General features: G+C 50.6%; 181 protein-coding genes, 4 tRNA genes and 5 pseudogenes (2 of these 190 running past the window's edge). 107 read left to right on the top strand and 83 right to left on the bottom strand.

What is annotated here, in order from left to right; all coding sequences use genetic code 11:
• On the bottom strand, positions 1-1383 hold the 5' portion of the coding sequence (tamL, locus tag GK091_RS22565; protein WP_164042998.1) for a translocation and assembly module lipoprotein TamL. Its footprint begins 945 nt before the window's first position; the window shows 1383 of its 2328 coding nt (coding positions 1-1383); the start codon lies at positions 1381-1383; its stop codon lies off the left edge, out of view.
• Positions 1384-1479: 96 nt separating this feature from the next.
• A complete protein-coding gene (locus GK091_RS22560) occupies positions 1480-6579 on the bottom strand; it encodes a translocation/assembly module TamB domain-containing protein (RefSeq protein WP_170312765.1) in 5100 nt (1699 codons plus the stop codon).
• Positions 6580-7133: 554 nt separating this feature from the next.
• On the opposite strand from GK091_RS22560, the gene GK091_RS22555 reads away from it, so the two are divergent.
• The 29 genes from GK091_RS22555 to GK091_RS22420 all read left to right on the top strand — a co-directional run bounded on the left by GK091_RS22555 (position 7134) and on the right by GK091_RS22420 (position 38361).
• On the top strand, positions 7134-8294 hold the full coding sequence (locus GK091_RS22555) for an outer membrane protein assembly factor BamB family protein (protein ID WP_164042248.1): 1161 nt from the start codon (positions 7134-7136) through the stop codon (positions 8292-8294).
• Positions 8295-8307: 13 nt separating this feature from the next.
• Positions 8308-9090 (top strand): hypothetical protein, encoded by a 783-nt coding sequence (locus tag GK091_RS22550; RefSeq protein ID WP_164042246.1) that lies wholly within the window; start codon positions 8308-8310, stop codon positions 9088-9090.
• 65 nt (positions 9091-9155) lie between these two features.
• Positions 9156-10310 carry a caspase family protein gene (locus tag GK091_RS22545; RefSeq protein WP_164042244.1) on the top strand — a complete coding sequence of 385 codons (1155 nt, stop codon included), beginning with the start codon at positions 9156-9158 and terminating at the stop codon, positions 10308-10310.
• 49 nt (positions 10311-10359) lie between these two features.
• The gene (locus GK091_RS22540; protein ID WP_164042241.1) at positions 10360-12756 is read left to right on the top strand and encodes an outer membrane protein assembly factor BamB family protein; all 2397 of its coding nucleotides are present in this window, start codon (positions 10360-10362) and stop codon (positions 12754-12756) included.
• Between the two features lie 11 nt (positions 12757-12767).
• A complete protein-coding gene (locus GK091_RS29655; RefSeq protein WP_246202358.1) occupies positions 12768-13535 on the top strand; it encodes a hypothetical protein in 768 nt (255 codons plus the stop codon).
• Positions 13536-13548: 13 nt separating this feature from the next.
• Positions 13549-14067 carry an OmpA family protein gene (locus GK091_RS22535; protein WP_246202357.1) on the top strand — a complete coding sequence of 173 codons (519 nt, stop codon included), beginning with the start codon at positions 13549-13551 and terminating at the stop codon, positions 14065-14067.
• An 83-nt stretch (positions 14068-14150) separates the two neighbouring features.
• Positions 14151-15296, top strand: coding sequence for a caspase family protein (locus tag GK091_RS22530; RefSeq protein ID WP_164042238.1), 1146 nt, complete (start codon positions 14151-14153; stop codon positions 15294-15296).
• A gap of 30 nt (positions 15297-15326) precedes the next feature.
• The gene (locus tag GK091_RS22525; RefSeq protein WP_164042235.1) at positions 15327-16079 is read left to right on the top strand and encodes a caspase family protein; all 753 of its coding nucleotides are present in this window, start codon (positions 15327-15329) and stop codon (positions 16077-16079) included.
• 223 nt (positions 16080-16302) lie between these two features.
• Entirely contained in the window at positions 16303-18825 is a 2523-nt protein-coding gene (locus GK091_RS22520) for an ATP-dependent Clp protease ATP-binding subunit (RefSeq protein ID WP_164042234.1), read from the top strand.
• A 193-nt stretch (positions 18826-19018) separates the two neighbouring features.
• Positions 19019-19474, top strand: coding sequence for a hypothetical protein (locus GK091_RS22515; protein WP_164042231.1), 456 nt, complete (start codon positions 19019-19021; stop codon positions 19472-19474).
• Between the two features lie 116 nt (positions 19475-19590).
• Entirely contained in the window at positions 19591-20610 is a 1020-nt protein-coding gene (locus GK091_RS22510; RefSeq protein WP_164042229.1) for a hypothetical protein, read from the top strand.
• Between the two features lie 34 nt (positions 20611-20644).
• Positions 20645-21094: a hypothetical protein gene (locus GK091_RS22505; RefSeq protein WP_164042228.1), complete on the top strand. Its 450-nt coding sequence runs from the start codon at positions 20645-20647 to the stop codon at positions 21092-21094.
• A gap of 46 nt (positions 21095-21140) precedes the next feature.
• The gene (locus GK091_RS22500) at positions 21141-22514 is read left to right on the top strand and encodes a type VI secretion system contractile sheath protein TssC (RefSeq protein ID WP_164042226.1); all 1374 of its coding nucleotides are present in this window, start codon (positions 21141-21143) and stop codon (positions 22512-22514) included.
• Between the two features lie 52 nt (positions 22515-22566).
• Entirely contained in the window at positions 22567-22959 is a 393-nt protein-coding gene (gene tssD, locus GK091_RS22495) for a type VI secretion system tube protein TssD (RefSeq protein ID WP_164042224.1), read from the top strand.
• A gap of 77 nt (positions 22960-23036) precedes the next feature.
• Positions 23037-23582: a hypothetical protein gene (locus GK091_RS22490; protein ID WP_164042222.1), complete on the top strand. Its 546-nt coding sequence runs from the start codon at positions 23037-23039 to the stop codon at positions 23580-23582.
• A gap of 16 nt (positions 23583-23598) precedes the next feature.
• Positions 23599-24081 (top strand): hypothetical protein, encoded by a 483-nt coding sequence (locus GK091_RS22485; protein WP_164042220.1) that lies wholly within the window; start codon positions 23599-23601, stop codon positions 24079-24081.
• 41 nt (positions 24082-24122) lie between these two features.
• Positions 24123-24803: a lysozyme gene (locus GK091_RS22480; RefSeq protein ID WP_164042218.1), complete on the top strand. Its 681-nt coding sequence runs from the start codon at positions 24123-24125 to the stop codon at positions 24801-24803.
• Positions 24804-24854: 51 nt separating this feature from the next.
• Entirely contained in the window at positions 24855-26723 is a 1869-nt protein-coding gene (locus tag GK091_RS22475; RefSeq protein WP_164042215.1) for a type VI secretion system Vgr family protein, read from the top strand.
• Positions 26724-26820: 97 nt separating this feature from the next.
• The gene (locus tag GK091_RS22470; RefSeq protein WP_164042213.1) at positions 26821-27243 is read left to right on the top strand and encodes a GPW/gp25 family protein; all 423 of its coding nucleotides are present in this window, start codon (positions 26821-26823) and stop codon (positions 27241-27243) included.
• 10 nt (positions 27244-27253) lie between these two features.
• Entirely contained in the window at positions 27254-29056 is a 1803-nt protein-coding gene (locus GK091_RS22465) for a type VI secretion system baseplate subunit TssF (protein ID WP_164042211.1), read from the top strand.
• Between the two features lie 76 nt (positions 29057-29132).
• The gene (locus GK091_RS22460) at positions 29133-30098 is read left to right on the top strand and encodes a type VI secretion system baseplate subunit TssG (protein WP_164042209.1); all 966 of its coding nucleotides are present in this window, start codon (positions 29133-29135) and stop codon (positions 30096-30098) included.
• A gap of 81 nt (positions 30099-30179) precedes the next feature.
• Complete coding sequence (locus GK091_RS22455) at positions 30180-31028, top strand: TssN family type VI secretion system protein (protein WP_164042206.1); 849 nt, start codon at positions 30180-30182, stop codon at positions 31026-31028.
• Between the two features lie 34 nt (positions 31029-31062).
• Entirely contained in the window at positions 31063-32202 is a 1140-nt protein-coding gene (locus GK091_RS22450) for a hypothetical protein (protein ID WP_164042204.1), read from the top strand.
• A gap of 58 nt (positions 32203-32260) precedes the next feature.
• A complete protein-coding gene (locus GK091_RS22445; protein WP_164042202.1) occupies positions 32261-32563 on the top strand; it encodes a PAAR domain-containing protein in 303 nt (100 codons plus the stop codon).
• Between the two features lie 63 nt (positions 32564-32626).
• Complete coding sequence (locus GK091_RS22440; protein ID WP_164042200.1) at positions 32627-33127, top strand: hypothetical protein; 501 nt, start codon at positions 32627-32629, stop codon at positions 33125-33127.
• Between the two features lie 55 nt (positions 33128-33182).
• Positions 33183-34145 carry a hypothetical protein gene (locus GK091_RS22435; RefSeq protein WP_164042198.1) on the top strand — a complete coding sequence of 321 codons (963 nt, stop codon included), beginning with the start codon at positions 33183-33185 and terminating at the stop codon, positions 34143-34145.
• Positions 34146-34231: 86 nt separating this feature from the next.
• Positions 34232-35785: a C1 family peptidase gene (locus GK091_RS22430; RefSeq protein ID WP_164042196.1), complete on the top strand. Its 1554-nt coding sequence runs from the start codon at positions 34232-34234 to the stop codon at positions 35783-35785.
• Positions 35786-35999: 214 nt separating this feature from the next.
• Positions 36000-36812, top strand: a complete 813-nt coding sequence (locus tag GK091_RS22425) for a TerC family protein (RefSeq protein ID WP_164042194.1) — start codon at positions 36000-36002, stop codon at positions 36810-36812.
• A 13-nt stretch (positions 36813-36825) separates the two neighbouring features.
• Complete coding sequence (locus tag GK091_RS22420; RefSeq protein ID WP_164042191.1) at positions 36826-38361, top strand: NADH-quinone oxidoreductase subunit N; 1536 nt, start codon at positions 36826-36828, stop codon at positions 38359-38361.
• 78 nt (positions 38362-38439) lie between these two features.
• Here the strand turns inward: GK091_RS22420 and GK091_RS22415 are convergent, their stop codons facing one another.
• The 5 genes from GK091_RS22415 to GK091_RS22395 form a co-directional block, all read right to left on the bottom strand.
• Positions 38440-39084 carry an ABC transporter ATP-binding protein gene (locus tag GK091_RS22415; protein ID WP_164042189.1) on the bottom strand — a complete coding sequence of 215 codons (645 nt, stop codon included), beginning with the start codon at positions 39082-39084 and terminating at the stop codon, positions 38440-38442.
• Between the two features lie 64 nt (positions 39085-39148).
• Entirely contained in the window at positions 39149-39943 is a 795-nt protein-coding gene (lpxA, locus tag GK091_RS22410; RefSeq protein ID WP_164042187.1) for an acyl-ACP--UDP-N-acetylglucosamine O-acyltransferase, read from the bottom strand.
• 81 nt (positions 39944-40024) lie between these two features.
• On the bottom strand, positions 40025-41419 hold the full coding sequence (locus GK091_RS22405) for a bifunctional UDP-3-O-[3-hydroxymyristoyl] N-acetylglucosamine deacetylase/3-hydroxyacyl-ACP dehydratase (protein WP_164042185.1): 1395 nt from the start codon (positions 41417-41419) through the stop codon (positions 40025-40027).
• 115 nt (positions 41420-41534) lie between these two features.
• Complete coding sequence (gene lpxD, locus GK091_RS22400) at positions 41535-42563, bottom strand: UDP-3-O-(3-hydroxymyristoyl)glucosamine N-acyltransferase (RefSeq protein WP_164042182.1); 1029 nt, start codon at positions 42561-42563, stop codon at positions 41535-41537.
• Between the two features lie 183 nt (positions 42564-42746).
• A complete protein-coding gene (locus tag GK091_RS22395; protein ID WP_164042180.1) occupies positions 42747-44006 on the bottom strand; it encodes an HD domain-containing protein in 1260 nt (419 codons plus the stop codon).
• Between the two features lie 127 nt (positions 44007-44133).
• On the opposite strand from GK091_RS22395, the gene GK091_RS22390 reads away from it, so the two are divergent.
• The 3 genes from GK091_RS22390 to GK091_RS22380 all read left to right on the top strand — a co-directional run bounded on the left by GK091_RS22390 (position 44134) and on the right by GK091_RS22380 (position 47229).
• Positions 44134-44207, top strand: a tRNA-Ile gene (locus GK091_RS22390).
• 1128 nt (positions 44208-45335) lie between these two features.
• Positions 45336-46217, top strand: coding sequence for an SDR family NAD(P)-dependent oxidoreductase (locus tag GK091_RS22385; protein WP_164042178.1), 882 nt, complete (start codon positions 45336-45338; stop codon positions 46215-46217).
• 91 nt (positions 46218-46308) lie between these two features.
• The gene (locus GK091_RS22380; RefSeq protein ID WP_164042177.1) at positions 46309-47229 is read left to right on the top strand and encodes a helix-turn-helix domain-containing protein; all 921 of its coding nucleotides are present in this window, start codon (positions 46309-46311) and stop codon (positions 47227-47229) included.
• A gap of 36 nt (positions 47230-47265) precedes the next feature.
• Here GK091_RS22380 and GK091_RS22375 read toward each other — a convergent pair whose 3' ends face one another.
• Positions 47266-48666, bottom strand: coding sequence for a sensor histidine kinase (locus GK091_RS22375; protein ID WP_164042174.1), 1401 nt, complete (start codon positions 48664-48666; stop codon positions 47266-47268).
• Between the two features lie 7 nt (positions 48667-48673).
• Positions 48674-49360 (bottom strand): response regulator transcription factor, encoded by a 687-nt coding sequence (locus GK091_RS22370; RefSeq protein WP_170312764.1) that lies wholly within the window; start codon positions 49358-49360, stop codon positions 48674-48676.
• 214 nt (positions 49361-49574) lie between these two features.
• Between GK091_RS22370 and GK091_RS22365 the strand changes: the two genes are divergently transcribed.
• The 4 genes from GK091_RS22365 to GK091_RS22350 all read left to right on the top strand — a co-directional run bounded on the left by GK091_RS22365 (position 49575) and on the right by GK091_RS22350 (position 55555).
• Complete coding sequence (locus GK091_RS22365; RefSeq protein ID WP_164042172.1) at positions 49575-49733, top strand: hypothetical protein; 159 nt, start codon at positions 49575-49577, stop codon at positions 49731-49733.
• Between the two features lie 84 nt (positions 49734-49817).
• On the top strand, positions 49818-50900 hold the full coding sequence (locus GK091_RS22360) for an efflux RND transporter periplasmic adaptor subunit (protein ID WP_164042168.1): 1083 nt from the start codon (positions 49818-49820) through the stop codon (positions 50898-50900).
• Between the two features lie 25 nt (positions 50901-50925).
• Positions 50926-54132 (top strand): efflux RND transporter permease subunit, encoded by a 3207-nt coding sequence (locus GK091_RS22355; RefSeq protein WP_164042166.1) that lies wholly within the window; start codon positions 50926-50928, stop codon positions 54130-54132.
• Complete coding sequence (locus GK091_RS22350; protein ID WP_164042164.1) at positions 54122-55555, top strand: TolC family protein; 1434 nt, start codon at positions 54122-54124, stop codon at positions 55553-55555. The genes GK091_RS22355 and GK091_RS22350 overlap by 11 nt, the downstream gene beginning before the upstream one ends.
• 140 nt (positions 55556-55695) lie before the next feature.
• Here the strand turns inward: GK091_RS22350 and GK091_RS22345 are convergent, their stop codons facing one another.
• The 4 genes from GK091_RS22345 to GK091_RS22330 all read right to left on the bottom strand — a co-directional run bounded on the left by GK091_RS22345 (position 55696) and on the right by GK091_RS22330 (position 59817).
• Entirely contained in the window at positions 55696-56544 is an 849-nt protein-coding gene (locus tag GK091_RS22345; RefSeq protein ID WP_164042162.1) for an NHL repeat-containing protein, read from the bottom strand.
• 152 nt (positions 56545-56696) lie between these two features.
• Positions 56697-57404, bottom strand: a complete 708-nt coding sequence (locus GK091_RS22340) for an SRPBCC family protein (protein WP_164042160.1) — start codon at positions 57402-57404, stop codon at positions 56697-56699.
• A gap of 191 nt (positions 57405-57595) precedes the next feature.
• On the bottom strand, positions 57596-58747 hold the full coding sequence (locus tag GK091_RS22335; protein WP_164042158.1) for a glycoside hydrolase family 43 protein: 1152 nt from the start codon (positions 58745-58747) through the stop codon (positions 57596-57598).
• A gap of 92 nt (positions 58748-58839) precedes the next feature.
• A complete protein-coding gene (locus GK091_RS22330) occupies positions 58840-59817 on the bottom strand; it encodes a helix-turn-helix transcriptional regulator (protein ID WP_164042156.1) in 978 nt (325 codons plus the stop codon).
• Between the two features lie 104 nt (positions 59818-59921).
• Here GK091_RS22330 and GK091_RS22325 point away from each other — a divergent pair, with 104 nt between their 5' ends.
• The 7 genes from GK091_RS22325 to GK091_RS22295 all read left to right on the top strand — a co-directional run bounded on the left by GK091_RS22325 (position 59922) and on the right by GK091_RS22295 (position 69816).
• Complete coding sequence (locus tag GK091_RS22325) at positions 59922-62351, top strand: TonB-dependent receptor (protein ID WP_164042154.1); 2430 nt, start codon at positions 59922-59924, stop codon at positions 62349-62351.
• A gap of 213 nt (positions 62352-62564) precedes the next feature.
• Entirely contained in the window at positions 62565-64115 is a 1551-nt protein-coding gene (locus GK091_RS22320) for an ankyrin repeat domain-containing protein (protein WP_164042151.1), read from the top strand.
• Between the two features lie 5 nt (positions 64116-64120).
• Positions 64121-64624 carry a DUF2271 domain-containing protein gene (locus tag GK091_RS22315; RefSeq protein WP_164042148.1) on the top strand — a complete coding sequence of 168 codons (504 nt, stop codon included), beginning with the start codon at positions 64121-64123 and terminating at the stop codon, positions 64622-64624.
• A gap of 194 nt (positions 64625-64818) precedes the next feature.
• Positions 64819-67026 (top strand): PepSY domain-containing protein, encoded by a 2208-nt coding sequence (locus tag GK091_RS22310; RefSeq protein WP_164042146.1) that lies wholly within the window; start codon positions 64819-64821, stop codon positions 67024-67026.
• Positions 67027-67273: 247 nt separating this feature from the next.
• A complete protein-coding gene (locus tag GK091_RS22305) occupies positions 67274-67864 on the top strand; it encodes a TetR/AcrR family transcriptional regulator (protein WP_164042143.1) in 591 nt (196 codons plus the stop codon).
• A gap of 147 nt (positions 67865-68011) precedes the next feature.
• A complete protein-coding gene (locus GK091_RS22300; RefSeq protein ID WP_164042141.1) occupies positions 68012-68779 on the top strand; it encodes an SDR family oxidoreductase in 768 nt (255 codons plus the stop codon).
• Positions 68780-68814: 35 nt separating this feature from the next.
• Positions 68815-69816: an NADP-dependent oxidoreductase gene (locus GK091_RS22295; protein WP_164042137.1), complete on the top strand. Its 1002-nt coding sequence runs from the start codon at positions 68815-68817 to the stop codon at positions 69814-69816.
• A 141-nt stretch (positions 69817-69957) separates the two neighbouring features.
• Here GK091_RS22295 and GK091_RS22290 read toward each other — a convergent pair whose 3' ends face one another.
• On the bottom strand, positions 69958-70947 hold the full coding sequence (locus GK091_RS22290) for an FAD:protein FMN transferase (protein WP_164042135.1): 990 nt from the start codon (positions 70945-70947) through the stop codon (positions 69958-69960).
• 49 nt (positions 70948-70996) lie between these two features.
• Positions 70997-71269, bottom strand: coding sequence for a helix-turn-helix transcriptional regulator (locus GK091_RS22285; RefSeq protein WP_164042132.1), 273 nt, complete (start codon positions 71267-71269; stop codon positions 70997-70999).
• A 1034-nt stretch (positions 71270-72303) separates the two neighbouring features.
• Here GK091_RS22285 and GK091_RS22280 point away from each other — a divergent pair.
• Positions 72304-72690: a hypothetical protein gene (locus GK091_RS22280; protein ID WP_164042130.1), complete on the top strand. Its 387-nt coding sequence runs from the start codon at positions 72304-72306 to the stop codon at positions 72688-72690.
• A 540-nt stretch (positions 72691-73230) separates the two neighbouring features.
• Here the strand turns inward: GK091_RS22280 and GK091_RS22275 are convergent.
• Positions 73231-74148, bottom strand: coding sequence for a YihY/virulence factor BrkB family protein (locus GK091_RS22275; RefSeq protein WP_317166339.1), 918 nt, complete (start codon positions 74146-74148; stop codon positions 73231-73233).
• Positions 74149-74417: 269 nt separating this feature from the next.
• On the opposite strand from GK091_RS22275, the gene GK091_RS22270 reads away from it, so the two are divergent.
• A complete protein-coding gene (locus tag GK091_RS22270; protein WP_164042126.1) occupies positions 74418-75335 on the top strand; it encodes an alpha/beta fold hydrolase in 918 nt (305 codons plus the stop codon).
• Between the two features lie 7 nt (positions 75336-75342).
• Here GK091_RS22270 and GK091_RS22265 read toward each other — a convergent pair whose 3' ends face one another.
• The 11 genes from GK091_RS22265 to GK091_RS22215 all read right to left on the bottom strand — a co-directional run bounded on the left by GK091_RS22265 (position 75343) and on the right by GK091_RS22215 (position 92314).
• Positions 75343-76290, bottom strand: a complete 948-nt coding sequence (locus tag GK091_RS22265; protein WP_164042123.1) for a sugar ABC transporter substrate-binding protein — start codon at positions 76288-76290, stop codon at positions 75343-75345.
• Positions 76291-76362: 72 nt separating this feature from the next.
• On the bottom strand, positions 76363-77346 hold the full coding sequence (locus GK091_RS22260; protein WP_164042121.1) for an ABC transporter permease: 984 nt from the start codon (positions 77344-77346) through the stop codon (positions 76363-76365).
• 49 nt (positions 77347-77395) lie between these two features.
• The gene (locus GK091_RS22255; RefSeq protein WP_164042119.1) at positions 77396-78895 is read right to left on the bottom strand and encodes a sugar ABC transporter ATP-binding protein; all 1500 of its coding nucleotides are present in this window, start codon (positions 78893-78895) and stop codon (positions 77396-77398) included.
• 115 nt (positions 78896-79010) lie between these two features.
• On the bottom strand, positions 79011-80168 hold the full coding sequence (locus GK091_RS22250) for a Gfo/Idh/MocA family protein (RefSeq protein ID WP_164042116.1): 1158 nt from the start codon (positions 80166-80168) through the stop codon (positions 79011-79013).
• Positions 80169-80305: 137 nt separating this feature from the next.
• Entirely contained in the window at positions 80306-81340 is a 1035-nt protein-coding gene (locus tag GK091_RS22245; protein ID WP_164042114.1) for a sugar phosphate isomerase/epimerase family protein, read from the bottom strand.
• A gap of 71 nt (positions 81341-81411) precedes the next feature.
• Positions 81412-82635 carry a class I mannose-6-phosphate isomerase gene (locus GK091_RS22240; RefSeq protein WP_164042111.1) on the bottom strand — a complete coding sequence of 408 codons (1224 nt, stop codon included), beginning with the start codon at positions 82633-82635 and terminating at the stop codon, positions 81412-81414.
• A gap of 20 nt (positions 82636-82655) precedes the next feature.
• Entirely contained in the window at positions 82656-83717 is a 1062-nt protein-coding gene (locus tag GK091_RS22235; protein ID WP_164042109.1) for an aldose 1-epimerase family protein, read from the bottom strand.
• A 53-nt stretch (positions 83718-83770) separates the two neighbouring features.
• Positions 83771-84547, bottom strand: coding sequence for a 3-keto-disaccharide hydrolase (locus GK091_RS22230; RefSeq protein WP_164042107.1), 777 nt, complete (start codon positions 84545-84547; stop codon positions 83771-83773).
• A 102-nt stretch (positions 84548-84649) separates the two neighbouring features.
• Positions 84650-87355 (bottom strand): c-type cytochrome, encoded by a 2706-nt coding sequence (locus GK091_RS22225; protein WP_164042105.1) that lies wholly within the window; start codon positions 87353-87355, stop codon positions 84650-84652.
• A gap of 269 nt (positions 87356-87624) precedes the next feature.
• Positions 87625-89136, bottom strand: a complete 1512-nt coding sequence (locus GK091_RS22220; protein WP_164042102.1) for a RagB/SusD family nutrient uptake outer membrane protein — start codon at positions 89134-89136, stop codon at positions 87625-87627.
• 79 nt (positions 89137-89215) lie between these two features.
• Complete coding sequence (locus GK091_RS22215; protein ID WP_394351888.1) at positions 89216-92314, bottom strand: SusC/RagA family TonB-linked outer membrane protein; 3099 nt, start codon at positions 92312-92314, stop codon at positions 89216-89218.
• A gap of 612 nt (positions 92315-92926) precedes the next feature.
• Here GK091_RS22215 and GK091_RS22210 point away from each other — a divergent pair.
• From GK091_RS22210 to GK091_RS22200, 3 genes are all read left to right on the top strand, one after another.
• Entirely contained in the window at positions 92927-93943 is a 1017-nt protein-coding gene (locus GK091_RS22210; protein ID WP_164042098.1) for a GntR family transcriptional regulator, read from the top strand.
• Between the two features lie 280 nt (positions 93944-94223).
• Positions 94224-94613, top strand: coding sequence for a LytTR family DNA-binding domain-containing protein (locus GK091_RS22205; RefSeq protein ID WP_164042096.1), 390 nt, complete (start codon positions 94224-94226; stop codon positions 94611-94613).
• A 538-nt stretch (positions 94614-95151) separates the two neighbouring features.
• Positions 95152-95592 carry an RrF2 family transcriptional regulator gene (locus GK091_RS22200; RefSeq protein ID WP_164042094.1) on the top strand — a complete coding sequence of 147 codons (441 nt, stop codon included), beginning with the start codon at positions 95152-95154 and terminating at the stop codon, positions 95590-95592.
• Positions 95593-95703: 111 nt separating this feature from the next.
• Here GK091_RS22200 and tkt read toward each other — a convergent pair whose 3' ends face one another.
• Positions 95704-97752, bottom strand: coding sequence for a transketolase (gene tkt, locus GK091_RS22195; protein WP_164042091.1), 2049 nt, complete (start codon positions 97750-97752; stop codon positions 95704-95706).
• Between the two features lie 279 nt (positions 97753-98031).
• On the opposite strand from tkt, the gene pyk reads away from it, so the two are divergent.
• The gene (gene pyk / locus GK091_RS22190; RefSeq protein WP_164042089.1) at positions 98032-99468 is read left to right on the top strand and encodes a pyruvate kinase; all 1437 of its coding nucleotides are present in this window, start codon (positions 98032-98034) and stop codon (positions 99466-99468) included.
• 159 nt (positions 99469-99627) lie between these two features.
• Here pyk and GK091_RS22185 read toward each other — a convergent pair whose 3' ends face one another.
• Both GK091_RS22185 and yihA read right to left on the bottom strand, forming a co-directional pair.
• Positions 99628-100110, bottom strand: coding sequence for a DUF5606 family protein (locus tag GK091_RS22185; protein WP_164042087.1), 483 nt, complete (start codon positions 100108-100110; stop codon positions 99628-99630).
• A gap of 133 nt (positions 100111-100243) precedes the next feature.
• On the bottom strand, positions 100244-100855 hold the full coding sequence (yihA, locus tag GK091_RS22180; RefSeq protein ID WP_164042086.1) for a ribosome biogenesis GTP-binding protein YihA/YsxC: 612 nt from the start codon (positions 100853-100855) through the stop codon (positions 100244-100246).
• Between the two features lie 176 nt (positions 100856-101031).
• On the opposite strand from yihA, the gene GK091_RS22175 reads away from it, so the two are divergent.
• A complete protein-coding gene (locus tag GK091_RS22175; RefSeq protein ID WP_164042083.1) occupies positions 101032-101484 on the top strand; it encodes a thioredoxin family protein in 453 nt (150 codons plus the stop codon).
• Positions 101485-101561: 77 nt separating this feature from the next.
• Here GK091_RS22175 and GK091_RS22170 read toward each other — a convergent pair whose 3' ends face one another.
• The 15 genes from GK091_RS22170 to tgt all read right to left on the bottom strand — a co-directional run bounded on the left by GK091_RS22170 (position 101562) and on the right by tgt (position 121169).
• A complete protein-coding gene (locus GK091_RS22170) occupies positions 101562-102527 on the bottom strand; it encodes an MraY family glycosyltransferase (RefSeq protein WP_164042081.1) in 966 nt (321 codons plus the stop codon).
• Entirely contained in the window at positions 102524-103438 is a 915-nt protein-coding gene (locus GK091_RS22165) for an NAD-dependent epimerase/dehydratase family protein (RefSeq protein WP_164042080.1), read from the bottom strand. Before GK091_RS22165 ends, GK091_RS22170 begins: the two co-directional genes overlap by 4 nt.
• Positions 103435-104673 carry a glycosyltransferase family 4 protein gene (locus GK091_RS22160; protein WP_164042078.1) on the bottom strand — a complete coding sequence of 413 codons (1239 nt, stop codon included), beginning with the start codon at positions 104671-104673 and terminating at the stop codon, positions 103435-103437. Before GK091_RS22160 ends, GK091_RS22165 begins: the two co-directional genes overlap by 4 nt.
• Positions 104670-106292 (bottom strand): alginate lyase family protein, encoded by a 1623-nt coding sequence (locus tag GK091_RS22155; protein ID WP_164042076.1) that lies wholly within the window; start codon positions 106290-106292, stop codon positions 104670-104672. The genes GK091_RS22160 and GK091_RS22155 overlap by 4 nt, the downstream gene beginning before the upstream one ends.
• A 2-nt stretch (positions 106293-106294) precedes the next feature.
• Positions 106295-108481 carry a bi-domain-containing oxidoreductase gene (locus GK091_RS22150; protein ID WP_164042074.1) on the bottom strand — a complete coding sequence of 729 codons (2187 nt, stop codon included), beginning with the start codon at positions 108479-108481 and terminating at the stop codon, positions 106295-106297.
• Positions 108482-108539: 58 nt separating this feature from the next.
• Positions 108540-109637 carry a non-hydrolyzing UDP-N-acetylglucosamine 2-epimerase gene (gene wecB / locus GK091_RS22145; RefSeq protein WP_164042072.1) on the bottom strand — a complete coding sequence of 366 codons (1098 nt, stop codon included), beginning with the start codon at positions 109635-109637 and terminating at the stop codon, positions 108540-108542.
• A complete protein-coding gene (locus GK091_RS22140; RefSeq protein WP_164042070.1) occupies positions 109634-110809 on the bottom strand; it encodes a Gfo/Idh/MocA family protein in 1176 nt (391 codons plus the stop codon). The genes wecB and GK091_RS22140 overlap by 4 nt, the downstream gene beginning before the upstream one ends.
• 60 nt (positions 110810-110869) lie before the next feature.
• On the bottom strand, positions 110870-112006 hold the full coding sequence (locus GK091_RS22135; RefSeq protein WP_164042068.1) for a glycosyltransferase: 1137 nt from the start codon (positions 112004-112006) through the stop codon (positions 110870-110872).
• Positions 112003-112812: a glycosyltransferase gene (locus tag GK091_RS22130; RefSeq protein ID WP_164042066.1), complete on the bottom strand. Its 810-nt coding sequence runs from the start codon at positions 112810-112812 to the stop codon at positions 112003-112005. The genes GK091_RS22135 and GK091_RS22130 overlap by 4 nt, the downstream gene beginning before the upstream one ends.
• A gap of 19 nt (positions 112813-112831) precedes the next feature.
• Positions 112832-113731, bottom strand: coding sequence for an alpha-1,2-fucosyltransferase (locus tag GK091_RS22125; protein ID WP_164042064.1), 900 nt, complete (start codon positions 113729-113731; stop codon positions 112832-112834).
• A gap of 3 nt (positions 113732-113734) precedes the next feature.
• A complete protein-coding gene (locus GK091_RS22120) occupies positions 113735-115018 on the bottom strand; it encodes a hypothetical protein (protein ID WP_164042062.1) in 1284 nt (427 codons plus the stop codon).
• A 39-nt stretch (positions 115019-115057) separates the two neighbouring features.
• Positions 115058-116350, bottom strand: a complete 1293-nt coding sequence (locus GK091_RS22115; protein ID WP_164042059.1) for a nucleotide sugar dehydrogenase — start codon at positions 116348-116350, stop codon at positions 115058-115060.
• A gap of 86 nt (positions 116351-116436) precedes the next feature.
• Positions 116437-117504 (bottom strand): GNVR domain-containing protein, encoded by a 1068-nt coding sequence (locus GK091_RS22110; RefSeq protein WP_317166338.1) that lies wholly within the window; start codon positions 117502-117504, stop codon positions 116437-116439.
• A 25-nt stretch (positions 117505-117529) separates the two neighbouring features.
• Positions 117530-119809: an SLBB domain-containing protein gene (locus GK091_RS22105; protein ID WP_164042057.1), complete on the bottom strand. Its 2280-nt coding sequence runs from the start codon at positions 119807-119809 to the stop codon at positions 117530-117532.
• 229 nt (positions 119810-120038) lie between these two features.
• A complete protein-coding gene (tgt, locus tag GK091_RS22100) occupies positions 120039-121169 on the bottom strand; it encodes a tRNA guanosine(34) transglycosylase Tgt (protein ID WP_164042054.1) in 1131 nt (376 codons plus the stop codon).
• Between the two features lie 104 nt (positions 121170-121273).
• Here tgt and GK091_RS22095 point away from each other — a divergent pair, with 104 nt between their 5' ends.
• From GK091_RS22095 to GK091_RS21960, 28 genes are all read left to right on the top strand, one after another.
• Entirely contained in the window at positions 121274-122509 is a 1236-nt protein-coding gene (locus tag GK091_RS22095; protein ID WP_394351884.1) for a glycosyltransferase, read from the top strand.
• 89 nt (positions 122510-122598) lie between these two features.
• Positions 122599-123228: a 16S rRNA (guanine(527)-N(7))-methyltransferase RsmG gene (rsmG, locus tag GK091_RS22090; protein ID WP_164042052.1), complete on the top strand. Its 630-nt coding sequence runs from the start codon at positions 122599-122601 to the stop codon at positions 123226-123228.
• A gap of 16 nt (positions 123229-123244) precedes the next feature.
• Complete coding sequence (locus GK091_RS22085) at positions 123245-123577, top strand: hypothetical protein (RefSeq protein WP_164042051.1); 333 nt, start codon at positions 123245-123247, stop codon at positions 123575-123577.
• 138 nt (positions 123578-123715) lie between these two features.
• A tRNA-Asn gene (locus GK091_RS22080) sits at positions 123716-123789 on the top strand.
• Between the two features lie 803 nt (positions 123790-124592).
• Positions 124593-124940: a LytTR family DNA-binding domain-containing protein gene (locus GK091_RS22075; protein WP_164042048.1), complete on the top strand. Its 348-nt coding sequence runs from the start codon at positions 124593-124595 to the stop codon at positions 124938-124940.
• A gap of 288 nt (positions 124941-125228) precedes the next feature.
• Entirely contained in the window at positions 125229-126125 is an 897-nt protein-coding gene (locus GK091_RS22070) for a glycosyltransferase (RefSeq protein ID WP_164042046.1), read from the top strand.
• Positions 126126-126216: 91 nt separating this feature from the next.
• Positions 126217-127674, top strand: a complete 1458-nt coding sequence (locus tag GK091_RS22065) for a right-handed parallel beta-helix repeat-containing protein (RefSeq protein WP_164042044.1) — start codon at positions 126217-126219, stop codon at positions 127672-127674.
• An 812-nt stretch (positions 127675-128486) separates the two neighbouring features.
• On the top strand, positions 128487-129290 hold the full coding sequence (locus GK091_RS22060; protein ID WP_317166337.1) for a polysaccharide biosynthesis/export family protein: 804 nt from the start codon (positions 128487-128489) through the stop codon (positions 129288-129290).
• A 39-nt stretch (positions 129291-129329) separates the two neighbouring features.
• A complete protein-coding gene (locus GK091_RS22055) occupies positions 129330-131627 on the top strand; it encodes a GumC family protein (RefSeq protein WP_164042042.1) in 2298 nt (765 codons plus the stop codon).
• A gap of 126 nt (positions 131628-131753) precedes the next feature.
• The gene (locus tag GK091_RS22050) at positions 131754-132431 is read left to right on the top strand and encodes a sugar transferase (protein WP_164042041.1); all 678 of its coding nucleotides are present in this window, start codon (positions 131754-131756) and stop codon (positions 132429-132431) included.
• Positions 132432-132462: 31 nt separating this feature from the next.
• Entirely contained in the window at positions 132463-133215 is a 753-nt protein-coding gene (locus GK091_RS22045) for a WecB/TagA/CpsF family glycosyltransferase (protein ID WP_164042037.1), read from the top strand.
• A 9-nt stretch (positions 133216-133224) separates the two neighbouring features.
• Positions 133225-134208: an NAD-dependent epimerase/dehydratase family protein gene (locus GK091_RS22040; RefSeq protein ID WP_164042035.1), complete on the top strand. Its 984-nt coding sequence runs from the start codon at positions 133225-133227 to the stop codon at positions 134206-134208.
• Positions 134208-134552, top strand: a complete 345-nt coding sequence (locus GK091_RS22035) for a cupin domain-containing protein (RefSeq protein WP_164042033.1) — start codon at positions 134208-134210, stop codon at positions 134550-134552. Before GK091_RS22040 ends, GK091_RS22035 begins: the two co-directional genes overlap by 1 nt.
• 163 nt (positions 134553-134715) lie before the next feature.
• Positions 134716-136122, top strand: a complete 1407-nt coding sequence (locus tag GK091_RS22030; RefSeq protein ID WP_246202356.1) for a flippase — start codon at positions 134716-134718, stop codon at positions 136120-136122.
• Between the two features lie 9 nt (positions 136123-136131).
• Positions 136132-137043, top strand: coding sequence for a glycosyltransferase family 2 protein (locus GK091_RS22025; protein WP_164042031.1), 912 nt, complete (start codon positions 136132-136134; stop codon positions 137041-137043).
• Between the two features lie 33 nt (positions 137044-137076).
• Positions 137077-138249, top strand: a complete 1173-nt coding sequence (locus GK091_RS22020) for a glycosyltransferase family 4 protein (protein WP_164042029.1) — start codon at positions 137077-137079, stop codon at positions 138247-138249.
• Positions 138250-138303: 54 nt separating this feature from the next.
• Complete coding sequence (locus GK091_RS22015) at positions 138304-139455, top strand: glycosyltransferase family 4 protein (protein WP_164042028.1); 1152 nt, start codon at positions 138304-138306, stop codon at positions 139453-139455.
• Positions 139456-139491: 36 nt separating this feature from the next.
• Positions 139492-140745, top strand: a complete 1254-nt coding sequence (locus GK091_RS22010; protein ID WP_164042027.1) for an O-antigen ligase family protein — start codon at positions 139492-139494, stop codon at positions 140743-140745.
• Complete coding sequence (locus tag GK091_RS22005; RefSeq protein ID WP_164042025.1) at positions 140742-141626, top strand: glycosyltransferase family 2 protein; 885 nt, start codon at positions 140742-140744, stop codon at positions 141624-141626. Before GK091_RS22010 ends, GK091_RS22005 begins: the two co-directional genes overlap by 4 nt.
• A 4-nt stretch (positions 141627-141630) precedes the next feature.
• A complete protein-coding gene (locus tag GK091_RS22000) occupies positions 141631-142923 on the top strand; it encodes a glycosyltransferase family 4 protein (RefSeq protein WP_164042022.1) in 1293 nt (430 codons plus the stop codon).
• A gap of 48 nt (positions 142924-142971) precedes the next feature.
• Positions 142972-143859 (top strand): aldo/keto reductase, encoded by an 888-nt coding sequence (locus GK091_RS21995; protein ID WP_164042020.1) that lies wholly within the window; start codon positions 142972-142974, stop codon positions 143857-143859.
• Entirely contained in the window at positions 143856-145562 is a 1707-nt protein-coding gene (locus GK091_RS21990) for a GMC oxidoreductase (RefSeq protein WP_164042018.1), read from the top strand. The genes GK091_RS21995 and GK091_RS21990 overlap by 4 nt, the downstream gene beginning before the upstream one ends.
• A 58-nt stretch (positions 145563-145620) precedes the next feature.
• A complete protein-coding gene (locus GK091_RS21985) occupies positions 145621-146892 on the top strand; it encodes a glycosyltransferase (RefSeq protein WP_164042015.1) in 1272 nt (423 codons plus the stop codon).
• A 110-nt stretch (positions 146893-147002) separates the two neighbouring features.
• Complete coding sequence (locus GK091_RS21980; protein WP_246202355.1) at positions 147003-148532, top strand: hypothetical protein; 1530 nt, start codon at positions 147003-147005, stop codon at positions 148530-148532.
• Positions 148533-148579: 47 nt separating this feature from the next.
• Positions 148580-150286, top strand: a complete 1707-nt coding sequence (locus GK091_RS21975) for an IPT/TIG domain-containing protein (RefSeq protein WP_164042011.1) — start codon at positions 148580-148582, stop codon at positions 150284-150286.
• Positions 150287-150368: 82 nt separating this feature from the next.
• Positions 150369-151349: a hypothetical protein gene (locus tag GK091_RS21970; RefSeq protein WP_164042009.1), complete on the top strand. Its 981-nt coding sequence runs from the start codon at positions 150369-150371 to the stop codon at positions 151347-151349.
• Positions 151350-151611: 262 nt separating this feature from the next.
• Positions 151612-152091, top strand: a complete 480-nt coding sequence (locus tag GK091_RS21965; RefSeq protein WP_164042006.1) for a response regulator — start codon at positions 151612-151614, stop codon at positions 152089-152091.
• 789 nt (positions 152092-152880) lie between these two features.
• Positions 152881-156237, top strand: a complete 3357-nt coding sequence (locus GK091_RS21960; RefSeq protein WP_164042005.1) for a right-handed parallel beta-helix repeat-containing protein — start codon at positions 152881-152883, stop codon at positions 156235-156237.
• 124 nt (positions 156238-156361) lie between these two features.
• Here the strand turns inward: GK091_RS21960 and GK091_RS21955 are convergent, their stop codons facing one another.
• Positions 156362-160537, bottom strand: a complete 4176-nt coding sequence (locus GK091_RS21955) for a PA14 domain-containing protein (RefSeq protein ID WP_164042004.1) — start codon at positions 160535-160537, stop codon at positions 156362-156364.
• A 968-nt stretch (positions 160538-161505) separates the two neighbouring features.
• Between GK091_RS21955 and GK091_RS21950 the strand changes: the two genes are divergently transcribed.
• The 3 genes from GK091_RS21950 to GK091_RS21940 all read left to right on the top strand — a co-directional run bounded on the left by GK091_RS21950 (position 161506) and on the right by GK091_RS21940 (position 163030).
• Positions 161506-161958 carry a DUF2306 domain-containing protein gene (locus tag GK091_RS21950; RefSeq protein WP_164042003.1) on the top strand — a complete coding sequence of 151 codons (453 nt, stop codon included), beginning with the start codon at positions 161506-161508 and terminating at the stop codon, positions 161956-161958.
• 117 nt (positions 161959-162075) lie between these two features.
• Positions 162076-162513: a response regulator gene (locus GK091_RS21945; protein WP_164042002.1), complete on the top strand. Its 438-nt coding sequence runs from the start codon at positions 162076-162078 to the stop codon at positions 162511-162513.
• 64 nt (positions 162514-162577) lie between these two features.
• Positions 162578-163030: a response regulator gene (locus tag GK091_RS21940; RefSeq protein WP_164042001.1), complete on the top strand. Its 453-nt coding sequence runs from the start codon at positions 162578-162580 to the stop codon at positions 163028-163030.
• A gap of 52 nt (positions 163031-163082) precedes the next feature.
• Here the strand turns inward: GK091_RS21940 and GK091_RS21935 are convergent, their stop codons facing one another.
• The 7 genes from GK091_RS21935 to GK091_RS21905 form a co-directional block, all read right to left on the bottom strand.
• Positions 163083-164195 carry a carboxylate-amine ligase gene (locus GK091_RS21935; RefSeq protein WP_164042000.1) on the bottom strand — a complete coding sequence of 371 codons (1113 nt, stop codon included), beginning with the start codon at positions 164193-164195 and terminating at the stop codon, positions 163083-163085.
• Positions 164196-164294: 99 nt separating this feature from the next.
• Positions 164295-164900 carry a hypothetical protein gene (locus GK091_RS21930; protein ID WP_164041999.1) on the bottom strand — a complete coding sequence of 202 codons (606 nt, stop codon included), beginning with the start codon at positions 164898-164900 and terminating at the stop codon, positions 164295-164297.
• A 303-nt stretch (positions 164901-165203) separates the two neighbouring features.
• Positions 165204-165941 carry an SDR family oxidoreductase gene (locus tag GK091_RS21925; RefSeq protein ID WP_164041998.1) on the bottom strand — a complete coding sequence of 246 codons (738 nt, stop codon included), beginning with the start codon at positions 165939-165941 and terminating at the stop codon, positions 165204-165206.
• A gap of 66 nt (positions 165942-166007) precedes the next feature.
• A complete protein-coding gene (locus GK091_RS21920; protein WP_164041997.1) occupies positions 166008-166898 on the bottom strand; it encodes a helix-turn-helix transcriptional regulator in 891 nt (296 codons plus the stop codon).
• Between the two features lie 138 nt (positions 166899-167036).
• Positions 167037-167552: a hypothetical protein gene (locus tag GK091_RS21915; RefSeq protein ID WP_164041996.1), complete on the bottom strand. Its 516-nt coding sequence runs from the start codon at positions 167550-167552 to the stop codon at positions 167037-167039.
• A gap of 40 nt (positions 167553-167592) precedes the next feature.
• Positions 167593-167832: a hypothetical protein gene (locus tag GK091_RS21910; protein ID WP_164041995.1), complete on the bottom strand. Its 240-nt coding sequence runs from the start codon at positions 167830-167832 to the stop codon at positions 167593-167595.
• 41 nt (positions 167833-167873) lie between these two features.
• Positions 167874-168107, bottom strand: coding sequence for a hypothetical protein (locus GK091_RS21905; protein WP_164041994.1), 234 nt, complete (start codon positions 168105-168107; stop codon positions 167874-167876).
• Positions 168108-168791: 684 nt separating this feature from the next.
• Here GK091_RS21905 and GK091_RS21900 point away from each other — a divergent pair.
• Positions 168792-169127 (top strand): hypothetical protein, encoded by a 336-nt coding sequence (locus GK091_RS21900; RefSeq protein ID WP_164041993.1) that lies wholly within the window; start codon positions 168792-168794, stop codon positions 169125-169127.
• Between the two features lie 588 nt (positions 169128-169715).
• Here the strand turns inward: GK091_RS21900 and GK091_RS29865 are convergent.
• From GK091_RS29865 to GK091_RS21885, 4 genes are all read right to left on the bottom strand, one after another.
• Entirely contained in the window at positions 169716-169850 is a 135-nt protein-coding gene (locus tag GK091_RS29865; RefSeq protein WP_262889206.1) for a hypothetical protein, read from the bottom strand.
• 62 nt (positions 169851-169912) lie between these two features.
• Positions 169913-170380 (bottom strand): hypothetical protein, encoded by a 468-nt coding sequence (locus GK091_RS21895; RefSeq protein ID WP_164041992.1) that lies wholly within the window; start codon positions 170378-170380, stop codon positions 169913-169915.
• A 285-nt stretch (positions 170381-170665) separates the two neighbouring features.
• A complete protein-coding gene (locus GK091_RS21890) occupies positions 170666-171058 on the bottom strand; it encodes a VOC family protein (protein WP_164041991.1) in 393 nt (130 codons plus the stop codon).
• Positions 171059-171084: 26 nt separating this feature from the next.
• Positions 171085-171591, bottom strand: coding sequence for a hypothetical protein (locus GK091_RS21885; protein WP_164041990.1), 507 nt, complete (start codon positions 171589-171591; stop codon positions 171085-171087).
• A 262-nt stretch (positions 171592-171853) separates the two neighbouring features.
• Here GK091_RS21885 and GK091_RS29650 point away from each other — a divergent pair.
• Both GK091_RS29650 and GK091_RS21875 read left to right on the top strand, forming a co-directional pair.
• A pseudogene (locus GK091_RS29650) lies at positions 171854-171979 on the top strand (transposase); the annotation flags it as partial.
• 443 nt (positions 171980-172422) lie between these two features.
• A pseudogene (locus GK091_RS21875) lies at positions 172423-172944 on the top strand (outer membrane beta-barrel protein); the annotation flags it as partial.
• A gap of 158 nt (positions 172945-173102) precedes the next feature.
• Here the strand turns inward: GK091_RS21875 and GK091_RS21870 are convergent.
• From GK091_RS21870 to GK091_RS21860, 3 genes are all read right to left on the bottom strand, one after another.
• On the bottom strand, positions 173103-174407 hold the full coding sequence (locus GK091_RS21870; protein ID WP_246202354.1) for a TMF family protein: 1305 nt from the start codon (positions 174405-174407) through the stop codon (positions 173103-173105).
• Positions 174408-175013: 606 nt separating this feature from the next.
• Positions 175014-176417, bottom strand: a complete 1404-nt coding sequence (locus GK091_RS21865; protein WP_246202353.1) for an autotransporter outer membrane beta-barrel domain-containing protein — start codon at positions 176415-176417, stop codon at positions 175014-175016.
• A gap of 1164 nt (positions 176418-177581) precedes the next feature.
• Positions 177582-177655, bottom strand: a tRNA-Arg gene (locus tag GK091_RS21860).
• A gap of 1184 nt (positions 177656-178839) precedes the next feature.
• Here GK091_RS21860 and GK091_RS21855 point away from each other — a divergent pair.
• Positions 178840-182163: a SusC/RagA family TonB-linked outer membrane protein gene (locus GK091_RS21855; protein ID WP_164041985.1), complete on the top strand. Its 3324-nt coding sequence runs from the start codon at positions 178840-178842 to the stop codon at positions 182161-182163.
• A 13-nt stretch (positions 182164-182176) separates the two neighbouring features.
• Positions 182177-183781, top strand: a complete 1605-nt coding sequence (locus tag GK091_RS21850) for a SusD/RagB family nutrient-binding outer membrane lipoprotein (RefSeq protein WP_164041984.1) — start codon at positions 182177-182179, stop codon at positions 183779-183781.
• A gap of 215 nt (positions 183782-183996) precedes the next feature.
• On the opposite strand, the gene GK091_RS21845 is transcribed toward GK091_RS21850, so the two are convergent.
• Positions 183997-185559 (bottom strand): FG-GAP repeat domain-containing protein, encoded by a 1563-nt coding sequence (locus GK091_RS21845; RefSeq protein WP_164041983.1) that lies wholly within the window; start codon positions 185557-185559, stop codon positions 183997-183999.
• Between the two features lie 308 nt (positions 185560-185867).
• Between GK091_RS21845 and GK091_RS21840 the strand changes: the two genes are divergently transcribed.
• The 3 genes from GK091_RS21840 to GK091_RS21830 all read left to right on the top strand — a co-directional run bounded on the left by GK091_RS21840 (position 185868) and on the right by GK091_RS21830 (position 189057).
• The gene (locus GK091_RS21840) at positions 185868-187214 is read left to right on the top strand and encodes a sensor histidine kinase (protein WP_164041982.1); all 1347 of its coding nucleotides are present in this window, start codon (positions 185868-185870) and stop codon (positions 187212-187214) included.
• 140 nt (positions 187215-187354) lie between these two features.
• Positions 187355-188041: a DUF421 domain-containing protein gene (locus GK091_RS21835; RefSeq protein ID WP_164041981.1), complete on the top strand. Its 687-nt coding sequence runs from the start codon at positions 187355-187357 to the stop codon at positions 188039-188041.
• Between the two features lie 149 nt (positions 188042-188190).
• A complete protein-coding gene (locus GK091_RS21830) occupies positions 188191-189057 on the top strand; it encodes an alpha/beta fold hydrolase (protein WP_170312763.1) in 867 nt (288 codons plus the stop codon).
• 181 nt (positions 189058-189238) lie between these two features.
• On the opposite strand, the gene GK091_RS21825 is transcribed toward GK091_RS21830, so the two are convergent.
• The 3 genes from GK091_RS21825 to GK091_RS21815 form a co-directional block, all read right to left on the bottom strand.
• On the bottom strand, positions 189239-190540 hold the full coding sequence (locus GK091_RS21825) for an aminotransferase class V-fold PLP-dependent enzyme (protein ID WP_164041980.1): 1302 nt from the start codon (positions 190538-190540) through the stop codon (positions 189239-189241).
• 73 nt (positions 190541-190613) lie between these two features.
• On the bottom strand, positions 190614-192053 hold the full coding sequence (locus GK091_RS21820) for an NAD(P)/FAD-dependent oxidoreductase (protein WP_317166336.1): 1440 nt from the start codon (positions 192051-192053) through the stop codon (positions 190614-190616).
• A 35-nt stretch (positions 192054-192088) separates the two neighbouring features.
• Positions 192089-193780 (bottom strand): AMP-binding protein, encoded by a 1692-nt coding sequence (locus tag GK091_RS21815; protein ID WP_164041979.1) that lies wholly within the window; start codon positions 193778-193780, stop codon positions 192089-192091.
• Between the two features lie 207 nt (positions 193781-193987).
• Here GK091_RS21815 and GK091_RS21810 point away from each other — a divergent pair, with 207 nt between their 5' ends.
• Positions 193988-195265 carry a thioredoxin family protein gene (locus tag GK091_RS21810; protein WP_164041978.1) on the top strand — a complete coding sequence of 426 codons (1278 nt, stop codon included), beginning with the start codon at positions 193988-193990 and terminating at the stop codon, positions 195263-195265.
• Between the two features lie 32 nt (positions 195266-195297).
• Here GK091_RS21810 and GK091_RS21805 read toward each other — a convergent pair whose 3' ends face one another.
• Together GK091_RS21805 and GK091_RS21800 are read right to left on the bottom strand one after the other, a co-directional pair.
• Positions 195298-196356 (bottom strand): PA0069 family radical SAM protein, encoded by a 1059-nt coding sequence (locus tag GK091_RS21805; protein WP_164041977.1) that lies wholly within the window; start codon positions 196354-196356, stop codon positions 195298-195300.
• A 237-nt stretch (positions 196357-196593) separates the two neighbouring features.
• A complete protein-coding gene (locus GK091_RS21800; protein ID WP_164041976.1) occupies positions 196594-198585 on the bottom strand; it encodes an ABC-F family ATP-binding cassette domain-containing protein in 1992 nt (663 codons plus the stop codon).
• A 95-nt stretch (positions 198586-198680) separates the two neighbouring features.
• On the opposite strand from GK091_RS21800, the gene GK091_RS21795 reads away from it, so the two are divergent.
• From GK091_RS21795 to GK091_RS29455, 4 genes are all read left to right on the top strand, one after another.
• Positions 198681-198753 (top strand) — tRNA-Thr (locus GK091_RS21795).
• A gap of 191 nt (positions 198754-198944) precedes the next feature.
• Positions 198945-199193, top strand: a complete 249-nt coding sequence (locus GK091_RS29645) for a hypothetical protein (RefSeq protein WP_246202352.1) — start codon at positions 198945-198947, stop codon at positions 199191-199193.
• On the top strand, positions 199194-199679 hold the full coding sequence (locus GK091_RS21790; RefSeq protein WP_246202351.1) for a hypothetical protein: 486 nt from the start codon (positions 199194-199196) through the stop codon (positions 199677-199679).
• Positions 199680-199783: 104 nt separating this feature from the next.
• Complete coding sequence (locus GK091_RS29455) at positions 199784-201280, top strand: hypothetical protein (RefSeq protein ID WP_212592992.1); 1497 nt, start codon at positions 199784-199786, stop codon at positions 201278-201280.
• Between the two features lie 169 nt (positions 201281-201449).
• Here the strand turns inward: GK091_RS29455 and GK091_RS21775 are convergent, their stop codons facing one another.
• Positions 201450-202508, bottom strand: a complete 1059-nt coding sequence (locus tag GK091_RS21775) for an outer membrane protein assembly factor BamB family protein (RefSeq protein ID WP_164041975.1) — start codon at positions 202506-202508, stop codon at positions 201450-201452.
• Between the two features lie 273 nt (positions 202509-202781).
• Here GK091_RS21775 and GK091_RS21770 point away from each other — a divergent pair.
• The 3 genes and pseudogenes from GK091_RS21770 (at position 202782) to GK091_RS21760 (ending at position 206249) form a co-directional block, all read left to right on the top strand.
• Positions 202782-203943: pseudogene (locus GK091_RS21770) on the top strand (IS3 family transposase).
• Between the two features lie 327 nt (positions 203944-204270).
• Entirely contained in the window at positions 204271-204492 is a 222-nt protein-coding gene (locus GK091_RS21765) for a hypothetical protein (RefSeq protein ID WP_170312762.1), read from the top strand.
• Positions 204493-204887: 395 nt separating this feature from the next.
• A complete protein-coding gene (locus tag GK091_RS21760; RefSeq protein ID WP_164041974.1) occupies positions 204888-206249 on the top strand; it encodes an ABC transporter ATP-binding protein in 1362 nt (453 codons plus the stop codon).
• Positions 206250-206533: 284 nt separating this feature from the next.
• On the opposite strand, the gene GK091_RS29640 is transcribed toward GK091_RS21760, so the two are convergent.
• The 7 genes and pseudogenes from GK091_RS29640 to GK091_RS21740 form a co-directional block, all read right to left on the bottom strand.
• The gene (locus GK091_RS29640; protein ID WP_246202387.1) at positions 206534-206599 is read right to left on the bottom strand and encodes a DUF4113 domain-containing protein; all 66 of its coding nucleotides are present in this window, start codon (positions 206597-206599) and stop codon (positions 206534-206536) included.
• The gene (locus GK091_RS21755; protein ID WP_246202350.1) at positions 206577-206864 is read right to left on the bottom strand and encodes a hypothetical protein; all 288 of its coding nucleotides are present in this window, start codon (positions 206862-206864) and stop codon (positions 206577-206579) included. Before GK091_RS21755 ends, GK091_RS29640 begins: the two co-directional genes overlap by 23 nt.
• Before the next feature lie 104 nt (positions 206865-206968).
• Positions 206969-208312: a putative Ig domain-containing protein gene (locus tag GK091_RS21750; RefSeq protein ID WP_246202349.1), complete on the bottom strand. Its 1344-nt coding sequence runs from the start codon at positions 208310-208312 to the stop codon at positions 206969-206971.
• A gap of 42 nt (positions 208313-208354) precedes the next feature.
• Positions 208355-208561 (bottom strand): annotated as a pseudogene (locus GK091_RS30090) (hypothetical protein); the annotation flags it as partial.
• A 239-nt stretch (positions 208562-208800) separates the two neighbouring features.
• A complete protein-coding gene (locus GK091_RS30085) occupies positions 208801-209103 on the bottom strand; it encodes a hypothetical protein (protein WP_394351883.1) in 303 nt (100 codons plus the stop codon).
• 181 nt (positions 209104-209284) lie between these two features.
• Positions 209285-210856, bottom strand: coding sequence for a TMF family protein (locus GK091_RS21745; RefSeq protein WP_246202348.1), 1572 nt, complete (start codon positions 210854-210856; stop codon positions 209285-209287).
• Positions 210857-211132: 276 nt separating this feature from the next.
• The gene (locus tag GK091_RS21740; RefSeq protein WP_246202347.1) at positions 211133-212854 is read right to left on the bottom strand and encodes a TMF family protein; all 1722 of its coding nucleotides are present in this window, start codon (positions 212852-212854) and stop codon (positions 211133-211135) included.
• A gap of 399 nt (positions 212855-213253) precedes the next feature.
• Between GK091_RS21740 and GK091_RS29635 the strand changes: the two are divergent.
• A pseudogene (locus GK091_RS29635) lies at positions 213254-213485 on the top strand (transposase); the annotation flags it as partial.
• 502 nt (positions 213486-213987) lie between these two features.
• On the opposite strand, the gene GK091_RS21735 reads toward GK091_RS29635, so the two are convergent.
• Complete coding sequence (locus GK091_RS21735; RefSeq protein ID WP_164041972.1) at positions 213988-214470, bottom strand: response regulator; 483 nt, start codon at positions 214468-214470, stop codon at positions 213988-213990.
• A gap of 446 nt (positions 214471-214916) precedes the next feature.
• Between GK091_RS21735 and GK091_RS21730 the strand changes: the two genes are divergently transcribed.
• Both GK091_RS21730 and GK091_RS21725 read left to right on the top strand, forming a co-directional pair.
• The gene (locus GK091_RS21730) at positions 214917-215312 is read left to right on the top strand and encodes a LytTR family DNA-binding domain-containing protein (protein WP_164041971.1); all 396 of its coding nucleotides are present in this window, start codon (positions 214917-214919) and stop codon (positions 215310-215312) included.
• A gap of 69 nt (positions 215313-215381) precedes the next feature.
• Positions 215382-215942 carry a DoxX family membrane protein gene (locus tag GK091_RS21725; RefSeq protein ID WP_212592991.1) on the top strand — a complete coding sequence of 187 codons (561 nt, stop codon included), beginning with the start codon at positions 215382-215384 and terminating at the stop codon, positions 215940-215942.
• Positions 215943-215951: 9 nt separating this feature from the next.
• On the opposite strand, the gene GK091_RS21720 is transcribed toward GK091_RS21725, so the two are convergent.
• The 4 genes from GK091_RS21720 to GK091_RS21705 form a co-directional block, all read right to left on the bottom strand.
• On the bottom strand, positions 215952-216386 hold the full coding sequence (locus tag GK091_RS21720) for a response regulator (RefSeq protein ID WP_164041970.1): 435 nt from the start codon (positions 216384-216386) through the stop codon (positions 215952-215954).
• 109 nt (positions 216387-216495) lie between these two features.
• The gene (locus tag GK091_RS21715) at positions 216496-216897 is read right to left on the bottom strand and encodes a response regulator (RefSeq protein ID WP_164041969.1); all 402 of its coding nucleotides are present in this window, start codon (positions 216895-216897) and stop codon (positions 216496-216498) included.
• 237 nt (positions 216898-217134) lie between these two features.
• On the bottom strand, positions 217135-218004 hold the full coding sequence (locus GK091_RS21710) for a sugar phosphate isomerase/epimerase family protein (protein WP_164041968.1): 870 nt from the start codon (positions 218002-218004) through the stop codon (positions 217135-217137).
• Between the two features lie 115 nt (positions 218005-218119).
• Entirely contained in the window at positions 218120-219808 is a 1689-nt protein-coding gene (locus GK091_RS21705; RefSeq protein ID WP_164042973.1) for a VRR-NUC domain-containing protein, read from the bottom strand.
• Between the two features lie 84 nt (positions 219809-219892).
• Here GK091_RS21705 and GK091_RS21700 point away from each other — a divergent pair, with 84 nt between their 5' ends.
• The 4 genes from GK091_RS21700 to GK091_RS21685 all read left to right on the top strand — a co-directional run bounded on the left by GK091_RS21700 (position 219893) and on the right by GK091_RS21685 (position 224143).
• Entirely contained in the window at positions 219893-220864 is a 972-nt protein-coding gene (locus tag GK091_RS21700; RefSeq protein WP_164041967.1) for a DUF2157 domain-containing protein, read from the top strand.
• Positions 220861-222048: a hypothetical protein gene (locus GK091_RS21695; RefSeq protein ID WP_164041966.1), complete on the top strand. Its 1188-nt coding sequence runs from the start codon at positions 220861-220863 to the stop codon at positions 222046-222048. Before GK091_RS21700 ends, GK091_RS21695 begins: the two co-directional genes overlap by 4 nt.
• A gap of 151 nt (positions 222049-222199) precedes the next feature.
• The gene (locus GK091_RS21690) at positions 222200-223387 is read left to right on the top strand and encodes a phosphoglycerate kinase (RefSeq protein ID WP_164041965.1); all 1188 of its coding nucleotides are present in this window, start codon (positions 222200-222202) and stop codon (positions 223385-223387) included.
• A 117-nt stretch (positions 223388-223504) separates the two neighbouring features.
• Positions 223505-224143: a hypothetical protein gene (locus GK091_RS21685; RefSeq protein ID WP_164041964.1), complete on the top strand. Its 639-nt coding sequence runs from the start codon at positions 223505-223507 to the stop codon at positions 224141-224143.
• Between the two features lie 68 nt (positions 224144-224211).
• Here GK091_RS21685 and GK091_RS21680 read toward each other — a convergent pair whose 3' ends face one another.
• The 3 genes from GK091_RS21680 to GK091_RS21670 form a co-directional block, all read right to left on the bottom strand.
• Positions 224212-225735, bottom strand: a complete 1524-nt coding sequence (locus GK091_RS21680) for a tetratricopeptide repeat protein (protein ID WP_164041963.1) — start codon at positions 225733-225735, stop codon at positions 224212-224214.
• A gap of 72 nt (positions 225736-225807) precedes the next feature.
• Entirely contained in the window at positions 225808-226563 is a 756-nt protein-coding gene (locus GK091_RS21675; RefSeq protein WP_164041962.1) for a zinc ribbon domain-containing protein, read from the bottom strand.
• A 17-nt stretch (positions 226564-226580) separates the two neighbouring features.
• The gene (locus GK091_RS21670) at positions 226581-227681 is read right to left on the bottom strand and encodes a Nif3-like dinuclear metal center hexameric protein (RefSeq protein ID WP_164041961.1); all 1101 of its coding nucleotides are present in this window, start codon (positions 227679-227681) and stop codon (positions 226581-226583) included.
• A 212-nt stretch (positions 227682-227893) separates the two neighbouring features.
• Between GK091_RS21670 and lptB the strand changes: the two genes are divergently transcribed.
• On the top strand, positions 227894-228625 hold the full coding sequence (gene lptB, locus GK091_RS21665) for an LPS export ABC transporter ATP-binding protein (RefSeq protein WP_164041960.1): 732 nt from the start codon (positions 227894-227896) through the stop codon (positions 228623-228625).
• A 131-nt stretch (positions 228626-228756) separates the two neighbouring features.
• On the opposite strand, the gene recO is transcribed toward lptB, so the two are convergent.
• Positions 228757-229449: a DNA repair protein RecO gene (gene recO, locus GK091_RS21660; protein ID WP_164041959.1), complete on the bottom strand. Its 693-nt coding sequence runs from the start codon at positions 229447-229449 to the stop codon at positions 228757-228759.
• Positions 229450-229691: 242 nt separating this feature from the next.
• Between recO and GK091_RS21655 the strand changes: the two genes are divergently transcribed.
• Together GK091_RS21655 and GK091_RS21650 are read left to right on the top strand one after the other, a co-directional pair.
• Entirely contained in the window at positions 229692-230528 is an 837-nt protein-coding gene (locus tag GK091_RS21655; RefSeq protein ID WP_164041958.1) for a fumarylacetoacetate hydrolase family protein, read from the top strand.
• 138 nt (positions 230529-230666) lie between these two features.
• Positions 230667-230686, top strand: the beginning of a protein-coding gene (locus GK091_RS21650; RefSeq protein WP_164041957.1) for a cytochrome-c peroxidase. The gene runs 1783 nt beyond the window's last position; the window shows 20 of its 1803 coding nt (coding positions 1-20); it begins with the start codon at positions 230667-230669; the stop codon falls past the right edge of the window.

The following is a 230686-nucleotide window of genomic DNA, read 5'->3' as shown; positions in this document are numbered from 1 at the left end:
TTGAAATGAGTTCAGATCGTATAATCCTCCCCGCCTGATCACTTGATAGCTTAGAGTAATATTCGTTTTGGGCAATGCCTGTCGCTGGTCGTAGCCCAACCGTATGATGCTTAACAAACGGGGAAGGCTCAAGAGGGCGTCGGCCCCAAAGCGGTAGTTCGTTATGTTCTGCGCTCCACTACCGATCTGAAATTCAATCCCCGCGTTGGCGTTGATCGTCAGCAGTTCAGCGCGCTTGAAATAGTTTCGATTGCGCCAGCTTACAATGGCCTGTGTTCCGTTAAAATTGTTCGAGCGCGATGTCCCATCTATTTCAAGACGCACCGATTTTGTTGGATACGGCGTCAGGTAGTAATGCACATCCAGCACGGCCGAATCGCCCTGCTGATCAGGCTCGAACCGATTGCGAACAAACTTGAACGCGCCCAGATTGATGAACCGCGACAGCGTTAAATCCTGCGCCCGGCTGTTGTACCGCAAGCCCGGCTTTACCGCTACAATGTCCCGAAAGAGCCGGGGGTCAAAATGCTTGGTCGAATCGACGATATGAAACGCTTCATCCGTGCGATAGGCCCGACGTATATTTGTGTCCTGCCGGGCGGTAGACAGGTTATAGTTCGGATAGATAAAGACATCGCGGATGGAATAGGGAACGCCCGCTGCTTCGGGCATATCGGGTTTAATGGCAAAGTAAAGCTTCGTACGGTGAATAGAGGAATCGTTATCCGCCAAAATAGCGATGTAATCGGGCAGAAAATAGTAGAATCCCCGTTGCTTAAGCGCCTGACTGATGCGCTCTCGCTCCAGTTTGATATTGTCGAAGTTATACGGATCATCTTTTTTCAGAATCGTTCGTCGGTAAGCCGCCAGCAACGCCTTTCGTACGGGGGTTGAATCGACCATGAACGCGACGGAATCAATGTAAAAACGCGGCTTAACCTCTACGTCATAAACGCCACGGGCCTTATACCCACTTTCTTTCAGCTGACCCGTTACCTGCGACCCGAAATACCCTTGATTCACCAGTGTGGCCTCCCAGTTAGGTATGTTGGATGTAATGGCTTTTGCGCTGGCGAGTACCGGTTCCTGACCGAACTTCCGCCGGAACCAGGCCCGGAACCCTTTCGGCTTTTTGGGTTCGCCAAACAGATAATACAACGCGACTTTGTACGGAAACCCAAACAACTGGCTGTTCGGCTTAGGACGGGCCAACGCTGCTAGCTGCTCGTTTATCGCTTTCTGTTCATCCTTGGAAACCGTCGAATCAGCCGTGATATTGATATCGGTCCCCGCGTAAAGCCGCTCTTTGGCGGGCAAATGCTTCCCGACATTACAGGCGTTGAGCAGTACAACGAGACTGATGCCACTACAGATCGTTGGCATCGACAGTCTGGAAAACGGTCTGATCGCACCTTTTGCGGCAAGGATAAAATTCGGCAATAGATCAAGCAGTATTTTAAACAAATACGTCATAGTACATTAATTCAGCGAGGGACCGGGCGACCGACGAAGGATGTCGGATATGGTGTTGTAATCCACGGTAATGACGAAACCAACGCCCGTTTCAACGATATAACCATCCAACACGGCCTGATAATCATTACGCCGGTAGCCGCGCAATACGTATCGGCCATCGCGGGTCAGGCTGTAATTCAGCGACACGTTATCGAATACCTCGTTGGGGTTCCGGGTGGCCGCGTTTGCTGTATTTTCGAGCACGAAATTCCGCCCTACCGACACGGTGAGTCGCCCGTTCAGAAAGCTCCGCGACAGGCCAACGTTCAGATCGGTTCGGGCTCCGTTGGTCGTTCCACCCGTATTGGCGCTCCCCGTTTGTGACAACAGATTGAAGTCGACGTCGAAGCCTTTCAGTACGCCCGATGCCAATCGGCCCAGCTGATCCGATATCAACTTGCTCACACTACTACGGGCAATACCCTCAGCTTGTGTGTCCAACCCTCCATTGCCCGATCCCGAGAAGAAATCCGACGTATTTTCCGGCAGGAACCGATTCAGGATCAGTAGGGCGAATACCTGTTTATTCATCTGCGACTGATCCTGCCGCAACGTTTTGAGCTTATTCTCGATGGTGGTACCGAATTCACTCGATGCGGCCGCGCTATTTGCATCGTCCACTTCGGGCAGTCGTATGTCAAAATCCAGTTTCGGAGCAGCCAGATTATTGGTCATAGTCAGCGCCACGTTGAACGGTAGTTTCCGGTTGACCGCCGTTGCATTGATCGTAGTTGATTCATTGCCGATCAGGTCAGCGGGTGAGGTTGAAACCTGATAAATGGCGGTGATGTTGATGTCGGCTTTCAGCGGATCACCGGTAAACTGAATGTAGCCACCCTTCTGAATCTGGAACTGCCGTTTCAGCACCTCATACGTCATCGAGTAGGCACCTTCCGTTACGTCATAACGACCCAGCACCGTGAGTTGTCCCGAGGCATTCATGCCCACGTTGAGCCGGGCATTGCCCCGCGCCCGCAGGTAATCGCCATTGAGCTCATCGACCACAATCGTTAACTCGGATTTCTCGTCAGCTTCCAGATCAAGCGAAATGGTAGCGTTGCTGAGCTGTTCGAACTCCAGACGCGGTGTCGCCACCGTATCACGCTTCGGCTTGTAGAGATATTTGGCAATAGCCAGTGAATCGTTGTGGTCGATAAACGTGACGATCTTGTTGGACCCGTCCACATCCAGCGACTCATCTGGCAACACGATCGATATTTTACTATCATCTTCCAGCCGAACGGTCCCATTGATCGATGGGCTGGAGCCCGTTCCTTTGATGCGCAGATCAGCACTGACAGCCGCCTGTCCGTAGGCATAATCGTTGTCTTTCCGGGCCGCATTCAGCACCTGAAACTGATTGGCTCGGATGCGCAGATTATAGGCAACGTCGGGCAAATTTTTCAGCACTACGGTTCCATCCGTAGTGAGGGTACGACCAAGCGTATCGCGGACGTTGAAATCCGATAGCGTGATCGTCTGGTTAGCGAATGCCATCTTTTCCTGATCGATGCGGTAGGTCGCGTTGAGTTGTTTGATGTTGAACGCCACCGAATCGAACGCGACACCGCCATTTATCTTTGGATTATCTGCGGCTCCGGCAATGGTGAAGTCACCGGTCAGTTTGCCCTTCGCCTGTCGCAGTTCACCGAAACTAAAGGCTTCGATTGTCCGGGCATCCAGCCGGTTTAATTTAACAGCCAGATCGAGGGCTTCTTTTGCGTCAGCCGGATTGTAAAAGCCAGTGATTGTGGCGTCGTTATACGGACCGGCCAGCGTCGTATTTACGCTGATCCGACCGTCGGAATTATTGTTGAACCGGGCGGTCAGGTTACCAATCGGTTTCTGCATGGCTTGCAGACTATCAACATAGACGGACCCCAGAAATGACAAATTGCTATCCTCGCCCATGTAGTCCCGCACGATAACCGTGCCATTGAGCTGACCGCTGGCCAGCGTTGTATCCTGGTTGGCGAGTCGGGCCAGGTTGGCAATTTCTATGGCTCTGGCCGTAACCCGAATGGGCGCATTGGCATATTGCTCGGTACTGTTTATTTCGAGCGTTTGCGGCCCACTTTCGATGCGTAGGTTTTTGACCAGAACCCCGTCGTTCCCGTACTGCGCAAACCCAGTTGTGTCGGTTTGCCACCGCTGATAGTTGGTGAGCAGGCCGTTGCGGGAGAACTGGAAACGGTAGCTGGAATCGACGATACTCAGTGTACCTGCCACACCATGCAGGTCCTGATTGATGGAGTCCTTGTTAACGACCGAAAAGCGAAACTGATTATTTTCGGCAGTTCCAACCAGATCAGTCTCCCGAATCGTCATATCATCGTATAGAATGCCATTGATGCGGCCATTGACTTTGAGCTGATTGCCTACCCCCCGAAGTGCCATTGTGCTGCCCTGCACGGTCGTTGTGTCATACACAATGACTCCCGTTCGGAGAGTAGCCGAAAGCGTTGTGTCGCGCGTATTGTCCAGGTAAGCATCCAGTCGAATCGTATCTAGTCGGGTCAATGCCGGAACAAATGCCTGAAACAGTGGATTCTGGTACGCCTTCAGATTCATGGTGAAAGCGTGTGGCGGTGGTATTTTCTTGTAGGTCAGCGCCGGTAAGGCAATGTATTTGCTGACTTCACCCACAATAATATCGTATAACTGAGCATACTCGAATTGCCCGTCCAGCTTCAGTCGTGCACCGGGTAGCTGGGCTACCACACCTTTGTCGGCCCCGCTGGCCGTGAGTCGGGCATAGAGCGAATCGACCGGATAACTTTTGCCCGACAGTGTGATCACCGCATCTTTCGCCGAGATCGTTCCGACGGGCTTGGCCGGATCGGTAGAGGCCATATCGAGATCAATGGCTCCCTTCAGCGATAACGGGTCTTTGTACAGTTTCAGTTTCTGTAGATTCAATTCGTTAATGACCGCTTCGCCCACCACGCTCGGAAAATCGCCTTTAAGTCCAACTTTCGCATTCAGGTTCAGGCTTGCATTCGGGTCTTTGAGGGCACCGTCAATGTCGAGATTACCGTTGGCCAGATTCCCTTTGGCGTCAAGGTTTTGGTACACATAGCCGTTCAGATCCGCCGATTGTATGGCCAGATCGAAGCGGGTTGCCAGCGTGTTCACGTCAATCCCTTTCCCATCGACCGTCGCCCGACCCGTTACCTTGCCGACCGTACCTTCCTGCTTGAGCCATTTGCCCGCATCGAAGTCGTTCAGATTAAGCGTGCCCTTGTACGTCTGGTTTTTCCCCGTCACAAAACCAGCCAGCCGCCCATCAAACGCAGCTGTTCCCCAATCTGTGTTGACGTTGGCATCCAGAATAAGGTCGTTCAACTGTCCTTTGATGAGGCCCGTTAGTTTGATACTGGGCGGTAAAGCAATCGACGAAGGAATCGATCCTTTGGGAGCAAGTTTGTTGATGTCCGCTAACTGCGTTACGGCTTCTTTTACGGTCATATCGACGCCCAGTCGTTCTGGGTCAGTCACGTTCGTCAACCGGCCGCTGGCGACAAGCCGCGTACCCGATAACATGTCGAACTCAAGCCGGGGTATATTTAACGCGGCCAGCGTACCAACGGCCTGTGCATTCGCCCGGAACACACCCCCGCTGTTGCCCGCGAACGGTGGTGTATCGGCCAGAAACGGGGCCAGTTGCAAAACGTCATTTACCGATAGTCGGCTCTGGCGCAGATTGACCCGAACGCCGACCCTTTTGGCAAAACGCGGATCACTCAATTGGCCCAGCGAGTCATACCGCAGCACCATCTGATCGCGAATGATCGACGTTGGTGTCTGAATAAAGAGCCGGTTTAACGTTGTCGTGGTGTCCGTGTACAAGACATCCCCGTTCAAACTTTGTAAGACGAGTCCGCTGGTAGCCCGGAAACGTCCGTTCCGCAGTTGACCGCTGATACGTTGCCCACGTTTACCAAGATCGGCATAACTCAGAAATTTTCCGTCGATACCCAGATTCTGCAAATCGAGGTGACCATAATCGAGCCCTTTCTTTTGCCGGGGTGCCGTTTCGTCGTCAAACCGAACGCGGTTGTTTGCGAAACGTACGTTCGTTAGTTTGGCCTGCCAGCCGGGTGCTCCGGAAACCGCGCTACTCGTTGAAGCGGGTGTTGAACTGGAAGCCGTTTTGCTGGTCGGTTTCGTCAGGATTGCTGCAATGTCACCGTTGGACAGATCGAGCGATTTGATGCCGATCTTCTGGCCCTCCAGGTAAAAATAATTCGACTCCATAGCCAGCTTACCAACACTACCCTGCGTCCGGAAATCTGACGTCTCGATCCGAACATCCCACTTGGCCCGGTTCACCTGCCATTTTCCCAGCCCAATATCGAGCGTATCGCCCGGCTTACTGGGCGGGCTCGGGGGCGTTGGCAGTCCTTCGTACAGGCGGGTGTAGACGTTCAGTCCGTTGACGGCCACATTTGACAAATGATAGAGAGATTTCGACACATCAGTCTTATCAAAATTGGCGCGCAAACTATCGACATACGCGTTGACATCGGCCCCTACGACATCGTCGTGGTACTTTATACGAACATCTTTGAGTAAAATTCCCGTCAGGTTGATCGCCATCGGGGTCGATACCGTATCGGCAGGTTCCGGCTCTGCGGACCCTGTATCGAAGGCGTTTAGGATATACTGAAAATTGAAGGCGGGCGGTGCGCCGTTGCGGTCGGGCAGTGTCCGGCTTATGTTCACCTGTAAACCCTCCAGTTCGACCTGATTCAGCATCACCCGGTTATTGAGCAGCCCCCACATGTCGAGGTCCAGGCGCATACGGCCACCGTTCAGGAGGGTATCGCCCTGGGGGGTTTTGAAGTACACATCGTTCAGCTCAATCCAGTCAGGAATAGAATAACTGATTTTTCCGATCCGAAACGGAGATTGCAGTTTTTGGGCCAGATACGAGTTTACCTGTTTCGTCACGAATTGCTGACCCCAGGGCGTGGTAGCGACAAGCACCACAAATCCCGCCAACAGTAAGATGAGGGCAAGCAAACCAATCAGAACACGGACCAGCGTTTTTGACACAGACATTCGGCGCGAATATTGGGGTTTCCGGCAGCCCGAAAGCCGACCATACTTAACATGTTTTGGAGACAGCGTATGCCTTCATAACGCGCGTTAGGGGCAATATGTTACTAGTGAGCGGCAAAGCTACCGAATGTAGACAAGACATTGCCAATCTGATGAGTCGAAATAGAAAGGGACGGTACACTACAACCGATTACTTGTTATTTACTCCGTACAGCTTCCTCATCGGATAATTCAATCAAACTGCTCTTTTTCTGTTTCCCAGACCCGTCCGTACGACGACTAAGCTCAACAAGCGTACTACTACAGTCAGGTCAACATTTAATCAAATTCGTTCAACGAGTCAGACTAGGTTCTGGTAAGCAGGGCAATCACACCGCCTACTCAACGACACCGGCCGCATACGCAAACGCAGCTACCATTCACCCTCGATGTCTGGAGAAACAGCTTATCTTAGATGCCCATAAACGACTAACTATGAATTGATTAAATGATACACTACTGTTGATTCCGCTACTCATCGTCAGCTATGACATTGCTTAACTCCAACTTTACCCATGCGTTATATATCCTGTACGTTTTTTTTGACCATACTGTTGCTGGCCGGCTGTTCGAAATGGAACCTGGAGCCGAAGACGATCAAATCAGCAACGGACCCCGGTACAGGTACTACAGCGACCTCACTGGTCATTTTTGGCAGTAAAGACAAGAAAGTCTACGCCCTCGATGCCACCACGGGTGCTAAACAATGGGATTTTATCACCAACGGCGGAGGAGTCGGGGGCGTCGATGCCGTCAACAGTAGTGCAGCCTTCGCCAACGGAACCGTCTTTGTCGGCGACTTTGCGGGCTATCTCTACGCCATCGATGCCCAATCCGGAGCCCGTAAATGGGCCAGACTTTCCTCCGGGAGTCGCTTTGAGAGCAGCCCCGTCATCGGTAATGGCCTGCTCTACATTGGCAGTAATGAAAAATGGATTTCTGCCTTCGATATTGCGACGGGTGACGCAAAATGGCGCTTTTCAGTCGGTGACAAGGTCATTTCCAGCCCCGCCTTCGTCGACAATATAGTCTATGTAGGCTGCAACGATACCAAGGTCTACGCCATCAATAGCGCCAATGGCACGCTCAAATGGTCCTATGCGACGGGCGGCTACATCCTATCCAGTCCGACGATAGTAAACGGGTTAGTCTACATTGGCAGCAGTGACAAGAAACTCTACGCTATCACCAGTGCCGATGGTAAGCTCAAATGGTCGGCTACGCTACCCAGCCTAGTCAACTCCTGCCCCATCGTAGCGGGGAACACCGTTTACGTGGGTTGCGACGACAAAAGCCTTTATGCCCTCAACGCAACGACGGGCGCTATTCTCTGGAAAAGTGTGGCAACGGGCAATTTCGTGGGCGGCTCACCCACAGTCAGCAATGGACTGGTATATGTGGGCAGTGGCGATAACAAGATTTACGCCTTCGATGCCGCCACGGGGGCCACGAAATGGACCTTCGCCACCAACAACGAAACCTACGCCAGTCCGGTGATTGCCAATGGGCTGCTCTACATGGGCAGTCAGGATGGCAAAATGTACTGTTTAGACGCGGCTAGTGGGGCAAAAAAATGGGAGTTCGCCACGGGCGACCAGATCTACGCCACTCCGCTAGTGCTGACCAACGGTGCCGTTACCGGAGACTATCCGTCCATCAGTTCGGTCGTCAACTAATTACGTCTGCTTTATGAAAGCTTTCTTTTTGTCGGTCATCATCACCTTGTTCATAGGCCAGTCGGCACAGGCACAAACAGTAGCGTCGAATGTTCGCTTACGGACTGATGCCACGGTGCGAAAAGTAATCATTGACTATGAACTATCCCAGGTGTTACCCAACGACTCCATCTATATCGAACTGGAAACGGCGTCCGGTCGAATCATTCGCCCAATCAGTGTCAATGGCGACGTTGGTAAAGCAATCAAACCGGGAAAGAATAAACTCGTTGCCTGGGATGTGGTACGCGACAATGTCCGACTCAACGAAGACGTGAAAGTGCTGTTGCGGGTAGCGCGAATGGTTACCGTCGCCAGCCCGGCCACCATTGCAGCCGCTCCTGCCGTTGCTAGAACGACTCCCATAACTGAGTCTCCCCGTCCTACGACCGACCGGGTAGCGGAACCGGGTAGTGTCGTTCGTAGAACATCGCCCCTGCCGCTCATTGGCTGGATCGCAACGGGCGGCCTTACTGGTTATGCCACCGTGCTGGCGCTTGGCCTCAACAAAGATTCCGACGAGTACAACAGTAAAGAATTTGCATCGGACGCTACTGACTTGCAACGCTTCACTGATCTGAAAGCCAAAGTAGACAAGAACAAAAGTACGTTCACGATCGTGGCCGGAGCCGCTGCGGCCGTGGCTATCGCCAACGTCATCTACACGATTGTCGCAAAACCGAAACCCGCCCGTACAGCCCTGCTGGTTCAGTCGGCGAACCGAATAACAAGTATTGGTTTGAGCCGAACCTTTTAGCCGATCTGCCCTGATAGCCCAACGAAGAACCAGGTCTCAACCGCTTAACGTCGCTTATCAATTCCATGAAAACGTTCATACTATTTGGTTGTGGTTTATTGGTAGCTGGTTTGTCGGTAGCGCAGACTACCCTGCCGGGTACTACGCCTGTGACCACCTTCCAAAGCCCGATGACACGGCTGAATACGATACCTTTTTTTGCTGCTCCATCTCCGCCCGCCGTCGTCTCCCGCATCGACTGGACGAGCAACATGGAAGCCGACCAGACCGTATCGTCGCCGACATTTATTGCCAAAGCCTGCATCACATCGGCCAAACCCATTAGCCGCTACAGTCTGTTACTCAATGAAAAAGTGCAGACGCTATCTCGTGATCTCAACGTCGAACGCGATAAAGAGTGCCCGCAGGCATTCAGTCAGACCGTTCAGTTGAGTGAAGGCGAAAACAAGCTGCGACTGGTGGCCTACATGACCAATGGCGGGGAAGTAAGCTCCAACCTGACCGTCATCTACAAGAAACCGCCGGTACTGGTTCTCGAAAAACGGCTGGCGCTCATTATCGGCAATGCCTCCTATACGGGTGCGAACAAACTCAGCAACCCGGTCAATGACGCCAACGACATGGCCATCGCGCTGAAAAAACTAGGCTTCGACGTGCTTCAGTTTACCAATCTCGATAACAAAGCCATGAAGAAGGCAATCAACAGCTTTGGCGATCAACTGCGGGAATATCAGGTGGGCCTCTTCTACTACGCCGGACATGGCGTGCAGAACAACGGCATCAACTACCTGGTGCCGATCGATGCCCAGCCCGAAAGCAGAAACGAGATCGAATATGAATGCATCGACGCCAACCGCATTCTCACCAAGATGGAAGACGCCCGTACCCGCACCAATATTGTCGTACTGGACGCCTGTCGCAATAATCCCCTGGATCGCAGCTGGAGCCGGGGCGGTGGCGACAACGGACTGGCGACTATGGATGCCCCCATTGGTTCAGTAATCGCCTATGCCACCGCTCCGGGCAAAACAGCCGCCGACGGGAACGGACGAAACGGATTGTATACCGCGGCCCTGCTCAAAGCCTTGCAAACGCCTAATCAAACCATCATTCAGTTGTTTCAGCAGGTTCGGGCCGAAGTACTTAAACAATCCAGCAACAAGCAACTGCCCTGGGAATCCACCTCCCTCACCGGTGATTTCTACTTCCAGCGAAAGTGAGCACAATCAACTGACTAGTAACAGACTCCTATTAAACCCGCTTCTATCCATGCCCTCTTTTTTACGAAACCTGCTCATTTTACTAACGCTTAGCCTGCTGCTGGCTAACTGCGCTAAATGGAAACTAAACCCGTATGACCTGGTGCCGCAGGTTAAAACGGGATCGGCCAGTGCGTCGGCAACTACGTCGGTGCAGGTCGAGGCTCGCATCGAGACCCTCGGGCCTAATAGTCTCCAGGAGTTCGGAATTGTTTACTCGGCATCCAATCAGCAACCCACCGTTACCGATACGAAAATAGTCGCAACGGGAACCAGCGGCAGCGCGCAGGTCATGCTGAACGGGTTACAGCCGAATATGACGTATTACTACCGTACCTATGCCATCAACGATAAGGGACTGATTGGTTATGGGGAGGTTCAATCGTTCAAAACAGCGACCGTCATCGCAGATGTTCGTACGCTGGATCTGGTTGGCTCACCCGGCGCAACGTCCATACAGGTGCAGGTGCAAGTCGCGAACAGCAGCGCCGTGACGGTGAAGGAATTCGGTATCGTTTATTCCCCCACCAGCCAGACACCAACCACATCAGACTCAAAGGCAACGGCAACCGGCACGGGTGCCACCACGCCCGTATCGCTAACCAATTTACAAGCCAACACAACCTACTACTACCGCGCCTATGCCATCACAGATGCGGGCACGGTGAGTTACGGCGAAACAAAATCGGTGAAAACGGGCGAATTGCTACCAATAGCCGAAACGCGGGATGTGGTAGGTACACCGGCGTCAACCTCGGCGCTGGTGTCGGTTGGTGTTACCAACGCAAGTCAGGTCACGCTGAAAGAATACGGCGTAGTTTATTCACCGACGAGTCAAACGCCTACCTTATCGGATAGTAAAGTCACGGCCACAGGCGTTACGGGTGCGTCGACTACACTCACCATAGCCAGCCTTCAGCCAGGAACGACCTATTACTACCGAGCGTATGCCACCTCTGGCGCAGGCACGACGACCTACGGCGCAGTAAAATCATTGCAGACCGCAGCACTGGCCGTAGCACAAAAACCCGATGTGGAAACAACCGATGCGGTCGATGTGACGAGTGTTAAGGCAAATCTGGTCATGAAGATCAAAGCCGCACCGACGCAGGTAGAGAAATTTGGCATCTGCTTTTCGAAGACCAACAACGACCCGAAACCCGACAATGGAGTTTCCGTAATGACCAACAAAGACCCGACCTACAACCTCAACGCACTGTATGCCTTTGGCACCGACGTTTATTCACTGCCGCTGGAAGCGAACACAACGTATTACTATCGGGGTTATGCCACCACTGTAGCGGTAAACGGAAAAACGGAAACTGGCTTGGGCGAGGTTAAAACATTCAAAACAGCGGCCCTGTCAAATTCATTGGTCATTTTTGGCAGTAAAGACAAGAAAGTCTACGCCCTCAATGCCACCACAGGCGCTAAACAGTGGGACTTCATCACCAACGGCGGAGGAGTCGGTGGACTCGATGCCGTCAATAGCAGCGCCACCTTTGCCAACGGAACTGTCTTTGTCGGCGACTTTGCGGGTTATCTCTACGCCATCGATGCCCAGACGGGAGCCCGCAAATGGGGCCGACTCTCTTCTGGAAACCGTTTCGAGAGCAGCCCCGTCATCGGCAATGGCCTGCTCTATATTGGCAGTAATGAGAAGTGGGTGTCGGCCTTCGATATTGCCAATGGCGATGCCAAATGGCGCTACTCTACGGGGGACAAGGTCATTTCCAGCCCCGCCTTCGTCGACAACGTGGTCTATGTAGGCTGTAACGATGCCAAGGTCTACGCCATCAATAGCACCAACGGTACACTTAAATGGTCCTATGCAACGGGCGGTTACATTCTGTCCAGCCCAACGGTGGTCAATAGCGTGGTCTACATCGGCAGTAGCGACAAAAAACTCTACGCGCTTAATACGGCCACTGGAACCCTTAAATGGGCGGCCACCCTCCCCAGCCTGGTCAACTCCTGCCCTATCGTAGCGGGCAACTCCGTCTACGTCGGCTGCGACGACAAAAGCCTTTATGCGCTCAACGCAACGACGGGCGCTATTCTCTGGAAAAGTGCAGCAACGGGCAGTTTCGTGGGCGGCTCACCCACGGTCAGCAATGGACTGGTGTATGTGGGTAGTGGCGACAATAAGATTTACGCCTTCGATGCCGCCACGGGGGCCACGAAATGGACCTTCGCCACCAACAACGAAACCTACGCCAGTCCGGTCATTGCCAACGGGCTGCTCTACATGGGCAGTCAGGATGGCAAAATGTACTGTCTGGACGCCCTGACGGGGGCTAAAAAATGGGAATTTGTCACCGGTGATCAGATTTACGCCACCCCACTTGTCCTTCAGGATGGAGCCGTCGTAGGCGCGTATCCGGCAATCAGCGGAATTACCAACTAACCCACCAACTCATGAGAAATCGTATTTTCCCGATCCTCTTAGCCTGTCTGTTCACTAGCCTGTCGATGTACGCTCAGCAGGCACCATCCCAGGCAACCAATATCCGCATTGCAACCGACGAAAAAACCAAACGGCTGGTTATTCAGTACGACTTGCAGCGTGTACAGCCCAACGACTCACTGTACGTCGAAATCGAAACCTCATCGGGCCGCCGGTTTCGACCGACGGCGGTGAGTGGTAACGTGGGTAAAACGCTTTCGTCAGGGCGGGACAAAATAATTTACTGGGATATTGTCCGCGATAACATCCAGCTCAACGACGAAGAGGTCGAGGTGATCATTCGGCTGGTACGACCGGTTTCTGGCACCCGGCCCGCCGTTGCGGCAAAACCACCCACGGCTGCCCCCGCCCCAATCGTACGGGTTGAGAAAAAATCACCGTTACCCATCATCGGCTGGATTGCAACGGGTGGTCTGGCTGCGTATTCGTTTGTGCTGGCTTCGGGGATTAGCAAGGATGTGGATGCTTACAACCAGAAAACCGTCGCTACTACATTAACGGAATGGAATGCTGCGGAAGACACCCGGAAAGCCATTGATAGCCGACGGGCAACCTTCACGATTGTGGCGGGTGCAACAGCCGCTTTGCTCGTGGCCAATATCATCTACACCATCGCTCGTAAATCAAACCAGAACAGTCGGCCCAACCAGGTACGTACCGCGTGGCGTATTGAACCCGCCAGTCAGACGATGGGTATTGGTCTGGTTCGTACATTTTAACCGGCTCGATACCATGAGAGGCATTGTGCTCCTATTAACTGGCTTTCTTCTCGCGCTGGCTGCGCAGGCACAGGAAGCGGGTCCCGAAGTTTCGGTGTCCCGTAGTGTACGTCAGAAGATCAATACTAAAAGCCTCTACACGAACAATTCGGCAACGACCCCGAAAGCAACGGCTGCGTTGGACGATAAAGCCGCGAATCGACTTCAGGCTATTCAGTTTGTGCAGAGCCAGGCCGAATTTTTACCGGGTGCACAGGACGCATTAGACCAGCTGGTTACGTTTATGCGCGACCGACCGACCGTTGAGATCGAACTGGCTGGTCACACCGACAATCAGGGCGATTTCGACCAGAATGTACAGCTATCTAAAAAGCGCGTCGATCTGGTGAAGGAGTATTTAGTGAAAAATGGTATTGCCACCAATCGCATCGCCACACGGGGCTACGGGCCTACCCGCCCGATTGCCAGCAACAAGTCGGAAGCAACGCGAAAACTCAACCGACGCGTAGAGATGGTTATCCTGAAGCAATGATGGTTAAATCGATTACTTACCGATGCGCTGTTTTTCTGCCAAACCGGCCCATTGCGATTCGACTCTTTAACTCACTCAAACCGATGAAATCAGTCCTGTTCATTTTTGTCTATTTGCTGTTCGCCCTACGAATTCAGGCGCAGGAAGCGGAACCTGGTGTTTCGACGTCCCGCAGTGGCCGCCAGAAAATCAGCACGAAGAACCTGTACGCTCCCGAAGCGGTTGAGGTTCCTCAGATTACGTTTCAGGTCGGCGATGGTCATAGTGCGCTGGTCCAGACCGATCAGGTGACCGTGAAAGCCTGTATCAAAACCAGCAAACCGTTAACCCGGCTCAGCTTGTACGTAAACGGCGACCTGCAACAAGCCAATCGTGATCTGAAGGTACAGGCCGATGTCGACAAAGCCGTCTGCGATCAGAGCCTGTCGCAAACGATTCAGCTCCGGGAGGGCGACAACCGCATTAGGCTAATCGCGCAAAATGAAGGCGGTTCAGCTTCCGAATCCTTTCTGATCCGGTTCGACAAACCAGCGCCGATGGTAACGGAAAAACGGCTGGCCCTAGTTATTGGCAATGCCAACTACGAGGGTTCCAATAAACTGACGAATCCGGTCAATGATGCCAACGATATGGCGGAGTCGCTGAAAAAGCTAGGCTTCGACGTACTCCAGTTCACGGATCTTGACAGCAAAAAAATGAAACAGGCGATCAACTCATTTGGCGAAAAGCTCCGTGATGATTATCAGGTAGGCTTGTTCTATTATGCCGGGCACGGTGTGCAAAATGGCGGAATCAATTACTTAGTGCCAACCGATGCCCAGCCAGCCAGTCGAAACGAGATCGAATTCGAGTGCATCGATGCCAATCGAATCCTGGCTAAAATGGAAGATGCGCAGACCCGCACCAATATTGTCGTACTGGACGCCTGTCGCAACAATCCCCTGGATCGCAGCTGGAGCCGGGGGGGCGACAATGGGCTAGCCTCCATGAATGCTCCCAGTGGCTCGGTAATCGCCTATGCCACCGCTCCGGGCAAAACAGCCGCCGACGGGAACGGACGAAACGGATTGTATACCGCAGCCCTGCTCAAAGCCTTGCAAACGCCTAATCAAACCATCATTCAGTTGTTTCAGCAGGTACGGGCCGAAGTACTTAAACAATCCAGCAACAAGCAACTGCCCTGGGAATCCACCTCCCTCACCGGCGATTTCTACTTCCAGCGCAAGTGATACGTTGACCATACTTTCTATCCACACCCTATGAAAATTTTAGTTCTGATAGCCTTAGCCAACCTGATAATGGGTTGGGCTGGTGCGCAACCGAATCCGGTGTCTCCGCCTGAAAAGCGACTGGCGCTGGTGATTGGCAACGGCTCATACACGCAGCGTTCAGCAGTACCCCAGGCGCTCAACAACGCGGATGATCTGGCGGCTCTGTTACCCAAACTGGGTTTCGACGTCATGCTGGTCAAGAATGTCGACAAAGCGCATATGCAGTTGGCTATCCACCAATTCAGCACAAAATTGAAAGGCTACCAGGTTGGCTTGGTGTATTACACGGGGCACGGTGTGCAGGACGGCGAAAACCTGTTTCTCCTTCCTGTTGATGCCAACCCAACGACGGCCGCCGATGTTGGCGAAATAGGCTTGAAAACACACCAGCTTATTACTGATATGGCCTCGGCAAAAGCCGTCACTAATCTTATTCTGATAGATAGTGACCGGGATAATCTATCCACCCATTCGTATACCAGACCCTTGGGCCTTGATCTAGATACTCCTGTGGGTTTCGTCGTGGCTTATGCCACCAGACCGGGCAAATCGATGGTGGCCGTAGAAGAACGCAATAGCCTTTACACAGCGGCACTACTTCGAGAGATAGTCATTCCGAATCAAAGTGTAATTGACGTATGTCAACATGTAAGAGAAGAGGTAATCAAGCGGTCGAATTACAAACAGACTCCCTGGGAATTAACGTCACTAACCAGCAATTTTTATTTCCAGCGAAAGTGATCGATTAATGAACGGGTGTTTGCCTATACTTCTCAGATTCCGACTAAGGTAAAAGCTACCGGCTAGCTGAACACTGTCGCTCGCCGACATTATAAATTGATGACCTGCGCGCAAATAAGACCGTTTACTCAACCAAACCGTCACTCACTCAAACGCTATCAGTCAACGGGCAACAAATCAGTAAGTTGACTCCACGTTTGGTGCCCAATAATCCGTCCAGACCATGCTAACCCTTGCTTATACAGACGAACTACGACGAGCCGTCAGCATTGCTCAGGCCATTGCGCGGGAACATCAGCACCTGACCTTTTCGCCGGGGCACTTGCTGAATGGACTCCTTCACAATGACGTCGGTCTGGCTTCACAGTTGACCATTTGGGAAATCGATGTACCGTACCTGCGCGACTGGGCCGACATTCGGGTCGAAACCTACCCCAAATCAGCGCGCTCAACGGGCGAACCAACCGGCGATGCGCAGGTCCGCGCCCTGCTGGAAGTGTCGGATGTCGTTCGGATGAAGCTCGGCGAGGGTGAACTTTCTCCGCTCGCGGTGTTAGTCGCCATGTGTAAACCCGATGTCGCGTTTAGCCGCGATCAGCTGAAATCCTTTCCACTTACGGAAAATCAGTTACTGGAAAAAGGGCTGGTTGAAGTTGGCTTTCAGCAGGCGGTCAGTGGCAAAAAGGGCGGTAGCAGTAGTCCAGCCATGAACGGTCAATCCGCGCAGCCTGATAGCCCGACGGCTACCGGCAAAACACTTTTCAAATTTTGCATTGACCGCACGGCTTCCGCCCGTGACGGCAAACTTGACCCAATCGTTGGGCGCGACCGAGAAACCCGCCAGATGATTGAGATTCTGGGCCGTCGACTCAAGCCAAACGTAATCATTACGGGCGAACCGGGAGTTGGAAAAACGGCCCTGGTCGAAGGATTAGCTCAGCAGATTGTGGCGGGCAATGTTCCTCCCCACCTCAAAAATGCGCATTTGTTTCAACTGGATATGGGATCGCTCATTGCCGGAGCGTCTTACAAAGGTGAAATCGAAGACCGGCTGAAGGGCATTCTGGCCGATCTGAAAGAATTTGACCGCGCCCTGTTGTTCATTGACGAAATCCACGTCCTGCTCGACCCGAACGGTGGGGCCGTTGGGACGGTCAACCTCCTGAAGCCCGAACTGGCACGGGGTGAACTGACGCTTATTGGCGCAACGACCAACGACGAGTACCGCAAATACCTCGAAAAAGACGAAGCCTTTGCCCGTCGTTTTGAGGTGCTGGCCGTCGACGAACCCGACGAACAAACAGCCACCCGGATGGTGCAGACCATCTTGCCCCTGTTCGAAAAACATCACCAGATTGGCGTGGCCGACACAACCGTAGCTGAGACCGTTCGACTGGCCAAACGCTATTTGAAAGATCGTCGACTTCCCGATGCTGCTATTGATCTCATCGACCGAACGATGGCGGCTATGAAAATGGCGGCTGAAACGACCCAACCCGAAATCGATCGCTTACGAACGGAATTAACCGACATCCGTCAGCAAACCGACACGCACGACCCCTTAACGTATATGCCCAACGTTAGGTGGTTTGAACGCCAGATGCGGAACCGATTGAGCCCGGTCTTGCTGGGACAGGTTGAGGAAGAATTAATGACCGAATCGTTTGAACTGCCGGATGCGCTCTGCGATCATCTGGATGGGTTATTGACCAAACTCGAAACGCTTGGCCAGCACGTCCGCGATAAGGTCGAGCCCGCCGAAGTGGCCGCGGTCGTCGCCAACCGAACCGGTATTCCCCTCGGCAAAATTCAGTCGAAAGAACGGGATAAACTGCTGGCACTGGATGAACATCTAAAACAACTCGTTGTGGGTCAGGATCATGCGGTAAAAATCATTGCCGATGCTATTCTGGAAAATCGCTCCGGACTGAGTCGTCCCGGTCAGCCGATTGGTTCGTTCTTCTTCTCCGGACCGACCGGAACCGGCAAAACCGAGCTGGCGAAATCGATGGCTGATTTCCTGTTTAACGATGAGCGGGCGCTGATCCGATTCGACATGTCGGAGTTCAAGGAGGAACATTCGGCCGCTCTGCTCTACGGCGCACCGCCGGGTTATGTCGGCTACGAAAACGGCGGGTTACTGGTCACCAAGATTCGGCAGCAGCCCTTTGCAGTAGTACTCTTCGACGAGATCGAGAAAGCGCATCCGTCAGTATTCGACCTTTTTCTGCAAATTCTGGACGAGGGTATGCTGCACGACCGGCTTGGCCGAGAGGGTGATTTCTCGAACGCTATCGTCCTGTTCACCTCAAATATCGGCTCCGACTTCGTGGTCGAAAAAGCGGCAAAGGGTGAGATTGCAACGTCTAACGAGTTACTCGATATTATGGGTCGTTTCTTCCGACCGGAGTTTCTCGGTCGACTGACGGAAATCATTCCGTTCCAGCCAATTTCGGAAGCGGCCATTGTCAGCATTTTTACCATTCAGCTACAATCGCTCCTGAAAACGCTTGAGAAGCAAGGCATTACCGTAACCCTAAGCGACGACGTACGGAAGCAGCTCGCCCTGGAAGGATACACCCCCAAATACGGTGCCCGTCCCCTGCGGGGTGTCATCCGCAACCGACTCCGACGACCGCTATCCCGTATGATCGTATCGGGCGAGATTGGCAAGGGAAGTCATCTGCACCTGACTACCAACGACGCGGGCGAACTGACGTTTGAAACAACGCAAATCGCTAGCTAACAACCCATTACCTACACCTAAAGCGAAGTTAAACCTGATCGCGGGAGACGTTAACATAATTAATCATCATCGCTAGCACACGATACAAACAAAACGAGGCATGACAAGCAGCTAGCCTACTGAGAAGTGTCATTTTCTCTCGCGTGTTTACGATTTTCTATCCATAAAAAAGACCAGTTAAGTAATCAAAGCAATGGGAGTCAATAAAGTAATTGTCGCTTACGCGGCTAACAAAGTCGGCCATCGGGTTGGCGATGGCGAGTGCTGGACATTGGCGGAAACGGCACTAAAAAATGCGAAGGCCAAAACATCGAACGATATTATGGGGGCTGATGGGGTAAATTCCGATGCCGATTATGTATGGGGAACGTCGGTATCACTGGCGAATTTACAGGCGGGTGATATTGTTCAGTTTAACTATTATACCGTGCATGTCGACGCAGCCGATGGAAGCTGGTGGGAAGAAACCCGTGGAGAACCGCGGCATACGGCTATCGTAGCCTCGGTCGGCGCGAATGGCAAAGTAGTTGTGTACGAACAGAACGTTCCGGATGGCGGTCCGGTCAAGAAGACAACACTCTACTTTAAAAATACGGATAGCATCTCCGTGGGTGGAAGCTGGTGGTTTTATCGCCCCATACCCAAATAAGCCCGTTTGAACCGCTTACTCAAGCGAGCGTTTCCGGAGCAGAAAAAAATCCGACTAACCAATTACAGTTTTCAGTACAGGTAACTCGTCGCCAGGTACCCTTAACACGCAGCTTTATGGCACATTTTTTTGATGCGGCAACCGCACTTCCGCTCGTTGACTGTCCCCTTCAGGTAGGTCAGAAAAGAGCAATTGGCTTATTTGGTGGTGATTTCTATGGCAACGATTTAGGGGTGATTGTTGATCAGAGTCTGGTCCGGATGCAGGAAAAGACCAGGAAGTATGGCATGCGTTATTTCGACCTGACTGCCTTAAAACCGGGGCAGACCATTCTGCATGCCTACGCAGGTATCTACGAATATGCCCTCCCGATCCCCGTCAACGTGACCAAAAAAATGTCGACGCCCCAGGGCAAACTCGCTCAGCGACAAGGCATTGTCGACGAGGCCCGAAGCCATGTGGGGAAAGCGCATTACCTATGGGGATCTGCCGGAAATACACCGGGCCTCTCGGATGGAGCCCAATACAAACCCGCTACCGCGAAAATGCTGACCGATTCGTTTGCCCCAAACGAACCCTACGTGCAGACGGCTTTTACCGACATAAATGGCCGCAATACCTGCGCGGGTTCGTGTAACAACTTCCCTCAGCTCACGGTACAGGAGGTCAACGATTTTCTAAGGGCCGGAACAGCGGTGCTTCAGAACAAAGTGACACCCCGCACCTACTCACTCAAAGGCAAAATCAAACCCATCGGGAAGGCAAACAACGGCATTGTCTGGGGGGAACCCTGCGCGGGCCGTAAACATTTCGACTGTATTGGCTTCGTCAATTACTGCATCGCCAAGTTCTGGGCACCCAAAACTGCGTTCGGCCTCGACATCAAAGTGCTCATGACGAACCCGAATATGGCCGGTTTTGTGGAAGTTACGGACCCGACCGATGTGCTCAACGGTGATGTTATTGGCCAGTATAATACCGAAAATGGCTGGCATCACATTGGCCTGGTGTACATGAGCGGCAAAACGGCCAAAGTCGTGCAGGCGGCCGACTCCCCCATCGGCGTTACGGACAGCGATGACTACAAACCCTCCAGCTGGTCGAAGCGAATACGTCTGATGGACAATCTACTCTAATCAATAGTCTACTTCCTTAAACTAAATCAGTAGCATGGCAGTCAATAAACCCCAGATCGGCGGAGTTATTATCCCCGAAGAAACCAGCGAGGCCATCAAATTCCTCCAGGAAAACAAAACGGCGATGGTCGGCAAATTTACCGCCGATTCGATGAGCCAGGCCCCGGTTGAAGGGGTTCAGAAATTGCAGGATGCTTTCGATACGTTTCAGCCGGAAGTCGATGTTACGCACGAGACGGAAGACGGCGAAGACGTGAACGAGACGCTGTTTTTCCAGAATCTGACCGCATTCAGCAAACAGGGCATCATTGATCAGAGTGCGTTTTTGCAGTCCCTCCAGGCCCAGGAAGACAACTACCAAAGCCTGATCAAGCGGCTGATGTCGAACAAAGCCTTCCAGAAACTACTGGCCGATCCGCAGGCCAAACAGGCATTCATCGACGCGCTGAACACGCTGGCCCAGGAACTCGACGAGGCCAATTAACTGACCATCCGGCCCCACTCATCCCCTAAAATGCAGTATACGACTCATGGCACAAGACGAACAGATTAAGGAGAATGCACCCCTGTTGAAAGAACGCGTGGTCGAGCAGGCCAAGCCCACCCGCTCGCTGACCGAAAGCGTGCAGCAGCTGACCAAATACGGCGGGTTCGAATTCATCAAAACGATCGTGGACGGCACCGAAAATATGGACCCGTCCAAGAAAGCGCGTAAAAGCATCTTCCTGACCGAAGAAGAGAATAAGGCCGATCGCAAAAAGCTCAAGAAACGACTACAGGATTTCGCGTCTCTGCTGGCCGCTCACGACAATGTAGCCGATATGATTGCGGAGGCCGAGCAGAAGGCCACCGCTGCCAGCGATACGCTCAAGAAGAACCTCGCGAACGTGTTGACGCAAACGGAGGAACTGGAAGCCTCGTATCGGTCTTTGTCGTTATTTTTCGAAAATGCCGAATCCGAAAAAGTAAAGAACCTCGTCCTGTTCGATGCCGGTAATGACCAGACCACCGATGCCGATGGGTTCAGCAATCCGATGGGCATTTTCGAGCAGGTCGCCAAAGAACTGCGCGATGGCTACGACAAACTGGACCTCTCCGAAAACTATTCACTGCTGGTTCTACCCGGCTGGCTCAAGAAAAATACCATTATTGACAAGTGGGCTACGCTGGCGCATCAGAACAAGGTTATGCTCCTGACTGATTACCGGCACCTGGACGACCCCGATAGTGTGGAAGCGACGTTCGAACGCGACAAACTGACCGGAGCCGATCCGCACAAAGCCAACGTGATGATGCCCTGCAACTGGATTGTAGGCCGTGAAGCGTACACCGAACTGGGGCAGGAGGAGCACCTCTACGTATCGCCCGCTATGGCGCTGGCCGGTATGCTCTGGGGTGGTCACATCGCACAGCCATCGGCAGGGGTGCAGCATGGCAAACTCAAAATGGCCAGTGGTGTTCGGTTCAGTATGCGCAAAGGCGAGATCGCCCAGCTCGAAGATAAGGGCCTGATTCCGATGGTCTACGAGTACGGCCGGGTAATTCCGTTCTCGGCCAAAACGCTGTTCAACGGCGATAACGTGGGCCTGCAAACCTACAGCGTCGTGCGCGTATTCGACTGGATCGGGAAAGTGTTTCAGGACTTCCTGAACCGCCGGACGTTCGAGAATATCGACAACTCGATGCTACAGGAAATAAAAACGCAGGTAGCGAATTTCCTAGCGACGATCCGGGGGCCGGGCAAAATCATCGAGGACTACAGCGGGCTCGATATTCGTCGGCATCCCACCAATCCAACGCACGTCATCGTAAACGTGAAACTTAAGCCTTACTTCCCGGCTAAAGTGTTCGAAATCAACCTGACCGGCACCAAAGGCCAGTGGGATGCGGACCTAAAACAATAAACCCAGTACCGTTTCATTTCATTTTTCTTACACGCAAAAACTAATTACGACAATGGCTCACAAGTCAACCCTCAAAATCGACGGCAAAGAGTTCGAAGTACTCTCTCTTTCTTACAGCTTTCACCAACACGTAAATCCAAACACCAACGAAACCACGTCCGAAGTATTCGGTGGCAACATCGACGTTTCGATCGAAACCCGCAACGCCGATGCCAAGATCATTGAGCTGATGGTGCTGCCGCATAAAGACGACGTGAGTGGTAGTATTGAACTAAAAAACCAGAAGGGCGAAGAATTACGCACGATCAAATTCGATCATTCGGCCATCATCAATTTCAGCGAATCGTTCAGCCTGTCGGGCAGCGGTTCGGGTACACAGAGTTTCACGATCTGCTCCCGCGACCTGGACGTGAACGGCCAGAAACTGAAGCTGTTACGCGAGTAGAAACGATAGTTTGGCAGACGCCAGTTTCCGGCAAGCCGAAGACTTGCCGGAAACTGGCGTCCATACGCACTGACTTTATGGCACTTAATGAATCGCTGACGTTCGATCAGCTAGCCACCAGCGTTCGTCAGTCATTCAACGGGCTGATAGCCCGCCATGAACAAATTAGAGCCGGGACACTACTGTATAAATTCACGGATTGGGATGTATTCAACCCTACTGGCCGGGCGTCGCCTTATTGGGGTACTATGGAGGACCTGTTTGATATCCTGTATTACAGCAAAAGAACGGGTAGAACACTACTGGAGTGCGTTCGGCAGCGCAACGCGGTACTGCACAACTGGAATGGACTGAACTCGTTGCTGATCGTCCGCATCAGTCAGGATGTGTACGGGTTTACGGGAACTATTGGCCCGCAGACCGAAAAAGGGTACGGTAAGGACGGTGTTACGTACTCACGCCATTTTACCAGTCAAATCGCTTTGTGGGGCGGTGCTAGTCAAGTCTATTTACCGGGTCTACAGCGGAGCCATATTACGGAAGTCGTGTCGGCAGAAACTGTACTGATCCGGGACGATACAGATGCTATTCTTGATTTTCTGACCAGTATGGTACTGGCTTAGCGATAGAACGAAACGGATGAAGACCCCAAACCGATGTGATCGACAATGGAGTGAACAGCCACGAACCAAATGGCTGCGTTTACTTCGGTCCCTGAGTTTCTGTGCAAGCCTGTTTGCGCTCTCCTGGTTGCCGGTACAGGCCGCGAAACCACCAGCAACTATTTTCGGCAATTATGTTGGCCTTCCGGGAAAAGGTAAACCAATCACTACTCGAGCCAATAAAATTCGCATTTCCCGAAGTCAGACAGCCGATGCGAACGTGACTGTTCTGATGAGTTATGACAAAGGACAGATTTGTGAACTGGAAGGTGAGGCAACCTGGACCGACGGGCAGTTAGTTCTGGCAACCGATGGGCTCGACGCAACGAAGCCCTGCCAGCTTATGCTGCGCATCAAAGGGTCGGTCCTGACCCTAACCGACTCGGAAGGTCGGTGCAAAGAGGTGTACTGCGGCACGCGGGGCACTTTCAACGGAGCACGATTCCGAAAAAAAACATAGCCGATTTAGTGCGGTCAGATTCCGTTTAACCACTTACTCGTATGCACACCAGCGTCAATCAATCATTTCGGGCGTTCAATGAACCGTTCGAAGGGGTAGTCCCCTACATGTACCTCGATATTCTGGGATTAGTTACCGTAGGCGTAGGTAATCTTATTGACCCGATCAGTGCCGCTCTGAGCCTGCCCTTTCAATATAAAAACAAACCAGGGATCACCACGCCTGGAGCACCGGCCGCCACAAACGTTATTGAAGCAGAATGGAAGTTACTGAAAGGCAAACAGGAACTGGCTAAATTACACCATCGGGCCTGTGCCAAACTAACGAATCTCGAACTCAGCGAAGACGCCATCAACAAATTGATCCAGAAGCGACTTCAACAGAATGAAAGCTTTCTGAAGCGACAGATTCCTTTTCAGAATTTCGACAACTGGCCTGCCGACGCGCAGTTAGCTATTCTGAGTATGGCGTGGGCAATGGGTCCGGGCAACCTGCACAAATGGACTTTATTTGCCGGAGGCTGCAAACGGATGGATTTCGATACAGCCGCCGAAAACTGCCGCATGCGGGAAGCGGGTAACCCTGGTGTGATCCCACGCAATAAAGCCAATAAGCATCTATTTCAGAATGCAGCTGCCGTATTGGCTGGAGAAGCCGACGGCTTTTATCAGATCAGTACCTTGTATTACCCAGTCTGGGCGATGAAACCTATCGTTTTTTAAGCGGCCATACTCCGCTTTCCACTGCCTTACCACCCCTATGCCGTATCGATTATGCCCTCAACGAACCAATACATAGCCACTGCCGAAGTAACGATCAATGGCACTACATTGAAGCGATTCAACAGTGTTCGCATTTGTCAGCGTTTCGATTCGCACCACGAGTTTACCCTCACGCTTTCACCCGATATGCTCGACAGCGGGTCGACGGTCAAATTAAAGGACTTGGGGCAGAACTTTGTCGGTGAGGCTGTGTCCATTAAGTTTAAACAGGGGGAAAAAGGACAGACTGGTGCCGTATCCGAAACGCAAACGCTACTGTTCAAAGGCATTGTTACGGGCGTACAACTATTGAAGAGTCATCTGGAAACAAATAGCATTACCATTACTGGGAGTAGTCCGACTTTACTATTCAGCGCAAGCCGAACAACCCGCTCATTTGATGAGATGACACCAAGTGCTATTATTGAAAAGATCGCGTCATCGCTCGGACTTTCGGTTTCTGTCTCGGCCACCAGTAACCCCAAATTACCCTATATCACCCAATATCAGGAAGACGACTTTACGTTCGCACAACGATTGGCCAGAGACTACGGACAATGGTTCTTCTACGACGGTGAAAAAGTATACTATGGTAAGCGTTCATCCGATACGGGCGTAGCCCTTATCCACGGCAGTAATTTCTTCGATATGGATTACCGCCTGCGGGTATCACCCATGAAGATGACCGCCAACTATTACGACTTTTCTACAGGCGAATTCCTATCATCAGCCGTAACGGGCAATGATGTGGATGGTCTTCAGGAATTCGCCAAACTGGTTCGCGACAAATCCAGCGCATTGTTTAAAGATGACCCCGTAGACATTAGCTATCAGAACCACCAGAAAGAAGATACCCTGAAAAATGCCGCCAAGCTTAGGCTGAGCGAAATGTCTACCAAATTGGCCGTACTACAGGGGCGAACCGCTGAAATGCAGCTAAAGATCGGCGGTCTAGTTAAGATCAAGGACGCCATCTATGCGGTCAGCGATGCTCGCCAGGGGGCCCAGCTCCAGGAAACCATTGATTATGGCACATTTCTGGTCACGCAACTCAACCATTACTTCGACTCGCGGGGGGTATATCAGGCAACATTCGAAGCCGTTCCGCAGGATACTGAATTTCCCCCCGTCGCGTACAACGTTGTCACCCCAAACGCCGAGTGCCAGCCAGCCATCGTTAAGCGGGTCGATGATCCTGATGGTTTAGGTCGGATTCAGGTTCAGTTTGCCTGGCAGAAAGATAGTAACCAAACTACACCCTGGGTGCGCGTCGCCCAGCCTATGGCCTACAAAGACCGGGGTGTCTACTTTATTCCAGAAGTCAATGAAATCGTATTTGTTGACTTCGAGTTTGGCAACCCTGATCTACCGTTCGTACGGGGCACTATGTTTCACGGCAACAACACGCCTGGCCCCCTGTTTAACCAAGACAACAACATCAAGGGCATCATCACAAGGGGTGGCAACCACATTCTGATCAGCGACGAAGCGGGGAAAGAAAGCATCAAAATTTATAATAAGGACAACAAAAATGAGATCGTCTTATCGCTCGACGGGGAAACGACCATCAACATAAAAAGCGAGGGTAAGATCAACATTGAGGCCAAGGACACCATTACGATGAAGGCCAAAACGATTGAAATGACGGCCGATCAGGAATGGAAAGTCAAAGCCGGCAAGACGGAGATCAGTAATGATCAGGGCATGAAAATAAGCGCCAATACCAAGGTTGAACTAGCCGGTCAGGCAGGGGTGAAAGTAGAGGGTGCTAATATTGACATCGAAGCGCAGGCACAGGCATCAATCAAAGCGAATGCGCAACTGGCTCTGGAAAGCAGCGGTCAGGCATCACTCAAGGGCGCAGTCGTCATGATTAATTAAATGCGTCAATAAAACCACCCAAACCGCGACGTACGAGCTGATCGGATGAGAGTCGTTCCTATTCGAAAACCAACGTAGCCACCAAGATTCAATTCTGATGCCAGCCGACTACTACGCCATACCGCCCTCTTTTGGTGCGCTCACCAAGCGTCAGCCAATCGACAAACTACCACTCAGCGAATCCGTGGCGCAGAACATCGCGCTCTATCTGTCCACCCGGCCCAACGAGTACCATTTCGACCCAGACTACGGTTGCATCATTCACAATTATGAGTTTCACGAGCTGAACGAAACGCCCAGCAAAGATCAGATCAAACGCTCCATCGAAGAGTACTTGCGTAAGTTCGACAAGCGGATCGAACCCGAACGGGTAGCGGTTGACGTAGCCGATATCGAAGAAAAAATAGATGGCCGCAATCCGCGCATCTGCCGCTATGTACAGATCGTGATCCGCTGCCGGATGACCCAAACCCGCGAAATACTACCTGAAATGAAGTTCAGGGTCGTTCGCTATTCGTAATCACTTGACCATGACGCCACAACGACAACGGTCCCGCGAAGCCATTCGCAGCGAGATGATTCGGGAAATAGCCCGAATCTGGAACTACGACGAATCCGATATGGCGGTCGAGAGTTTCGATCCGCTGGTTGGCATGCTTCTGGGCGCTTTCGCTACCGGTATCGAAGGACTGCACCACGAATTGCAAAACTCGCGCAGCCGTATCGTGCAGCGTCTCGCCAAACTCCTCACGCCCGATGTGATGACGGGCCCGCAACCGGCTCATGCCGTGATGCGCGCGCACGTCATCGATCCATCGTTCGACGTACTGCCCACGCATCCGTTCTCGTGCAGCGTGGGCGGGCGGGAGATTCATTTTTCGGCGGCAGGGTCGTTCACGCTCGTCAATGCCAAAATCAAGACCGTTGTTATCCAGAACAAAATCAGGGAATACGGTCCGTCGTCCAAGGAGTCGTTCATGAATCAGATTCTGCCCGGCAACCAGTGCTGGCTGGGTCTGTCGGTTGACGCAGATCTTGATTCGTTCGAGAAGCTGCTGCTGTTCTTCGACTGGCGCAACGATCCGCTCCGGGCTATACACCTTGATCAGGTAGCCGACATTCGGCTCTTTCTGGACCAGACCGAAATCAGCGCCGAACCGGGGTTACCCGAGCATTACGAGCCTGGGCCGACGACGGTTTCGAGTCAGCTTCACGAATACGTTCGGCGCTACTACGGTCGGCATTTCCTGACCGTTAGTAGTGTCTCCAAGAAAACGAACCAGCCCATTGCGCTGAACGAGCACCGGCAGAAATGTCCAGCTGCATTAAGTCAGGGATTATCGCCCGAAGAGTCCGCCAAGTTTTTCTCGCAGGAACTGGTCTGGCTACATCTGCAATTTCCCGAAAGCCTATCCGATGAAGTCACCTACCGCACCCAAATCGAAGTCAACGCCTTTCCGGTCGTGAACCGAAAACTGTGTACCGATACGCACGACATTCGACCGCTGTTCAACGTCTTTCCCGTCCGGGTTGAAGCCCAGGAGTCATTTCTGGAAATGATCGACGTTGAAACCACGAACGGAATTCGGGTCAGCGAAGCGCAACAAATTACCCGCGATGGGCAGAACCAGTACGTGCTCCGACAGGGCGGCATCACCCGCTTCGACGAGCGGGACAGCTACGATCTTGTGTCATACCTGATTACGCTGCTACGCGACGAAAGTGCCATGTTTATGGCGCTGGGCCGAAGTGAATTGGAAAGCGAAGTGGATGAAATACGCAAACGGCTCGAAAAAATCAATACAGCCATCGGCGAAGGCAGCGATCAGAACACCTTTCTAACCGTAAAAACGACCGAAAAAAACGGAAAACTAACGGTTAGATTCTGGAGCACGAAAGGAGATGTAGCCAACCGGATTCCGTTCGGCACCAAGCTTAGCAAAGACCGGAGTCAGATCGTTTTTTCGGATGAAGAATCCATCCTGCTAACCACCTCAACGGGCGGCAAACAACGACTCAAGCCCGACGAAAATCTACCCGCTTTCCGGCAGGCGCTGCTCACGAGAGGTCGGGTGGTAACGATTGAAGATATCAAGGCCGTTTGTTTTGCCGATCTGGGTGATAAGCTGCTTTCAGTTAAGGTCACGAAAGGACTTTCGACGGGAGCAATGAAAACACAGGGACTGATCCGGACGATGGATGTCCTGCTGACGCCCAATCCGGCCCGGCCCACGCCCCTCGACCAATGGGATGATCATTGTCACCGACTGAAACACCTCATTGAACAACAGGCATTTGCTGCGATGCCCTACCGGGTCATGCTGGAAAATTAAGGACGGAGCCGTCCACCGATGAAGAAATAGCTGGGGCATACAAGACAATCGATCCGAGGCAAACGAATAACTACGAATGGTAGAAATTTCTGACATCGAAGCGCTACTCAATCAAACCGCCACCCGACGGCTGCGGTTCGAGAACGTGGTCAACGAACTGCTGGATGCGAGCTTGCTGACCAACGATGAACTGGTTATCAACCCCGAACGCACGTCGGTCTATAATTTTGAACGGGACATTAGCGAGATAAGCGAACGGCCCAACGACCAACAGGCAACACTCTGGCAGTTCAATATCCCGCGCGATGGGTTCTATGACACCTTACCCGAACGGCTGTTCCAGCGAACGAAGAAGCGAACCAAAGACGAAGATGAGTGGGCCGAAATACGGCAGGAGGAGGAAAAACAGGAACAGGAATCGCGGCATTTTTTCCTGCCGTTCGATAACGAGTTCAACCACCAGCGGGCGGCCATTGCCCGTTTTGAAACCCAGACTTTAGCGGGCGACGATGCCCTGCTGGTGTCGGAACTCCTGAATCTGGTAGCCCCCGATGCCGATGCGTATTCACTCTCGAATCAGCAGAAACTAACACTGTTCCTACTGATCAGTCAGGCTTACCGACTGGTGGGAAATTGGGACGAAACGGCACAGTACATGAGTCGTTTTCTACAGGCTCCGGTTGCCATCCAGTATGGTCGGCAGACGATAGCGATCAACCGGTCTATTGGTCAGACCGACAACTGGAAACCGAATCGCTTGGGCGATGGCAGGCTTGGGCTCGACTGGGTACTCCCCCAACCGGAACTGCTGGATGATGGCGGACTTATTCGGCTGACAATCGGTCCTCTGACCGACACTCAGTTACCCGAGTTTCTGCCGGGTGGCACTGGCATTCAACAGGTTCGATTACTGGCGGGCTACTTGTTTCCGGTCGATGCAGACTGGCGGCTGGATGTTCTGACCGATGCCGTCAATGATGTGTTTAGGCTGTCGGCGAGTGGCATAACGGGACGGTTGGGTCTAACAACCACGCTAAGCTAATTGACCGTTTGGTAGAACCCTGTTTGGCAAACCCTATTGAACAACGACTAAATCTTAACCCGAAAATTAGCATTCGATTTTATGAAAACCAGCGTTATACTCACCGTTACCTTCTACCTCGTCATGGCGATTTTGTGCCTGATCGGGCTGATGATGCGGCATTCGGCGAAAGAGGTCTTTACAAAAAAGATGCTCATGTACGCTGTTGGTGCCATAGCCATCGCAGCGGCCCTCGGAGCCGCGTTTGCCCGGTCCGAATCGCTCGTGACCGTTTTTTACTGGATTGAGGGAATTGCTCTGGTACTTGGCATCGCGCACGTATTGGTTACCAGAAAACTATTTCCCTTTCAGGCCAGCGGTGGGTTCTGGTCGGAACTGTTGCTCATGGTGGCCGTACTCTTCCTGATTGCCGCTGCGTTTACGGGGCTATTTCAGGGCTTACAACGGTCGGATCGCTTTCTGCCCGCGCTGGCCTCGGGCCTGTTGCCGTTTCTATTACCTATTCTGTTTCTATTCGCCTATAACGCCTGGCTAGCCATCCCGCCCCGAATTTATCGGAAGTGGTTTTATCCCATAGACCGGGCCGTACCCCTCATCGAACTCAATGATACGGTTCGACTTAATTTCCGCGTGGCGAAAGCTCCTGATGTAAGTGAACTGGCGACATATACCGTGAAAGCCCCCATCGACCGGACATTGCACGACTTGTTTCACTACATGATCTATTCCCATAATGCGGAGGAAAATCCGGAGCAGCCAATCCTGTATTATGAACAGAACCACGAAGGCAGTTTGCTGGGGTGGGTTTTTTACAAGGAATCGCTGGGTGGCCTGTCGAAGCAATTTCTGGACCCAACGCTGACGCTGATCCGAAACGGGGTCAAAGCCAATGATGTCATCATCGCCCGAAGTTTTGTGAGCACCGAATAAGGGCCAATTACCCAATTCGCTTAACACCCAATCTATGTTACCTGAACGTTCACACTGGCCAGTAAACTGGGCAGATGGCATGAAAATAACCCGGCAACATTTGCAGGGTAATGACAATGCATTCCACGATGCCCTTCGCGACACGGGTGGACTGATGCTTAATCCACTCGCTTACGGATTGCTGCCGCCCGCACCGGGAAAAGACAGCCCCCTGGCCATCACCTGCGACGGGCATGAGCTGGTCCTGAGCGTATGCCGGGCCATTACGCCCGGTGGAGCGCGTATCGAACTGGATGCGGCTCACCCTCCCCTGCGCCTGGCTCTGAGTGCCGCCCGCGACGAATGGGTGCGATTGGGACAATCGGTAGGGTACGCCATTGTGGAAGTAAACCCGTTCGATCCGCAACCCTGGGGCCAGCCTGACCCGGAAGAAGTACCGTTGCGTTACCCATTCTCCACGCCCGGTTACCGGTTGGGGGCTGTACCGCAGTCCGTGCTGGCCAGCCCGTTGGCGGCAGCGTTTCATATGCCGGTTGGTCAACTAACACTGGCCAACGGACTCTTCAGCCTCACAACGGACTACCTGCCCCCGTGCCGTGCGGTTGGTGTACTGCCCGCCATGCAGCAAAAATACCTGACCATTGGTAGTCGAATGGGTGAGATTGCCGGATTTGCCACCGCTATCATCGTGCGGGTACGGACAAATGCCCGCTCCGGACAGCAGAATTTACTCGCCACAACGATTGGGTATCTGGCCGAAGCTACCGTCCGAACGATAGCCGATAACCTCGACGCGTTTCAACTGAGAGGGACCTATGAATCGCCCGTGTTTGTGGCGGAGTTCGGGATGCGCTTCGCCAGAGCCATGACCCTGATGATCAGCAGCACACCTGACCGGGAGAAAGAAGCCATGTTCAATTATTTCAAGAACTGGTGTGGCGTCAGTCCTGTGCAGTTCGAATCGGCCATGCAGGAAGTGCTGGACATGGAATACGCCCACGCCAACAGTCAGCCCGTTCTAGCTGCAATTATCCGCCTGTGCGATGTAGTAATCGCCCTTTATAGTAAGCTGAGTCAACTGAATTACGTCGAGAAAGACAAGGACGAATTCTTTGTGGACCGGCAGGATGCGCCAGCCAAAGACGCCCCCAAGAGCAGTTTCTGGGGACGATGAGCTACGATTTCATAAAATTAACGCAACAAGTTGATGAACAGCCTAAACCAATAAAACTATGGGAATGCCAGCGGCCCGCATAGGCGACATGCACGTTTGCCCGATGATCACACCGGGCCTTCCACCCGTTCCGCACGTCGGCGGACCAATCTTACCACCCGGCACACCGACGGTACTTATCGGTGGTATGCCAGCAGCTTGTATGGGGGATATGTGCACCTGCGTCGGCCCACCCGACAGCATTATTCTGGGTTCTATGACGGTCCTGATTGGTGGCAAGCCAGCCGCCCGACTGGGTGATACGACCGCTCATGGCGGTACGATTACGCTGGGATTTCCAACCGTTTTGATCGGCGGATAGATCTGCACCAAGTGAAAATGACCCACAGTCCGAATCTAATGTCTCGTATCTAGCGCCAAACTCATGAACGCATCGTTTATCAAATTTCTTCTCGTAACGCTCCTGTTCGGTGGCAGTATCGGTGCGCTTGTGTACGCGCTTAGCGGCCAGAAACCGTCCGACGGTCAGGGAACGTCTGCCGATCAGGAAGATCAGTTTCTGACGGATATAAACCGAGCCGACAGTTTGCACATAAAATTAAAGAAAACCGACCCTATTGAACAGGCGAGTGAGTTCTCGGCCATACGGTTCAAACAGGAAGAAGCAATTAGCCGTATGGAAACCGGCTACCAAGCCGACACGCTCTTTCGGTCACTGGCTCAGGCAACGGGCCGAAATTACAGCAAGCTGCTGGGCACCGTTGCCTTGCAGGCATCTGACCGCCAGACGAAAGCCGACACCAAAGACCAGTTGACTGACCAGGTGGTAACACTCAAAACCGACATTCAGAGCCTGGAAACCCAGCTGATGCTTAAACAGTCGAGTCTGGAAAGTATGCGGGCCCTTAAAGCCGCTCAACCGTAAAATGGGTGGCGAGTAATCGGTTATGATTCCTCCCTCCCCCACCCTCTACAGCTCTATGAAGCCAATAAATCAAGTTGAACGATCAAAGCGTTGGGGTCAGTTTCTGGGCCTGTATGCCGCGCTACTGCTGCTGACGACGCTATGCTGGTGGTTGTCGATAGCCCTCATTCCCCGCTTAACCAGCGTTCAGCAAAATCAGTCGGTGCAGGAAATCCTGGCCTACAAAAAACAACTGAGTGGAACGGACAAGATGCTGACCGCCCTGGAACAGGGTGCCCCCCTGACCGACACCTGGCTCCGTTCTTTCTATGCCAACGCAAGTGCACTGGACCAGCAATTTCCAAAGCCGTTGTTCATGGCCACCACGAATAGTTATCGACAACTGGCTGGTGAATACGAAAATGCCCGCAAAGAGGGTGATGAAGGCGTTCAGTTGCTGAATTCACAAAAGATTCAGCTGGAGGCCAAGAAAGCGGCATTGCTGGCGGCTCTCGCAGCAACGGGTAACGAAATAAAGGCGGTTGCTGCGGCCCCTAAACCAAGTGCCAAACCCGCCCCTGCCCCAGCAGCACCGACCGGACCCGCCATTAATCCCGGTGTGTACGGTCCGTTTAAGCCGCTACTTATTTCCGGAACCGGTGAGTTTGGTAAAAACAACCCAGAAATCAACGCGTCAGTGCAGTTCATGATCGTTCGCGAGCGTCAGGTCGTGCTAGGCGTCTATTTCGAAACCGGTGGAGCCGAAACCGGCACACAGGCGAAAATTACGGAACGGAAAGAACTCTATACGGCTCCCCCCGGCTTCAAAATCGTAGGCTTGTCAGTACCCGAGCGCACCCCCTGGCGCATCAGCTATGTGGACAAAACCACCAAGGAAGAACAGTTTCCCATTGCCGACGGACTCATGGCACTGACCATCCATGGGAATACGGCCGGACTCGACGTTGGCGCGACCGGTGCAAGCTCGCTGTCTATTCAGCTGAAAAAACAGATTAAAGTCGAACTGGAAAAAGAATAGCACTTCTAGCCCGAATGGCCACATTCGGCGAGCGAACAGCGAGTATCACCCTCCGAATGTGGCCGTTCGGATTACTTCTTATTCCCATGAAACCAACCATAGCAACCACGCGCTTCGGAACCGCCATTTTACTGATGACGGCGAGTTTTGCGACGTTAACTACACAGGCTCAGTCGGATCGCCAGCCCCCAATGCGCAAGTATGCAGGCGGCATGAAACTAAGTCGCACCCGTTCGCTGACGGTCATGAACAAGGCTCCGCTGGCAACGCGCAGCTTCGCCAACTTACCCGCTCAGGTATCGTACGAGCAATTTTGCCCCAGTGTTGGCGATCAGGGCAAGCAGGAAACCTCGGTGGCGTTTGCCACGGCGTACTACCTGCGAACCATTATGGAGGGGAAAGAAAAAAACATTAGCCAGAAACCGAAGCTGGACGAAGCCCGTTTTTCGCCAACGTTCGTGTACGACAAAATCCGCGATCCGAAAGACGTGAACTGTCAGGGCGGGGGTACCATCGAGGAGGCATTAGACGTGCTAAAAGTTGATGGGGTACCGCGTTTGAGTACGTTAACTTACCCACTTTGTAATCAGGCCATTCCGCCTGCCGCAGCCAAAGAAGCCTCCCAATTTAGAATTGGCGACTATCAGCAGTTATTCGCGGAACAAGCCGATGGTGCTCAGAAGGTGCTTGCCGTAAAAAAAGCTTTGTCGGAAGGTAATCCGGTGGTGGTGGGCATTGGCGCACCGTTGTCATTCGAAGAAGCGCGCACCGTCTGGGAACCCGCACCAAACGAAAAAGCCGCTGATATTCTTTACAATCAGGCACTGTGTGTAATTGGGTACAGCGATAAGCAATACGGGGGGGCCTTTCGCATCGTCAACAGCTGGAATACGGGCTGGGGCGAAAAAGGGTTCTGCTGGATTCCGTACAGTTACTTTGGCAAATTTGCACTGAATGCGTTTCAGGTCTATGAGGCCTCGCAGGAAGCGGGCAATCGGCCCGGAACAGTTATTCTCACCAGTTCCAGCACGAATCGTCCCACATCCAACACCCCTCCCGCCGATGACAGCCGACATGGCTCGGCGGAGTTGAAGCTCAACGACGGGACCACGATGGAGGTTACTCGTCAGGTAACGCGCGACCTGAAAGTTGTCTCGGACGAGTCGGCTCCTACCGACATCCGTCCCTACCGTGTGGTCAACGCGTATGCGTCCGGAACACGGTTCAAATTTTATCTGAACAATTCGGAAAACACCTACGTCTACGCGCTCACCACCCAGAAAGATGGCGAGGTCGAAAAGCTGTTTCCGGCCGATGAACTGACCAGTCCGCTGCTAGGGCCAAACACGACCATTGCCTATCCGTCCGAAAAAAGTTCGATTGTCATGGAAAAGCACAAGGGTAACAAATCCGATTACCTGCTAATCCTGTTTGCCAAACGACCCTTAAATATGGATGGGTTCATCAAAACGCTCGATCGCAAAAAGGGTCCACTCGACAAACGCCTGACCGATGTGCTGGGCGATCAACTGGTGAAACAAGATCAGATTCACTATCGCAACAATCAGATCGGCTTTGAGGTCAAGCCGGGCGTGACAGGCAATGTCGTTCCACTGCTCATCGAATTGCAGTATAAGTAAGGGTTGGGCTGCGGTACTTGTCGTATGCAACCAGGCGATCAATTGCCTATGTAACCATTTCCACGGCTTCTACCTGCCCGATTCAGCCAATTACGTATGTACCAATCAGCCCGATTTACCGACCTTTTATACTGATGAGCGTTCGTTGGTGAACAAAACTTATTGCAGACCCGGTTTGGAGCCGCTATTTTTGGGCTGTACTTTTGTTCCAACCATGAGCGAGCTCTTCTCTGCCGAATCGATTATCAGTTTACTGACGCTGACCTTTCTGGAAATTGTCCTGGGAATCGATAACATTATTTTTATTTCCATTGCTGCCAATAAGCTGGCTCAAGAAGACCAAGCTAAAGCGCGGAACATCGGCTTGGTGCTGGCTATGGCGTTCCGGCTGATCCTGTTGCTGGGTATTTCGTTTGTCATATCGCTGAGCAAACCGTTTACGCACGTTGATGCGGGTTGGTTCCGGGCCGCCTTCACCGGGCAAAGTCTGATTCTGTTCGCGGGTGGCTTATTTCTGCTCTATAAAGCAACCTCCGAAATTCACCATAAGCTGGAAGGAAGCGGGCCTGAGGAAGCCGAAGGAAGTACGAAAGGAAAAACGAGCGTTTCCAGCGTGGTGACCCAGATTGCGATTACGAATATCGTCTTCTCCATCGACTCAATTCTGACGGCTATTGGTTTGACGCAGAACGTCACGGTTATGATGATTGCCGTCGTGCTTTCTATTCTGATCATGATGTTTTTTGCCGGACCCGTCGGCAAGTTCGTTAATGAGCACCCAACGATTCAGATGCTTGGACTGGCGTTTCTGATCATGATTGGCTTCATGCTCGTAGCCGAAGGTGCGCACCTGTCTGAAGTGGTCATTTTTAATCAGGAAGTTGGTACGGTTCCTAAGGGGTATCTGTACTTCGCGATTGCATTCTCGCTGCTGGTCGAATTTCTTAATATCCGGCTTCGCAAAAAGCAGGCTCCTATTCAACTGCATGGGTATGAAGAAGAAGCACACCGCGACCATATGATTTAATTTAGCAGGTATTTTGTCTCTCACCGATCAGCTTAACGATATTCTGAACAGCCTCGGCGGCTTCGGCCCTATGGCCTGGCTGTCGGTGGCTTTTTGCGGCATCCTAATTACCGAACTTCTACTACTGCGATCATCGGCTCAGCCAAAAACGCGCCTGTGGCTGGCCGTCCTGAGCGTTTTCACCGTGCTGCTGGCCGGTGCCTGGGCGGCTTTGTTGCCCGTGCGTGGCTTTTTGTTCATGCACCTGCTGTTCGTGGACAATCAGGCGATTTTCGTTCAGGTGGTCATTGCGTTGTCGGGCGTTTTTGTGCTGCTCTATGAGTTGTTGACTAGTCAGCCGTTGCGGGAGGAGTCGGGGGCCGAGGGCCGGTTGCCGCTGGAATGGTACTCCCTGCTGGTTGCCATGACGCTGGGTCTATTTTTGATGACCGTATCTGTCAACCTGCTCAGTATCTACCTGAGCATCGAACTCGTTTCGATCTGCTCCTATCTGCTCACGGCCCTGACAGCCACTCGAAAAGCGTCGGAAGGGGGGATTAAGTATCTGTTGTTTGGGGCGGTTAGTTCAGCGATCATGCTTTATGGAATGTCGTTACTCTACGGCATGACCGGCACCCTCGACCTCACCGCCGAAACGTTCGTTGCTGAACTCAGTCGGCAGGAGACCGGTGTAGTTACCGTTTCTATTTTACTCACGCTGGCGGGCCTACTCTTCAAATTGGCGGGTGTACCCTTCCATGTCTGGACCCCCGACGCCTACGAAGCGGCACCCGTTCCCGTAGCGGCATTCTTTTCGATCGCGCCTAAAGCGGCTGCCATACTGGTGCTGATGCGGATCGTAACCGTTTTGCCGGTTGACTCTACGGGCGTAGAAACGCTGGCTGGCCCGACGATAACGGCTCTACAAACGCCACTGGCCGTGCTGGCGCTGGCGGGTATCCTGATCGGCAACTTATCCGCCCTTCGGCAAACGGACGCCAAGCGTCTCCTGGCCTATTCATCCATTGCTCATGCGGGTTTTCTTCTGGTCGGCGTCGTGGCGTTGACCCAAGCCGGGTTTGAAGCCGTTCTGTTTTATATCGGAACGTACCTGTTTATTTCGCTGGCGGCTTTCTTTCTTATCGATTTACTCGCCCGCGCTGCCGGTACGGATTTAACTATCAGCAAATTAGCCGGTCTGGGGCCACGGTATCCACTCGTATCCGTTGCGTTGACAGTCGTTATGCTAGCACTGACCGGTCTGCCACCGACGGTTGGCTTTACGGCCAAGTTGCTGGCATTTTCAGCCCTCTTCGACGCCTACCAACACACCGGCGACAACTGGCTACTGGCGCTCTTCGTGCTCGGTTTGCTCAATGCCTTGATCTCGCTGGTTTATTACCTGAAAATTCCGTTTTTGCTCTTCTTCCGCCCGGTCCCTCCCTCGACAGAACAGGCATTAGCCGGTCATCTTCCCAAATCGGCCGTATGGCTGGCGGTGGGTTTAGTAGTGCCTGTCGTGGGTTTATTCCTGAAACCAGATTGGTTACTGCGCCTACTGACTGAGTAGCCGTTGATGAGTACCTTAAAAAGTAAGGGTCATCACTCAACGTAATGCTATTCACTTTTTAGATTGGAAACTTTTCGACTATTTCCACTGGGTCATGTTCAGCACGTTGGGGCAGAAATCATATTCTTCCGGCTGATTGGAGCCGATCAGCAGCAGTTGAGCTGAATGGCCAGCAATTGATACGGCTGGTTTGATCAGCTGACGGACCTGCTCCTGGTACCAGGCTACGCCCTGACGGTCAAGATTAGATGTTGGTTCGTCGAGGATGACGATGGGTGCTTCAGAGAAAAAGGCAAGCCCTAATTTTACCCGCTGCTTCATCCCCGACGAAAAATACTTGATCTCTTTATGGCGGGCATGGCCAAGCAGGAGCTGTTCGGCAACGATCTCCGGGGTAAATCCGGCCTTAAACGGCTTAAACGTTTGGTGAAAGGTCAATAACTCATCGAGCGACAACTCTTCGACCAGTTCGAGGTAAGGAGCGGCTATGTTGACGTGCCGGAACCAGTTGTCTGGCTCAATCACGGTATCCTGTTGACGGTAGCTCAGCTGGCCCTCCGTGAGTGGCAAACTACCAGCCAGCAGCTGCAACAGAGTTGACTTGCCGCTTCCGTTCGGACCTACGAATGTGTAGCTTGATCCAGCCGTCAGTGTTAGGGCAACCCGGCGAAAGATCCACTCTTTCCGGTATTTCTTTCCGACCTGCTCAGCCCTGATTTCCATTCGTTCGTCGTTTGTGATTCGCAGTTTATAGTACCTGTGAACCACAACTACAAACTGCGAATGATTATTCCCGGTCTCCGTTCGTAGCGGGTCCTTTCATGATACCGCGCTCCGAACTCCGGATAAAATTAACGATCTCATCCCGCTCGTCGGATGGGGGCAACTGCAATTCAATTTGGGTCAGCGCTTCCGCGTTGTTCAGGCCACGCAGGTAGATATACCGGTAGATTTCCTGGATCTGGTTAATCTTGTCGTTTTCGTACCCACGACGACGCAGCCCTATAGAGTTGATACCCGTGTACGAAAGCGGTTCACGGGCAGCCTTGGTAAACGGAGGCACATCTTTACGGACCAGCGACCCACCCGATACCATAGCATGTGGCCCAATTTTCACCCACTGGTGCACGGAGCTTGATCCACCAATGATGGCCCAGTCACCCATGTGAACATGGCCCGCCATTTGCACATTATTGATAATCAGACAATGATTACCGATCCGGCAATCGTGGGCCACGTGAGCGTAAGCCATGACGAGACAGTTGGTTCCGATTTCGGTCTTCCAATGCTCTTCCGTTCCCCGGCTGATGGTCGCATACTCCCGGATGGTCGTATTATCGCCAATGAATGTCCGGGTGTACTCATTATTAAACTTCAAATCCTGCGGAGTCGATGAAATAACGGCACCCGGATAAATCTTGCAATTACGACCAATGCGGGCACCCTCGTTGATAACGGCGTGCGAACCAATCCATGTTCCCTCTGCAATTTCAACGTCTTTGTGAATGATGGCAAAGGGTTCAATCACCACGTTCTGCGCAATCTTCGCTTCAGGGTGAATATAGGCTAATGGTTGAATCATATTTTTAATGATAAATGATGAAAAGGTGAATGACAAATGATATGGCCGCAACGGGTTTTATCATTCGTCATTTAGTATTCATCATTTCTTTTTGACAAGACTGGCAATCATATCGGCTTCGCAAACAAGATTGTCATTGACATAGCCACGTCCCTGCATTTTGACAATACCGCGCTTCATGGGCGACGTAAACTCGCACCTAAAGATTACGGTATCGCCGGGCAGAACGTTGCGCCGGAACCGGCAATTTTCAATGCCAACGAGAAAAGGCCAGTAATTTTCAGGGTCAGGCACCGTACTAAGTACCAGAATACCACCCGTTTGCGCCATTGCTTCGAGCTGCATCACACCCGGCATAACCGGATTACCCGGAAAATGGCCCGGAAAAAATGGCTCGTTCATCGTCACGTTCTTGATACCGACCACGCTGTTTTCGTCCAGGGCAATGATTTTGTCGATCATCTGGAACGGATAGCGGTGGGGCAACAACTGCGATATCCGGTTAATGTCCAGCACGGGCGGCTGTTTCGGATCGTATTGCGGCACTTGGTTGGCCGCATTTTTCTGGATGAGTTTCTTGATCTTTTTAGCGAAAGCCACGTTGGCCGCATGACCAGGCCGGGCGGCCAGAATCTGCGCTTTGATGGGACGACCGATCAGGGCCAGATCACCCACTACATCCAGCAGTTTATGGCGCGCCATTTCGTTGGGATAGTGCAGCTGAATGTTGTTCAGGATGCCCTCCCGCTTGTTAACGCTTACTTTTGGTTTGTGAAGCAGGTCGGCCAGGTAGTCCAGTTCACCATCTTCCACATCGCGGTCAACGATAACGATGGCGTTGGTCAAATCACCTCCTTTGATGAGGTTCTGCTTGTACAACGCTTCCAGCTCATGCAGAAAAACGAAGGTTCGGCAATTGGCGATCTGCTCGGGGAACAGACTGATGTCATTCAGATACGCGTGCTGGCTGCTGATCACCCGCGAATTATAGTCAACCATCACCGTCAGGCGGTAATCGTTGAGCGGAAGCGCAGCCAGTTCAATGTCTTTTTCCGAGTTTTTGTAGTGAACATACTCATTCACTTCGAAGTAGTTACGCGTGGCGTTCTGTTCTTCGATACCCGCTTCCTGCAAGGCGTTGATAAACTGAATCGATGAACCATCCATGATGGGCGGTTCAGGACCATCCAGCTGGATGAGCACGTTGTCCAGTTGCAAACCCACCAGCGCAGCCAGCGTATGTTCGACCGTATGAATCCGCGCCCCGCTCTGTTCAATGGTCGTACCCCGCGACAGATCAACGACGTTGTCAACATCCGCGTCTACGATCGGTTGACCAGGCAGGTCGATGCGCTGGAATTTATAGCCATGGTTAGACGGCGCGGGCAGAAAGGTCATCGTAGCCGATACGCCCGTATGCAAGCCCACACCCGATACCGAAACGGCTTTCTGAATGGTCTGTTGTTTGGTATTCATTCGTAGTAAGTTCTCAGTGTTCGGTTTGCAGTGTTCACGATGTTGTCCGACCGATGCGTACTGGTAGCCTCGCTGCCGGGTCTGTCAGTGACCATTGTTAACCGTAACCTGTAACCTAGTTGTCAGTTTTCTTTTCCAAGTTTGATAGTCGCCGTTCCAACTCCGGCAATCGCCGGAAAACCGCCAGTGAGCGCATACTCTCTTTTAAACCAAAAGCGGGTGAGCTGTTGATCGCCGTACCTTCTTCGGTTACGTTTTTACCAACGCCCGATTGCGCACCAACTTTCGTGCCGTTGGCAATGGTGAGGTGACCCGCAAAACCAACCTGACCGGCAATCGTGCAGTTATCACCGATTTTGGTCGAGCCGGAAATCCCCGTCTGTGCGGCAATTACCGTGTTTCGCCCAATTTCGACGTTGTGACCAATCTGAATAAGATTATCCAGTTTAGCCCCTTGTCGAATGATTGTCGAACCCATTGTTGCACAGTCGATTGTCGTGTTGGAGCCTATGTTGACGAAGTCTTCCAGAATGACATTGCCCAGCTGCGGAATGGTTTTATAGGTGCCATCGGACTGGGGCGCAAAACCAAACCCTTCACTGCCAATGACCACATTCGGGTGAATGACGCAGTACTGACCAATGATGCAATTGTCCAGAATTCGGGCACCGGTGTTGATGATGGTGTTATCGCCAATACGCACATTATCGCCAATGTAGGCATGCGGGTAAATTTTGACGTTATGCCCAATCTGGCAGTTTCGGCCTACGTAGGAGAAGGCCCCCCGATACACCTCCTCACCAAACTGAGCGCCCTCGCCGGCAAAGGCAGGCTGCTCGACACCGACACGCGCAAAGCTTACCCGTTGGTAATATTCTTCCAGCAAGCGGGTGAACGCACTGTACGAATTCTCGACAAAAATAAGGGCTGGCCCAACTGGCTTTCGGGGCTGGAAGGACCGGTCAACAATCACCGCCGACGCCTGCGTTGTGTAGAGATGCGGTTCGTATTTGAGGTTCGACAAAAACGAAATGTCGCCGGGTCTCCCCTCCTCTATTTTAGCTAATTTGGTTATCGCCAGTGTATCATTTCCGGCGACGTCACCTCCCAGTAAAGTGGCAATCTGCTTGACTGTAAACTCCATATGCGTATGACAACCATCGCAAAACAGCCGCTTGTACCGACTATTTTGGCCGCTAAGGTAGATAACAAATTGCACTTTTCGGATAAAATCCCCGGAAATAGTCGAACATGGTTGCGTAATTGGTGGATTTCGTAGATAGACCGCAGAATGCCAGCAACAAATAACCCTGGTGTTCACTCAACTTCACTGTGATTTAACAATCCGATGATCAACGGTCAATTCTTTTGCCCAGCAGACATAATGCCGACGGACGATGTTGGTCAGCACGCGAATATTCGACAAATCCGACGCATCGGCGATGTCAATGACGTTACCGCTTTTCAGTTTAATGTTTATCCGGTCGCCCGAAGGCAGATAAGCCGCGTTGGTCGCCTGACCTTCGACCAGAAAATACGAGAGCTCGTCGTCGGGCAACCCAAGCTGACGCAGCTGGTTTTCAAGCTCCTGTACCAACTCAACCGCAAAGGGTTCGGTTGACAGCATAATCTTGAACAGTCGTCGATCCAGCAACATCCGGCAAAGCGTCGACAGCACAAAATCGTCGTGCAGGGCCCACTGTTTTATACACCCCCAAATGTCATAATCGTCGAGTTGATTGAAGGCTTCTAGATAGATTGAACTTCCCAGAAAAGCATCAAGTGTCACGCTTTCCCGCAGAAACAGCAGGAAAGCCGGGGGTGCAAAAACCGGTTCACCCTGCCGAATGAGAAACCGGGCCCGACGCAGAATCTGGATCAGCATCGACTCACAGCAGATCGACGTTTTATGCAGATAAACCTGCCAGTACATTAGCCGTCTGGCATTCAGGAAATTTTCGACACTCAGAATTCCTTTGGCCTCCACCACCAATTGATCGTCTACCAGATCGAGCATCTTGATGATCCGTTCGGCACCAATGGCCCCCTCTGCCACACCGGTATAATACCCATCCCGGTTGAGGTAGTCCATCCGATCCATGTCCAGTTGGCTCGAAATCAACTGATGAAAGAATGGCCGCTCGTATGTTCCCTCGAACATGCTGATCGCCATCGTGAGCCGACCATTGAACTGCCGGTTCAGGTCGTGCATGAACAGCAGTGAAATTCGCTCGTGGTGCACATTATCGAGCAAACAGCATTCCAAGACATGCGAAAATGGTCCGTGGCCAATATCATGCAGCAGAATAGCCACTTGCGCAGCCTCGCACTCGTCTTCGGACAGATGATGCCCTTTGCTCTGGAGTGTATGGGTAGCCTGGCCCATCAGGTGCATAGCGCCCAGGGCGTGATGGAAACGGGTATGGAGCGCTCCCGGATACACGTATTCAGACAATCCCAGCTGTTTGATCCGCCGTAATCGTTGAAAATACGGATGTTCGACCAGATCGAACAGCAAGTCGGTTGGGATTGTAATGAATCCATAAACCGGATCATTAAGAATTTTTTTCTTGTTAAACGCTGACATTCAACAAAGATAAGGATAGGGCACTACAGGATTGACAGGATTTTTTACGCATAATTAGCGCGATGTTACGATTCTGTTGAAAAAACCGTAAATTTGCATCGCTGACTACGAGTAATCGATCAGCAACGGGCTTGTAACTCAGTTGGTTAGAGTGCCTGACTCATAATCAGTAAGTCCCTGGTTCGAGTCCAGGCTGGCCCACGTTCATAATCAAGCACTTACAAGTTCATTGTAAGTGCTTTTTTTGTTTTCACTCTAATCTGAGTAACGCCCGAAAAAGAGAAGCCAGACGCCACGCTGGAAACGTCCCCTCAGATCCATTCTTCTCTGTCAGCTGGTGACCAGGTAATGAACGTTTTCGTAGTGTCGATCCTGTTTAAGCACCTAGAAATATCCGAACAGGCGGTATGTGAGGTCATCTACACGATCAGGAAACGCTATCTACGTGAAATGGCTGTCTCCTAAAGAGGTTCATAATCCCGCGGCTTGCCGATTCTTGCCAACGAAAAAACCGATTGGAATGGCTATGTTTTGCCCCTCTAACGCGGACAAGACCAACCCGGATGCAGCAAATAGCGGTTACAAACAAAAGCCTGACTATACTAGCCAGGCCCTGTCCGATGCTTCTTTTCTAACTTTCATTCCTTGATCACCCAACACGCCCTGGTGGGTAATGGACAATGTAATTAGGGAGTGGGGCACGAAAAAAGCCCGACTAGGTCAGGCTCTTTGCCAAGAGTGCCACGAAAGATCAGGCATTCACCAAATGATAAATTTCTTTGTACGTAGACGACCCTTTGTTTACTTTTGAAGCTGGATAAAGATAATTCACTTAGCCCGATCGTGTATTATAACTGATCGGGTTACTTAATGTTTTATTTTTCTAATAAATAGTCTACTATATATACTGCGCCAATGGATGGTTGAAATGGCCATGTATAGAAAAACAGAAGCCTGACATCCGCCAGGCTTTGTAAGTAACTTACCATTCACTACACTAATGCAGTACACACTAGCGACTAAACACGCCAGCCGCCAGATCAGATAAAGCGTTGAGCTAGCGGTACAGTCATTAATAAGCCCAGCAGCGTGCCCTGGCAGTTCCGTACAGATAAATTCCATTACTTTCCAAGAAGCTGCTTAACGATCTCACACTGTCAATTTCTTCCTGATTGCGAGCAACTATGCATGTCTAGTAGGTGCTATCGTGTGCGACTGGCTTCATACGGTCTTTTTCTCATTTTGGCTACAAATGCCCTCAATTAGACTACAGGCGATCGCCTGTAGCGCCTGACCTTTGCCGTACCTCTAAACGTTAAGGCAGAAAACATGATACAGCAAAATGAAAAGGCAACCCGCCAAACGGCACCAACTCCCGGAACGACGCCTAAAATCTGGTTCATCACGGGCGCTTCCCGCGGGTTCGGTCGCGTTTGGGCCGAGGCCGCTCTGAAACGGGGTGACCAGGTAGCAGCCACCGCCCGTAACGTGGCAAGCATTGCTGACCTGAAGGAAACGTATGGTCAAAACGTGCTCACACTAGAACTTGATGTGACACGTCCGGAGCAAGTCAAAACAGCCGTTGAGCAAGCTCATGCCCACTTCGGCAGGCTTGATATTGTGTTGAACAATGCCGGCTACTCACTGGTCAGCACCATTGAGGAAGCCAGCGCAGACGATATCCGTGCCCTCTACGAAACCAATGTCATCGGCCCGGTGGCCGTTATTCAGGCGGCTTTGCCCTTGTTGAGAAAACAGGGTGGTGGTCACATTCTGGGTACATCGAGCAACCTTGGTCATGTAACCCTGCCAGTGATTGGCTATTATTGTTCGTCGAAATGGGCTTTCGAAGCCATCCACGAAAGCCTGGCTGCGGAGGTTAAACCGTTTGGTATTAACGTAACGATCATCGAACCGGGTGCCTACGCTACTGAGTTCGGCAGCCAGGAATCGCTGAAGTTCGCCCAGGGTCTTGACATCTACTCCGATTTCAAGGCGCAGTTCGTTGGTGGTCTAAAGGACATGGAACGTGGTGACCCGGCGGCAACGCCGGAAGCGCTCTTCAGCATTGTGGATGCCGAAAATCCTCCGCTGCGGTTCTTTCTGGGTAGTCATAATTTACCCTGGGTACGCACTGCCTACGCGGAGCGTCTGGCGACCTGGGAAGCGTGGGAAGCCGTGTCCAACTCCGCTCAGGGTCAAGCCAGCTAGGGAACCCGCAACCAAAAAATTTGCTTGATGAAACAGCGATGATAACCGATCGTTGACCTACTGTCGGTTATCATTTTTCAGGTACTGAGCGATGAATAAAGACGAAAACAACCCGATACGAATTGAGTCCCTAGCCGATGCACACCGGGCCTTTGGTCTTCTGAAGCCCCAACATCCGTTGGTCAGTTTGATCAACGGGTCCTATACGCAGGTCGACGGGTCCAGGCTTCCCCACTACCACGTGCTGGGCTTCTACAAGATCGCGTACAAACCCAAACTGAACGGCAAATTAAAGTACGGCCAGAGTTATTATGATTTTGATGAGGGTGGTTTATTGTTCGCTTCTCCGGGCCAGCTCATCGGCAGCCATGACAACGATGTCAGTGCATGTTCAGCCTATACGCTGCTGATTCATCCGGATTTCTTTTTGGGCTATCCGCTGGCCAAAACCATAAAGCAGTATGGCTTCTTCTCCTATTCAACCAACGAAACGTTACACCTTTCTGAAGAGGAAAAAGAAACGATCTTCGAGATTTTCAGCATGATCGAAAAGGAACTGGCTGGCCGGATCGACGACTTCAGTCAGCCCGTCGTTATTGCTCAATTGGCGTTGTTACTGAGCTACGCGAATCGTTTTTACAAACGTCAGTTCATTACCCGCAACGCAGTAAACCATGATCTTCTCCAAAAACTGGAAGAGATTCTGGAGCACTATTTTGCCAATAAAACATCGTTGAGCCAGGGACTGCCCACGGTCGGCTACCTGGCCGAACAGGTTCACTTATCGCCCAGTTATTTAAGTGATATGCTGCGGTCCCTGATCGGGCAAAATGCCCAGCAATACATTCATGATAAGCTGATCGAAAAAGCCAAGGAAAGCCTGTCGACCACCAGCTTATCGGTGAGCGAAGTCGCCTACACGCTGGGCTTTGAGCACTCGCAATCGTTCAGTAAGCTCTTTAAAACGAAAACCAACCTCTCGCCGGTAGCCTTCAGACGCTCGTTCAGTTAAATAAGCGAGTTCCCTCCTTCTAAATCGAATGCGTTGTCAACCGATTTTGTGGGCCTGATGAGGAAGATAGACACTAAATGTCGTTCCTTCATTTAACGCTGACTGGATCGACATAGAGCCTCCGTGCAGTTTGATGATTTTTTCGGTGAGCGAAAGGCCAATGCCGTTCCCTTTTATGGTTCGCGCATTAGCAGAGCGGTAGAAAGGTTGAAAAACGTAAATCAGATCCGAGTCGGCAATACCAATGCCCTTGTCTTCAATGTCGACTTTAACATCCGTTTCCCGAAGCTGAACGATCAACCGGGCGTGGTGGTCCGATGAGAATTTACAGCCGTTCTCGATCAAATTAATAAAGGCCGTCTTTAGCAGGGACTCTTCACCCTCCACTTGGATCGACGGCAGGGATTCCTCCGACGAATCGGTTGCCAGCGTGACGCTGTAGGTCGGATTTTTCTGGAGGACAGCGGCCACCGCTTCATAAAGTACGCCGTCGAGTTCAACGGGCGACCAGGCCACATGAATCTGCTTCGCATCGAATTGAGCCAGTTCAAGTAAACCATTCGACAGAGCATTGAGCTGGTTGATATCCTCCAGGAGCGAAATCAATAGCTGCTTGTATTCCTCCACCGAGCGAGCCTTGATCAACGCGACCTCAATCTGATTGGTCAACAGCGTCAGTGGCGTTCGCAACTCATGGGAGGCATTGGATACAAAACTCCGCTGAAGTTCGAATGCCGAAATCCGATCGAGCATCTGGTTGAAGGCGAGTGCCAATCGACCTATTTCATCCTGCTCATTGGTGATCGCCAGGCGGGTATCCAGGTTCGATACGGTGATCTGATCGATCTGGTGCATCATGTTGGCAATAGGTTTGATGGACCGCCGGGCAAAAAGCCGGCTCAACGCAATAACCAGCAGAAAAGCGACCACGAACGAAGCCCCCGACACAAAAATGGCTTCCTTCGTTTTTTGAATGCCGTAGTCATCGATTCCGTAGCTAACCACCTTGAACACCTGCCCCTGGTGATGAATCAACAACCCAACTCCCGACCGTTTCCCATCCTTGATCGCGACTTCATGCTGCTGACCGATCTCATTCAGTAATGTGGTCGTTATCGGAAAAGAAGGGCCAATCTTGCCGGGATTATCCAGCTCGCCACTGTCATAGAGCAGCTGGTTCCGCTGATCAAAAATGGCAACGCGCCGGTCGGAATAGGACGTATAGGTATCCTCGTCAATCCGCCGGAGCAACGACTCATTGATCGACCGTTTCTCGACCAGCAGATGCGTCATGGTGATGGCCCGATTTTTCAGCTTGATCAGGAACTCCTCCTGCTTCGACAGCTCAAAATAGGAGTAGAAATTACCCAGGAAGAGCAATAAAACCGGCGATACGACGGCAATAAACGTGAGCGATAGTCGGGTACGGAGGTTCATCGGTGGGTCAGGCTTCCGCTTTCATCATATAGCCAATACCTTTCCGGGTGTGAATAAGTTTTGTCGGGAAGTCGTTATCGATCTTTTTGCGAAGCGAATTGATGTACACATCGATCAGATTCGTTCCCGAATCGATGGGAATGTCCCACACATTCTCGGCAATTTCATTGCGGGTCAACACGGTCCCCTGATGCCGCAGAAAATATTCGAGCAGGGCGATTTCGCGGGGCGTCACATTGATCGGGTGCCCAGCCCGACTCACTGATTTTTCGCGGAGATCAAGCACCAGATCGGCTAAAATCAACCGGCTCGCGTCGAGGGGGTTATTCGCCTGTTGACTGCGCTTCCGGATTGCCTGAATTCGGGCGAGCAATTCGCTGAACTCAAACGGCTTCATCAGGTAGTCGTCCGCGCCGGCATCGAAGCCCGATAATTTATTTTCGATCGTTCCGAGGGCCGTCAGCATGATGACAGGCAAATACGCATTGCGGGTACGAATTTCCCGGCATAAAGCGAACCCACTGACGTCGGGTAGATTAACGTCCAGGATGACCAGATTAACGTCGCCAAAGTCAATGGCCCGCCGGGCAGACGCCCCATCGAGGGCTACAGAAGCCAGAAAACCGAACTCCTCCAACCCTCTTTTCAGGGATACAGCCAGCTTAAGCTCATCTTCAACTACCAGAATTCGCATAGGTATTACAGAAATTAACGACTGCCAAATTAATAGAACCTTGTTGCCAAAGCACGCTCTTTATAAACTTCTAATCGTTTCTTTAAGATTCGTTAATGTCGACCATTCCCTCAAAATCTACTTTTGCATCAGTTAGTTGGGGCCTAAAAAAGCCCTGCAGATCGCTGACTACGCCTGGGAGATCCCTTTACATTCCCATTTCCTGAATACAACTATGAAACTGGAATCCGCTTCGTTCGATGAATTGACAGTATTTCATGAGCTAACCCGATTTTCACCGGCTCAGGCTCCGCCCCAACATTCTTCTCAGCCTGGTCTTCTCCCTGTCTTTCAGCGTTCGGTCAGCCCTGTGTCGAACCGGACAAGTAAATGAGTCTACCAGGAAATCAACGCGGTGGCCAATCCCTGCTGCTCTTAAAAATTGTCAAAATAGATTCGTGTAAAACATACGATTGTTATGAATAGAATGCTTGTGTTTATGAGCTTGTGTGCCTTGTTGTGCCTCGCAAGCTGCGCAAAAAAAGAAGAAGAAAAAGAAGAGGAAACCAAATACCTGGTCACCAGTCCATTGAGAAAAGACACGACGATCACCAATGACTTCGTGGCTCAGATTCACTCGATCCAGCACATCGAATTGAGGGCACTGGAAAAGGGTTACCTACAGAAAATTTTTGTGGATGAAGGGCAGTACGTCAAAAAAGGGCAGCTCATGTTTAAAATTCTGCCGATCCAGTACCAGGCCGAATTACTGAAAGCCCAGGCCGAAGCTAACTACGTAGACGTCGAATACAAGAACACGAAATTACTGGCGGACAGCAACATTGTCTCTAAAAATGAATTGGCCCTGGCCCGAGCGAAGTTAGACAAGGCAAAAGCGGAAGTGTCCGTCGCCCAGATACACCTGGGATTCACCGAAGTGCGGGCACCTTTCGATGGGATCATGGACCATTTTCAGGTACGATTGGGTAGCCTGGTGAACGAGGGTGATTTGCTGACCACCCTCTCCGACAACAGTAAAATGTGGGTGTATTTCAACGTGCCGGAAGCCGAGTATCTGAACTACAAAACCCACGCTCAGGAAGAAAACCTGAAGAACGTCAACCTGCTGATGGCCAATCAGCGATTATACAATCAATCTGGGGTAGTTCAGACCATTGAGGCCGACTTCAACAACGAAACAGGCAACATTGCCTTCCGGGCTACGTTCCCCAACCCCAACGGACTATTGCGGCACGGCGAAACCGGTAATATCCAGATGACCTTACCGATGAGAAATGCCCTGATCATCCCGCAGAAAGCCACGTTCGAAGTGCTGGAAAAGAAGTACGTGTACGTGATCGATAAAGACAGCAAAGTGCGGTCGCGGGAAATCACGATAGCCGCCGAAATGCCGCACATTTTTGTTGTTCGCTCCGGGCTGAATCAAGATGATAAGATCCTTCTGGAAGGCTTACGGCAGGTGAAAGAAAACGAAAAAATACAGTACAAATTCGTACAGCCAGCGTCTGTTATCGCCAATCTAAGTTTGTATGCCGAGTAATCAGACACGCTAAAATCCAGAAGATATGTTTAGTAAATTCATCCGCCGGCCCGTATTTGCGATCGTGATCTCGATCATGATCGTCTTTATCGGCATACTGGCTATTACGAAGTTACCTATCTCGCAATTCCCCGATATTGCCCCTACCACGGTCAATATCTTCATTGCTTATCCCGGCGCCAGTGCCGACGTACTGGTCAAATCTACGCTCATTACCCTGGAACAGGCCATCAACGGTGTCCAGGATATGCGTTATATCGCGACTGATGCAACCAGTGCGGGGGAAGCAACCCTCCGGATTATTTTTGAACCGGGAACAGACCCCAACGTTGCCGTTATCAGGGTGAAAACAAGGGTGGATCAGGTGATGCCACTTTTGCCTGAACTGGTTCAGCGCGAGGGGGTTATCATTTCGCCCGTTCAGCCCAGTATGTTGATGTACGTCAACCTCTACTCTAAGGAAAAGAGCATTGACGAAAAATTCCTGTTCAACTACGCCACCGTTAAAATGATCCCCGAAATCCAGCGGACGCCGGGGATTGCCAGAGCCCAGATTCTGGGTAGCCGGCGCTATGCGATGCGTCTCTGGTTGAACCCCGAACGGATGCGGGCCTACAACGTCTCCGTAGATGAAGTGATGAAGGCCGTGGGTGAGCAAAGTATTATCGGTCGTCCGGGCCGGATCGGGCAAAGTTCCGGTATTGCGGCCCAGTCGCTGGAATATGTACTTACGTATAAAGGCCGGTATAGTGAACCGAAAGAGTATGAAGGCATTATTATTCGGGCCAACTCAGCGGGCGAAAGCATCCACTTACGCGATATAGCCCGCGTTGAGTTGGGTAGTGAATTTTTCGATATCTATTCGAACCTGGATGGTCACCCGTCGGCCGCTATCGTGTTGCGCCAGAACTATGGCAGTAATGCCAGTGACGTTATCGAGCAGGTAAAAAAGAAGCTCGACGTGATGAAAGAATCCTTCCCGCCGGGTGTGGATTACAAAATCAGCTATGACGTATCCAACTTCCTGGATGCGTCGATCGAGCAAGTAATCGATACGCTGCGGGATGCATTCTTACTGGTTGCCCTGGTTGTGTTCATATTCCTGGGCGACTGGCGTTCGACGCTCATACCGATCCTCGCGGTTCCGGTATCTCTGATCGGTGCGTTTTTCGTGATTCAGGGATTTGGCCTCTCCATCAACTTGATTACTCTCTTTGCGCTGGTATTAGCCATCGGTATTGTGGTCGATGACGCGATTGTGGTGGTGGAAGCCGTACACGCCAAGATGGAGGAAAAGCCCTACCTGACGCCCTTCGGCGCGGTTCGGCAAGTGCTGGGCGAGATCAGCGGAGCCATTATCGCCATTACCCTGGTGATGGTATCGGTATTCCTGCCGATCTCGTTCATGTCGGGTCCGGTTGGTACGTTCTATCGTCAGTTCTCGATTACGATGGCCAGTTCCATTGTGATTTCGGCCCTGATCGCTCTGACGCTGACGCCCGTGTTATGCGCCATGTTGTTGAAAAATCACCATGGTCATCCCCCCAAGAAAAACCCGCTGACCCGCGCACTCGACAGTTTCAACCGGGTATTCGATAATCTGACCGGACGCTACGTAAGTCTCTTGAAGTTAATCGTTAGCCGCAGGGTTCTCACGTTCCTGATACTCGGCGGATTCTGTCTGGGAATCGCTTACGAGAATAAGATTTTGCCTGCCGGATTTATTCCGAACGAAGACCAGAGTACGATTTATGCCATTATCCAGACGCCACCGGGCTCGACACTGGAGAAAACGAACGAGGTTTCCCGACGGCTTCAGAAGATTTGCGAAGAAGTTCCGGGGATCGAATCGGTATCGTCGCTGGCCGGTTACGAGATCATGACGGAAGGACGGGGTTCCAACGCCGGTACGTGTCTGATCAACCTGAAATCATGGGGAGATCGCGATAAGAACGTGAAGGAGATCATGGAAGAACTCGAAGGGAAAACGAGAAACCTTGGCGCAGTCGTTGAGTTTTTCGAACCACCGGCTATCCCTGGATTTGGTACGTCAGGCGGGTTTTCGATGCGCTTGCTTGATAAAACGACCGATACGGACTACCGCGAGTTCGATAAAATCAACAAGCAGTTCATGGCGGATCTGAGCAAGCGGCAGGAGCTTACAGGCTTATTCACCTTCTTCTCAGCCAACTATCCACAGTACGAACTGGAGATCGACAACAACCTGGCCATGCAGAAAGGCGTGTCTATCGGCAAAGCGATGGACAACCTCAACATCATGATCGGTAGTACGTACGAGCAAGGGTTTACCAAATTCAACCAGTTCTTCAAAGTGTACGTGCAGTCCGATCCGAGCTTCAGACGGCTTCCCTCCGACCTGTTAAAGCTTTTCGTCAAGAACGATGCGGGTGACATGGTCCCCTACTCGGCCTTCATGAGCCTGAAAAAAGGGCAGGGACCCAATGAAATTACCCGGTTCAACCTGTATAACTCAGCCGCCATTCAGGGACTTCCGGCGAAGGGCTACACAACTGCCGATGCCATACAGGCCATCCGCGAAGTTGCCGCCAAGACGTTGCCCAAAGGATACGACATCGCGTTCGAAGGTCTTTCTTACGATGAATCCATCCGGGGAAATGAGACGCTGTATGTGTTCCTGATCGTACTGGCCTTCGTTTACTTCGTGTTGGCCGCTCAGTACGAAAGCTTCATCATTCCATTGGCCGTAGTATTATCGCTGCCGGTTGGGATATTCGGTTCGTTTCTGCTGCTCAAGCTGATGGGGTTGGAGAACAACATTTATGCGCAGATCGGGCTCATCATGCTGGTTGGTCTGTTGGGTAAAAATGCCGTACTGATCGTAGAGTTTGCCGTCCAGAAACGACAGCAGGGCGAAACGATTCTGAATGCAGCCATTGAAGGAGCCAGAGTGCGTTTCCGCCCGATCCTGATGACCTCGTTTGCCTTCGTGGCCGGTCTGATCCCGCTGATCAGTGCCAGCGGTGCCGGTGCGATCGGTAACCGGACCATCGGAGCTTCGGCCATGGGTGGTATGTTGTTCGGTACCATTTTCGGGGTTATCATCATCCCAGGCTTATACTACATCTTTGGCACGATGGCTGATGGCCGCAAGATGATCCGGGATGAAGAAGAAGGATCGTTGACTGAAGATCTGGCCCATTCAATTGACAGTTTCCCACAACCAGAAGAAAGTGAAAATCATGTGCAATAAACGAATAGTCACTTGGTTAGGGATAGCGTCCATTACCCTACTCAATGCCGCCTGTACTGTACCGCGCCTGGTTCAGAAAACAGAAAATAGATCAGTACCTGCGAGTTATTCCAACTCGCAGGATTCCACCAACACCGGTAAAACGACCTGGCGGGCTTATTTCACCGATCCCAATCTAGCCATTCTGATTGATTCGGCGCTGCATAACAATCAGGAACTAAACATTACGTTGCAGGAAATTCAGGTGGCTAACAACGAAGTCCTGGCCAGAGCAGGGGCGTATCGGCCATTCGTTACGCTGGGTGGTGGAGCAAGTGTTGAGAAAGTGTCCCGCTACACCAGCCAGGGCGCGGCTGACGCCTTTTCCGAGATAAAACCGGGACGGGAAACACCCGAGGTTTTACCGAATACGTACATAGCCGCTTTTGCCAGTTGGGAAGTGGACATTTGGCATAAGTTACGTAATTCAAAAAAAGCAGCCATTGCCACGTATCTTTCATCTGTCGAGGGGAGGAACTTTCAGGTTACGAACCTAGTCGCGGAGATCGCTACATCGTACTACGAACTGATGGCGCTTGACAATCAGCTGGATATTATTCAGAAGAATCTTGTCATCCTGAACAACGCCCTGTCGATTACTAAGCAGGAGAAAGAAGCGGCCAAAGTAACCGAACTGGCTGTGCGCCGGTTTGAAGCAGAGGTATTTAAAACGCAAAGTCTTCAGTACGAAATTCAGCAGAAGATTGTTGAAGCAGAAAACCGGATCAACTTCCTGATGGGTCGGTTTCCACAACACGTTCAGCGGAGTTCCGATACGTTTAATGAGCTGATTCCGACCAAAGTGGCTGCGGGTGTTCCCTCTCAGCTGCTGGAAAATCGGCCCGATATTCGCCAGGCCGAATTGAGGTTGCAAGCGGCTAAACTGGATGTAGGGGTGGCCAGGGCTAATTTCTACCCGACGCTCAATCTGTCCGCTTCGCTGGGTGTGATGTCCTACAGTCCGCTGTATCTGGGAAATATTCCCCAGGCCCTAATCTCGTCGCTGGTTGGGGATCTGGTTGGCCCGCTGGTTAACAAGAACGCCATTACCGCTGCGTACAAGACGGCCAGTGCCAAACAGATTCAGGCTGTCTACGATTACGAGCGCACGGTTTTGAACGCTCATATCGAAGTGGCCAACCAGCTAGCCAACATGGATAATCTGGAAAAGAAATACACCACCAAAAACAACCAGGTGGATGCGCTGAACAAATCGACGGCCATATCGCTGAAACTGTTCACGTCGGCCCGAGCTGACTATATGGAAGTATTGCTGACCCAGCGTGATGTTCTGGAAGCGCGGATCGAGCTTATCGAAACCCGGATGCAACAGATGAATGCCATGGTCAATGCGTACCGGGCATTGGGTGGCGGCTGGAATTGATGATTAGTTGATCACTGGTTCTGATCAACTATCAGGGCGAATTACCATTGGTAGTTCGCCCTGATGCGTTCAATGACTATACGGTGCGATTCGTGTTATCTGCAAGGCGTCAAAACCTGCCACCAAATACTTGCACACACTTACTTGAGTGAGTAGGCTTTCACCGTATTGTGGAAAAACGTCGGTACAAACAGCATCTTGGTAGTCGGATTATACCCAATATCTGCCGAGCTGATCTTCTGCGCGGAGGTGTCTGATTTTAGTTCGGTCGTTCCGTCCGCACGAACGTGCCAGATTTTGCCAGCCCACTCGGTGACGATGTACTCCTTGTTGCCCAAAGCGACAATACCATCGATACCACCCATCCCTTTGGCTATCGTGCTGAGTTGTTTGGTTGCCGGATTCAGACTCAGTAACGAGCCATCGCCATTACCGATCAGTAGTTGGTTGTTTTCGAATAACAGCCCGTTGGTACCTTTTAGCGGAGCACCTTCCAGAACAAGACTACTCTTGCCATTCGTTATTGCCCATACCTTACTATCATTCGAGTCGGTAACGTACACGACGCCTTTCTGGGGATCGATGGCAATATCATTGAGAAACTTGGCACCGTCGATGGGATATTGGTTCAGGATTTTACCCGTTGCCAGATCGATCTCGGCGACCTGCGTCATCTCGGTCACGTACAGCTTATTCTTCAGCACCCCCATCCCCTTGGTGGAATTAAGGTTGTCGGTAAATTTCAGCTTGATCACCTTACCGTCCAGACCCACTTTGGCAATGTAGCTACTTTTATTTTCCGGCTTTGGGCTGCCATTGATGCAGGAAACATACAGGACATTCTGGCTGGGCTCGAACAAAACACATTCGGGTGTGCGCAGTGTCGTATCGCTTTCCCACACCGGTTTCAGGGCAACGGTTTGAGCCTGCACGAGCGTATATATACTGGCGAGTAAGCCAAGCGGCAGGGCAAGGAGTGTTTTTCTCATGGTGGTCGGTTTAGACGAATGCATGAAAAGCCACGACCCGGCTTATATTACCCGGCTAGTCCGGATAATTCAGCGCAATTCTTACGGTGCGGTAAAATGGAGTCTGATTCTACACCGAGAAACGTGTCACTCCGGCTTGCCCTAAACTAGCGCTAATTCCCTAAAAACGCGAATGTTCTTCCCTGGTAACGCGCTAAGGGAAGGCTATCCCGAATCAGGATAAACGAGTTGTAGACCCCATCGGTCGCGGCAAAATTCTGTACCCAGGCAGGAATCGAGCCACCGGGATCGACCCGGCAGGTGTAGGTGATCGACAAGGTCCGTTTCTTCTCGTCAGCGCGAACCTGCCAGTCGGCTTGCCAATCCGTAATCCTGACGTTCCCCTTTTTTTCGGGAACCAGATTCGGCAAACCAACCCCTCGGACGTGGAGCAGTTTAGTGGCCGGATCGCGCGAGAAGGTGAGCTGAACTGCCATGTCCCGGTCCTGAACGACCGGTAACTCATTAACGATGTAATAGGTAAACCGCGTTTCATTCACGCGTTGTAACAACTGGGCCGTTTTCGTTTTGTAAAGGACTTCTTTGTAGTTGTCTACGTCCGACAACAAAGCGACCAGCTGGCTCATCGTACCTGGAATCACGCAGACCGCTTTTAGCTCCTCCAGCCGACTTCCATCCGTGTGTCGGGAGTAAACCTGAATTTGATCTTTGTTCTTCCGTAAACGCCATTGACCTTCGGACTGCGCTGCGGCCCATTGTGCGGTTACGACAAGACAGACGAGTAAAAGCCACTTAACGTAGCTTGCTTCACCCATTCGTAAGGGAACATGCTTCTCTACTCTAACGGAAATACGGTTCATACGTCAACAATCCAGCAAAAAATAGCCGCTGAAAATGCCCTTTACTCTTTTGACAGAACGAATTGATCAGGGTATAGTTGCACTTCACGTCAAAAGCGTTACGACTAAACGTACGCACAGTGTTGTTTTTACTGTCAATGCATAGCGGTCCAGGTGGCATTCAAGACCCCACTACGCTTGTTCATGAACTTTTATCGGGTTGCGCCGGAGGGGAATTTCTGGGGCGTGGTGGTCGGGCCAAGAATGGTTATACGTCCATTTTTCACGTGCATCCGGTCGAGGCACACGACCCGTTCATCGCCCGTTTTGGCGGTTCGCGCATGGTAAACACAAAACATCTCTTTGCCATCCGGTGAGTACGCGATGCTGTTGTGTCCCGTTCCCGTTACGGAGCCACCTTTGTCCGTATTTTTCTGCAAGATCGGATTGTTAGCCGCTTTGGTGTACGGTCCCAACGGCGAACTAGCGGTGGCGTACCCAATGGCGTAGTACTGACCACCAAAGTGATTGGCCGAGTACATAATGTAATAGATGTTATCTTTCTTAAACGCAACCGAGCCCTCTGTCCAACGGCGATTTACTTCGCGGGCCGTAACCGACCGGCTCTCCCATTCGGCCTGTTTGTCGCTGAGCTTGACCGGAGGGCGCAGGATTAGAACCGGTTCGCCGATAACGCCGGAGAAATCGGGTTTGAGCTCGACCCCATACACCCAGCTTTCTTCGATCTCCTTGAACCAGCCCTTATCGCGGGCTAGCGTGGCCACGTCGCTTTCGACCGGATGCTTGTAGCAGCAACGCGAATAATACAAGTACGCCTTGCCGTTGGTGTCAAACAACACGTTGGCATCGATGATGGGGTAGCCGGGGTCGAAAACGGGCTTGTTCGCCAGGTCAACGAATGGCCCGGTCGGTTTATCGGCTACGGCCACGCCAATCCGGAAGTTTTCCAGATCACGGGCCGGATTTTCTTTCCACTGGGCACTGTAGAACAGGTAATACTTGCCCTTCACTTCATATACTTCGGGAGCCCAGTAAGCGCCCCCCCACGCTGCTTTTGGGTCGCTCCACCCGTTTTTGTTATCGTGGAAATAGACCTGCCCTTCGCTCTTCCAGTTCACCATATCCGTTGATGAATAGGCCACGAAACCCTTATCCGCTCCTGCGCCGGTGCCGTACATGTAATAGGTGCCCTTCGTGTTCAGTATATACGGGTCGCCAAACTGGACGGGTAATGGATTGGAAAAAGTCATGTTGGGTGCGGCAGGCTGTTGGGCTGTCTGCGCCTTGCTGGTCTGCCCAAACAGCGTAGTGAGTAGGAAAGCCAGGAGCATTATTCGTTTCATGTTAAGGATTTTTGTCGTTCTTCGGTGTAAACGATTCCCACGAAAACTCGTTCAAAAAATAGCCCATCAGCGGCTGATCATTCACGGCCAGCCTACCGTCGGATGGTGCTCGGGAGTACGCCGAAGTACTGTTTAAAAGCGACCGTAAAGTGAGCTGGATTTTTGTAGCCAACCCAGTATGCTATTTCACTGATCGTTTTGTCGCCCGCCAGCAAAAGGCGTTTGGCATCCTCCATCCGGCGTCGGGTAACATAGCCCAGTATGGTCGTTCCGGTCTGCTCTTTGAATCCGCGTTTGAGGTTGAACTCATTCAGACACACCAGCTTAGCCAGTTCAACAATCGTTGGTGGATCGGCATAGGAAGCGTCCAGTATTTCGCAGGCTTCGTGCAGTTTACGGATATCCGCTGTCTTTGATGGAAAACCTATCGGCTGCGTACCCTGCATTTGTTCGAGCTGAAGCATGAGCAGTTCGGTTACTCTGGATTCCAGAAATAATCGCTTTAATGACCCCGTACGCGGACTGGTACGCATATCCCGGATCAGCCAGTCCATCAGGGGTGTTATCGGGAGGTTTTTGGCACTGGCATACCCTGTTTTCTGCTGCGCCATCAGGGTATCCAGTTGCCGATGCAGCCCACTGCTGGACGCTAGTAGCCGAATGTACGTCTCTTTCGGAATCACTACGATACAATAATCTAGTGGCTGATCGGACGCGTAGTAGTCATAAGTACTCTTCGAACGGGGAATGTAGCAGATATTATGCTGGCCCGTCGAAAAGCGTTGTCGGCTCGTCGTTTCCGTCGTCAGGCCCTGGCTTTCACCCCGCAGTGCAAAATCCAGCTGAATGACCTCCTCCTCTACTTCTTTGCTTAACTGAACAGATTGGGTAAGCTGAAAGGTACAGTGCGCGATAAAGAAATTCCCCGTCGAAATCTGCGTATCGGTTATACAACCCATCTGCTCGTGCTGGATGCGGGCCAGTTTTTCCTGAAAAGGATTCTCTACGCCTGCCGGTCCTGCCAAGGCTTCCCGTCGCAATAATAGGTCAACACCCTTAAGTTTTAGCATTATTTCCATACTGGCCCGATTTCAACAGGAATCTTCCCATTTGCGATACCTACTCTACCGCTTCAAGCCACAAATTTGCAATAAATTAGAATTAATCTAAATAAATGAAACACATTTTTACTAGTACTATAGTTTGCCTAAGCCTGCTGATTCTATTGAATGTACAGGTCCTTGCTCAGTCGCACGGGTCGATTCGTGGCTTAGTGAAAACCAGCGATGGTAATCCGGCCTCCTTCGTTAATGTTAGTCTGAAAGAAATTCGAAAAGGTACGGTCACAGCAGAAGACGGGACTTATCAGCTGAAAGGAATAAACCAGGGTACGTACACCCTTCAGATTACGTTCGTGGGCCTGCAAACGCAGGAAAAGACGATATCCGTACAGAGTGGGCAAGCCATCACGGTCGATTTTTCACTGGCTGAAAATACATCGCAGTTGAGTGAAGTCGAAGTAACCGGCAATAACCAGGTCGTTACGCTGGGTAAAGCGGGTCTTGCTCCGCTGGATATGCCGCAGATGACGGGCGTGGTCAGTAGTGTCGTGATCGCGAACCAGCAGGCAGCCCGTCTGGGGGATGTCCTGAAAAATGTCAGCGGAGTATCGTTGACCCAGCAACGGGGTGGTGTGGCCGAAACCTTTTCGGCACGGGGCTACAGCATCGGTATTGCGGGAGCCGGTGGCAATATTTTCAAAAATGGGGTGATCTCCAATACGATGGGCTTCCCCGAAGCCAGCACGCTGGAATCCGTTGAAGTGTTGAAAGGAAGTTCTGCCCTGTTGTATGGTAATGTATCCGGCGGACTGATTATCAATATGGTCACGAAGAAGCCGAAGTTCGAGTATGGCGGTGAAGTATCAATGCGGGTCGGTAGCTACGGCCTATATAAACCCATTGTTGACCTCTACGGTCCGCTGGCCAAAAATCTCGCCTTCCGGGTTGTGGGAACGTACGAAACGGCCAAAAGCTACCGGGATGTGGTCAAAACAAACCGGGTCTATGTCAACCCCTCCCTGCTCTATAAACTGGGCCAAAAGACATCCATTTTGCTTCAGGGCGATTATCTGAAGTCAGACCTGACACCCGACAATGGCATTGGGTCGCTGAATGCGAATCAGGATGCGATCATCCCCGATGTGCCCCGGTCGCGGTTCATCAATACGCCCTGGGCTTACAACAATGTAAAGCAGACCTCTGGCTCCCTCAATATCGATCATGCGTTTAACAGCAACTGGAAACTGACCGCCATTGCCTCCGCGCAGGGAACCGACGTGACCGCCTACGGAGCGGGTGTCCCCAACAACAACGTATCGGCCACGGGCGACTGGACCCGCACGCTTAGCCGAACCATGACTAGCGAAGCGAACAGCACCGGCCAGATAAACCTCAATGGCCGGTTCAACACGGGCGCTGTCGGGCATCAGTTGCTGGTGGGTGGCGATATCGTTGGTATCGTCAGCAAAAGCACTGCCTATACCGTCAATTACGGAGCGGGGAAAACAGCCTACGATAAAATAAACATTCTGAATCCGAGCCTGTTCGAAGCCCGCACCGACATTCCCGATGCTACGGCAACGACCCGCACCACGTCACCATCGACCCGGTTGGGGTTTTATGTACAAGACCTGATCGGCCTGTCGGATAAAGTCAAGATTCTGGCGGGTGTTCGGTGGTCGCAGCAGAAAACGGTGCAGACAACCATTCTGAACCAACTCACGCAGGTTGAAACGCGGGGAACCGCCGAAACCAAAACCGATGCGGCCTTTTCGCCCAAAGTGGCCTTGCTGTATCAGCCTACCCGAACCACGTCGTTTTTTGGTAGCTACGCCAACAACTTTACGATCAACACGGGGGTCGACATTTACGGACAGATCCTGAAACCGTCTATCGTCGATCAGGTTGAAGCGGGCGTAAAAAATGAATTGTTCAACGGTCGAATCACGGCGAACCTGGGCGTTTACCACATCGTCAACAGTGATCTGGCACAGATGGCACCACTCAAAGCCGATGGCACGGCCAATGCCGACGCGAACGTGAAAGAGTTTACGGGCCAGACCACGAGTGATGGGCTGGAAATAGACCTGACGGGTAACCTGTCGAAGAACTTCTATTTCATCACCGGCTACGGCTACAATTATATGCGGTACACGAAGGCATCGCTCGTTCGGGGTTCCCCCATCGAAGGCGAACGGCTGACCAACAACCCGGCCCACACCGCGAATGCAACTATTTTCTACACGTTCGATCTGCCGCAACTGCGGGGTCTGAAACTAGGCGCATCAGCCTTTTACACGGGTGCTCGTTTTGGTGGAAACAACAATACGTATGGTCAGACACCAGCGTTCAGTCGCCTGATTCCACTAACGAGTTTCACGACAATTGACCTGTCGGCAGGCTATACGTACCGGAAGATTTCGATTCTGGCCAAAGTATCGAACATCACCAATGAGCTGAACTACCTGATTCATGACCGCTACAGCATCATGCCGATTCCGCCCCGGCAGTTCGTCACGACCCTGTCTTATCGGTTGAAATAATATGCTTAGACCGGGCTGGGGGGTAAGCTGGATGTTGACACTTGACAGCCGGCTTACCCCCCAGCCCGGTCTAAAAAATGGACATTTCGCGTAGCAGTTAATATTAGCGGCCAAACATTCTTATTTAGACTGAATCTTAGTAATTTGCACCCTCGTTAGGTATCCACCAATTCTGAACTCCCTCTATCAGCCGTTTAAGTCACGCAAATTCGTATGAAAAAACTAGTTGCAGCCATTCTGGTAGGCGTTTCGCTCTCCGCTCAGGCTCAGAAAAACGTTCTGCTGGAACAGTCGTTCTGGCTAGGCAAACCCGATGCGAATCAGGTCAAGGCAGAAGTCGAGAAAGGCAGCAACCCGTCTCAGTTCAACCAGGCGAGTTTCGATCCCGTCGTGATGGCGATCAATGCGCAGGCTCCCAACGAAACGATCAAGTATCTGTTGTCGCAGCCGGGTAACGATGTAAGCAAGATCACCCACGATAGCCGCATTTATTTGCACTGGGCCGCCTTCCGGGGCAATACAGAGATCATGGAGTACCTGCTTTCGAAAGGCTCTAAAACGAATGTTGAAGACAGTCACGGTGCCACGCCGTTAAATTTTGCAGCGGGCAGTGGCCAACCCGACACGAAAGTATATGACTTGTGCATCCAGAACGGAGCCAACCTCAAAAAGGACCTGAATCATGATGGAGCCAACGCACTCTTGCTGGCTGTAGCAAACGATAAAGACCTTAAACTGACCGATTACTTTATCTCGAAAGGGCTGGATCTGAAAAGCACGGATGCCGCCGGAAACAACGCGTTTAGTTATGCGGCCAGAAGTGGAAATATCAACATCCTGAAGGCGTTGCAGCAGCGAGGAGTTCCGGTAAACCCAACGGCGATGATCATGGCGAGTCAGGGTGGCCGTCAGGGCGCTGCACCCATCGAAACGTTCCAGTATCTGGAAAGCCTGGGTATTAAACCGACTGTAACTAACAAGAGCGGAGAAACCGTTTTGCATGCCATCGTTCGCCGACCCAAGCAGACCGAACTCATTAAGTATTTTCTGGATAAAGGCGTCGATGTCAATCAGGCTGACGACGAAGGCAATACCGTATTTATGAACGCGGCAGCGGCCAACCGGGATATCGCCGTGCTGGAAATGCTCCAGCCGAAGGTGAAAAATATTAATCAGAGCAACCAGAAAGGCGTAACGGCACTGGCTATGGCCGTACAGGGCAACTCGCCCGAGGTAGTGAGCTATTTATTGACCAAAGGAGCTGACGTTACCGTTACGGACAAAAATGGCGATAATCTGGCTGCTTACCTGATCCAATCGTACAGACCAACCAGCGGCCCCCGGCTGGATGGCCCACGGCCAGAAGGCGGTCCTCGCCCGGAAGGTGGTCAACGGTCTGAGAATGGACCACGAACCGATGACTTTACGGCCAAATTAAATCTGCTTCAGGAAAAAGGACTAGACGTCAAGGCTCCGCAGAAAAACGGCAATACGCTGTATCACTTAGCGGTCGCCAAGAATGACCTGTCGCTGATGAAACGCCTGGAGCCTCTTCAGATCGATGTAAACAGCAAAAACAAGGAAGGAATTACCGCTCTGCACCGGGCAGCTATGGTGTCGAAAGACGATGCTCTGCTAAAATACCTGTTGTCGATTGGTGCCAAAAAAGACATCGCCACCAACTTTAAAGAAACCGCGTTCGATCTGGCCAGCGAAAACGAATCGCTCGCTAAAAACAACGTATCCGTTAACTTCCTGAAATAAAAAATATGTCATTTTTGCCTAAAATCGGCTTACTGGTGCTGGCTCTGGCGTTTGCCCAACCATCGGCATCACTGGCTCAACAACCGGGTACGGTCAAGTATAAGTGCATGATCCAGATGACCAACTACATGGGCGAAGGGGCCTACATTGTGGTGTCGCTCATCAACGGGAAAGGTGCCTACGATAAAACGCTGTACGTGCTTGGCTCCAACAAAAAATGGTACCCCGATGTAAAGGAATGGCATAAGGCTTACGCCAAAAAACGAACCGACATCAGCGCCATAACCGGAGCTTCGGTGGCAGGTGGCGACCGTAGCGTTACCGTACTGGAGATCGAAAGCGCAAAGATCGACAAAGATTACAAACTACGGTTTGAAAGTGCGGTGGAAGACAATAAGTACTACGTAAAAGACCTGGAAATTCCGCTAACGACAGACGCTCTTTCCGCCAAAAGCGAGGGTACGGGATACATCCGCTACGTACGTTTTAGCCCCAATACCAGCAACTAAGGGGTATCACAATGCACCAGAACACTGATTTTTATGATCGATACGAGTAAGTTATGATGTACCCCTGTGTATCGAGGGCAAGCGCGTACTGAACGAAGAAATTATCCTGTTTTGAGTTCCTAGGCTCCGGTAGGTCAACTCCTCTAGTAATCGTCGTAAGAATCAGTGTTCCAGTGCCAACAGCGGCTAGCTTTATGACCATTTCCATTTGGAGATACAGCCACTTAGCCCTGGCTGTATCTTCTTTTCTTTTATTGACGGTAGCCTCGATCACCGGCATTATTCTGGCGTTCGAACCCGTATCGCAGAAAATTCAGCCCTATCGTGTCGATAACGTTGATCAGATTACCCTCGCTCAAACGCTGCCGGTTCTGAAAAAAAACGTTTCCGAAATCAGTGAGCTAAGCGTTGATGCCAACCAGTTTGTGCAGATCAAGGGGAGCGATGCCGACGGCAAAAACCTGACCGCTTACGTTGATCCACGAACGGGCAAAACCCTGGGTATTCCCACCAAACAAAGTGAGTTTTTCGAATGGGTTACGGCTTTGCACCGATCGCTGTTCCTACACGAAGCGGGCCGGTTTTTTATCGGACTGACAGCCTTTCTGCTCCTGCTGATCACGGTGTCCGGCACCATGCTGATTATCCAGCGGCAACGGGGCGTAAAGCGATTCTTTACCCGCATTGTCCGCGACAACTTTGCTCAGTATTACCACGTCGTACTGGGTCGGTTGTTGCTGATTCCGATCTTCGCCATCGCCCTGTCGGGAACGTACCTTTCGCTGGCCCGGTTCGACCTGATCGGCATGACGAAAATTTCTCCCAAAATTGACTTTGATGCCATTCAGTCTAAACCACAACGTCCGTTGCGGCAACGGGCTTTAGTTGACTTTGCGGTCTTTAAACAGACAAAGCTGACAGAGGTACAAAGCATCGAGTTTCCGTTTTCAGAAGATCCCGAGGAATACTACACGCTGAAGCTCAAGGATCGCGAACTGACCGTCAATCAAATCACGGGCGACATTCTCAGCGAAAACCGGTACCCAACCGCTGTGTTGCTAACCAACTTGAGTCTGGATTTGCACACGGGTCGGGCCAGTGGCCTATGGGCTATTATCCTGGCCATCGCGTCCGGAAACATTCTCTTTTTCATCTACTCCGGTTTTGCCATCACCTGGAAACGGCTGGCTAACCGCGTTAAGAACAAGTACGCTGCCGACGAGTGCCGATTCATCATTCTGGTTGGTTCAGAGAATGGCAGCACGTACCGATTTGCCCAACTCATTCATCAACAGTTGCTTAAACAGGGCGAAAAGTCCTTCCTGACCGAGCTTAACAACTACGCTGTTTTCCCCAAAGCAGAGCACCTGATCGTGCTAACGGCTACGTATGGTCTCGGCGAGGCTCCGACCAATGCCCGGCGCTTTGCCACACTGGTTGATAAATACCCACAACTACAGTCGGTTCGCTACTCGGTACTTGGTTTCGGGTCGCGGGCTTACCCCGACTTCTGCCAGTTCGCGTTTGAAGTAAACCAATTACTGGCCCGGCAATCGTGGGCGTTGCCGCTGGTCGATATTCACACGGTCAATGATCGGTCGCCGGACGAGTTTAACTTATGGGCCGAAGCCTGGTCGCAACAGGCCGACCGACCAATGCCGGTTTCGGCAACCCTGTTGACGGCTCCGGCTACCCGTTTTGACACGCTCACCGTGACCGACAATACCCGCACGGCGGAGCCAGATGGTACGTTTCTAATTCGAATGCGTTCTCACCGTCGGCGGGGTGTCACATCGGGCGACCTATTGGCCATCTACCCCAACAACGACCACCGCGAACGGCTCTATTCGATCGGTATGCTGGACAACGAAGTTCAACTGAGTGTCCGGCTACATCCGGGCGGGCTTGGATCCGGCTTTTTACACGAACTGACACCGGGTAAAACGATTCAGGCCCGGATTGTCCGCAATGATCATTTTCATTTCCCAAGAAAAGCGCCAATTGTCATCATGATCGCCAATGGCACCGGTATCGCGCCGTTTCTGGGCATGATCAGTCAGAACAAACAGATACCCTGTCATTTATACTGCGGTTTCCGCCAAAGTAGCTCGTTCGCCGTTTATCGCAACTTCCTGGAAGAAAGCCGGTCAGCCGACAAACTCACGAACTTACATGTGGCTTATTCGCGGGAGGGAGAAAAGCAATATGTCAGCGATCTGCTCGCCCGCGACGCCGACTTCCTCGCCAACGCGCTGATGATGAAAGGCGTGCTAATGATCTGCGGATCATTGGCTATGCAGAAAGATGTCATTGACCTGCTCGAAACGATCTGCCAGACAAAACTAGGCAAGCCTGTCAGCGTGTACCAGTCCCACAGTCAGATCCTGATGGATTGTTATTGAACCCCTTACCCCCGACTCCCCTCCCGCAACGGGAGAAGGGAAAGAATTGGTAGCTGCGCTCCTCTCGCCCAGCATGGGAGGGGCCGAAGGTGAGGGTAAACCTTGAGACACGTTGGCCGACCATCCCAAGAAACGGGCTTTTACCAGGGCAGCACAGCATAGACTATTCCATCATTCTCGTTGACCGTTGATCAATAAATAATCAGAGCATGGGGCAAAAATAAACTTTTTAGTCTATTTTTGTCCCATGCTTACCAAGTCAGAACGCACGAAACAGTTTATACTGGAAACAGCAGCTCCTTTGTTCAACCAGAGAGGGATAGCCGGTGTCCACATCGACGATGTGCTGGCCGCTACCAAACTGACTAAGGGTTGCCTATACGGCCATTTCGAGAGTAAAGAAGATCTCTCGTTTCAAGTTATTGACCTTCTACTGGCCAAAATGAGTGAGCAGATCGGGATAACCATCAGTAAAGCCGATACTGCTAAGGGGAAACTATTTGCGTTTCTTGATCTCTACAAAAACCCTTTGGATACGTATATACGGGGTGGCTGCCCCATTTTTAATACAGCCGTAGAATCCGATGACAATTATCCGCCCGTCAAAGAAAAAGTCGCTGGCGTTATACGAAGGGGGCAGGAATTGGCCGTCACCATCTTAAATCAAGGCATTGAAAGCGGTGAGTTTTCTCCTGATCTTGATGCCGCTGTATATGCCTTCAAGATGGTGGCCGCCGTTGAAGGAGGGGTTGTCATGTGCCGCGCTATGAATACGGCGAAACCTATGCAGGGGCTCATCAAAAGCCTGAAAGCGGAGTTGGACAGTTATTCTGTCTAGTTTTTTTCTCCCGAAATAAACTAAAAAGTATATTTTAAATTTATCGAGTACACTTCGGCCTGTTTGTTGGTCTCAAAATATACTTTTTGGTCTATTAATTATGTGTACTGACCTAACGAACGAATAACAACTTTTACGTAAAGAATCATGGAATTACGAGGGAAGGTAGTATTGATCACTGGTGGAGCAGCCGGTATCGGCCTAGAAGCCGCTAAACAGTTTTTAGCCAATGGAGCAAGCGTACTGATCACGGGTAGAAACCCGGCGAAATTAGAAGCCGCTAAAAAATTGTATCCGGCACTGATTACCATCAACAGTGATGTTTCCAGCGCTGATGATGCGCGTCAACTCGTCAGCCAGGTGCGGCAATTAGGCGGAATCGATATTCTATACAACAATGCGGGTGTTCTGACTGAACCACTCAGTCTGGCTGTACCAAGTGAGAAACATGTGGAGGATGCGGCTTATGAAATGAATGTCAACTACCTGGGTGTCATTCGCCTGAATAATCTGTTCATGGACATACTTACGGCCAGATCAGAAAGCGCTATTATCAACACAACCTCTATTCTGAGCTATGTACCCTCTATACTGGAAGCGACCTACTCTGCGTCCAAGGTAGCACTGCGTTTCTATACCGAATCGCTCCGGAAACATTTGAAAATTGTGAACAGTCCAGTAAAGGTGTTCGAGCTTATCCCCCCCGTGGTGGCCACCGAAATGACTGCGGATCGGACAGACAAAAAAATAACTACCGACGTGCTGGTCAATGCCCTCATCAATGGGCTCAAGACGAACCAGTTGACCATCCGCGTCGGCGACACGAAATCGCTTTATGTACTCAACCGGCTTTCGCCCAAACTGGCTGATAAGCTGGTTAACCCAACGAAAAGTTACCAGTTGCTGCGCCCTTAACCTTTTATTATCAATCACGCCAGACTGACGAAACAATGAAAGCATTTGCTATAAATCGGTATACCGAAAAGGGGCCGTTACAGGCTACTGACATACCAGAGCCCGTATTGCAGGATAAGGACGTACTGGTCCAGGTTCACGCAGCGGGTGTCAATCAACTTGATTCAAAAATAAGGGATGGCGAGTTCAAGCTTCTTCTGCCGTATCGCTTTCCACTCATTTTAGGCAACGATGTGGCGGGAGTTATTACCCAGATCGGCGTTGGTGTCCGGAAGTTCAAGGTAGGTGATGAAATATACGCCCGCCCCGATAAAGATCGAATCGGAACGTTCGCCGAGTTCATTGCCCTAAGTGAGGACGACACTGCCATGAAGCCCCGGAACCTTACGATGGAAGAGGCCGCTTCGATTCCACTGGTCGGTCTCACCGCCTGGCAGGCATTAGTTGAAAAAGCGGACCTGAAGAAAGGCCAGAACGTGTTTATTCAGGCTGGTTCGGGTGGCGTAGGCACGTTTGCCATTCAGCTGGCCAAGCATCTGGGTGCTACGGTAGCCACGACAACGAGTGCCGACAATCGCGAGCTGGTAAAAAGTCTGGGGGCGGATGTAGTCATTGATTACAGGAAGGAAAATTTTGAAACCATACTGCATGATTACGATGTGGTTCTGAACAGTCAAGACCAGAAGACACTCGAAAAATCACTCCGCATCTTAAAACCGGGGGGAAAACTCATTTCTATTTCGGGTCCTCCTGATCCTGCTTTCGCCAGCGAGATTGGCCTGAACTGGTTACTAAAAACCGTGTTGTTCTTCTTGAGCTACAGCACCCGAAAAAAAGCAAAACGGTACGGGGTAGACTATTCGTTTCTCTTCATGAAAGCGAGCGGCAGCCAGCTAACCAAAATTACTTCGTTGATCGAATCCGGGATCATACGACCTGTAGTCGATAAACTATTTCCGTTTAAGTCGACCAACGACGCGTTAGCCTATGTTGAAAGCGGACGCGCGAAAGGTAAGGTTGTTGTCCAGGTGAAGTAAATCAGATTTCGCAGATCGCTGTTTCGTGACTGGGCAAGCTTCTTGTTCAATGCAGAAACAGCGATCTGTTGTCAACTTCCTGTTCTATTTCATAGCAAACAAACGGGCATCTGTTTGCCAATCTGAGCCATTCTTCACGCGTTAGCGGATGCGCAAACGTTTAGCAATCAGACGAGGAGACGAACGAATCTGCCCATCATCGGTGATCATGATGTAGCTGTATTGGGGGTATTTCCGGATCAGTTTCAGTCCGGCGTCCTTGCCCAACACCATCAGTGAGGTACTGAATCCATTGGCCGTTTCAGCGCTGGGACCAAAGACCGTTACACTGCTCACACCCGTAGCCGGATAACCCGTTCGGGGATTGATGATGTGGGCATATCGCTTACCATTGAACACCACAAACTTCTCGTAACTTCCGGAAGTCACAACGGCAGGTTGCCGCAACGGCACAACTGCAAAGACCGTGTCCTTGTGCAGTGGATTGGTGATGCCGATGGTCCAGTCACGCCCGTTGGTTTGTCTGCCCCAGGTACTCATATCGCCCGACCCGTTGACAATACCGGCCTTGATACCCCGCGCCAACATCATGGTGCGGCAGCGGTCGGCGGCATACCCCTCCCCCAGCGCGCCAAAACCAATCTTCATCCCCTTCCGCGACAGAAAAATGGTCGAATGCACGCGGTCCAGCACAATGTGTTTGTACCCCACTTTCTCCACTGATTTTTTTATGGCCTGCGGGCTTGGCATTTCCGTCATTGAGCCATCGAATTTCCAGATACGATCCATCGCGGCAAAGCTGATATCGAAAGCCCCGTTCGTGATGATAGAGAAATGAAGAGCCCGCTCCGTTAACGCGAATACTTCGGGATCAACCCGTACGGGAGCAATACCGGCATTCTGGTTAACCTGCGAAATTTGGGTATCGGCTTTCCAGTCCGAGATCAGGTTCTCGATCCGCGTCACTTCGGCAATGACCGTATCGATCGCCTGTTCAGCCGTTAGGGAGTCCGCGGCAACGATGGTAATGTCGAACCGGCTACCCATCAACTTAACCGTTCTTTTTCGTAGTATCTGGGCATCGGCGTTGAATCCCAGTAAAAGTAGAGCGAGTACGAATACGTATTTCATGCTGTAAAAATCGGTCAAAAGAGACAATGTTGGCTGGCTAACCAGGTAATCAGCCAAACATTTCCAGCAAGAGAACAAAATCGGTATCCAGTTCGATGAAGGGCATAAGAACACTCATCTTGATCTTATGGGGCAGAAAGCCGAAGTATTTTTTGAACGCTGCCGTGAAATGGGTTGCGTGTTTGTAACCTAATGAGCGGGCGATAGCCGAAATTTTTGTTTGCCCTGCCGTCAGAAGGTCTTTCGCTTTTTCCATTTTAAACTGATTCAAATAGCCAAATACGGTCGTCTTGCTGGTATCTATTGCTCGTTTGATAAGCACTGTCAGTGCGCAGCGAGCAAATCATCTGAACGTAGGGTTAGCAATTCTCTATTGAAAGATCCAGCTTCTGGCACAAGTTCCGGTTGGTGTACCAGATGGGGATGCCTTCTAGCAACCATTCGTGCCAGAAATCCTTCCCATCACTGGCAACGACACGGATTCGCTGTTCGAAAAAAGTAGCTTCCCCTCTCCGTAAAAACCGAGTTCGCAGCGGATCACCTCGTTCGCAGAATTACCACCTTCTCTCTCTGGCGTTACCGTATCTCTCTTATGCACCCCGCTGGGTCTAGGACATTGGTACCGGACAGAATCAATTAGACAAAGTCTAACTAAGAAACTGTTCTGCGCTCATGTATAACCAACTTCTAGGCGGCAAATTCGATGTACTTTCCCTGTCCTGTTTCTGGCAATTCAGGCAGTTTCACGGGAGCGACTGCTTACGGGGATGACGACCGGAATTATTACTAACCTAAAAAGCAGCTACTGAAATCAGCAGCTGCTTTTTTTTGCTCGTTTACTGATTCGTGGGATTTGCCCGTAAAAGCAATGGCTATTTTAAGCATTACTAGCGCCAACCCATTACTTTTCAATCAGTACTTCGTCTAAGCCATTGAAACGCTGTCGTTCTACTGCCGGACAATGCCCCATCGCTACTGTGTTGGTGGGCAGTCTATTTTTCTATACCTGTTTCAGCCAGGACGGCCCGGTTTTTGTGAGAAGTCAATTGAAGGCCTGCGCTTTCCGCAGTCAATTGCAAAACCGACCGACGAAAAGGCCAAAACCGATGAATTTTTTGGTAGAATTTCAAGCTACTGACTTACAGTTCCCATTCATGGTACGTTGGTTTACAGACGAATCGTGCTGAACTAGATGGTGTCCAGCGATCAACTATCAATATGGCTGCATCAGCCAACGTCAACGTGCCCTACCCTGTCGTTAACTAAAAAAAAGGTGAAACATCAACGACAACAATGTATGTTTGTTTAACCATAAAGGTCAAAATTGCCTCTTTTAAGCCGTCATCATTCAACAAAATGCCAAAAGTATCCCGTATTTCTAAACACAGTGTATCCACCCCTTTGACTATTGCTGATCTACCATCTGTGTTGGCGAGCTGGAGTCAGGCTGTTCGTGACTTTCATACGTTGCATGGGGTTCTATCGGAGACCATAGCGAGTCGCCAGTCAGCAAACGGCACAAAACCAGCTACTCAATACTCGCTGTGTGAGTTAAAAAAAGTGCGGGATACGATGGCGCAGGAGATCATCAGCCTGATAAATGAACTGGATAATTCAGGCGATTTGAGTCCGGAATCTGCATCACTAACCATAAGTCGCCTACGCTCCCACACGATTCGTCTGGAAAAAGAAGCAGAGCGCATCAAGCGGGCTCTCTGGTTAAGTTCACTGGGAGCCTCTTGAAAACAGTATCGACACGGCATCGGATTACACTACGAGCAGCCTATCCTACAATTTCAGTACTTCGTTCCGTCCTTATTTTGTCTTCATCGCAGCCGCGCTTTCCGGCTCCCTATTGACCTACTCTTGATTGGGTAGCGGCCAACTTAACAGGTAACTTATCAGGCGTAATCACTTCTTTTTGTATATACAGTCTGACAAACTCAATTTTGCCAATTCCTGTTAACAAAACAGGCTAGTAGCCTAGTAAACAGTACCTGATTCGCGTTACCCCTCTGTGCGCCGGCTCTCTCAACAATTCGATACATACCGGCAACTACTAGTACACGTAGTAGTAATACGTTCTCGTAACCGTTAAATAAATTCGCCAATTACTAACTAGCTATTTCCCCAATAAAGTCGTTGTAGATCATAAGTAGTATATAACGAGATAGACGCCGTTGTAGCTGCATGATCCTCTTATACTATCTGTATAGTGGACAAGTCAACTAGCAAACGTTCCGACCAGTTTTCCATAACTGGTCGGAACATTTCTTTTTAGCCCTATTCTTTTCCATCCGTATCCAACGGTTCATCTTCAATAATCGTGTAAGCAACCGCACGGCTGGTAGGTTCAGCGGCCAGATGAGTCCATTCGGTATATTGACGCGTAAAAGCCGCTCCGTAATAAAAGATCAGGGACGCATAAAACACGAACAGCAGCAACAGGATCACGGCCCCTGCCGTACCATACAGCATCCCAAGCTGGCTATGAACCAATAATCGATTTAAGATAGCCTCGCCTATTTTAAAAAGCGAACTGGTAAAGAGAGCACCCAGCCAAACCGCTCGCCAGGGTATTCTGACATCCGGCAGAAACTTGAACAGAATGGCAAACCAGATCATACGTATAATCACCGAAGTCAGGAAATTCCCTACGCTCACGACGTTGTGGTAATACGTCAGTGAAGACAGAGAGAACTCGGTACCTGCCCGAGCCAGAAACTGCTCCAGCAACAGTGACAGACTAAACAGAAAGCCGGAAACTACAATGATGATCAGCGCAATTAGCTTGTCGGTCAGTGTTGATAGCAGGTTTCTTCCTTCCTTGTGTTTGATGTTCCACAGTTGATTGAGTGAGTTTTTGAGAATAGCGAACAAAGTAGTCGACGAAAGCAGAAGCAACACAAACCCTAGCAATGTTAACGAAAGATCGGCTTTGGGTTGTTGCAATCGATGCGAAATGTCTTCCAGTTGGTTCGCACTTTTCGGACCAAACAAGTCGGCCAGTTCATCGAAAAACTGCCCGCTAACCCGCTGATAACGATCATTGTAGAGTCGGCTGAGTACGTTGCTGAGAATAATAACGATGGGTGGTAATGCAAAGAAGGAAAAGAAAGCCGTTGCTCCGGCCATACGGACAGGATCGTTGGCCTTTAGGTTGGTGAACGCTTGTTTCAACAGCCGGAAAACAGTGGTCACTTTTTTCAATGGATCAACAATTCAGGTCCGGAGAATCAACACCGCTGGCGTCTATAGAGTTTTGCGATTACAAGATTCTTCGCTTGTCGGTGTGCTCGTAACCTACACAACGTTCAGTGGTTTCGCTGCCTTGAGGTAACCAGTTCCTCATCGTAAAAAACAATGCATAGATAGTCGTGTTGAGTTTATAGCTCTCTGATTCAAGATGATCGAAACGAGTCATTGTTTCAAGTTGGAACAAACACAAACCCATTACTTATAGCAGGCTTATGAATTATATCCGACGCGGCACTGGGAAACCATTACTCCTGATTCATGGCCTTGGGAGCAGCCACCGATCCTGGGATTTGATCATCGATAAACTGGCGGTCAACCGGGATGTTATTGCGATCGATTTACCCGGCTTTGGTGATACCCCTCCCCTGCCCGGCGAGGTATCGATTCGTACGCTTGCCGATGCCGTTACCGACTTTTTAGCTGAGAATGACTTAACGGGTATCGACGCGGTCGGCAGTTCGATGGGCGCGCGACTCGTTCTCGAACTGGCTCGACGGGGTGGCATACTTGGTGCGGTTGTATCGCTCGATCCGGGTGGTTTCTGGCAAGGTTGGGAGATTCCCTTTTTCTATCACTCCATTCGGTTATCGGCCCAGCTCGTTAACGGCCTACAACCTATTTTACCTGCGCTGACTGGAAATCCCGTTAGCCGAACTCTATTATTTGCGCAGTTTTCTGCTCACCCCTGGGCGATTCCCGCGCAGAATGCGCTAAACGAGTTACGCACCTTTACGCCTACACCAACATTTACCAAACTGCTGGACAACCTGGCGTATGGCGAAAAACAGAAAGGCGCACCGGCTGATTCAATTGAGCAACCAGTAGTAATTGGCTGGGGACGTCAGGATCTGGTTTGCTTTCCTAATCAATCGAAACTAGCCCTGACCCTTTTCCCGGACGCGCAGTTGCACTGGTTCTCCCACTGTGGTCATTTTCCTCAACTGGATGTTCCCGAAGAAGTTACTCAGTTGATTCTGGATGTGACCGACGGTTCTTACCAACCACAAACTAATAATCACCCAAAACAAGGTATGGTAACAACTAAAAAACTAGCGGATACGGCCCTAATCGGCGTAGGCGCGGCACTCGTATTCGTCGGCTTATTTCTAGCGTTTCGGCCAGCCAGATAGCAACAATTTATTTCTTGAAACTAGCCAGGTTATCTTTCGTAACGAGCTGAAACGGCACGAGTGTTTCTTTATCGTATGCCTGCCCTTTTGCGACTTTCAGGGCTGTTTCGATGGCTTTTGATCCCTGCTGTTCTGCATTCTGGAAAATGGTAGCGTCCAGTGTACCATTTTTCACGGCCTGTAACGCATCAGGAATGGCATCGATACTAACCACAACGACTTTATTTTTCAGGCCCGCACTGGTCAGGGCTTTGACGGCCCCCATTCCCATCTCGTCATTCTGCGCGAAAACGGCGTTAATGTCCGAGCCATACGATTGAATCCAGTTTTCCATCAGCGACATTGATTTGGCCCGATCCCACTCACCGGTCTGGTGGGCGATCAGCTTCAGTCCAGGATACTGTTTCAGCACCTCGCGGGCACCCTGCTCCCGTTGTATCTGAGCCGCTTGCCCCATGTAACCATGAATCATGACCACATTGCCTTTTCCACCCAGCCGTTTGGCAATGTAATTCATCGCGATTCGTCCCGACTCGACATCATCGGAGCCAACAAAGGCGGTAGGTTTCGCCGTGGTTGCTGAGTTTACATTTATAATCGGGATATGCGCGGCTAACGCTTTGGTCACGGCGGGTGAACTGGCCTCCACCTCGCAGGGATTCATAATAATGACATCCACCTTTTGCGCAATAAAACTCTCGACCTGTTCGATCTGCTTTAGCGCCGACCGCTCAGCATCGACCGTAATAAACTCAACATCAGCCTCCTGCGCCTTTTTCGCCATCTCATCATTTACATTGACGATAAACTCGTTCTGCATACTGAGCATGGTGGCACCCACAACGAGTTTTTTGTTCTGACCACCTTTTTCACTCGTCGAGGATTGAGTACAGCCCGAAAGCAAAAGTAACAACGAAAGAAAAGTGCTTAGGAAAACAAACGTTCTGTGCGTCATTGATAAGTAGTGAATGCGTGATTGAAAGTTGATTACTGTTTATTATTCAGCAATGTGATTGGAATAACGTACTTACTCCCCCTTGCGACTTAAACTATCCAGCACGACGGCCCCGATGATGATGACTCCCATCACAACCTGCTGATAGTACGATGTTACGTTGAGTAAATCCAGCCCATTGTTGATCACCCCGATCAGCAATGCACCGATCAACGTGCCGGTTATGGTCCCGGTGCCGCCCGATGTGCTAGTGCCTCCAATGATCGCAGCCGCAATGGCATCCAGTTCAAACCCTGTACCGGCGTTAGGTTGTCCCGTTGTGATGCGGGATGTCAGTAAAATACCAGCCAGCGCAGCCAGCCCACCGCATAATGTATAAACGATCATCTTTATGCGATTGAGCCGAATACCCGACGCTTCGGCGGCCTGTTCATTGCCCCCGACTGCGTACATATAGCGACCTAAAACGGTCTTACTGAGCAGAATAGAACAAAGCACAAAGGCAATGATCAGGATGATAATGGGCGTTGGTACGCCCAGCAGCTGACCACCACCAATGAAGTTAAAGGAATCCGACAGATTCGATACGGGACGACCCTTGCTGAGAATAAGTGCCAGCCCACGCCCAATTGTCATCGTACCCAGCGTCACGATGAACGGAGGTACTTTGCTTCGGGTGATGATAAAACCATTGAATGCGCCGAACAGCAAGCCCGATAGTATGCCAATACCGATAGAAACGAGTACCGGATAATCGTCGGGGTGGGCGAACAGTGCAGCCGCAACACCCGTAACCGCTACCATCGACCCGATCGACAGATCGATGCCACCCGTTATGATCACAAACGTAACGCCAAAGGCCAGCAACGCATTGATCGACACCTGCGTTACGATGGTCATCAGGTTCGACACCGTCAGAAATTTCGGCGTAATTACGGATAGAACGATACACAAAATGACGAAAGCAATCCCAATCCCGTATTTTCCGATACCGCGGGTGCGTACTTTGTCAGTACCTCTAACCGGATTCAAATAAGTTTGTAGTACATTCTTCATGCGTATTGTTTTTCGGGCAACTGGTTATCATCGTTACCCAATGGCCAACCTACCCTGGCATCGCGTAAGCCATAATTGTTTCCTGAGTAGCTTCCTCTTTCGACAAGATTGCGGTCTGCTTCCCTGCCGCCAATACAAGGATTCGATCACTCATTCCTACTAATTCAGGGAGTTCAGACGAAATAATGATAACCGCTAATCCATTCGAGGTCAGCTCGTTGATCAGCTTATAAATCTCAGCTTTTGCCCCAATATCAACGCCACGCGTTGGCTCATCAAGCATGATCACATCCGGCGACGAAAGAAGCACTTTCCCGATCACTACTTTCTGCTGATTTCCCCCGCTCAGGGTTGCCACCTTCTGATCAATACTTGACGTCTTTATGTGCAGATTATCAACCATATCGGCGGTTGCGCTGATTTCACGCTTGTCCTGAATAAAGGGCCCATTAGCGTAATTGCGCAGACTGGCCAGCGTACTGTTTTCCTTCACCGACATCGTAGGCACCAGCCCCACGCCTTTCCGGTCTTCGCTGACGTAACCGATACCGTGCCGGATCGCATCCGGCGGGAAGCGTATCGTTACGGGCTGCCCCTTGACAAAAATTTGTCCATGATCAATCCAGTCCAGACCAAAAATGGCCCGTGCGATTTCGGTGCGACCCGCACCCATCAGTCCCGCCATGCCCAGTACTTCACCAGCCCGCACGTCAAACGTGATGCCCGAGAATTTCCCCGTCCGTCCCAGGTCCCTGACGGATAGGATAACCTCGCCTTTCGACGTAGTTGGTTCGGGAAATAAGCTGTCAATTTCCCGACCTACCATCATCGCAATTAGCTGGTTTGTGTCCATCGCCGATGCGCTGCTCGTACCGATGTAGCGTCCGTCTCTCAGCACTGTAATCGTATCAGCAATGGTAAAAATCTCGTCCATCTTGTGCGAGATGTAGATAATCGCAACTCCCTTTTGCGTCAGCTCCCGAATGATTCGGAACAGCGTGGCTACCTCCCGGTCCGATAGGGCCGACGTGGGCTCATCCATGATCAGGAGTCTGGCATCGTTGGAAATGGCTTTGGCAATTTCGACCATTTGCATTTCGGCCACGCTCAGGTACTTCATTTTGGTTCGGGCGTCAATGTTGACGCCCATACGCGTCAGAATTTCTTCGGCCTGTCGGTAGATGGTCCGGTCATCGAGCCAGCCGGGAAACAGGCGGGTAGCTTCCCGACCTAGGAAAATATTTTGCGCTACGGTCAGCTCAGGGACCAGCAGAATTTCCTGATGAATCATTGACACGCCTTTCCGGAGCACTTCGTTGACACTGCCTGCCGCCAGGGGGGTTCCTTCCAGCAGAATTTCACCCGAATCGGACTTAAGCAGGCCAATCAGAATCTTCATGAGGGTCGATTTACCGGCGCCGTTTTCGCCCATCAGCGCATGAACCTCGCCCTTTCTGACGTGTAGCTGCACGTTATCCAGCGCCTTCACGCCAGAAAACGTTTTCGTCAGGCCATGTACCTGAAGAACATATTCCTGCGACTGGTTCATGATTTATACACCGTGACGGGTTCCGATACAACAAGCAGGTTTGCAGTCCTTATGCGCTTAGTTTTTGATAAGCTGACACGAGGACTACAAACCCGTACTACTAATGCTCATTGATTTATGACCACTCGACGCCCGTGTCTTTCCAGGCTTTCGATGCCGCCGAGTCGAGAACGGCCTCACAGACCTTCTGCGTTTCCAGCGCATCTTTGAACGTAGGCGCACACGATTCGCCGGTTTCCAGACTTTTCAGAAAATCGGCCACCTGATGAATAAAGCTATGCTCGTAGCCAATACCCAGGCCAGGTACCCACCACTTGTCCATGTAAGGCTGATCACCGTCGGTAACGTGAATGGACCGCCAGCCGCGCACGATGGAATCATCGGCGTAATCGAAGTATTCCAGCCGGTTCAGGTCGTGCAGGTCCCAGCGGATGGACGCATTCTCGCCGTTGATCTCGAAAGTATACAGGGCCTTATGGCCGCGCGCATACCGCGTTGACTCGAACAGACCCAGTGACCCATTTTCGAAGTGGCAATGGAATATACAGGCATCGTCGATACCGACCGGCTGAAGTTTACCCGTCAGTTGATGAACCCGTTCTTTAACAAACGTTTCCGTTACTGCCGATACGTCTTTGATAGCCCCGTTAAGCCACATGGCCGTATCAATACAGTGCGCCAGCAGGTCACCGGTTACGCCCGAACCAGCCGCTTCCACATCCATACGCCAGGTCCCGGTACCGCCCTGTGGCACGTCCGCACTGATGGTCCAGTCCTGGAGAAAATTGGCGCGGTAATGAAAAATCCGACCGAGCTTGCCCGAATCGACAATCTGTTTAGCGAGCGTAACGGCAGGAATGCGCCGGTAGTTGTACCAAACGGTGGTAGCCACCCCTGCTTTCTCAGCCGCATCAACCATCTCTTGGCCTTCGGCTACGTTGCGGGCAATCGGCTTCTCACAGAGGATCATCTTTCCCGCATTCGCAGCGGCAATGGCAATTTCGGCGTGGGTATCGTTGGGGGTACAGATGTCGACGGCATCGATGTCATCCCGCGCAATGAGGGCTTTCCAATCGGTTTCGACGGACTCGTAGCCCCACTGGTCCGCAAAAGCCTGTACTTTTTCGGCGTTGCGCGAACATACTGCCTTTAAAACGGGGGTATAGGCCAGATCAGGGAAAAAATTGGGTACGCGGTTATAGCCATTGGAATGGGTCCGGCCCATAAAACCGGTGCCAATCAAGCCGATGCGTAGTTCTTTTTTCGTTGCCATTTTTTCAGGTTTAGGGTTATCATCTCTTGTAGAGACGCAAGGGATGGCGTCTCATACGCGTCAGCAACTATCGGTATCAGCTAAAAAACCATCCGGTCAGGAGACGCATAGGGATTGCCGCACCGGCGGACCGGTCTCTACGCGGGTTCATACCAGCCGTGTTGCTGGCGGACTTTGATCATTGTAGCCAGAATATCGTTCCAGGTCTGCTGGTTGGTCATCACAGAATTAGGGAACATACACCCATCCCAGCAAATGTGTTTGAACGCTTTGGTCAGCTGACCGTTTTCGTCGCGCAGCCAGTAGCCCGCATCATGCACTACATCGAGCTTCCCGTTGGGGTCTAGTGCCTGACAATGGCGACCCGTTTTGTCGTGCGAACCTGAACCAAATACCGTTCCGTCATTTTGGGCGACGTGGAAATCAATGGTCCACGGGCGAAGGGCATTTGTCAGCGTACGCAACGCTTCACTCAGACTTTTTCGGTCGCTCCAGTCAAAATCGGGCGGTAAGATACGGTCCTGTTCGCGGTTGTAACCCATCGTATACAGTAACGTATGCGCCATATCGGCCTGAAAACCCATATTCGGGCGATCAACGGCTTCCAGCGTTTCGAGCATGGTTTTCCAGCTGTGCATCCCACCCCAACAGATCTCGCCTTCGGCAGCCAGCTTTTCACCGTAATCGGCGGCTACGTCGCAGGCTTCCTGAAAGGTCTGCACGATGAGTTTGTTATTACCGACTGGATCGGCATCCCAATCATGGGGTGAGGTTGCCGAGTCGATGCGGACCACGCCACTCGGACGAATACCGAGTTCGGTCAGTTTCTGGCCGATGTGGCACGATTTACGGACCATCTCGACAAAATTGGCCCGATCTTCTTTACTACCCATGGCCGGACCGCCCCAGATAGGAGCCACCAACGAGCCAACGGCCAGATTGTAGCCACTCAACTTATCGGCTAACTGTTTAATCCCATCATCCGATATATTGACATCAATGTGTTCGAAGAGCGCCAGATCGACGCCGTCGAATTTCACCCCGTCGACTTCAGCCGCAGCGGTCAGTTCCAGCATGGTGTCGAATGGAACGACGGGTTCGGAGTCGGGGCCTTTCCCGACCACACCCGGCCACATGGCGTTATGGAGTTTGGGATAGTTATTTTCGTTCATGGAAAGGAAATGATTTAAGGTTTGAGTTTGAGTCCAGCGCGCAAACGTTGACAGTCAGCACGGTTCGTATTCTAGAGCACCAGGTCTGGATTGCCGGGACCGAAGTGTTTAAGCATAACGATTGGGTCGGTTGTTGATGGGTTCGTAATCGTTACGCCCTCAAGAGCCGCCTTTTCCGAGACAAAGAACTCGTCGTTCGTCAGTTGGCCGTAGCGAATCAACGCTGGTGTTTCGATTTCCCAGACGCCCATCTTGCCATGACCCTGCATAACGATCAGGCCATAGGCAGCACTGTCTTTTATGGTCACCGTTGCGCCCGGAAATACGGTCAGCTCTTTGGCGCTAAATGCCTCATTTTTGTAACACACCCACGTCTCGCTGTATCCGTCAGCCTCCATGTCGGCGACTGGCTTAACTGGTCTGGGACGCATAAACCGATTGGCCATCATCTGCGGATCAACGTTCAAATCCCAGTCAATAGCTTCCATCAGCTGATCGTAGTCACCCATACGATCTTTGGGCGTACCATTCCAGAGCAGTTCTTCCGGGATGATTGCTTCGTTGACCAATGACTGGTACATGGCAAATACGTCGGAGGCTTTTTGGGGCTCGTACGTACACAAGCTGCCGGGCGCGTGAAGCAGTCCGGGTGGAACGTCCCAGCCCGTGCCGGGTTCGAGCCGGTAAGCCGACGAAAAATTGGTTATCTTGTTATCGCCCTTCGTGAAGTTTTGCAGACACTCTTTGATCTGCTCTTTCGTGGTGCCGGGCGCAATGCCGAAAAACGTATAGGGGAAATCGCCACCGTGATTATTCAGTTGCGGTGGAAAATAATAGGCTTCGGGTTTGCCCAGCTGCCCAATGAGCGCAGCCTGTTCGTCATTATGGTGCAGGTGATGGGGCAGCGGCCCCATGTTGTCGAAAAACTTGGAATACATCGGCCACGCACCGTATTCGTTCCAAAGGCGTTCCCCAATCAAGGCATCCTGTAATTCATCGATCGCATCTTTCAGCAGAAACTGAACATCGGCATCGCCATCGTTGAAGACGACAGCACTCAATCCTTCGTTTTCGCCGGTCAGCGGACCATTTTTGGCGGGTGTTGTCGATGATAGCCACCGTTCGTCGATGCCGCCCCGTTCGCCACCTAATACGTAATAGTCGTCGGGATGCAGCTTTATGCGACGTCCCGGCACGCAGAAGGAACGGGGGACCCACGTTGGTGCCAGACGTAAAATACCGTTTCCCTCTTCTAAGGCTTTTGCGGCTACGCTTACTTTTTCGGTTGTTTCCATACGAGTTTATTGTTACTCAACTAAACGTAATTGCTTACAAAGTCATTGATATCGGCGGCATCGGTCAGCAGCTCAAGTTCCAGGTCGTAGGTTCGGCTTTCGCCCGGCGCTATAAACACCAATGATCCTTCTTTGCGGGCTTTGGCCTGACCGATGGGCGGATGCGTACCCGGTTCGATGCCCGTCACGTACTCGCCTTTACCCCAGTGCTGCCAGTTCGTTAGCCAGGGCAATTGCTCTTTCCGGAAGCGCATGACCAGCGCCAACCCAAGCTGGGCGTTGTGCAGACCGGCCCGGCATAAACCCGAATGATCGGGAACGATGTCGATAAACGCGACGGCTTCGCCTGTTCCGGTGTGGGACTCAAGCGGAGCAGGACAGGTTCGAAAATCATAACCTTCCCGAAAGATTTCGCTGTTGATTCCCCCTTCACGCGCCTGCCAGTCGCCCCGCCAGATGAGCTCGGTTCCTTCATCGACCAACGGCCATCCGAAGTTGAAGTGATAGAGCAGCATGTGCGGAGCCGGCGTATTGGCCCGGTTGATAACCTCGTCATGAATCCGGATCGTCGGCTGACCGAGTGTTCCAGAAATAGTACGTCGCAGTTCCAGGCTAGGGCCAAATACGCGGGTTTCCCGTATTCGACCAGTAATGCTCATATCCAGCTTTCCCCTGGCCGGATCGGGCTGAACGATCGACTCGATTTCGGCAACGATATTACTGATGTGCCCGTGCAGACCCCGTTCACCAAATTCGTCCTGCTCGGGACCACCTACGTGCGTAAGGCCACAGGTTGTTAGCAAGCCGCCGTTGAAGGTTCGTAGCCAGTCGATTCCTCGATCCGACAGCGCTTCGGGGGTTGTAACGCCCGAGTGGCTCAGCCAGGTCAGGCTGTGTTGATTAAAAAAGGCATCGGCAATATCCATGCCCCGGTCAATGACCACTTTATAGCGGAGGCCCGTTCCGGTATTGATCCAGGCTATGCGGTTTCCCCGCCCGGACCCATTGTCCAGCACTGCAGTTTCGATGCCACCGAGTTGTGCCGGGTTTCCTACTTTGTTATACCAATTTGTCGAAATCAAGTCTGTGTACTTCTACGAAATGAGAATTGAGCGAAACTGCCTGACAATACGCGTTACAACTGCTTCAGCATCAGGTTTCGATACTGAACTTTCATGGGTGGCCCAACGTGTACCTGTACGCCCAGCAGTCCTTTCTGTTTGCCGTTGACCGTATCCTCGTCCGTTACGTCGCTCATCAGCACATCGTTTATGTAATGCTGCAAATGATTTCCCTTGACGACCAGGTGGAACGTGTTCCAGTTTTCGCCTTTAATGAGCGTTTGCAGGGAATCGGAGCTCCCCAATGAGCCTACCACGGTCAGTCCGTTCCAGGCATTATTTTTCACATTTGACCGGACGCCTTCGGGCGTGGCCGCTCCCTGATAGGGCGTTATTTTTGTTTTTTGACCGCGATAAGCCAGTGTCGTCCGTTTCCGTTCTTCGTAATTCTGACCTGTATACCGGTTCTTACCGTCGATGTCGGCCTGGTACCCACGCAGCGCAAATGGAATGTCGGTAAGCTGATCGCTCCGGTAGTTGATTCCCGAGTTACCATCGGCGGTTATGTTAAACTCACCTTTTAATTCAAAATCGCCGGGTTCGCCCCCGCGCCAGATGATAAATGAATTCGTTTTAAGCAGCGTCGTTGGTGTGATTTCGCCCACCAGATTTCCATTCTCGACGCGCCAGTAGGTCGGGTCACCGTCCCAGCCTTTGAGCGATTTACCATCGAATATCTGCACATAACCATCCTTCTGCTTCTGCGCTACGCAGTCCGTGTTAAGGCTAGCCGTTGCAACAACTGCCAATAGCCCCAGCTGGATCGCGTTACTTTTTATCTTTTTTAGCATGTCTGTCTCGCTTTTAGAGTCATGATCATGTAGCGCGGGAGTAAATCCGCGTAGCCATAGGCTAGTTTCCAAGGCTATGCGGATCTCCTCCTGCGCTACACGTTATTTACCTTTCGATCCGCCACTAGTCGTTTTGTAGACGTCATTCGCCTGATTGCCCCCTGCTTTCAGATAGGCAATCAAGTCTTTCAGTTCGTCAGGATTCAGGCTATTAATCAGACCCGGCAGCATGATCGAAACGGTTGAATTTTTCTTCGAGACAACGTCTTTTTTCGCAACTTTCCGAATCTGATCCTGCGCAAATGGATTTTGAGAAATGGAGTAGCTCGTCTTATCATCACTAACCTGACGACCCAGTACGGACTGACCGTTTTTCAACGTAAAGATGGTCGACGCATACTGATCCGAAATAGCTTTGTCAGGATTGATGATGGCTTCCAGTATGTCTTTGTTCGAGAACCGGGTGCCAAGCTGCGTCAGGTCGGGACCAATGTCTCCACCCTGGCCACCCATCGCGTGGCAGCGGCTACACAGAATAGCCGAGTAAATTTTCTTACCGGTCGCAAAGTCCCGATTTCCCAGGCCGCTATCAACGACAGCTACGGCACTTTCCAGTTTCCACTGGCGACCAGGACCCTTGGGTGCGTAGTCACTGACAAAATCGTTACCCGATGCCGTCAGCAAGTCAGCGCCAGATAATTTATTGTATTTGTCGAACTGCTCTTTAGGAACCTGTGCCAGCGCCAGTTTACGCGCCCTATCTATGAAACCAACATAGCTCCGACCTCCCTGAAATTTAAACGCATTGGCAAACCAGGAGAAGTATTTGTTCCGAAGTTCGGGTGTCCAGCCCGCGTTCTCGCGGCTAAGCATTACGGCGTAGAACGTCTGCTGCAACGGTGGTACTTTAGCCAGCATGCTGGCAATGTCCAACCCGTATTGGGGATTTCGCAGGATAAGGTCGGATGAGGCCGTTGATGTTTCGAGACCAAGATTATTGCTTCCAGGCTCGTCCTTTATATCCATCAGGGCCAATGTTTTGTTGACCACGCCAGGTGCATCCAGAGAAATCAAGACTTTACTAATCCCCCGATTCAGCAGCGCCGTCTTGGCTGGATAGTGCGGGTTCAAATACGCGATCACGTTCGCCTTATCGGTACCCTCGGGCATACCCATCCGCAGAAGGACCAGCTCAAAAGCGCGGCACACATCAAATTGTTGCGACTCAGGAAGCTGATCGTATTTAATTTTCATCAATGCGTTCAGTAACTGGCTTTTCTGAGCCGGATCACCTTGCCGGGCCAGCGCCACTGCTGCCTGTGTGATGCGTTGGGGATCCGTTTCCGTAAACACACGCGCCTGCCATTGGGCCACGGGCTGGTGTTCAATGGCAATTCGGGCGGCATACCGGACAAAGCGGTCGGGGTGGTTCAGATTGGGCCACGCGGCAGCGATGGCTGCGGGATTGGGGCCCTGGTGATATTGCTCCAGCTGCGTTCTGAGCTGGTGTTCTTTCGTGGTAACGGGTGCTTTGGCTACAGGCGCAACGGATTCCGTACCGGTATACGTAACCCGGTATAGATCGGACTCCAGCCGACGGCCACCGGTCAGAAAATACAGCGCGCCATCGGGCCCAAACATTCCATCGGTCAGGGGAAGCGGTGATCCCGAAATAAATTCTTCCCGTTCCGCTTCGTACGTTGACCCTTTGGGTTTCAGGTAGATGGAGTAGATAATACCGAAACTCCAATCGAAGGCATACAACGACTGACGATACCGTTCCGGAAACCGGGCCGTGCTGCCATAAACAAGGTTTGTTGGCGACCCCTGACCTATGTTCAACGTAGGCGGCAAATTATCCGGATTTGCCGGGAGCCATTTGCCGTTACCCGTACGCCAGCCAAACTCAGCCCCACTTGTTACGTGGCAAATTCGAGTGGGTCGATACCAGGGTAAGCCAAAATCCCATTCCATGTCGGAATCGTAAGCAAACATGTCGCCTGTTTCGTTGAAGGCAATATCAAATGCATTTCTGAAACCAGCCCCCATCAGTTCCCATCGTTTTCCTTCCGAATCAACACGGGCAATCCAGCCACCGGGCGCCATCCGATCGTTGGCATGGCCGCGCGGATCTTTTATTTGTGGAAACAGGTTATCTTCTTTCCAGTTGGAGGGCAGCCGGTACGCATCTATTGGCGGCACGTCGGTATGGTTACCCGCAATAACGTACAACGATTTGCCATCGGGCGCGAGCTTGATGCTGTGCGGGCCGTGTTCGCCCTCGCCTTTCAGCGCCTTCAACAGCGTCACGGTTTCGAACTGGTCATCGCCGTTGGTATCCTGAAGCCGGTACAGACCGCTGCCTTTGCCAAAATTCTTGTTCTCCCGGTTGTTCACCATGACATACAGGCTATTGAAGGCATACAACAGGCCCTGTGCATAGCCCATACCCACGGTCGTGTCGCCGGGCTGAACGGTGCCAACTTTCAGCTTTTCAATTTTGGGCTGCTGCGCGCCGGAACCGATGGGTGGCAATTCAAGACGATACAGGAAACCATACTGATCGGAGGTGATCATCCGGCCTTTATCATCAAACGTCATAGACACCCAGGAGCCCTGTTTATTATCTGAGGGGCTGTATATATGCTCGGCTTTGAAGCCAGGCAGCAACTTCAGCTTGTCAAGTTTAGGATTTTCGGGGGCTATCTTCCCTGAGTCTGCCCCCTGCATACCCACCCAGGAAGTCCCAACCAGGACGAGGGCGGAAAAAAGCAGAAGCAGTTTAGCCGATCTGTGCGAACGTAACATAGCGTTATGGAGTAAGAACTGGGACACGCTCCCAAATGGAATAAGGAAAAAAAGTCGTATAACTACCGATCCAACCAGAGCCTGAACCGGTATAAATCTGGACACAAGCCGATTACAGAAACATAGTCTACTGATATACCGGCTGATAGCGTAGCAGTCCAAAAAGAAAAAGTCACGCTACGATTGGTCTACAGAGCATTTGTCTGGTCAGAAGGCAAAAAATAGCCACCAGCCGATTGATCAGAACGACCGGCTGGTGGGATTGTCGTCTAGAAATACGGCGTTAGGGCAGCTTCAACCGCTGGCAGACCGTAATAATCGTCCAACACGGTAAAGGCGTTTGGTGGCGGAACCGCACCCGACGGGAAGTAATACGCTGCCGGATTTGCCTTAACCTTCGCACCGTAGGCCCCAATAATCTCTTTCACCCGACCCGTCCGGGTCAGATCGAACCAGCGTTTGTTCTCAAAAGCCAATTCGACGCGTCGTTCTTTGAAGATCGCTTCGCGCATATCCGCCTGCGACGTTGCCTTCGAAGCGCCCAGTCCGGCACGGTTGCGGACCTGGTTCAGGTACGTGGCGGCTTCAGCCGTTTTTCCCTGTTCGTTCAGGGATTCGGCTAAAAACAGCAGCACTTCGGCGTAGCGATAAACCGGCCAGTTCTGACCCGTATTCTGATTCAGCGAGTGCGTCCGGGCGTATTTCTTGATGTACGGATACTTCTGATCCGTCCGCAGACTTCCGCTTAACGTAACGTAGCCAATGGAAATATCTTTCCGTTTATCCCCATCTTCGTAGGCCGCAATCAGGTCCGGCGTCGGAATGTTGTTACTTTCCTGAGACGTAGGTTGCGGATTCGACGTGCCCGTAATAGGTGCTATCTCGGCAGCGCTTATGGGTGAAGGCAGAAACCGGTAAATCTGGTTGCCGTTATACCCGGCGGCACCTTCCATGTACTGAATCTCGAACACCGACTCCTGATTGTTCTTGTTCGTGCTGGTGAACGAAAAGGCGTTGTTGTAGTCAGGCACCAGTGCATACCCATCTTTGGCTACGATATCCTTCGTCAGGGCTTCAACCTGGGACCATTTTTTCTGCGTCAGATAGAGGTTTGCCAAGAGCGTTTTGGCGGCTCCCGATGTGGCCCGCCCCTGTTCCTGCGTCGCTTTGTTAGGCAGGGCAGTGCTGGCAGCCAGCGCGTCTTTCTCGATTTGGGCATAAATCTCATCCGTTGTCGAAAGCGGTAAGGCGGCATCTTCCCGGCCCGTGATGGGTACTAGGTGCAGCGGTACTTTCCCGAACAACCGAACCAGATCGAAGTAAGCAAAGGCCCGTAGAAACTGCGCCTGCCCTTTCAGGTTGTTTTTGACAGCATCGGTACTGAACGTAATGCCATCGATCAAACTCAAGATCTGGTTAGCCCGGGAAATGATCACGTAGTTTAACCGATACTGAACCAGTACGTTATCATTGGCCGTAACGCCGTTCGCTGTCGGAACCGCAAAATCAGCCACGTTCTCGGTTGGATCAACCGCTCCGTAAAGCGTATTTCGGGCATAATACGTATTGTCGGAATGCATTTCTTCCAGCACCCACGCCCGCTCGTTATACATCTGCCGAAACGGTACATAAGCCCCATTAACAGCCTGTTGAAAGTCAGCTTCGGTCTTGAAGAACGTTGCTGAGCTTAGCGCGGTTTCGGGAATTACAGTTAAGAAATCTTTGGTGCAACCGGTCAGGGCAAGTCCTAAAAGCCAGGTCGCTATATACTTACGTTTCATATACTTCAGAATGAGTTTAGAAAGCCCTACGCTGCCTTTCAGCAGTCATTACTAGGAATGACAACGCAGGGATGATGAATTAAAAGTTCAGGTTAACGCCGAGCGTGAACGTACGCGGAACCGGGTAATTCGAGTAATCGACGCCCTGACTCAAATTGTCGCCAGGTCCGTCGCCGGTTGCGTTTCCGCTGGTTTCCGGATTCGGACCGCCCCAGTATTTCGTGAATATGTAGACCTGTTGAGCCGACGCATAGACCCGCGCTGATTTAAAGAGCTTGTTGACCGCCCCGATGTTGTAGCCCAGCGTTATGTTCTTGATGGTGAAGAATGACGCATCAGCCAAAAACTGCGAACTATGCCAGTCGCGCTCAATACCCGTGTAGTTACCGCCGTTGTTGGTTGCGCCGAACATACCGGCTCCCTGCGTAATTATGTTCGTTGCTACGCCAACACCGTTGACTATAGTATTCTGAACCCGGAAGCGGTCTTTTACACCTTCAACCATGTTGAACACCCCATCCAGGTTGGCTGTGCTGTACAAGTGGCGAACCCATAGCTGGTTTCCGTAAGAGCCGGACCCTGTGATCGAGAAATCGAAGTTGCCATATTTCAGATCATTGGTGATACCATACGTAAATTTCGGGAAAGGGCTGCCAAGAATCGTCCGATCATCCGCATCGCCACCGTTCGTGATAACGCCGTCGCCGTTGATGTCTTTGAACTTGATGGTGCCGATGGCCGAACGTCCCGGAATGATGGGTGATGATCTGAGCTGTTCAGCACTCGTGTAATAGCCTTCTTTAACCAACCCATAGAACTGGCCGAAGGGCTTACCGACCTGCGTGATGTGGAAGCCCGTACTACCATATACCCGGTCGATACCCGGAGCCAGTGCGACGACCAGATTCCGGTTAAACGAGATATTGGCGTTGGTTGTCCATTTCAGTCGACCGGTCGTATTTTTGGTTGTCAGCGAGAATTCATGACCCCAGAACTTAATTTCGCCAATGTTATCGTTGAAATTAGTGAAACCCGATTCCTGCGGAACCTGTACGGCGTAGAGCAGATTGGTCGTACGCTTCGTGTAGAAATCGTAGATGAACTGGATACGATCGTTGAACAGACCCAGGTCAAGGCCAATGTCAAACTGTTTTGTCGTTTCCCAGCCGAGGTTTGGGTTAGCCAGCGACGTTACAACGGCTCCGGTGGCTACGGTACTGCCAAAAACGGCATTGGTCGTGTTGTTCACCAGGGCGTAGGACGTGTAGTTACCGATGTTGTTATTACCGATTACGCCGTAGCTGGCCCGAACTTTAGCGAACGAAACGGCCTGGATGGGCTTCAGGAAATTCTCATCCGACAGTACCCAGCCAACCGAAGCCGATGGGAACGTACCGAACTGGTTGTTCGCGCCAAAGCGAGACGAGCCATCTGCCCGAACAGCCGCCGTGAACAGGTACTTGCCTTTGTAATTATACGTCAGACGAGACAGGTAGGACGTTAGCGCCCACTGATTGATCCCGTTTTGTGTACCACCCCGGTTGATGTTGAGCGCCCCCTGGATGGTTGGCAGTCGGTCATCGGCATACGTATCGGCCTGGATACGGTTGAATTCCTGCCGAAACCACTGGTTGGTAAAACCAGCCAGCAACTCGAAGTTATGATCGTTGAAACTACGGGTGTAGGTCGCCAGATTTTCATTCAGCCAGGATGTATTTTCCAGTCCCTGCCGAATCGAAACAGCCGTGGTTGGAATCGGTACGTTGATGGCACTGGTGGCCGTCGAAGGGTTAAAGAAGAAGAATTTAGAATTCTGGTATTCGATGTTCATCGTCGACCGGAGAGTCAACCCCGTGATCGGGCGATACTGAATATACGCATTCGCCAGCAGGTTGGTGTTCTTGGTTTCGTTGATCAGCTCCTTGGCGGCTCGCAACCAGTTTGGATACTGGAAAATATTACCCGTACTGGCCGGAAACTGGTTAAACTTGGTTAATTCGCCATTGGCATCGTAAATGGGCATGACGGGCCAGGTGTGGAGCGCGTTGAACAGAATCCCGGTTCCGCGATCGCCATCAGTACGCGGGGTATTGTCGTACACATACGAAGGCGCTACGTTAAAACCAATCGTGACCCGATCCGACAGGTTGTAGTTCGAGTTCATGCGCAGCGAGTACCGTTTGTATTTGTTGTTGAGCACCACCCCATCCTGATTGAAAATACCAGCGACCAGCGACGTGTTGGCCTTTCCCGTATTATTGGAAATGCTCAGGTTGTAGCTCTGGATGGGTGCTTGTCGGAGCAGCGCATCATACCAGTCGTTGTTTTTGCCTTCGTATTGTGCCGGATTCTGAAATTCAGTCGGTACAGCCTGCAACTGGTCTTCGTAATATTCTTTTTTAAATTGAGCAAACTGAACGGCATCAAGCATTTTTACCCGACCTCTCATCGGCACCTGCTGCACCCCGGCAAACGCGTTAAAACTAATATTGGTCTGCCCAGGTTTTCCCTTTTTGGTGGTGATCAGCACTACCCCGTTGGCCGCCCGCGAACCATAAAGCGACGTTGAAGCGGCATCTTTCAATACCGACAGATCCTCAATTTCATCGGGGTTAAGCTGGGCAATATTCCCCGTTATCGGGAACCCATCGACTACGTAAAGCGGATCACTGCCCGCCGAAACCGATACCTGACCCCGAATACGGATGCTGATGCCCTGACCCGGTTTGCCGGTAGCCTGGTTGATCTGAACGCCCGCCAACCGGCCCTGGAGTTTTTGTCCGATCTGAGAAACCGGTAAGTCTTTGATTTCCTGCGCACTAATCGTCTGAACAGCGCCCGTCAATTCTTTCTTCAACTGACTACCATAGCCTACAACGACCACTTCGTTCAGGGTCTGATCATCGGGGGCCAGTGTAACCGTCAAGTCCGTCTGGCTACCAATTACCACTTCCTTGCGCCCATACCCCACAAAGCTGAAGACCAGCGTTGACTGTGCGTTAGGCACCGAGATTTTGAAACTACCCGTTCCGTCGGTTGTGGTCCCCTGCGTGGTTCCTTTCACAATTACACTCACGCCCGGCAGTTCAGCTCCTTTTTCATCGACTACTTTTCCCGACACGCTTATGTCCGCGACAACTGAAATCACCTGCAATCGTTTGTTTACAGGACCGTTCATGGCCAAAACGGCTCCGTTCGTAAACACGCTGCCCTTCGGTATAACTGTCCCCTGTTTCTGTGCGTGAGTTGTGTAACTTATTGTTACCATACTCAGCACGACTAACTGATAAAGCTTTTTCATGGGAATGACGAAAGAAATTAGATTTCGAGAATAGGAGTCACTATATAAATCAATAGGATGGTCAAATATTGCCAGATGGGTGCCCCCAACTTTCCTACACTTACCCATTTTTATTACTATCTGAATAATTTATTTGGAATTTCCAACAAATAACACTGAGTATCTTTACGGATAATCGTTTCGAAAAATGATAGCGAAAGTGGACGGAGAGCGTCTTTTTTTAGCGGGCACTGCTGCTGAAAAAATGATCAGGCAACGCTCCAGAAGAAGAGACGATACCTCTCTGTTAGCCTGCTTTATTGGCAGAACATAAGGGCATGGAGTCGATTAATCAGTCAGGTCAGTAGCGGACTTCGTCACCCAACGGATCGGTTACGTCCTAGTAGGAATAGCGCGTTTTTGCGTTTACCGTACAACTACTTACTTTTTTTTTCGAATTAATTATCGCCTTTCGACCGAGGTTATCGCCCTGGCCCAGATCAACCGGATATGCTCAGACACATCAAACTCAACGACTATTCGAACACACCAAAGTATCAGCAGATTTATAATTCCATTGTGGAGGGTATCGAAAATCGGGACATCATTCCCGGCGATAAATTACCGTCGATTCACGAGTTGTGCGCTGAGTTCGACGTGGCCAAAGGGACGATAGAGCGTGCTTACGAACTCCTGAAAGAGAACGAAATCATTGAAGCCGTCCGAGGAAAAGGGTACTATATCAAGTATACGAAAGCAGGTCGCAATCTTAAAATTTTTCTATTATTCAATAAGCTCAGTGCGCATAAAAAGATCATCTATGATTCGTTCGTCGAGTTACTGGGGCCGGGCGTCGCGATCGATTTTTTCATTTACAACAATGACTTCCGACTGTTCCGTGATTTGATCGAGCGGCAGGCCCGCAATCACACCCACTACGTTATTATCGGGCATTTTTATGAAGGCGGAGAAAAAGCCAGTGAACTGATTAACAGCTTACCCAAACATAAACTGGTCATTCTGGACAAACTTCAGGAAGGCGTATCCGGGCAGTACGCAGCCGTATTTCAGAACTTTGAAAAAGACCTCTACCAGGCGTTGACCGATGCACTCCCACTCCTGAAAAAATACGAGACGCTAAGTATTCTTTTCCCTTCCTACACCTATCATCCAAAAGCGATTCTGAATGGATTTTATAAGTTTTGTTATGAACACAACTTCAAAACCCACGTCATTGACAACATCCAGCAGGAGGTCATTCAGCCGAAGCATGCCTACATTAATCTTATGGAAGACGATCTCGTGGAGCTTATTAAAAAAATCAAGATGACGCCCTACGTTGTTGGCCAGGAGGTAGGCATTCTATCCTACAACGAGACGCCACTGAAAGAATTTTTGCTGGAAGGAATCACGGTTATGTCCACTGATTTTGCCCAAATGGGTCGAACGGCAGCCCAGCTGGTACTAGACACGAGTGTCGAACACGTCGAAAATCCTTTTCAACTCATTGTACGTAAATCGTTATAAACGGCTACATAGTTGGTTGGAAATGCTCCCAGAGGTCATTTGCAGAGCAGAGGTAAACGAACGCTTAAAATCTGCTCGGAACGGCCCTTATTCATTTTTTTTCTGAATACGGTGTTTACGTAAAATCTAGATTGTACTCCGCATCGTAGATATCGCCAGCTTTTCTTTTGAAAAATAGAAAATAAGGCCGTCTGTATACTGTTGTCTTATTTATTAATCGCTATGTTTACGTTATCATAGTAGTTCACCTTACTAGTTACCACATCGATCCAACATTTACATGAAATTTAGTAAGCTTAGCAACAACAATGCCCGCATTATGTATTTAATGGGTTGGGGAAACTACACCCGCGTCTTTTTGACCGACTCGTCGCCTGAATTGAACTCGACCACGCTAAAAAAATGCGTCGACACACTTCCCGGCTTCATTCGTTTAAGTAAAAGTCTCGCGGTAAATCCCAATCACATCTCACAAATTCGTCGAAATCCGGACCGCTCTGCCGATGTGCTGGTGGCTGGTCACTGGCTTCCGGTAAGCCGCCGACGAGTTTCGCAAGTTGTCAGTCAACTCCGCTGCTTATCTGATCATAGCGTTAGAGGACTCACTCAATTTCGTGAACTGACCGAACCGGTAAACCTGACGGCACATCGGGCGTTTCCAGTTCGCTAAGCGTTCTTCGTGAGTCACTTAACCGGCGCGCAACTGTTCTTCGGCGTTAACCCGAATAGCTTGTCTCGTTGCGACTAATGCTTTTTTGAACCGATTTTCCGGTTGCAAACACGACGATCAATTCGTTTGATAATCAACCCTGAAGCGATCTTACCGCAGCCTAATGAACTGTGGGAAGGTCGCTTTTTGCTGTTTTCTAGCGGCTATGGAAAATCCAGGACATAGGCACGGTTCTTTAGAAGCATCAAATAATATCTATAGAACAAGTAGGAAATATAAATTTTTTCCCGGTTATTAGTCCCTCAGATGGGCGATGACGCGATCAGGCAATGCAAAGTTAATTGCCGTTCGGACGTATATATATACACCGTACCAGTCGGTATTTCTGGACGGGCTCCCATCACAGGTTAGGCAGGAAATAGACATTATTGCATTCATACTCTATATATTAGTAGATTATTTGACGAATACGCTCGATAACAGCGCCCCCCTTTACCCGAATCAACTACATCCATTCACGTAAAAGAGACAAGAACCGATGATTTCAAAGAAAGCAAAATATGCCATCAAGGCACTGAAAGTACTTACCGAACAATTCGGAAAAGGACCGGTGCTAATCTCCTATATTTCAACCCAGGAGGGTATACCCAAAAAATTTCTGGAAGCTATTCTATTGGAATTGCGCAATCACGGTATCCTTCAGAGTCAGAAAGGAAAAGGTGGCGGATACCTGTTACGCGTTGAACCGGAGCGGGTAAATCTAGCTCAGGTGGTTCGGATCATTGACGGCCCTATTGCACCTACCCCCTGCGTATCGCTGAATTTCTACGTCCGGTGCGACGACTGCGAGGATGAAGAAACCTGCAAAATCCGACCAATTATGGAGCGCGTTCGTGATGCCAATTTATCAGTATACGAACGGACAACGCTACGCTCGCTGGTTCCCCTCCCAACTGAGTCCGGGCTGGTTACCCAATAATAGAATCGCGCAGTTGGCAGCAGAACGTAAACTTCTGCAACCAACTGCGCGAACGATATGCCTGATAAATTTTAGTCAATCAGGACAAGACCCAGTCAGGACAAGACCCAGTCAGGATAAGACCTGTTTTTCTTCGATATCATCGGGTTGTCCCACTAGTACCGACTTAGCTTTCTTGATTACGTTTTCGACCGTAAACCCGAAATAGGCCATTACTTCTTCGCCGGGTCCCGACAAGCCAAACCGGTTCATGCTGAGGGTCGTTCCTTCGTCGGTCACGTATTTGTGCCAGCCGATTGGTGAACCCATTTCAACGGCCAGTCGCTTCCGTATAGAAGGTGGTAGGACCTTATGCTGGTAGGCACGATCCTGTTTTTCAAATAATTCCCACGAGGGCATACTTACAACCCGCGCCTGAATACCTTCTTTTTTGAGTGCCGCCTGCGCTTCGAGCACTAACGACACTTCAGACCCCGTAGCAATCAGGATCAGTTCGGGTTCTCCTTCGGCTTCGCTCAGAATATAGGCTCCTTTCTCAACCCCACCACGCGCCGATCCATATATGTTCTGATCCAGTACCGGCAGCTTTTGACGCGATAAAATCAGCACAACGGGCGTCTTGGGCTGGGTCATCGCTACGCGCCAGGCTTCGGCGGTCTCGTTGGCGTCGCCGGGACGAAGAACGATAATATTGGGAATGGTTCGAAGCGAGACAAACTGTTCAACAGGCTGGTGCGTAGGTCCATCTTCCCCTAAGCCGATGCTATCGTGCGTAAACACAAACGTCGCCGACGATTCAGCCAACGCCGTTAGCCGGATAGCTCCGCGCATGTAATCGGAAAAATTCAGGAAGGTACCCCCGTACGGATGTACGCCACCGTGTTGCGCCATACCGTTGAGCGCGGCACCCATCGCGTGTTCACGCACGCCAAACCAGATATTGGAATTTCCGTAATGGCCGGGCTGGAAGCTAGCCTCCCCTTTCGTCGGCATCTCATTCGATGATGCCAGATCGGCAGATCCGCCAAACAGGTAAGATACCCGCTGTTTCAGTGCATTAAGTGCTTTGCCCGATGCCTGCCGGGTTGCCAGTGGTCCATCTTCGGGTTTGAATAATGGTACATCGGCGTCCCAGTCTTCGGGCAGTTTACCCGCAAACGAAAGCGTGAACGTATCGGCTTCGGCTGAGAACTGCGTTTTATACTGATCGAATCGTTTCTGCCAGTCGGCTTGTAATTCAGCCCCTTTCTGGCCGGCTTCGAGTAGGTGCGGCTTCACTTCGTCCGGCACAACGAACGTCTGATCAGGATCCCAGCCGTAAAATTCTTTGGTTTTACGTACATTCTCCTCACCCAGTGGGCTACCGTGTACTTTACTGGTGCCTTCCTGCGGACTACCGAACCCGATGATCGTTCGTACGGCAATAATGGATGGACGTTCCGTTTCATCCTGGGCGGCCCGGATCGCAGCCTCGATCGCATCCAGATCATTACCATCGGCTACGTGTTGTGTGTGCCAGCCGTAGGCATCGAACCGGGCCATCCGGTCTTCGGTGAACGCCAGATTTGTGGGACCATCCAGCGAAATCAGGTTATCATCATAGAGATAAATCAGCTTGCCCAGTTTCAGGTGACCTGCCAGTGAGGCTGCTTCGGAGGCAATGCCTTCCATCAGATCACCGTCACTGACAATCGAATAGGTATAGTGATCGACCAGCGTATGGCCATCGTGGTTGTAGGTAGCACCCAGAAACGCTTCGGCCATGGCCATACCGACCCCATTGGCAAAGCCCTGTCCCAATGGCCCTGTGGTCACTTCCACACCAGCCGTCAGGTTCGATTCGGGGTGGCCGGGTGTTTTGGAATGAAGCTGCCGAAAACTCTTCAGGTCATCGAGGGAAAGATCATATCCGTAAAGATGTAAAAGGCTGTAAAGCAACGCCGAACCGTGGCCGGCCGACAAAACGAACCGATCGCGATCGGGCCAGTGCGGATCCTGGGGGTTGAAACGCAAAAAGCGCGACCAGAGCACGTAGGCCATTGGTGCCGCCCCCAGTGGCAGACCGGGGTGCCCTGAGTTAGCTTTCTGAACAGCGTCTACCGACAGCAGCCGGATTGTGTCAACGCTAAGTTGATCGAGGTCAACCGTCTTATTAGGCATAGCGGGAGATTAAGTAGTTTGAACGATACAATCGATTTGAGCCGGTTGAACCGGTCTCTATAAATTAACTCGCAAACTCGAAAGAAGATTAAAAAAAACGATCAATTCTCTAGAAATCATGCAGTAAGCGTCATAGCCTGTTGCAGCGAAAAAAGGCGTGTGTAAACATCCGAGTTTCGATATTACGCGTAAAATTTATGTAAAGACAACTGTTTATCGACCCTGCCGGTTATTTTTGCACCGGCTCTTGGCCGTTTTTGCCCAATTTTCCCGTCCCTCATGTCTAAGAAAACCAAGATCGTGGCCACTGTTGGCCCGGCTTCCGAAACGAAAGAACAATTGCTGGCATTAGCCAAAGCCGGTGTAAACGTATTCCGGCTTAATTTCTCCCACGGCACCCACGAAGACCATCTCATGCGGCTCAACCGCATTCGCGAGATCAATGCAGAATACAACCTGAATCTCTGTGTGCTACAGGATTTGCAGGGCCCTAAGATCCGTATCGGTAACGTTGAGAATAAAGATGGCGTCATGCTTCTGCCGGGCAGCCAGTTGGTGTTCACTAACGATGATATCATTGGCACCGCCGAACGCGTCAGTACACCGTATAAGGATATGTACAAAGACGTCCATCCGGGCGAACGTATTCTGATGGATGATGGCAAACTTGAAGTTCGGGTTATTGGCACCGATGGCACCGACGTAATCACCGAAGTTGTTTACGGTGGCTCCATGAAGTCCAAAAAAGGCGTTAATCTGCCGAACACGCGGGTATCGATGCCCGCCGTAACCGATAAAGACTGGGAAGATCTTGAATTTGGTCTTGAGCACAATGCCGAATGGATCGCTCTTTCCTTCGTGCGGGAAGCCTCGGAAATCATCGAAATTAAAGAATACATCAAATCGAAGGGTAAGAGCTGCCGCGTTATCGCCAAAATCGAGAAGCCCGAAGCGATTGTCAATATCGATTCGATCATCGAAGCAACCGACGGTCTGATGGTAGCACGGGGTGACCTTGGTGTTGAATTACCCGCCGAAGAGGTGCCGATGATTCAGAAAATGCTGGTCGAGAAGTGCAACAAAGCGGCCAAACCCGTTATCGTTGCCACCCAGATGCTTGAAAGTATGATCGATGCGCCCCGGCCTACCCGCGCTGAAATCAACGACATCGCCAATTCGGTGATGGATGGTGCCGATGCGGTGATGCTCAGTGCCGAGACAGCCTCCGGCAAATACCCGATTCTGGCGGTCGAGAGTATGGCCAACACGATCCTACAGGTTGAAGCGAATACTGACAAGATCTATTACCGGTATCACGCCTACGTGAACGAGCATCCGGGCGAGAACGTCATCAACGACAACGTAGTGATGAGCGCCTGCCGACTGGCCCGTGACACGAAGGCAAAAGCGGTGATCGGTATTACGAATTCGGGCTACACGGCCGAACGGTTATCGCACCACCGTCCCAAAGCGGATCTGTTTGTTTTCTCCAACGATGCGCAACTCCGCAACACGTTGGGTCTGTACTGGGGTGTTCAGGTATTGCCTTACGAGCCAAACCTTGAGCTAACGGTCGATCAGACGGTAGAAGGTATCAAACAGACGCTGATTAGCCAAGGCAAGCTGGCTTCCGGTGATATTTTCATCAATACGCTGAGTATGCCCTTAACACAGGCACGACGGACAAATACCGTTAAATTGAGCACTGTCGATTAATAAGACCGGGTTAGTTTTCAGACTAGTCCAATGACTAAAAAGCCGCGAAACCAATGGTCATCGCGGCTTTTTTGCTCTCACTGAAAATGTATCTTCTAGCGGTTCATCCGGTTGATGAGCTGGTTTTCAGCAGAAACACAACCAGCACCACAAACCCACTTACGCTTTTTCGTCTTCTGTTTCGGCAGCCGGTGCTTCCGAAGCAACGGGCGCTTCAGCCGATGGCTCTACCACATCCGCTGGCTTCTCGAACACCTCCGGTGCAAATTGGCGCAGGATGCCGTACCAAACGATTAACTTCTTGATATCGGTCGTTCGAACGCGTTCCCGATCATAATCGGGTACGACGGTAGCCATAAAGTCGGCCAGTTCGCTGTTCGATCCTTTCGGATCAACAGTCAGCGTTTCGCCGTATTTTTCATTGACAGCCAGCAGCACGTCCGCGAGTGGAATCGACTGATCGGCATTATCGACATAGATCGAAATATCGTTCAGCACCGACACACGAGCCGTTGGGCCCATCATTGTTTTGGCCTTCTTGTCGTCCAGCGATTCAACAATAACCCCATTCCGGCTAGGTTTCAAGATCCGAAAAAGGCCGCTCTGACCGGCAATGTTGGCAATCTGTTTTAATGCTTCCATAAATACGTTGTAAAATTGTAACGCCTGTTTAGGCCGACGTATTGCCTTTTTAGTTGTTAATTAAGTTGAACAGGTACTTGAGTGACCAGCTACCTAAACCCATTTGGACAACGGGGACCGAACCAACACTCGTTTATTTCTCCTCGCTTTTGTACGCCTGGTTCAATGGCCGGATAAAGGCCAGAATATCCTCGCGCCCGGCAGCGGTTATGGCCGACGTAACAAAAAACTCAGGGACTTCTTCCCAGGTTTCCAGCAATCGGGCCCGGTACGCATCCAGCGTCGCCTGCAATTTTGTGGGGCCCAGCTTTTCGGTTTTGGTAAAGACGACTACGAAGGGCAAGCCCTTTTCGCCCAGATTGTACATAAAATCGAGGTCGAGCTTCTGCGGCTCAATCCGAGAATCGACCAGTACAAAAGTACAGAGCAAATTCGGTCGGCTTGTCAGGTAACCATCAATTAGAGCCGCAAATTTCTCACGGTCCGTTTTGCTCACCTGTGCATAGCCATAACCGGGCAAATCGACCAGATACCATTCATTATCAATGATAAAGTGGTTGATGAGCTGCGTTTTACCGGGCTTTCCTGAAATTTTGGCCAGCGTTGACCGGCTCGTCAGCATATTGATCAGCGACGATTTGCCGACATTGGACCGTCCGATAAAGGCATATTCGGGTCGGTCGGGTTTTGGACATTTGGCTGGATCAGAGTTACTGACAAAGAACTCAGCTTGTTTTACGGGCATAGCAGTAAGGACTGAAACGGTTGCAAAGGTCGGAAAGATTAAGGAAAATGGCACACTGTTTGTGTTTTGAGTGTGCGCCTATTAATTTGCTTATTCAACACCGGCAGAAACGAAAATGCCCTCCCGGTGCGTTATTCATCCGAAACTCAAAAAATAACCGGTCTACCGGTCCGAGCATGAAAAAAATTATCTGGTTCCTAACCATTCTATTCGTCGGATTCAGCTACTCAGCTACCCAGGCCATTTCTGCGGGTGACCACAAACCAGCTCCCAAAGACAACGCGGAAGGCATTCAGTTCACTGATGCCGCCTGGAAAGACATCCTCAAAAAAGCAAAAGCCGAAAAGAAAGTAATTTTCCTCGACGCTTACGCCAGCTGGTGCGGCCCCTGTAAGCTGCTTCAAAAAAATGTTTTTACGAAGAAGGCCGTTGGTGAAGTCTACAACGCCCGGTTCATCAACGTAAAAATGGATATGGAAAAAGGGGAAGGTCCGGCGCTGTCGCAGGTTTATCCCCTCGAAGCCTATCCAACGCTGTTGTTCATCGACGGGAATGGCAAAATCCTGAAGAAGGTGATCGGTCTGCAAACGCCCGAAGACCTGATTGCTATTGGCAAAAGCGTGAAATAAGCGGAACCACATAAACGCGATTGCGCGGAGTCGATCGATTTTGAACTAGAGCCAGTTGTCAGAAACTGGCTCTTTTTTTATGCGTTCATCAACCGCACTTTCACAACGACATACACGCTGATCAATAGCCCTACTACGACTACCGCCGTCATCGTTTGGCCCACGAATGACCACGTCAATGCTTGCAGCACGAGCAGATTGATCGCTACCTGAATGAGTGAATAAAGCGTGGCCACGCGCAGGTGCGGCCAGTGCCGTTTGTGCACCAGCAATTGGAATAGATGCAGGTTGTGAGCCCGGAAAATGTTTTGACGCCTATAAAGCCGTTGCCCGATCGTCAGACCACTATCGACTCCGTAGACAGCTAAAAACAGAATTGGCAACCACGTCTGTTTCGTAATCATAAACTGCGCCAGCGCATAAAGGACAATGAAGGCCAGCGACATGCTGCCCACATCACCAGCGAAACAAATGGCCTGATTACGGGCATTGAAATAGCTAAATACCAAGAGCGCAACGAACGTGTTAGGCAGTAACGAGTCGATTACCTGACTGGACGCGGGCTGGAGCGTGGTATACCATAATGTGCCGACGGTAACCAGGCTGTAAAACGCGGTGATGCCATTGATACCATCCATAAAATTATACGCGTTCAGTATACCCGCACCGGCCAGCAGCAGCAACCCTATTACCCAAAACGCGGGCATTGGGTAATCAAGCTGATAGAGTAGCAATCCAACTGCGACCAAGTGTGCACCGATCCGGTATTGGTACGCCAGACTACGCAGATCGTCCAGAAAGCTCACAACGGCCACCAGCGTCAACCCGGCGAAAAAGTAGGCATAAACAAAGCCACTGTGAACAAATGCGACCAAAGCCGCCATCCAGAACAGCACTCCCCCACCCCGAATAATCGCCAAACCGGTATGCGCACTCCGCTCGTTCGGTGTATCGACGATGCCGAAATGGCGTGCTACGCGCAGGTACAACAGTTCGCAACAAACCAGCACAGCAGCCAGAAAAACAGAGCCGGTTGGCGTCATCGGAATACGTCGAGAACAGAGCGCGGATTCCAACCAAGATGCAGCCGGGCCGCTTCATCCGAAAATGTCAGCGAACCCGTTAATTTTCGGAGCGCGATCGAATCAAGCGGAAATCTGCGGCCAATGCAGGCATTAATTCCGTCACCAATCCGCGCTATGGCCTTGGCGGTGCTCAGCGAAACAGTCGGCATGCGCTCTCGTCCGATAGTACGAGCAATGGCTTGTTCAAGAGCGCGAACGCTCGGGTGATGGCCATCGGTGAGGTTAAACGTACCACCCACTCCGGCAGCCCGCACGATAACAGCGGCTACATCATCAGCGCGCACCATGCTTCGCCGGGCTTCACCATCGCCAATTCGCACGTAATAGCCTCGCTGTATAGCCTTCTTCATTGTGGCCAGGTTACCGTTTAGTGGTTCGGCCACAACCAGGGGCAAGCGCAGTATCGTTACCCGAACCCCATTTTTGTTGCCCCACTCACGCACCACTGTTTCTGCCCGAAGCTTACTGGAACCATAAGCATCACTGGCGTCGAGTGTCGTTTGCTCGTCCAGCAGATTTCCTTCGGCACGTCCGTAAACCAACACCGTACTGATGTGTACAATCGATTGCGGCAATGTTGAACACGTTTCGAGCGCTGTCAGCAGTCGGGACGTACCCTGTACATTCACGCGCTCATAGTCGGCCCGTTCCCGCGAATTACGCGGTACGGAATGCGCTTTACCGGCGCAGTTAACAACCACATCAATTGACCGATCGGCCAGGTCGGGTTCTTTGTCGGTCATATCGCAACAAATGTGGCTACTCCCAAGATCCTGCCGACCCAGTGTCGTCACGGTATGCCTAAGCTCAAGTTCGTTTAGAATTCGGCTGCCCAGAAAGCCAGAAGCGCCTGTTAATAATAGATTCATGATACAGCCGTTTTAGACCGTGTGACAAGCGGTGAAACGGTCTGTATCACTCGCTGGGCCATCGCTTCCATAATTGATTTGCGCTGAAATCGAGCTACAAAATCAGCACGATACTGTGTTCGATAGGGCGTTTCGCGTAGCTGCGCAATCAAATTTTCCACATCGCCCGGTTTGAACACGATACTATTGTCAATGTATTCCCGTACGAACTGAGCTGCGTAACCCGCCACACCAGCTATGATGGGTTTATCCGTTGCTCCATACTCAAAAAGTTTAGAAGGAAGCACCCGTTTAAACGCGCGGAGGTCATTCAAGTGGACAAACAAGTAGTCCGCTTTCTGATACTCAGCCATCAGCTCCCTCCTGCTGACAGGCTTGCGCAGCTCAACGTTGATGTTCGTGTCGGCCTGAATCAATGTCTCTAACTTGTTCACCGCACCACCGTCGCCAATAACGACAAAGCGGTATTGTTCGCCGAGCAGTCGAGCCGCCTGCGGAATGATTTTGTGTAGCCCCTGCCCCTCACCGATGTTTCCAGCGTAGAGGATTGTTTTCACATGGCAATGTCGATCTGCGCGTTTTCTTTCCCCAATCTCATCCTGGGAGAGTAGCGTTAGAAATTCCTCATCAATTCCGTTCGTGAAAAAGCTGTACGTTGCGGTGGGAAAGGATTTGAAATAAGGCCGAAATCCTTCCGAAACCAGGTTAATATGATTGGCGTAACCAAAGGTATATCGTTCGACCGTTCTCAATACCCAATTCAGTACGATGCGTAGAAAAGGGTTGCCGATCATTTCCAGCATTGTCTCGCGGAACAAATCCCGGATGTCGAGCACTAAAGGGCTTCGTCTCCGACGCGCTAGCCGTGCCCCCAGAAAAGCCGTGAACAACCGCGACGATGAGCCAACAACCAGGTCGTAGTGCTGGTCAGCCGTCAGTCGATGCGCTTGTCGATAATAGGTCAGGAATGACCATATCTGATCGGTTCGACCACTGGCATGAGTCGGAACGGCAACACGATCGATCAATATCCGACAGCCCTGTTTACCCGCTCGTTCTTCGCGTTTCAACGCCGTTTGTCGGAAGGACTGGTATCGATTGGGCTGCGTTGTAACGACGTGAATAACATCCGTCTGCGTAAGCTGGTCGGCTAACGCGTTTACCAACGCGGTGTTTCGAAACGACCCAGCGCAGAGGTCCGGCTCGAAGTAGAAGGTTACGTATAAAATCCTCATTCAGTAATCGTTACGATAGTATTCAGGTAATCGGCAAACGTAACGTCAAGGTATTGGCCACCCTGCAACAAATTAAATCCGATAGCCATGTCATATGGTTTAAGCAAGACCGTTGGCATCATACCCGATAAAAACTTTAGTCTGACTGTTCCGGCAATCACCGTATCAGCCTCCAGTACGACCAGCACACCAGGATGGAAATAGAAACGGGCTACGCACGAAATAAGCGCGCTTCTCGTCTCTTTATGCGCTATCACTCGATCAAAGACACTAATTTTTCGCTCCTCCAGAAGCCACGTCCGCCGATGCATAATGCCAAGCGATGAATAGCCGTCATGTTGCGCAGAAAGTACATCGCCCGATTCCTCAAGCAGTGTTACGCTGGCTCGTCGTCCAACCCGAAATGTACCCCATACTTCAGATGAATTTAGTCCGTTGATTTCGACGGTATTGTGGGCCGCCGTACTCCGTTCCCACGTCCGGCGCGGTCCAGGTTCATACGTGGATGTACCACTATCGACAAGGAGTGGCTGCGCGTCTACATACAAAACAAACGAAAACGTATCAGCGTGGGCATGACCAGGCTGGTGATCGGGCCCCACGGCTCCCACATCAGTAAACAGTTCGTAACGAGGTTGGCGCAATAGTCGATAGCCGCTAGATATTCCTCCAACCCCTTCCGCAACGGCGGACCGACGGGTCGGTGAGGGTAGTCCCCGCCCAGCTTTCGCCTGAATGTGTACCGATGTGGGCGCACTGTTGAACGCTGCGTCGTTGACCATGGGCACATCGCCGTTGCTGAACGTTATGGTGTTCAACCAGTTAAGCATCATGGTCTGCTTTTCTGCAACGAAGGCGATAAGCATTAAATCGACGTGCCACGAGTTAGCCCGTAGAGTAGTCAGCAGGTCCAGCAGTCGATCCAGCAATAGCTGGTGATACATTGGACTACGTTCATCATGCGCGCCATCCGCCAAAATTTGTGTCGTCAATTCCTGGCGGATAAGCGTCGACGCCCGATCAAACCAGCGTCTCTGTTGAAAATACAAGGCTCCAGTGAGTAGCGCAATGCCGTTTTCGAGCAGATGATTGCCAGCCAGATGGTATTCCAGACGCCGATTGAGCAAATCTGTCTGGGCAAACAGATGAGCGTTAACTCGTTTATTCGTGATCTGGTGTCGGCTCAAAAAATGGATCCAATTAGTGATTCGCAGCGACGTTGGGTAAGGTTCCAGGCCCGCCTGAATTGCGTCCGTTTGGTCAATAAACTGGTTTAGTAAGTCAATGCCCTCCTCGGCCGTCATTCCCCCACGATGATCGATCTCCGCTTGATTCAGGTAGTCGAAATAAGTTAAATGATATGTCCATAACTTACCGTTCCGGCTATAATTCCAGTCGATAGAGCCAGGAAACGAAACCGGCTGATTTAAAAAGGTAAACGTCCGATTGACGTAGGTTATGGGTTTGTCGGCTTGGGGAACGGTCAAAAAGTAACTTGTCGGTACGCTGGCTGGAAGACGTAGCCTTGCCCGGCTTCGCAACCGATTGATGACCTGATAAACCAGTTGTCGAAGACGTAAGTAGCGAATGGTTCGCCAGAAAAGTCCAAGTCTGCGCATAGCTACTGAACAGGCTCAGTTTTACGAAAAGCTCCGATACTGGCAACGTCGATCCAGCATCCTTCGCGAAGACTATGCAGGGCTGCCAGCGTCGTTTGTGTTGTATTGATGATCTCCGCAAAGGGAATTAATAACGCGTCATCAGCGCCTGCGCTCCCGGTTCTGACGTGCCGGATGAGCCGTTTCATCTGCTCGGCATGTCCTTTATCCTGCCGCCCCGACAGACGTGAAAAATTATTGACGCCGTAGCCGGTCAGACTGCGAAAATTATCTAGAATCAATGTCCGCTCCTGCGAATAAACTTCTATGCGTTCCTTGGCGTATGCTTTACTACCATTCGCAAAATAGTTGATAACACCCGTTGACCCGTTTTCGTAACGAAGCAGCAGCGAGGCCGAATCGCTCGTCTCGGAGGGTCGCTTTCCCATCGCGTTCATGCACACACGATCCACCCGGCTTCCGGTTAGGAAGGTAATCAGATCAACGAAATGGCAGGCTTCCCCCAACATACGACCACCACCCACAGTCCGGTCATGCACCCACGACGTAGCTGGAATAGCCCCCGCATTTATTGTGGCAATAACATTCATAGGCACCTCTGCCGATTGATCACCTCCTAGTAACGATTTCATTTTCAACGCATAAGGGGAGAATCGACGATTAAACCCAACCATTACGAGTCGTCCCGATTCTTGCTGCGCGGCAACAATCTGCGTTACGTCCTCATCACAGATAGCCAGCGGTTTTTCAACGAATACATGTTTCCCGGCGCGTAGGGCTTCGATTGTTAGTCGCGCATGACTATCGTGTCGGGTCGTGATAACGCAAAGGTCGATGCCGGGATCATCGAGTATCCGGCGATAATCGGTGGTCGCTTCGCTCAAGCCATATTTCTTGGCCAGTAATACCGCATTTAGTCCACCGGCACTGACAATCGTTTTAAGCGTGGCCCCAGCTGCCTTCAGAGCAGGTAGCAGTGTTGCCGCAGTAAAATTTCCCGCCCCAATTAGACCAACCGTACCTGGACTGGCTCTGTACGTCGCGTCACGAAGCTTGGTAACCGGAGTTAGGTTAATCGATTCGGGGTAATACATCAAGGACGCCATACCTACCTTACTCCCCTGCGCGATCGTGTCATAAATTTTACGGTAATCGGCGAAGGCAATACACTCCGTAATCAACGATTTGACATCCAGCTGACCCCGTTCTATTAGTTGTAGAATAGTCTGAAAATTCCGGTTCTCTGTCCATCGCACGAACGGCAACGGGTAGTCATGACCTTGTTGTTCATACGCATCGTCGTAGCGACCGGGTCCGTACGAGCACGATACTTGAAACGTCAATTCCTTCTCATAAAACTCAGCCCGATTCAGGGTCAACGCTACGACACCAATCAAAACGACTCGACCGCGTTTACGGCTCATACGGGCAGCTTGTGATACGAGTTCGTCCCCTTTCGCGGAGGCTGTGATCAACACGCCGTCTGCACCAACGCCATTCGTCAGGGCCAGCACTGCCTTGACCGGATCACCATCCGTACCCGACTGCAAAGCCAGAATACCCCGCTGACGAGCCAGTTGTAGTCTGGGTTCATCTATATCCAGCCCAATCACCCGGCATCCGTTCAACCGTGCCAGGTCGGCGGTGAGCAACCCGATCAGCCCCAAACCGATAACCACGACGGTTTCGCCCAGCGTCGGCGTCAACAGGCGAATGCCTTGCAAACCAATCGCCCCCATAACAGTAAAGGCGGCTTTGTCGTCACTTACGCGATCAGGAACGGGAACGACCAGATTGCGCGGCACACAGACAACTTCGGCATGTGGTCCGTTCGAAGCAACCCGGTCACCGATGCGCAGATCGGTAATGCCCTCCCCGACCGCCAACACCGTCCCAACATTACAATACCCAAGTGGCAACGGTTGATCGAGTTTTCGAAAAACCGCTTCGAGCGTCGGCAAGAAACCATCGCTTTGTATTTTAGCAATGACCTGTTTCATCTTGTCGGGTTGCTGCCGGGCTTTGGCAATTAAGTTCGCTTTCCCAAATTCGACCAGCATTCGCTCCGTACCGGATGATACCAACGACCGGCGTGTTTGAATCAATACCTGCCCCCGGCGCACCTGGGGTGCTGGAACGTCTTCAAGAACCGTTTCGCCCGTTTTAAGATTTTGTACAAGTTGTTTCATCGTTTTCGGTACGGGGGGAATAAGCCACGAAATAGGTCATCCGGGTTCTGTTCAGTGGCTACGAACGGGTTTCCAGTAATGCAGCCGCGATGCGCGTGGCTGCATTACCATCCCACAAGGGCGGAGTAAGACTTTGCTTTGCCCCACAGGTCAATATATCGGTTACGCGCTCACGAACGGAGTCCGGGTCCAGCTTGGCCAATAACTGATTCGTGCCCAATTCGACGGTTACGGGTCGTTCGGTTGACTGGCGCAGCGTCAGGCACGGAACCCGGAGGTAGGTGGTTTCTTCCTGAACGCCACCCGAATCGGTAATGACAATAGCCGCGTGCTCTAGTAAGTTTAAAAAGGCCAGATAGCCCTGTGGTTCCAACAGGCGAACATTCGGAATCATTGTCAAACAACCGAGCAGACCATACCTGACCAGATTAGACCGGGTACGGGGATGGACGGGAAACAGTACGGTTTTATCCCTGGCTACGCGCTCCACAATCGCCACGAGATTCGTCAGCCCGGCTTCGGTATCGACATTACCGGGACGGTGCATCGTCATAACAACATACCCGCCCGGTAGCAAACCCAATTGCCCGACGGTATTCTGCTCATTGGCCTTCATACGGGAATACGCCAGCGAATCAATCATTACGTTACCGACAAACCGGACCTTTTCATCGGCAATACCTTCTCGTTTGAGATTATCCAGCCCCGCTTGTTCTGTCACGAACAGCAGGTCGGCAATCGAGTCGGTCAGGATTCGATTGATTTCTTCGGGCATCTTACGATCACCAGAGCGTAACCCGGCTTCGACGTGCGCCACCCGAACGCCCATTTTATTGGCGACCAACGCACAGGCAAGCGTGCTCGTTACGTCGCCCACAACCAGCACCCAGTCAGGCTGTTCAGCAGTCAGTACGTCCTCAAATCTGAGCATAATTTCGGCCAGCTGCTGTACCTGCGTTCCTGTCGAAATGCCCAGCGTATAGTCCGGTTCGGGGAGGTCAAGCTCGCGAAAAAAGATAGCGCTCATGCGGGCATCGTAATGCTGACCGGTATGCACGATTTTCGACTCGATAGTTGGATACTGTCGAAAAGCGCGGTGCAACGGTGCGGCTTTGATGAAATTAGGGCGCGCTCCAACGACGGTAAGAATCTTCATGGTTCATTACTGGAAACCGGGCTCACGGGCCCGAACGTGGGGTTGTAGCCCTCGACACGAACAGGCCGGTTCGTGTCGAGGGCATCCTTTGTTTTGATGGTCAAGTAACCCGATTCCCAAACGATTTTGGTACTTTCCGCTACAGACGGATTTTTGAGCATTTGGTAACTGGTACAGATCGAGTGTTGATGGCCATGATCGCGGAACCAGAGTCGCCTGCGAATAACCCGCTCGCCAATATCCAGCCGTAACGCGCTGAAATCAGTGAGTGACGCCAGCAAATTTCCCCGGTGCGCATTCATCGTTTCGCGCACCCCTTCGAACGTGTGCCCCTTCGCCGAAAACGTAATCGTCCCGATCGACCCATCGCCAAATACATAGGAAACACTGATGTCACAGTCTGACTTACCGGAACGAGTTGGTATGATCTGGACAGGAAAACGATATTCTTCTGGAATCAGCCGCATTGTAAAATCAATCCAATGACACAGATTACCCAGAATACGACCACCTTCCAACTCGGCAAAGTACCAGTGATCGGCCTCGATCTGGTGTCCGGCCACGAACCAATTGATCAGAGCAGGACCCGTTTGTCGGGCAAAGTGGTCACTTAGTAATCTGCCCAGTGTGCTATCGGGTCGGTTGAAACCCAGTCGTACGCGTCCCGTATACCGTTGCATGGCATTGCAAAGCCGCACGAGCTGATCTTCCGTGACGGCGTGGGGCTTTTCGATGTGCACTGCTTTCCCGTTCTGAATGGCCCGTATCGCATAATCGGTGTGCGAAGCGTGGTTGGACGCGATATAGACCAAGGTAACAGCGGGATCGGTGAGGACAGCCTCCGCATCCGTCGTGTAGTAATCGGCCTGGTAGCGTTTTCCGAGCGAAATGGCTTTGTCCAGATCGGCGTCCATCACCCCCCGAATCACATCTCCGTAGTTTTTACAGACGTAGTAAGCGATGTTGGCATACGCGAATTTGCCACAACCAATGATGCCAACGTGTTTCAGGCTTTTTCCAGCTGGAACGGGTAGCGACTCCTGACCCGGAAACACGCGTTTCATGTGATACTGAGCGGCTATTTTCGTCCAGGTACGGCCAATGCCGTATAGTCGAACGTAGCGCACTGTTTTCCGAATCTTAAACGCAAGGGTCTGCCGGGTGTAATCCATTTTCGTAACGCGGGTGGAAACCCGCGATTTTTAGCCAGCTAGCGCGGGTTTCTACCCGCGTTACAAAAGTCTACGACTGAGTGTGCGTTGCGCGGCATCCCGATACAGTTGCTCCCATTGCCCCACATTGGCGTGAACATCGAATGTTCGACGGGCCAGCCGGGCCGCTCGTTGTCGATACAGTTGGTAGGCTTCGGCGGGCATCTGCAAATACAGGTCGATGATCCGACGCAACTCGGCGGGCTTGTTCGCTACCCAGTGCCCCGCCCGTTCGCTTTCGAGGAGTTGCCAGGGCGTTCCGGTTGAGGCTACCACGGGCGTTCCCTGCGCCAACGACTCGATGACAACATTCCCAAAATTTTCGGCATGCGACGGCAGAATCGTCAGGTAGGCGTCGGCATAGAGCTGCTCTTTCTGATCGCCCTGAATCGTCCCGACAAAATTCACTTTTCGGGACAGGTTCAATACGGTCGTCCGTTCGTGCAGGTAACTGAGGTAGTTGTTCGAGCCAGGCCCGGCAATTGTCAGTGTGTAGTCACTCTCCCGAAAGACAGTTGATTCGCTCAGTGCTTCGATCAATTGGTCGATGGCTTTGATGGGGTGCAACCGTCCGATAAAGAGCAGGTACTTGTTGGCGTTACGCTGGGCAACCGGCGGAATTTCCATTCTATTGGGGATAGCATGAACCACGACCTTCGCGCCAAATTGCTGGCGAATGTAGTCGGTTTCCGCAGCGGACGTTGCGTGGAAAACAAGGCCATTACTCACCATCCGGAACAGCCGAAGCAACACTTTTTTCAACCGGGGCCGATACACTAACGCACTTGGACTCAGTTCACCATGCGGTGACCAGACCAGGGGTTTACCCATCAGCTTAGCCGCAGCGACCAGAACAATGGAACTGGGATAAAATAGACTGTTAATGTGCACAACATCAGCCAGCCGCATCACCGATAGTGCGTACCAGATATGGTTGACCGGCACGTAGAAATGAGGATTTTTCGTGTAGATAACCCGCCCGCAATCCATATCTATCCACTGATCCAGCGACACCGCAGCCGGTAAATCCCGCGACGTAGCAACGGTGATCATCCGGTGACCCGCCCGCGTCATGGCTTTGGCCTGCCAGTAAATAGCGTTGCTCGGCCCACCCATCTGCGATGGATAAAACCAGTCAGCTGTTTGTAAAATCGTCATGAGGTATGGCCGGGGAGGGTCGTCATTCGTACCGCTTTACTCGTATAGCCCGTATAGGTTAGCAGGACAAACCGGATTGAGTACCAGATCAATTCATGCCCCTTGCGCGCCAGTTCGCCACTGGTGCACATGTGGCGAAACCGAACGGCCATATCGCTGCGAAACGTGCGAAACAGCGGTTTTGGCCTATACGTGTATCGCATCAGACGATCAGGCAGGTTACCATACCGGGCTATGGTTCGGGCGCGGAGCCAGAGGTCAAGGTCTTCTGTCCGGCGGAGTCGTTCGTCGTAGTAGCCACACCGATCAAAAAAAGTGCGCCGGAACATAACACTCGGATGAATGAACAGCGGGCGCAGATACCGCTGGCTAACGATGCGCTCATGATCGACAGGCAGAACGACTGATCCAATCCACCGCCCATTTTCGGAGATCAACTCCGTTGCTGTGCCAAGAACGTCGATATCCGGATGTGTCGTGAGATGGGCGACCTGTCGCGCCAGACGATCCGGCAGGCTGCTATCGTCCGCATCCATACGGGCAATAAACGGGGCACTGGCGGCCCGAATCGCCCGGTTCAGGCTATAGGCCAACCCCTGATTGACCGGATTGGTAAGCACCCGAATGCGGGTATCAAGTTGTCGGTACTGGTGGAGTATGATCGCGGTCTGGTCGTGACTGGCATCATCCACAATAATAAATTCAAAAGCCGGTTCAGTCTGTACCAGCATACTCTCAATGGCCTTAGCGACCGTTTTTTCGGCGTTATAACACGCCATGACGATGGATACACGCAACCGGTTCATAGTCTATAAGCGAGTCGTTTCAGGCGTCGGTAAGAGTAATCCAGTGTTGAGCGGCCCAGTCGCTGGATCGTCGATGTGGCGGGTGAAAAACCAGTTGCGTCGGATGCTTCGAGAGCCAGGCGGCCCACCAGCTAAACGTACTGACCGAATTAATGAAATGGCGGCAGCCCATCATCAGCTGAAAGTGAACGCCAACGTTGCCACCGACCGCTTCCTCGGATACGTAATGCACCGGCGCATCATTCACACGAACCTGTCGTCGGCACCAGTCTATATCGTCGGAGAAAACGAACAAAACCGGCTTCACACCCCGCCGAATCAACACCTGTACACCCTGCCGGATTTGGGCGGGCGTTAGTGTCGTTTGGTGGACATCGGTCAGAAAATCGGTTCGCCGAACGTGGACACAGACAGCCTCTACGGTGTTTATATGCTCAGCGAGTGCGATAGCCGGTCCGGTCAGCGGTGTGACAACGCGTAGCTCAGATCGTAACTCCTGCTGTATGGGTAAGAAATAGCGTTCGGATTGCCAATAGCCAGCCACGTAGCAATGAGAGGGCGCGGTCAGCAATACGCCCGCATCGAAACGGGCAGCGTCCTTTTCTACGACATAGCGCGGATTCAGCGACCGGCTGACTTTCCGGAGCAATCGGTGCCCATACTGTGCCGGTAAAAACGTCGACGGTTTCGTCACAAACGGCACATACGGAGCGACCTCGGCGGGTGTTGCGAACGGAACCGGCAGCCCGAATAGATCGAGTGCATAGGCTCGCGCGGTCATCGTCTGGTCATAGTTGCGCCCTTCCAGCACATGCAGATCAAGCTTAAGCGGCACATTATGCCGGTGGGCCAATGCTCGCCCGAATGCGTACTGAAACAGTTGATTGCCCAATCCCCCGGCTAGTCTGACAATAATCATAGGCTATAGGTAATCGAATAGATTTTCACCATTCAGCACTAGCACAACCACATTGAGCAGCAGCAAGGCCGCCAGCACAGTCACGGGCTGCACGTTGTAGTCGCTGATCCGGAAGAGGGGTGCGAAAAAGGGCATGAAAACCAGGATGTACATCAGAAAGCCGGTCGAACCGCCCAGAATGGATAGCGACATGATACCGCCATACGCAAACAGTCGTTTCGTGTCCTCGTCATGCCGCCAGAGTTTTAGAGGGTTGAGCAGCACTCGGAGAAATAGCCACAAACCAGTCATCCCCGCCGGAACGAACAACAGCAGTAGCAACCAGTTTCCCCCGTAGGCAATCGTGTTGACGACAACGCTATACTTATAGTACGGAAACGGCGACACAATGGCCATAACGTATTTGTAGATCGGCATCAACGGCCCTAGTGAGGCATCTTTGAATACACCGATCGTTTCGGTAGCAAACCGGGCATCGTATAATTGCCGAACGTATTGGTAGGTATATATCATAGCGCCGATCAGCACACCACCCAGAAGCACGTTTACGAGCCTGCGTTCAGGGTTGTGAAGGCGAACAATCAGGTAAAGTACGAAAAACGGCAGTAGCCCGGCTTTGCAAAAGAAGATCAGGCCAACGGCGACGAACAAGGCCAACAGCCGACTAACGGTTTGTTTCTGGAGACAGGCTTCAACGCTGATGAACAGCAGAAAAATGGCAAAGGCTGTGACGTGATGACGGGTTGGATACGACACTAAAGCCAGATAACCCGGTGACACGAGCATGAACAGGAAAATGGGGCATCGGTACCGCTCACCAATCACATCCCACTTGACCGTTAACGACAGCAGCAATCCCACCAACGCCACGTGCGTGTAGACCTGCGTGAGCTGATAAACAACCGAACCGGGCGCATCGAAAAACAGGTTTGGCAGAAAGGCGGTAGGCAGGAATCCCAGGTTAAGGTATTTGGGTCCGGCTAGGGCCATGAGTGCTAACAAACCCCGATAGTCATAGGTAGTCAGGCGAGGCAGGATATCGTCCATCACGGCGAAATAAGCGGGGCCATCACCGATCTCAAAAAAGTCGTAAACAGTGAACTGTTGGGATAGCCAGAAACAAAACAGCGGATAGATAAAAACCAACTTGGCCATCGGTTCGGCTAGTGTCCACGCGCAGTAGCCGCACAAGATGGAGCTGGCTAATACCGTAGCGGCCACTGGGTATTCCCGCAACCCGATCAGTACTAGAACGCTCAAAAGGATGCTACTGAACCACTTCATCATGCTTCGTTTTTGTTCGTAACTCGCGGACTATGTACGGTTTCATAATCGCCAGTAATCGATACCATCAGCCGCCGTTACGCTATACAATCCCTTCAGGTCCAGCAGGATCGGCACACCGTTCATCAACGATTTAAAATAAGGCACGTCTAGCCCCTTATATTCATCGTGGCCGACGGCCACAATAATGGCATCGTAGTTAGTCGAGGGCGTGTCCATCAACGTCATTCGATACTCCTGCGCCACTTCGTTCGGGGAGGCATGGGGGTCGATCAGGTGTACATTGATGGCGTATTTCATCAGTTCACGCACCAGATCGGCCACTTTTGAGTTGCGGATATCCGACACATTTTCCTTAAACGTGAGTCCCATCACGAGCACTTTCGTCTGCCGGGGATTCTTATCTCGCTGGAGGAACAATTGGGCGAGTTTGGTAGCGATATAGGCCGGCATACCGTCGTTGATTCGTCGGCCAGAGTTAATAACCTGCGGGTCATAGCCCAACTGACGCGCTTTGTAAAGCAGATAGTAAGGATCGATACCGATGCAATGGCCGCCCACCAGTCCGGGCGTGAAGGGCAGGAAATTCCATTTAGTACCAGCCGCTTTCAGGACCTCGTGCGTATCGACGCCCATTTTATCGAAAATGATCGACAGCTCGTTCATCAGCGATATGTTCAGGTCACGCTGTACATTTTCAATCACTTTAGCCGCTTCGGCGACTTTGATCGTCGGAGCCTCGTAGACACCCGCCCGAATGATGGCTCCGTAAACAGCGGAAATTTCCCGCAATGCTTCCGCGTCGTTGCCCGATACGATTTTAAGAATGGTCGATAATGTACGCTGTTTATCGCCGGGATTGATGCGTTCAGGTGAATAGCCTACTTTAAAATCGCTTCCCAGTGTCAGGCCCGACTGGTGTTCGAGCGTCGGAATGCAATCGTCTTCCGTGCATCCCGGATAAACCGTCGATTCATAAACCACGTAATCACCGGGTTTTAGAGCGCGGCCAATGGCCTCCGAAGCACGCTGGAGCGGTTTCAGATCAGGAACTTTGTATTCGTCAACGGGTGTCGGCACGGCCACGACAAAAAAATGGGCCTGTTTTAATACCTCCGGATCAGCCGTGAATAGGATGTTGGCCTGGGCAAACGCGTCAGGTGGTAATTGGCGCGACGGATCTTCGGCTCGCTGCATCATCGCCACTCGATCCGCGTTGGTGTCGAAGCCAATCACCCGAAACTGTCTGGCAAATTCAAGCGCAAGTGGCAGGCCGACGTAGCCCAGACCGATCACGGCAATTTGCTTCTCTTTCTCCTTCAATGCGTTGAACAAAGGCGTAGTACGTTATGACATTCAAATCAACGGTTCATTTAATAAGCGTATGATCGTATCGATCAACACCGGTCAGAGTATAGGTTTCACTCCGCTACCAGCGCCCGTAACCAGCCGATCGGGTTAGCGCGTCGGAGAACCAGATACGTCATACCAACGCCCAAACCCACCATTGCATACACCAGCACCATCAGCGTCCGCTTCGGCGATATCCGCACGCGGGGAATTTTAGCGGGTTCGAGCACTTTGAAAACGGGCGTCCGTTCCTGCACCTTGAGCTTTGCCTGCTCAAACTGCCGCGACAGTTCGGTGTAAACCGTCTGTGCAATCATCAACTCGGCTTCTCTGCGCTGCTTTTCCATGGTAGCGGCCTGCACGACAAAATTTTTGTGCTCATCATCATACCGAAATACACCATACTGCGCCAGTTGATACCGCTTCCGGGCTTCGTTCAATTGCCGGGTGTAAAACCGTAAATCCTGCCGGGCTTTTTCGGTTCGATAACTCGTCACGTACTGCGTCAGGTAGTTCATCGCCAACTGAGCAGCTGTAGCGGCAACACGGGCATCGGGCATCCTGGCCGTAATCGTGATCACCCCCGAACGGGTGTCCAGCTTGGCATGGACTCGTTTACCCACATCTTCGATCAGCTTCTCCTGTCGACGGCTTAGGTTCAGCGGCTGATCAATTTGTTGATCGACCGGCTTGGTATCGCCCGTTTTTTCGGCGCTGAACCAATCCCCCAGCGACCAGTTGTCGGCAGGCCATAATAAAGCCGCGATTGTAGTCATCTGGCCATTCGTCTGCGCTACAGCCTGATCGAGTAAGTAGAGGACGAAGGGTGTACTTTGCAGCACGTTCGGGTACAGATCCGGACGGACGGCATCAACCTCCTCCGCATCGGACAGATCGAATCCCGAAAATCCGGCGACGGATGCCAGTCGTTTAAACACGCCACCGTCACCGCTGTTCATTTCCGGCATAATTCGGGCTTCGGAGACAAACTCCGGCGTCGTCAGTAACGCAACGACAATACCCAGCAGAGTAAACAGGATTACGACCAGTCCCAGCCGCATTCGGCCCTGCCAGGCAAGCCTGATCAGGGACTTGGCTGACAGATCGGTTGGGGGCATACGTGGTAAATCCTGCTTCACGGTACGATTTGGTCGGGTTAGTCGCTTAGTTTGAAAAAAGGCGTAACGCGGTCAATACAACGGCGGCAGCGGAAGCGATAACACTCAACATGGCAGTGCGTTCGGCGGGCGATGTCTTGCCGGATTCCTTTGGCGACTCCGCCGGAACGATGATTGTCATGCCCCGCTCCGGTGTCGGAAACCGATGAATACCCAATACGGATTTAGTCGGTCTGATTTTGCCATTGGTAGCAATGACGTAGGTTTTTCGACGGATAGCCTTTTTGGTGAAGTTACCCGCTTCGGCGATGTAATCGCGAAATGAGTTAGCCGGGTTGTACTCTACGGTTATCGGATTCAGCACCTCACCGCGAATTCGAACCAGTTCAACCCGGCGCGGAATGGTCAGTGAATCCCCATCGTCGAGCAGAAGATTGCCCGGATCCGCCGGATTATCGAGAATTTTACGCATATCGATTGACACGACTTCCCCCTTGCGCGTGAACCGGGCTGCTGGCAAATAGGCATCGGGTTTGAGGCCACCAGCCCGAGCGATCAGGTCCGCTACCCGATCCGTCGTGGTACGAATGGCGTACGAACCGGGGTAGAACACGTCTCCGCGTACAATAGCTCCTTTCTGGTCTTCGTAATGGGGCGAACGACGCACAAATACCTCATCGAAAGGCTGTAACGTGAGTCGGGCATCGGCAGGATTCAAGCGGAGATTGGGATCAATGTCAACGGCGATCAGACGAATCGTCTGTCCGTTGGGTAAGTCGGTGGTATCGGTTCCGACCCGTCGGGCAATCTCCATCCGGGAAGCGATGGCCCCTTCCGAAAAGCCACCCGCCAGTACAATCAGATTGGCAACCGTCATACTATCGGCAAACGCAAACGTGCCCGCCTTATTAACTTCACCCTTAATCGAAACGGTACGATTTTGCCGAAGCTCGCTGATCGTGTGAATGGTTACGATATCTTCGCGATGAAGCGGTATGTCCGCAATCTCGGCCCGTACGACTTTACCAATATCGACCGAAATAAGCGCCGGATCGAGATTCGGACGAAGACGCCGGATGGTCGCGCGGTTCAGAAACGCGTCCTCCCGAAGTCCTTCAGCACTGCGAATAAGCTGTTTCAGCGTCGGGTTCTTTTCCAGCGAAAAATCACCGGGCCGAAACACGGCACCTCCAATTGTCACGTTGTTTTCGATTCGGTTCAGAATAACGCCAACCGTGTATCGATCGCCCGGTTTAGGGATAAAGTTGGTTACTTCCTGGGCTGAAACCGTACGTAACTGTTGCTCGGTCGACGTATTGCGCAGCACGTTGATGGACGCGGTGTAAGCGCGGTCGGTGTAGCCCCCGGCAAAATTCAGCAGGGTTTGGAGCGTTTCACCCGGTTTGATTTCGTACAAGCCGGGTTGCTTCACTTCGCCCGCCAGCTCGACGCGCGTGCTGTACTGATCCACGAACACAATATCCTGATCGAACAACCGAATATTGTCTTTCTGGTCGGCCCGCAGCAGAAAGTCGTATACATCAAGCGTTCGCACAAGTCGGTTGCTCCGGTATACCCGAATGGACCGAAACGAACCGCGTTCGGGCGACGGCCCACCCGATGCATAGAGCGCATTGAATACCGACGCCAGCGACGATACTGTGTAGGTACCGGGCCGGACGACTTGCCCCAGCAGCGTTACATTGATGCTACGAATATTCCCAAGCGTAACCTGGGCATTCAGGCCGCTTCCCGCCAGATTCAACCCCCGATACAGCGTTCGAAGCCGACCAACGATGCGCTGTTCAGCCTGCTCAATCGTCAATCCGCTCACGTGAACAGGTCCCAGATTTTCGATACGGATGCTTCCTTCGGGGCTTACTTTAGGCCGGTAGGTTTGTTGTGCATTGCCATACACGTCGATTATCAGTTCATCGTCGGGCCCGAGCTGGTAGTTACGGGGCGTTGGCATCCGCAGGTTCGGTTCGAAGGTAAGGTTTGTCGTCGAAAAGAGGGATGCGCCAAAAACAGCAGATGCACTACGGGTCGGCGGTGATACGGGTAGTACTGCCGGCTCACGTACTTCAGTCCTGTCTATCCTGCCAGTCTCGTTGCTACCCGTCATTGGCTTCGGTGGTCCTTCCGCCCGTTCATTAATTCGCTGACGCATCCGGGTGATATCGGATTGGGTAAAGCCCTGCTTCAGCGCCAGTTGTTCAAGTTGCGCATCTGACATACCGCTACGTTGTGCCTGCTGGACAAATCGCTGCATTTGTTCATTCGTCAGCTTATCTACCGATTGGCCTGATGCGCGGAGTATTGCCATAAGACCCAATAGGAGTAAGACACCGTAAAAACGCAGAGCCGTCAGGCGGATGAGTAACACCACAGTTAATTAAAGACAGTGTATTGTATCGAAGCTGCGGTTTTCAGCTACAGAGTTACCGCCCAAAACCGCAACATAGACACAGACGAATTTTGCATAAAAAAGTCTCCGTTTCGGCGAACAAACGGAGACTTTTTCCAAAAATGAAGCAAAGCAACGTATCCCTGACCTATAAGCGCTGCATTAATTTGGGGATTATCCCGTTCTTCCACGCCACGAAATCACCAGCCGCAATGTGGGCGCGCGCCTGTCGGACGAGCCACAGGTAGAACGTCAGGTTATGCAAACTGGCAATTTGTCCACTCAACAGCTCGTCGGCCTTGAATAGGTGGCGCAGGTACGCCTTGGTGTAAAATGTACTGGCGTATCCCCCTAGTCCGGGATCGATGGGACTAAAATCGCGGCTCCATCGTTCGTTCTTCATATTCATGATACCCTCCGTAGTGAACAGCAGCCCATGGCGGGCATTCCGTGTCGGCATCACGCAATCGAACATATCGACACCCAGCGAAATGGCTTCCAGAATATTGGCGGGTGTGCCAACACCCATCAGGTAGCGCGGCTTGTCGACGGGCAGGATGCTGTTGACCAGCTCGATCGTCGAATACATTTCTTCGGCTGGTTCACCCACTGCCAGACCGCCAATGGCATTGCCTTCGCGCTCTTTTGAGGCAATGAACTCGGCCGATTGCCGTCGCAGATCCGGATACGTACTTCCCTGAACGATGGGGAACAACGTTTGCTGGTAGCCGTAATGGCCTTCGGTTTCGTCGAAACGGCCAATACACCGATCGAGCCAGCGGTGGGTCATCTCCATCGACTTCCGGGCGTATTCGTACTCGCAGGGGTATGGTGTACATTCATCGAACGCCATAATGATATCGGCCCCGATTGTCCGCTGAATGTCCATAACCCCTTCGGGCGTGAAACGGTGATTCGACCCGTCGATGTGCGATTTAAACGTAACCCCTTCTTCCTTGATCTTCCGCGTGTTCGAGAGTGAGTAGACCTGATAGCCGCCAGAATCAGTCAAAATAGGCCGACGCCAGCCGTTGAACGCGTGTAGTCCACCTGCCTGACCCAACACGTCCAGACCGGGTCGCAGGTATAGGTGGTAGGTATTGCCCAGAATAATTTCGGCATTGATGTCCGTTTCGAGTTCGCGCTGATGGACGGCCTTCACCGTACCAGCCGTTCCGACGGGCATAAAAATTGGTGTCTGAATTGGCCCGTGATCGGTCGTAAGTGTACCCGTGCGGGCTTTCGACTGCGGATCGTGGGCAGTAATGGAAAACGTCATACCACAAAGATACGAGGAAGCGAGGGAGGTGGGCAAAGAAATGGATGAGACAGGCGCAAGTCGTTCTTTTTCAATCTCTCCCATTCTCCCCTTTTCCCTTATCTTTGCGCTTTCAGTCAGAGAACCATTCACTTAACGAGTACATCTCCCCTTTCTTTGTGATCACGGCGTTGCTGATAACCTGGCTAGTGATGGTCAGCATTCAGCTTATTTACATTCTTTTCGTTTTTTCCCGAACAGCATTTGAAAACGGCAACGTCCCCGCAGAAGGCCGGGTGGCCGCATCAGCCGACCAGCAGGGTGTCACCATTATCGTTTGTGCGCGCAACGAACTGGAAAACCTAACCGAGCTACTTCCCCTGCTTAATGACCAGCACTATCCAGCGTTTGACATTCTGGTGATGGACGACCGCTCTACCGATGGCACGACGGCGTTTCTGGAACAGGCAAGCAAGGAGCTGAGCCAAGTTCGTTTTATACGAATCGACAAGGAGTACGAACATATTACACCGAAAAAATATGCCTTGACGATTGCACTCAAACAGGCAATACATCCCATTGTTCTCTTAACCGACGCGGACTGTCGCCCGGCCTCAGCCGACTGGTTAGCGGGTATGGTTGCCCCACTGGTTTCGGCGGACAAAAAAATCGTGTTGGGTTTTTCGCCTTATTTCCAGCGACCGGGCCTCTTGAATCTGCTCATTCGTGCGGAAACACTTTTCACGGCGGTGCAGTACTTCTCACTGGCTTTAGCGGGTCGACCATACATGGGTGTGGGGCGCAATCTAGCCTACAGAACGCAGCTATTCTTCGAGAATCGAGGCTTTTATACCCATAAAAACGTGGTTGGGGGCGACGATGATTTGTTCGTCAATGAAGTAGCAACGGGCCGAAACACAGCCATTTGCCTCAATCCGGACACCTTTACGTGGTCGAATCCGAAAGAGACATGGGCCGACTGGCGACGCCAGAAAGAGCGGCATCTAAACGTAGGTAATTATTACAAACCCGGCCATAAGGCTCAACTTGGCTTGCTGATCGGCTCCTATGTGCTTAGCTGGGTTCTGGGGCTGGTCGTTGGGGGTACGCTTCTAGGGTATGCACTTGGTCACCACCCACTCTCAGAGAATGAACGGCTACTTTTGCGGATCGCGACCGGTGCTTTTGCTGGCCGGATACTGGCCTTCTGGGGAATTGTCGGACGGATCAGCTATCGTCTGGGTCATACCGTCCACTGGGCACTTATGCCCGTGATGGACCTGACACTGGCGGTATATTATGGTATCGCAGGGGCAAAAACGCTCGTCACCCGACGCAAAAAACGAATTTATTGGCGATAAAGCAGTCCGAACAGCTACATTGTCCGTTATGATTACTCGCTGACTAGTCAGCAACGTATACACGAACGCAGCTCCAGACCACCAACAGAATGAACATTGATATTTTATTAAAATACTTCCCCGGTTTAACCGAACAGCAGAAGGAACGCTTTGCCGCTCTAGATGGCCTCTATCGTGATTGGAACGCTAAAATCAACGTAATTTCCAGACAGGATATTGATGCCCTCTACGAGAAGCACATTTTACACTCACTGAGCATTGCCAAGATTGTGCAATTCAAACCGGGAACGGAAGTTCTGGATGTTGGAACGGGGGGCGGTTTTCCGGGTATTCCGCTGGCTATTCTGTACCCCCTTGCAGACTTTCATCTGGTAGACAGCATCGGCAAAAAGATTAAAGTGGTACAGGAAATCGCCGATGCGCTTGGCCTCACTAACGTAAAGGCCGAACAGGCGCGCGTTGAACAGCTCAACACCTCCTACGATTTTATTGTGAGTCGGGCTGTAACCCGGTTAAAGCCGTTTTTGGGCTGGGTTCGCTATAAAATCCACAAATCAGGCAACAACGACCGGCCCAATGGTGTTCTCTATCTTAAAGGGGGTGATCTGTCCGAAGAATTGGCCGAAGTACCTGATCGTTATCGGGTTTACGATTTGTCTGACTACTTTGATGAACCCTTTTTCGAAACAAAAAAAGTAATATACGTCCCTAAAAAATAACCGGGGTTCAGCTATCATGGCAGAAAAATTTCACAGCAGCAGTTTTAAAGACCCCATCAACCGCGACGAAGTTGAATTCAGCGACAAGGGGGTGACGTTTCGGGTTCGGAAGTTGATAGGCGGCACCGACAACTTTGTTTTCTACTCCGATATTTCGGGGGTTGAGATTGATAATGGCTTGTTTTTCTCCACGGTGCGGGTCATTCCGCGTGCCCGTCCAGAGATTGTCATCAATAACTTCACGAAGGGTGATGCCCGTCGAATCAAAGACTTGATCTTGCAAAATGTACCCAATCATCGCCCTGATGCTTTTGGCGGCCCCACCCAAGGTGGTTATTCAACGCGATAACCATTTTTTTTGAATCAGACTTTAGGCTGACTATCACAGGGTTGAGCAGCAGCCAAAAATTTTATCAGTATCTAGCCGCATTTTTTTACAAAAACTACTTGCGTGGTGTCATTCTCTGCGCTACTTTTGCACCACGATTCCCGAATAGCTCAGTCGGTTAGAGCATCTGACTGTTAATCAGAGGGTCGCTGGTTCGAGCCCAGCTTCGGGAGCAAAAAGCCTCAAAACGTCTGTTTTGGGGCTTTTTTATGCTGCACACATCATAAATTTATTCTGACCTGGATTGACGAATTATTTCAAATAGCCATTTATAAATGGTTTCATACCTGTGCAATGCTTGATGAATTGGCTTCTTAGCTCATAGCCACCTTTATCGTTACAAAACCCAATAGAGGAGTACTGTTTTCTCTTTACATAGTAGTGAATCTCTTCCAACTACGTGACGGTGTTCAGGACCATCTACACCTATACTGTATAAAGCTTCATTCTACCTGATACTGCACGATTGTCTCCTATTGTCAAGACCGTTGATCCGCTACAAGCAGTATTCTATAAGACATTCTCTTGGTTGATGGATGCTTTCCTCTCAAGATTGGATGCTTGCTGCAACCCATTCTCATTAAATCACAAGCGTTGAGTTGCCACGGGCTCACCTGTTTTTTTACTTTCTAATTAGTTGACATTTATCTAGCCTCTTCACTCAGCGACTTCAGGTATATATCCGATTTCTACCCATACAGCGGCTATAACTCACATCGATTCAGCTAAGCGTCTGTGACCTATGCCTTAACCGGCAAAAGCGGATCATGAACTTACAGACAACGAGTTGGTAAACAACTCGATACCAGTTAGGGAAATAATGCAGTTTTTGATAGTTTTACCTGGTCAGCATTCCAGTTATTTGTCTTACTGACTAGCTTATTCGTTAGACCGTGTTACCTACCACACCATTGCCATCATTAAATCTAAACATGATCATTTATCGTATCTACAATCTACTCCACAATACGTTCAGATGGACACGATTCATTTAATAGGCGATTCGCACCCCGTGCGTATTGATACTATTATGTGGCTGGAAGGCGAAGCCAATTATACCCGCGTACACTACCAGAAGGGCACGTTCACGCTGGTGACACAGCCTCTTCACTGGTTCGAGCAGCATCTTAATTTTATTCGGGTTCACCGCTCGGCCATCGTAAACCCAATTTACGTTCGTGAGTTTAAACAAAAGCGGGGACGATCGGGTTGGGTTCGTATGATCGACGACACGGTAGTTCCTGTATCTCGGGATCGGCTTGAAAATACAGCCATTCAACTCACCCTAATCGGCAATCAAAAACCCCCATTTGACGATAAATAATGGCCCTACCCAGGCCCTCTATAAAGATTTCAATCCTCCTTCCGCTCTTTTGTACCCATCACAATCCATTAATTTAGTTAACACATCTGCATTTTAGTAAATAAAATATATACACCCTTCCTATTAGGTATCTATGTTCACCAAGCCCTGCCGAAAGGGCTTGCAAGAGGGCAAATTGGCCCGCCAGCACATCGTGCGTAACTTTGAGATAGCTCAAGACGGCATGTTTATACATGTCTTTATCTATTACTCAACGGCTTATCACGGTCGCTAAACGCTTTTTGATTTATGAATGCACCGGTGCTTCTTTTCGCCTACAAGCGCCCCGCCGAACTCGACGCCACACTCCAGGCTCTTCGGAAAAACCACTTAGCATCGCAAAGCGATCTGTACGTGTTTATCGACGCGCCTAAGCGTCCCGAAGATGAACCCAAAGTTGCGCAGGTTCGGCAATTGATCGATGAGTTTACGGGATTCCGTACAATTCACCGCGACTATGCCGAGACGAATATCGGTTGCGCCAATTCGATTATTCGGGGGGTATCCCAGGTTTTAGCGACACATCCGTCAGCTATCATCGTGGAAGATGACATTGTGACCGCACCGAACTTTCTGGATTTCATGAACCAGGGTTTGATGCAATATGCCAACAACCGGCGTGTTTACTCCGTGGCTGGCTATACGCTGCCCTTTCATCGTCCGACCGGCTACCAGTCAGATGCTTACTTTATTCCTCGCCACAGTCCCTGGGGATGGGCTACCTGGTCCGACCGCTGGCAGTCTGTCGATTGGGACATGACGGATTATCCGGCCTTTAGCGAGGATCGGCAGCAGCAGAAAGAGTTTATGCAGGGCGGTTCAGATTTGGTCGGTATGCTGCGCGATCAAATGGAGGGCCGGGCCGATGCCTGGGATATCCGCTTCTGCTACAACCGATTTAAGGAAGGCGGTTTGACCGTTTACCCTACCATCTCGAAAGTCGAAAATATTGGATTCGGTAAAGACGCTACCCATACGGACATCTACAATCGCTACAAAACCAAGCTCGATGACGGTGTTCAGCGCACGTTTACGTGGCCCGATACAATCGAGAATACCGCTTATTATCATCGCCAGACATTACGGCACTACAGCATTCCTACCCGGATCTATAATCGGTTAAAAACAATGGCCGGTATACGCTAATAAAACCGGTTAGCGATTGCGATTCAACAGTACGCATACTTACAAATAACAGTTTGGTTATCAGCCTATTGTTTACTCAACACTCAACGTTATGAAGCATTCACACCTGCTTCAGTTCGGTCTATTTGCTCTTGCAATCACCGTACTGGCTCATTGTAAAACGCCGGAACCGGAGCCTGATCGGGTTGTGCAACGGGAAGACACACTCTCGATCGTCTCACTGCGCTCTCTAAATTCCAATCAGATCCCCAGCAGTGTTCGCATTACAGATGCCGGTCATGAGGGAACGTTCAGACTAAGTGAGGCAGACTTCAGCAGTCCCGATAATACCGGCCTTGTTCTGGTGACTTTTAATGGCCACCGGTATATACGGGAGTTCTCGGGGCCAGCCAGTGTAACCTGGTTTGGCGTTAGTACATCGGACACCGACATAGGCCCAGAACTGGAAATGGCGATAAAAGCTACGGATAATCTGGTTATTCCCGATGGGCAATATACCCAGTTGACCGAAGTTCATTTACGGAGCAATATGACCATTCAGGCAAACGCGGGTAAGGTACTTATCACGCTGCCTCAGTCGTACATTTCGTTCGTCAATGACCCGAACCCGGATATTCACCTAGACCATATTCTGATCGATGGGTTGTCATGGAACGTAACCTCAAGGCAGAATGGTCGGTATGGCACTATTTATATCGACGGCCCTTCGGTCACTGATTTCACGGTGCAGAACTGCACAAGTACCGATGTGGCCGCTAAGGACAGTACCAATTGGCTGACGCTAAAAATTCAGGCGGGCAAGACCGCTTCCGGTATCGTTGTCCGCAATAACAACGTCCAGGCAAAGCGTATGGCCTGCGAAATTTTTAACCACGACAACTATAATAGTTACGCAGGCAAAACGATCACCGTCAGTGGTAACAACTTCCACGACTGCCACTTTGGACTCTCACTATCAGGACCTTTATCGGGGCTTACCGTCAACAATAATTACATCAAAAACTGTAGTCTGTTTGGCATCGAGATTGCCGGTGCCGCTCAGAACGTAACGATCACGAACAACAAATTTGAGGGCGTATTCGACAAGTTTCTCGAAGGCTCCAATGATGGCGATGGCAACGGATCGATCGTTGGCGGCATGGTCATCACCGGCAATACTACCGTAGGCGTGTGTCAGGGAGGTGTGCAGCTGCACAATGGGGGCGCTACTCAGTTCAGCAAAAACGTGTTTAAGATGACAGGTATGCTGGAACTTTTGCACTCGACCGCCGGTGGAACATTCTCCGAGAACGTGATTGAAAGCGCGGCCAACAAAGCCGTAATCTGCGACAACACGCCGAACAACACATTTACCAACAACACCATTTCCAATAAAAGCAGCACTGAAAATCAGGCGACATTTATGGCGTATGGCAGTGGCGCAACGAACACCGTGCTCACCAACAATAAACTAATTAAAGGAAGCGGGGGCAAGTCATATGATGCCGTACTGGGAGCTAGTTGCCGGGCCTCCATGAACTATGATGAGGCTGGCAATCCAATTCCCTGATAGACGAAATTCCGCGAGTAAATTCGATCAAACCGCCAGTCAGCGCCAATGCTAACTGGCGGTTTTCGTTTCGATGAAGAGCGAGCGGTATCCGATGGTTTGTATCTTTAAGGTACGGCGTATCGCACATGGCTCGCTCTGATTAGTCCGCTCAGCGGGGTCACTGCGTTATCGAGTATTTATACGAGTTTTAGGCGATCAGTCTCATTTTATTTTATTCAATTATTTTTTATAAATTTTACCAGTTATCGCCAGTCAGAGCGTTTATAATTATTTATACAACAAATTACGTTAAAGTCATAAAGGTCCAAATAATCGAGTTAATTTCTAATCAGGTATTTAGCAGATACATTACAAAAAGGCTACGATTAGTTCTATATAAGTGTTACTACTTAGGTAAATTCTACAACTAAAGTAGATCAAAAATAACAATTATATATACAAAAATTCGATATCTCTATAAATATAAGCATTGTAGCTATCTCTCTGATCTTTTTGTCCTCAACGACTACCTTTCTACCTTTCGATTAGATAACACGGCAAGCGATACCTGATTCATCAATAACGTTTGTCGTCCACCGTCCAACTAGCTTCCTAATATTCCGGTCGTCCATCGTGCCGGTCTTCAGCGATACACAAAACACTGGAGAGCTTTCATTGAAACTAGTGACTACCAAATAGTAAGCAGCCGATGTAACAAATCGGCCGAACTGTTCAAGTAGTTGCCATTGCCATTCTTACACCTGTCCGATCGATACCCTACACTAGTGGGTCTGGTTCGAAAAGACAAAGTAAAGTTAATTGTACTCAACGTGATAAAAATAAAAGCAAAATTAAAAATAACTGTGTGGGGAGGTATCCTGGCGGGCCTGAGCTTACTGCTCTTTCTGGAGGGATGTACGTCGGCAAGAAAGCTGGTTTATTTTCAGGGTACAACGACGAAAGACGATACGCTGATGATACCGGAACCATTTGTACCAACCATTAAAAAGGGTGATCTGCTGTCGGTTCAGGTGAGTAGTTTAAATGCAGAAGCGTCAACCTATTTCAATCCGGCGGCTATGGCAGACGGTAGTGGAACAGCCGGACCATTAAATCCACTAGCTCGAACATCGGGCTATCTGGTGGCCATGGACGGAACGATCAAATTACCGTTAGTGGGCCAGGTGGCCGTGGCCGACCTGACAACGGCAAAAGCGGGTGAGCTGATCGGCACGAAGCTGAAAGCCTATCTGAAAGAGCCGACCGTTAACGTGCGAAATCAGAACTTCCGAATTTCTGTGCTTGGCGAAGTGACGCGCCCGTCGCTGTTCACTATTCCTAATGAGCAGATAACATTGCCGGAAGCACTGGGACTGGCGGGAGATCTGACAATATATGGTCGACGTGATAATGTGCTGGTTATTCGGGAAGAGGGGGGTCAACGCATTTTTGCTCGACTCGATCTAACCCGGCGTGATGCGTTCCGTTCGCCTTATTATACACTCCACCCGAACGATGTCGTCTACATCGAACCGGGGAAAGTACGAGTAACCAGCGTAGACAGGGCCTATCAACTGGCTCCTATCGTAACCGGTGTTTTGTCGATCATCGCCATCATTGCGACCCGTCGATAACGAGTGTCCACTTATTATTCAACGTTATTCTAAGTTCATATGTCCCAAAAAAATACCCACTCGTATGTGCCCTATCAGGTAGTAGAGCCAGCGGGGCCAAGTCTGCAGACGTACCTGCTTCCTTATCTCAGACACTGGCCTTGGTTCGTGTTATCTCTCGCGCTATCCCTCGCGGGCGCTTACGTTTTCCTGCTATACAAACAGCCTATTTATCGCATCCAGGCGAGTCTGTTGCTTCAGGACGAAAAACGGGGGAGTGGACAAGCCAACCCGCTCAAAGAACTGGAAACCTACTCGCCGAAGAAAGTCGTTGAAAATGAGCTTGAAGTGCTTCATTCGTCTACGCTCATGGATCGGGTAGTAACGAATCTGCACCTGGATACGCGGTACTATCGAAAAACGTCGTTCGGCAAGCGGGAAATCTATACCGAATCACCGGTCTGGTTACTGGTTGAGTCGGGAACACCGGCGTTATACGAAAAACCACTGGCCTTATCCTTCCCGGATAGTTCGTCCGTTCGCATCAATGACCGGACTTACCCACTCAATCAGCGGATCAAGACACCCTACGGCGATCTGCGCGTACTGACCCGTGATACGGTGAGCAAGCAGACACAGCCGTTGATAGCACAGGCGATGTCGCACGCTTCTGCCGTTGGCATGTACCAGGCAAACCTTAAAGCGGAACCAACCAGCAAAACATCGACAGTGATTCATCTCACGCTCGACGATGCTGTTCCGGCAAAGGGAGAAGCCATTCTGAACAGTTTGATCAACGAATACAATCAGGCGACTATCGTCGATAAGAACAAAGTAGCGGCCAATACACTTCGCTTCGTTGAGAATCGGCTTCATATGGTTTCCGGCGAACTGGCTTCGGTTGAACGAAATGTCGAAGATTACAAATCGACACAGGGTATTACGGATCTGGGTACACAGTCGCAATCGCTTTTGCAGACAGCGCAACAGAACGACGCGCAGTTGAATCAGGTAAAAATTCAGTTAGCGGCTCTCAATGATCTACAGACGTTTCTCGATAACCAATCGGACAAACGTGGTATGACTCCCGCTACAGTGGGCCTTGACGATCAGGTTTTGCTGAAGCAGATCGATCAGTTATCACAGCTTGAACTGACCCGTGACGAGCTGAAGGAGACGACATCGGATGAGAATCCAAGTTTGGTAAGAGTCGAGAATCAGATCAAGGCCACGAGAAACAACATCCGTCAGAATATCCAGACGATGAAGTCGCAGCTGACCAGTTCAAAGGATCAGTATACGGCTAAAAACGAGGAACTAGAAGGTGTTATCCGCACGATACCAAAGCAGGAGCGGACGTTGATGGATATTACGCGCCAGCAAACGATCAAGAACGACCTGTATACGTACCTGCTTCACAAGCGCGAAGAACTGGCTGTTTCGTTTGCCGCTGCCATTTCGGACAGTCGCACACTCGACGCAGCCAAAAGTAGCCTGGGACCCGTTAAACCGGTCGGTGTTGTGATCTACGCGCTCTTCGGACTAGTTGGGCTGTTATTGCCGACAGCTGCTATTGCCGGGAAACGGACGCTGAACACGCGGGTAACGCGTCGGGGCGATGTCGAAGAGCTTACGCAGGTGCCCATTCTGGGTGAAGTGATGAACAAGCGTCACCGCGATGTACTGGTTGTAGCTCCGAACAATCGCTCGGTCATTGCCGAACAGATTCGTACCATTCGTACGAACCTCCAGCTTGGTCGGCACGACTCTACCGAAAGTCAGGTTATACTGTTTACGTCCAGCATCAGTGGTGAAGGCAAGTCGTTCCTGTCCCTGAATCTCGGTGCCAGTCTGGCCCTGTTGCGTCAACCGACGGTTATTCTGGAAATGGACATGCGGATGCCGCGTCTTCATCAGCGATTTGACATCGACAACTCAGTTGGTCTGAGCAATTACCTGAACGGCGAAACGACGCTGGAAGAAATCCTGAAACCCGTTCCCGGTTACCCGAACTACTTCATCATACCGAGTGGTCCTCTCCCACCCGATCCGTCGGAGTTGCTGAGTGGCCCGCTGCTCAAGGTACTGCTGTCGACACTGCGTGAACAATTTCGCTTCGTCATCATTGATGCGCCACCGGTTGGCGTGGTCACGGATGCGCAAGTAGTAGCTCCCTATGCCGATAGTACACTGTTCGTCATTCGTCATGGTGTAACCCCCCGTCAGAGTCTGAAAATACTGGACACGCTTTACCGCGAACAGCGTTTTCAGAACATGAGCATCATTCTAAATGCAGTAGGCAGTGGTGATGCTTACCATTTTAATCAGCGCTACCGGAATAGCTACTCATACAAGTAAGACAACGGCGACGAGCTGGCTAACGTATAGCTGGCTCGTCGCTACCAACAATGAGTGACCCTGTTTATCAGAAGACTGAAAAGGCACCACACGTATACTAACTCAACGACTATAACTTTCATTTCTATGCAGGCTTCTACCGACGGCAAAACGGTTCAACTGTATTTAGACTACAATGTTCGGACACGGCATGGTACCCTAAGACTACTCGTCAATGGGATCAAAAAACGCCTGTTCGACATCTTGTTAGCTAGCTTTGTAACCGTCGCCATCCTTATTTGGCTGATACCTCTACTTGTTCTACTGATCAAGTTGTCATCACCCGGCCCCGCGCTCTTTGTACAGACCCGAACCGGGCGGAACGGTCGTGTCTTTCCATGTCTGAAATTCCGCACTATGTCTTACGTGGCCAACGCCAAGTTTGAGCAGGCTACCCGTAATGATATGCGCGTGACCCGCATCGGGAAATTCCTCCGGAAAACGAATCTCGACGAAATGCCCCAGTTCCTGAACGTATTGGTCGGCCATATGAGCGTCGTTGGGCCACGTCCTCACCCATTGCCGCTGGATGCGCAGCACTGGCACACCTTACCCGGCTATCGCGAACGGTATACGGTTCGGCCCGGCATAACGGGTCTGGCTCAGGCACGGGGCGCGCGGGGTGAGACAGCCGAACTCCATAAAATGCAGGTTCGGGTTCGATACGATCACCTTTACATCCGCAACCAATCAACCCGGCTAGACGCAAAAATCTGCTGGTGGACCGTAAAGGCGGCTGTCAACGGCAACAAAAACGCTTGGTAGTCAACCCCTTACCTCAACGACTTTCACTATTATGGCAAACGTCCTACAAATCGACCTCTATGATGCTGGCTTAGATTCAGCCGTTAGCGAAGTGATTCGGCAGTGCGACTCGTCGCTACCTCCGCAGAATCGGTGCATCAGTGCAACCGGCGCGCATGGACTGGTCACCGCCTTCAAAGAACCGGCGTTCAAAGAAGTGTTGAATTCATTCTACTGGAATTTACCGGATGGCATGCCGGGCGTGTGGGTAGGCAAACTAAAGGGAGCCTCGAATATGACCCGCTGCTATGGCCCCGATTTTTTCCGATATGTGTTCGCGAACAGTGCCTCAAAGCCAATCAACCATTTTCTCTGTGGTGGTCAGGAAGGCGTTGCCAACGAGCTGAAAAAAGCCGTGGGTCGCAAGTTCGACAACTATAAGGTAGTGGGTACGTTTTGCCCGCCCTTTCGGGAAATGTCGGATGATGAATTCCGGTCACTGGCCGACACGATCAACCGGTCCGGAGCCAATATCGTCTGGATCGGTCTGAGCACACCCAAACAGGAACGCTTTGCCCGGCGACTGGCGCAGTGGACCAACGTCAACTTCATCGTTACGGTCGGTGCCGCGTTCGACTTCCATACCGATCGGGTAGCTCAGGCTCCCGGCTGGATGCAGAAGCTCTCGCTGGAATGGTTTTTCCGGCTGATGGCCGAGCCTAAGCGCCTGTACAAACGATACTTGGAGATCGTACCGCTCTTCATTTTTCTCAATGTAAAAGAAATTTTCTCAACCGTTAAATAACAAACACGTATGAAAAAAGCACTCGTCTGTGGTGGCGGTGGTTTCATTGGAGGCCACTTGATTAATCGGCTCAAGTCCGAAGGCTATTGGGTTCGCGCAGTAGACATTAAAGAAAACGAATACGGCAATGATAACGCCGATGAGTTTATCGTTGGTGATCTGAGAGACCCGAACGTAGCTGACGAAGTCGTTACCAGTGATCTGGATGAAATTTACCAATTAGCCGCTGACATGGGTGGTGCAGGGTTTGTCTTCACCGGCACGAACGACGCAGCCATCATGCACAACTCGGTATTGTGCAATCTGAACATCCTCGAAGCAGCCAAGAATCAGGGTGTGAAGCGGATTTTCTACTCTTCGTCGGCCTGTATGTACCCCGAGTACAACCAGATGGACCCCAACAACCCAAAATGCTCGGAAGAGTCGGCCTATCCGGCGGCACCCGACAGCGAATACGGTTGGGAGAAACTGTTCTCGGAGCGTCTGTTCCTAACTTATCAGAAAAATCACGGCATCGAAGCCCGTATTGCCCGGTTCCACAACATCTTCGGTCCACAGGGCACGTGGGATGGTGGTCGCGAAAAAGCACCTGCTGCCGTATGCCGCAAGGTAGCAATGGCCGAAGACGGTGGCTCGATCGACATCTGGGGTGATGGCAAACAAACCCGTTCGTTCCTGATCGTTGATGAGTGCGTAGAAGGCATCCGCCGGTTGATGAACTCCGACTTCTCGGGACCAGTCAACTTAGGATCAGAAGAAATGATTTCGCTGAACGACTTCGCGAAGATGGTCATCGACATTTCTGGTAAAAACCTGACCATTAACAACATTCCGGGTCCGCTGGGTGTTCGTGGCCGTAATTCCGACAATCACCTTATTCAGGAGAAGTTGGGCTGGGCTCCTTCGACACCATTGCGTAAGAGCGTTGAGAAAACCTACGACTGGATTTCAGAACAGGTTCAGAAGAAAGAACTGGAACCCGCTGAGGCATAATGGAGCGCATTACAGCTTCCCTGTCGACCCTGGAGCGTGAACTAACCGCTCATGCCCAGGGTGCCAAACAGGTTTTTCTACGAAATAGCGACACCCCAACGAATGTTACGCAGGTTGCCTATGGCGTGTTTACAGCCGCCGATTATTGCGACCTGCATACGCACCCGACTATGGAAGAGTGTTTCTTTTTTCTCAAAGGCGAAGGCATGTATACCGTTGGCGACCAGTCCATTGACTTACAGTCCGGCGTTTTTGTCCGGATTCCGGCCGGGGTACCGCATCGCCTGGAAGCAACCGGCACCACCCCACTGGAGTACGTTTATTTTGGCGTAGCCACGAATTGATTGATAAACTCAGGGACTACCAGACCCAACCTTCCGCACAGCCGGATTATCCTGCGGGCGAGGGAATAATACCAGTGGAGGTTTTTCCCTCACCCAAAAAGACGGTTCGCTCTGCGAAAGGTTGAGTCTGGTGGTCCGATGAGAATGATGTAACAAAGTCAGTATGCTCAGTAAAGAAATGACAGGAACCGATGCACCCGTACCCGATGTGGAAACAACAGTCGTTTCTTCAGCGAAGGGCCGGCATGGGGTATTGTCAACAGCCACGCTCAAGCGGTTTGCCATCAATGTCGCGTCGCTGTTTAGCGTCCAGATGGCAAATATGCTGCTTCCCCTGCTGACGGTACCTTATGTGGTACGGGTCATTGGGCCGGAGCGGCTGGGACTGCTTAATTTCTCGCAGGCTTACGTGGCTTACTTTACCCTGCTGATCAACTACGGCTTCGACATGGCTGCTGTCCGAACGATTGCCGCCAACCGAACCGATAAAGAGCTGGTTAACCGGACATTCAGTGAAGTTATTGCCGGGAAAACGATCCTGTGGCTGCTATCGACGCTCATTTTTATGGGTATCACCTGGTTCAGTCCCGAGTTCCGGTCGCACCTCTGGCTGCACACCTGTACGTACCTAAGCTGCATCGGCATTGTGCTGTTTCCGGTCTGGTTGTATCAGGCCATGGAAGATCTGGGACGGGTAGCTCTTTTTAATCTGATCGTAAAAATTCTGTTCACGCTGTCGGTCTTTGTCCTGATCAGAAAACCGGACGATTACATCTACCAGAATCTGTCGGTGAGTGTAGCGCAGATCGTGGTCAGCATCATTGCCTTTTGGATCGCGTTGCGTCGCTTTCGTTTAACCTTCACGTGGCCCTCGATCGCTAACCTAAAGACGCGTTTCATAGAAAACAGCACGCTGTTTTTCTCCTCCGTCACCATTACCCTTTACGCTGGATCGGCGGTTTTTCTATTGGGCTTATTGAGTAACGCTTACGATGTGGGTATTTTTTCGGCGGGCACACGGCTGGAAAGTATTGCACGCTCCTTCGTTACGATGGGGTTGAACCAGGCCTTTTTTCCCATTGTTGCCGGGGCCTTCGGGCGTGGTCGGGAAGATGGGCTGCGGGTGGTTCGAACGACATTTTTTCCATTGCTTGCCTTCATGACGCTGGTATCGATAGGGCTGTGGCTCATTGCTCCCCTGTTCATAGCCAAGTTTTACGGCGATCAGTTTCTGGATGCCATCCGGGTGCTGCGCGTCGTTTCCTTATTACCTATTACCATCGGAATCAGCAACTTACTGGGATTTCATACCATGCTGAACCTCCGCATGGACAAAGCCTTTTTCTTCATTACCCTGGGTGGTTCGGTGATTGGTCTGCTGATCAATATCCTGTTCATCCGGGAAATGGGATACCTCGGAGCGGCCTATGCCTGGGTATCTGCCGAAGCATTCATTGCACTGGCCATGTACAGTTATCTGTACCATAAAGGGATTCAGGTTATTCAGGGAGCCTACCTGCGGGAGGCTGTTGTGTTTAGCAAAACCCGATTAACCACCTTATTTAAGTAGAACTAGCGTATGGAAACTGTAGCTGCCGTAGTTGTGACCTACAACCGGCTGACCGATTTAATCAAGTGCATTGCCAGTCTGCGCCAACAGACCCGGCCCCTCGATGCTATTATTGTCATTAACAATGGCAGCACCGACGGCACGGATGTGTGGCTTGCCCAACAGACTGACCTGTCTATCGTCAGTCAGTCCAATTTAGGCGGAGCAGGCGGTTTTGCTACCGGCATCGACACTGCCTACAAGGGTGGCTACGATTGGCTATGGTGTATGGACGATGATTGTCTGGCCGCTCCCGATGCGCTGGAAGCGCTGATGACCTCGCCGAATATCGGTCCCTGCATCAAGAATTCGGTATCGGTCAGCAATAAAGACAGCAGCGAGTTAGCTTTTTATGTCGACCGGCCGAACCGCAGCTACCGTAAAGTAGCGGATATGACTCCCTATGATCTGGTTTACGGCGTGGCTTTCTTTTTCAACGGTACGCTGGTCAGTGCAGAGGTGGTCAAAAATGTGGGGCTACCCGACAAGAAGCTGTTCATCTGGGGCGATGAGGTTGAATACATGACCCGCGTCCAGAAAATGGGCTATCCGGTCGTTACCGTTCCCAAGTCGATTTTTTATCATCCCCCTTCCTTCGACCGCAACGGCATTCCCTGGCCGGGTGCGTGGAAGCAGTACTACGCCGTGCGCAACCAGCGACGGGTGTTCCAGAACATTCACGGCGACAAATACGGCATTCTGGTTTTCCTGAAATGGTCTGCCAGAGCTACAATGGGTCAGATGGGTGGTCAGCACTCGAATAAGATGTACAATTTCCTTCTGTACAGCGAAGCCGCTCTCGACAGCCTGTCGAATAATTTCCGCAAGCAACCCGGCAATATTCTGACCGTCAAGCTATACCGGTTATTAAACAAGGCGTAAGAAACTAACACAAGGCTCAACGATTCGATCAGCATGAGAATTTTACTCGTTTCATCGGCGACACCAACCTCCAAAACGGGCGTTACGGCACATTACAATCGCCTGATTGCCAACCTGACGGGTCGGGTCGATTCGGTGCAGCTGCTGACCCCGGCGGATACGCCACCCTGGCTCAAACTCTGGCTGGGCGCGGGTCGTCGGCTGGCGAAGTGGCTTGGCCCAAACAGCCGGATTCTCTATCTGGAATTTGAAAATTTCGTAAGCGTATGGGCGCTGGTTCGGCTGAAAGGACCGAAGGCATTCGATCTGGTCCACGCGCAGGATGCCACCACCGGGGCTGCGGCTTCGTTGGGATTGTCCCGAAAAGTGCGGGTCGTAACGACCTGCCATTTCAACGACGATCCCGTCGCTGAACACCGCGATCAGTCACCACTCAGCGACCGGACCAACCGGCGGCTGTCGTCGTGGTATCGTTACATGTTCCGGCAGCAGGACGCGTTCATTAACGTGTCCGATTACACGAAGCAGAAGGCGGCTTTATTACATCCCGAACAGGCGATCAGTACCGTCATTCACAATGGTGTCGTCTTTCCGCCCGTGACTCCTAAAGTGGATACGGACTCGATGATCATCATGAACGTCGGCACCCTCGAAGAACGCAAAAATCAGCGGTTGCTCATCGAAGCGGCTAATGAGTTACGTAACCGGGGATTCACCAATTTTCAGGTCTGGCTATTGGGTGAAGGACCAAAACGCGATGAGTGGCAGGCGCTGGTGCAGGAATTGAAACTGGAAAGCCACGTATCATTCCTGGGTTTTCAGCCAAACGTTACCGATTTTCTGCAACGGGTTTCGCTGTACGTACATACCGCCCGCAATGAGTCGTGGGGCTATGCCATTACGGAAGCTATTGCCGCCGGAACACCCGTACTAGCCATGAACGCCGGTGGTATTCCCGAGCAGTTTGACGAACAGAAAGCCGGTCTATTGTCGGTGCTGACGACGGCGGCTGATCTGGCCGACGAGATCATGCGCTACCAGGAACCCGCTGCCCGACGCCAGCTAGCCCGCAATCAATGGGAATATGCCTACGACCGATTCCGACTGGATATTATGATCGATAAGCATCTGGCATTTTACCAGACCATGATCAACCCACAGGCACCCGCTTACAAGCCCGAACCTGAACAGCTGATCAATTCGTAAGACTGTCTCAATCGACACGATACTCAACAAACAACTAGTACTACTACGCATCACATGAATGTTCTCTGGCTTGCTCCTACATCACACTCGTCGAAGGCGAAACACCCAATGCCCTGGGTGACGGCTTTAGCCCAGCGTCTGCTGGAAAAAGGTGATGTAAACCTGAAGGTTGTGAGCTACAACCCATTCATCGACCGCGATGAAGAAACGGTGCAGGATGGCATCAACTATACGTTTCTGAAAGTCCCCGACGATAAATGGGATCTGTTGCGCGGCTACACGGGCCGGATCAAGCGGGTTCAGAACTACCTGCGCGACATAGCTGGTCAATACGATCTGATGCACATCCACGGAGCCGAGCAGCAGTACCATGTTATGGGTAGCGCAATCGATCTGCCAAAGGTGTTATCGGCGCAGGGGTTCGTAACGGAATATTACCGGCACCTGTCGAAACGGCCTGAGTATCGGCACCTGTCGTGGTTAGTAGCTGGCTATTACGAGAAACGCTACATGTCGAGCGTCAAGCACTTTATCTGCCGGACCCACTGGGACAAATCCATTATCCGTAATCTGCATCCGAAGGCGATCGTTCACCACAACTGGGAAATGATTCGCCCGGAGTTTTACACGGCGATGAAATCATCAACGTCGGAGCGCAATGCGGTCCTGTTCGTGGGTGGGATCAACTACATCAAGGGTATTCGCGAAGCGCTCCAAACCGTGGATCAGCTGCGGAAAACCCTGCCCATCCGGTTTATCGTTACCGGTTCGGGTCGTAAAGAAGATTTGCTGGAAATGGTAACGGCGTTGGGGCTGAAGAACGTACGCGCCGAAGATATCGAACATCGGGGTATGCTGTCGGCGGCTCAATTGTGGGAAACCTACCATGACGCGTTTTGTCTGCTGCATCCCTCCTATATCGACAATAGCCCCAACAGTGTTTGCGAAGCTCAGCTGGCTGGTCTGCCGGTGGTAGCCTCGGATGTGGGGGGCGTAGCCTCACTGGTTGAGTCGCACAAGACGGGCCTGCTGACCTCCATGAAGGTAGCCGACATGGTGGAGGCTGTTGACAGCCTGTGGAACGACGAACTATTGCGCGAATCGTTGACCGAAGAGGCCCGGAAGGTGTCACTTCAGCGATTCGATCAACAGCAGATCACGAGCATTACCGAGAACATTTACCGTGAGGTGCTGACCAATCCGTAACGGAAGTCAATCACGCATCACTACCGACATGCGCTTATGCCACTAAAAATCGTACTTTATAGAATTGCCCTGTATGCCCTGCTGTTCGGCGTCAACGCGCTGACGTATGGTGGCAATTCGCTCAATCCGATCCTGGATAAGGCGGTGAGCGGCCTGGCTTTTCTGGGTATAGTGACGCTGGTCCTGTTCTATATCGACCAGCCAGCTATCTATAAAGTGGCGGCCTGGCTGCTGTTTCTGGGCGTTATTCTCCTGGTGCTCGAATCTAAATACGAGTATAACCAGTATGTATATTCATTCTTCGTCATCAAACGTTTCGCCTATTGTGGCCTGGCGCTTAGTGCCTGCTATGTGGCAAGCCGGGCGGGCGTATTAAAAATACAATATGCGGTTCATATCATCTTCGGGTTGTATATAGTCAACCAGCTGCTGTTGGGTCAGATCTTCAGCTACGCGATAACCTCGGAAACCCGGACTACCACGGCTCCGGAATCCTTCTACCTGATTATTCCGTTCCTGTACTACATGGTCATCTATGCGCAGGAAAAGCGAATCATCGATCTGGTAAAATCGCTGGCCGTTTTCGGATTGATCGTGTTCCTGCTCCACCGGTCGGTTATGTCCTCGGCGGGCGTAGCGGGCGCGGTGATTCTCATGATGGCCGGACTGGGCAAGATCAGTAGTGGTTCGCTGAATATCGGTCGCACACTGGGCTTCTTCGCCCTGGCTCTGATCGCGGCACTTCCCTTTCTGGGCATTCTGGCCACGATCAAGGCCGACGGATTTATGGAACAGATCGCGGGCATTTTCTCACCCGCTGAGGATAACACGGGTAGCTGGCGGCTGGAACAGATCACGTATTACTGGGATAAGATCGGCGATCGTCCGTTGCTCGGCTGGCGCTATGAAGGCTACGACCGGGGCGAAATTATGGAGAATGAGGACTTCCCCGAAAAAGGCACGATCATTCACTCGCAGTATGTCGATATGCTCTACAATTATGGAGCCGTTGGGCTGGCGATCAACCTACTTATTATACTCGGCACAATGGGTGTCATTTATTTCCGCAACCGGACGCTATCGACTGAACAGGCGGTTCTGTTTGGCTTTATCACCAGTGGTCTGCTGTTCGGTATTTCCTACCAACTCCCGGTATTTTACTGGGGCTTCGTCGGTTTGGGTATGTTCTACGGCCTCAACCGGCAGCCAGTTCCGTATTCCGATGAACCAGACGAAGAAGACGACTATAGCTCTTCACACGAATCCACTAGTACTCAACTCTCAGTATGATTAACATTGTTATACCTGTTCATAACCGAAAGGAATATACCCGTCAATGTTTGGCGTGTCTATCTGTTCAGACGTACCGTAATTTCAAGATCATCGTCGTTGACGATGGCTCAACGGATGGCACCGCGGCAATGATTCGGGAAGAATACCCGGACGCCGTTGTCCTCACGGGCGACGGTAACCTGTGGTGGACAGAAGCCACAAACTGGGGGGTTCGGTATGCGCAGCAAAACCTGGACAAACGGCAGGAGAATTTCGTGCTGACGCTCAACGATGACACCCGTGTCGAACCGGCGTATCTGCAAACCATGCTGGATGCCTATCGCAAACATAAACCCTGTCTGATTGGCTCGGTTAGTGTCGATAGCAACAACCCCGAAAAGCTCGAATACGCCGGGGCATCTTTCGAACTATACACAGCCGGTGGACGCCACCTGGCCGAAGATTATCACTACAACTACCGGGAACTGGTTAGTAAGGTAACTTACGTGGAGTCGCAGTCGCTGCCGGGCCGGGGAACGCTGATTCCGATGGAGGTATTCGAAGCAGTCGGACTATATGACTCGAAGAATTACATCCACTACATGTCCGACATCGAGTTTTCGGTACGGGCGCGTAAAGCCGGTTATCGGCTGATCGTCAACGTGGCAAGTCTGGTGTACGAGTATACCGAAGCCACGGGCATTCAGGTTGAGCGTCAGGTGAGTCTGCGCGAATTCCTCAAAGGCTTTACGTCGATCAAGTCGCCGACGTACCTGAAAGTACGCTACAACTTCGCCATCGCGCATTCCAAAACGAAGGTCATTTACTTTCTGTGCGACATCGGACGCATCTGTACAGGTTTTTTGTTGAGAAAGGTCAGAATCATGAAACCGCTGTAGCACCATGAAAAAAATGCTGTTATCGGCGTATGCCTGCATTCCGAATCACGGATCAGAACAAGCCACAGGCTGGACGTATGCCACGACACTCAGCCAGAATGGATTGGAAGTACATTGCCTGACCCTAAAAGATGGGCGCGACGGTATCGATCCGATTTTGGCAGACGGCTATTTTCCGAACCTGACGGTTCATTATGTGACCGTTCCTGCCTGGGTCGATGCGTTCCTGAAAAAGGGCCTGATCGGCATGTATTTTCACTACTTGTACTGGCAGTGGACGGCATCTAACATGGGCATGCAGCTCGACCGGCAGCATACATTCGACCTGGTGCATCATGTAACCTACGGGAGTGTACAACTGGGCAGTTTTATGTACCGGTTGAAAAAACCGTTCGTGTTCGGACCCGTGGGTGGTGGCCAGCGAGCACCCAAAGCATTCAAGCACTATTTCGGTAAATACTGGAGCCGGGAATGGATGCGGGATATGGTCGGAACCGTATTGCAATACGTCAATCCTGCCTATTTTCGGACGCTACGGGTGGCGGATCAGGTCGTGGTAACCAATCAGGATACCTTCCGGCTGGTGCGAAAACTACGTCCGACGAAACCCCTCAGCCGAATCTGGGATGCCGGTCTTAGCACCTCATTTCTACCCAACGAACCAGTTGACCGTCGAGGAAACGACTCCATGACGGGTGGACCATTGAATTTACTGTGGGTGGGTCGTTTACTACCCCGGAAAGCGTTGGAATTAACCATCCAGGCATTGAGTAAAGTCGACCCATCACTCCCCATCACGCTGACCATTGTGGGTGGTAAAGGCGAGATGGCGGAGGACGTTCCCCGTTACATCGAGCAGTATGGCGTAGCCGACCGGATTAACTGGGCAGGTCACGTCAGCTACGATACCGTACGGGATTTCTACCGGAAATCGGACGTGTTTTTCTTTACGAGCCTGCGCGATTCGTGCCCGCACCAGTTGCTGGAAGCGATGGCGTATTCGCTGCCGGTCGTCACGTTAAACCTGCACGGCCAGGCGGAACTGGTCGATGAGAAAACGGGAATCCGGGTTTCGGTAACGACGCCGGAGCAGGTGGTTGCTGATCTGGCCCGCGCTATCGAGTGGATGTATGCGCACCCCGACGAGCGGCTGGCAATGGGCCGGGCGGGTTACGCATTTGCCAAATCGCAACTGTGGGAGACAAAAATCAGAACGTTCATCGACGAGCTATATCCCCCCCTATTGCCGACAGAACTGGTCAGTGAACCAGCTGTCATGCCCAAAACGAACCATTGAACATACCCTTAACCGGATCAGATTTTACTCATCACGAACGATTTCCCTATGATTACGCTGGATCAACTTTCGCAACTTGGTATTGGCACCAGCCGGGTGGGATCACTCGGCAGCCGGTTGTCGCCGGAATCGTTCAGTGATTTTCTGAAGGTAGCCTCTTCGCATCACCTGAACCTGATCGACACGTCTAACTACTACGGTTCCGGTGATGCTGAGCGGCTTATTCGCAAAGGGATGAAGGCCAGCGGTGCACCGTTCTTCGTTGTTACCAAGGCGGGTTTACCGTGTGTTCACGCACCGGGCTGGCTCTCGCCCCTGAATCAGCTTGCAAAGAAAGTAAAGCAGAAAACAGGATCGAAAAAGAATTATACAGCGGCTTACCTGATCGATAGTCTCCAAAAAAGTAACCGACGATTGGGCGTTGACGCGGCTGACGGTTTCCTGCTCCACGAGCCGGTCTGGACGGATCTGGCCGACGCCGATTCGTGGGATGGCTTACAGAAAATCCGTCAGCAGGGACTGGCCCGGTATACCGGCGTTTCGACCAGCGATTATCGGGTAGTCGAGGAAGGGATTCGGAGCGGACAGGTTCAGTTCGTGCAAACGTCGGCCTGCTGGACCGGCACCGAATCAGACGAGATCATCAAGCTCTGCCAGGCCAACCACGTTCCGGTGCTGGCCAATCAGGTGCTGCGGCCTTATAAATCGCTGCAAAGCAAGTTCGAACTGAAGGCTGACGAAATTCGGCGGTTAGAGGGGCTGGCTGACATTTCGCTGGCTCAACTACTGATTGCCGCTGTGCTGGTTGACAAAAACATTAACGTAGCGCTCTTTGGAACAAGTGATCTGGCTCACTTGGAGCACAATATGGGTGCGCTGCATTACACGAAACCGCTGGCGAAACACCTTCCCATCATCAACAAACTACTCGCATGATCGTCACGAAGAACAACTATCAACCGGGACAGGTATTGACGACCGACATCTGCATTATTGGCAGTGGTCCGGCGGCTATCTCAATGGCACTCAGTTTGTCTTCTTCCCCGTGCAACATTATTGTTGTGTCGGGGGGTGGCTGGTCCGAGACGGTGGGCAATCAGGATCTGAACCGGGGTGTTGTGTCGCAGGCAGGATCGCACGAGCCACTCGAAGAAAACCGCCGTCGGCAGTTTGGTGGCACATCGGCAGCCTGGGGTGGTCGGTGCATCCCGTTTGAACCGATCGACTTCAAAAAACGGTCGTGGGTGCCCGATAGTGGCTGGCCTTTTTCGTTCGAGACACTGGACCCGTACTATAAACAAGCCGCCGAACTCTGTCAGATCGGCGATTACGACTTCGACGCACATACGGCTTTCCCGGCGAATCCGCGTGAAATCATTCCGGGACTGGATTCGGAAGAATTCATCTCCTCTCCGCTTGAGCGCTGGAGTCCGCCCGTCAACTTTGCCAAAACGTACCGGTCAGAACTGGAACGCAGCAAAACGATTCAGGTGCTGCTTGACGCGCAGGTGATCAGGCTGAATACACTGGATGGCAGCGACCAAGTATCGACGGCGGATGTGTCAATGGGCGGATCGCCAATTTCCATCCAGGCCAACACCTTCGTGCTGGCAGCGGGCGGCATTGAGAACCCACGACTCCTGCTGGCGTCGACCAGTGCGCAGTTCCCAACCGGGCTGGGCAATCAGCACGACAACGTTGGCCGGTATTACATGGCGCATTTGAAAGGCGTTTACGCTGAAGTCGATCCGGCCAACCGAGAAACGTTCTTGTCTGATTTTGAGCGTGATGCCGAAGGTGTTTACTGCCGTCGGCGGTGGTGGATACCCGAGAAAGCCCAGGAAGCTCACAAACTGTTGAATTCGATCTTTTTTCTCTACTTATCCAATAGTATTGAAGGACATAGAGATGTCTTGTTTTCATCACGCTACGTCGTCAAAGGCTTGTTGTCGATTGCCAGTCAGCGATCGGCCCGAGCTATTTTCAGTAAGGCAAAGCAGGTGTTACCATCGATCAAAGAGCATGCCGTCAACATTGCGACGAACGGCCTGTCTCAACTGCCCGACCTGATTCGGCTGAGTCTGAAACGCATGGCCAAGCGTCGGCTTCCTTATATTCTCCCGGCAAAGAATTCAAAATACTGGGGGCTGTATTTCCAAACCGAGCAGGCTCCTAATCGGGACAGCCGGGTATACCTGTCCGCGACGGAAAAAGATGCATTTGGTGTTCCAAGGGCCGAGGTCAGCATTGCTTTTCTGGAAGCGGATGTCGAGTCGGTCGTTGCGGCCCATACGCTGTTTATCGACAATTTCAGGCAGAAGAATCTCGGTGAAGTGCTGTATTCAGAAGAAGGTTTACGGGACTATCTTACCAAATCGTTGCGCACGTTCAATTCAGGAGCGCACCACATTGGCACGACCCGCATGTCCGACGATCCGGAAACGGGTGTCGTTGACCGCAATGCTAAGGTTTATGGTCTATCAAACCTGTATGTAGCGGGGGCTTCGGTGTTTCCTACGGGTGGTCACGCCAATCCGACGTTCACCATTGTTGCTCACGCGCTGCTTCTGGCCGATCACCTGAAATCCCGGATCGACCGTAAACCAACGCCTGAACTGGCCATAAATGAACGAGCTTAACGCTTGTGTTTAGCTTAACCAGATTATAGCCAAAAATCTGGATCTCCCTACCCTCGTTATGAAAAAAGTATTAGTCTCAGCATATGCCTGCATCCCGGATCGGGGGTCAGAGGAAGGAAACGGTTGGTACTATTCGTCACTCATTAGCCAGCAGGGCTATGAAGTCTATTGCCTGACCCGCGACGTTGGCAAAGCGAGCATTGAGCAAAAGCTTCGGGAGTTTCCGCATCCAAACCTCACCTTTGCCTTCGTTACCGTGCCTAAGTGGGTCGATAAAGCCTACACCAAAGGACTGATTGGCCTGTATTTTCACTACCTCTACTGGCAATGGGCCGCGATGAAAGTAGCGATGCGTCTTGATAAAAAACACGCATTCGACATCATACACCACGTTAGCTACACCAGTCTTCAACTGGGTAGTTTTCTCTATAAACTGAAGCGCCCCTTCATTTACGGTCCCGTTGGTGGTGGGCAGGAAGCCCCTGATTCCATGCGGGGTTACTTCAAACAATATTGGGTGAAGGAAAAGATGCGGTCGATTGTGAGTTCGCTCATGCTCCGGTTCAACCCTGGTTGCTACGAGTCGATACGACACGCCAACTATGTACTGACCTGGAATGAAGATACCCGCCAGATGGTGCGTGCCCTTGGTCGGACAGAAGGTGTTGAGAATGCATTCGGTGGGGTTGGGCAGTATTTTGTTCCGGCGGAGCCAATCCACCGTACCGCCCACAACACCCTGCAACTCGTGTGGGTCGGACGGCTGATGCCCCGCAAAGCGCTGGAGCTTTCGCTGCATGGACTCAGCAAAGTAGACCCCAACATACCTGTCCACCTAACCATCGTTGGCGACGGGGAGATGGGCCAATATGTACCCGAGTACATTGCCCATTACAAGTTGGAGAACCGGGTTACATGGGTTGGCCAGGTCAATTACGAACAGGTCAAACACTACTACCGACAGGCGGATGTGTTCCTGTTCACCAGCTTGCGCGACACGGGTCCGGCTCAGCTCATGGAAGCAATGGCCTACTCGCTGCCGGTGGTTACACTCCATCTGCACGGTCAGGCCGAACTGGTCGATCAATCGACCGGAATCCGGGTTCCGGTAACGGAGCCAGAAACCGTTGCAACTGGTCTGGCAGAAGCCATCGAATGGATGTACCACAACGAAGCCAAACGAATTGACATGGGCCAAAACGCCTTTCGGTTCGCTCAAAATCAGCGGTGGGAGTTGAAAATAAGCCGTCTGGTTCAGAAATACTACCAGTCACTGGCTAAGCCGAACGTTGACCGGGCTGACGCGACCAGCCCGATTGAAGAATGGTAACAAAAGGCGGGTCAGCTGCACCTGTCCCTTTTGACACATACGAGGAGTACCAAAAAATTGCGGGAATGGGACAACAGAAAAAACAAATCATAGTGCTCAGCGTGACCCTGATGATACTTCTGTCCGGAAGCATCATTGCGTCGTTATTTTTCAAGGAATCGTGGCTGTGGATGGACGAAGTACTGAGCTACCTGCTTGTTTCTGATCCGTCCGTAGCGCACCTGAACGATGCGGTCGTGAGTGGTATGGATGCAAATCCGCCCCTGTTTGTCAACCTCTATTGGTTCATTGGTCATACGATCAGTATGAACCCGCAATTTTTACGGGCCGTTTCCGTCGTTATTTTCGCCGGTACAATTGCCCTGTTCTACCGCAATACGTCGACCCTGATTGGCAAACCAATCACGAATTTTGTTTTCATTACGCTCATTGTTGCCTTCACGTACCTGAACCTGACCCTCTCGACGCAGATTCGGGGTTATTCGCTCTTTCTGCTGATCAGCCTCGGCTATTTCATGGTTCTGCACCGGCTTATGCAATCGCCGAGTCAGACCAAGTGGTTGATCGGCTTTGTGTTGTTGGGTATACTGCTAGTGTTCACTCACAATTTTGGGTTGTTCTACGCTGCCTCTTCGGGTGCTTTCGTTGCCGGGTTGCTACTCTGGTCGAAGAACCGAAAGTATTGGTGGGTGCTGGGCGCTCACGGGTTAATTGCCCTGATATGGTTACTAGTCTGGTATCCAAGCTTTGCCATTCAGACCGAAGCGGGAAAACCACACTCCTGGATTCCGTTGCCAACATTCCTGTCGTTTTTCGCCACCGTGGGTGAACTGGCGCCAACCGTTTCGTCAACACTGGAACGCCGGATACCGGTGATTTCCATCCTGCGCTTTTTACTCATTGCAGGCTTATGGCTTTACATCGCCCTACCCCGGTTGAGAGCTGGTTATGAACAGGTTATACATGACCGAGCGTTTACCTTCTACGTACTGTCGGGATTTCTATACATCGTCCCGATTTTGATCGCACTGGCCGTTACGTTGGTTCATACATCCGTTTTTATCAGTCGCTACCTCTGGCCGGGGCACCTCCTGCTGATCTATCAACTTTTGTATGCGTTCTACTTTTTTGCGCCCCGTTTACCAGCGCGTGTACGCCAGTTCACGCTGAGCGTCAAATTACTGCCGGTGTATATGGCGTTGCTGGCGGTGTTTATGTTTTATCAGAATCGTAAAACGGCCATTTTTCCGAGCGGGGTGCTGAGCTATCTGCCACAGTTGGACAAACAGTATCCTGTCTTCGTCGAAACGGCAGATTACTTTCTACCTATCTGGTTTCATCATCAAACGCCCCAGATTCGGTATCTCCTCGACTGGAAAACAGCGTCTCAGGAGGGCAACATTCTTAACGCGACCGTACATCACAAAATACTGAAGTCGGTTCGGGAAAAATATGGCGTAGGCAACATCCTGCCGTCGCAGGGATTCAACCGGACTTCGGTGCCCCATTTCTACGTCATCGACGAAAGCAGCAATTACCAGATCGAACATTTTATCGAAAACGGTCAGGTACGTGTTGTCCGACAATTGCCCATTAACATTGAAGGACATCGCATTCTGGAATGCGTATTCCAATCCTAAACCCTGATTTTAAACGACTAACTTCTGAACATCAAATCGCTAAATTTATGAAACGTTTCAAACACCTGTTGCCCGTGCTGCTGCTGCTGATGAGCTTGACGGCAGCCATCATTAGTTGTAAAAAAGGGGGTGACGACCCTACGCCAACACCAACGCCGGCTCAGCCTGTAACAACGATCACCAGTATCAGTCCGGCTACGGCTCCGGTGGGCAGTACCATTGCCATCGGGGGGACTAACTTCGGCACGAGCCCGACCAGCAACACGGTTACCATCGGGGGTGTTGTGGCTACGATCGTATCGGTTACGGACACACAAATTGTGGTGGTAGTTCCCACGGGTGCGGCCAATGGCCCCGTCTCGGTTACGGCCGGCGGCCAAACGGCCCAAAGTCAAAGTACGTTTACCGTCTACGTCGCTCCCCTCAAACCCGTCGTGGAGATTTCAGGGACGACATTCGCCAATCAGAACTGGACCCGAGACAAGATTTACCTGCTGAAGGGACTGGTTTACATACCTGCCGATTTTACGCTGACCATTGAAGCGGGAACGGTTATCAAAGGAGCCGCCCCGGATCAGGACCCGGACAAAAAGAACATGGCCGGCACGCTGATCATCGAGCGCAGGGCTAAAATCATAGCGCAGGGAACGGCTAGCCAACCTATCGTTTTCACCTCTGCCAAGGCAGCGGGTCAACGTGCCTATGGTGACTGGGGCGGACTGGTACTGATCGGGAAAGCAGCGATGAATACGACCAGCACAGCCGCACTTCCAGGTGGCGTTCGTGGCACGGTAGAACGGTACGCGGAGTTCAATGACAATTCCGGTACGCTGCGCTACGTGCGGATTGAGTATGCAGGAGCCGCTCAACCCACCGGGTCTGCAACCAGACTCAGTGGTTTATCGCTGTATGGCGTGGGTAACTCAACCGTAATCGATCACGTTCAGGTGTCCTATAGTGGCAGCGATTCATTTGCCTGGTTCGGCGGAACAGCGAATCTGAAAAATCTGGTTGCCTACCGTAGTTTCGATGATGACTGGAGCGCCGATTGGGGATACGTCGGTAACGTACAGTTTGGCGTAGCCGTCCGCGATCCGGACGTGGCTGATCAATCGGGTTCGAACGGCCTGGAACTGGAAAATTATGACCCAACCGCAACGACCGATGTTACGCCCGTTGTGCTGGCGAATGGCTTACAGCAAACGGCACCCGTTTTTGCTAACCTGAGCAGCTTTGGGTTCGGCACCACCCCCACGACCAATAAAAGTGCTAAAGGCACAGGGGCCTATCTGGCTGGTCTGTACCTGCGCCGAAACGCTGCGGTCGCCGTGTATAACTCGCTTCTCTATGGGTATCCGGAAGGCGTATCACTGGGTGCAACAGGTGCCACTCCGGGCGTGACGAACAACACGATCGATTTGCAGGGTATTGTCCTGGCGAACGTACTGACACCAGTTGTCGGGAATGGCGTACTGACCAGTGATCTGACGACTACCTATTTTACCACTAGCGGCCGGGCGAATCAGATCGTTCAATCGTCGGATCTGACAGCACTGAGACTCAATAATTTCAATGCTACGACACCTGGCTTTTTGCCCCAATCGGGATCGTCCTTGCTGACAGGAGCGGTGACGGGTGGAAAACTGGCTAATTCCTTTTTCACACCCACAACTTTCCGTGGTGCTTTTGGAACGGACGACTGGACTACAGGCTGGACGAACTTCTTCCCCCAAAACACGGATTACGATAGATAAGCGGAGTGAGTCTGACCTAAGGTTATTTGCATTCGGCAACCTTAGGTCAGACTCTTTTGTTGTTCGTTAAAACGAACACAGTATGCCGCTTCAACAGGACCTTCAACGTGTGATTACAGCCGACGATTTTAGCAATAAATCGTTCCGGTTTACGGCAGTGCCTGGGAATGATCAGAACCGTTCTACCCAAGTAGCCAACACCTCTCCGGAAATCAAACCGGTATTGATGGTCAGTCATCCAATGCTGACCTTTGCCAGAACTTCGCCGGGCAGACCCGCTTTCATTGTACTGACCATTGCACAGCAGCATGCCGACACGCCAGTTACACTCTCAACCGATGCGCCGGATCAGTTTCAGGTAGCCACTGACGACCGTCCTGGTTTTTCGCCCGACCTGACGTTCACTCCGTCCCTAACCGGAACCTATGTGCATGTCCGCTACGTCGCGAACCAGACGGGGTTGCACGAAGGCAAACTATTTATTGAGACTCCCTACGAAAGCCGGACATTAGCATTAAAAGGAAGCAGCTGGAGTCTTTTACCCGCATTATACACGCCCCAGTTTCCGGTCAGAATAACCAAAACAGGTCAAGGAAGTCGCGTATTTTCAGGTAGCTGGCGCGCAAGAATAGCGTTCGCTGTTATTATCGGCAGTCTGGCCTTGGTAAGTTACTTTTATCGCAGTCAACTCGCTCCGACAACTACTCCAGACCGCTCCCTCACCGAAAGTAACCAACCAGTTACCAGCCCGTTGACCAGTAGAAAGTCGCTCGAAACGACTGCGTACACGACTATAGAGTCAGGGGAAACGCGAACGGCTCAGTCGACACGAAAACAAACCAGAAAAAAGCGATCTACCAACCGTTTGTCGCTTGACTCACTGAGCGATGAACGTCCGGTAACACCACCTGTCTCCGCGAAAGCGGTGGTTGCCCCTAAGAGCTCGTTTCAAACTGACAATCGACAGGCTAACGCTCAATCTGGACAACAACCAGTTGTGGTCCCTTCCCCTGAGGAAAGTGAGTTAGAGCGGGTGCTTAATCGGAAAGTCCAGCAACAATGAGTAAATAATTAAACATAGAATAGGCGAAATATCTGCACTCAAAGCCTATTCGCTGCCTGTCCAATTACTCATACAGATGTATGTAAGCCGATAATTTCATCTATATTGGTTAGTCATGTTCTCTGTTAATTATTCTGTGTGTATATTTACTGGTTCTGAGTTGGCTTTCGTAAATTATTTACGTTGAAGATCGCTAATATAGTGTTTACCCTTTGCCTAACTTTTTTTACTCATTAATTCGTCAACGAACCTGAACGTATAGATGGCTAAACTAACTACGCCAAAACGTCGAAAGGCAAATCGAATTCCTATTTTAATCATCGAGGATAATGCCGATCAATGGCTAATTATTCGTTCGGCTCTTTCGCAATGTTTTCCTGAAGTAGAACCAGTTTGGACTAATAATGCGACCCAAGCTTTAAAATACCTTGAAGCTTGTTCAACAGACGACGCAAAATTACCACGGCTGATCTTACAGGATTTATACCTGCCAAGTCGAGAAGAGGGTTGGGGCTTATTAGATTCAATAAAAAGCCATACGCTTTATCGCCAGATACCCCTTGTTATATTGAGTAATTCACAGGATCATAGCGATGTCCTGAAATCGTATACGTTTAGTATTGCCTCATACATTATTAAACCAATTACTTACCACCAGTGGCTAACGTGTTTTTACACATTTCGCCGTTATTGGTGGGAATCCGTTATGTTACCGTTGCATATATTACAAACTAGTCGGTAACCGTCTGTATACGAAATTTTTATTTTGCGAACTGTATACTGCGACAGGCAGACCTATGCTTCTCAATTAACTCTTGTTAGGCCTAGATTGGACGGCAGACTAGTTTTGGGGATGAGATCCATTTATCGCCTGTCTGATTAAGTATTGATTTCATCAAATCATAGTTCCACTCTCTTGCTCTACTGAAGGAATCTCTTCACTACATTGTTGATTCTACTTTTTCAAGAACATTACTCTATGTATTCTGGGGAAAAATCATTCTTCGCAGAGTGATTTTTTTCTAATTGGACGCTCCTTTTTTTCTCATACGTAGTAACACAGCAGCTATTTTTCTGCGTCAGAGCAATCCTGCTTCCGAAACAACTACTGAAGAGGCCGTTTCCTAATTTCCTATAACAATATATCACTATTTTTTTTGCATTATTCTTTAATTAAATTTGTTAATTTTGACTTTATTAACACTACACTGGTTTGTAATCAATCTTATCTACTAATTTTATAGAGATAAACAGTATTAACTTATAATCAATACTGTAGATAACAAACTACTGGTTCTTCCTAATCCACAAACAGAACGATCAATTAAATTAAAAGAGTCTTTTTATCGATCAAGCTCCGATTTAATTGACAAAGATTACTAAATGAAAATTAGCCATTGAAAAAAGCTCAAATCATTACGCTACGCCTACCAATTCAGCGGCATATTTCCACTAACATATGGTATGTCAATTGAGCAAACCAACTCTATCCTGATTGCTTTTATTCGAAACAGTTCTTTTCTGCCACACTATGTCTTTTGCTATTTACCATAAAGTTGCTATCGCGTTCTGTAAACGTAGAACTACTTTCATCGCTTTCTTACTAACTATTTTTTTCCTTATCCAGCTTTCTGTTTTAGGCCAAAGTAATTATTATGTGTCAAACGCCGGGAGCGATTCAAACAACGGAAAAACAGTTAGTACCCCTTTCCAGAGCTTATCAAAAGTAAATTCAATAGACTTACAGCCAGGTGATTCAGTATTATTTCGCAGAGGAGATACCTTTCGCGGAACACTACTGATCCGAAAGTCGGGATCCTCAAGCCGTTCCATTGTTTTCGATGCATATGGTAACGGAGAAAAACCCATACTATCGGGTTCAGTACCTGTCACTAATTGGTCATCGGTCGGTGGCAATGTCTGGCAGGCCTATTGTCCTTCCTGCGGCCCCGCTGTAACGGGATTATATCGAAATAACATTTCCTTGCCACTTGGCCGTTATCCGAATACAGATGCTCCCAATAAAGGAAATTTGACAATAAACGCACATACAGAAAAGTATCAAATTTTCATTCAGGAACAGCTTCCGAATGACATTGACTGGAAGGGCGCAGAAGTAGTTATGCGGCCAACTGCCTGGATTATTGATCGCGCTGTCGTTGACCACCAGTACGGTAATGCCTTCAATTTATTTAATAATTCAAGCTATTATCCCAGAGATAATTCAGAAGTTTTTTTTCAAAATCATCCAGGAACCTTAGACAAGAATGGAGAGTGGTGTTACAATGCCAGCACTAAAAATATTTTGATTTATGACGAACAAAATAAACCGAATGATCAGTCGATTCAGGCTACTGTCTATGGGCGGGGTATTGATCTGGCAAATGTATCATACGTGACGATACGCAACTTATATATTACGCAAACGCTCAATACCAGTTTACTCGCTCAGAATGTATCTAATCTTACGCTGTCTAACATTGATGCTATCAATACAGGTGAAGACGGACTCATTATCTTAGGATCGGGCAAAAATCTGCTACTGGAAAATAACAAAGTCATTACGGCTTACAACAATGGTGCCTGGATCGACTTTTATCAAAACGTCGTGCTGAGAGGCAATACGTTTCGTCATATTGGTGACGTTCCCGGTCGAGGCAAGAGTGGTGACGGACAGTACAATGGCATTACGTCAAAGGCTGATCAGAATGTCTTGATTGAGAATAACAGACTTGATAGTATCGGATACAACGGTATTACATTTTGGAATAACACAACAATTCGGCGTAATGTAATCTCAAACTATTGCTATTCTAAAATAGACGGGGGTGGACTATACTGTTGGAACGGCAGCAAAGCTTCCATGACGAATATTCATTTGAACTCTAATATATTATACACTAATCCACGAGGTAATACACCTTGGTCAGACTACGCTATTGGTATATTCCTTGATGACTGTGTCGAAAATGTTGAAATAAATAATAACACAATATTTGGAAATACACAATGGGGAGTTTTTCTCCATGGTAATAACAACATTACGTTTACAGATAATACCTTATTTGATAATAGCACTTGTCAATTAGTTGTATATCATAATGGAGGAGCGTGTCCAATTCGGAACGATGTGATAACGCGTAATACCATTGTGAGCAAACTTCCTAGTCAGCTAGTCGCTCAATATGAATCGAACGCAAATGATTTAAACCAGTATGGTTTAATTGATTCGAACTACTATGCTCGTCCTTTTAACGAGGCAGAATCTATACGGGGAGTAATAAATTCAACGTACGGAAATAATTTTTCTTTGCCAGACTGGAGAAGTTTTTCTGGAGGGCTCGATATTCATTCGAAAAGCAGTCCCATTACGTATAGTGAGTATAAGAATGAGGGTTCTGGCGGTGTTACGCGCGTCAACAGCACCTTCGAAACAAGCAGCGATGACTGGTTTGTTATATACAGCCGCTATAACAATGCCGTAGTTTCACAAGATAACACTAACAAACTTGATGGTGGTAGCCTCCGAGTTGACTTCCCTTCTCTCTCTGGCCAGAGTAACACGTACGCACAGATTGTCAAACGCATTAGCACTCTTACAAGGGAGAAAGCCTATGTGCTTCGCTTTGATGCCCTTTCGACTGCTAATGCCAATTTACTCGTTTATCTGCGACAATATGGGCCTCCTTTTCAGGAATATACCAAGCGGTATACAATAGCCATGAGTCCCACCCGTAAAAGTTATGAGTTACCTTTTACTGCATTAGATAACGGTGTTGATCCTGTCATTATGTTTCAGATTGACGGGCAGGAACCAACATTCTGGCTTGACAATGTTCGCTTACAGGAAGATGCTTCTATACGAAACAACCCGAACGACTTCATCAAGCTGTTCTACAATCCGACACTGAAAGACAGCACAATCATCCTTACAGATCGATACCGGGATGTGAAAAATCAGCTTTATACTTCTTCCTTGATTCTCAAGCCGTTCACGTCGGTTGTACTATTTAAAGATACGTTGCCGACACGCCCCGCCGATTTGAGTCTTTCGTTCCAGAGTGACAAGCGTTTTATAAGCGTTGGTGATTCCGCTACGTTTCAGGTGCGTATCAGCAACCAGGGCGATACGCCCGCTTCGTTGGCTCGTTGGACGGTCCGGTTGCCTGCCAATAGTGAATTTGTTAACATAGGAGTTGGCCCCTACAGCGACAACGTCTTGACCGGTACCTTGAACCAGTTAGCTCCTTCGGCTGATACCACGTTCACGTTTGCGGTCAAACCAACCGCTCCCGGTCTGTTTCGCTTGGCCGCTCAACTAACTACGGCCACATCTCCTGACCCCGACAGTAGTCCAAATTCAGGGACAGCCGATGGCGAAGACGATATGGCCATTGTTGATTTGCGTGTCGGAACATCAACGATGAACGTGTATGACTCGCCGAATCCGACGCAACGCCCGTTACCACCACTTCTTTCCAACCAACCCGTACCCAATCCCAGTCAGGCGGACCTTAGCTTACGAATGGAAGTAACGAATCGAGCACCTAGTGTAGGCGACGTAATTACGTATACGTTGTATGTCACGAATGCAGGCGGAAGTTCGGCCAATGGGGTTCAGCTACAAAATCTGCTACCCGACGGTCTTGATCTGGTAGCGACGCCTAACTGGACTGCCAATGGGCGGCTTCTGAGTACCACATTGCCAACTGTCGGCGCGGGCGTTACGATAAGCACTGCTTTTCAAGCCAGAGTGCTAACAACTGGCCTATGGATCGATCAGGCGCAAATAAGCGCGGCATCCATTGACGACCCTGACTCAGTACCAGGAAATGGGTATGTAAACGGGGAAGATGATACCGCGCAACTCGACGTTCGTGTTCGCTGAAATCAGTAGTTTTAGCAAACTGCAAATCCTGGTATCGGATCGAACGACAGTAGTAACTAATCAATTTCAGCACTGCATGTTCTTCCAGCCTGACCTTACTGGCAAGGTCAGGCTGGAAGAGTATTTAATCGGCCAGTATGATCTTGCGGCTCAATCGCTTATGATTCTCGATTACACTCAGCACATACAAGCCACGGGGTAAAGTGCTCACCCCCATACGAAGCTCATTTGTCCCCTCCGCTACTGATTCGGTTGACTCCAGCACTGTGTGTCCAGACTCGCTTACTAGCTGTACGTTGACAGTGCCAGCCCCCACAGCTTTATAACGAACCCGAACCTCGTCCCGAGCCGGAATCGGATAGACTACGACCAGTTCTTCAGTGGTTGTCTCCTGGCTGGCAATCGCTCCCAGCCGACCGCTCCCTCCCGCCGGATACAACCGAATCTGCGGGATTACCTGCTGGCTCTGCCCCGGATAGGTCCATAACAACTTAGCCACCGCTCCACCTGGTCCTTCGAAATACTCCAGTCGTATATCATATTTCTGGCCTGCCGTTAATGCTATCGATTGCGTGTTATTGATGGTGAGCGGATGTCCTGTCCAGTTATCAATTACCAAATTACCGTTCACCCACAGCCGTATACCATCATCAGATGCCGTAGTGAAAGTATAATTTCCACTTACCGGTGCTTCGACCTGACCCGTCCAGCGAGCCGAGAAGTTATCGACGGCGATATTACTAGCCGGAGAGCCATCACCCCAGTCAAAATTGACATTGGCATCTACGCGGCTCAGCACAATAGGTGCATTCAGGTCTTTATTGTTAAAGTATTCAGCACGAAGGCCACTGCCTGTTCCTCCAACCACTACCGGAGGCTGCACGGTTGTGTTAGTGGAAACGCGCAGGTACGAGGCAGTGGGAATCACCTGCTTACCCATATTAGGTCCACTATAACTAAGGGTCAATACCTGTCCACCAGTTCCCTCGAAGTACAGCAAGCTCAGGGCATGCACGCCCGCCTTCAAGCCGATGGTTCCCGATCGCTCCTGTTCGGGGTGGCCACCATCGTTGTTGACCACTTCGGTATTGCCGATCAAAAGTTTGCTGCCGTCATCCGATGAAGAATAGAAGGTATAGACGCCGTCTGTCGGAATAGTGATATAACCGGTAAAACGCAGCGCAAAGTTATCTTCCCGGCTGCGCAGATCGACGGTAGGCATGGCGGTAGCACCGGTTTTTATCGGAGTCAGCGACCCGAAGTTAGGCAAGTTGCTCCAGTTACCTTCGTAATAAGCGTAATCCAGCCCAGCCGTCGTGTTGGCCGGGTTCTCCGGATCACGCAACGAACTGGCGGGGGGCTGAACCGGGGTATTGGTAGCGATGCGCAGGTACGAGGATGCCGGGATCACCTGCTTGCCGATGTTGGGCCCGCTGTAGCTCACGGTCAGCGCCTGATCCGCGCTGCCCTCGAAGTACAGCACGCTCAGGGCATGCACACCCGCCTTCAAGCCGATGGTTCCCGATCGCTCCTGTTCGGGGTGGCCACCATCGTTGTTGACCACTTCAGTACTGCCGATCAAAAGTTTGCTGCCGTCATCCGATGAGGTATAGAAGGTATAGACACCATCGGTGGGCACGTTGATATAACCCGTAAAACGCAGCCCGAAATTATCTTCCCGATTGCGCAGGGCAACGGTAGGTGTGGCGGTAGCACCGGTTTTGATCGGAGTCAGCGACCCGAAGTTAGGCAAGTTGCTCCAGTTACCTTCGTAATAAGCATAATCCAGCCCAGCCGTCGTGTTGGCCGGGTTCTCCGGATCACGCAACGAACTGGCGGGGGGCTGAACCGGGGTATTGGTAGCGATGCGCAGGTACGAGGATGCCGGGATCACCTGCTTGCCGATGTTGGGCCCACTGTAGCTTACGGTCAGCGCCTGATCCGCGCTACCCTCGAAGTACAGCACGCTCAGGGCATGCACGCCCGCCTTCAAGCCGATGGTTCCCGATCGCTCCTGTTCGGGGTGGCCACCGTCGTTGTTGACCACTTCAGTACTGCCGATCAGGAGTTTGCTGCCATCATCGGATGAGGTATAGAAGGTATAGACACCATCGGTGGGCACGTTGATATAGCCCGTAAAACGCAGCCCGAAATTATCTTCCCGATTGCGCAGGGCAACGGTAGGTGTGGCGGTGGCACCGGTTTTTATCGGAGTCAGCGATCCAAAATCGGGCAGGTTACCCCAGTTACCTTCGTAATAAGCGTAATCCAGACCAGCCGTTGTGTTGGCCGGGTTCTCGGGGGTACGTAATGGCGTAGCCGCCGGTTCTTTCAGAAGCACGATGGAGGAGTAGGCAGCAACGGTCACCTGATTGGTATACACATTGTTCTTCATATCCCGGTAGGTCCCATCCAGTGACGTCTGAGTGGCATTGCCTGTTGGATTGACGATAAATCGGATGTAGTCGTCCGGATTGCCAGACGCGTACGTAATGGGGCTACCGGTCGTTGATTGGTCTTTACCATACTGGCTTTTCCATTGCGCCAGTGAAAGGTCAGCTCCGGTCGTGTTGTTATATACGGCTCTGATTACGTAGGTATCGTTGAAGGGACGTGCGTATACATTATTGTCAAACTGGCCGAAACTACCCAGATCATTCTGGTTAGATTCATATTTGACATTGAACTGACTGGCCAGCCGACTCACGAAAACATTATTCTGGATAACATTGCTGCGGGGCTGACAACCATTTGCGCTCGTAATCGCTAACTGACCTTCACCATTATTGTAGGCCGTATTTCCGATCAATCTGATATTGGACGATCCATGCAGGTAGTATCCAAGACCTCTACAGTTGTACACAGTGTTGTTCGTAACCTCCATGTTGGTGGTACAATCGTCGAGATAGATACCATTCGCGCCAGAATAAGCTCCGCCTGGCGTTCCTTCCGGAGCACCGATGCCATTATAGACAATATTGGACGCGATACGAATGTCGCCAAGTGGTTCCTTGTTGCCGTTCCAGATATAGATTCCGCTTCCGTCGCTCTTGGTCAGACAAAAGTTACTGATCTGATTCCGCTGGATGGTGGTACTAGTCGCGAAGTTTAGTGCATTGTAGCCTATGTTATCGATTACGTTGTTCTCAATCAGCGTGTTCGCATTGGACGAAGATCGGAACCCTATGTACGTTCCATCGCCACTCTTACCCCTACCCGGTATCAGACCGATGCGCCGAACGGTGTTACCCCGGAACGTCACATTCTGGTAGGTGCCAATGGTAACCCCGTTGTTATTGATATCGTCGATCAAATTATTTTCCAACACAACTTGTTGGCCGTTTCCCTGAACCAGTATACCGTCCTCTCCCGACTGCGTAATGTCATTACCAGTAATCACTACGTTCGATCCGTTATTGACCAGCAGATCGGTGGACAGGGCCTGAGTGATCTGTAGATTGCGAACCGTTACGTAAGACAGGTTCGATAAATTCACCGCTTCGGCCGAGACAGTGGCGGCAATTGTCTGGCTGTTGGGGTTTGCCTGACTATCGTACAGCAGAATTGTTTTATTGGCGGGGTTATAATACCACTCACCCGTCTGGTCGAGCGTAGACGGGTGATTCTGTATAAAGTAACCCCAGTTGTCCCCTATATCGTAGGTGCCACTGCCGTCCAGCGTCAGCGTATTACCATTCTGTCCAGTAATGGTGGCCCGATTCAATATCCACTGCACAGGGCGAAAAACGGCCTCCCCCCCTGACCAGTTTGTCGATAACCCCTGCTGGCTGGTGAGCTGTGTTTTACCACCATGCGACTGTACCGTCAGATAACCTTTATTGCTATCGCTCAAGTTAGGATAGCGCCCCAGTGGCAACGCCGAGTTATCTCGGTACAAACCCGTTACCCGGTCCCCACAGGATGAACAGGTCGCCTGCCAGCGATTATTTCCCAGATTGGACCAGTTCGTTACGGACTGCGATCCACTGATAACAGGTTTGGCCCCCGAACCATACGCATCAATGACGATGGGGTTATTGGCGGAGCCTGACTGACGAAGTTGCAGACTTCCCCGAAAGGTATCACCCCTACGAAAAAGAACCTGATCACCAGGCTGTAACGCAATCGTATTGACCTTATCCAGGCTCTGGAAGGGATGGTTGCTGGAGCGTCCATCCTGGGTGTCATTGCCATTAGCAGCGACATAATACGTTGTTTGCGCTAAAACGTTCGGGGTCAATGCACCCAGTATCAAAAATAAACCACATCGGACTAGCGTTGTGGTTGTTGGATAGATCATGTTTTCCAAGTTACGTTTGAGAAAATATGCTAATACGCTATTTTATTCATAAAAGTATAGTTACAAAACTATTTTAACAAACTATAATTATTGATTTATACTAATAAGCTAAAAGTAACGCCGAATTTTGCACTATTCATCCGCCAATTCATAATATAATAATATATACTTAACCTTTCTGTGCTTTCTAATTCAAAAATAAATACATTCTTACTTATTTTCCATTAAATTCAAAATTATTAATACGTTCTCAACCAATAATGGAATAAAGATACAAGATGCGCCAATCGAGGATATTAGTTTACAAAATATATATTTATTAAATAATAAAGATAGTTGACTATCATTTGTGTTTAGCGTGTCGTCCAAAGATTCACATTTCCAGCCATACCGTATCCAGGCAGGTTGTGAGAGGGGTTTAGGGGCATCATTTCGAGTCTGCCAAGCGTGTTTTGCTGAAATGTAGCCAAGTTGAGCTTATTCCCGAATCCTCACTACTTCTGTCCAAATGCGTATCTTTTCATCAGCGGGTAGTTAGGTCTGAGTAGTACTGTAACGTAAATAAATAGGACAAGGCCCGATTACTGATCGGGCTTCTGTCTGCCCGGAACCTTATCAACGCCAGTTAAATCCAATCATGATCAGAAGATGGGTCCAGCTCAATAGGCCAACCAATCGATATAACTGGGCCATTCGCTAAATGGACTGTAACAATTGGTTTACCGAGAATGGTTATTCTAGTATGCAACCGACAAACTCAACTCCAGCCCAAACTCCCTCACCAGCGCCCGCTCCTTTACCCAAACCGAAACGGCCAAAACGTCCCAGAATCAAGAGGGACTTGTGAGTGACGCTGGTGCCAGTCCAGCAATGCTTGTAATCGTGTGACGTTGCCATAGCGACCGCCTTCCTATCACCCAAGCTCGGGCATGACCATTATCCTACATTCTTCAACAAGTGTAGTACACGTGCTCGCTGCCCTTACTGCGATAAGTACAGGTACCTACATTCTGTTTACGACCAAAGGAACCAGTGCCCATCGACTGGCTGGGCGGTTCTATGCCGTTAGTATGGGCTTACTCTTATGTACGGCCTTTCAGATGTACTACCTTTCTGGCTGTTTTGGTATCGTCCACTGGGGGGCGGTCGGCAGTGGCATTGACCTACTCGTTGGGCTGGGAGCCCTTGGTCTGAAAGCGCTTAGTCGATCCTGGCTTACGTGGCATTATCTGGGTATGGGTGCATCGATCACCGGGCTATACGCAGCCTTTTTCGTGGAGAGTACGTACCGTTTTTTCCCGGAGATTTATTATTGGTGGGTCACCCTTGGATTGGCCGCCCTGGTTTTCCTTGTTGGCAGTTTCCTGTTATACCACCATTATCCAGGTTGGATCAGGGCGATACGCTATACGTCGGGGTGATGAACTTGGCCGCAGTTTCGCAATCGCTGATTTCCTTTTTAGAACAAATGCGTACCTTGCGGCTTTACTAATAAAGCTAGTATTTTCGTTAATCAATGGCCAGCCCCTTGCTTACAAATGATGCAACAAAAGCAGCCCTTTCTGATTTTGGTCGTCGATGATGAGCCGCCCATTTTCGATCTGATCACCACGACAGCTCAGACGCGGTTTCCTCAGGCTACCTTCGTTAATACACGATCCGTTCAAGAAACGCTCGACTACCTCCAGAACCAGGAGGCCGATTTGCCCCAACTGATTTTGTCCGATATTGATCTGCAACAGAGCCGGGATGGCTTTGATTTACTGGATGAAATCCGAACCAAGTTCAAGGGGAAGATACCCGTTATCATGCTCACAGTGCTTGCAGACCCAACGGCAGTAAAACGGGCGTATGATAAAGGAGTCACTGCCTACACCCAGAAGCCTGAAGATATGACGGGATGGCGCAACTACATTGATACACTCAAGGCCTATTGGCATGATACCAATTTCTTACCCTCTACTCCGCCGACCTGAGAACCAATCAGCGTATTCTGTAACGCTCAACGTATTTAGGACCTAAGACACATTATCTCTCGCTATGCTCACTCGTTTTGCTATCCTGTTGGTGGAGGACGACCTTGCTATTATCGATATCATCACCCGTACGGCAAAAACCAGTTTTCCCGAAGCTGATTTTATTCCGGTCAAAACCTTTGAAGAGGCTGTCGTTTACCTCTATAATGTCGAAGGGCCTGGGCCAAGGCTAGCCCTGTTGGATATTCATTTGGGTGGCTCTCAGACAGGACTGGATTTTCTGCAATTGATGCAGCAGCACCCACTTGGCAAGCTGGTACCGGTGGTTATGTTATCGGCCAGCCGATCGGCCCACGACCGCCGTGATGCCTACAACCGAGGAGCCGTTTCGTTCGTAACCAAACCCTTTAGTTTAGCCGAATGGAAAGTGTTGTTGAGTGAGTTACGTTCCTACTGGTACAACGCGGTTTCGTTGCCACGTACCTGGTTCGAGAAAACACAACAAGCCAGCAATTAGGCCTGATTGAGCAACGTTTTCAGGCGAGACAATGCATGCCACTACCTACGAGTTACGTTCCTTTTGCGCTTTCGCTGACCATATAATCGACGACAGCCTCATAATTACCACACCGATCATATTCCGATCGCTGACGAGCCGAGCCCGTTCCCTCTTTAACCACTCGTTTCACAAGCTGGTCAATTTCTGACCAGTCGCCATATTCTTCCAGGGCAGGCCGAATGTAGGTCAGGAACGAATCAATCAATTCGGGAGCGGCAATGGCACACCCTCCCCGTGGATCGATCAGGCTTTGCGCGAGACCATAGCGGGCGGCCTGCCACTTGGCGGCCTGTAAAATTTCAGGCCGGACGTGCACTACCACGCTATTCTGCTCGGCTTCCAGCGCACAGGTTCGCACCAGGGCTCGGGCCAGTCCTGCAATCATAACAGCCTCATCGACCGTCAGACAGACATCGGTAACCCGGAACTCCAGCGTTTCGTAATGAGACGAAGGACGCATATCCCAGTAGATTTTGGTCGCATCGGTAATGCTGCCCGTTCGCGCCATGTCATCGATCAACCTATCGTAGTCCGCCCGCGAGTTGAACACGTGGGGAATACCCGCTGTCGGCCAGCGTCCCCAGAGCTCGGTGCGAAAGCTGGCATACCCCGTATCGGTGCCCAGCCAGAACGGAGAATTACTGGCCAAGGCGAGTAAGACAGGCAGCCAGGGTCGTGAGCGGTTCATCACGTCGATAACCAGCTCCCGGTCAGGAATACCGATGTGAACGTGACAGCCAAAAATGAGTTGCTCCCGGGTCAGTTGCTGAAAGTCGGTTTGCAGATCGATGTAACGCTCTTTTGGCGTCAGTTTCTGATCCTGCCAGTGGGAAAAGGGATGGGTTCCGGCGGCTACAATGCGGCTATCGGCGCTTCGGGCGGCTGCGATGACCTGACCCCGTAGATGCCGAAGTTCATCACGCACCTGCTGGATCGTTTCACAAACCGAAGTGCCAATCTCAATCTGGGATAAGTAAAGTTCCTGCGTTACCTGGTCACCGAGGGTCGCCTGAGCTTTACGTAGTATCGATTGCGCCCTCGACCGAAGCTGACGACTTTCCGGATCGATGATCTGGTATTCTTCTTCAACGCCCATCGTAAAGGCTTCACGGGGGAGGGACATAGGTGTGTGTGTTAGGGATAGAGTCTCTGACCATTGGCTACTGACACGACAGCCAGCGTTACGTAATCTCGCTAACGAAGTTACCAGTTATTAACTACGCTATTTACGAAAAGTCGTAACGGCTTCCTGATAAATGCGCACACCGGGTATTTCCCGGACTCCGTGGGCAATATCGGCTTTGATGGCCGCTTCATCCAGCGTCCAGTAACCATTGGGTATTTGATTATGATCGATAATCTCGTACGTCCACTTCATCTGCACACCCTTCGGTTTGTCTACGATCGCGATCTGGGGCGTCAACCAGCTGGTCTGTCCGGACTCCGTCAGTGCTACCTGTTGAGCCGCCAGTTCCTGCTGGTGCTCCCGTATGCGTAACATCTCCCGGTTGTAATGCTCGACAGCATCTTTCAGCGGTTGCATAGCTGCGAGTATGGGAGCGGTCATCTGCTTCTCGATCTCCATCCAGTCGTGTTTCTGCTTATCGAGTTCACGGGTAATTTTAAGCCGTTCGGCAGCCACCTGCTTGATAAGCTCATGCCCCTGCGCAACGTGCTTGATAAGGGCTTCCTGCTGTTCAGCGGAACCACAGACGGCAGGCTGCCGATGTAGAAAGGCCACGTAGTCCGCTAGAGTAGCCTGGAGCAACTGGCGACCATCCTCCTCCGTCAGGGAAAGGCTCGTATTGGGTTTGATTTCGGTATCCATACCCCTACAAGCGATTAAATGGAATAAATGTTGGCAACGCCATAGCTGCCGGCCAGCCTCATCAAAAAAAAATAGCGCACCTATCGGCAAGCGCTACTCTATCGACCCTGATACACCTGCTTTTGCAGGTTTTGGCCCGTCTTTCAAAAATGATTACGTTCCTGACTTACGTTGGGCTACATACCCAGGACACGTTGCCCTGGGTATGTAGCCCAACGTAAGTCAGGAACGTCTGAATCCTTACTCCAAAAAAATGCATTGACAGACTTACGCCAGGTAACGCACGGGCATAAACTTCCCGATCTACCAGGGGCTAATGCCGGTTTCCGGTGAATTGTCGTCGCTAAAGAATTGCCCCGTTGGCCCATCTGGACCCAATACGGCTGCTTTTACTACTCTGGCAGCAGCATCTGGCACGGTTCCGGGGCCAGAGTGACCATTGAAATCGGTAGCGGTATAACCGGGATCAACGGCGTTGACCTTAAAGGGCGTATTGCGCAAGTCATGCGCCAGCACAATGGTATACGCGTTGAGAGCTGCTTTAGAGGCAACGTAACCAGCGGGCTTGACCTGGTAATATTTCCACGTAGGGTCACTATGCAGGGTGAGCGAACCCAGGCCCGAGGTAACGTTAACGATTCTTGGCTCCGTCGATTGCGTTAGCAGGTCCATGAACCTGTGTGTCACGTCGATGACCCCAAATACATTCGTTTCAAATACCTGCTTAAATCCGCTGGCTTCTGTTTCCAGTGCCGTCTGCGGTATAGCCCCGTGAATGCCCGCGTTGTTTACCAGTGCATCCAGCACAGTGGTCCTTTGGCCGAGTACGTCGCGGGCGGCTTTTATGGAGTCACTCGAATTGACGTCGATCTCGATAGGTTCTACCTGCGTCAGCCCTTCCGCCTGCAACTGGCTAACCGCCTGCTGCCCTTTCTGCAAATCGCGGCTGCCCAAATACACGTAATACCCCTGCTGTAGTAATTGTCTGGCGGTTTCAAAGCCAATACTTTTGTTTGCTCCTGTGATCAGTGCTGTTTTCATCGTTGATTTGTTAACAGCACAAAGCTACCGCGCTCCATGCGTCCAACTGGAACACATTCTGCGGCATTACTGGTACATTTTACGGATATACGTCCGGTATTCGGCAGGGGTCGTGCCCGTTTCCCGTTTGAAGAACCGATTGAAGTAGGAAGCATCCGAAAAACCAAGATCAAAGGCAATTTCCTTCAGTGACTGATGGGTATGAAACAGGAGCCGCCGGGCTTCCAGCACCAGTCGCTCGTGGATGTGTTTGATGGCCGGCTTGCCACTCTGACTTTTCACCACCTCGCTCAAATGCCCGGCCGATACATGAAGCATTGACGCATAGTCGTTCACTTCATGCCATTCTCGAAAGCATTCATCAATCTTGGCTTGAAATCGCGTCAACACCAGCTTCTCGACCGAGGGATCATTCCCGGTAAACTGCTCGCTATACAAACGGCTTAGATACGTGAGCAAAACCGTCAGGTAAGCCGCCAGCATGCGCTGCTGCCATTCACTGGGACGCTGATACTCGACATTGATTTTGGCCAGTATGTCTTCGACAAATGTTACATCAGTCTCTGTAAGCTTTAATTCATGGCCACCCTGAGGATTCTGGATCAGTGGCAGCCTAGTCAAGGACGCGTTCTCCTGAAGCGATAAAAACTCGCCCGTAAATGCAATACCGGTACTCCACAACTGTTTGAACTCTTCCTTCACGATGACCTGGTCTGGCCCGGAGAAGTAGATCGTGTTGTCTTGCAGAATGTAGGGCGTCATGTCGATCCATTGACGACCGCCCGCTTTCCGGATGAACACGAGCAGGTAGTGATCCTTTCGATGCGGTATCAGTAACTCGGCCAGATTAGGGAGACTGCCGTTGTAATTATACACCCTGAAGTGTCTGTTGCCCGTTACCCCGTCCGGTTCCAGCGAATAAACAGGTACTGGGGAATGAGAGTCAAGTAGTTGCATTGCCTAAAGCTATACCTTTTTCGAGCGCCTTCAATGAGTGGGTTACAGCAGCCGCCTTATCGTCGAGTCCAGACCAGTAACCACTCAAGGTCACATATCGCTGCTTCCCGACATTTGTGGCCGTTTAAAAATTCACCATCAGACCATCAGCAGGGTGGCTGTTGACATGGCCATCATAGCCACGTAATAGTTTGCGCAGTGAATAACCACCAGCCCCAACAGATCTCTATTCGCGACTTCGTCAAATGCATCCGATGCGCTTAGTCGATAATCCACCGTTGACTGAGTTCCTGTATACGTGGGCTCTACAACGAGCAATTCCACTCCATCGTTAGTCAGCAGAACGAATTTATTGTTCACAACGCCTTTCTGCTTGACCAGGAATTGGTCTGCTATAGTATCGAGTCTTGTCTTTATAACGAATTGGCCATTCCAGGTTAACTTAAAATCCGCAACAACCTCGGCGTTTTGGTTGACGGTAACGTTACTCCAGTCGAAGCCTTTGGCATCAACCGTGAAAGGTGCGTAACCGGGCAGTTCGATCGTTGACTGGAAGGAAAACCATTTATCATACACCAACCGTCCGACGAAACTATCGTTTCGTGTTAACGTGAATACCCGTCTCTCCGTTGAGGTTACGTTGTACGTGTTCATTGTGTTGAGTACGTGTGCAGTTGGCAGCGTTTGGCCGGTCTCATTCTGATTCGTTCAATTTGCGTACGAGTTCAGCATAGGTCAGTTCCATCTTCGTTATTATCTCTTTCTGCTCCCGGATCGCATTATGGATCGGCAGATGCGTATTCGTTTCTTCAGAATCATCGAACTCGCTCTTCGACGGCAGTTCATAGATGCTTAACAAATTTTTAGCCTGAACCAGATCGGCTTCGTATTGTGCTTTCAGGCGCAGTAAGTCTTCTCTCGATTCGTTTTCCATAGAGGTACATGAAGGTATAGTAAAGACTGATCAGCCAAGGATTACAAATCAATCGAACGGGGTGTTGGCCGCTGCTGTCTACCACCCCACCGCCGATAGTCTGAATCGAGACAGGGGAATAGATTTAATTTATTCACGCTCGCCTTGTAGTCAGCCACGTAATGCTCGGCAATATAAGGCCAGAACTGCTTTCGCCAAGCGGGATAATCAGTCTTTGTCTGGTAGAGCTTGTAGGCGCGCGCGCTGCTCCAGATCCTCACGTCGTCACAGGGCATAGTAGTGCATTCGGCAACGACAAATAGTTGCACCGCCTGTTTGATGGTATCGACTGGGGTACTGGTCGAACCAACCAGCAGGTTATATGTCTTGACGTTACCGGGCTACCTCTGATCCAGCATCGTGTACCAGGGCTTTTCAGGCTCGGTACTGGTGGTATCGATAGCAGAGGCCGTTTCGGTTTTAGCGGTTCTATTACAGCTACACAAAGCTAGCAACGGAAAAAGAATAAACAGTAGTTTCATTAAGGTATGCGCTAGCTATGTATCGACTCATGCATGTTGTAGCTGACTATGGCCCGTCTGATTGAGCCAGTAGCCGCCAGACAGGATCACTGTAGTACACGCTGTCTACAAAAGTAGACGATATAGTCAGTTTCATCGATCTGCCGATATACTTACGTTAGCAGAACCGCCGAAAACCAGCAACGGAACGGTTCACGTACTCACCTACGGACTGAACCAAAGCGACTGCCAACCCGCTATTCTGAGGCTCTACGTCGTCATTGACAAAGGCATTTGCCTACTTATTAGTAAGTAACCAAATCGCCTACTTACCAATAAGTACATGTTACCAATTTTCCCGTTAAGTAATTTTATATACCAAAAAACTGTAAACTACAGCCCATTAACGTTACATTAGTGTTACATGGCGAAAGCCGAAGACATACCTAATTAATCATCATGAGAACAGTACTGGCTCTACTCATCTTTGCGGGCGCCCTCATTTATTGTGTCCAGCCACCACCGCCAAATGCTTTGCAGATTCGCTATCAGGGGCAAACCAGGCTGGTTCGTCATCCGCAGCCATCGCAATTTTCAGAAGGGCAGTTGATCCGCTATCGGACAGAAACAGGTGAATTCATAGAAGCCACGGTATTAGGTCCTGTCAGTGTCAACTACCCATTAACGGATGACACACTGAGTGCTAAAGAGCAGATCGCCAACATACAGCATGAAGGACCGGTATACGCAACGCGTAACGAACAACAACGCAGCCGAACGGTCGGCCTGCATTGAACGTCAGTTGTTCTTCGCAAGAACGTATGATCGATGAACTGGCCAGCTGTCCCACGACGAAAACCTGACCTAGACGCATGGGCTTTGTTGATACTCCGCCATAAACCACACCACCCTGTGAAGGGATTGATCCGATGAAAGATTACTGGATAAGGGGGTGAAATCAAAAAAAGCCCGGCGCAATACGTCCGAGCTTTTTTGCTTTTACCTCTTTATCTAGGCGGCTAAGCCTAAATACTTACGGAATCCCTTAGATCCTCAATGATAAATATACTTATCAGTCATACAAATTGTTTTGTAATACGACTCTGAGTATACGTTCATCACGAAGCGGAGCTGCGTAAACTGGTTAAATACATGCATTTACAAAAATTTATAGAAACAACAAAAACACCTTGCAGCGCAGGATAAGCTACTAAACGTCCTCGACTATAGCTGGGCTCTGCTCAAGATTGAGGGGAAGGCGGACGTGGCTCTGCCGGATAAGGTTCTCTTCGAGGGCGGGGCTGGAAAAACCGTCCGCAAGCAAGTACTCCCGCGTACCGAATTACGTACCATTCTCCATCCATTCATCGGTATTGTCTACGCCTAGGGGTCAAGGTCAACGTCCTGTTCTTCGACAACCGGCCCGGCAGCATTGAGCAGCGGGGCCGTGACTTCTGGGTGTTTTCCGGTCTGTGCAACGGCATGAACATGGTTGATAGCTTCCGGCTGCGCTGGCAAGACGTGAATCTATCCAGTAACATGCTGGCAGCGTTGGCTTCGGTTCATTCTTGTAAAATAGACTAACCACAGGAACGGACAACGAGTACAATAATGACCAGCAGGATAGCCAGGCCCCCTGCCAGCAGTTTGGACTTAAACTTCTCGCTGCCTTTGTCCAGTGATTTCAGGTACCGGTAAGCCGCGTTGAGCCCCCGCTTTTTGTAGAGATCGTTGACCGACGCGGGAACGCGGAGCCGGGCCTTGTCAAACCGCCCGGATTCGTAGTCTTCGTAGAACTGGGCTTGTACCTGTTGCTCGTCGAAGAAGTCGGTTTCTATCTGTTCTTCAAAGCCGGCGTTGAACTCGTTGACGGGTTTCCACCGATGGCCACACGTCAGACAGTGGTTTTCGATATTGTTGTTACTCGGCAGATGGTTTATTTCTTCCTCATCGGTAACAGCAATACTGGCCGTATCCTCATTAAACCCACGTTGCTGCGCACGAATCTGGGTTGATCCGCATTTGGGACACTCAATTGGGCTATTCATTCAGTTGGTTAGATCGGCCGATGGCGTTTAGACTAATTAGATAACAGATACACCGGGCAGTTTGATTTACGTCGAAGCTTCGAAAATACCCGTAATGCCTGCCGGGGATTCTGTCATCACAAATTTACTGCCGTTGATCGTGACCGAGCTTTGCGTAGCATTGGGGTCAGCCACCAGGGCCATCGCGAGGTTGATCGTGCTGCCTGATTTCGATAAGGTTGCTTTATCAGGGTCTAAGGTGAAAAGGTTTTCATTAACCTGTTTCAGTTAGCTCTCGATTGCTACTCAGCCCGGCTCTGAGGCATCAGCAGGCTCCCAAAGCTCAATAATATTATCCTCCGGATCGAGCACGTGTACGAACTTGCCGTAGTCGTATTCGGCAATTTCATCGACAACCCTCACGCTATTACGCTTTAATTCCTCAACCAGGGCTACCAGGTTCTCTACCCGGTAGTTAATCATGAAGGGCTTGGTCGATGGCTTGAAATAGTCGCTGTTCTTAGGGAACGTACTCCAAGACGTAGAGCCTTTTTTAGAAGGGTCCTCCGTCTGCCGCCATTCGAAGGTCGTGCCGTACTCGCCGGCCGGTAAGCCCAGATTTTTGGCGTACCAATCGTTCATGGCCTTCGGATCCTCACATTGAAAGAATATGCCGCCCAGGCCCGTTACTTTTTTCATGGTGATAACTAGGTTAGTAAAGCTGGTTACAGATCAACCGACGGGGGCGTTGGTCGCTGCTGGGTGCCACCCCAGCGCCGGTATTCTGAATCCAGGAAAGGCTGTAACGTCAGCTTATTTACTGTGGCGCTGTAATTCGCCACGTAATGCTCGGCCACATAGGGCCAGTTGGCTTTGCGCCAGGCGGGCTGGTCTGTCCTGGCTTTATAGAGGGTATAGGCCGACTCGCTGCTCCAGATTCCCACGCTGTTACAAGGGGTAGCCGTGCACTCGGCCACGACAAACATCTGCACCGCCTGCTTGATGTTATCCACCTGCGTGTTGCTTGAATCGATTAGGATCTCATAATTGCTACCCCTGCCGGACTGGGTATGCTGTAGGATCGTGTAGTACGTATTTACCAGCTCACCAGGTGTTATGTCAACGGCGGTTGTAGTGGATTCAGTGGCCGGTACGGTTACCGTCTCGGTTTTGGGTTTCTGGTTACAGCCGTACAACACCAGCACTGTAAGAAGGGTAACGAGTCGGTTCATGAAGGTATAATTTAGAGAAAAGATTATCGTGTATCTCCTTTGCAGTTTTCAACATTTTGCAAAGGACTACTTATGAGGTATTCACTTTTCGACTACTCATAATGCGAAATAGGTGGCATGAATCGTCCTACTTAACACTCAGACTGTGAGCAACTTGCTTTGGGACGTATTAACAATTAGGTGAATATAAATCCAATTGTCAACTTTATTCATGCGTCGTCATGAAATCATCAGTCATCAGTAGGAACGAATTACGTACTGACTACCTGGCAAAATAGGGCACATAGGCCGTTCTGCCGTCAATAACCGACTCTTGAGTAAGGCTGCCCTATGGATTGCTCGAAGTGGGGCTCCGTGGCGGGATTTACCAGAGCGGTTTGGTCCGTGGAAACGCTCCGATTATTTATGGACGGTTAAAGAAGGACAGATTCAATTTGTATTCCAAAAACATGACCGTTGTGAATCAGGTAAACGGTTCAGTTGGCCTATGTACAGTTACCAAAGTAGACAGCAAAGAAGTAGAAGGTACCCTCTATTTTGATGCTTATAATGACAGAACCCAGAAAATAAGTGTAACAAACGGAAGCTTCCGGATAAAATTCTATTGATCTATTTTACACTAATCTCCCGAATTTAGACTGGTAATCGTGGCGGATAGCTAGTTAGATTATCTCCTTTGGCTAAATAAAGCTATGTGGCTGTAGTCACAAACTATAGTTTAGCGTGGACCAAATCAGCAGATTCGTTATGATAAATTTCCGCAAAATAACTGCCTCCCTGTTTCTTGGGATAGGCGCGCTGCTTTTGTCCAGCTAGGCACAGGCACAGTTTCAGGTGAATGTGAATGGCAATTACGCAGCATCAACTTCAGCAGGATCTTCTTTCTCCGATGGTCAATGGGGGGGAGGAGCTACGCTACGCTATTATGTCAAACCAAACCTTGCTATTGGATTAAACGGTCGGTATTTCATGAAGGATTATGCGTCTAGTGTCAATGTATATCCCACTCCGGGATCTGCTATATCGATTAAAGCCTCTACGAATCTTCTCATGGTAACAGGTCAAGCCGAGTACTTTTTCTCCGAGTCAGCTTTGCGGCCCTACGTTGGCGTAGAGGCTGGCTTGTACAGAACCGCTGCTACCCTTGAAATTAGCAATGGGTATAATAGCGAAAAGGCATCAGACAACGCTAGCAATTTTGGCGTAGCACCAAAGGTTGGTTTACAGTATGCCCTTTCACCGGCCATTGGCATAAATGTCGATGCGGGATATCACATCGTTTTTGATGATGGTGAAACCGGAAAGCTGCTTTTGTTGGGGGCAGGAGTCTTCTTTACTTTTGGCCAGCGGTAGTTAAACCAACAACAGCATACCCAGCAATGGCCAGTATCACTGTGGGTCATTGCTGGGTATTGTGCTTATGAAAGGTCACTCGCTTTATACACTCAAAAAAGCCCGGCTCAAGATGACAAGGCGTTTTTGTAAAATCAGATCTACTTTCTTATCCCTGCTTACTTCTTATCGGCTAGCTGCTTCACCAGCTGCTTCAACTCGTCAATCTGAGCCTGCTGCTGCTTAGCTGCCTTCTCCAGCTGGATGCTATACAGGGTCAGTTCCTCGATCTTGGCTAATAGTTTCGCGTCGGTCTTGTGGAGATCATTGCCCTGCTCGACCATCTCTTTAGCCGATGCTACACCGGGCAGGTGTTCATGCTCTTGAATGTACTGCTCAACCTCAGCCAGGGGTTGCAATGCATAACCCGGTTTGAAGACGTAATCGCTCCAGTCTGAGGTATTCTTGACGGCTACCTTCACTTTTTCAGCCAATAAACCCTGCCCCACAAATAGACTGTAGCCTGTTGGGGTCTTATCCACTCCCTGCCCAATAACGATTGATTCGCCTTGAGTACTTTGTAAGAACGAGCCTTTCCGCTGCCAGAGCGCATCGTTAACGCCTTCCCGAGTTGAGCCGCTCAGGGTACCTAAAATCACATTGCCAGCGCCGTCTACCGTGAGAAATTTGGTCAGGCCTGCCACGATGGCCGTGTTGTTACTGGTTAGGTTTTCTAAACGTAATCCGGAGGTGCCCGACACGCCCGTTGTGATGTGTAACTTGGCCGAGGGTGCCCCCGTGCCAATCCCGACGTTGGCATTGGCTCCTAATACAATACTGTTGCTCTGGCTCACACGAGCTCTTGCTCCAATAGCGGTGGCATTGGTCAAGTTGGGGGTGTTAGGAGTAACATCAGCCGCAAAGCCAATGAAGACGTTCTCATCGTTACGGCTTTCTACACCCGCGAAACGGCCAATGGCCACGTTGTGAGTGCCTGTACTGTTGCGCAGTAGTGAGCCATCGCCAATGGCCGTATTGCCCAGGCCAGTGGTGGTGGTACTGCCCGACGCGTTACCCATGAACAGGTTGTATGAACTGGTAGTGTTGTAGCCTGCTTGTTGACCTAGGAACAAGTTACCCGTACCGGTGGAGTTGGTGTAGCCAGCCGCGCTGCCAATAAAGACGTTCGCCTGACCAGTGGTAGTCGTGAATCCACTCTGGTAGCCCAAAAACGTATTTGCCCCCGCCGTTGTGTTGTTATAGCCTGACTGATAGCCTAAAAACGTGTTACCAGAGACGACATTACTATAGCCAGCTTGGAAGCCAATAGCCGTATTATTGTCACTATTCGCATTACGAAAGCCTGCAAGACCACCGAGATATACATTGTTGCTACCAGTTACATTTTGTTGTCCCGCCTGAACACCTATAAGCGTATTGCCCGCCCCATTTTCGTTACTAACGCCAGCGAATGAACCGACCATGATATTTGCATAGCCTGTTGTATTTCTAGATGCGGACTCATGGCCAATGAAGATATTGTCACTACCAGTTGTATTAAATGAGCCTGCACTAGAGCCTAGGAAAGCATTATTACTTCCTGTTGTATTATTAGCGCCTGCACCATAGCCAATAAATGAATTGGAAGATCCCGTTGTGTTGGCAAATCCTGCAAAAGGGCCTACTAGGGTATTTAGATCCCCCGGTGTACTTGAGTTGGGTGTATTTGCAACATAATTGCTAGGTTGAGCCAATAGTGGCGTACTCAGCAACAAAAGACACAAAAGGATACTTGGTTTCATAAGAATCTAGGTTGGTTTACAGGTTTAAAAGACAATCGCGATCAAGCTCGGGAGTGGGAATGATCTATGTAACACGAACACTCAACTAAAGGTAACCCCCTGCGCTCCTCTATCAGCAGAGCCTGGTTCGTGTTGCGTGTAATTTTACTATTCGGTATACTTGGTTGACACGTTACAAGAGCCGGATCTGCTTGTTTGCCCGTCTGAAGTTGGGGACTATACCACAACAGAAACGCCCGGCTCAAGATGACCAGGCGGTTTGCAAAATCAAATTTGATTCTTCACCACTCACTTCTTGCCCACTAGCTGCTTGACTAGTTGCTTTAACTCGTCGATCTCTGCCTGATGCTTCTTGTCGTTTGCCTGTAGCTGCTTCTCCAGCTGAATGCTATACAGGGTCAATTCCTCAATCTTTTCCAACAGTTTCGCGTCGGTCTTGTGGAGATCATTGCCCTGCTCGACCATCTCTTTAGCCGAAGGAATGCCGGGCAGATGCTCATGCTCTTGAATGTACTGCTCAACCTCAGCCAGTGGCTGTAATGCATAACCCGGCTTGAAGACGTAATCACTCCAGTCTGAGGTATTCTTGACGGCCACCTTCACTTTTTCAGCCAATAAACCCTGCCCCACAAATAGACTGTAGCCTGTTGGGGTCTTATCGACCTTCGAGCCAATCACAATTGATTCTCCGTTCTGACTCTGTAAGAACGAGCCTTTCCGCTGCCAGAGCGCTTCCACTGCGCCCTCCCGAGCCGAGCCGCTCAGACTACCCAGAATCACATTACCCGCTCCATCGACGGTGAGAAATTTGGTTTGTCCTCCGGTAGCGGTAGAACTGATGGGTAGATTCTCTAAGCGTAAACCAGACGTATTGGCTGTACCTGTGGTGATGTGAAGCTTAGCCGTGGGGGCTCCGTTGCCAATACCTACGTTGGCATTGGCTCCTAATACAATACTGTTGCTCTGACTGACCCGGGCCCGAGCGCCAATAGCAGTGGCGTTAGTGAGGTTGGGAGTGTTAGGGGTAACATCAGCCGCAAAGCCAATAAAGACGTTCTCATCGTTACGACTTTCTACACCCGCAAAACGACCAATGGCCACATTATGGATACCCGTGTTGTTGCGCAGCAGCGAGCCATCACCGATGGCCGTGTTGCCTAAACCGGTGGTAGTATTGCTACCTGAGCTATTGCCCATGAACAAGTTATAACTGGCCGTCGTATTCTGCCCACCCGCTTGTTGGCCTAAAAACAAATTGCCCTGACCAGTAGTATTAGCCAGGCCAGCCTGACTACCCAAAAACACATTGTATCCCCCTGACTGGTTATTTTGTCCGGCCTGGTTGCCAATAAAGGTATTTCCATCACCATTGTTGTTAAGGCCCGTACTGGCTCCAACAAAAGTGTTTAGCGATGACTGAATACCAGAGCTTCCAGATATGGCTCCTAGATAAGTATTATTGCTACCAGTTATGTTGCGAACGCCCGCTCCGTACCCAAAATACGCGTTGTTGGAACCAGTTTGGTTATTATTACCTGCATTGAATCCTACAAACGCATTGTTAGAACCGCTTGTGTTGAAATAACCTGACATATACCCTATATAAGTGTTATAGCTACCTGATGTAGTGCCACTGCCTGCTGCTACTCCGACCAAGGTGTTGTAAATACCAGGGGAAGATGCATTAGCCATAGTAGCCACGTAGTTAGTTTGTTGCGCCGTTGCTGATAGGAAAGTAGCTAATAGAAGAAATACTGTGAAGTAGATTAGTTTCATAAAATGATTAGATGATTTGAGGTCAATATGACAACCAAAAGTAAGGGTTAAAGTGTAACAGCTTGAAGCCGATAAGTATATTTAACAACAAAAACGCCCGGCTCAAGATGACCAGGCGTTTGTTTTCAATCCACACTATAAGTAAGCTTTTTCTATTCACAGAAACCGCAGCAGTAAACCCGAAGGCGCGACTAAGTTGATAAAAACGAAGAAGCCAAACCCTATAAGAGCCCGGCTTGCTTGTCTATCTTGTTACTTTATCCAAGACAAATATAATACATTGTTACCCATTAGTTTATCAACTTTCAATTAAAGGCCCTTTTCCCGGTAGATAGGATTATTAAATTTATTATTCGGATACTAAACAAATGTTTATATTTACATTTCTATCTTGTCTTGTCCATTGAGCCGGCCTACCGAAAGGTGGTTCGGCTCTCTTATTTTACGGGTAGACGACACAAAAATACTCAGCCGAAAGCGCAGCCGGGTATTCCGCTTCTATCGACACCCTGATAGCGTGTCGCTACCAGATATCGTTCGGCTCGCCGAGGCAAGAGCAGTATCATTGTGAATCGCAGTTGAAAATTCCAGTTCAATTTCATCGAGCCTACTCTGTTTATGATAGCGGCTCATGGTAAATTGGTATCATCGATACTTGACCAGCATCGCTACGTTGACCTCACAGAACACACAGAAGTGATTGACTTAATCGGTCAGTCATTTTGGTAAATTTTTACTATAACAGCGGCCTTTCATGGTTTCGCTGTAGTAAAAATATACTTCATTGCAGGCAACAATTTTAGCCAGAAAGTAAGCTTTCAAAGCTTCGAACTATCAGTCTTAAGCAGGACGTTCAGCCAATTATAATAGATGTTTACCCACTCGGCGAAGTAGCGATGAAACTCGGCATCAGTATGTGTTGCCAGATCATTAAGGTAAACAAACCGGGTATCACGCTGACAGAATTAACAGTCGCTGATACTTCTTAGTATAGACTTCGTGGGGGCAATGTAGGCGACTTTGCAGGCGAGCGGAAATAAAAAAAGCCGTTACATATAGCGTAACGGCCTGATTAGTAGGTGATCCCGAAGCGACTCGAACGCTTGACCGTCTGCTTAGAAGGCAGATGCTCTATCCAACTGAGCTACAGGACCAAAGAAAACTGTTTACAATTTCAAGTTGAAAAGTCTGCCGTTCATATAATCAACTACAGACCTTTACATAACCGGTATGACAGAATTTATAGCCGTCCACACCGACATATATACGCCAAAAGTACGCTGATCGCTACTCTTTTACAAAACATATCGATACCAATTTGCGATTCCTGCACCCAGCGGCCTGTTTTAAACGCATGCGTTGGCTTCACTATCAGCTTTTTGACACTCAATGGCTGTTACTCTTAGTGCTTTATCGACTGGTTTACGAGTAGTATTCTATCCTTCTCTCCGAGGACTTTCTCGTCACTGGCTATTCTGTTTCTCGTCGATCCAGAACCGGTTATCAAAAAGAAGAATAACCTACTTTGGCAGTGGTTCATGCCCAGCTGTCGTCCCTAAATTCGTTGAGCACCCCACAAATTTAGCTTTTGTGCACAGCTACTCTGTTCGTGTTTTTCGTCAATCTCACTGGTCATTATCATCGTCAGCGCACTAGACAAATTGCTTTTTATAGGCAATACATGAAACAAAGTGACATAGTTTTAGTACATTTAAGTGAACTTATGTTACTACGTTATGTCCATCTTAGTCTTCTCGTGTATCTGCCCGGATGGCTGTCCCCAGGAATGTAGCTATGGATGTCAGGACCTAGAATCGTGTCTTGAAGCATTAACCACGTTTGCTGGGTCGGGGTGGCAGTTTACCAAAATAGTGCTGATAGAGAATAAGCGGTCTATTTTATTACCCGTCGAAGCCTTCGATGGCAGATCGATTCGGGCACCCCTAGAAGCGCTCCGACGCGAGTGGGAGCAGATTTTGGCGTAGCTGGCAAGAGGTCCAGCCAACATCTATTGACCAAAACACAACAGTCACAAAACACAAGCATTCCAGTGGTAATCCGGCCAGTCAATAAGGTTATGCTTTTGACTGGCCCTATTGACAAACAAGGAATGAGCGTCCATTTTGCCCTGATTACAAGCTTCGTGTTTGTTCCTACTCATACGTTCAGTACTTACTCCGGTCGTAGCAGGGCACTATAGAAAAAATACTTAGTAAACAAATAGAGCCTTCTACTGGTTAACCGATGTTTTTAAATTTTTTTAATTTTTGAGTCTATTTAAAAAAAAATATTATTATTGCATTAAGTTTCTTTAATCTCCTATCTAACAATTTTTTCTATGGTGAAAGATATACTTAAGCTCGTAATCATATTGTTGGTTATAAGCACTCCCGTGTTGGCACAGACCATATCGGGCAGGGTTACCGGCGGCACTGATGCGCAACCCCTCCCCGGTGTTTCCATTGTCGTGAAGGGCAGTACGTTGGGTACAATCACAGATGCTAACGGTAAGTACTCAATCAAAGCTGCCCAAAACAGAACGCTCGTCTTCTCCTTCATCGGCTACAAAACCAAGGAAGTAATCGTAACAAACACCTCGACGGTCGATGTGTTGCTGGACGAAGATGCGTCGACCATCAATGAAGTCGTTGTAACTGCGTTTGGTATCAAGAAGGAAGAGCGTGCACTGGGTTATGCTACCGCCGTTGTCAACAACGATGCGCTCGTTAAAACCGCATCGCCAAACTTTGCTACGGCACTCTACGGAAAAGCGCCGGGTGTTATGATCAACGCTACGCCGGGTGGTGCAACCAGCGCGGTAAGCATCAGCATCCGTGGTCTGTCGTCCATTACGGGGAATACACAACCGCTAATCGTGATGGATGGTATCCCCATTCGGAACGGTGAAGTGCGGAACAACGATTACTGGGGCGATCAGCGGATTCGGGGTAACGGTCTACTCGATCTGAACCCAGCCGATATCGAAAACATTTCGATTCTGAAAGGGGCTTCGGCCGCTGCGCTCTACGGCTCTGAAGCCGTTAACGGTGTGGTCTTGGTGACAACCAAAACCGGTAAAGGCAAAAAAGGACTGGGTGTCGATTTCAGCGCCAGCTACAGCGTTGACAAAATCGCGTACCTGCCCCGTTACCAGAACGTCAGAGGTCCGGGGTATATGCTGAACTACGCCAACGGTGGTCAGGATGCCAACGGATTTATCTACTACGATACGGATGGCGACGGCAAAGGCGATACGCGTGGACTGCTTGGGGCAACGGTTAACTTCGGGCCCAAGTTCGATGGGCAACCCGTCATGTCATTTGATGGTGTTATCCGGCCTTATTCGCCGTCGGGCAATAGCTATGCCGATCTGTTCCAGAACGCGCACAGTGCCAACATCAACCTGGCTGTATCCAAGTCGTCGGAGAATTCTACCCTGCGTTTTTCGTACACTCGTCAGGACAACGGTATGATCAGCTACGGGGCCAAGAACGAAAAGAACATCATGAACCTGAACGCCAGCTTCAATGCCAACAAGAAGCTGAAAACGGATCTGATGGTTAACTACGTCAACCAGTATACGCACAACCGTCCCTATAAAGTGGATCGCATGATCAATAGCTTTTCGGGAATGATGAACCGATTCGAGTCAGCCGACTGGTACGCTAATAAATACCAGACGAGCCTGGGTTACAAGTACGTAACGGGAACTAACCAGAGTTTGACCCCGAATGAGAACATCATCCGGAACGGTTTCAAAGGGGACATCGGTGATTACATGTGGAGCACCCGTGCCAATACCTACGACGAATACAGCAACCGCATCATCGCCAGCATCACCCAGAACTGGCAGATCACGGACGAACTGTCATTACGCGGTCGGGTTGGAACGGACTTCACCTCGGAACGTCTTGAAGACAAGCAACGTAGCTCTATTCCACTGGCATTCGGCTATTCAGGATACTTTGCCATGAGCAATAACCTGTATAGCAACGTGTACACGGACGTTTTGCTGAACTACACCAAAAAGGTAAACGATGACATAACGGTTTCGGCCAGAGGAGGCTACACAGCCAACAAGATGCTGAATACGTTGATGAAGCGGGAAACAAACGGTGGCTTGAGCACCGAGAACTTCTTCGACATATCGGCTTCGGCGAACACGCCAGGCGGTAGCAATAGCCGCGACCGCTACGTTCGGGATGCCTTCCTGGGTACGCTGAACTTCGATTACAAGAACTTCTTCTTTGTTGAAGGAACCATCCGGAGAGACCGTACCTCGACACTCGCCAAAGGAAACAACGCTTTCGTATACCCATCGGTCAATACGAGCCTTGTCCTGAGCGACATATTCCGGTTGCCAACCGTTGTTGATTACGCTAAACTACGAGGTTCGTGGGGTATCGTGGGTAACTATCCGATTATCTACAGAGCCAACAATGCCTACAACCAGGGAAGCCTGAGCGTGCAGCAAGCGGGTGGAAGCTCGGTATTGTATACCAACATCAGCAGTGACTACGGTAACGACAAAATTCGGCCCGAACAAAAGCGCGAGTTTGAGTTTGGCTTCGAAGCCCGACTGTTTAAAAGACGGTTAGGCATCGATCTGTCGTACTACAACGCACAGATTGTTGATCAGATCTTACCCCTGACGATTGCTGCCAGCTCGGGTGCCAAAACCATTCTGGCCAACATCGGTACGCTGCGGAACCAGGGTCTGGAGCTGGCTCTGAACATGTCGCTGCTAAAAAGTGCTGATGTCAACGGACTGAACTGGGATATGACGCTGAACCTGGCCAAAAACAGCAACAAAGTTGAGAAACTGGCGAACAATTCGACTGAACTGTTACACGCTGATTACGACGGTAACGCAGCGCAGTTGCGTTCTGTTGTCGGGCAGCCGATGGGCGATATTTATGTACACGGTATCCTGAAAGATGCTAGTGGACGCGATGTTGTTGGGCCGAACGGCCTCTACCAACTGGATGGTGCTAACTGGATCAAAGCGGGTAACTCCATGCCAAAACTGACCGGTGGTTTGCTCAATAACTTCAGCTATAAAGGCTTCAATCTGGACGTTGTGGTTGATTTCCGCTATGGTGGCTCGATCATGCCGACCGGTATCAACTGGATGACCTCACGTGGTCTGACCGAAGAAAGCCTGAACGCGATGGATGCCGAACACGGTGGTCTTCGCTACTACAAAGATGCCAACGGCAAAGGCGTTCAGACAACGGCTGCTGCCGGACCGAAAGGTGAAGTGGTCTACAACGACGGGATGCTGATGAACGGCGTACTGGCATCGGGCGAAGCAAACACCAATGTTATCTCGCAGGCTACGTACTACAACAGTACCTACAACTGGGGTGGCCCTCAGTACGGCAACGCGCGTTACGAGTTGTACGTGAAAGAGAATACCTATGTCAAAATGAGAGAGATCTCGTTGGGCTACCGGATTCCGGCCAGCATCACCCGTAAGATCGGTACGCAGAATCTGACCCTGTCGGTGTTTGGTCGTAACCTGTTCTTCTTCTACAGAACCATCAAAGATCTGGATGCTGAACAAACCAACGTCGGTACGAGATGGTCAGACAACATCAACAATGCTGGCAACAACCCATCGTTCCGCACTATGGGGGTAATGCTACGGGCCAGCTTCTAACCTTATGACAATCATGAAAATGAAAAAAATAGCTAGTTTATTTTTAGGGGGTCTTTTACTGGCAAACGTGTCTTGTAAGGAGTCCGAATTTACCGATGCTTATCCAGATCCGGCCAAGATTGCGGAGACAACCGTAGAGAAGCAGTTTACCGGGGTGCTGTTTGCCAATAAAGATTACGTGCTGCCCGGCTATCGGTATTACTTCGTTACCCTGCGTACATCCGTCAACCACTACACACAGGCAACGGGCTGGGTCAACGCATCCGGACAGTACGTTCCGGGTTCGTCGGGCGTAGAGGACGTTTGGTACAATTATTACAACATGCTGGCGCAGTATCGCGAACTGCAAAAAGTATACGCATCGAAGACGGCAGACCAACAGGCCAACCTGAAAATTTTCATGCTGACGGCAGCGGTCTATGTGTATGATTATACGCAGAAAATGGTTGACCTACACGGTTCCATTCCGTTCAGCACGGCAGGTTTGCTCAGCACCAACGGCGGTGATTACGTAGGCTCCAGTGCGAAGTTCGACACGGCTGAAGGTATTTATACCTTCCTGATGGACGATCTCAAACGGATTGCAACGGAGTTGAACGGGGTCACCCTGAATGCCGGTTACCAGAAGTCATTCCAAACGCAGGACTTCGTGAACAAAGGCGACATAACGGCCTGGAAACGATACACCAATTCGCTTCGTCTGCGGCTGTTAAACCGGGTTTCGGGCGTGGAGAGCTTCAAATCCCGTTCGAACACCGAAATGGCGGAGATTCTGGGCAACGCAACGACCTACCCAATCGTTGAAACCAACGCGCAGAATATCCAGATCAACGTGTATGACATCAATACGGATATCAACTCGAAGGGATTCCGGGATGGTATCGAGGGCGATGGTTGGTATGGTAATACGGCAGGGAAAGCGATCATCGACAACATGAACGTCAACAAAGACCCCCGTCTGCCTATCCTCTTCGAACCCGGTGCCAATGCGGCTGGTCAATACAATGGCGTTGACCCTACAGCTACCGAAGCAGCACAAACGACGTTCATCAATTCCGGTCAGGTAGCTATCTACAACCGCTACACGCTGAGCCGCAACCAGTTCTTCCCCGGTATCCTGATCAATGCCGCGCAGATGAACCTGATCAAAGCCGAATATTACCTGAGAGCGGGCAACGATGCGTCGGCAAAAACGGCCTACGAAACAGCCATCACGCAGTCGGTACAATTCTACAACGGAATTTTAGCCCTGACCAACGCCACGGGTATTACCAACTCGACAATCCCTACGGCGGCAACGGCAGCGTCTATCTCGGCCTACATCGCTGGTTCGGGTGTAAACTGGAGCAGTGCAGCCAACAATACCGACAAGCTGAAGCTGATCGCTACGCAGAAGTGGCTGCATTACAACCTGGTTCAGCCTTACGAAAACTGGGCCGATATTCGTCGTCTGGATTATCCGGTGCTGACGTTCCAGGTCGATAATGCGAACAATCAGACCCTACCCCCTACTCGCTGGACGATTCCAGGGAATGAGATTACGTACAATGCGGCCAACTACGCGGCCGTAAAAGCAACGGACAATCTGACAACGAAAATTTTCTGGGATGTGAAATAAGACGTTCCTATTCGATAAGATAAATTAGTGTATTGAATTAGAATGGGCAAACCAATCGGTCTGCCCATTTTTGTTGTCTGGAGGTTTACATCACCCCAACTGCCGGTATTTTACATTTTACACTGTTTTACTCATTTTTTATATTGGTTGCACCCCTCTCCTGCTTTAGCCGGGCGGCCGTTGCCGAGAGGGGCCGGGGGTGAGGTCAACTGCGTTTATTTCCCCTGATTCTCCAATACCAGTAGTTGCGGAAAAGACGTAATCCCCTTGAAAAGCAGCTGAGTCATTTCGCCGACGGTGTGAAAGTAAGAACCCAGAATAATATCCATATCGCCATCCTGATCGAAGTCGGCGGCTTCCATCGTCAGCCATTTCCCATCAGCGCCTTCCGGGGTGCTATAGGGTTTAAATGTCAACCGGCCTTCGTTCGAAAAATAAACAAAACCCTGCTCGGCCTGAGCCAAATTTGAATAGAAGGCCGTGGCCGCAATATCGAGGTCACCGTCCTTGTCAAAATCATGGGCAATGGCTTTACTGGCACCGTACATTGGATAAAACCAAGTCTCCTTGAAATTATCTTTTTTGTCATTCAGATAAATACGTACGCCGTGGTAATTTTTGTCGATAGCCGAATAATCCCAGTTGTCACCATTGGTCAGTAGGATGTCCTGGAAACCATCCTTATTAAAATCAACGAGTTCGAAATAGCTGGACCCGAATGCGGGCGAGAAACGCAACACGGTCTTTTCCTTAAACTGGCCATTTCCCTGGTTATAAAAGATGGCAACTTCTTCCCGTGCCTGCGCCATCAGGACCATGATGTCCGGTTTTTTGTCGTGATTGAAGTCGGCAATCTCAACGTTTCGGGCACCGGGAAGTGATTTTAGAATGTGTTCTTTTGCCGGATCGAAACCGTCGTACCAGAACAGTTTTCCCGCGTTATTGCCGAACCCGCAGATCACGACGTCTTCGTTGCCATCGGCGTTCAGATCACCGGCCGCAAACTGCACGGGTCGGGGCAATTCCTTAATGTTGACAGGCGTAGAACCAACTTTCGCAGTTCGTTCCAGCGTCATGAGTCGGCCCAGTCGCTGGTCCGATGGATTGAAAACGCCAATGGTAAGCAACCGGGGAGCCGCATTCCGGGGAAAGTCAATGTCCGTCGGTGGAGTATCGATCCACCACGTATCGTTCAGTTTCAGCTGGCTGTTCAGGACATACAGCGCCTGTTGCGCATCGCCCACGTAGAGTTGAGCCGTCGTTTTGTCGTAGGCCAACAGGGTCGTTTGCGGAACGGGTTTGTCACCTGGCGATACCTCCTTCGCCTTGAATAACGGGAGCTGATTGGTTATAGACAGGTGCGATTTCTGGGGTAACGGTTCGGCGGGCGCGGTACGTTCATAGTAGCTGACAAGTTGATTCCAGTCGTCTAGCGAGAGCACGGCGGTTTGGGGATAAATGTTTAGCTGGCTGATGGCTTTTTCCTCCTCGGGCGAGAGGGCTTTCAGTGTATCTTGTCCGGGCTGTCTGATCCCAAGTCGCCTACCCATATTTGGCAGAACGCTCGTGACCCAGGTCTTTTTGTCGAGTAATTCGGGTTCCGGAAATTGATGACAACTCCCGCAGTAACGCAAGGCCAGTTGCTTACCGGAGGACGTTGAATCCGCAATTGTCGCTTCCTTTCCGTCAACGTTCAGCGTATCAGTAGTCTCCAGATCGAAAAAAGAGAGCAGACTTAGGGGAATGAAAAGGAGCAAACCGATTTTGCTGGCAGACATCAGGCTTTCGTTTGTAATTCGAACGGTAAAATTATACATCCACGAACAGACTTCGCAGCCGACAGCTTGCGTTACTCCTCATTAAGATCGTTGAACGCGGTTCAGAATCGATTTATACCGGTATACGCCCGGCAATTACGAGAGGCCGGTCGTTGTCGGCATCACCTGGAACGTGCAGCGCCTAACTGGCGCAAAATACCCGATGTGCGGGTCAAAAGGAAAGTTTCGCTAAACATACCCTTTTCTAGAAGTGTTATCTGTCATTAGCTACCTGACTATACGATACGACACATTGGCTGCGCTGAACGATGCTACTTCCTGATTCTGACGATGAAACAAATAGGCTGAATGCCTTGCGAAGTTATGATATTCTGGACTCCTTACCTGAGGCCGATTATGATAATATTACGAATCTGGCTTCTCAAATCTGTCAGACTCCGATCTCGTTAATTAGTCTGGTAGACGAAAAAAGGCAGTGGTTTAAAGCGAATCGTGGGCTTGCTCTTCGGGAAACGCCCCGTCAGTTTTCTTTTTGCGCCCACGCCATCCTGAATCCGTACGAAACCTTCCTGGTCCCTGATGCACGTCAGGATGAACGGTTCGCGAGCAATCCATTTGTTACGGGTGCCCCCCATGTCGTTTTTTACGCCGGGGTACCGCTGGTCGATGCCGATGGCTTTGCCTTGGGCTCCCTGTGCGTTCTTGATGACAAACCCCGAGAGTTGGACCCGGCGCAACTAACTGCGTTGCGGGCCCTGACCAACCAGGTGGTAAATCTGCTAGCCTTACGAAAAGCCAACAGAGCACTTCTGCAGAGCGAGCAGCGCTACCGAACGCTGGCAGCTGAACTCGAAGAGCAGGTCCAGAAGCGTACCCAGGCGCTGAAAGATGCCAATGACGAACTGAACAGAGCCAATGGTAACCTGCAACAATTTGCCTCTGTAGCTTCCCACGACTTGCAGGAACCGCTGCGAAAAATTCAGTCGTTTGGCAGCTTACTGCAAAACCAGTACGCCGACCAGTTGGGGGAAGGACGTACCTATCTCGATCGGATGCAATCGGCGGCTAATCGCATGTCGATCCTGATTCGTGACCTGTTGAGTTATTCACGAATCTCGGCCATCCACGACAATCGACACCTGATCCCTCTCTCGGCAGTTGTCCAGACGGTACTGATGGATCTAGAACTGGTCATTGCCGAAACGGGGGCAGTTGTTCAGGTGGATGCCCTGCCTGAAGTGTTGGGAGACTCAGTTCAGTTGGGCCAGCTTTTTCAGAATCTACTGGGTAATGCCCTGAAGTTCAGCCGACCAGATCCATCTCGTCGCCCGAAGGCTAGTACAGCGAAAACGCCACTCATTCAAATTCGTGTCCAGACGCTCCTCGCCAAGAACTTGCCGACAACGATAAAACCTTCTCTTTCGGCCCCGCTTTACTACCGAATCGATGTGATCGACAATGGTATTGGCTTCGAGCAGAAACATGCTGACCGAATTTTTCAGGTCTTTCAGCGGCTACACGGTAAAAGCGAGTTTTCAGGCACCGGCATTGGCCTGGCCATCTGCGAGAAAGTAGTGACCAATCACGGGGGCGCGATTGCTGCTACCAGCCGGCCCGGTCAGGGTGCAACGTTTAGTGTCTATCTACCCAACTAGATGACTCACCGCCCAATAGCCAGGCGGTTATGAAGGAATCGATACGGCTGGTTTGTTGACGGGCGGTTGCGCTGTAAACAATGACCTGATGACCTACCTCGTTCAAGTAATGTTCAGGATTCAGTTTTAAACGCGACGGTATGGAGTTTGATAGCAAGACCATTTTCATAAACGATTTGGATTGGAGCCTGGCCCTGGAGATTGTGGTCAGAACCCTGATCATGTTTTCCTGTATCCTGATCTTTTTACGCCTGTCGGGAAAGAAAGGAGTCCGCCAGCTGTCCATCTTCGAAGTAGCGATCATTATCGGCCTGGGTTCGGCAGCTGGTGACCCAATGGTCAATCCAGAGAATGCTATCGTGCCCGCTGCACTCGTTTTCGTCACCATTTTAGGATTTTACCGGCTTATAACCTGGTTAGCCTCCCGTAGCGAACGGTTCGAGAGTATACTGGAGGGCGATCCCACCTACATCATCGAGGAGGGCCAGTTTGTACTGATCGAGGCCAGTGAGCAGACGTATGCCAAAGATGAGTTTTTTTCCGAGATGCGGCAGCAGAACATCGAGCATGTAGGCCAGGTACAAACGGCTTTACTGGAAACCAATGGCTCTGTGAGCTTTTTCTACTATGCGGATGAGGAGGTCAAGCCAGGGTTACCCATTTTACCCAAACTCTACCACAAGAAAAGTGATCTAGTCCCTCAGGCGGGGCAATACGCCTGCACCACCTGCGGGTTGGTGGAGTCGATTGGCGATCGGCACCATACGTGTCCGCGCTGTCAGCATACTGAATGGGTAAAAGCCATTCACACCCTGCGACGGACCTAAGCTAATTAAGCTAACTGAGACCAGGCCTCGATTAGCGCGCGGGATTGTGGGTATTTCATACGCCGTATCTTGAAGATTCGGCGTATGAAATACCCACAATCCCGTGAATACCTGCCTTATAATATCTTTACCGCTAACTAGCCCAAACAATGAATCCAATAAAAACGCTACTACTGGTTCTGGTTGCATTCCTGCCGGCGTTATCGGCTTTGGGCCAACCGACGTTACCCATTACGTCTACTCGTTCCACCGCATACGGCAGCAACGCCAAGGTTGGGAAGTATGCCAATGTGAGGGGTTTCAAACTGTATTACGAAGTATATGGCGCGGGTAAGCCGTTGCTCTTCATCCACGGCAATGGCGGTTCGATCCGTGATTTCAGCAATCAGATTCCCCATTTTGCGAGGAACTACAACGTGATTGCCGTTGATAGCCGGGCGCAGGGAAAATCAACGGACACGAGCGACTCACTTACCTACGAGATGATGGCCGACGACGTCAATGCCTTGCTGGATCAGCTTCATCTGGACTCGTGTTACGTAGTTGGCTGGAGTGATGGCGGCATCAATGGCTTGTTACTGGCCATGCGCCATCCTGAAAAAGTAAAGAAACTCGCCATCACGGGTGCTAATCTATGGCCCGACACGACGGCTCTTGAACCGAGTCTCGTCAATTGGATCGTATCCACGAATGACAGTCTCGCCAAGGTTACACAGACACCGGCGGTAAAGGCCCAGAAGAAGTTGCTGAACCTGATGGCCTTCCATCCCCATATTTCGACCGCAGACTTGACGAACGTGAAATGCCCTACGCTGGTCATTGGGGGTGATCATGACGTAATTCTGCCCAAACACACGATGCTGATTGCCGAAGCCATTCCGAACTCGTACCTGTGGATTTTGCCTAATTCCGGCCACTCGACACTCGTTCGTTACAAAGATATATTCAATCAGGTTGTCGGGGATTTTTTCAAAACACCGTACCGGAAAACAAGAGGCATGGCGCAGCTCGACTAAAGCGAACGAGTGGCACCGGGCTGTTCACAGGTATCCGATTGTTGAACGTATACAGCACACCGTATCAATAAACGCAGCAACGAGTACAGCGTCACGTTCCCTATTGGCCCAGGGCCTGTCGGATGTGGCCATATCGCGTGGCTGACAGTGGATAATGAGTAATCCACAAGCGACCAACTCGTTAACTTTTCTTCTGTTTAGCGGCCATACCGGCGATAGCCGCCACCAGCCGGTCGAGGTCCTTAAGGCTCGTGTATACGTGGGGAGTGACCCGAACACCGTGAATATTTTCCCAGTCGATACCTACCGCGTGAATTTTATGGCTGCCAAACAGCTGACCATCAACCTCCGTTGTTTTCATCCCATCGATGGAGAACAGCGCGATAGCCCCCGCCCATTCAGGCTTAAGTGACGTATGTACATGAACACCCGGCAGTTCACGAACCCGTTCGGCCCAATAGTTTTTGAGAAAATGCAGCCGGGCGTGCTTGCGCGCCGATCCGATAGCCTGGTGAAAATCAACGGCAGTACCGATGGCCATTTCAGACGCAAACGACCGGGTTCCCAGTGATTCGAATTTTCGGATGTCTGTACCGTCGGGTTCGGTATTCGACAGCAGGGCCCACACGTTTTTGATCTTATCTTTTTTGATGTACAGCATCCCGCTGCCAAACGGTGCACAGAGCCATTTATGCAGACTGGTGGCGTAATAATCGCAACCGAGATCGGGAATTTTATAGTCGAGGTGAGCGTACGAATGCGCGCCGTCGCAGATAACTTCGATGCCTTTGGCGTGGGCTGCATCGGCAACCTTACGAACGGGCATGATCTGACCGACCCAGTTGATGATGTGCGTCACGTGAACCACCTTTGTCCGGGGCGTAAAAGCCTTCACGTATCTGGCAACGAGTTCGTCTTCGTTCTCGGAAGGCAGGTCTAGATTAAGCCAGACCAGTTTGATGCCATCGCGTTTTTCGCGCTGTTTCCAGGCGTTGATCATGTTCGGATAGTCCTGTTTGGTCAATACGACCTCATCACCGGCTTTGAGATTCAGCCCGAAAATGACCGTGTTCAGTCCTTCCGTCGCGTTCCGGTTGATGGCCAGTTCGTCGGGCAGGCAGCCCGAAAGGTCAGCCAGCTTCGACCGCAGTGCTTCGCGTCCCTGATCCAGAACCCGCCACATGTAGTATGACGGTGCTTCGTTCGCATACTGATAAAATCGAATGTGGGCATCCTGTACCGATTTTGGCTGTGGACTCACACCCCCGTTATTCAGGTTCAGCACATTAGGCGACACGGTAAATTCCGTTTTGACCCACGCCCAGAAATCTTCATCCTGCGCCCACTCCTGCGGTGATTTCAGGTTGGCAGGAGACTGCTTTACGTGGTCCAGCGCGTTTGTTTCCGTCCAGTCGGGCAAGACCAGGGGACCGGCTGCTGCCGCACTGAGCTGCCGCATGAAGTGTCTACGCGATTGAGTCATTGCAGAAAGAAGTTTTCAGGTGAATATAGAAGATATGGCTAATATAGAGAATACCTCCCAAAATCACTACCAATCAACCCCTAAACAAACTAAACAGCCCTCTCTTTGCCTTAATACGAAATTTATGTTCCGGATTTTCGGCATTGAACTGTGCAATGATCAGCGACTCGTACTGTTTGGAAAACTCGGGGTCGAAATTTGCCTGCGGCAGATGTTCCAGTACGTACTGGATTGATTTGCCATCCAAAATCCACTGCTGCCAAACGTCCTGTCGCTGCCGGATGCCGAATGAATTTACGCCAACAACGGTCTGGTCACGCCGTCGGTAATTGATCCGTAGAGCAATGGTTCCTTTCGGATGTTCCCAGTAGAATGATTGTTCGTCTTCCGGAGGCCGGGCAGGCACATGGCCATACGTCTGATACTCGATGTCGAAGAATTTTGCTGAATTGAAGAAAACACCCGGCTGATAAGTGGTCGGTTTACCAACGATCGTTCTGGCAACAGTTTCGCCCATCTGGCGACCGGTATACCAGATCTGCTCCACCGGTTTTCGGCCATCGGGTGGGGTTCGGTGTTGCACACAGTCGCCAATAGCGTACACGTCGGGCAGGTTCGTTTCCAGATACGCATTGACCAGAATACCCCGATCGATCTGCAACGGCGTGTTTTTCAAAAAATCAACGTTAGGACTAACCCCAACGGCTACGCCCACAAACTGGGCCGGAATTTCTTCCCCAGCTTTTGTGACAACGGCACTAACCCGACCGGCACCATCGCCAATGATTTCGGCCAGTTCCGTATCGATACGGATATTGATATGGTGCTGCTTGATGTGCCGGGTCACCAGGGCTGACTCATCGGTGGGCAATACGCTCTTCCAGAACCGGTCTTCCCGCACCAGAAACGTAACCTGTATACCCCGTGAACGCAGCATTTCACACAGTTCAATACCAATCAGCCCGCCCCCCACAACCACCGCCTGTTGAATTCCTTTCGTATCGGCTTCCATCCGGTCGAGGTCGGGTTTTCCGTAGAGCCCCTGCACACCCCGCAGATTCTGACCCGGCCAGTCGAAAAAATTAGGCTTCGATCCGACGGCCAGAATCAGCACATCGTACGAAAGCCGCTGACCATCGGCATACTGAATATGTTTTGCGTCAACGTCCATACCCGTCACCTCCGCCCGAACCAGTTCGATCCGGTTTTTGGCCCAGAACCAATCCTCATACGGTTTTGTGTGATGGAATTCCAGATGCCCCATGTACACATACATCAGGGCCGTTCGCGAGAAAAAATGGTCCGTTTCGGCGGAGACGACCGTAATTTGATCATCGCACTGCTTGCGGATCTCACGGGCAGCCGTAATCCCGGAAATGCCATTACCCAGTATAACGATGTGGCGCATAGAGCGAACAATAAACCAGCAGTTTCCCCAAAGTACGGCATTATTCAGGAAGCGATTCGATTGGATGGCCGACGAATTCATAAAAAAGCCAACGTCGGCAGCCATAGGCTTTGTTTCGTCAGAACCGGGCCAGATGCAGGTTACTCCTCCCAGACAACGACCTCTTCCCGACTGAACCAGGGTTCATACTGGTTGCCATAATGATCGTCTATGCTGTTGCGCTTCATTTTCATGGTGGGCGTCATCCGGTTGTTTTCAACCGTCCAGGGTTCCTTCACCACGATGAGTTTTTTGACCCGTTCGTAGGTATGAACCCGCTGATTCAGCCCTTTCAGCGTTTTTTCCAGGCTCAGCGTAATCGTTGGCCGATCATTTTTCCGGGCCGCTTCGGACAGCACGACAAGTGCGATGGGTTGGGGCAACTGCTGGCCCGTGACGCAGATCTGCTCAATGTGGTTATTATCGGCAAACCCGAATTCGAGTTGCGCCGGGGCAATGTACTCACCCTTCGGACTTTTGTACATTTCTTTAACGCGACCCGTGATGCGCAGAAAACCGTCGCTGTCCAGTTCGCCAACGTCGCCCGTGTAGAGCCAGCCATCCTTCAGCGTTGCCGCCGTCAGGGCGGGTTCCCGATAATAGCCAACCATGTTCCAGCGGGAACGCGTCATGATCTCACCCGTTATGGGATCGGTTCGTACGGCCATGCCCTCATTCACGCGGCCAACGGTTCCGTCTTTCACCTGATCTGCGGGCATCATCGACACCGCGCCCAGGTTTTCGGTCATTCCGTACGCTTCCTGAATACGGATACCCAATCGCCTGAACCAGAGCAGTAGCGAAATCGGCATAGGGGCCGCCCCGGTCAGAATCAACTTCGCATCATCGAGACCCAGTCCCTGCCGTATTTTTCGCGTAACGATACCCGACAGAATAGGCATCCGTAACAGCCAGTCTAGTTTTTTCTGTGGTATTTTTGCCAGAATTCCCAGCTGGAAACGCGTCCAGATGCGGGGAACGGCCAGAAAATGAGTCGGGCGGGCGCTAGCCAGATTTTTGGCGAATGTGTCGAGTGACTCCGCGAAGTAAATCGTTCCGCCGGTAGCAATGCCGATGGCTTCCACGATGTTCCGTTCCGCGATATGGCACAGAGGCAGATACGAAAAGAACCTTGTCTCGGGAAGATCAGAAACCATTTGCTGACGCGTTTTTTCCAGAGCCTGAGCCATTGCATCGTACGAAAGCATGACACCTTTCGGCTTGCCTGTTGTACCGGAGGTGTAAACGATTGTGAATAAATCGGCTGGTTTCGGCAGTGGATTACCGCTCATCGGCTCATACGTAGCCATGATCTCATCCCATTGAATGGCCTGGTCGGTTATGGCTGGGACAGCGGATGAATACGATGGAAAGGCTATTTTGTGTACCTCGTCGGGAATGCCCGTTTTTAGCGACGTCCAGTCATCCAGCTTCCCGACAAACAGAACGCTGCACTCACTATGCTCAAGCACCTGTCTTAGCTGCGGCCCCGTAAGTGTCGGGTAGAACGGCACCGATACGTGGTCGCTTATCAGGATCGCCAGATCGGCAATAAGCCAGTGTGCGCAGTTTTTGGAAACGAGTCCAATGGTACTCTTCGGCGGCAAGCCCAACGAATTCAGGTAAGTTGCCATGATCCGTATCTGCCGACCGGCTTCGCCCCAAGTTATATCGACAAAGCTATCGCCAATGGGTTGACACAGAAAGAGTTTATAAGGCTGTAGCCGCTCCCACTCATAGAAATAATGAATAATCGTTTTGTTTGATTGCTCACCTGAGCCGTTCGTTTCCATAGCGGGACAGCAAAATCTGATCAACTATAAATTTAGAAAGAACAGCGCAATTTTCTTGAAAATTGACTAGAAAATATAAATTTATACCTATATATAAGCCTGTGCTGGTTAACGCAAGGCATCACTTTTGCACTGATCTTTTTCTGTGGCTAGTCTTAACCGGCCTACTCAACCGACGTGCTCCGTTCTCTTTTTACATTCGTATTCATGCACTATCTGGTACAACAACTTCGCCGATCGATCGGGATCAGCTTTCTACTAACGTGGATTAGCGTTGGCATTGCTCATGGTCAAACTACCAAACAGGGATCGACGACTGGCGTTCATTTTCTAACAGGGAGCCTCCAGCAGGCAATTGCAGCCGCTAAAACGGCTCGTAAGCCGTTGTTTATCGAAGTCTACCTGACCGGTTGCCCCCACTGTGAAGCCTTGGCTCCTATTCTCAACGAGACGCCAGTGGGAAATTTCTACAACGCTAACTTTATCAGCTGGAAAACGGAAGCCAACTCGCAGGAATCCAAAACCTTACAAAACACGAAGGGTATCGCTTACCTTGAATTTCCCGTTCTGCTATTCCTCGATTCGGGTGGCAACGTGATTCATCTGGCGACCCCTTCCGAACGTACGAACAAACAGGAATTCATCGATCAGGTCATTCAACTCGGTCGTACAGCGCTGAATCCGCAGCAACGAACAGCAGGCTACGCAGCCCGTTTTCAGGCGGGTGAACGTAACCTGAATTTTCTGATCGATTTTGCCAAACACTGCAAAACGATAAAAGACACCGCTCAGCTGCACCAGATCACCGACGCCCTGAACACGCTGCTGGTACTCCCGCAGGATAGAACCAGTCTGATTGGTTTTTACGTTCTGCAACGGCTCACCGACGACATCGATAGTCCGCTGGCGACCTACTTCTTTACGCATCTCAACGAGTTTTCGGCGAAGTATCAGGCGAAAGACGTGAAAGAAGCGGGTGAAGGCATCATCTTCAAAACGTTATATGGCCCCAAGGGCGATACCTACCCGGCGGCTAAGGTTGTACAGATGCGGGAGTACATGGTTGCCCTGGGCGTACCGGCCAACGAAGCTGCTCCCCGAACATTACTGAAAGAACTGGACGCTCACTTACGAGCCCGGAACACCACGGCCGCTGTTGAACGCTTCAACGAGTACCGCCAACAGATACCAACCCTGAAACTCCCCGACTACGCTTATCTGATGCACTATTTTAACGAGAAAGCGACTGATAACACGTATCTGTCATCCATGCCGATCTGGGCAGCCGATGGACTCAAGCTCATCGAACCAGGCCAGCAAAATACCAAACAGGTAGCTGATCTGTATTACGAGTTGGCATTGGCTTATCAGAAGATGGGTCAGAAAACCGAAGCGCTCGCTGCGGCTCAAAAGGGCGTTGACATAGCCCGTAAAGCTAAATTGGACACGAAGCGGTATGAGGAGCAGGTTGCTTCGTTGAAGTGACCAGGAGCTCAATTAATGAGTAAAATACGTTATCATTCAAACAAGCCGATCTGTCCGGCAGGGCGAAACAGAGCAGTGGTCAGTTGGGGTGGCTGGCGTCCGGCGAGGTATTTTTGACAGGAAATACGGTGTAGCTGGGCAATGTGCCGGGCAAACTGACCTTCACCGGTCATACGCGTCTCAAACCGGGAATCGTTGAGCTGTCCTCCATGACAATCAGCGATCTGATGGAGGATACGATCGGCACGGTCTGGAAAAGCCTGTCTGAGCCAATCGGTAAACAACGGCCCAAGGGCCCCATTGAGCCGGACGATCGTATAAGCCGCCCAACAGGCACCCTGTTCAGCGGCCTGTTCCACAAGCTTGGGTATTTCGTGATCGTTCAGGCCAGGAATGATGGGTGCCGTCATAACGCCTACCGGTATACCCGATTCGTGCAGCGTGTGAATGGTGCGCAGTCGCTGGGTAGCCGTAACGGTACGCGGCTCCATCAACAGGCGCAAGTCTTCGTTCAGCGTTGTTATCGATATAGCTACGCTAACCAGATTCAGTTCGGCGAGTGACTTCAGAATGTCCAGATCGCGAAGAATGAGCGCGTTCTTGGTAATGATCGAAACTGGATTTCGGTAATGCAGGCAGAGTTGAAGCATACGGCGAGTGAGCTGGTACGTACGCTCGGCGGGTTGATAGCAATCCGTATTACCCGAGAAATGAATGACTTCCGGCTTATACGAACGTGCCTGAAATTGCCGGTCAAGCAGCATGGGCGCATTCTTCTTCACCATGATTTTGCTTTCAAAATCCAGCCCCGCCGAAAAGCCCCAGTACTCGTGTGACGGTCGGGCGTAGCAGTAAATGCAGCCGTGTTCACATCCCTGATAAGGATTAACCGAAGCCGTAAAGCCAACATCCGGACTAGTCGTGCGACTGATAATCTGCTTGGACGTTTCGTCAAAAAACTGTGTTTTCAGCGATGGTTTAGGCAAATCATCGCCATACGATTCCTGTTCGTTATCCAGTTCATACTGATAATTTGCAAACGAATTAGCGGTATTGACCTGCGCTCCCCTACCCTTTTTATACTCCCCCATAACAGTACAAATAAAACATAAATATATTTTACTTGTACCATAAAATTTACCATACAGATCCGCAACTGATTGACCGGTAAGAGGCAAGTCAATCAACGGAAATAACCCGCCTTATTCAGGCCATTGTGATCATTCTCTATGACCTGACTGGTGGCTCGGCGATGGTGACTGGCTACGAAAGCAAAAGCCGAAGGGTCTATCCCTCCGGCTTCTTACCTGATCGATGAATGATTCGGCTTACGCCAGCTTCTTCTCCCATTCTTCAGCCTCGAGCATGGCGGTTTCCCACTCATCCTGTAGCTGATTGATTTGCGCCGTTACGTGCCGGTATTCATCGTTTTTGGCTTGCATCAATTTATCATCACCATAGGTAGCTGGGTTAGCGAGTTCAGTTTCAAGCCATTTCTTGCGCTCTTCCAACTGACCAATTTTAGTTTCCGACTCCTGCGCCTGACGGTTCAGGTTCTTAAGGGTCTTGTGCCACTCTTTCCGTTCCTCGTCCGATGCCCGACCATTCGTAGCCGGCTTCCCGTTTCCGTGTTGCGCATGGCCGTTCGTAGCTGGGGCCGGACTGGGTACGGGCAGTGTTTTTGAATTATCGGCGGGTTGTTTAGACGGAACATACCCCTGCGCTTTACGCTCTTCCTGCCACCACTCGTACTCGTCGTACGTGCCGGGGTATTCTTTGATCTGCTCATCTTCAATGTACCAGATCTTGTTGGCGATCTGCGACACGAAATACCGGTCGTGGGACACAACCACATACGTGCCTTCATACTGCTGCAACGCCTGAATCAGAATATTGACCGATTGCATGTCCAGGTGGTTGGTCGGCTCGTCAAGCAGCAGGAAGTTCGCCTGTGACAGCAACACCTTCGCGAGCGCCACGCGGGACTTCTCCCCCCCCGACAGCACTTTTATTTTCTTGAACACATCGTCGCCCGAAAACAGGAAGCAGCCGAGCACCCCCCGCAGTTCGCCATCCGATTTCGTTGGGTTGGCCTGTTTGAGTTCGTCGAGCATCGAGTCCTCAACCCGAAGCGACTCAAGCTGGTGCTGGGCATAGAAGCTAAATGACACGTTGTAGCCCAGCAGTCGATCACCATCAATAGGTTCCGACCCCGAAATGATACGCAACAGTGTCGATTTACCGCGTCCATTAGCGCCAATCAGGGCCACTTTATCGCCCCGTTCGAGCCGGGCAGTGGAGCGGGTCAGTATCCGTTTTTCGCCGTAAGCCTTCGAAATATCGTCTAAATGCAGAATATGCCGACCCGGTTGCTGCGAGAAGTTAAACTTGAAATTGACGCGGGCATTGCTATCGATCACATCGTCAACAAGCTCCATTCGTTCGAGTTGCTTGACCCGGCTCTGTGCCTGTTTGGCCTTCGAAGCCTTTGCCTTGAATCGTTCGATAAAGCGTTCTGTCTGCCGGATTTTTGCCTGCTGGTTTTCGAATGCGCCCTTCTGAATCTCATTACGCAGTGCCTTTTCCTCCATATAATAGGAATAGTCACCCGCGTAGTAATTCAATTTAGCGCCCGACACCTCAACAATCGTATCGACTACGTTATCAATAAATTCGCGATCGTGGGAAACCACAATAACGGCACCTTCGTAGTTCTGAACGTATTTTTCAACCCATTGAATCGACGGTAAGTCCAGGTGGTTGGTTGGCTCATCGAGCATGAGCAGCGATGGCTTTTGCAACAGCAGTTTAGCGAGCATAACCCGCATCCGCCAGCCCCCGGAAAACAGTTTCAATGGTTTCTGCAAATCGTCGGTCGAGAAGCCAAGACCTTCCAGAATTTCTTCCGCTCTGGACTGAATTGTATAGCCATCGAGCGCATCGAACTCTTCCTGTACTTTACCCAGCTTGTCGACCAGTTCATCCCGGTAGTTCGTTTCCATTTCATGGAGCAGCGCGTCGATCTGTTTTTGCAGTTCGTTCTGACGCGCAAAAGCCTGCATCGCTACCGACAGAATCGAGTCCTCGGTCTGATAGGACAACAAATCCTGGTTCAGAAAACCGATCGACACATCACCGGCCTTGGAGATGATACCGCCGTCGGGCTGGTATTCCCCATAGATGATGCGCAATAACGTGGACTTGCCAGTTCCATTAAGACCGATCAGACCAATTTTCTGATTAGGCTTAATGTGTAGCGAGGCATTTTCATAAAGAGCCCGGCTACCAAGATAGTACGAGAGGTTTGTAATGGAAATCATAGTGCAAATTTACCAAAAATAGAACGGATACTTGCGTTCTTACATTCAACTCTGTTATATTTGCACACGTAAACGCTGCCGAACAGCGATTATAAGCCTCCTTAGCTCAGTTGGTAGAGCACTTCATTCGTAATGAAGGGGTCGTAGGTTCAAGTCCTATAGGAGGCTCACAAAACATACTTAAGCTAATTCGTTTTCGAGTGTTTTCACTCAAAATTAACGGATTAGCCTTTTTTCTTTATACAGCCTTATTGATATTAATACGGTTTTGTAAGGTTTATTCGTCCCCCGTATTGATTTTGTTCGTTAATTGGTATTGACCAAACCAGTTAAGAACAATACGAACTATCACCGATAAGGTGGTAAAATGCCTGCTGAAAGACCCCCGCGCTACCGCGCCAATCCTTATTTACCTCGTTTATCGCTATCAATACACCCGGTTCAAAAACTCAACCGGACAACGTATTTTGCCTGACCTTTGGGATGCTGAATATGGCCGCGCTCGTACTAACACCAAGAACAAGGTATTGCAGCGAGCCAACGAAACAATCAACGCTCACCTCGACCGCCAACGGTCTGCACTACGCGCCGTACCCAACCGCCTATAATTGGCAGAGGTCCCCATCATAAACGATCTTATCAAATTACATCTCGACCGGGAGCTAGGAAGGGAGGAAAAAACCAATCTTACCAGTGAAGACGCTAAAGAGTCATTCACAAACTATATAGTACGGTTTGTAGATGAATCACAGGCGGGCAATAGATTGACCGCCAAAGAGACTAAACACGCGGCTCATACATTGGCAGGATACATGAAACTTAAACGCGTGCTCGACCGATACCAGACTGAAACCGGGAACTCCACTGAGTATGACGTTTATAGTATGCCTTACTATGATGCCTTTAAACTTTGGCTCACAAATAAGGGCCTAACCCTCAACTACGTAGGTACGCTGTTAAAAGACCTCAAAGTGATGCTGAAGCAATCACACATTGATGGATTGCACGAAAACACGATCTACCAAAACTCAAAGTTTAAAAAGTTAGTGGATGTTATGAGTTTAATAACGAATGTGAAGAAATTGCAAACCTAGCCAATCAATTATGGACAGTTCAATAACACCCGCATAAATTTCCCACTCTCATTTCGTATATCCCTAAGGAGGAATCACCCCAAAGTACTCCTCTATCAGATAGTGTGACAACAGCAGTTGAAACTTCTACGACACAATCACAACCAACTCTCACTGGAATTCAAAATACACAGAGTGTAGAGCCAGACATAAAACTCCGGTGGAGAGATAACAGGGGCGACAAGACGGATTTGGCAGAATTGGTTTGGGTGCTCGCAAAGTCAAATAGAATCTTTGACAATAAAACAGGTAAACCAGTGACAATTGATGTGCTAGCCAATCAGTTAGGAACCCTGTTCGTTGTTTCAATAAGTAATCCGATGCAATTGATACAAGGGCGTAAACTGACCTTTCGGCTCGTACCCCGACGAACGGGCGCAGGACAACGGGTTGAGGTAAAAGGCAGTTTGCATAAGTTTTACAACTTTGGCGAACACAACGCCGATCAATTCACTGCAACCGATCTACTAATGACACTTGATCAGTTGGTATCACACTACGGCATTGACCCTTTTACTTTAAAAATCAACACAATTGAATTTGGGGTAAACGTGGTCTTGCCTTTTCCGGTTGCTCAGCTATTGCAAAACCTTGTCAGCTACAAGAGCAAACCATTTTCTCGTGATACGCGCAGCCAGACACCTTATTGTGAATGCCGGTTCCAACGGTTTACGATAAAGTTGTATGATAAGGGTAAACAGCGGGGATTAGATAAAAACCTGCTACGATTTGAAATCAAGGTTGCCAAGATGATTTACTTCGACAAAACAGGAGTCTATCTTAACACCCTAGCCGATCTGCTAAAAGTAGCGAACTACAGAGCGTTGGGGGCGTTGTTGGTCGATACCTTCAGCAAGATACTGTTTGACGATCCAACGATAAACGCGGGCAACCTGACACCCCGCGAACGCGAGATTTACCAGAATGGGCGCAATACTCGCTATTGGCAATTACCTGATGATCTCCCCACCGCTGACCGGGCGCGGCTGTGGAAACAACGACAACGAACGGAACAACAATACCGGGCATTGATTGACCGACACCAGCAGGGCAACAACTGGCAGGTGCAAACAACCGCGCTAATTAGTTATACATGGCAACGGTTAACCCGTGTCACCGATCAACTGCTAACCCAGATAGATGACCACCGGGCAACGTGGTGCGACCTGACAAAACCTGACTTTGTAGCTACTTTGCCAGATCAAGACAATAACCAAGAATCTCCACAGCCAGCACCTGAAAAATGTCCACTTTTAACCGACTTGCCTACTAATGGATTAACGGGCGCAATGTCCATTATTGACCCCTTGTATTCAGTGTTACAACCTGACACGATAGATACAACAATTAACCCCCCAACCGGAGCCGATTATATGTCCAGTAACGGGTGTATTGATAAAGGACCCAAAACCGGGCCAACGGTTTGTATCGGCGGCAATGCTACGCACCAACGACGACCTGTTGCTGACGCTCGAACGACAGCACCGGCAGTATGCCAAAGGCTCAAAAGAAGATTTGTACAGTCGGGCCGCTCACAACGTCAGGAACAAAGAGAGCAATGAGCGCAACAACCTCCGACGACGAATAGAGCGATTCAACCAGACGAAGGGCGGGCAACTACCCCTGTTTCCTGAGTTCGGGATTTTTCAACTCACCGACGCACAGCGGGCCGCGCTCGACTACTAAAAAGGAAGGCTCTATGAAGTACCTACTTAGGCACAACACGCTAGTCTATTGCTGATCTCCGCTAATGCTAGGGTGGTAAACAGCTCCTTTTCGGGTAACAACGCAGGCCGACCCTGAAATAGAGCCGGTAGCCGCATCCCATAGTTTGGCCCCAGTCGTTGCGTTCAGGGCGTGTAGCTGGCTTCCTCCCACGTACACAATATCATTGACGACAACCGGCCCCTGCCCTCCAAATCGTAAGGAACCGTCTACGGACCATACCCTAACGCCTGTGGTAGCATCCACAGCGTACAAATCATAATTATGAATATACACTTTCCCCTCACTGACGGCAGGGCTGACAGCCGCTCCATAGCTCAGTCGAAAATTCCATATCGACGTGCCGGTTATGGCGTTGACTGCGTTTAAACTGCCCCCGCCACTGCTAAAGTATACATTATCACCAACCACCGTGGGACTTGATGAGAAAAAGAGTCGCCCGGTTGCGCCGATAACGGCATCCCGTGGGGTTGCCCATTTCAACAACCCCGTTGCCGCGTCAACGGCTAGCAGACTGCCCCCAACATCGGTAACATAAACGAGCCCATTAGCCACCGCAGGACTCGAGGCAATGATGAGCCCCCTATTCAACTCCCATACTTTGATGCCGGTTGTCGCATTGAGAGCATACATCCTGCCGTCATTACTTCCCACGTAGACGATCCCGTTGACTACGGTAGGGCTTGACTGAACGATATTGGCCGTCGCAAAACTCCATTTTTTCAGGCCAGACAGGGCGTCGATCGCGTAAACGTTATTATCCTCACTGCCTACGTACACGGTTCCATTGACCACAGTTGGACTGGAAAAAACGGGACCGCCCGTTTGAAATGACCATTTTTTTGCGCCGGTCTGTGCATTAACGGCGTACAGATTTTTATCACTACTGCCGACAAAAACAACCTTGTCAACGACCGTAGGGCTGGAGGAGACAGCCCCCCCCGTTAGCAGAGTCCAGTTCGTAGCTGCTGTTACGGCATTGATTGCGTAAAGTTTTCCGTCCCCACTGCCTACGTACACTGTTTCAGCGGTATCAGCTTCGTCAGGCGGTAGCTGATGATCCAAACATGAAAATGCTGATAGGGCCAATAATACTAGCCCTGCCCATCGTAACAGGGTATAAAAGGTCAACATAGTTTTCGTTGGGTTAAATCAGACACTTTGCCGCTCTAGTTACGAAAGGTATTCTGATAGAGCCTATACTTGTCAGGCTATCATTCACACCGCGTAGGTTCCTTCAGGTGTTTGACGTAACTGACCTCTTCCCATTAAACTGGACCGATCTAAAGTAGAGAGTTCGGGTGATTTTTGATACCTTAAACAATCAAATAATCGCTTATGAAAAAGACCAAATTCACCGAAGTACAACGGGGTGGCCCGAGCCATCGTTTTTGCTCTTCGCCAGGCTGACACTGGAACCGTTGTTGCTGAGGTGTGTCGCAAGATGGGTATCAGTGAGGCCACGTTCTACAATTGGAACCGGGGCGCCGGAGCGTAAGAAGTATGGTGGTTTGGGTGTTCCTGAGCTTCGACGGCTTCGCCAACTTGAAGAAGAGAACCAGCAATTAAAGCAGCTAGTCGCGGATTTGAGTTTAGATAAACAGATGCTTCAGGAAGTAATCAAAAAAAAGCTCTAAGGCCAGCTCAGCGTAGAGGGCTGGCCCAAAGCTTGATGAACGACTACCGAATCTCCAATCGACGAGCCTGTGAGGTTATCTTGTTAAGACGGTCGACTTGGTTTTATAAAGCAAAATCACGAGATGATTCAGCGATCAGAAGGCGGATTCGAGAGATTGCCGAAACCCGAGTCCGGTACGGATGTCAGCGTATTTTCACCCTGCTTAGGCGGGAGGGCTGGCGAGACAATCACAAGCGAATACACCGTTTGTATCGTCTGGAGGGGCTTAATCTGCGTAGTAAACGGCCTCGACGCAAGCGATCAGCGGCTCACCGATTAGACCGACCTGAACTCTCTAGTATTGATCAATGCTGGAGCGGTCCGCCGTAGCGGCATGGACTTCGTAGCGGATCAGCTCTTCGATGGGCGGAAAATCCGAGCCTTAACTATAGTGGATAATTATAGCCGCCAATGCGTGGCTATTCACGTCGGTCAGTCGTTGAAAGGAGAAGACGTAGTAGCCGTGATGAATCAATTAAAAATAGTAAATTTATCGGTACCAGCGCGCATTCAAGTAGATAATGGCAGCGAGTTTATCTCGAAAACATTAGATCTATGGGCGTATGACAACCGGGTAACACTGGACTTTTCACGGCCGGGCAAACCCACCGATAACCCATTTATCGACTGGGCCGCCAGTGCGGTCATTCAATGGCAGTTTCAGAGATGAATGTCTGAATGCACACCGCTCCGGCGGCCCGGTGGTTCTTGTCTTTGGAAGATGCTAGGGAAAAGATTGAGTGCTGGCGAGAAGAATACAATTCATTTCGACCTCACAGTTCACTTGGTGGGCTGACCGCAGCCGCGGACGGTGCCAAATGAGGTCGGAAAGAGCAGTGAAAAAAGAACAAATGAACGTCCGATCCTCAATCCTTGAGCGGTCCGATAATTGGGGGGACCTCACTGGTAGCTTAACTTCCAGTCAAAACTGGCTCACCAAATGGGCTCAGGGCACTAGTATTTCACAAGTAGGATCTATTTCACACGTTCCCTGTTAACCAAAACATCCCATGAATCAGCGTTTAATTCATTGACTAAGCGGCATTTATGTACCATTCAGTCATTTTCAAAACATATGGCGGTAAATGGACCTATATACATTGGAATTGGAAGTTATCCAATACCAGGATTGTAACCATAGAATACGTAATGAAAGCAACCGTCAAGAATATCAGTTGTCTGTGGTTTGGTGCAGATACCCCCATCCGTTCCTACAAGATTAAATTAAATCCCGACTTGTGGGCCACTTGCCAGCGGGTAAATCGAGAGTTTATTCCGCCATCAGGCGCTCGTGCATTGAGTCAATACCGAAAGTCTGATATGACCTTATTTGCTAAAACTGTTCAGCAACAATTTACGCAAGGCAAATAGATTTTAGAAACCTACGTGAAGGGGTTATCATAGCTGAATACGCCGAAGTAGAGTCAGGCAAGAACAACCGCCGGACCTCATCAATGGTCACCATGATACACAAGAGTGGTAAAATCACAACCAGATTGCGGACGAGTTGAACCGGGCGGAGTTTCGTACGGCAATGGGTTGTGAGTTCCAGGCTACCCAGGTGATACGGCTCATTAAATGAGTTGTAGTGGTTTAGTGAGCAAGTTTTCTCTCTTTAGTTGCAGCTTTATGTGCTACCATAGTTGAACCGTTTGCACGGTTCAGAAGCGTCACAGTGTCATTTGGAGTAGTATATTTACTGGGCTAGGTTGACTTATCACTGATTAGGCAACTTAGAGTATAACCAGTAGCATACACAATCATTCATGTCTGATAACAACCCACCGCCCGCTTCCCAACTGACACCTGACGAGAAAGACAAACTTCGGGAATTAACCACCCAGAGCTGGAACCTCGAATTAGCCATCTCCGGGGTCGCCATGTTTGCCATTCTGCAATTGCCCGATCTGCTGGAGTCGGCCTTTAGCTACCTCCGCTATAATTACATGACCCACACCGAGGGCGTAGCGGCCATGTTACCCTCGCTGGCCTACAGCCTGATGCGGGCCACTTGTCACGTCTTGTTTGCGGCTTTTCTGGCCAATTTTGTGATGCGGGCTTTTTGGGTGGGTCTGGTCGGGCTCCTGGCCGTTTTTCCGTCGGGAATCCACTACGACCGTATTCCCTTCTCTACACCTTATGCCCAGCAACGCCTGGCCAACGAGCTTGGCCCACTGGATCGCTATATTCTCTGGCTCGACAAACGGTGCAACATCGTGTTTGCTCTCGCTTTTCAGTTCGTGTTCCTGCTGATCGTAGTTGCCATACTCTACATGCTGGGGTTACTGATCTATTTAGTGGTTCAACCCAACGTATCCGCCAACGTCTGGTTTGGAGTCAAAATTGCGCTGGGCGTGCTGGTGGCCGTATTCTACGTAGCCATTTTCTGGCTAAATCAGAAGAAGGTAAAAGCAACCCCCAGGGGTATGCAACTCAACTACCGATTTACGAAGGTAGGGCAACTGGTGATGCTGGGCATGTACAAACATACCTCTTATGTTACCAACACGTTTTACAGCAATATCCGGCCCGGCAAGTTATTACAAACGGCAGCCCTTTTTATCTTAGTGTTTTTTGCGGTATTTTTTTTCGAATACGCCAACGATATCTCGCGCACCAACGGGCGGACATCGCTTCTCAACAGCCGGCATATTTACTCAGCCCGGGTCGATAGTCTCTACGTCGAACCTACGGCCTATGACAACCAGCGCCCCGAGGGTGCCTTCATCAGCGGGGCTTCTATCCAGTCAGACGTGATTCGGGAACCCTACCTGCGCTTATTCATTGCCTATCCCAAAGCGCTCGACATGCTGCTCAAGCAGGTTGCGCCCGAACCAGCCTGGAGCGATACGCTGTCGCGGCAAGCACGTCGGCAGCAGTATGCTATCTGGAGCAGCCAGCAGATTAACCGGCTGATCCGCATCACCGTAAACGATTCGGTCTGTACCCACCCTGACCTGCTGTTCACCCAAACCGGGATTCAGGAGCAACGGGGTTGGCAAACCGTGTTGGTGCCAGGCAATCTCAAACTAGGTCGCAACCGGCTGCGGGTGGCACTGCAAGATCCCCGAGAAAAAGAAGATGACGAATTGATAACGATTCCGTTCTGGTATGTACCTGAACCCTAACCTAACTCGGTTAAGATAAAAGCAGTGGCTGTTGCAAAAGCAGATACTACTCCGGGCTAGCTCATTGAACAATCATTCATTGGGTCGAAATGGGTTTACAGTTCGTATGTATTGAATCCGGTCCAGACTTTTGCAACAGCCACTAATTATATGTTAATCCGGAGGTTGACTGTAGCCTTTTACTCGAAAAGAAGATCCGACTTATCCCTGTAGATCCCGCTAACCGGTTAAGTAATTAGCTAACTTATTCCTCTCCGTATAGCCTATAAAAAGGGGTTTTATTCCTAATTAACCTCCAGTATATCCGCCCATTGGGTTGTATACCTGCTAGATAAATACGTTTGCTGCATTTAGCCAATCAGGACTATACATCGGCGAAGCCAGTCGCAATTTATCCTGCCCGTGCCAATGGTTGATCTTATCTACCACGCCAGCTAGTTTGATTAGTTTCTCGCTAGGACCATTCACGAAGATGCCTTTCTGCCGGTAACCGGCGGGTACTAGACTGGTCAGCATTACGCCCACTTTCTGATAGCTATAGCCAAAAGCAAAGAATGAACCCGTGTTTTTGCTTAGCGATAGCGTGTACGAATACAAAAAAGCCGTATCCAACATGAACACGGCTTTCTATCAAAAAACTAATCCAACTTGATTTGACAAGACGATAGCCCCTACAACCGCTCAGACCATTAAGTCCAAGCGCTCGTAGGGCCATCGCGCTAATTCGTTCGCAGCAGTTTCACCTGCTGACACTGGGTAGGCGTACTCACCTGTAAAAGTAAAACCCCATTGCTGGCTCCCAGCGATAAGCTCACTCGCTCGACGGCACCCGCTTGCTCGATCCGCTGGGTGTGTACTGACTTGCCCTGCATATCGGCTAGGTTAATCTGTACCGATTGATCCGTTACGCCACTGATCTCAACCTCGGCGGTTTGACCTGTCACAGGGTTACCCAGCACCTTGATGGCTAGTCCGGTAGTCACCTCTCCAGAACCCGACCGGGCTGGGCTAGAGCAAACGGCTAACCAGTTATAGCTGTAGCTAGCCACTAAATTGCCTTGCTGAGCCTTTAGGGTGATTATTGGATTGTCCGTATAAAGGCGGAGGTTATAGGGACCGGCGGCACTCGTAGGCAACATCTCATTGACTACCGAAAAGCTGAATGGCTCGCTCGTTAACCCCCGGTACTGTGGCGTAAATGTCAGTCGCCGTTCGGTGGCCGTGATGGCTTGGCAACTCATCGTGTTAACGCCCGTGATGGCAAACGGAGCTGAACTGACGGGGCATACGGCGCGAATGTCCCGCACCAGCATGACTTCCTGGCCATTTTGACGGGCTTTTAGCGTAATGGGTTGGGCATCGGCGGCTGTCCGGGTCTCGGCATCAACGAACTGGTTGGGGTTGGTTGTCCAGCCGGTGATGCCCGGTACGGCGTAGTACTCGATGGGTGAGCCATCGCCCCCTATCGTGTTGAACCTAAACGCACCGGTTTGGCAATCGTAAGTGGGGACTAGCAGACTAAGCGATGTATTTTGCCCGGAGGCTTGTACCGTCAAACTGAACGACGTGTTTACCGACAGACCACCTGGATCAGCAGCTGTAACAGTTATCGAAGTTGTTCCCGTTGTGGCTGGTACGCCAGTAATGGTTGTATTAATTAGACCTAAGCCCAACGGTAAGCCACTGGTCGAAAGACTTAAACTACTAGGCGTCTGAGCATCACTAAAAGCAGATGCTAAGTCAATGTTGATCGATTGACCGATCAGAACTGTTTGATTATGAATACCCGTAGTAGTCGGTGGAGTATTTATAAACTCAGTGTTATAGATGTCTACATGGTTTGAGCCATCGCCGGCAAATAACACCTTTTTCCCTGTACGAACAGCGGATATAGGTGCGCGAAGATCCTGAAAGGCACCATCAACCTGAGGAAGTCGCGAGGTTAACCATTGATTGGTATCTTGATTGTAGATATCGACTGTGGAACTTAGTACTTCATTAGACCCTTCTTTCGTGAGTCCTCCGGCAAATAACGTCATCTGTCCCACAGTAGTAGCGGTCATAAGGTATCTGGGCTGACTGAGATGCGCTAACGACCACTGATTGGTGGCTGTATTATATATCTCTACAAGGTTGGAAGCGTCATTGCCGATCAGCCCACCAGCAATTAAGGCCGACTGACCAATGGTGACAAGGGCAACGCTTACTCTTGAGGTCGAATAACTTTGGGTTGTCCACAGGCCACTAGTAACATCATAGATGTCCAGTAGGCCACCATTAGCAAATATTATTTTATCGCCTAAACTCGTCACTCCCAGATCTCGGCCACTGAGTCGAGGAAGCTGCGTTACTGACCATTGGTTGGTTGCTACATCGTATATATCCACGACATTCGACTCAGCAAACTGTTCGATCACTCCACCCGCAAAAAGTATTTTCCCACGCGTACCAGCGGCAGTTATACTCCAACGGGGCCGTGAGAGCTGTGCGGTCGTCCATTAACGCGTAGAATCATCGTAGATGTCCACCCGGTCAGTTATATTGCCCAAAGCTACTCCTCCGGCAAAAAAGGCTTTCTTGCCCAGGCTGGCAACTGACAAACGGAATCGTGGTTGTGAGAGCTTAGGGTCGTCCATTGACCTGTTGAATCGTCGTAGATGTCCACTTGGTCAGACGATGTATAGGTAGTGAGGAGATACCCTCCGGCAAAAAATGCTTTAGTACCCACGTTAGTGATCGCTATATTTGCCCTAGCCTGCGAGAGAGTAGCGCTTGACCACTGGGCTAGGGCAGTTCGATCAGTTAAACAGCCGGTTGTAAGAATGATTAAAAAAACACGGTAAAGTATTCTCATGAGTTATTGGCGTAGTAAAATGTGACTAATAAAAAAAATTGGGGTAGCCGCTCTAACGTCTTGCTAAAGCAAAAAAGCGATGAAGAGTATAGATATACGCATTAGATGAGTAGTATTGATCTGTTACAAAAACGAGCGCGAACTAAGTATGGCCGTTGGTCTCATTCCTTAAGTCACTTAGCTACTTCTTGTTGGCTAATTGCTGCACCAATTGCTTTAATTCGTCAATCTGGGCTTGCTGCTGCTTAGCGGTTTTTTCCAGTAGAATGCTGTACAGGGTCAGTTCTTCGATCTTCTCCAGCAGCTTGGCATCCATCTTCGCCACGTCGATGCCTTTTTCCACTACTTCAACGGCGGAGGGTACGCCAGGCAAATGCTTGTTAGCCTGAATATACTTACCCACTTCATCAAGGCTTTTCAGTGGATAACCAGTATCGAATACCTTATCACTCCACTCACTGGTGTTCTTGACGGCTACCTTTACCTTCTCAGTCAGAATGCCTTCCTCCACAAAAAGTTTATAACCCGATGGCGTTTTGCCGACCTTCGAGCCAATCACAACCGACTCCCCGTTTAAACTCTGCAATAGCGTTCCGTTCCGCTGCCAGAGCGCTTCCACTGCGCCCTCCCGAGCCGAGCCGCTCAGACTACCTAGAATCACATTACCCGCTCCATCGACGGTCAGAAACTTGGCCTGACTTGTTGCACTAGCCGGCGAGTTGCTGGTCAGATTCTCTAAGCGTAAACCAGACGTATTGGCTGTACCTGTGGTGATGTGCAGCTTAGCTGATGGAGCTCCGTTGCCAATACCTACATTAGCATTGGCTCCTAGCACAATACTGTTACTTTGGCTAACACGGGCTCTTGCTCCAATGGCGGTAGCATTGGTCACGCCGGGGGTATTAGGGTTGACATCAGCGGCAAAACCAATGAAGACGTTCTCACTTCCATAGCTTTCCACCCCAGCATAACGACCAATGGCCGCGTTGTTGACGCCCGTTATGTTCTTCAGCAAAGAACCGTCACCAATAGCTGTGTTACCATCTCCCGTAGTAGTTCGACTTCCAGAACTGTTGCCCATGAAGAGGTTATAGGAACCTGTAGAAAAATAGCCTGCCTGTTGGCCCAGAAACATATTACCCAATCCTGATTGATTGCTATAACCCGCAAAGGCACCCATATACACATTGAGTTGACCAGAAACGTTTGCGTTACCTGCACTCAACCCCAAGAACAAATTATTATTGCCTGTGGTGTTAGCAACACCACTCCCCGAACCAACAAATACATTATTTGAGCCATCTGTATTGTTCTGCCCCGCCCCCGAACCAACAAAAGTATTACTAATCCCTGCAGTGTTAATAAAACCAGCCTGGCTGCCAATAAAGGTATTGTATTGGCCAGTTACATTATAAGCGCCTGATAAAGAGCCGATAAACGTGTTGGAAAATGTTCCTATGCTTCTCCGCCCGGCATGATGCCCTACATATGTGTTCTGAGTGCCTGTAGTGTTTAATGTGCCTGCTTCATAGCCGATAAACGTGTTTTGCGATCCACTAGTAATGCTTTTTCCGGCACTACCCCCCAAAAGAGAGTTTGTTCTACCTGTTATTTCGGAATTTCCCGCATCAATACCCACAATCGTATTTCCGAATCCCGGAGTCAATGAAGCAGGAGTAGTGGCTACGTAATTAGGCTGAGCTAATAGTGGAGTACTTAGTGACAAAAGGAACAGAAGGATACTTGGTTTCATAATACTCTACGTTGGTTTACAGGGTTAGAAGACAATCGCGATCAAGCATGATTTATGTTACACGAACAGTCAATTAAAGGTAACCACCTGCGCTTCTCTATTAGCAGAGCCCGCTTCGTGTTGAATGTAATTTTACTATTCGGTATACTTGGTTGACTCGGTATAAGAGCCGAATAAGCCAGTTTGTGCGTCAGAAATTGAATTATGTACTCACAAAAACACCCGGGTCTATATAGCCGGGCGTTTTGCAGAATCAAATTTAATTCGTTGCCTCTCTTACTTTTTATTAAGCAACAGTTTGACTAATTGCTTAAGGTCATCAATCTCTGTTTGCTGGCGGGCTGTATTAGCCTGAATCTCGGCCTGATGCTTCTTGTCATTTGCCTGAAGCTGCTTCTCCAACTGGATACTGTAGAGGGTCAGTTCCTCGATCTTTTCCAGCAGTTTGGCATCCATCTTAGCCACGTCAATACCCTTTTCCACGACCTCAATGGCTGAGGGTACGCCGGGTAAATGACCTGACTGGTTGATGTACTGTTCGACCTCTGTTAGACTCTTGAGTTGATAGCTTTTCTCGAATACCTTATCACTCCAATCCGAGGTATTCTTAACGGCTACCTTCACCTTTTCGGTTAAAATACCTTTGCTCACAAACAGATTATAGTCCGTTGGCGTCTTATCCACTCCCTGACCGATAATGATCGATTCCCCGTTGGTGCTTTGCAAGAACGAGCCTTTCCGCTGCCAGAGGGCTTCCACTGCGCCCTCCCGAGCCGAGCCGCTCAGACTACCTAGAATCACATTACCCGCTCCATCGACGGTCAGAAACTTGGCCTGACTTGTTGCACTAGCCGGCGAGTTGCTGGTCAGATTCTCTAAGCGTAAACCAGACGTATTGGCTGTACCTGTGGTGATGTGCAGCTTAGCTGATGGAGCTCCATTGCCGATGCCGACGTTGGCATTGGCTCCTAATACAATACTGTTACTCTGGCTGACCCGGGCGCGGGCGCCAATGGCGGTGGCGTTAGTGAGGTTTGGGGTGTTTGGCGACACATCGGCGGCAAAGCCAATAAAGACGTTCTCATCGTTACGGCTCTCCACGCCCGCAAAACGGCCAATGGCCACGTTGTGGGTGCCTAAGCTATTGCGCAAGAGCGAGCCATCGCCAATAGCTGTGTTACCCAGACCAGTGGTGGTGGTACTGCCCGACGCGTTACCCATGAACAGGTTGTATGAGCTGATAGTGTTGTAACCTGCTTGTTGGCCCAGGAACAAGTTACCCATACCGGTGGAGTTGGTATAGCCAGCCGCGCTGCCAATGAAGACATTCGCCGTGCCAGATGTAGTACTACGGCCCGCCTGATAACCCATAAACGTGTTAGCTGAAGCTGTGTTAAAATAGCCAGCCTCATAGCCCACGAACGTGTTTTGTGTGCCCGTCTGATTATTGTAGCCTGCCGAACCACCCAGAAAGGTATTGGGTCCGGCGGTGGATTTGAAGCCAGCGGAGCTGCCCACAAACGTGTTGTAGCTGGATGATTTATTGGCGTAGCCAGCCTGGACGCCTAAGCTGAGATTATAACTTCCTATTTCGTTAAAGCGACCCGCCTGATCACCCAAAAAAATATTTTCAGTGCCGGTCGTGTTACTTTGTCCCGCGACAAAGCCAATAAAGTTGTTTCCGCTACCCTCGGTATTGCTCTGCCCGGCAGCCGTGCCAACAAAGACGTTGAAAAAGCCGCCTAGATTCTTGAGGCCTGCCTGATTGCCATTAAACACATTATAACCACCAGCAGTATTCGACGCACCAGCTTGGTTGCCTAGGAAGACGTTATTCGTACCCGTCATGGCCGTGTTACCCGCCAAGGGACCAATGATGGTATTGTCTTCACCCGGCGAGGCCGCATTAGTAACGCGGACCACGTAGTTGTTCTGGGCTAGACCAACCGTAGGACTTAAAAAACAAAGGACTAGTAATAGGTGTAGAGTTGATTTCATTGTAAAGCGAGTTAACTGATGAAAGATTACACTAAATCTAGATTGTTTTCCTGTTCAGTTTATAACAAAGTTAGTTCGCGGTAACTAGTGGAGCATCAGGTAAATGTATGAGTAAAACCGGCTCAGAAAAGACTGTGCGGATTTAAATCGGGGCCATTTCCTGAACTGATCGGTAGACTAGCGGTGTAAATAAAAACGCCTGACTCAAGATGGCCAGGCGGTTGCTCTACGATCCACACTATAAGTTAGACGAGATTCCACTGTCTATAGACGGGAATCCGGTTTAAGGTCGTCTAGATGACCTCCCCCAGAAAAGCGTTCCAGTATAAAGTAGAGAAAATCGGCCAATTGTAGTGTCTTTGACAACCAAATAATCGCTGATAAAAAAAATAAAATGCACTGAAGCGCAACGGGGTGGCCCATGCCATCGTCTCTGCGAGCAAGCAATCTGAGACCGGAGTGGCCGTGGCCGAAGTATGTCGCAAAATGGGCATTAGTGAGGCCACCTAGTACAATTGGAACCGGGGCGCTGGAGCTGAAGAAAATCGCCAGTTGAAACAATTGGTAGCCGAGTGGTCCGCCACCGCGGTTGAGCCTGGACAAACAAATGCTTCAGGATGTGCTCAAAAAAAGCTTTAAGGCCACAGGGCCGCCCTTTAGGGTTGTGTGCCAGTAAGAAACTAAGGCTAGGTAGCTTGCTAATAGTTAACCAGAGTGGGGCGCGCTAACGGGCTGTCGAGGCTAAAAACCTATGTTCCGATTTAACACCTCACCCTGTTTTACTTGCAAAGGCTCGGCGGGGTGGCCCGAGCCATAGAAATCAGGGTTGGCGGCCCATAACAAGGGTTCGAACAATGGCAAGTCGATTGACTAGTAGACCAAAACTAATCGCACGGGCGACCCCGTTATTTTATGAAATTTCACTACTACATCAGCATTGACATCGCCAAAGCTACACGAGACTGGGCGGTTTATTCGGCAACGGACCCGCCACTGAAATTTCAACGCCAACGTTCCCGACTCATATTGCTACCAACAGTTTCACAATCAAGAAATTTGACTCATTCACTAAAAAACACGAAGCCGCGTTGACTTCGTGTTCTTCTTTTTTTATGCATTGCCCAGCTAACTGCCTAAAAACTAAATCCTGAACGGGGCAACGTAGCCGTCTCCCACCAGAAAAGCCGCAGTCGCTGGAAAAAATTCAGCCAGTCTTCAACCTTACTGGGTTTAACCAGATAGGACGATATACCAAGTTCGTAGCCCTTAACAATATCTGATCGGTCCGATGATGAACTGAACATGACGATTGGAATATGGCTCAATGGGGCCGGCATCGCTTTGATGCTTTCCAGCAGTTGCCAGCCGTCGCTGTTTCGGGGAACGTATAAATCCAGTAGAATTAGTTTAGGTTGCTCCCATTCTGCGTACTGCCATTGATTTAAAAGATCCAGGGCCTGCTGGGTCGTCTCGGCCCGATGCGGAGTAACTTCGCCAAGGCACTGCTGCATAGCATGTTGAATGAGAAACCATTGGTCAGGATTATCTTCAACAATCAATACTTTGGCTTGGCTGAAATTAGCTTTACTCGTCGATGAGGAAGGTTTATTTTTCATGAGTTAGTTGAGACAGTGGGCTACCCTGTAAACTAACAAGCTATTTAATAAATAGGTTACGAAACACACTCAGTAATCGTAATGATCGATGTAGCTGTACCTGAACGTTCACGGCGATGGGTAAGAAGATCACGCAAACCGTTCTTCATCCAGCCCAAACAGTCACCCACCGCTCACAGCAGATAGTGGTTCTATGCGATCTACAGCGATCATCCGATAGATCCCGCTTGTCCCGTACTCCTTCCGGAAGAACACGCTAAATCTGATTTGATTTGTTGCCCGTATATCCAGTTACAATGAAAAAGCCTGACAAGAGTGGCCAGGCTTTTTGCACAAATCAGATTAATTACGTTACTGTTTTGACGATTATATTCTCTTCTAGTCACTTTTAAAACGAAAAATACCTTATATGCCTGAGCACTACACTTTATCAACACTGTTTATACATGCCTACGCTAAAAGTAGCCGGATTAGAGAAACCTATTGCGATTGAATCAATTGTCTGGATTGAGGGGGATGGCAACTATGCTCGTCTCCATTTTACCACTGGTCAGTTTTATCTGGCTGCTCACACCCTAAACTGGTTTAAAAAACAGTTGTCCGGTTTCATCCGTATTCACAAATCGGTTTTGATCAACCCGGCTCATGTCGTTCAGTTTGCGCAAACCAAGGCCAAAGAGGCACAGGTATTCATGAGTACGGGATCCAGTCTGGACATCGCCCGCCGACGTATTGGGGAGGTACGAACGATGCTGGGTATGCCGCCTTTCGAAGCTCACAGCTTTCTGCTGATCGACCCAGGTTCGCAGCAGAATAAGGACCAGACTATAAATTTTCGCTAATTTGTAGTTACTTACAAATCGGTTTATAACCAACTGTACGTAGATAACACACGTTTAAACCCAACGATCATGAAGACGCTTCTTAACCTTTTCGATCAATTCGATGAACTCGATTCTGCTATCAACCGGTGGCTCGTTGCTCATAGTATCACCCTGCTTCGCATTAGTCTGGGGTTAGTTTTCCTGGGCTTCGGTGTCCTCAAATTTTTCCCCGGCATCAGCCCGATTGAGTCGCTGGCTACCCGTACGACCACCCTGTTGACGCTGGGCGTTTTTTCGGGCCATTCGGCGATGAATTTTGTCGCAACACTGGAATGTATAATCGGGCTATGTTTCCTCACGGGACGATTCCTGCGGATTGCCGTCTGGCTGATGGCGGCCCAAATGATTGGTGCCATGTCGCCCCTGATTTTCTATTCTCATGAACTCTTCTCGGGACCCCATCACGGACCTTCGCTGGCAGCTCAATACATCATCAAAGACATCATTCTGGTAGCGGCTGGTATGGTCATTGCCGCCACCTGGACCGGTGCCCGGATTGTTGCTGAACCCCGCAGCTTTCGGAGTGCGCTAAAAAGCCGACTACCCCGTGTTGTTCGTCGACAGGCATCGTCCATCAGCTTGGGCTAGTAACGGCCTCTACACCGAATTATCAGGCAGAAGCATCACTTCGAACCAATAGGTACAAATTCGTTGGACAGCCTCAACAAGACTGTGCTGATCGGCGGATTTGAGCAGTACTGAACTGACTCCACCTTCGTAGCATTGACGGAGTTGATCCTGAGCAATGGACCCTGACCAGATCAAAACGGGAATCTGGCGGGTTCGGGCATCCTGCTTCAGCGTGGCCAGCACCTCCAGCCCGTTGAGGGGAGGCAGATTGAGGTCCAGCAGAATCAAATCGGGTAAACGTGTCAACTGAAGAAGGGCGTCCATCAGGTTGGTAGCCGTACGCTGGTGGGTAAGCTGAACTTGATCTGAGTAAGTGCTGAAGGCACCTTTCAGCAAAAAATAATCATCCTCGTCGTCGTCAATGAGCATGACGTGCGGGTGTCGATTGAGAGGTAGGCGCATTTCGTTGAGTACTAAAATCGATCGAAGGTAGCCGCCCCGACAGGGATGTAAAAAGAAAATTACTAAGTGGTAAGGCCAACTAAACCAGGAAGACAGGATCTGATTCGGTTTAGCTCAGTTGCCACTGCTGCACTAATTGACCAAATAATGTCAGCAGTATATCCATGGATGGAGGTTTGGTCAGAAAGCCATTAGCTCCTAGCTGTACTGCCCGTTCGCGGTCCTCGTAGCTGGATGATGTTGTGAGTACTACGACGGGCAAGGCCTGGTAAGCGGGTTCGGCCCGCAATTGCTTCAGGGCTTCGAACCCGTTGAGTCGGGGCATGTTCAAATCCAGAATAACCAGACCAGGCAGATCGTCACTGTCAGCCAGGTTCGGCAATAAATCTTCGCCATCGTTAAGCAGCTTGATCTGGACAGGCGGCACAAGCCGCTTAAAGGCAAGCTCGAACAAATATTGATCGTCTTCATCATCGTCGACGATCCAGACGGCGGGTAGTTTTGACTTCAACTCAAAAGGCGGAAGAAACGGTGGCAGTAAACACTATCGCTAAACTTACGTAAAAGGAAGTCAGCAACACAATATACTGCCGTATTTTTACGTCCAGAAGTTTCGTATTCCTACCCGTGTGATCCAGATTTGCTTCACACCTATTGAACGAAGCAATAAGGTCTATCCCAGATAAGCAAACCCCCGAAGACGCGATGGCTCCGGGGGTTTGCTTATCTGGGACTGGTGAACTAACCGTTATACCGTCAGCTTTTTCATGTATTCAGCGTCATTTTTCATGCTGACCATTGGCGATTCGGGATATTCTTCCTGCTCCACAATGAAGTATTTGATGCCACTGTCCATGGCAACCCGCAACGTCGATTTGAAGTCGACACTTCCTTTGCCCAGATCGTTCTGAACGGGTTTGCCCCCCTCCTTTTTGTAATCTTTGATGTGGCACAGTTCGTACCGTTTGCCATACTTTTTCAGGTGGGCAGCCGTATCAACGCCAGCCACATCGATCCAGCACAGATCCAGTTCAAACATCACATATTTAGGATCGGTATTGGCCAGTAGGTATTCCTGTGGCAGTTTACCGTCGAGTGGTTTGAACGAGTAATCGTGGTTATGGTACCCGAATTTCAGCCCGGCTTTCTTAACCTCTTCGCCTACCGTGTTGAACTGGTCCGCGATCTTTTTCCAGTCGTCGAACGATTTCTGCGGTCCAATGTAGGGGCAAAGCAAATAGGTCAATCCGGCATCGTGCGCCATTTCGATGTTTTTCTTGAGCACATCCGGCTTGTCGGCGGAACCCCGGTAGTCGAAGTGCGTACTGATCATTTTTACGCCCAGACCGTCAAGAAATGATTTGATCTCTTTAGGCTCCATGCCCCACAGAAAGCCTTTCGCACCGCTAAAACTCTCGAATTGTTTATAACCCATTTGCGCCAATTCGGTCATGATGCCTTTAGGGTCTTTAGGCAGCACATCGCGGACGCTATACAATTGTACCCCAAACGGGTTAATCGCCTTCGCAGGTGCATTGGCCAGTAATTCAGATTGGGTAAGGGCAAAAGCGCCGGCAGTGAGCAGGCCAGATTGCTTGAGGAAACTCCGTCTTTGCATGATAGAAACTTGTTTGCGGCTTTAGAACGCAAAGATGGGGTGCTTTTATAAAAAATTGCTGGAAATATTTTCGGTAGACTAGCCTAGCGACACGGCTGCGGCAACAAACCGGACGCTACAGCTCCCAGATTACACGAACAACTTTTCCGTGAATACCGATGGTCTGAAAATATTCCAGCCAGTGTAGCTGCTGCGGCCCCAAGTGGTCAGTCGGCGATTTCACTTCCACAAAATCATACTGGCCCTGCTCATTCCAGACTAGTAGATCCGGAAAACCCCGCGTATGCTCCCGAACGTTACGGGCCATTTCCAGCAGAATCAGCCGTAACTGCTCAACATCCAGCAGTTCGATCATCCGTTGAACGAGCGTATGCAGCTCATCGGACCAGTCGACCAGTACATTGGTGATCCCGTATTTGGCGTTGAACATCCGGCCCGTATGGCGTCGCCAGTCGTCTTTGGTCGCGAGTTCGGCCAATCGCTTTTTCAAAAGTTCTTCCCGTTTCAGGTAGAAATCAGGCAGGTAAAAATCCGATGGAGCCCGTTGCAGCGGGTGATGAATGGCCTGCACGTTGGCATCGTAGATGATGTCCCAAAATACCAGGCCGAACAGTCCCCGCCAGGGGTAATTTTCCGTGAATGCCGCGTCGTAGCCTTGTTCCAGGTAATAGTTCATGACACCCGCTTCGACGTGATGCCGGTAAGCAGCCGGAATATTAACACTTTCGGCATCGGACAGAAAACGGGTCGTTGCCTTGCGTGTCCGCTTCTTCTCGCCTACGCTTAGAATTTTCTCGCGGAAATCAGTAGCAAAATAGCGTTCCTCCGCATTCAGCGGATTGACCGCAATTTCGTCGCAGAGAGCGAGCGCTTCATCGACAGAGCCGTTTTTAAACAGCAGACGCACCCGTCGTTCACGCGCCGGCACCCGATCCGAAAGCTCGTAGACCGATAGTGCCTGCTCCGGCAATTTCTGCCGCTCCAGATAGGCCCCTACCCGAACGACCAGCTTCTGATAGCCGGGAATGGCGATTTCGGTCAGTTCAGGGCGGGTTTCATTCCAGTTCAGGAACCAGTTGTAGATCGCTTCGGCGGGCGTTTCGGCTTCTTTAAGTTCATAGAAATCCTCGTTCGTCAGCGAAATCAGCAGTTTATCTTCGACTTCTTTACGGGTCCGAAACCGAGCCGTTAATTTACTCTCGTCGTAGCGTTCAAAGTTGACCATGCCCAGATCGCGGACCACGAACTCGGTCATACTGCTACCCCGATTGCCGAAAAACAGGTACTTGATCATTACATCTTCGGCCTCGAAGTTCAGCTTGACGACGGTTTCGCGCGTAGTCAGACTCGTAATCACTTCACCGAAATCAAGCTCCTGCAGCGTATACCGAACGATGCGTTCTTTCTTCTCTTTGGCAAGCGGTTTGCTCTCTTCCGGCTCAAGCGGCAACAATTCGAGCAGTTCTGGCTTGGTAAAAACTCCGAGTGCTTCCTCCCCCCTGATCTCGTGCTGGGCCGCCAGTCGCTCGATAAATCCAGCCGTCAATAATTCGCCAACAGCCGCCGGTAGGTCAGTTATTTCGTTATACTGTAGCTTGTTGGTCCGAAAAAAGAGTCCTTTGCGGTTACTGAATCGTACATACAGACACTGCGCATCGAGGCTCAACGCGTCAAACCGACGAATGAAGTCCCACTCAGCTTCGTTCAGCAAGCCACCGTACAATCGCTTGACAAAGTCGAGTACATAACGGAAGTTGTCGAGATAATACCGGGGCGTAAGAATTAGTTTCTGGCGTCCAACCATCGTGTAAGGCAGGTAGATGCCCGCTATCATTTAGGAACGTTATGCGGGTTCTTCCCGCTTTATAGAACAAAAAAACAGCCACTTATGTCCCCAACCGACGTTCTGAATGAGTTAGAAAAACAGGGCATCTTACAAGCTGAACAACAAGCCCGAATCAACGACTACGAACAGGCCAAACCGTTCTCGCTGCACTGGGAACTGCGGTCTATGCTCTACATCGGTATTCTTCTGCTGAGTTCAGGTTTAGGCTTGTTGGTTTATGACAATTTTGACCAGATAGGGCACGGTGCCTTGCTCACGGCTATGGGCCTTGCCTGTGCTGCGTGCTTTCTGTTTGCGTGGCGCTTCCGGCCGGAGTGGACAACGGCGCAGACGGCCAACCGCTCACCATTTGGCGATTACGCGCTGCTGCTTTCCTGTCTGCTGTTTTTGACCCTCGAAGGCTACGCGCAGTATCAGTATACCGTTTTCGGGACTCGCTACGGTCTGGTAACGCTGTTGCCAGCCCTGCTGTTTTTACCATTGGCGTACCGCTTCGATCATCGGGGGGTGCTGGGTATGGCGCTGGCTGCGCTCATCTCGTGGGTGGGCGTAACCGTGCGTCCGCTGGAGTTATATATCAAAACCAATTTTTTCGATCGGAGCACCGTATTTTCGGCCATCGGGCTGGCTATCGTGCTGATTGGTGTCGCGTTCTTTCTGGAACGTCGGCGCATCAAACCTCATTTTACTTATACCTATCTGACCATTGCCGGTAACTTATTGTTGATTGCGCTACTCGGTGGATTGTTCAATTTTGGGGAGCTGCGGCTGCTCTTCGCGCTAGGCCTTGCCGTTATGTGTATTGTACTCGATCAATATGCCAGACGGACGAAATTCTTCGCGTTTCTGCTGATGAGCGCGATCTACGGGTACGTTGGCGTGACCTATTTATTTTTCCATTACGTCTCTCCGCGCCACTGGAACGACAATTTATATTACTGGTACTTCATTCTGACGGGTATTGCGCTGGTCGCTTACCTGATGAGCCAGATCCCCAAACGAAGCAACGCATGAAAGCCTACAACGAACAGTGGATTTACAACCGTGAGCTGGTCACGCAGGCTGAACGCTGGCATCGCAAACGCCTGCTGTCTGACGATCAGTTCACCGCAGTCCGCAAAAACTACCCCGTCGATTTTCGCCAGACGAACGGCTTTATCGAGATCGGTTTGTTCCTCTTTACTACGGTCGCCATTTTGGGTTGTTATCTGCTGCCAGCCAGTGGGTTATCGGCACTACTCGATAGTCGAACGGTCTATGGTCTGTTCAATATCGGGTTTGGTATACTGGTGGGTCTTGTTGGGCATCGATTAATTAATAAACGGCTTCTCTACCGCAATGGCGTCGATAACGCTTTTGTCGTTACCCTCGCTGGCTTTCTGGCCTTTGGCCTGAACCAGTTGATGCCCAGTGGCTTATCGACATCAACGCACTACCTGCTGACCTTGCCGCTGCTACTGGCCGTACTTTGGTATTATGGCGATACGCTGATCGCGTTTTTCTCGCTGGCCACCTTTTATGCCTTTATCGTCAACGGCCTTTTATCGGTCAGTTGGGGCCGAGAAGCGTTGCCTTTTGTGTTAATGGCCGTGTCGGGCATCCTTTACTTTTTTGCCCGAAATCCCAACCTGATCTGGGCAAAGTCACCCGTTCGCGACGCCTACTACGCCGACCCACAAAACCTGGTTGAATGGATTACGCTGATCGTGCTGGCAGCCAGCGGCAACTACTTTATGGTGCGTGAATTGCATGGCCTTCTCCTGAAACCCAGACCGGCCATTGCACCGGAAATCGGCCTTTCCGTTTTGTTCTGGCTGCTGACGTTTGCCATTCCGGTCGTGTATTTGTGGCAGGGTTTACTAAAAAAAGACCGGATGTTGATTATCCTGGGTATTCTGGGTCTGATTGGTGGTGTCATAACCGTTCATGAATACGCTGCGCTCGTACCGCTCAACGTGGCGCTGGTCATCTGCGGACTAACGCTGATGGGACTGGCCATTCTTGGCATTCGCTACTTTCGGCAACCAAAAAATGGCTTCACCGATGCGCCGGATGACGATTCACCGGATGAGTTTTTCACGAATGCCGAGGCACTGGCTTCCATTCAGGCAGCAACCAGCGCCCATCAATCGCCAACTGATAACGCCCGATTTGGGGGCGGATCGTTTGGCGGAGCGGGCAGCGAAGGCAAGTATTAATGGGGACAAACTAGCCCGGCTATCGATCAGCTCACTGACTTCCTAACGCTACGAATTACCATCCACTAGACAGGAACCCTAAACTTCGCATCTGTGTCTGCCGAAAAACCGCTAAGTTTGGCCCTGTAAACCAACGACCATACGTAGTCGCATGAAAACCGTAGATTCTTATAATTTCGCTGGTAAGAAGGCCCTCGTTCGGGTTGACTTCAACGTTCCGCTCGATAAGGCATTCAATATTACCGACGACACACGCATTAAAGCGACCATTCCTACCGTCATGAAAATCCTGAATGACGGCGGTTCAGCCATTCTGATGTCGCACCTTGGCCGGCCAAAGGGTGGCCCCGAGGAGAAATATTCGCTCAAACACCTGATTCCTGCGCTGGAAAAGGCTTTTGGTCGTGACGTAAAATTCGCGGACGATGCTATTGGTCAGTCGGCTACCGATCTGGCGGCCAGCCTGAAGCCGGGTGAAATCCTGCTGCTCGAAAACCTTCGTTTTTATAAAGAAGAAGAAAAAGGTGACGTAGCCTTTGCCGAGAAGCTGGCAAAACTTGGCGACGTGTGGGTGAACGATGCGTTCGGAACCGCTCACCGCGCTCACGCCAGTACGGCCGTGATGGGTCAGTTTTTCGAGGATCGCGTGGCTGGCTACGTCATGCAGGCTGAACTGGAGAACGCGAAAAAGGTTCTGGGAAGCGCCGAGCGGCCTTTTACGGCCATCATGGGTGGAGCCAAAATCTCGGATAAAATTCTGATCATCGAAAAGCTGCTCGATAACGTCGATAACCTCATCATCGGTGGCGGCATGACCTACACGTTCACCAAAGCGCAGGGGGGCAACATCGGCAAGTCGCTACTCGAAGCCGATAAGCAGGATTTGGCACTTGAGCTGATCAAAAAAGCAGAAGAAAAAGGCGTTAAGATTTATATGCCCGTCGACAACGTCTGCGCCGACGATTTTTCGAATGACGCCAACCGCCAGACAGTCGCGACAGGCACTATTCCGGATGGCTGGGAAGGACTGGATATCGGTCCTGAAACGATCAAATTGTTCACGGACGTTCTGTTGAATTCGAAAACCATCCTGTGGAATGGTCCGATGGGGGTTTTTGAGTTTCCTAACTTCGCCGTTGGCACCGATGCCATTGCCAAAGCGGTGGTGCAGGCAACCGAAGAGAACGGCGCGTTTTCGCTCATCGGCGGTGGTGACTCAGCTTCGGCCGTCAATCAGGCGGGCTACGGCGACCGGGTGAGTTATGTATCGACCGGTGGCGGTGCGCTTCTGGAATACATGGAAGGCAAAGTGCTACCGGGCGTTGCGGCACTGGACTAAGTCTCCATTCAATCGAAGAAAAGGCCTATAAAAAGACACACGCCGTATCTTGGAGATACGGCGTGTGTCTTTTTATAGGCCTTTTCCATACTTTGCTATCAATTAGCACCCACCGTCATGTCAACACACCGCCAGGAATACTATCCCCCATTAGTGGAGGATTGCTACTACCATATCTATAATCGAGGCAATAACGGCGACAACCTTTTCTTTCAGGATCGTAACTACCGCTACTTTCTGCAAAAGTATGATTTCTATTTGAGCGGCTATCTGGAAACATACGCGTTTTGCTTGTTACCCAATCATTTTCACCTGCTGGTTCGCATTCGCAATTTCTCCGATTTACCCGCTCAAGAGCAAACGCTTCGTCATGGTCTAGCGCTCATCACCTCACCCGAACGCATCATTAGTGAACAGTTTCGTCGCTTCTTTTCATCATACGCCAAATCTATTAAAGTCCAGGAAGACCGTACAGGCAGTCTGTTTGAGAAAAATTTCAGACGTAAGGTTGTTCAGTCCGAGCAGTACTTCACGGCCTTAGTCACCTACATTCACCGCAATCCGCAAGCGCACGGCATTTGTCTAGACTTTACTGATTACCCATACAACTCCTATCAGCGCATAATCAACCCCAAACCAACCCGGCTGATGAAGCAATCTGTGGTGGACTGGTTTGGTGATGTTAACGCCTACAAACAATTCCATCAGGAATCGGTGGTACCGGGTTTCATTTCTGACTTATTGTTGGAGGACTAAGTCAGTTGTGAGGAGTGGAAAAGACATACGCCGTACCTTGAAGATACGGCGTATGTCTTTTCCACTCCTCACAACTGACTCAATGCCGCCCTGGCTTTGTTATCGATGCTGTTCTTGTACTCGTGGTGTTTAAAACTGAGTGCTTTTTCGAAGAATGATCGGGCCCGGCTGCGGTCGTTCTTTTGTTGGTAGATATACCCGAGCTGTAGCGCTGCCGTTGCCCCAAAGGATAACGGCTCCTTGCCGCCGTCGTAGGCTTCGCTGAGCGCCAAAGCCCGGATAAAGTAAGGCACGGCAGCATCGACATCGCTCCGGCGTTGGTAGATTCGGCCCAATCGGTAGTTGTATTCGGCTTTTTCGGCAGTTGACAAGAATCGGGCTTCGTTGTAGGGACGCAGATAGGCCAGCGCACTATCCGTAAACCCACCGTCGGAAGCGAGCCGGGCCCGCATCAACACATTCTGATTCGGTGAAACGCCCTGTTTGAGGTACGCTTCGGCGAACTTCTGTGCCGCTTTATCCGACTCAACCGTAGTTCGGCCGACGGTTACTACTTTCTGCAGAAATGCCCTTGCTTTAGCATCGGATGGTTGAAATGCCGGAACACGCGTATTTTGCCCATCGGCTAACCAGTGGCAAAGAAACAATTTGTAATAGGAGTCTTTGACGAAATTCTGGCCTTTGTAGGTGTTCAGAAATTGCTCAAAATGACTGCTCGCAGTTCCGTACTGCCCTTTCTGAAGGTAGATGTCCCCCAGAATATTCTCAATAACTGGCATAGACTGGTAGGCCGGACTAGTCGGACGCGTTGTCAGATACGCAAGTGCCTGTTCGCTATGACCGTTTTTTTGCTCAATGGTCGCCCCAAAGAAATGAAGCAGCAGATTGTCTCGGTTATCGGCTATCAATCGGTGAAGATCCCGCCCATCGGCATCCGAAAATTTTAGAACGTATGCCCGCACCATCAGGTCGATTAGGTTGGCTTCGAGGCCAAAATTTGCGTCCTGCTGCGCCCGCTCCAGCTCCTGCTGCCCTTGCTTGATGTTACCACGCATCCCCAGCAGATTTGCCACCCAAACGTAGTTATCCGGCACGGAGCCAACCATAATGTGAAGTGTCCCCAGCGATTTGTAGGTTGGCAGAAAGTCCGGAAACTTCTTTTGATTGGCGGTCAAGAGTTTATAGGCCCTGATCACATCCCAACTGGCGCTGAGTTCCTTACCGAATTTCAGTTTTACAAACGCCCAGTGAAGCCGCACCTCCGCCTGCATGACGCGCTGCCACGGCGATTTACTGTCCAATGCCTGAATTGCCTCAAGCCGGTCATCTTCGCGATCGCTCATGTTGGCAAACAGCCGGTCATCGTCAGAGGTGACAAGCGCAAGCATATCGGCGTAGTCATCCAGAAAAATCCGAATGCCATTCTGACTACTTTCTTTTACGAGCACTTGGCGGGCTGCCTGAAGCTTCAGCTTTTGCAGGTCAGCATACGAACGTTGTAGGCCGGGTGTCCAGACAAAATCCTGAGCATGCGTACGAAAGGGCAGCAGCGAAAAGCCAAGTACCAGAATCGAAAGAAAGCGGGTATACATCTGTCTGATAAACCCGATACAGCAAAAAAGGTCGCCAGTTAGACGACCTTTTTTAGCGATTACAGTAATCATCTACCGACCCCGGCCAACTGGCGCTGGTTCGGGTACACCTTCGACATCGGCAAAAATCCGTCCGCAGTGTTCGCAAACGATGATCTTCTTCTTGTCTTTAATGTCAGCCTGACGCTGAGGAGGCACTACGTTAAAGCAACCACCACAAGCACCCCGTTTTACCATCACGACAGCAAGACCGTTCAGGGCATTGCTCCGGATTTTATTGTACGAGTTCAACAAGCGCGCTTCAATGGTTGTGGCCTGATGATCGCGTTGCTTGATAATCTCTTTTTCCTCTTCCTGGCTCTCCGACGTGATTTGATCCAGCTCCTGCCGTTTCGCTTTCAGGTCTTCTTTCCGCTCGTTGAGCGCAGCCGTCGTGGTCTTGATTTCTTCTTCCTTACCCCGAACGCGGAATTGGGCTTCGTTGATACGCTTGTCGGCCAGTTCGATTTCGAGCGATTGTAATTCAACCTCTTTCGAAATGGCGTCGAATTCGCGGTTGTTGCGCACGTTCATCTGCTGATCCTTGTACTTGGTGATCAGCTTTTCAGCGTCTTTCTTGGCAACCCGGTTGCGCTCGATTTCTTCTTCCAGCGTCTTAATCTCAGCCTGAAACTTTCCTATCCGCGTTTCGAATCCGGCAATATCGTCTTCCAGATCACGTACCTCTTCGGGCAGACCACCGCGAATTTTGATGAGTTCGTCTAGTTGAGAGTCAAGGGATTGCAGTATAAGAAGGGCGTCTAGTTTTTGCGCAATCGTCAGTTCCATTCGGAAAATAGTTAGTGCTAATTGAAGTACCGAACCGGATTCGTATCCGTTTCTGATAAAATTACCGCAAAAGTAGTGAATTTTTTCGCTAAGTGCTGGCTAATTAACTCTTTTGTAAAGACTTCACTTTCGTAGTGATTAATGTCGCAGATCACAATGCGCCCGTCGGCATCGAAAAACTCGTGGTATTTATAGTCTGCCGTCACAAAAACATCGGCCCCGGCCCGGATGGCATCCGGCAATAAAAAGCTGCCCACGCCCCCGCAAACGGCCACGCGACGGATCGGTTTGTCGACCAGGGGCGTGTACCGAATCAGGTTCAGATTCATACTGTTCTTCAAATACGCGAGCCACGACTGACCATCCATCGGTTCGGACAAATCACCCACGGCACCAGAACCTACTTCCTGATTCTTGTTATCCAATGCCGTTACGTAATAGGCCACTTCTTCGTAGGGGTGCGCTTGTTTCAATGCTGCTAGCATCTGCCCCTGCTGATGAGTCGGGATGAGCACTTCGATCCGGTTTTCAGCTTCTTCGTGGTACTCCCCCACGGCACCGATGGCTGGTTTTGCCGACTCGTCCGGCTGAAACGTGCCGGTTCCGCTAACCCGAAAACTACAGTTTTTATAGTCGCCAACCTGACCGGCCCCGGCGGCATACAGCGCATCCAGTACGCGCTGGGTATCATCGACCGGGACGAAAGTGACCAGCTTGCTTAACACCTGCGCTTTGGGTGCCAGAACCTGAACGTTCTGCAACTTCAGTTTCTCGGCAATCTTGAAATTAACGCCACCGGCCACGTTATCGAGGTTGGTATGAGCCGCGTAAATCGCCACGTCGTTTTTTATGGCCTTGATGACCGTTCGTTCGACGTATGTTTTACCGTTTAATTTCTTGAGACCTTTAAAAATAATCGGGTGGTGAGCCACTACAACGTTACAGCCTTTAGCAACGGCCTCATCAATGACCGCTTCCGTTGTATCGAGGGTGACCAGTACGCCCGTGATCGCTGTGCCGGGATCACCAACCAGCAAGCCGGAATTATCGTATGATTCCTGATAAGCAAGGGGAGCAAACGCTTCCAGATAGGCGGTTAACTGACGAATTTGGGACATACGCAATGACAGGTAAATGATTGAACCGGGTGTCTGACGTAAAGATCTAACCAAAAGTGGACTGAGTTCGTCCTAATAATTGTTAATTAGTTGGGCCCAGAGACCACCGTGCTCAAAAATAGTTGCCAGTGCGTGGTAATACCCCGAACTTTGCCATACCGTTAGCGCTTCAACGACGTTCGGTACGGTCCGTTTTCCGATAACGCATCAGAATGATTCTTAGAACCGAAAATTTAATCAAAAAATACGGGTCACGGTTTGTCAATAACAACGTGTCGTATCAAGTCGAAACGGGTGAAATCGTGGGACTGTTGGGTCCGAATGGCGCGGGCAAAACTACTTCGTTCTACATGGCCGTTGGGCTGGTAAAACCCAACAGTGGCAAAGTTTTTATCGACGATATTGACGTAACTGACCTGCCCATGTACAAACGCGCCCGGCTCGGACTGGGCTATCTGGCGCAGGAAGCATCCGTTTTTCGCGACCTGACGGTCGAAGAAAACGTACTGGCTGTGCTCGAAATGAGCGATTTACCGAAGAGCCAACGGAAAGAAAAAGTAGAGGAACTGCTTGAAGAATTCAGTCTGACGCACGTTCGCAAGAGTAAAGGCAAAGTCTTATCGGGTGGTGAGCGCCGACGGACGGAGATTGCCCGGGCGCTGGCCGTCGATCCCAAATTTATTCTGCTCGATGAGCCATTCGCGGGTGTTGACCCCATTGCGGTTGAAGACATTCAGAGCATTGTCGCCAAACTGAAGCACCGCAACATTGGCATTCTCATCACCGACCATAACGTGAACGAAACGCTCTCCATCACGGATCGCGCCTACTTGTTGTTTGAAGGCAAGATTCTCAAACAAGGCTCTGCCGAAGAACTGGCCAGTGACGAACAGGTTCGGCGATTATATCTGGGCCAGCATTTCGAGCTGAAACGCAAAATTTAACGTAGGGCGGACGGTCGGCCATTGCCATGAAAACCCGCCATTTGTGCGTCAAAACCGCTTAGTAACTACCAATAAGGGAACAGAAGCGGGTTTCCACGGCAGCGATCGACCACCCGCCCTACCGCATTACATTATCCCAGCACTTCGCGCAGGACGGGCAACGATTTTACTTCGCCGACCGAGTCGATATGAATCTGGTAATAAGTAACCAGGGCATCCAGCAGGTCGTTGCGGGAGGCCCGGGCCAGTTTGATTGGCGTGCCGAAGGGTTGCCGCAGCATGATATTGAGCGCCGTTTCCATCTCGTCGTCGGGCAAAAACGGATAGGCATTTTCGCGCAGCTGACTCTCAAATTCGCGGGCGTTTTCGGGACCGAAGCCCAGAAAAAACGAGAGTTTCAGCAAAAACGTAAGGTGAAAGTTTTCGTAGTTTGTGCGGGCTTCCTCCAGAAACAGCACCGAGTCACCCAGGAACCGGAACAGCACCGGACTGCCCGCTTCTTCTTTCAACACTTTGTTCAGCATTTCCGTCACGAACATCGCGATCGTCGATTTGCTCACCTCGAAAGGCAGACTCTGAAACGGATACCCGGTTTTGATCTCCGAAAGGCGGTGAATGTCGCGGTCTGGCTTGTTATATACAACCATGTCCAGCAATGTCAGCGGCTGAAACAGGGCAATTTTGTTGTTTTTACTCCGCGCCGTCCGAACACTGTTGACGATATAACTCTGTAACCCAAACTCTTCGGTGTAGATACGGGCAATAATGGACGTTTCGCGGTAACGAATATAACTAAGGGCAATACCCCGGGTTTTTTGCAGCATTGGTAGTTGTGCGTAAGCCTACTAATATAACTCTTTTTCGACAGAATTTATAGATTTCATTACCCAACGCCTGACAAAAAAACCCACGATACCCAAACGACTCTGTTTCACCCAAGAACCCAATACATCCGATTTGATCGGGCTAGCGCGGGATTGGGCAATTCTATCTGACCGATTTTACGGCGACGATCAAGTAAAACGCAGCGCAGAATTTCTTTACAACTAGCATCCTATCTTCTCACATGAAACTTTACAGAACCCGCTCCGGCATCGTACTCGAATCCAACAATCAGTTCTATGCCGTTCCTGCCGACAATTGGGACGATTTGATCAATCAGGATAATCTGTATGCCGTTCTGCAACAGGTAACTACATCGGTAAGCGCAGCGGACGACCACCAGCAATGGGCGCAGACAGGTTTATTAGCACCCATTGGCCGACAGGAGGTTTGGGCATCGGGGGTGACGTACCTACGCAGCCGTAACGCCCGTATGGAAGAATCCAAAAAATCGGGGGGCGATAATTTCTACGACCGGGTTTATGATGCCGATCGGCCCGAACTGTTCTTCAAATCGACACCCGAACGCGTAGTCGGTCCGGGCGATAATGTCCGTATCCGCGCTGACTCGACCTGGAACGTACCAGAACCTGAACTGACGCTGTTTATCACATCGTCCGGCAAGATTGTTGGCTACACCTGCGGTAATGATATGAGTTCGCGAAGTATAGAAGGCGAAAATCCGCTCTATCTGCCACAGGCCAAATCGTACGACGGTAGTGCCGCTCTCGGGCCGTGCCTGTTCGTTCCCGAAACGCCCATCGCACCCGAAACGAACATCCGACTCGAAATTAGTCGAGCGCAGCAGACCGTCTTTACGAACACCATTGCGATCAGTCAGATGAAACGGCAGCACACCGAGCTGGTTTCTTTTCTTTACCGCGAGTGCTCGTTCCCGTTCGGCTGTTTCCTGATGACCGGCACGGGCATTGTTCCTCCCGACGATTTCACGCTTCAATCCGGCGACGAAATACGGATCAGCATCGATGGAATCGGAACACTGGAAAACGTCGTTGCTTAGCAGAGACGCACTACCATACGTCTCTAGGCTTATACATCGGTGCCAGTCAACGAAAAGATGATAGCAATTCGTTAACTGGCATAAACGATTATTTACCCGTATTTTTACTGAGGAATGGGCAACTAGCCTAACAACCTCATGAAGCGATTAGGGTGGTA

It is taken from the genome of Spirosoma agri, from assembly GCF_010747415.1.
Classification (GTDB): Bacteria; Bacteroidota; Bacteroidia; order Cytophagales; family Spirosomataceae; genus Spirosoma; species Spirosoma agri.
This window is presented reverse-complemented; position numbering and strand designations above follow the sequence as displayed.

Bases quoted from the DNA above. Each gene is read 5' to 3' on its own strand.
- GK091_RS22560 (WP_170312765.1), bottom strand. From the start codon at position 6,579: ATGTCTGTGTCAAAAACGCTGGTCCGTGTTCTGATTGGTTTGCTTGCC.
- GK091_RS22555 (WP_164042248.1), top strand. From the start codon at position 7,134: ATGCGTTATATATCCTGTACGTTTTTTTTGACCATACTGTTGCTGGCC.
- GK091_RS22550 (WP_164042246.1), top strand. From the start codon at position 8,308: ATGAAAGCTTTCTTTTTGTCGGTCATCATCACCTTGTTCATAGGCCAG.
- GK091_RS22545 (WP_164042244.1), top strand. From the start codon at position 9,156: ATGAAAACGTTCATACTATTTGGTTGTGGTTTATTGGTAGCTGGTTTG.
- GK091_RS22540 (WP_164042241.1), top strand. From the start codon at position 10,360: ATGCCCTCTTTTTTACGAAACCTGCTCATTTTACTAACGCTTAGCCTG.
- GK091_RS29655 (WP_246202358.1), top strand. From the start codon at position 12,768: ATGAGAAATCGTATTTTCCCGATCCTCTTAGCCTGTCTGTTCACTAGC.
- GK091_RS22535 (WP_246202357.1), top strand. From the start codon at position 13,549: ATGAGAGGCATTGTGCTCCTATTAACTGGCTTTCTTCTCGCGCTGGCT.
- GK091_RS22530 (WP_164042238.1), top strand. From the start codon at position 14,151: ATGAAATCAGTCCTGTTCATTTTTGTCTATTTGCTGTTCGCCCTACGA.
- GK091_RS22525 (WP_164042235.1), top strand. From the start codon at position 15,327: ATGAAAATTTTAGTTCTGATAGCCTTAGCCAACCTGATAATGGGTTGG.
- GK091_RS22520 (WP_164042234.1), top strand. From the start codon at position 16,303: ATGCTAACCCTTGCTTATACAGACGAACTACGACGAGCCGTCAGCATT.
- GK091_RS22515 (WP_164042231.1), top strand. From the start codon at position 19,019: ATGGGAGTCAATAAAGTAATTGTCGCTTACGCGGCTAACAAAGTCGGC.
- GK091_RS22510 (WP_164042229.1), top strand. From the start codon at position 19,591: ATGGCACATTTTTTTGATGCGGCAACCGCACTTCCGCTCGTTGACTGT.
- GK091_RS22505 (WP_164042228.1), top strand. From the start codon at position 20,645: ATGGCAGTCAATAAACCCCAGATCGGCGGAGTTATTATCCCCGAAGAA.
- GK091_RS22500 (WP_164042226.1), top strand. From the start codon at position 21,141: ATGGCACAAGACGAACAGATTAAGGAGAATGCACCCCTGTTGAAAGAA.
- tssD (WP_164042224.1), top strand. From the start codon at position 22,567: ATGGCTCACAAGTCAACCCTCAAAATCGACGGCAAAGAGTTCGAAGTA.
- GK091_RS22490 (WP_164042222.1), top strand. From the start codon at position 23,037: ATGGCACTTAATGAATCGCTGACGTTCGATCAGCTAGCCACCAGCGTT.
- GK091_RS22485 (WP_164042220.1), top strand. From the start codon at position 23,599: ATGAAGACCCCAAACCGATGTGATCGACAATGGAGTGAACAGCCACGA.
- GK091_RS22480 (WP_164042218.1), top strand. From the start codon at position 24,123: ATGCACACCAGCGTCAATCAATCATTTCGGGCGTTCAATGAACCGTTC.
- GK091_RS22475 (WP_164042215.1), top strand. From the start codon at position 24,855: ATGCCCTCAACGAACCAATACATAGCCACTGCCGAAGTAACGATCAAT.
- GK091_RS22470 (WP_164042213.1), top strand. From the start codon at position 26,821: ATGCCAGCCGACTACTACGCCATACCGCCCTCTTTTGGTGCGCTCACC.
- GK091_RS22465 (WP_164042211.1), top strand. From the start codon at position 27,254: ATGACGCCACAACGACAACGGTCCCGCGAAGCCATTCGCAGCGAGATG.
- GK091_RS22460 (WP_164042209.1), top strand. From the start codon at position 29,133: ATGGTAGAAATTTCTGACATCGAAGCGCTACTCAATCAAACCGCCACC.
- GK091_RS22455 (WP_164042206.1), top strand. From the start codon at position 30,180: ATGAAAACCAGCGTTATACTCACCGTTACCTTCTACCTCGTCATGGCG.
- GK091_RS22450 (WP_164042204.1), top strand. From the start codon at position 31,063: ATGTTACCTGAACGTTCACACTGGCCAGTAAACTGGGCAGATGGCATG.
- GK091_RS22445 (WP_164042202.1), top strand. From the start codon at position 32,261: ATGGGAATGCCAGCGGCCCGCATAGGCGACATGCACGTTTGCCCGATG.
- GK091_RS22440 (WP_164042200.1), top strand. From the start codon at position 32,627: ATGAACGCATCGTTTATCAAATTTCTTCTCGTAACGCTCCTGTTCGGT.
- GK091_RS22435 (WP_164042198.1), top strand. From the start codon at position 33,183: ATGAAGCCAATAAATCAAGTTGAACGATCAAAGCGTTGGGGTCAGTTT.
- GK091_RS22430 (WP_164042196.1), top strand. From the start codon at position 34,232: ATGAAACCAACCATAGCAACCACGCGCTTCGGAACCGCCATTTTACTG.
- GK091_RS22425 (WP_164042194.1), top strand. From the start codon at position 36,000: ATGAGCGAGCTCTTCTCTGCCGAATCGATTATCAGTTTACTGACGCTG.
- GK091_RS22415 (WP_164042189.1), bottom strand. From the start codon at position 39,084: ATGGAAATCAGGGCTGAGCAGGTCGGAAAGAAATACCGGAAAGAGTGG.
- lpxA (WP_164042187.1), bottom strand. From the start codon at position 39,943: ATGATTCAACCATTAGCCTATATTCACCCTGAAGCGAAGATTGCGCAG.
- GK091_RS22405 (WP_164042185.1), bottom strand. From the start codon at position 41,419: ATGAATACCAAACAACAGACCATTCAGAAAGCCGTTTCGGTATCGGGT.
- lpxD (WP_164042182.1), bottom strand. From the start codon at position 42,563: ATGGAGTTTACAGTCAAGCAGATTGCCACTTTACTGGGAGGTGACGTC.
- GK091_RS22395 (WP_164042180.1), bottom strand. From the start codon at position 44,006: ATGTCAGCGTTTAACAAGAAAAAAATTCTTAATGATCCGGTTTATGGA.
- GK091_RS22385 (WP_164042178.1), top strand. From the start codon at position 45,336: ATGATACAGCAAAATGAAAAGGCAACCCGCCAAACGGCACCAACTCCC.
- GK091_RS22380 (WP_164042177.1), top strand. From the start codon at position 46,309: ATGAATAAAGACGAAAACAACCCGATACGAATTGAGTCCCTAGCCGAT.
- GK091_RS22375 (WP_164042174.1), bottom strand. From the start codon at position 48,666: ATGAACCTCCGTACCCGACTATCGCTCACGTTTATTGCCGTCGTATCG.
- GK091_RS22370 (WP_170312764.1), bottom strand. From the start codon at position 49,360: ATGCGAATTCTGGTAGTTGAAGATGAGCTTAAGCTGGCTGTATCCCTG.
- GK091_RS22365 (WP_164042172.1), top strand. From the start codon at position 49,575: ATGAAACTGGAATCCGCTTCGTTCGATGAATTGACAGTATTTCATGAG.
- GK091_RS22360 (WP_164042168.1), top strand. From the start codon at position 49,818: ATGAATAGAATGCTTGTGTTTATGAGCTTGTGTGCCTTGTTGTGCCTC.
- GK091_RS22355 (WP_164042166.1), top strand. From the start codon at position 50,926: ATGTTTAGTAAATTCATCCGCCGGCCCGTATTTGCGATCGTGATCTCG.
- GK091_RS22350 (WP_164042164.1), top strand. From the start codon at position 54,122: ATGTGCAATAAACGAATAGTCACTTGGTTAGGGATAGCGTCCATTACC.
- GK091_RS22345 (WP_164042162.1), bottom strand. From the start codon at position 56,544: ATGAGAAAAACACTCCTTGCCCTGCCGCTTGGCTTACTCGCCAGTATA.
- GK091_RS22340 (WP_164042160.1), bottom strand. From the start codon at position 57,404: ATGAACCGTATTTCCGTTAGAGTAGAGAAGCATGTTCCCTTACGAATG.
- GK091_RS22335 (WP_164042158.1), bottom strand. From the start codon at position 58,747: ATGAAACGAATAATGCTCCTGGCTTTCCTACTCACTACGCTGTTTGGG.
- GK091_RS22330 (WP_164042156.1), bottom strand. From the start codon at position 59,817: ATGCTAAAACTTAAGGGTGTTGACCTATTATTGCGACGGGAAGCCTTG.
- GK091_RS22325 (WP_164042154.1), top strand. From the start codon at position 59,922: ATGAAACACATTTTTACTAGTACTATAGTTTGCCTAAGCCTGCTGATT.
- GK091_RS22320 (WP_164042151.1), top strand. From the start codon at position 62,565: ATGAAAAAACTAGTTGCAGCCATTCTGGTAGGCGTTTCGCTCTCCGCT.
- GK091_RS22315 (WP_164042148.1), top strand. From the start codon at position 64,121: ATGTCATTTTTGCCTAAAATCGGCTTACTGGTGCTGGCTCTGGCGTTT.
- GK091_RS22310 (WP_164042146.1), top strand. From the start codon at position 64,819: ATGACCATTTCCATTTGGAGATACAGCCACTTAGCCCTGGCTGTATCT.
- GK091_RS22305 (WP_164042143.1), top strand. From the start codon at position 67,274: ATGCTTACCAAGTCAGAACGCACGAAACAGTTTATACTGGAAACAGCA.
- GK091_RS22300 (WP_164042141.1), top strand. From the start codon at position 68,012: ATGGAATTACGAGGGAAGGTAGTATTGATCACTGGTGGAGCAGCCGGT.
- GK091_RS22295 (WP_164042137.1), top strand. From the start codon at position 68,815: ATGAAAGCATTTGCTATAAATCGGTATACCGAAAAGGGGCCGTTACAG.
- GK091_RS22290 (WP_164042135.1), bottom strand. From the start codon at position 70,947: ATGAAATACGTATTCGTACTCGCTCTACTTTTACTGGGATTCAACGCC.
- GK091_RS22280 (WP_164042130.1), top strand. From the start codon at position 72,304: ATGCCAAAAGTATCCCGTATTTCTAAACACAGTGTATCCACCCCTTTG.
- GK091_RS22270 (WP_164042126.1), top strand. From the start codon at position 74,418: ATGAATTATATCCGACGCGGCACTGGGAAACCATTACTCCTGATTCAT.
- GK091_RS22265 (WP_164042123.1), bottom strand. From the start codon at position 76,290: ATGACGCACAGAACGTTTGTTTTCCTAAGCACTTTTCTTTCGTTGTTA.
- GK091_RS22260 (WP_164042121.1), bottom strand. From the start codon at position 77,346: ATGAAGAATGTACTACAAACTTATTTGAATCCGGTTAGAGGTACTGAC.
- GK091_RS22255 (WP_164042119.1), bottom strand. From the start codon at position 78,895: ATGAACCAGTCGCAGGAATATGTTCTTCAGGTACATGGCCTGACGAAA.
- GK091_RS22250 (WP_164042116.1), bottom strand. From the start codon at position 80,168: ATGGCAACGAAAAAAGAACTACGCATCGGCTTGATTGGCACCGGTTTT.
- GK091_RS22245 (WP_164042114.1), bottom strand. From the start codon at position 81,340: ATGAACGAAAATAACTATCCCAAACTCCATAACGCCATGTGGCCGGGT.
- GK091_RS22240 (WP_164042111.1), bottom strand. From the start codon at position 82,635: ATGGAAACAACCGAAAAAGTAAGCGTAGCCGCAAAAGCCTTAGAAGAG.
- GK091_RS22230 (WP_164042107.1), bottom strand. From the start codon at position 84,547: ATGCTAAAAAAGATAAAAAGTAACGCGATCCAGCTGGGGCTATTGGCA.
- GK091_RS22225 (WP_164042105.1), bottom strand. From the start codon at position 87,355: ATGTTACGTTCGCACAGATCGGCTAAACTGCTTCTGCTTTTTTCCGCC.
- GK091_RS22220 (WP_164042102.1), bottom strand. From the start codon at position 89,136: ATGAAACGTAAGTATATAGCGACCTGGCTTTTAGGACTTGCCCTGACC.
- GK091_RS22215 (WP_394351888.1), bottom strand. From the start codon at position 92,314: ATGAACGGTCCTGTAAACAAACGATTGCAGGTGATTTCAGTTGTCGCG.
- GK091_RS22210 (WP_164042098.1), top strand. From the start codon at position 92,927: ATGCTCAGACACATCAAACTCAACGACTATTCGAACACACCAAAGTAT.
- GK091_RS22205 (WP_164042096.1), top strand. From the start codon at position 94,224: ATGAAATTTAGTAAGCTTAGCAACAACAATGCCCGCATTATGTATTTA.
- GK091_RS22200 (WP_164042094.1), top strand. From the start codon at position 95,152: ATGATTTCAAAGAAAGCAAAATATGCCATCAAGGCACTGAAAGTACTT.
- tkt (WP_164042091.1), bottom strand. From the start codon at position 97,752: ATGCCTAATAAGACGGTTGACCTCGATCAACTTAGCGTTGACACAATC.
- pyk (WP_164042089.1), top strand. From the start codon at position 98,032: ATGTCTAAGAAAACCAAGATCGTGGCCACTGTTGGCCCGGCTTCCGAA.
- GK091_RS22185 (WP_164042087.1), bottom strand. From the start codon at position 100,110: ATGGAAGCATTAAAACAGATTGCCAACATTGCCGGTCAGAGCGGCCTT.
- yihA (WP_164042086.1), bottom strand. From the start codon at position 100,855: ATGCCCGTAAAACAAGCTGAGTTCTTTGTCAGTAACTCTGATCCAGCC.
- GK091_RS22175 (WP_164042083.1), top strand. From the start codon at position 101,032: ATGAAAAAAATTATCTGGTTCCTAACCATTCTATTCGTCGGATTCAGC.
- GK091_RS22170 (WP_164042081.1), bottom strand. From the start codon at position 102,527: ATGACGCCAACCGGCTCTGTTTTTCTGGCTGCTGTGCTGGTTTGTTGC.
- GK091_RS22165 (WP_164042080.1), bottom strand. From the start codon at position 103,438: ATGAATCTATTATTAACAGGCGCTTCTGGCTTTCTGGGCAGCCGAATT.
- GK091_RS22160 (WP_164042078.1), bottom strand. From the start codon at position 104,673: ATGAGGATTTTATACGTAACCTTCTACTTCGAGCCGGACCTCTGCGCT.
- GK091_RS22155 (WP_164042076.1), bottom strand. From the start codon at position 106,292: ATGCGCAGACTTGGACTTTTCTGGCGAACCATTCGCTACTTACGTCTT.
- GK091_RS22150 (WP_164042074.1), bottom strand. From the start codon at position 108,481: ATGAAACAACTTGTACAAAATCTTAAAACGGGCGAAACGGTTCTTGAA.
- wecB (WP_164042072.1), bottom strand. From the start codon at position 109,637: ATGAAGATTCTTACCGTCGTTGGAGCGCGCCCTAATTTCATCAAAGCC.
- GK091_RS22140 (WP_164042070.1), bottom strand. From the start codon at position 110,809: ATGGATTACACCCGGCAGACCCTTGCGTTTAAGATTCGGAAAACAGTG.
- GK091_RS22135 (WP_164042068.1), bottom strand. From the start codon at position 112,006: ATGACGATTTTACAAACAGCTGACTGGTTTTATCCATCGCAGATGGGT.
- GK091_RS22130 (WP_164042066.1), bottom strand. From the start codon at position 112,812: ATGAACCGGTTGCGTGTATCCATCGTCATGGCGTGTTATAACGCCGAA.
- GK091_RS22125 (WP_164042064.1), bottom strand. From the start codon at position 113,731: ATGATTATTGTCAGACTAGCCGGGGGATTGGGCAATCAACTGTTTCAG.
- GK091_RS22120 (WP_164042062.1), bottom strand. From the start codon at position 115,018: ATGATGAAGTGGTTCAGTAGCATCCTTTTGAGCGTTCTAGTACTGATC.
- GK091_RS22105 (WP_164042057.1), bottom strand. From the start codon at position 119,809: ATGGCAATACTCCGCGCATCAGGCCAATCGGTAGATAAGCTGACGAAT.
- tgt (WP_164042054.1), bottom strand. From the start codon at position 121,169: ATGACGTTTTCCATTACTGCCCACGATCCGCAGTCGAAAGCCCGCACG.
- rsmG (WP_164042052.1), top strand. From the start codon at position 122,599: ATGAACATTGATATTTTATTAAAATACTTCCCCGGTTTAACCGAACAG.
- GK091_RS22085 (WP_164042051.1), top strand. From the start codon at position 123,245: ATGGCAGAAAAATTTCACAGCAGCAGTTTTAAAGACCCCATCAACCGC.
- GK091_RS22075 (WP_164042048.1), top strand. From the start codon at position 124,593: ATGGACACGATTCATTTAATAGGCGATTCGCACCCCGTGCGTATTGAT.
- GK091_RS22070 (WP_164042046.1), top strand. From the start codon at position 125,229: ATGAATGCACCGGTGCTTCTTTTCGCCTACAAGCGCCCCGCCGAACTC.
- GK091_RS22065 (WP_164042044.1), top strand. From the start codon at position 126,217: ATGAAGCATTCACACCTGCTTCAGTTCGGTCTATTTGCTCTTGCAATC.
- GK091_RS22055 (WP_164042042.1), top strand. From the start codon at position 129,330: ATGTCCCAAAAAAATACCCACTCGTATGTGCCCTATCAGGTAGTAGAG.
- GK091_RS22050 (WP_164042041.1), top strand. From the start codon at position 131,754: ATGCAGGCTTCTACCGACGGCAAAACGGTTCAACTGTATTTAGACTAC.
- GK091_RS22045 (WP_164042037.1), top strand. From the start codon at position 132,463: ATGGCAAACGTCCTACAAATCGACCTCTATGATGCTGGCTTAGATTCA.
- GK091_RS22040 (WP_164042035.1), top strand. From the start codon at position 133,225: ATGAAAAAAGCACTCGTCTGTGGTGGCGGTGGTTTCATTGGAGGCCAC.
- GK091_RS22035 (WP_164042033.1), top strand. From the start codon at position 134,208: ATGGAGCGCATTACAGCTTCCCTGTCGACCCTGGAGCGTGAACTAACC.
- GK091_RS22030 (WP_246202356.1), top strand. From the start codon at position 134,716: ATGCTCAGTAAAGAAATGACAGGAACCGATGCACCCGTACCCGATGTG.
- GK091_RS22025 (WP_164042031.1), top strand. From the start codon at position 136,132: ATGGAAACTGTAGCTGCCGTAGTTGTGACCTACAACCGGCTGACCGAT.
- GK091_RS22020 (WP_164042029.1), top strand. From the start codon at position 137,077: ATGAGAATTTTACTCGTTTCATCGGCGACACCAACCTCCAAAACGGGC.
- GK091_RS22015 (WP_164042028.1), top strand. From the start codon at position 138,304: ATGAATGTTCTCTGGCTTGCTCCTACATCACACTCGTCGAAGGCGAAA.
- GK091_RS22010 (WP_164042027.1), top strand. From the start codon at position 139,492: ATGCCACTAAAAATCGTACTTTATAGAATTGCCCTGTATGCCCTGCTG.
- GK091_RS22005 (WP_164042025.1), top strand. From the start codon at position 140,742: ATGATTAACATTGTTATACCTGTTCATAACCGAAAGGAATATACCCGT.
- GK091_RS22000 (WP_164042022.1), top strand. From the start codon at position 141,631: ATGAAAAAAATGCTGTTATCGGCGTATGCCTGCATTCCGAATCACGGA.
- GK091_RS21995 (WP_164042020.1), top strand. From the start codon at position 142,972: ATGATTACGCTGGATCAACTTTCGCAACTTGGTATTGGCACCAGCCGG.
- GK091_RS21990 (WP_164042018.1), top strand. From the start codon at position 143,856: ATGATCGTCACGAAGAACAACTATCAACCGGGACAGGTATTGACGACC.
- GK091_RS21985 (WP_164042015.1), top strand. From the start codon at position 145,621: ATGAAAAAAGTATTAGTCTCAGCATATGCCTGCATCCCGGATCGGGGG.
- GK091_RS21980 (WP_246202355.1), top strand. From the start codon at position 147,003: ATGATACTTCTGTCCGGAAGCATCATTGCGTCGTTATTTTTCAAGGAA.
- GK091_RS21975 (WP_164042011.1), top strand. From the start codon at position 148,580: ATGAAACGTTTCAAACACCTGTTGCCCGTGCTGCTGCTGCTGATGAGC.
- GK091_RS21970 (WP_164042009.1), top strand. From the start codon at position 150,369: ATGCCGCTTCAACAGGACCTTCAACGTGTGATTACAGCCGACGATTTT.
- GK091_RS21965 (WP_164042006.1), top strand. From the start codon at position 151,612: ATGGCTAAACTAACTACGCCAAAACGTCGAAAGGCAAATCGAATTCCT.
- GK091_RS21960 (WP_164042005.1), top strand. From the start codon at position 152,881: ATGTCTTTTGCTATTTACCATAAAGTTGCTATCGCGTTCTGTAAACGT.
- GK091_RS21955 (WP_164042004.1), bottom strand. From the start codon at position 160,537: ATGATCTATCCAACAACCACAACGCTAGTCCGATGTGGTTTATTTTTG.
- GK091_RS21945 (WP_164042002.1), top strand. From the start codon at position 162,076: ATGATGCAACAAAAGCAGCCCTTTCTGATTTTGGTCGTCGATGATGAG.
- GK091_RS21940 (WP_164042001.1), top strand. From the start codon at position 162,578: ATGCTCACTCGTTTTGCTATCCTGTTGGTGGAGGACGACCTTGCTATT.
- GK091_RS21935 (WP_164042000.1), bottom strand. From the start codon at position 164,195: ATGTCCCTCCCCCGTGAAGCCTTTACGATGGGCGTTGAAGAAGAATAC.
- GK091_RS21930 (WP_164041999.1), bottom strand. From the start codon at position 164,900: ATGGATACCGAAATCAAACCCAATACGAGCCTTTCCCTGACGGAGGAG.
- GK091_RS21925 (WP_164041998.1), bottom strand. From the start codon at position 165,941: ATGAAAACAGCACTGATCACAGGAGCAAACAAAAGTATTGGCTTTGAA.
- GK091_RS21920 (WP_164041997.1), bottom strand. From the start codon at position 166,898: ATGCAACTACTTGACTCTCATTCCCCAGTACCTGTTTATTCGCTGGAA.
- GK091_RS21915 (WP_164041996.1), bottom strand. From the start codon at position 167,552: ATGAACACGTACAACGTAACCTCAACGGAGAGACGGGTATTCACGTTA.
- GK091_RS21910 (WP_164041995.1), bottom strand. From the start codon at position 167,832: ATGGAAAACGAATCGAGAGAAGACTTACTGCGCCTGAAAGCACAATAC.
- GK091_RS21905 (WP_164041994.1), bottom strand. From the start codon at position 168,107: ATGCCCTGTGACGACGTGAGGATCTGGAGCAGCGCGCGCGCCTACAAG.
- GK091_RS21900 (WP_164041993.1), top strand. From the start codon at position 168,792: ATGAGAACAGTACTGGCTCTACTCATCTTTGCGGGCGCCCTCATTTAT.
- GK091_RS21895 (WP_164041992.1), bottom strand. From the start codon at position 170,380: ATGAATAGCCCAATTGAGTGTCCCAAATGCGGATCAACCCAGATTCGT.
- GK091_RS21890 (WP_164041991.1), bottom strand. From the start codon at position 171,058: ATGAAAAAAGTAACGGGCCTGGGCGGCATATTCTTTCAATGTGAGGAT.
- GK091_RS21885 (WP_164041990.1), bottom strand. From the start codon at position 171,591: ATGAACCGACTCGTTACCCTTCTTACAGTGCTGGTGTTGTACGGCTGT.
- GK091_RS21870 (WP_246202354.1), bottom strand. From the start codon at position 174,407: ATGGTCGGTTCATTCGCTGGCGTTAGTAACGAAAATGGGGCGGGCAAT.
- GK091_RS21865 (WP_246202353.1), bottom strand. From the start codon at position 176,417: ATGGCTAATGCATCTTCCCCTGGTATTTACAACACCTTGGTCGGAGTA.
- GK091_RS21855 (WP_164041985.1), top strand. From the start codon at position 178,840: ATGGTGAAAGATATACTTAAGCTCGTAATCATATTGTTGGTTATAAGC.
- GK091_RS21850 (WP_164041984.1), top strand. From the start codon at position 182,177: ATGAAAATGAAAAAAATAGCTAGTTTATTTTTAGGGGGTCTTTTACTG.
- GK091_RS21845 (WP_164041983.1), bottom strand. From the start codon at position 185,559: ATGTCTGCCAGCAAAATCGGTTTGCTCCTTTTCATTCCCCTAAGTCTG.
- GK091_RS21840 (WP_164041982.1), top strand. From the start codon at position 185,868: ATGCTACTTCCTGATTCTGACGATGAAACAAATAGGCTGAATGCCTTG.
- GK091_RS21835 (WP_164041981.1), top strand. From the start codon at position 187,355: ATGGAGTTTGATAGCAAGACCATTTTCATAAACGATTTGGATTGGAGC.
- GK091_RS21830 (WP_170312763.1), top strand. From the start codon at position 188,191: ATGAATCCAATAAAAACGCTACTACTGGTTCTGGTTGCATTCCTGCCG.
- GK091_RS21825 (WP_164041980.1), bottom strand. From the start codon at position 190,540: ATGACTCAATCGCGTAGACACTTCATGCGGCAGCTCAGTGCGGCAGCA.
- GK091_RS21820 (WP_317166336.1), bottom strand. From the start codon at position 192,053: ATGGCTGCCGACGTTGGCTTTTTTATGAATTCGTCGGCCATCCAATCG.
- GK091_RS21815 (WP_164041979.1), bottom strand. From the start codon at position 193,780: ATGGAAACGAACGGCTCAGGTGAGCAATCAAACAAAACGATTATTCAT.
- GK091_RS21810 (WP_164041978.1), top strand. From the start codon at position 193,988: ATGCACTATCTGGTACAACAACTTCGCCGATCGATCGGGATCAGCTTT.
- GK091_RS21805 (WP_164041977.1), bottom strand. From the start codon at position 196,356: ATGGGGGAGTATAAAAAGGGTAGGGGAGCGCAGGTCAATACCGCTAAT.
- GK091_RS21800 (WP_164041976.1), bottom strand. From the start codon at position 198,585: ATGATTTCCATTACAAACCTCTCGTACTATCTTGGTAGCCGGGCTCTT.
- GK091_RS21765 (WP_170312762.1), top strand. From the start codon at position 204,271: ATGAAAGCAACCGTCAAGAATATCAGTTGTCTGTGGTTTGGTGCAGAT.
- GK091_RS21760 (WP_164041974.1), top strand. From the start codon at position 204,888: ATGTCTGATAACAACCCACCGCCCGCTTCCCAACTGACACCTGACGAG.
- GK091_RS21755 (WP_246202350.1), bottom strand. From the start codon at position 206,864: ATGTTGGATACGGCTTTTTTGTATTCGTACACGCTATCGCTAAGCAAA.
- GK091_RS21750 (WP_246202349.1), bottom strand. From the start codon at position 208,312: ATGACCGCTACTACTGTGGGACAGATGACGTTATTTGCCGGAGGACTC.
- GK091_RS30085 (WP_394351883.1), bottom strand. From the start codon at position 209,103: ATGAGAATACTTTACCGTGTTTTTTTAATCATTCTTACAACCGGCTGT.
- GK091_RS21745 (WP_246202348.1), bottom strand. From the start codon at position 210,856: ATGAAACCAAGTATCCTTCTGTTCCTTTTGTCACTAAGTACTCCACTA.
- GK091_RS21740 (WP_246202347.1), bottom strand. From the start codon at position 212,854: ATGAAATCAACTCTACACCTATTACTAGTCCTTTGTTTTTTAAGTCCT.
- GK091_RS21735 (WP_164041972.1), bottom strand. From the start codon at position 214,470: ATGAAAAATAAACCTTCCTCATCGACGAGTAAAGCTAATTTCAGCCAA.
- GK091_RS21730 (WP_164041971.1), top strand. From the start codon at position 214,917: ATGCCTACGCTAAAAGTAGCCGGATTAGAGAAACCTATTGCGATTGAA.
- GK091_RS21725 (WP_212592991.1), top strand. From the start codon at position 215,382: ATGAAGACGCTTCTTAACCTTTTCGATCAATTCGATGAACTCGATTCT.
- GK091_RS21720 (WP_164041970.1), bottom strand. From the start codon at position 216,386: ATGCGCCTACCTCTCAATCGACACCCGCACGTCATGCTCATTGACGAC.
- GK091_RS21710 (WP_164041968.1), bottom strand. From the start codon at position 218,004: ATGCAAAGACGGAGTTTCCTCAAGCAATCTGGCCTGCTCACTGCCGGC.
- GK091_RS21705 (WP_164042973.1), bottom strand. From the start codon at position 219,808: ATGGTTGGACGCCAGAAACTAATTCTTACGCCCCGGTATTATCTCGAC.
- GK091_RS21700 (WP_164041967.1), top strand. From the start codon at position 219,893: ATGTCCCCAACCGACGTTCTGAATGAGTTAGAAAAACAGGGCATCTTA.
- GK091_RS21695 (WP_164041966.1), top strand. From the start codon at position 220,861: ATGAAAGCCTACAACGAACAGTGGATTTACAACCGTGAGCTGGTCACG.
- GK091_RS21690 (WP_164041965.1), top strand. From the start codon at position 222,200: ATGAAAACCGTAGATTCTTATAATTTCGCTGGTAAGAAGGCCCTCGTT.
- GK091_RS21685 (WP_164041964.1), top strand. From the start codon at position 223,505: ATGTCAACACACCGCCAGGAATACTATCCCCCATTAGTGGAGGATTGC.
- GK091_RS21680 (WP_164041963.1), bottom strand. From the start codon at position 225,735: ATGTATACCCGCTTTCTTTCGATTCTGGTACTTGGCTTTTCGCTGCTG.
- GK091_RS21675 (WP_164041962.1), bottom strand. From the start codon at position 226,563: ATGGAACTGACGATTGCGCAAAAACTAGACGCCCTTCTTATACTGCAA.
- GK091_RS21670 (WP_164041961.1), bottom strand. From the start codon at position 227,681: ATGTCCCAAATTCGTCAGTTAACCGCCTATCTGGAAGCGTTTGCTCCC.
- lptB (WP_164041960.1), top strand. From the start codon at position 227,894: ATGATTCTTAGAACCGAAAATTTAATCAAAAAATACGGGTCACGGTTT.
- recO (WP_164041959.1), bottom strand. From the start codon at position 229,449: ATGCTGCAAAAAACCCGGGGTATTGCCCTTAGTTATATTCGTTACCGC.
- GK091_RS21655 (WP_164041958.1), top strand. From the start codon at position 229,692: ATGAAACTTTACAGAACCCGCTCCGGCATCGTACTCGAATCCAACAAT.